Annotated in this window: 241 protein-coding genes and 1 other annotated feature (1 of these 242 cut by a window edge); of the genes, 217 read left to right on the top strand and 24 right to left on the bottom strand. The window is 40.9% G+C overall.

From position 1 onward, the window contains the following. Positions 1-313 precede the first annotated feature (313 nt). The 12 genes from arfA (at position 314) to NST85_RS21680 (ending at position 17,828) form a co-directional block, all read left to right on the top strand. Positions 314-1,810 (top strand): arabinosylfuranosidase ArfA, encoded by a 1,497-nt coding sequence (arfA, locus tag NST85_RS21735; protein ID WP_341190367.1) that lies wholly within the window; start codon positions 314-316, stop codon positions 1,808-1,810. A gap of 177 nt (positions 1,811-1,987) precedes the next feature. Next, on the top strand, positions 1,988-3,322 hold the full coding sequence (locus tag NST85_RS21730; protein ID WP_341190366.1) for an ABC transporter substrate-binding protein: 1,335 nt from the start codon (positions 1,988-1,990) through the stop codon (positions 3,320-3,322). Between the two features lie 75 nt (positions 3,323-3,397). Further along, complete coding sequence (locus NST85_RS21725) at positions 3,398-4,291, top strand: carbohydrate ABC transporter permease (protein ID WP_127192204.1); 894 nt, start codon at positions 3,398-3,400, stop codon at positions 4,289-4,291. 2 nt (positions 4,292-4,293) lie between these two features. Next, positions 4,294-5,127, top strand: coding sequence for a carbohydrate ABC transporter permease (locus tag NST85_RS21720; protein WP_341190365.1), 834 nt, complete (start codon positions 4,294-4,296; stop codon positions 5,125-5,127). A 52-nt stretch (positions 5,128-5,179) separates the two neighbouring features. Then, positions 5,180-6,661, top strand: coding sequence for an alpha-N-arabinofuranosidase (locus NST85_RS21715; RefSeq protein ID WP_341190364.1), 1,482 nt, complete (start codon positions 5,180-5,182; stop codon positions 6,659-6,661). 18 nt (positions 6,662-6,679) lie between these two features. Next, positions 6,680-6,940, top strand: coding sequence for a hypothetical protein (locus NST85_RS21710; protein ID WP_341190363.1), 261 nt, complete (start codon positions 6,680-6,682; stop codon positions 6,938-6,940). Between the two features lie 37 nt (positions 6,941-6,977). After that, positions 6,978-7,946, top strand: coding sequence for a glycoside hydrolase family 43 protein (locus NST85_RS21705; RefSeq protein WP_341190362.1), 969 nt, complete (start codon positions 6,978-6,980; stop codon positions 7,944-7,946). A 218-nt stretch (positions 7,947-8,164) separates the two neighbouring features. After that, positions 8,165-9,265 (top strand): ArsR/SmtB family transcription factor, encoded by a 1,101-nt coding sequence (locus NST85_RS21700; protein WP_341190361.1) that lies wholly within the window; start codon positions 8,165-8,167, stop codon positions 9,263-9,265. Continuing rightward, complete coding sequence (locus NST85_RS21695) at positions 9,258-11,069, top strand: ABC transporter ATP-binding protein (protein ID WP_341190360.1); 1,812 nt, start codon at positions 9,258-9,260, stop codon at positions 11,067-11,069. The genes NST85_RS21700 and NST85_RS21695 overlap by 8 nt, the downstream gene beginning before the upstream one ends. Beyond that, on the top strand, positions 11,066-12,919 hold the full coding sequence (locus NST85_RS21690; RefSeq protein WP_341190359.1) for an ABC transporter ATP-binding protein: 1,854 nt from the start codon (positions 11,066-11,068) through the stop codon (positions 12,917-12,919). Before NST85_RS21695 ends, NST85_RS21690 begins: the two co-directional genes overlap by 4 nt. Before the next feature lie 234 nt (positions 12,920-13,153). Continuing rightward, positions 13,154-14,713: a response regulator transcription factor gene (locus NST85_RS21685; RefSeq protein WP_341190358.1), complete on the top strand. Its 1,560-nt coding sequence runs from the start codon at positions 13,154-13,156 to the stop codon at positions 14,711-14,713. Between the two features lie 274 nt (positions 14,714-14,987). Continuing rightward, positions 14,988-17,828, top strand: coding sequence for a glycoside hydrolase family 3 protein (locus tag NST85_RS21680; protein ID WP_341190357.1), 2,841 nt, complete (start codon positions 14,988-14,990; stop codon positions 17,826-17,828). Here NST85_RS21680 and NST85_RS21675 read toward each other — a convergent pair. Continuing rightward, positions 17,801-18,712, bottom strand: a complete 912-nt coding sequence (locus NST85_RS21675) for an AraC family transcriptional regulator (RefSeq protein WP_341190356.1) — start codon at positions 18,710-18,712, stop codon at positions 17,801-17,803. The two genes, NST85_RS21680 and NST85_RS21675, sit on opposite strands and share 28 nt — an antisense overlap. A gap of 136 nt (positions 18,713-18,848) precedes the next feature. Between NST85_RS21675 and yicI the strand changes: the two genes are divergently transcribed. The 6 genes from yicI to NST85_RS21645 all read left to right on the top strand — a co-directional run bounded on the left by yicI (position 18,849) and on the right by NST85_RS21645 (position 29,542). Continuing rightward, positions 18,849-21,173, top strand: coding sequence for an alpha-xylosidase (gene yicI, locus NST85_RS21670; protein ID WP_341190355.1), 2,325 nt, complete (start codon positions 18,849-18,851; stop codon positions 21,171-21,173). A gap of 178 nt (positions 21,174-21,351) precedes the next feature. Further along, entirely contained in the window at positions 21,352-23,112 is a 1,761-nt protein-coding gene (locus NST85_RS21665) for a sensor histidine kinase (RefSeq protein ID WP_445671188.1), read from the top strand. 93 nt (positions 23,113-23,205) lie between these two features. Further along, entirely contained in the window at positions 23,206-24,186 is a 981-nt protein-coding gene (locus NST85_RS21660; protein ID WP_127192216.1) for an ABC transporter permease, read from the top strand. A gap of 14 nt (positions 24,187-24,200) precedes the next feature. Next, on the top strand, positions 24,201-25,100 hold the full coding sequence (locus tag NST85_RS21655; RefSeq protein ID WP_211350089.1) for a carbohydrate ABC transporter permease: 900 nt from the start codon (positions 24,201-24,203) through the stop codon (positions 25,098-25,100). A gap of 229 nt (positions 25,101-25,329) precedes the next feature. Beyond that, the gene (locus NST85_RS21650) at positions 25,330-27,087 is read left to right on the top strand and encodes an ABC transporter substrate-binding protein (RefSeq protein ID WP_341190353.1); all 1,758 of its coding nucleotides are present in this window, start codon (positions 25,330-25,332) and stop codon (positions 27,085-27,087) included. 94 nt (positions 27,088-27,181) lie between these two features. Further along, positions 27,182-29,542 (top strand): glycoside hydrolase family 95 protein, encoded by a 2,361-nt coding sequence (locus NST85_RS21645; protein ID WP_341190352.1) that lies wholly within the window; start codon positions 27,182-27,184, stop codon positions 29,540-29,542. Positions 29,543-29,648: 106 nt separating this feature from the next. On the opposite strand, the gene NST85_RS21640 is transcribed toward NST85_RS21645, so the two are convergent. Next, the gene (locus tag NST85_RS21640; protein ID WP_341190351.1) at positions 29,649-30,476 is read right to left on the bottom strand and encodes an AraC family transcriptional regulator; all 828 of its coding nucleotides are present in this window, start codon (positions 30,474-30,476) and stop codon (positions 29,649-29,651) included. Positions 30,477-30,601: 125 nt separating this feature from the next. Between NST85_RS21640 and NST85_RS21635 the strand changes: the two genes are divergently transcribed. Beyond that, positions 30,602-32,635: a beta-galactosidase gene (locus tag NST85_RS21635; RefSeq protein WP_341190350.1), complete on the top strand. Its 2,034-nt coding sequence runs from the start codon at positions 30,602-30,604 to the stop codon at positions 32,633-32,635. A gap of 104 nt (positions 32,636-32,739) precedes the next feature. After that, on the top strand, positions 32,740-33,711 hold the full coding sequence (locus NST85_RS21630) for an aminoglycoside phosphotransferase family protein (RefSeq protein ID WP_341190349.1): 972 nt from the start codon (positions 32,740-32,742) through the stop codon (positions 33,709-33,711). Between the two features lie 249 nt (positions 33,712-33,960). Here the strand turns inward: NST85_RS21630 and NST85_RS21625 are convergent, their stop codons facing one another. Further along, the gene (locus tag NST85_RS21625) at positions 33,961-34,752 is read right to left on the bottom strand and encodes an AraC family transcriptional regulator (RefSeq protein ID WP_341190348.1); all 792 of its coding nucleotides are present in this window, start codon (positions 34,750-34,752) and stop codon (positions 33,961-33,963) included. Positions 34,753-34,878: 126 nt separating this feature from the next. On the opposite strand from NST85_RS21625, the gene NST85_RS21620 reads away from it, so the two are divergent. The 8 genes from NST85_RS21620 (at position 34,879) to NST85_RS21585 (ending at position 48,191) form a co-directional block, all read left to right on the top strand. Next, positions 34,879-37,128, top strand: coding sequence for an FAD-dependent oxidoreductase (locus NST85_RS21620; RefSeq protein ID WP_341190347.1), 2,250 nt, complete (start codon positions 34,879-34,881; stop codon positions 37,126-37,128). Positions 37,129-37,412: 284 nt separating this feature from the next. Next, complete coding sequence (locus NST85_RS21615; protein WP_341190346.1) at positions 37,413-39,209, top strand: cache domain-containing sensor histidine kinase; 1,797 nt, start codon at positions 37,413-37,415, stop codon at positions 39,207-39,209. Beyond that, positions 39,181-40,617 (top strand): response regulator, encoded by a 1,437-nt coding sequence (locus NST85_RS21610; protein WP_341190345.1) that lies wholly within the window; start codon positions 39,181-39,183, stop codon positions 40,615-40,617. The genes NST85_RS21615 and NST85_RS21610 overlap by 29 nt, the downstream gene beginning before the upstream one ends. Positions 40,618-40,763: 146 nt before the next feature. Next, positions 40,764-42,053, top strand: a complete 1,290-nt coding sequence (locus tag NST85_RS21605; RefSeq protein ID WP_341190344.1) for an ABC transporter substrate-binding protein — start codon at positions 40,764-40,766, stop codon at positions 42,051-42,053. Positions 42,054-42,167: 114 nt separating this feature from the next. Further along, positions 42,168-43,037 carry a carbohydrate ABC transporter permease gene (locus NST85_RS21600; protein WP_127192335.1) on the top strand — a complete coding sequence of 290 codons (870 nt, stop codon included), beginning with the start codon at positions 42,168-42,170 and terminating at the stop codon, positions 43,035-43,037. A gap of 19 nt (positions 43,038-43,056) precedes the next feature. Then, on the top strand, positions 43,057-43,905 hold the full coding sequence (locus NST85_RS21595; RefSeq protein WP_341190343.1) for a carbohydrate ABC transporter permease: 849 nt from the start codon (positions 43,057-43,059) through the stop codon (positions 43,903-43,905). A 168-nt stretch (positions 43,906-44,073) separates the two neighbouring features. After that, a complete protein-coding gene (locus tag NST85_RS21590; protein ID WP_341190342.1) occupies positions 44,074-47,211 on the top strand; it encodes an alpha-mannosidase in 3,138 nt (1,045 codons plus the stop codon). A 23-nt stretch (positions 47,212-47,234) separates the two neighbouring features. Then, entirely contained in the window at positions 47,235-48,191 is a 957-nt protein-coding gene (locus NST85_RS21585; protein ID WP_341190341.1) for an acetylxylan esterase, read from the top strand. Positions 48,192-48,256: 65 nt separating this feature from the next. Here NST85_RS21585 and NST85_RS21580 read toward each other — a convergent pair whose 3' ends face one another. After that, a complete protein-coding gene (locus NST85_RS21580; RefSeq protein WP_127192230.1) occupies positions 48,257-49,330 on the bottom strand; it encodes a M42 family metallopeptidase in 1,074 nt (357 codons plus the stop codon). 430 nt (positions 49,331-49,760) lie between these two features. Between NST85_RS21580 and spoVAC the strand changes: the two genes are divergently transcribed. The 18 genes from spoVAC (at position 49,761) to leuS (ending at position 69,405) form a co-directional block, all read left to right on the top strand. Then, positions 49,761-50,261 (top strand): stage V sporulation protein AC, encoded by a 501-nt coding sequence (gene spoVAC, locus NST85_RS21575; RefSeq protein ID WP_127192231.1) that lies wholly within the window; start codon positions 49,761-49,763, stop codon positions 50,259-50,261. A gap of 2 nt (positions 50,262-50,263) precedes the next feature. Beyond that, entirely contained in the window at positions 50,264-51,286 is a 1,023-nt protein-coding gene (spoVAD, locus tag NST85_RS21570; RefSeq protein WP_341190340.1) for a stage V sporulation protein AD, read from the top strand. Beyond that, entirely contained in the window at positions 51,283-51,633 is a 351-nt protein-coding gene (gene spoVAE / locus NST85_RS21565; RefSeq protein ID WP_127192233.1) for a stage V sporulation protein AE, read from the top strand. Before spoVAD ends, spoVAE begins: the two co-directional genes overlap by 4 nt. A 158-nt stretch (positions 51,634-51,791) precedes the next feature. Next, positions 51,792-52,748, top strand: a complete 957-nt coding sequence (locus NST85_RS21560; RefSeq protein ID WP_307399238.1) for an AAA family ATPase — start codon at positions 51,792-51,794, stop codon at positions 52,746-52,748. 2 nt (positions 52,749-52,750) lie between these two features. Next, positions 52,751-54,016, top strand: a complete 1,266-nt coding sequence (locus NST85_RS21555; protein WP_307399240.1) for a DUF58 domain-containing protein — start codon at positions 52,751-52,753, stop codon at positions 54,014-54,016. Beyond that, entirely contained in the window at positions 54,009-56,276 is a 2,268-nt protein-coding gene (locus NST85_RS21550; protein WP_341190339.1) for a transglutaminase TgpA family protein, read from the top strand. The genes NST85_RS21555 and NST85_RS21550 overlap by 8 nt, the downstream gene beginning before the upstream one ends. Before the next feature lie 141 nt (positions 56,277-56,417). Then, entirely contained in the window at positions 56,418-56,945 is a 528-nt protein-coding gene (locus NST85_RS21545; protein WP_341190338.1) for a YqeG family HAD IIIA-type phosphatase, read from the top strand. Next, a complete protein-coding gene (gene yqeH / locus NST85_RS21540) occupies positions 56,942-58,069 on the top strand; it encodes a ribosome biogenesis GTPase YqeH (protein ID WP_341190337.1) in 1,128 nt (375 codons plus the stop codon). The genes NST85_RS21545 and yqeH overlap by 4 nt, the downstream gene beginning before the upstream one ends. 48 nt (positions 58,070-58,117) lie before the next feature. After that, positions 58,118-58,981, top strand: a complete 864-nt coding sequence (aroE, locus tag NST85_RS21535; protein WP_341190336.1) for a shikimate dehydrogenase — start codon at positions 58,118-58,120, stop codon at positions 58,979-58,981. A gap of 48 nt (positions 58,982-59,029) precedes the next feature. Next, entirely contained in the window at positions 59,030-59,320 is a 291-nt protein-coding gene (yhbY, locus tag NST85_RS21530) for a ribosome assembly RNA-binding protein YhbY (protein WP_127192240.1), read from the top strand. 21 nt (positions 59,321-59,341) lie between these two features. After that, positions 59,342-59,938 carry a nicotinate-nucleotide adenylyltransferase gene (locus NST85_RS21525; protein ID WP_127192241.1) on the top strand — a complete coding sequence of 199 codons (597 nt, stop codon included), beginning with the start codon at positions 59,342-59,344 and terminating at the stop codon, positions 59,936-59,938. Continuing rightward, complete coding sequence (yqeK, locus tag NST85_RS21520; RefSeq protein WP_341190335.1) at positions 59,919-60,491, top strand: bis(5'-nucleosyl)-tetraphosphatase (symmetrical) YqeK; 573 nt, start codon at positions 59,919-59,921, stop codon at positions 60,489-60,491. The genes NST85_RS21525 and yqeK overlap by 20 nt, the downstream gene beginning before the upstream one ends. Positions 60,492-61,000: 509 nt before the next feature. Continuing rightward, positions 61,001-61,348, top strand: coding sequence for a ribosome silencing factor (gene rsfS, locus NST85_RS21515; RefSeq protein ID WP_127192243.1), 348 nt, complete (start codon positions 61,001-61,003; stop codon positions 61,346-61,348). Continuing rightward, entirely contained in the window at positions 61,345-62,250 is a 906-nt protein-coding gene (locus NST85_RS21510) for a CvfB family protein (RefSeq protein WP_127192244.1), read from the top strand. The genes rsfS and NST85_RS21510 overlap by 4 nt, the downstream gene beginning before the upstream one ends. A gap of 23 nt (positions 62,251-62,273) precedes the next feature. Continuing rightward, positions 62,274-63,047, top strand: coding sequence for a class I SAM-dependent DNA methyltransferase (locus NST85_RS21505; protein WP_341190334.1), 774 nt, complete (start codon positions 62,274-62,276; stop codon positions 63,045-63,047). Between the two features lie 360 nt (positions 63,048-63,407). Then, positions 63,408-65,111: a ribonuclease J1 gene (gene rnjA, locus NST85_RS21500; protein WP_341190333.1), complete on the top strand. Its 1,704-nt coding sequence runs from the start codon at positions 63,408-63,410 to the stop codon at positions 65,109-65,111. Positions 65,112-65,281: 170 nt separating this feature from the next. After that, positions 65,282-66,565 (top strand): glycosyltransferase family 39 protein, encoded by a 1,284-nt coding sequence (locus tag NST85_RS21495; RefSeq protein WP_246054062.1) that lies wholly within the window; start codon positions 65,282-65,284, stop codon positions 66,563-66,565. Positions 66,566-66,641: 76 nt separating this feature from the next. Further along, positions 66,642-66,910: a binding site (T-box leader), on the top strand. Positions 66,911-66,963: 53 nt separating this feature from the next. Next, the gene (gene leuS, locus NST85_RS21490) at positions 66,964-69,405 is read left to right on the top strand and encodes a leucine--tRNA ligase (protein WP_127192248.1); all 2,442 of its coding nucleotides are present in this window, start codon (positions 66,964-66,966) and stop codon (positions 69,403-69,405) included. Between the two features lie 40 nt (positions 69,406-69,445). Here leuS and comER read toward each other — a convergent pair whose 3' ends face one another. Then, on the bottom strand, positions 69,446-70,288 hold the full coding sequence (comER, locus tag NST85_RS21485) for a late competence protein ComER (RefSeq protein ID WP_341190332.1): 843 nt from the start codon (positions 70,286-70,288) through the stop codon (positions 69,446-69,448). 114 nt (positions 70,289-70,402) lie between these two features. Here comER and NST85_RS21480 point away from each other — a divergent pair, with 114 nt between their 5' ends. The 7 genes from NST85_RS21480 (at position 70,403) to NST85_RS21450 (ending at position 78,655) form a co-directional block, all read left to right on the top strand. Further along, a complete protein-coding gene (locus NST85_RS21480) occupies positions 70,403-70,942 on the top strand; it encodes a ComEA family DNA-binding protein (RefSeq protein WP_341190331.1) in 540 nt (179 codons plus the stop codon). Between the two features lie 18 nt (positions 70,943-70,960). Continuing rightward, positions 70,961-71,479, top strand: coding sequence for a deoxycytidylate deaminase (locus NST85_RS21475; protein ID WP_127192251.1), 519 nt, complete (start codon positions 70,961-70,963; stop codon positions 71,477-71,479). A gap of 140 nt (positions 71,480-71,619) precedes the next feature. Continuing rightward, complete coding sequence (locus NST85_RS21470) at positions 71,620-74,235, top strand: ComEC/Rec2 family competence protein (protein ID WP_341190330.1); 2,616 nt, start codon at positions 71,620-71,622, stop codon at positions 74,233-74,235. Between the two features lie 232 nt (positions 74,236-74,467). Continuing rightward, positions 74,468-75,016: an RNA polymerase sigma factor gene (locus NST85_RS21465; protein ID WP_127192253.1), complete on the top strand. Its 549-nt coding sequence runs from the start codon at positions 74,468-74,470 to the stop codon at positions 75,014-75,016. Next, positions 75,013-76,152, top strand: a complete 1,140-nt coding sequence (locus NST85_RS21460; RefSeq protein ID WP_127192254.1) for a zf-HC2 domain-containing protein — start codon at positions 75,013-75,015, stop codon at positions 76,150-76,152. The genes NST85_RS21465 and NST85_RS21460 overlap by 4 nt, the downstream gene beginning before the upstream one ends. A gap of 324 nt (positions 76,153-76,476) precedes the next feature. Next, positions 76,477-77,496: a DNA polymerase III subunit delta gene (holA, locus tag NST85_RS21455; RefSeq protein WP_127192255.1), complete on the top strand. Its 1,020-nt coding sequence runs from the start codon at positions 76,477-76,479 to the stop codon at positions 77,494-77,496. A gap of 70 nt (positions 77,497-77,566) precedes the next feature. Next, on the top strand, positions 77,567-78,655 hold the full coding sequence (locus NST85_RS21450; RefSeq protein WP_246054064.1) for a WG repeat-containing protein: 1,089 nt from the start codon (positions 77,567-77,569) through the stop codon (positions 78,653-78,655). Between the two features lie 84 nt (positions 78,656-78,739). Here the strand turns inward: NST85_RS21450 and rpsT are convergent, their stop codons facing one another. Then, the gene (rpsT, locus tag NST85_RS21445) at positions 78,740-79,015 is read right to left on the bottom strand and encodes a 30S ribosomal protein S20 (protein ID WP_127192257.1); all 276 of its coding nucleotides are present in this window, start codon (positions 79,013-79,015) and stop codon (positions 78,740-78,742) included. A 173-nt stretch (positions 79,016-79,188) separates the two neighbouring features. On the opposite strand from rpsT, the gene gpr reads away from it, so the two are divergent. The 4 genes from gpr to NST85_RS21425 all read left to right on the top strand — a co-directional run bounded on the left by gpr (position 79,189) and on the right by NST85_RS21425 (position 83,459). Then, complete coding sequence (gene gpr, locus NST85_RS21440) at positions 79,189-80,202, top strand: GPR endopeptidase (RefSeq protein ID WP_127192258.1); 1,014 nt, start codon at positions 79,189-79,191, stop codon at positions 80,200-80,202. Positions 80,203-80,549: 347 nt separating this feature from the next. Then, entirely contained in the window at positions 80,550-81,851 is a 1,302-nt protein-coding gene (locus NST85_RS21435; RefSeq protein ID WP_127192259.1) for a stage II sporulation protein P, read from the top strand. A 48-nt stretch (positions 81,852-81,899) separates the two neighbouring features. Then, positions 81,900-82,274, top strand: a complete 375-nt coding sequence (locus NST85_RS21430) for a hypothetical protein (RefSeq protein ID WP_127192260.1) — start codon at positions 81,900-81,902, stop codon at positions 82,272-82,274. A gap of 123 nt (positions 82,275-82,397) precedes the next feature. Further along, positions 82,398-83,459 carry a LacI family DNA-binding transcriptional regulator gene (locus tag NST85_RS21425; protein WP_246054053.1) on the top strand — a complete coding sequence of 354 codons (1,062 nt, stop codon included), beginning with the start codon at positions 82,398-82,400 and terminating at the stop codon, positions 83,457-83,459. 122 nt (positions 83,460-83,581) lie between these two features. Here NST85_RS21425 and NST85_RS21420 read toward each other — a convergent pair whose 3' ends face one another. From NST85_RS21420 to NST85_RS21405, 4 genes are all read right to left on the bottom strand, one after another. Beyond that, positions 83,582-84,760 (bottom strand): glycoside hydrolase family 130 protein, encoded by a 1,179-nt coding sequence (locus NST85_RS21420; RefSeq protein WP_127192261.1) that lies wholly within the window; start codon positions 84,758-84,760, stop codon positions 83,582-83,584. Positions 84,761-84,783: 23 nt separating this feature from the next. Then, entirely contained in the window at positions 84,784-85,995 is a 1,212-nt protein-coding gene (locus NST85_RS21415) for an AGE family epimerase/isomerase (RefSeq protein WP_127192262.1), read from the bottom strand. Next, positions 85,995-86,972 carry a glycoside hydrolase family 113 gene (locus NST85_RS21410; RefSeq protein ID WP_341190329.1) on the bottom strand — a complete coding sequence of 326 codons (978 nt, stop codon included), beginning with the start codon at positions 86,970-86,972 and terminating at the stop codon, positions 85,995-85,997. The genes NST85_RS21415 and NST85_RS21410 overlap by 1 nt, the downstream gene beginning before the upstream one ends. A gap of 241 nt (positions 86,973-87,213) precedes the next feature. Next, positions 87,214-88,245: a LacI family DNA-binding transcriptional regulator gene (locus tag NST85_RS21405; protein ID WP_127192264.1), complete on the bottom strand. Its 1,032-nt coding sequence runs from the start codon at positions 88,243-88,245 to the stop codon at positions 87,214-87,216. A gap of 250 nt (positions 88,246-88,495) precedes the next feature. Between NST85_RS21405 and NST85_RS21400 the strand changes: the two genes are divergently transcribed. The 14 genes from NST85_RS21400 (at position 88,496) to dnaJ (ending at position 109,721) form a co-directional block, all read left to right on the top strand. Then, positions 88,496-89,854: an ABC transporter substrate-binding protein gene (locus NST85_RS21400; protein WP_127192265.1), complete on the top strand. Its 1,359-nt coding sequence runs from the start codon at positions 88,496-88,498 to the stop codon at positions 89,852-89,854. Between the two features lie 111 nt (positions 89,855-89,965). Continuing rightward, positions 89,966-90,841 carry a carbohydrate ABC transporter permease gene (locus NST85_RS21395; RefSeq protein ID WP_127192266.1) on the top strand — a complete coding sequence of 292 codons (876 nt, stop codon included), beginning with the start codon at positions 89,966-89,968 and terminating at the stop codon, positions 90,839-90,841. A gap of 1 nt (position 90,842) precedes the next feature. Continuing rightward, positions 90,843-91,676, top strand: a complete 834-nt coding sequence (locus tag NST85_RS21390; RefSeq protein WP_127192267.1) for a carbohydrate ABC transporter permease — start codon at positions 90,843-90,845, stop codon at positions 91,674-91,676. A gap of 36 nt (positions 91,677-91,712) precedes the next feature. After that, on the top strand, positions 91,713-92,735 hold the full coding sequence (locus NST85_RS21385) for a glycoside hydrolase family 130 protein (protein ID WP_127192268.1): 1,023 nt from the start codon (positions 91,713-91,715) through the stop codon (positions 92,733-92,735). A gap of 90 nt (positions 92,736-92,825) precedes the next feature. Then, the gene (locus NST85_RS21380; RefSeq protein WP_127192269.1) at positions 92,826-93,785 is read left to right on the top strand and encodes an alpha/beta fold hydrolase; all 960 of its coding nucleotides are present in this window, start codon (positions 92,826-92,828) and stop codon (positions 93,783-93,785) included. A gap of 67 nt (positions 93,786-93,852) precedes the next feature. Further along, the gene (locus NST85_RS21375) at positions 93,853-95,928 is read left to right on the top strand and encodes a methyl-accepting chemotaxis protein (protein WP_341190328.1); all 2,076 of its coding nucleotides are present in this window, start codon (positions 93,853-93,855) and stop codon (positions 95,926-95,928) included. Positions 95,929-96,069: 141 nt separating this feature from the next. Further along, the gene (locus NST85_RS21370; RefSeq protein WP_341190327.1) at positions 96,070-100,887 is read left to right on the top strand and encodes a glycosyl hydrolase; all 4,818 of its coding nucleotides are present in this window, start codon (positions 96,070-96,072) and stop codon (positions 100,885-100,887) included. Positions 100,888-101,089: 202 nt separating this feature from the next. Beyond that, positions 101,090-102,904: a translation elongation factor 4 gene (gene lepA, locus NST85_RS21365; RefSeq protein ID WP_341190326.1), complete on the top strand. Its 1,815-nt coding sequence runs from the start codon at positions 101,090-101,092 to the stop codon at positions 102,902-102,904. A 113-nt stretch (positions 102,905-103,017) separates the two neighbouring features. Further along, positions 103,018-104,199: a radical SAM family heme chaperone HemW gene (gene hemW / locus NST85_RS21360; RefSeq protein WP_341191147.1), complete on the top strand. Its 1,182-nt coding sequence runs from the start codon at positions 103,018-103,020 to the stop codon at positions 104,197-104,199. 81 nt (positions 104,200-104,280) lie between these two features. Beyond that, on the top strand, positions 104,281-104,754 hold the full coding sequence (locus NST85_RS21355; protein WP_127192273.1) for an N-acetyltransferase: 474 nt from the start codon (positions 104,281-104,283) through the stop codon (positions 104,752-104,754). A 102-nt stretch (positions 104,755-104,856) separates the two neighbouring features. Next, on the top strand, positions 104,857-105,891 hold the full coding sequence (gene hrcA / locus NST85_RS21350; protein ID WP_127192338.1) for a heat-inducible transcriptional repressor HrcA: 1,035 nt from the start codon (positions 104,857-104,859) through the stop codon (positions 105,889-105,891). Between the two features lie 46 nt (positions 105,892-105,937). Beyond that, the gene (gene grpE / locus NST85_RS21345) at positions 105,938-106,543 is read left to right on the top strand and encodes a nucleotide exchange factor GrpE (protein WP_246054054.1); all 606 of its coding nucleotides are present in this window, start codon (positions 105,938-105,940) and stop codon (positions 106,541-106,543) included. Between the two features lie 61 nt (positions 106,544-106,604). After that, the gene (dnaK, locus tag NST85_RS21340; RefSeq protein ID WP_127192274.1) at positions 106,605-108,452 is read left to right on the top strand and encodes a molecular chaperone DnaK; all 1,848 of its coding nucleotides are present in this window, start codon (positions 106,605-106,607) and stop codon (positions 108,450-108,452) included. 150 nt (positions 108,453-108,602) lie between these two features. Further along, complete coding sequence (gene dnaJ / locus NST85_RS21335; RefSeq protein WP_127192275.1) at positions 108,603-109,721, top strand: molecular chaperone DnaJ; 1,119 nt, start codon at positions 108,603-108,605, stop codon at positions 109,719-109,721. 87 nt (positions 109,722-109,808) lie between these two features. On the opposite strand, the gene NST85_RS21330 is transcribed toward dnaJ, so the two are convergent. Beyond that, a complete protein-coding gene (locus NST85_RS21330) occupies positions 109,809-110,249 on the bottom strand; it encodes a hypothetical protein (RefSeq protein WP_127192276.1) in 441 nt (146 codons plus the stop codon). Between the two features lie 508 nt (positions 110,250-110,757). Between NST85_RS21330 and NST85_RS21325 the strand changes: the two genes are divergently transcribed. From NST85_RS21325 to NST85_RS21300, 6 genes are all read left to right on the top strand, one after another. Beyond that, complete coding sequence (locus NST85_RS21325) at positions 110,758-111,129, top strand: hypothetical protein (RefSeq protein WP_127192277.1); 372 nt, start codon at positions 110,758-110,760, stop codon at positions 111,127-111,129. 159 nt (positions 111,130-111,288) lie between these two features. Further along, a complete protein-coding gene (gene prmA, locus NST85_RS21320) occupies positions 111,289-112,257 on the top strand; it encodes a 50S ribosomal protein L11 methyltransferase (protein WP_307399301.1) in 969 nt (322 codons plus the stop codon). 6 nt (positions 112,258-112,263) lie between these two features. Beyond that, positions 112,264-112,947: a site-2 protease family protein gene (locus NST85_RS21315; protein WP_127192279.1), complete on the top strand. Its 684-nt coding sequence runs from the start codon at positions 112,264-112,266 to the stop codon at positions 112,945-112,947. Positions 112,948-113,038: 91 nt separating this feature from the next. Further along, positions 113,039-113,803 carry an RsmE family RNA methyltransferase gene (locus tag NST85_RS21310; protein WP_341190325.1) on the top strand — a complete coding sequence of 255 codons (765 nt, stop codon included), beginning with the start codon at positions 113,039-113,041 and terminating at the stop codon, positions 113,801-113,803. Position 113,804: 1 nt separating this feature from the next. Beyond that, positions 113,805-115,145 (top strand): tRNA (N(6)-L-threonylcarbamoyladenosine(37)-C(2))-methylthiotransferase MtaB, encoded by a 1,341-nt coding sequence (gene mtaB, locus NST85_RS21305; protein ID WP_307399306.1) that lies wholly within the window; start codon positions 113,805-113,807, stop codon positions 115,143-115,145. Between the two features lie 488 nt (positions 115,146-115,633). Then, on the top strand, positions 115,634-116,065 hold the full coding sequence (locus tag NST85_RS21300) for an NUDIX hydrolase (RefSeq protein WP_307399307.1): 432 nt from the start codon (positions 115,634-115,636) through the stop codon (positions 116,063-116,065). A 22-nt stretch (positions 116,066-116,087) separates the two neighbouring features. Here the strand turns inward: NST85_RS21300 and NST85_RS21295 are convergent, their stop codons facing one another. Next, a complete protein-coding gene (locus tag NST85_RS21295; RefSeq protein WP_341191146.1) occupies positions 116,088-117,032 on the bottom strand; it encodes a Na/Pi cotransporter family protein in 945 nt (314 codons plus the stop codon). Between NST85_RS21295 and NST85_RS21290 the strand changes: the two genes are divergently transcribed. From NST85_RS21290 to NST85_RS21195, 20 genes are all read left to right on the top strand, one after another. Beyond that, entirely contained in the window at positions 116,979-117,116 is a 138-nt protein-coding gene (locus NST85_RS21290) for a hypothetical protein (protein WP_246054072.1), read from the top strand. The genes NST85_RS21295 and NST85_RS21290 overlap by 54 nt on opposite strands. Positions 117,117-117,260: 144 nt before the next feature. After that, positions 117,261-118,631 carry a class I SAM-dependent rRNA methyltransferase gene (locus NST85_RS21285; RefSeq protein ID WP_341190324.1) on the top strand — a complete coding sequence of 457 codons (1,371 nt, stop codon included), beginning with the start codon at positions 117,261-117,263 and terminating at the stop codon, positions 118,629-118,631. A gap of 311 nt (positions 118,632-118,942) precedes the next feature. Then, the gene (locus NST85_RS21280) at positions 118,943-119,608 is read left to right on the top strand and encodes an amino acid ABC transporter permease (RefSeq protein WP_127192284.1); all 666 of its coding nucleotides are present in this window, start codon (positions 118,943-118,945) and stop codon (positions 119,606-119,608) included. Further along, positions 119,589-120,266, top strand: a complete 678-nt coding sequence (locus NST85_RS21275; protein WP_127192285.1) for an amino acid ABC transporter permease — start codon at positions 119,589-119,591, stop codon at positions 120,264-120,266. Before NST85_RS21280 ends, NST85_RS21275 begins: the two co-directional genes overlap by 20 nt. 21 nt (positions 120,267-120,287) lie before the next feature. Beyond that, the gene (locus tag NST85_RS21270) at positions 120,288-121,034 is read left to right on the top strand and encodes an amino acid ABC transporter ATP-binding protein (RefSeq protein WP_127192286.1); all 747 of its coding nucleotides are present in this window, start codon (positions 120,288-120,290) and stop codon (positions 121,032-121,034) included. A gap of 28 nt (positions 121,035-121,062) precedes the next feature. After that, positions 121,063-121,917: a cysteine ABC transporter substrate-binding protein gene (locus tag NST85_RS21265; RefSeq protein ID WP_127192287.1), complete on the top strand. Its 855-nt coding sequence runs from the start codon at positions 121,063-121,065 to the stop codon at positions 121,915-121,917. 118 nt (positions 121,918-122,035) lie between these two features. After that, entirely contained in the window at positions 122,036-122,179 is a 144-nt protein-coding gene (locus NST85_RS21260; RefSeq protein ID WP_341190323.1) for a hypothetical protein, read from the top strand. 28 nt (positions 122,180-122,207) lie between these two features. Continuing rightward, positions 122,208-122,774, top strand: coding sequence for a hypothetical protein (locus NST85_RS21255; protein WP_341190322.1), 567 nt, complete (start codon positions 122,208-122,210; stop codon positions 122,772-122,774). A 156-nt stretch (positions 122,775-122,930) separates the two neighbouring features. Further along, complete coding sequence (locus NST85_RS21250; RefSeq protein WP_341190321.1) at positions 122,931-123,227, top strand: hypothetical protein; 297 nt, start codon at positions 122,931-122,933, stop codon at positions 123,225-123,227. Positions 123,228-123,488: 261 nt separating this feature from the next. Beyond that, positions 123,489-123,881: an SMI1/KNR4 family protein gene (locus NST85_RS21245; protein WP_170220175.1), complete on the top strand. Its 393-nt coding sequence runs from the start codon at positions 123,489-123,491 to the stop codon at positions 123,879-123,881. 277 nt (positions 123,882-124,158) lie between these two features. Continuing rightward, on the top strand, positions 124,159-124,632 hold the full coding sequence (locus tag NST85_RS21240) for a hypothetical protein (protein WP_341190320.1): 474 nt from the start codon (positions 124,159-124,161) through the stop codon (positions 124,630-124,632). 233 nt (positions 124,633-124,865) lie between these two features. Continuing rightward, entirely contained in the window at positions 124,866-125,336 is a 471-nt protein-coding gene (locus tag NST85_RS21235) for a GNAT family N-acetyltransferase (RefSeq protein WP_127192293.1), read from the top strand. Positions 125,337-125,516: 180 nt separating this feature from the next. Beyond that, positions 125,517-126,314 (top strand): inositol monophosphatase family protein, encoded by a 798-nt coding sequence (locus tag NST85_RS21230; RefSeq protein ID WP_341190319.1) that lies wholly within the window; start codon positions 125,517-125,519, stop codon positions 126,312-126,314. 372 nt (positions 126,315-126,686) lie between these two features. Then, complete coding sequence (locus NST85_RS21225) at positions 126,687-127,076, top strand: hypothetical protein (protein ID WP_127192295.1); 390 nt, start codon at positions 126,687-126,689, stop codon at positions 127,074-127,076. Between the two features lie 758 nt (positions 127,077-127,834). After that, positions 127,835-128,356, top strand: a complete 522-nt coding sequence (locus NST85_RS21220; RefSeq protein ID WP_127192296.1) for a hypothetical protein — start codon at positions 127,835-127,837, stop codon at positions 128,354-128,356. 192 nt (positions 128,357-128,548) lie between these two features. After that, positions 128,549-129,208 carry a HEAT repeat domain-containing protein gene (locus NST85_RS21215; RefSeq protein WP_127192297.1) on the top strand — a complete coding sequence of 220 codons (660 nt, stop codon included), beginning with the start codon at positions 128,549-128,551 and terminating at the stop codon, positions 129,206-129,208. Further along, a complete protein-coding gene (locus NST85_RS21210; RefSeq protein WP_341190318.1) occupies positions 129,198-129,434 on the top strand; it encodes a hypothetical protein in 237 nt (78 codons plus the stop codon). Before NST85_RS21215 ends, NST85_RS21210 begins: the two co-directional genes overlap by 11 nt. Before the next feature lie 28 nt (positions 129,435-129,462). Beyond that, positions 129,463-129,912: a hypothetical protein gene (locus NST85_RS21205; RefSeq protein ID WP_341190317.1), complete on the top strand. Its 450-nt coding sequence runs from the start codon at positions 129,463-129,465 to the stop codon at positions 129,910-129,912. A gap of 9 nt (positions 129,913-129,921) precedes the next feature. Then, positions 129,922-130,074, top strand: a complete 153-nt coding sequence (locus NST85_RS21200; protein ID WP_341190316.1) for a hypothetical protein — start codon at positions 129,922-129,924, stop codon at positions 130,072-130,074. 672 nt (positions 130,075-130,746) lie between these two features. Next, positions 130,747-131,394 (top strand): hypothetical protein, encoded by a 648-nt coding sequence (locus NST85_RS21195; protein WP_127192299.1) that lies wholly within the window; start codon positions 130,747-130,749, stop codon positions 131,392-131,394. A 172-nt stretch (positions 131,395-131,566) separates the two neighbouring features. Here NST85_RS21195 and NST85_RS21190 read toward each other — a convergent pair whose 3' ends face one another. Continuing rightward, on the bottom strand, positions 131,567-131,854 hold the full coding sequence (locus NST85_RS21190; protein WP_127192300.1) for a DUF6809 family protein: 288 nt from the start codon (positions 131,852-131,854) through the stop codon (positions 131,567-131,569). Positions 131,855-132,007: 153 nt separating this feature from the next. Here NST85_RS21190 and NST85_RS21185 point away from each other — a divergent pair, with 153 nt between their 5' ends. The 5 genes from NST85_RS21185 to NST85_RS21165 all read left to right on the top strand — a co-directional run bounded on the left by NST85_RS21185 (position 132,008) and on the right by NST85_RS21165 (position 135,840). Then, positions 132,008-132,232, top strand: a complete 225-nt coding sequence (locus tag NST85_RS21185) for a helix-turn-helix domain-containing protein (protein ID WP_018883096.1) — start codon at positions 132,008-132,010, stop codon at positions 132,230-132,232. Between the two features lie 165 nt (positions 132,233-132,397). Beyond that, positions 132,398-132,799 (top strand): DUF4279 domain-containing protein, encoded by a 402-nt coding sequence (locus NST85_RS21180; protein ID WP_127192301.1) that lies wholly within the window; start codon positions 132,398-132,400, stop codon positions 132,797-132,799. Between the two features lie 194 nt (positions 132,800-132,993). Next, complete coding sequence (locus NST85_RS21175; RefSeq protein WP_127192302.1) at positions 132,994-133,788, top strand: Shedu anti-phage system protein SduA domain-containing protein; 795 nt, start codon at positions 132,994-132,996, stop codon at positions 133,786-133,788. Positions 133,789-133,958: 170 nt separating this feature from the next. Further along, a complete protein-coding gene (locus tag NST85_RS21170) occupies positions 133,959-134,567 on the top strand; it encodes a hypothetical protein (RefSeq protein WP_127192303.1) in 609 nt (202 codons plus the stop codon). A gap of 793 nt (positions 134,568-135,360) precedes the next feature. After that, a complete protein-coding gene (locus NST85_RS21165; protein WP_341190315.1) occupies positions 135,361-135,840 on the top strand; it encodes a hypothetical protein in 480 nt (159 codons plus the stop codon). A gap of 231 nt (positions 135,841-136,071) precedes the next feature. Here the strand turns inward: NST85_RS21165 and NST85_RS21160 are convergent, their stop codons facing one another. Next, complete coding sequence (locus NST85_RS21160) at positions 136,072-136,290, bottom strand: helix-turn-helix domain-containing protein (protein WP_127192305.1); 219 nt, start codon at positions 136,288-136,290, stop codon at positions 136,072-136,074. A gap of 110 nt (positions 136,291-136,400) precedes the next feature. Between NST85_RS21160 and NST85_RS21155 the strand changes: the two genes are divergently transcribed. The 27 genes from NST85_RS21155 (at position 136,401) to NST85_RS21025 (ending at position 157,791) form a co-directional block, all read left to right on the top strand. Beyond that, the gene (locus tag NST85_RS21155) at positions 136,401-136,673 is read left to right on the top strand and encodes a DUF6809 family protein (protein WP_127192306.1); all 273 of its coding nucleotides are present in this window, start codon (positions 136,401-136,403) and stop codon (positions 136,671-136,673) included. Positions 136,674-136,976: 303 nt separating this feature from the next. Continuing rightward, positions 136,977-137,225, top strand: a complete 249-nt coding sequence (locus NST85_RS21150) for a hypothetical protein (protein ID WP_127192307.1) — start codon at positions 136,977-136,979, stop codon at positions 137,223-137,225. A gap of 384 nt (positions 137,226-137,609) precedes the next feature. After that, complete coding sequence (locus NST85_RS21145; protein ID WP_127192308.1) at positions 137,610-138,137, top strand: hypothetical protein; 528 nt, start codon at positions 137,610-137,612, stop codon at positions 138,135-138,137. Positions 138,138-138,578: 441 nt separating this feature from the next. Further along, positions 138,579-139,031 carry a VOC family protein gene (locus NST85_RS21140; protein ID WP_127192309.1) on the top strand — a complete coding sequence of 151 codons (453 nt, stop codon included), beginning with the start codon at positions 138,579-138,581 and terminating at the stop codon, positions 139,029-139,031. Between the two features lie 340 nt (positions 139,032-139,371). Beyond that, positions 139,372-139,989, top strand: coding sequence for an HAD family hydrolase (locus tag NST85_RS21135; protein ID WP_127192310.1), 618 nt, complete (start codon positions 139,372-139,374; stop codon positions 139,987-139,989). A 288-nt stretch (positions 139,990-140,277) separates the two neighbouring features. Beyond that, entirely contained in the window at positions 140,278-140,673 is a 396-nt protein-coding gene (locus tag NST85_RS21130) for a hypothetical protein (protein ID WP_127192311.1), read from the top strand. A gap of 344 nt (positions 140,674-141,017) precedes the next feature. Next, positions 141,018-141,110 (top strand): competence inhibitor ComI, encoded by a 93-nt coding sequence (gene comI / locus NST85_RS21125; RefSeq protein ID WP_246054069.1) that lies wholly within the window; start codon positions 141,018-141,020, stop codon positions 141,108-141,110. A 555-nt stretch (positions 141,111-141,665) separates the two neighbouring features. Beyond that, complete coding sequence (locus tag NST85_RS21120) at positions 141,666-142,466, top strand: GNAT family N-acetyltransferase (protein WP_341190314.1); 801 nt, start codon at positions 141,666-141,668, stop codon at positions 142,464-142,466. Positions 142,467-142,571: 105 nt separating this feature from the next. Further along, on the top strand, positions 142,572-143,135 hold the full coding sequence (locus NST85_RS21115; RefSeq protein ID WP_341190313.1) for an HAD-IIIA family hydrolase: 564 nt from the start codon (positions 142,572-142,574) through the stop codon (positions 143,133-143,135). 17 nt (positions 143,136-143,152) lie between these two features. Continuing rightward, positions 143,153-143,344 (top strand): hypothetical protein, encoded by a 192-nt coding sequence (locus tag NST85_RS21110; RefSeq protein WP_341190312.1) that lies wholly within the window; start codon positions 143,153-143,155, stop codon positions 143,342-143,344. Beyond that, entirely contained in the window at positions 143,344-143,793 is a 450-nt protein-coding gene (locus NST85_RS21105) for a DJ-1/PfpI family protein (protein ID WP_341190311.1), read from the top strand. The genes NST85_RS21110 and NST85_RS21105 overlap by 1 nt, the downstream gene beginning before the upstream one ends. A 405-nt stretch (positions 143,794-144,198) precedes the next feature. Then, positions 144,199-144,945 carry a class I SAM-dependent methyltransferase gene (locus NST85_RS21100; protein ID WP_341190310.1) on the top strand — a complete coding sequence of 249 codons (747 nt, stop codon included), beginning with the start codon at positions 144,199-144,201 and terminating at the stop codon, positions 144,943-144,945. 124 nt (positions 144,946-145,069) lie between these two features. After that, the gene (locus NST85_RS21095; protein WP_341190309.1) at positions 145,070-145,228 is read left to right on the top strand and encodes a hypothetical protein; all 159 of its coding nucleotides are present in this window, start codon (positions 145,070-145,072) and stop codon (positions 145,226-145,228) included. Positions 145,229-145,556: 328 nt separating this feature from the next. Further along, positions 145,557-145,652 (top strand): competence inhibitor ComI, encoded by a 96-nt coding sequence (gene comI / locus NST85_RS21090; RefSeq protein ID WP_246054056.1) that lies wholly within the window; start codon positions 145,557-145,559, stop codon positions 145,650-145,652. Positions 145,653-145,923: 271 nt separating this feature from the next. Next, complete coding sequence (locus NST85_RS21085) at positions 145,924-146,430, top strand: GyrI-like domain-containing protein (RefSeq protein ID WP_341190308.1); 507 nt, start codon at positions 145,924-145,926, stop codon at positions 146,428-146,430. A 280-nt stretch (positions 146,431-146,710) separates the two neighbouring features. Then, entirely contained in the window at positions 146,711-148,510 is a 1,800-nt protein-coding gene (locus NST85_RS21080) for a TerB N-terminal domain-containing protein (RefSeq protein ID WP_341190307.1), read from the top strand. A 31-nt stretch (positions 148,511-148,541) separates the two neighbouring features. Continuing rightward, complete coding sequence (locus NST85_RS21075; protein ID WP_341190306.1) at positions 148,542-149,882, top strand: ATP-binding protein; 1,341 nt, start codon at positions 148,542-148,544, stop codon at positions 149,880-149,882. After that, complete coding sequence (locus tag NST85_RS21070) at positions 149,879-152,077, top strand: DEAD/DEAH box helicase (RefSeq protein ID WP_341190305.1); 2,199 nt, start codon at positions 149,879-149,881, stop codon at positions 152,075-152,077. Before NST85_RS21075 ends, NST85_RS21070 begins: the two co-directional genes overlap by 4 nt. A gap of 79 nt (positions 152,078-152,156) precedes the next feature. Further along, the gene (locus NST85_RS21065) at positions 152,157-152,804 is read left to right on the top strand and encodes a pentapeptide repeat-containing protein (protein ID WP_127192320.1); all 648 of its coding nucleotides are present in this window, start codon (positions 152,157-152,159) and stop codon (positions 152,802-152,804) included. 295 nt (positions 152,805-153,099) lie between these two features. After that, entirely contained in the window at positions 153,100-153,522 is a 423-nt protein-coding gene (locus tag NST85_RS21060) for an ankyrin repeat domain-containing protein (protein WP_127192321.1), read from the top strand. A gap of 163 nt (positions 153,523-153,685) precedes the next feature. Continuing rightward, complete coding sequence (locus NST85_RS21055) at positions 153,686-154,117, top strand: GNAT family N-acetyltransferase (RefSeq protein ID WP_341190304.1); 432 nt, start codon at positions 153,686-153,688, stop codon at positions 154,115-154,117. A 222-nt stretch (positions 154,118-154,339) separates the two neighbouring features. Further along, a complete protein-coding gene (locus NST85_RS21050) occupies positions 154,340-154,702 on the top strand; it encodes a hypothetical protein (protein ID WP_127192323.1) in 363 nt (120 codons plus the stop codon). A 247-nt stretch (positions 154,703-154,949) separates the two neighbouring features. Further along, positions 154,950-155,420: a hypothetical protein gene (locus tag NST85_RS21045; protein WP_341190303.1), complete on the top strand. Its 471-nt coding sequence runs from the start codon at positions 154,950-154,952 to the stop codon at positions 155,418-155,420. A gap of 18 nt (positions 155,421-155,438) precedes the next feature. Further along, positions 155,439-155,585 carry a hypothetical protein gene (locus NST85_RS21040; protein WP_341190302.1) on the top strand — a complete coding sequence of 49 codons (147 nt, stop codon included), beginning with the start codon at positions 155,439-155,441 and terminating at the stop codon, positions 155,583-155,585. A gap of 924 nt (positions 155,586-156,509) precedes the next feature. Then, positions 156,510-157,007 carry a hypothetical protein gene (locus NST85_RS21035; protein WP_127192325.1) on the top strand — a complete coding sequence of 166 codons (498 nt, stop codon included), beginning with the start codon at positions 156,510-156,512 and terminating at the stop codon, positions 157,005-157,007. A 111-nt stretch (positions 157,008-157,118) separates the two neighbouring features. Next, positions 157,119-157,568, top strand: a complete 450-nt coding sequence (locus NST85_RS21030) for an NUDIX domain-containing protein (RefSeq protein ID WP_127192341.1) — start codon at positions 157,119-157,121, stop codon at positions 157,566-157,568. 91 nt (positions 157,569-157,659) lie between these two features. Continuing rightward, positions 157,660-157,791: a hypothetical protein gene (locus NST85_RS21025; protein WP_281278191.1), complete on the top strand. Its 132-nt coding sequence runs from the start codon at positions 157,660-157,662 to the stop codon at positions 157,789-157,791. Positions 157,792-157,906: 115 nt separating this feature from the next. Here the strand turns inward: NST85_RS21025 and NST85_RS21020 are convergent, their stop codons facing one another. Further along, the gene (locus NST85_RS21020; protein ID WP_127192326.1) at positions 157,907-158,014 is read right to left on the bottom strand and encodes a sporulation protein YjcZ; all 108 of its coding nucleotides are present in this window, start codon (positions 158,012-158,014) and stop codon (positions 157,907-157,909) included. A gap of 604 nt (positions 158,015-158,618) precedes the next feature. Between NST85_RS21020 and NST85_RS21015 the strand changes: the two genes are divergently transcribed. The 34 genes from NST85_RS21015 (at position 158,619) to NST85_RS20855 (ending at position 188,385) form a co-directional block, all read left to right on the top strand. After that, on the top strand, positions 158,619-159,608 hold the full coding sequence (locus tag NST85_RS21015) for a hypothetical protein (protein ID WP_341190301.1): 990 nt from the start codon (positions 158,619-158,621) through the stop codon (positions 159,606-159,608). Positions 159,609-160,007: 399 nt separating this feature from the next. Then, positions 160,008-160,577, top strand: coding sequence for a GNAT family N-acetyltransferase (locus NST85_RS21010; protein ID WP_341190300.1), 570 nt, complete (start codon positions 160,008-160,010; stop codon positions 160,575-160,577). Positions 160,578-160,842: 265 nt separating this feature from the next. After that, a complete protein-coding gene (gene comI, locus NST85_RS21005; protein ID WP_246054058.1) occupies positions 160,843-160,938 on the top strand; it encodes a competence inhibitor ComI in 96 nt (31 codons plus the stop codon). 331 nt (positions 160,939-161,269) lie between these two features. After that, on the top strand, positions 161,270-161,653 hold the full coding sequence (locus NST85_RS21000; protein ID WP_341190299.1) for a DUF5071 domain-containing protein: 384 nt from the start codon (positions 161,270-161,272) through the stop codon (positions 161,651-161,653). Between the two features lie 87 nt (positions 161,654-161,740). Next, on the top strand, positions 161,741-162,562 hold the full coding sequence (locus NST85_RS20995; protein WP_341190298.1) for an alpha/beta fold hydrolase: 822 nt from the start codon (positions 161,741-161,743) through the stop codon (positions 162,560-162,562). 143 nt (positions 162,563-162,705) lie between these two features. Further along, positions 162,706-163,110 carry a GNAT family N-acetyltransferase gene (locus NST85_RS20990; RefSeq protein WP_341190297.1) on the top strand — a complete coding sequence of 135 codons (405 nt, stop codon included), beginning with the start codon at positions 162,706-162,708 and terminating at the stop codon, positions 163,108-163,110. Between the two features lie 165 nt (positions 163,111-163,275). Then, positions 163,276-163,593, top strand: coding sequence for a helix-turn-helix domain-containing protein (locus tag NST85_RS20985; protein WP_127195317.1), 318 nt, complete (start codon positions 163,276-163,278; stop codon positions 163,591-163,593). After that, positions 163,560-164,462 carry an IS3 family transposase gene (locus tag NST85_RS20980; protein ID WP_127195318.1) on the top strand — a complete coding sequence of 301 codons (903 nt, stop codon included), beginning with the start codon at positions 163,560-163,562 and terminating at the stop codon, positions 164,460-164,462. The genes NST85_RS20985 and NST85_RS20980 overlap by 34 nt, the downstream gene beginning before the upstream one ends. Positions 164,463-165,005: 543 nt before the next feature. Then, complete coding sequence (locus NST85_RS20975) at positions 165,006-166,829, top strand: non-ribosomal peptide synthetase (protein WP_127193485.1); 1,824 nt, start codon at positions 165,006-165,008, stop codon at positions 166,827-166,829. A 16-nt stretch (positions 166,830-166,845) separates the two neighbouring features. After that, positions 166,846-168,162, top strand: coding sequence for a glycosyltransferase family 4 protein (locus NST85_RS20970; protein ID WP_341190296.1), 1,317 nt, complete (start codon positions 166,846-166,848; stop codon positions 168,160-168,162). A gap of 4 nt (positions 168,163-168,166) precedes the next feature. Continuing rightward, positions 168,167-173,680, top strand: a complete 5,514-nt coding sequence (locus tag NST85_RS20965) for an amino acid adenylation domain-containing protein (protein WP_341190295.1) — start codon at positions 168,167-168,169, stop codon at positions 173,678-173,680. A gap of 296 nt (positions 173,681-173,976) precedes the next feature. Beyond that, complete coding sequence (locus NST85_RS20960; protein WP_341190294.1) at positions 173,977-174,876, top strand: hypothetical protein; 900 nt, start codon at positions 173,977-173,979, stop codon at positions 174,874-174,876. 63 nt (positions 174,877-174,939) lie between these two features. Continuing rightward, complete coding sequence (locus NST85_RS20955; protein ID WP_341190293.1) at positions 174,940-175,269, top strand: hypothetical protein; 330 nt, start codon at positions 174,940-174,942, stop codon at positions 175,267-175,269. A 17-nt stretch (positions 175,270-175,286) separates the two neighbouring features. Then, the gene (locus NST85_RS20950) at positions 175,287-175,757 is read left to right on the top strand and encodes a hypothetical protein (RefSeq protein WP_341190292.1); all 471 of its coding nucleotides are present in this window, start codon (positions 175,287-175,289) and stop codon (positions 175,755-175,757) included. Positions 175,758-175,892: 135 nt separating this feature from the next. After that, positions 175,893-176,081, top strand: coding sequence for a hypothetical protein (locus NST85_RS20945; protein ID WP_341190291.1), 189 nt, complete (start codon positions 175,893-175,895; stop codon positions 176,079-176,081). Between the two features lie 285 nt (positions 176,082-176,366). Further along, positions 176,367-177,014, top strand: coding sequence for a DUF2625 family protein (locus NST85_RS20940; protein WP_341190290.1), 648 nt, complete (start codon positions 176,367-176,369; stop codon positions 177,012-177,014). A 17-nt stretch (positions 177,015-177,031) separates the two neighbouring features. Beyond that, on the top strand, positions 177,032-177,595 hold the full coding sequence (locus NST85_RS20935; RefSeq protein WP_341190289.1) for a GNAT family N-acetyltransferase: 564 nt from the start codon (positions 177,032-177,034) through the stop codon (positions 177,593-177,595). A 145-nt stretch (positions 177,596-177,740) separates the two neighbouring features. Beyond that, complete coding sequence (locus tag NST85_RS20930) at positions 177,741-178,274, top strand: hypothetical protein (RefSeq protein WP_341190288.1); 534 nt, start codon at positions 177,741-177,743, stop codon at positions 178,272-178,274. An 82-nt stretch (positions 178,275-178,356) separates the two neighbouring features. Next, positions 178,357-178,746: a DUF3997 domain-containing protein gene (locus NST85_RS20925; RefSeq protein WP_341190287.1), complete on the top strand. Its 390-nt coding sequence runs from the start codon at positions 178,357-178,359 to the stop codon at positions 178,744-178,746. Positions 178,747-178,967: 221 nt separating this feature from the next. Further along, on the top strand, positions 178,968-179,390 hold the full coding sequence (locus tag NST85_RS20920; RefSeq protein ID WP_341190286.1) for a hypothetical protein: 423 nt from the start codon (positions 178,968-178,970) through the stop codon (positions 179,388-179,390). A gap of 217 nt (positions 179,391-179,607) precedes the next feature. Beyond that, entirely contained in the window at positions 179,608-180,534 is a 927-nt protein-coding gene (locus tag NST85_RS20915) for a phosphotransferase (RefSeq protein WP_127193473.1), read from the top strand. A 155-nt stretch (positions 180,535-180,689) separates the two neighbouring features. Then, positions 180,690-182,306: a hypothetical protein gene (locus NST85_RS20910; RefSeq protein ID WP_341190285.1), complete on the top strand. Its 1,617-nt coding sequence runs from the start codon at positions 180,690-180,692 to the stop codon at positions 182,304-182,306. Between the two features lie 13 nt (positions 182,307-182,319). Then, entirely contained in the window at positions 182,320-182,691 is a 372-nt protein-coding gene (locus tag NST85_RS20905; protein WP_341190284.1) for a hypothetical protein, read from the top strand. Continuing rightward, positions 182,652-182,810, top strand: coding sequence for a CPBP family glutamic-type intramembrane protease (locus NST85_RS29390; RefSeq protein WP_370877751.1), 159 nt, complete (start codon positions 182,652-182,654; stop codon positions 182,808-182,810). The genes NST85_RS20905 and NST85_RS29390 overlap by 40 nt, the downstream gene beginning before the upstream one ends. Before the next feature lie 121 nt (positions 182,811-182,931). Further along, positions 182,932-183,456, top strand: a complete 525-nt coding sequence (locus tag NST85_RS20900) for a GNAT family N-acetyltransferase (protein WP_341191145.1) — start codon at positions 182,932-182,934, stop codon at positions 183,454-183,456. 69 nt (positions 183,457-183,525) lie between these two features. Beyond that, positions 183,526-183,852, top strand: coding sequence for a hypothetical protein (locus tag NST85_RS20895; protein ID WP_341190283.1), 327 nt, complete (start codon positions 183,526-183,528; stop codon positions 183,850-183,852). Positions 183,853-183,973: 121 nt separating this feature from the next. Next, a complete protein-coding gene (locus tag NST85_RS20890) occupies positions 183,974-184,639 on the top strand; it encodes a Type 1 glutamine amidotransferase-like domain-containing protein (protein ID WP_127193470.1) in 666 nt (221 codons plus the stop codon). 204 nt (positions 184,640-184,843) lie between these two features. Then, positions 184,844-185,101: a hypothetical protein gene (locus NST85_RS20885; RefSeq protein ID WP_307402770.1), complete on the top strand. Its 258-nt coding sequence runs from the start codon at positions 184,844-184,846 to the stop codon at positions 185,099-185,101. A gap of 29 nt (positions 185,102-185,130) precedes the next feature. After that, positions 185,131-185,451 (top strand): hypothetical protein, encoded by a 321-nt coding sequence (locus NST85_RS20880; protein ID WP_341190282.1) that lies wholly within the window; start codon positions 185,131-185,133, stop codon positions 185,449-185,451. A gap of 116 nt (positions 185,452-185,567) precedes the next feature. Then, positions 185,568-186,158 carry a histidine phosphatase family protein gene (locus NST85_RS20875; RefSeq protein WP_341190281.1) on the top strand — a complete coding sequence of 197 codons (591 nt, stop codon included), beginning with the start codon at positions 185,568-185,570 and terminating at the stop codon, positions 186,156-186,158. A 139-nt stretch (positions 186,159-186,297) separates the two neighbouring features. Continuing rightward, positions 186,298-186,549 carry a GNAT family N-acetyltransferase gene (locus tag NST85_RS20870; protein ID WP_341191144.1) on the top strand — a complete coding sequence of 84 codons (252 nt, stop codon included), beginning with the start codon at positions 186,298-186,300 and terminating at the stop codon, positions 186,547-186,549. Positions 186,550-186,723: 174 nt separating this feature from the next. After that, a complete protein-coding gene (locus tag NST85_RS20865; RefSeq protein ID WP_341190280.1) occupies positions 186,724-187,263 on the top strand; it encodes a hypothetical protein in 540 nt (179 codons plus the stop codon). Between the two features lie 56 nt (positions 187,264-187,319). Then, positions 187,320-187,814, top strand: a complete 495-nt coding sequence (locus NST85_RS20860; RefSeq protein WP_341190279.1) for a GNAT family N-acetyltransferase — start codon at positions 187,320-187,322, stop codon at positions 187,812-187,814. 52 nt (positions 187,815-187,866) lie between these two features. Beyond that, positions 187,867-188,385, top strand: a complete 519-nt coding sequence (locus tag NST85_RS20855) for a GNAT family N-acetyltransferase (RefSeq protein ID WP_246054242.1) — start codon at positions 187,867-187,869, stop codon at positions 188,383-188,385. Here the strand turns inward: NST85_RS20855 and NST85_RS20850 are convergent. Beyond that, positions 188,362-189,279, bottom strand: a complete 918-nt coding sequence (locus tag NST85_RS20850) for a helix-turn-helix transcriptional regulator (protein ID WP_341190278.1) — start codon at positions 189,277-189,279, stop codon at positions 188,362-188,364. The two genes, NST85_RS20855 and NST85_RS20850, sit on opposite strands and share 24 nt — an antisense overlap. Positions 189,280-189,592: 313 nt before the next feature. Here NST85_RS20850 and NST85_RS20845 point away from each other — a divergent pair, with 313 nt between their 5' ends. The 17 genes from NST85_RS20845 (at position 189,593) to NST85_RS20775 (ending at position 198,238) form a co-directional block, all read left to right on the top strand. After that, entirely contained in the window at positions 189,593-190,387 is a 795-nt protein-coding gene (locus tag NST85_RS20845) for a hypothetical protein (RefSeq protein WP_211350177.1), read from the top strand. A gap of 85 nt (positions 190,388-190,472) precedes the next feature. Then, on the top strand, positions 190,473-191,363 hold the full coding sequence (locus NST85_RS20840) for a PhzF family phenazine biosynthesis isomerase (RefSeq protein ID WP_341190277.1): 891 nt from the start codon (positions 190,473-190,475) through the stop codon (positions 191,361-191,363). 68 nt (positions 191,364-191,431) lie between these two features. Continuing rightward, positions 191,432-192,043, top strand: a complete 612-nt coding sequence (locus NST85_RS20835; protein WP_127193460.1) for a class I SAM-dependent methyltransferase — start codon at positions 191,432-191,434, stop codon at positions 192,041-192,043. 11 nt (positions 192,044-192,054) lie between these two features. Further along, the gene (locus tag NST85_RS20830; RefSeq protein ID WP_341190276.1) at positions 192,055-192,282 is read left to right on the top strand and encodes a hypothetical protein; all 228 of its coding nucleotides are present in this window, start codon (positions 192,055-192,057) and stop codon (positions 192,280-192,282) included. 26 nt (positions 192,283-192,308) lie between these two features. After that, positions 192,309-192,782, top strand: coding sequence for a hypothetical protein (locus tag NST85_RS20825; protein WP_341190275.1), 474 nt, complete (start codon positions 192,309-192,311; stop codon positions 192,780-192,782). 42 nt (positions 192,783-192,824) lie between these two features. Then, entirely contained in the window at positions 192,825-193,199 is a 375-nt protein-coding gene (locus NST85_RS20820) for a VOC family protein (RefSeq protein ID WP_127193458.1), read from the top strand. Positions 193,200-193,222: 23 nt separating this feature from the next. After that, entirely contained in the window at positions 193,223-193,594 is a 372-nt protein-coding gene (locus NST85_RS20815) for an iron chaperone (RefSeq protein WP_341190274.1), read from the top strand. Between the two features lie 39 nt (positions 193,595-193,633). Continuing rightward, entirely contained in the window at positions 193,634-193,978 is a 345-nt protein-coding gene (locus NST85_RS20810; protein ID WP_341190273.1) for a hypothetical protein, read from the top strand. A gap of 28 nt (positions 193,979-194,006) precedes the next feature. Continuing rightward, positions 194,007-194,705, top strand: coding sequence for a HEAT repeat domain-containing protein (locus NST85_RS20805; RefSeq protein ID WP_341190272.1), 699 nt, complete (start codon positions 194,007-194,009; stop codon positions 194,703-194,705). Positions 194,706-194,812: 107 nt separating this feature from the next. Continuing rightward, on the top strand, positions 194,813-194,998 hold the full coding sequence (locus tag NST85_RS20800; RefSeq protein ID WP_127193455.1) for a hypothetical protein: 186 nt from the start codon (positions 194,813-194,815) through the stop codon (positions 194,996-194,998). Next, complete coding sequence (locus NST85_RS29385) at positions 194,989-195,267, top strand: DUF4362 domain-containing protein (protein WP_445671187.1); 279 nt, start codon at positions 194,989-194,991, stop codon at positions 195,265-195,267. The genes NST85_RS20800 and NST85_RS29385 overlap by 10 nt, the downstream gene beginning before the upstream one ends. Before the next feature lie 103 nt (positions 195,268-195,370). After that, the gene (locus NST85_RS20795; protein ID WP_341190271.1) at positions 195,371-195,838 is read left to right on the top strand and encodes a hypothetical protein; all 468 of its coding nucleotides are present in this window, start codon (positions 195,371-195,373) and stop codon (positions 195,836-195,838) included. Positions 195,839-195,859: 21 nt separating this feature from the next. Beyond that, positions 195,860-196,378 carry a hypothetical protein gene (locus tag NST85_RS20790; RefSeq protein ID WP_127193453.1) on the top strand — a complete coding sequence of 173 codons (519 nt, stop codon included), beginning with the start codon at positions 195,860-195,862 and terminating at the stop codon, positions 196,376-196,378. A 39-nt stretch (positions 196,379-196,417) separates the two neighbouring features. Continuing rightward, positions 196,418-197,488 (top strand): undecaprenyldiphospho-muramoylpentapeptide beta-N-acetylglucosaminyltransferase, encoded by a 1,071-nt coding sequence (locus tag NST85_RS20785; protein ID WP_127193452.1) that lies wholly within the window; start codon positions 196,418-196,420, stop codon positions 197,486-197,488. Positions 197,489-197,507: 19 nt separating this feature from the next. Then, a complete protein-coding gene (locus NST85_RS20780) occupies positions 197,508-197,918 on the top strand; it encodes a hypothetical protein (RefSeq protein WP_127193451.1) in 411 nt (136 codons plus the stop codon). Positions 197,919-197,933: 15 nt separating this feature from the next. Continuing rightward, positions 197,934-198,053: an HAD family hydrolase gene (locus tag NST85_RS29380; RefSeq protein ID WP_127193450.1), complete on the top strand. Its 120-nt coding sequence runs from the start codon at positions 197,934-197,936 to the stop codon at positions 198,051-198,053. Next, a complete protein-coding gene (locus tag NST85_RS20775; RefSeq protein WP_127193449.1) occupies positions 198,050-198,238 on the top strand; it encodes an HAD family hydrolase in 189 nt (62 codons plus the stop codon). Before NST85_RS29380 ends, NST85_RS20775 begins: the two co-directional genes overlap by 4 nt. 62 nt (positions 198,239-198,300) lie before the next feature. Here NST85_RS20775 and NST85_RS20770 read toward each other — a convergent pair whose 3' ends face one another. Continuing rightward, the gene (locus NST85_RS20770; protein WP_341190270.1) at positions 198,301-199,287 is read right to left on the bottom strand and encodes a serine hydrolase domain-containing protein; all 987 of its coding nucleotides are present in this window, start codon (positions 199,285-199,287) and stop codon (positions 198,301-198,303) included. 719 nt (positions 199,288-200,006) lie between these two features. On the opposite strand from NST85_RS20770, the gene NST85_RS20765 reads away from it, so the two are divergent. From NST85_RS20765 to NST85_RS20660, 22 genes are all read left to right on the top strand, one after another. Then, complete coding sequence (locus NST85_RS20765; protein WP_341190269.1) at positions 200,007-200,357, top strand: hypothetical protein; 351 nt, start codon at positions 200,007-200,009, stop codon at positions 200,355-200,357. A 4-nt stretch (positions 200,358-200,361) separates the two neighbouring features. Then, positions 200,362-200,715 (top strand): acylphosphatase, encoded by a 354-nt coding sequence (locus NST85_RS20760; protein ID WP_127193446.1) that lies wholly within the window; start codon positions 200,362-200,364, stop codon positions 200,713-200,715. Positions 200,716-200,934: 219 nt separating this feature from the next. Next, the gene (locus NST85_RS20755) at positions 200,935-201,717 is read left to right on the top strand and encodes a DeoR/GlpR family DNA-binding transcription regulator (RefSeq protein WP_341190268.1); all 783 of its coding nucleotides are present in this window, start codon (positions 200,935-200,937) and stop codon (positions 201,715-201,717) included. A 2-nt stretch (positions 201,718-201,719) separates the two neighbouring features. Beyond that, on the top strand, positions 201,720-202,868 hold the full coding sequence (nagA, locus tag NST85_RS20750) for an N-acetylglucosamine-6-phosphate deacetylase (protein WP_341190267.1): 1,149 nt from the start codon (positions 201,720-201,722) through the stop codon (positions 202,866-202,868). Positions 202,869-203,299: 431 nt separating this feature from the next. Then, a complete protein-coding gene (locus NST85_RS20745; RefSeq protein ID WP_341190266.1) occupies positions 203,300-204,220 on the top strand; it encodes a TcaA NTF2-like domain-containing protein in 921 nt (306 codons plus the stop codon). Positions 204,221-204,324: 104 nt separating this feature from the next. Beyond that, on the top strand, positions 204,325-204,753 hold the full coding sequence (locus NST85_RS20740; RefSeq protein WP_341190265.1) for a nuclear transport factor 2 family protein: 429 nt from the start codon (positions 204,325-204,327) through the stop codon (positions 204,751-204,753). A 101-nt stretch (positions 204,754-204,854) separates the two neighbouring features. After that, a complete protein-coding gene (locus tag NST85_RS20735; protein WP_341190264.1) occupies positions 204,855-205,286 on the top strand; it encodes a CPBP family intramembrane glutamic endopeptidase in 432 nt (143 codons plus the stop codon). Positions 205,287-205,325: 39 nt separating this feature from the next. Then, positions 205,326-206,114: an alpha/beta fold hydrolase gene (locus tag NST85_RS20730; RefSeq protein ID WP_341190263.1), complete on the top strand. Its 789-nt coding sequence runs from the start codon at positions 205,326-205,328 to the stop codon at positions 206,112-206,114. A gap of 121 nt (positions 206,115-206,235) precedes the next feature. After that, positions 206,236-206,775, top strand: coding sequence for a hypothetical protein (locus NST85_RS20725; RefSeq protein ID WP_341190262.1), 540 nt, complete (start codon positions 206,236-206,238; stop codon positions 206,773-206,775). Between the two features lie 191 nt (positions 206,776-206,966). Continuing rightward, a complete protein-coding gene (locus NST85_RS20720) occupies positions 206,967-207,332 on the top strand; it encodes a DUF3139 domain-containing protein (RefSeq protein ID WP_341190261.1) in 366 nt (121 codons plus the stop codon). A 73-nt stretch (positions 207,333-207,405) separates the two neighbouring features. After that, the gene (locus NST85_RS20715; protein WP_127193438.1) at positions 207,406-207,873 is read left to right on the top strand and encodes a GNAT family N-acetyltransferase; all 468 of its coding nucleotides are present in this window, start codon (positions 207,406-207,408) and stop codon (positions 207,871-207,873) included. A gap of 61 nt (positions 207,874-207,934) precedes the next feature. Then, positions 207,935-208,717 (top strand): DUF695 domain-containing protein, encoded by a 783-nt coding sequence (locus tag NST85_RS20710; RefSeq protein ID WP_341190260.1) that lies wholly within the window; start codon positions 207,935-207,937, stop codon positions 208,715-208,717. 52 nt (positions 208,718-208,769) lie between these two features. Then, positions 208,770-209,168, top strand: coding sequence for a nuclear transport factor 2 family protein (locus NST85_RS20705; protein ID WP_370877662.1), 399 nt, complete (start codon positions 208,770-208,772; stop codon positions 209,166-209,168). Between the two features lie 10 nt (positions 209,169-209,178). Continuing rightward, positions 209,179-209,886: an AAA family ATPase gene (locus NST85_RS20700; protein WP_127193435.1), complete on the top strand. Its 708-nt coding sequence runs from the start codon at positions 209,179-209,181 to the stop codon at positions 209,884-209,886. 64 nt (positions 209,887-209,950) lie between these two features. After that, a complete protein-coding gene (locus NST85_RS20695) occupies positions 209,951-210,094 on the top strand; it encodes a helix-turn-helix domain-containing protein (RefSeq protein WP_281278204.1) in 144 nt (47 codons plus the stop codon). A 124-nt stretch (positions 210,095-210,218) separates the two neighbouring features. Next, entirely contained in the window at positions 210,219-210,614 is a 396-nt protein-coding gene (locus NST85_RS20690; protein WP_341190259.1) for a GNAT family N-acetyltransferase, read from the top strand. A gap of 16 nt (positions 210,615-210,630) precedes the next feature. Next, positions 210,631-211,173 carry an AAA family ATPase gene (locus NST85_RS20685; protein ID WP_341190258.1) on the top strand — a complete coding sequence of 181 codons (543 nt, stop codon included), beginning with the start codon at positions 210,631-210,633 and terminating at the stop codon, positions 211,171-211,173. Between the two features lie 37 nt (positions 211,174-211,210). Further along, entirely contained in the window at positions 211,211-211,411 is a 201-nt protein-coding gene (locus tag NST85_RS20680; RefSeq protein WP_341190257.1) for a hypothetical protein, read from the top strand. A gap of 49 nt (positions 211,412-211,460) precedes the next feature. Beyond that, positions 211,461-212,072, top strand: coding sequence for a hypothetical protein (locus tag NST85_RS20675; RefSeq protein WP_341190256.1), 612 nt, complete (start codon positions 211,461-211,463; stop codon positions 212,070-212,072). A 39-nt stretch (positions 212,073-212,111) separates the two neighbouring features. After that, the gene (locus NST85_RS20670) at positions 212,112-212,498 is read left to right on the top strand and encodes a hypothetical protein (protein ID WP_341190255.1); all 387 of its coding nucleotides are present in this window, start codon (positions 212,112-212,114) and stop codon (positions 212,496-212,498) included. Positions 212,499-212,517: 19 nt separating this feature from the next. After that, positions 212,518-213,090: a DJ-1/PfpI family protein gene (locus NST85_RS20665; RefSeq protein ID WP_127193429.1), complete on the top strand. Its 573-nt coding sequence runs from the start codon at positions 212,518-212,520 to the stop codon at positions 213,088-213,090. 21 nt (positions 213,091-213,111) lie between these two features. After that, positions 213,112-213,585 carry a GNAT family N-acetyltransferase gene (locus NST85_RS20660; protein ID WP_127193428.1) on the top strand — a complete coding sequence of 158 codons (474 nt, stop codon included), beginning with the start codon at positions 213,112-213,114 and terminating at the stop codon, positions 213,583-213,585. Between the two features lie 114 nt (positions 213,586-213,699). On the opposite strand, the gene NST85_RS20655 is transcribed toward NST85_RS20660, so the two are convergent. Further along, positions 213,700-214,155, bottom strand: coding sequence for an AraC family transcriptional regulator (locus NST85_RS20655; RefSeq protein ID WP_341190254.1), 456 nt, complete (start codon positions 214,153-214,155; stop codon positions 213,700-213,702). 259 nt (positions 214,156-214,414) lie between these two features. Here NST85_RS20655 and NST85_RS20650 point away from each other — a divergent pair, with 259 nt between their 5' ends. The 15 genes from NST85_RS20650 to NST85_RS20580 all read left to right on the top strand — a co-directional run bounded on the left by NST85_RS20650 (position 214,415) and on the right by NST85_RS20580 (position 223,198). Next, a complete protein-coding gene (locus NST85_RS20650) occupies positions 214,415-214,711 on the top strand; it encodes a DinB family protein (protein WP_341190253.1) in 297 nt (98 codons plus the stop codon). 446 nt (positions 214,712-215,157) lie between these two features. Continuing rightward, positions 215,158-215,772, top strand: coding sequence for a GNAT family N-acetyltransferase (locus NST85_RS20645; RefSeq protein ID WP_341190252.1), 615 nt, complete (start codon positions 215,158-215,160; stop codon positions 215,770-215,772). A gap of 131 nt (positions 215,773-215,903) precedes the next feature. Beyond that, on the top strand, positions 215,904-216,458 hold the full coding sequence (locus tag NST85_RS20640; RefSeq protein ID WP_341190251.1) for a DUF6886 family protein: 555 nt from the start codon (positions 215,904-215,906) through the stop codon (positions 216,456-216,458). Between the two features lie 7 nt (positions 216,459-216,465). Then, complete coding sequence (locus NST85_RS20635) at positions 216,466-216,864, top strand: GNAT family N-acetyltransferase (protein WP_341190250.1); 399 nt, start codon at positions 216,466-216,468, stop codon at positions 216,862-216,864. An 85-nt stretch (positions 216,865-216,949) separates the two neighbouring features. After that, a complete protein-coding gene (locus tag NST85_RS20630; RefSeq protein WP_341191143.1) occupies positions 216,950-217,930 on the top strand; it encodes an aldo/keto reductase in 981 nt (326 codons plus the stop codon). Positions 217,931-218,000: 70 nt separating this feature from the next. Further along, complete coding sequence (locus NST85_RS20625) at positions 218,001-218,387, top strand: MerR family transcriptional regulator (protein ID WP_341190249.1); 387 nt, start codon at positions 218,001-218,003, stop codon at positions 218,385-218,387. Positions 218,388-218,514: 127 nt separating this feature from the next. Beyond that, the gene (dapB, locus tag NST85_RS20620; RefSeq protein ID WP_341190248.1) at positions 218,515-219,258 is read left to right on the top strand and encodes a 4-hydroxy-tetrahydrodipicolinate reductase; all 744 of its coding nucleotides are present in this window, start codon (positions 218,515-218,517) and stop codon (positions 219,256-219,258) included. A gap of 18 nt (positions 219,259-219,276) precedes the next feature. Continuing rightward, positions 219,277-219,981: a DinB family protein gene (locus tag NST85_RS20615; RefSeq protein ID WP_341190247.1), complete on the top strand. Its 705-nt coding sequence runs from the start codon at positions 219,277-219,279 to the stop codon at positions 219,979-219,981. Between the two features lie 49 nt (positions 219,982-220,030). Beyond that, positions 220,031-220,531, top strand: coding sequence for a GNAT family N-acetyltransferase (locus tag NST85_RS20610; protein WP_341190246.1), 501 nt, complete (start codon positions 220,031-220,033; stop codon positions 220,529-220,531). A gap of 32 nt (positions 220,532-220,563) precedes the next feature. Further along, complete coding sequence (locus NST85_RS20605) at positions 220,564-220,947, top strand: VOC family protein (protein ID WP_127193418.1); 384 nt, start codon at positions 220,564-220,566, stop codon at positions 220,945-220,947. A gap of 42 nt (positions 220,948-220,989) precedes the next feature. Next, the gene (locus NST85_RS20600) at positions 220,990-221,478 is read left to right on the top strand and encodes a dihydrofolate reductase (protein WP_127193417.1); all 489 of its coding nucleotides are present in this window, start codon (positions 220,990-220,992) and stop codon (positions 221,476-221,478) included. Between the two features lie 33 nt (positions 221,479-221,511). Further along, positions 221,512-222,045 (top strand): cysteine hydrolase family protein, encoded by a 534-nt coding sequence (locus NST85_RS20595; RefSeq protein ID WP_127193416.1) that lies wholly within the window; start codon positions 221,512-221,514, stop codon positions 222,043-222,045. 76 nt (positions 222,046-222,121) lie between these two features. Then, positions 222,122-222,499: a class I SAM-dependent methyltransferase gene (locus tag NST85_RS20590; protein WP_341190245.1), complete on the top strand. Its 378-nt coding sequence runs from the start codon at positions 222,122-222,124 to the stop codon at positions 222,497-222,499. Then, positions 222,483-222,725 (top strand): hypothetical protein, encoded by a 243-nt coding sequence (locus tag NST85_RS20585; RefSeq protein WP_341190244.1) that lies wholly within the window; start codon positions 222,483-222,485, stop codon positions 222,723-222,725. Before NST85_RS20590 ends, NST85_RS20585 begins: the two co-directional genes overlap by 17 nt. Before the next feature lie 152 nt (positions 222,726-222,877). Continuing rightward, positions 222,878-223,198 (top strand): hypothetical protein, encoded by a 321-nt coding sequence (locus tag NST85_RS20580; RefSeq protein ID WP_341190243.1) that lies wholly within the window; start codon positions 222,878-222,880, stop codon positions 223,196-223,198. A gap of 94 nt (positions 223,199-223,292) precedes the next feature. On the opposite strand, the gene NST85_RS20575 is transcribed toward NST85_RS20580, so the two are convergent. The 6 genes from NST85_RS20575 to NST85_RS20550 all read right to left on the bottom strand — a co-directional run. After that, positions 223,293-224,470 (bottom strand): IS3 family transposase gene (locus NST85_RS20575; RefSeq protein ID WP_445671152.1). Its coding sequence is split into 2 segments (ribosomal slippage): positions 223,293-224,182 and positions 224,182-224,470, totalling 1,179 coding nucleotides; the frame shifts between segments, so codons are not numbered across the junction. Between the two features lie 149 nt (positions 224,471-224,619). Further along, complete coding sequence (locus NST85_RS20570; protein WP_127193413.1) at positions 224,620-226,074, bottom strand: alpha/beta hydrolase family protein; 1,455 nt, start codon at positions 226,072-226,074, stop codon at positions 224,620-224,622. A gap of 203 nt (positions 226,075-226,277) precedes the next feature. Further along, positions 226,278-227,249 carry an alpha/beta fold hydrolase gene (locus NST85_RS20565; protein WP_445671161.1) on the bottom strand — a complete coding sequence of 324 codons (972 nt, stop codon included), beginning with the start codon at positions 227,247-227,249 and terminating at the stop codon, positions 226,278-226,280. A 131-nt stretch (positions 227,250-227,380) separates the two neighbouring features. Beyond that, a complete protein-coding gene (locus NST85_RS20560; protein ID WP_341190241.1) occupies positions 227,381-228,361 on the bottom strand; it encodes an alpha/beta fold hydrolase in 981 nt (326 codons plus the stop codon). Between the two features lie 191 nt (positions 228,362-228,552). After that, the gene (locus NST85_RS20555; RefSeq protein WP_127193411.1) at positions 228,553-229,524 is read right to left on the bottom strand and encodes an alpha/beta hydrolase; all 972 of its coding nucleotides are present in this window, start codon (positions 229,522-229,524) and stop codon (positions 228,553-228,555) included. A gap of 214 nt (positions 229,525-229,738) precedes the next feature. Further along, positions 229,739-230,686: the 3' portion of a sensor histidine kinase gene (locus tag NST85_RS20550; protein WP_127193410.1), read on the bottom strand. The gene runs 420 nt beyond the window's last position; only the last 948 of its 1,368 coding nucleotides appear in the window; its start codon lies off the right edge, out of view; the stop codon is at positions 229,739-229,741.

The following is a 230,686-nucleotide window of genomic DNA, read 5'->3' as shown; positions in this document are numbered from 1 at the left end:
ATCTAAAAATGTAAAATAATTTCAAATAATAGTTAAAAATTGCATAATTATAAGCTTTGTGTTCACATAAACCTAAATCAAATTACCGAACACACTGAATTTATTCCTAGAAAAGGCTAATAAACGAGCTTTTTCATACTAATTTCGACTTTTGTTTATATAAATGTGAAAAGGTTTAGATTTATGTTTACAATCTAGGTTCTTATATGTTATTTTATACTTGTAAACGTATTCATTCAAGTATTTTTAAATCAATTCATAATTCTTGAAATGGAAGGTGATGGATTTGTCGGCAACAGCAACTAGAGCAAGGATGATCGTAGACAAAGCTTTTAAGATCGCCGAAGTGGATCAACGGATTTATGGTTCGTTTATTGAACATCTGGGACGGGCAGTTTATGGGGGCATTTATGAGCCTACGCATTCCACTGCGGATAACTTTGGTTTCCGCAACGATGTCAAACAGTTAGTTAGAGAATTGAATGTACCAATTATACGTTATCCAGGTGGTAATTTCGTATCTGGGTACAATTGGGAGGATGGTGTGGGACCGGTAGATCAGCGGCCCAAACGGTTGGATCTAGCTTGGAGAACGATAGAGCCAAATTTTGTCGGAACCAATGAATTTATGAACTGGGCTAAAGAGGTTGGTTCTGAAGTCATGATGGCTGTCAATCTCGGAACTCGCGGGGTTGATGCGGCAAGAAATCTTCTAGAATATTGCAATCATAAAGGTGGAAGTTATTGGAGTGACTTGCGCCGGAGTCATGGATACGAACAACCGCATGGTATCAAAACTTGGTGTCTCGGCAATGAAATGGATGGCCCTTGGCAAATCGGACAGAAGACACCTCAGGAGTACGGGAGGTTGGCCTATGAGACAGGTAAGGCGATGCGTCTCGTAGATCCAAGTATTGAACTCGTATCTTGTGGAAGTTCAAGTACGGGAATGCCAACGTTCCCAGAGTGGGAAGCAGTTACACTCGATCATACTTACGAGGTTGCTGATTATGTTTCTCTTCATCAATATTATGGTAACAGGGACAATGATTCGGCTAACTATTTGGCTCGGACGATGGATATGGAGCATTTTATCCGTACGGTCACAGCTACTTGTGATTACATCAAGGCCAAGAAACGCAGTAAAAAAACAATGTACCTCAGCTTCGACGAATGGAATGTCTGGTATCATTCAAACGATGCCGATACTCAAATCGAACCTTGGAGCGTAGGACCACCGCAATTGGAAGATGTGTATAATTTTGAGGATGCACTGCTCGTGGGAAGTATGCTCATTACGTTCCTACGTCATGCCGATCGGGTAAAGATGGCATGTATGGCTCAATTGGTCAATGTCATCGCTCCAATTATGACGGAGAATGGCGGACGGGCCTGGAAGCAGACGATATTCTATCCATATCTACATACTTCGATTTATGGTCGTGGTGTCTCGCTTCAGCCGATCGTAGATTCGCCGGTATATGATGCTCAGGATTATACGGATGTGCCTTACCTTGATAGTGCTGTTGTCTATAACGAAGCGGAAGAAGAAGTTACTATCTTTGCTGTTAATCGCAATCTGCAAGAGTCGCTTGATCTAGAGTGTGATGTACGTGGATTTGAGGGATATCGTCTGGTTGAACACATTGTACTCGAACATGAGGATTTAAAAGCGGTTAATACAGCGGCTGAAGAGAAAGTTAAACCCCATTCTAAAGGGACTGCTATTTGTAAAGATGGCTACGTTAATGCGAGATTATCAAAGGCTTCATGGAATGTTATTCGTTTGAAAAAAGAACAATCTAATTAATTTACTAGAACGGCTGATGATGGTTGTTCGATCTCCCGAAATAAAGAGGCTTCATAAGCTATGCACAACATGATAACGCTTACAGATTGTTGAATGAACGAGTAGCTAGATGATGTGAATGTGACTGTATGCGAAGTGTGTAGATAAAACTAATGAAATTCCAGGGAGGGTTTAAGTATGAAGAATAAAGGTGCTATTTTATTAATTATCATGTCAATGATATTGGTGTTATCTGGATGTGGGAAATCATCAAACTCATCATCAGGTGGAGAAAAATCGGTCCTTGATGCTGGAGCTGGAGAGAATGCAACGGAATTGTCCTATTGGACATTCGTAGAATTGCACGGACAGCATTTTGAGAAAATGCTAGAGAAATGGAATGTAGCTAATCCAGATCGCCAAATCAAGTTGAATGTTACCGTTATGCCATATGATGATATGCACAATAAATTGTCGATTGCCCTACAAACGGGTGTAGGTGCTCCTGATATTTCAGATATTGAGCTTGGAAAATATCCAGACTTTTTAGCCGGGACACCACAATTAGAATCGTTAAATGATGTGGTAGAGCAGTACAAAGAATCGATAGTTCAATCTCAGTTGGATCTTTATAGCAAAGAAGGAACAGTATACGGGTTGTCTACCCACGTTGGAGCAACTGTAGCATTCTATAACACTGAAATTTTAGACGAAGCAGGAGTCAATTATAAAGATATTGTAACATGGGATGATTTCAAAAAAGCCGGAATTCAAGTCTATGAAAAAACCGGAAAATATATGGGAACAGCGGATACAAGTGCAGTATGGCAAGAATCATTACTTCTAGCACAACAAGGAGCAGATCTTACAGATGATTCTGCAAATCCGATAGTTAATTCTCCAGAAATGATCAAAGCTTTGACTATGTTAAAAGATTTGAAAGATAACAATGTTATTTCTACTATTGCAGGAGGACAGCCGGATACTGAGGAAGCCTATGGTGAATATAACGCCGGAAATTATGTAACTGCATTCATGCCTTTGTGGCAGATGTCTAGATACACAAACTATATGGCGGATCTGTCTGGAAAGATCGCGATTGCTCCACTACCCGTGTTTGAAAAAGGAATGCCTAGATCATATGGTGGTGGCGGAACTGCAACGGTTGTAACAAAAACGGCCAAAGATGTTCAATTGGCGAAGGAATTTATCGCTTATGCCAAATTATCATTGGATGCAAATATTGAGATTTGGAACACACTCGGATTTGACCCAATCAATATGTCTGTTTGGGACATGAAAGATGTAACACATAATCCAGAAAATCAATTCGTGAAGTATTTTGTCAACAATCCATTTGATGTCTTGAATGAAGTGAAAGATGAAATCATGTTGATTAAGTCTACTTCTGCTTCCCCTACGATTAACAATGTTCTTTGCACAGTTACATTAAATGAAATCTTTGAAGATGGTAGGGATGTTACGGAGGCGTTAAATGCGGCTCAGGAGCAAATCGTACAGGATCTTAAATAATCAAGCATTAAGATGATAAAATGATGAGCTACTCTGACTGGGTAGCTCTCTATTTTAAGAAAAAGGAGTAAAGAGATGCTAAAAAAATTCTTATACTCACAAAAGGTTGCTCCTTACGTGTTCGTGCTACCGTTCATCTTAGTATTCATTATATTCTGGCTGTATCCACTCGGTAATTCATTTGGGATGAGCTTTCAAAAGACCACGCTAGGTCAGGAAGCCCAGTGGGTTGGCTTCGATAACTATTCGAAATTGATGGGTGACGGTATCTTTCTAAAAGCGGTAACTAATAGCGTAATCTACATGATCATGACATTAGCTATATTAATACCGTTTCCTATGTTGTTTGCAGTTTTGATTAATAACAAATTTATGTGGGGAAGAGAATTCTTCAAATCAGCGTTTTTCTTTCCAGCACTGACTTCCGTTGTCGTAGCCGGTACAATTTTTAGATTGATGTTCGGCGAAATGGAAGGTTCTTTGATCAATAGCTTTCTAGGACTCTTTGGCATGGAGCCGATGAAATTTTTAAAGGGGCAGTTTACGGGTTATATCGCTCTGATCGCATTGGCTACATGGAGATGGACCGGAGTTAATATGTTGTATTTTCTATCTGGATTAAAAAATATTCCGGACGATTATTACGAAGCTGCTTCAATTGACGGGGCATCCGCTTTTCAAAAATTCACAAGAATTACAATGCCTCTATTAAAACCTACAACAATTTATGTCTTAACCATTAGTATTTACGCAGGTTTGGCTATGTTTATTGAGAGCATGATGTTATGGAATGGTAACAATTCGCCTAAAAATATCGGTCTTACCATAGTCGGTTACTTGTACCGGCAGGGGATTGAGAAGAATAACCTTGGGTATGCCGCTGCTGTAGGTATTGTGTTGCTAGCGATCACCATGATCATTAACTTAACACAATTAGCATTCTCTGGCATGTTTAAGAAGGAGGATTAAATATGAATAAAAATATTGCGCTTAAAATAGTCCTCTTCATTTTCTTTGCTATAGTGGGTTTCCTTATACTGGTTCCCTTTTATGCGATAACGATAGCGTCATTTAAACCCGGGGCAGATTTAATCAGAAATGGACTAAATCTAAATTTTGATCTATCCGCTATGAGTTTTGATAACTTCGTATTTTTATTTACCGGAGATCATTCCTATTTCACATGGTTTTTCAATTCAGTTCTATTAACAATAGTTCAAGTAACCTTAACGTTATTTGTTAGTGCTACAGTGGCTTATGGATTTTCGGCCTATGAATTCAAAGGTAAAAATCTCTTATTCATCTGTGTATTACTAATTATGATGGTACCTTTTGAGATTTTGTTGTTACCACTATATACATTGACTAATAGTATCGGCTTGATGAATTCATATTCTGCCATTGTTCTACCTGGGATTGCTAGTGCCGCAACGATCTTCTTCTTTAGACAGTATTTAAGAGGAATTCCGAAGGAAATTATTTCGGCCGGCAGAGTAGATGGAGCTTCAGAATATGGAATTTACCTGAAATTAATTTTGCCCGTGATGAAACCATCATTTGCTGCTATGGCCATTCTAAATGGGATGAACAGCTGGAATAACTTCCTATGGCCGTTTATGGTGCTAAGTAGTGGTAATAAATTTACGCTTCCTATCGGACTCAAGACATTACTCACACCTTATGGAAATAATTACGATCTATTGATCGTAGGATCATTTTTCTCCATCGTACCTATCTTTGCTTTATTCATCGCTTTTCAAAAGTACTTTATTGATGGGATGACGGCTGGTGCAGTGAAGGGTTAAGCAAATTGCATAAATATATAAAATATATGAGTGGAGAGCGAGGACTGCTGAAATGACCAACATGAAACTGAATGCAAATGAGAAAAAAGGGACGATTAGCCGTTACTTGTACGGACAATTCGCCGAACATTTGGGTAGATGTATATATGAAGGAATATGGGTAGGTAAAAAGTCACCTATTCCAAATATTGAAGGCATCCGCATCGATGTACTAGAGGCACTCAAGAAATTGAACATTCCAGTACTACGCTGGCCTGGTGGTTGTTTTGCAGATGAATATCACTGGATGGACGGCATCGGTCCAGATTCACAACGAGCTCGGATGATCAACAACAATTGGGGTGGAGTAGAGGAGAACAATCATTTCGGTACGCATGAATTTTTGAGATTATGCGAACTGCTTGAGACAGAAGCCTATATTAGCGGCAACGTTGGCAGTGGCACCGTTCGAGAGATGCAGCAATGGGTTGAATACATGACATTTGACGGGGAATCCCCGATGGCTAATCTACGTAAGGAGAACGGTAAGGATCAACCATGGAGCTTAGAGTTCTTTGGAGTTGGAAATGAAAACTGGGGCTGCGGCGGGAATATGCGCCCTGAATATTATGCGGATTTATACAAGCATTACTCAACTTATGTCCGTAATTATGGTGATAACAAAGTGTATAAGATCGCCTGCGGGGCGAATTCAGATGATTACCACTGGACGGAAGTGATGATGCGTGAAGCAGGCAGACTGATGGACGGTCTCAGCTTGCACTATTACACTTTACCAACGGGAAATTGGGTTGGTTCAAAAGGATCATCGACTGATTTCGAAACAAACGAGTGGTTTTCAACCATGAAAAATACTCTTTATATGGAAGAATTGATCGTCAAACATTCGAAAATTATGGATAAGTATGATCCAGAGAGCAGAGTGGGGCTCATTGTCGACGAATGGGGAACTTGGTTTGATGTAGAGCCTGGGACAAATCCAGGGTTCCTATATCAGCAGAATACGCTTCGGGATGCACTTATTGCTGGGATCAACCTAAATATTTTCCAGAAATATAGCAAGCGCGTGAAGATGGCAAATATCGCGCAGGTTGTGAATGTTCTACAGGCCATGGTCTTGACCGAAGGGGATAAAATGCTACTAACACCAACCTATCACGTGTTCGACATGTACAAAGTTCATCAAAATGCTGATTTGCTGGATGTAGATTTTGAGAGTCCGTTGTATGCATTCGGTGCACAATCCATTCCACAACTAAGCGTATCAGCTTCAATTAATGCTGAAGGAGTTATCCATTTATCGGCATGCAATCTACATCATGAAGAGAGCGCAGCGGTCCAGTGTCATATTGTTGGTGCGGAAGGAAGACGGGTATCCGGCAAGGTGTTGACTCATTCAACGCTGAATGCACATAACACTTTTGATCAGCCAAATGAGGTTGCTCCAGTGAATTTTGAAGGTGCGTCACTGTTGGATGGACAACTGCAATTTGAGTTACCTCCCGCTTCCGTTGTCGTTCTGACTTTTGAATAAAGATCGAGGTGAACGGAAATGGAACGTCTCGAAGGTTGTAAAGGCTGTACGGAGAGCGTCAAGGTAACACCAGAGAAGCTTGAACTACTGATTGCCATAGCGGTAAAAGGGAGGACTGCGGTATCTGATCAGGAGTACGTCAGCAGAATGGATATGTGTCTAAGTTGTCCCGCTTTACAATATGGTACAACTTGCCGATATTGCGGATGTCTAGTTGCAGTTAGAGCTCGGCTTCAAGATTCTATCTGTCCTTTTCCAGTCGTACCGAGATGGTGCTGACCTACAAAATTGTCATGACATTAAAGGAGAAACCAATATGGATATAAATAGAGAATATAACAATCCGCTAGTGGAGCAGCGGGCAGACCCATGGGTCTACAAACATAGTGACGGTTATTATTACTTTACTGCTTCCGTACCAGAATACGATCGAATTGAGGTTCGCAGGGCCGATACGCTTGAGGGTTTGAGAGAGGCAGAGGCTGTTGTAGCATGGCGAAAATACGAATCAGGACCACTAAGCGCTAATATATGGGCTCCAGAAATTCATTATATTGATGAGAAATGGTATATTTATTTTGCAGCAGCTAGAACCACAGAGACAAAGGAAGGGCTCTTCGATCACCGCATGTTTGTTCTGGAGAATAATTCCGCTAATCCCCTTGAAGGTACTTGGCAGGAAAAGGGTCAGATTCACACGAAGTGGGAATCGTTTGCTCTGGATGCCACCACTTTTGAACATCGTGGGATATTGTATTATGTATGGGCGCAGAAGGATCCAAATATTGAAGGTAACTCTAATCTGTATATTTCAGAGATGAGCAATCCTTGGACATTGACCGGAGAACAAGTGATGATCGCTACACCTGAGTATGATTGGGAAGTCATTGGTTTCAAGGTTAATGAAGGGGCAGCTGTTCTGAAAAGAAATGGTCGTATCTTCATTAGTTTCTCGGCGAGTGCAACCGATCATAACTATTGTATGGGATTACTTACAGCGGATAATTCTGCTGATTTGCTAGACCCGCGTTCATGGGTGAAATCACCGGGTCCCGTATTTCAAACGAATGTGGAAACGGGCCAATATGGACCAGGACATAATAGTTTCACGGTATCCGAGGATGGACAAGATGTGATCATCTACCACGCCCGCAATTACATGGAGATTACGGGAGATCCACTTTATGATCCGAATCGCCATACGAGAGCGCAGATTTTTCATTGGAATGAAGATGGGACTCCTAACTTCGGCATTCCAGTGAAAGACGGGGTACGTGCATTATAATTTTGTATTATTTAGTTCATACATGAATGGAGCCGACTCATAACAGAGCCGGCTCTTTTTGGTTTGGCTACAGATTTAGCACCCATGGAAGAAATAGTAGTGTAAATAAATGGATTGACAAAATTTATGAAAAGGATTATTTTAACATTAAGTAATTATTGAATATTGAGAAACCACACTAATATATAGTGATAACTTAATGAGGACGGTGAGATAAGATGAAAGACATGCTAACTAATAACATCACATTTGCCTACAATGAAGCAATGGAACTGATTATAGCCATGGGGATGGTTGCATGTGAAGAGCAAATGGAAGAGGTAGCCAATGAATATAAGTTCGAAATGGACCCACTCGCGTTAGAATTCCATAATGAAGCCCGGGAGCGGCTATCCCCTCATACACTCAGAGAGCTAGAGTTCTTTTTCAAGTATAACTTTCTACACAAAGCCTTAGAATTTGGATTCTATACATCTATATGTAATTGTCCAAAGATCCAATCTGCCGAAGAGTGGATATCGAAACTGGATCAAACTCCAGCAGAGGACATTATGTTCGGAATGGTATACGGTGTGTATCACGACAAGATGGATGAGCTGCTGCAGGGACGGAATTGGGACTATTGGGAGGAAGTGAAAAGGGATATACCGGCACTAATTAAGTTGGTGAAAGCTACAGCACCACAGCCGGAAGTTGCTGGAGCAATTGGACCACTTCTAGAATGTCTCAATCATCCACCGGAAGCCAAGCAGCGATATATGCAATTGATCCGGCAGTTTTACCAGGACGCATATAAGCCTTGGGCGAAACGGATTAAAGATCTATCGGAAGCATCTGTGCTTCATTATGGCGACTCTTTTATGGCCGATCCAGAGCGATTTATCCGCGAAACGAATAAAAGTGAGCCAGCTATCTATGATATACCGACAACGTTTCATATTAGTTTTTTGTCACAAATAAATAATCATCTTATCTACTCAGAAGAAGGTATATATGCTTGGGTTCTTTTTGGTATCCATAATGACCGTGTATTTGGACCTGCTGCCGATCGTGAGAAGGTAGAGTTATTCTTTAAAGCCCTCTCCGATAAAAGACGAATGGATTTTGTCTCATTACTACGGGAACGACCATGTTATGGAGCAGAACTCGCCGCTGAACTTGGCATTACTCCTGCAGCAGTAAACTATCATGCTAACTTCCTGTTCTTTCTGGATCTCTTAGAAATGAAGCGTTCGGATCATCGGATGTATTACCATTTGAAAACAGATCGATTGAGGGAGCTTCTAGCATTGACGTCCAAAGTTCTGCTGGATGAATAAGATGGAGAACCATAAGAAGAATAACCCTACCGCATCTGAAACTTTGAAACAATTAATTAGTTTAGGGAAACCTTACTGGGGCCGTTACTTCATTCTATGTATTGTTGTTGCGGTTCTGTCTCTGACTAGTGTCGCTTTAGCAGAATCTTTGCGCCGGATCATTAATGCAACGGTGGATGGAAATATGTCGGGTCTCATCTCTGGTGGTATTTTTGCCATCGCAGTGGTGGTGGTTGAAGGAGCAGGTAATTTCGCTAAAACTTATCTATCAGGTATGTTGGAATTTAAATCCGTAGCTAAGCTACAGGCTTCTGTGCTATCGAAGCTAATGAAGGTTCGAATGGAGGATATGGAGCAGTATCATTCTGCGGATCTGATTAGCCGTATCAATGATTCAGCCCCAGCCGCACAAACGGGCATGAATGAGAAAACGATAGATATGATCGGAAATATATTAAAGATGGTCTTTATGCTCACGTATTTAATATCTCTTCAGTACATGTTAACTTTGGGCACCATACTCATTTGTTCCTTGATTCCTTTGATTATGGTTCCATTTACTCGTAAACTTCGCGCAATGCATGAGGCGAGACAACAAGTAGCAACTGAGCAGCAAACATTCATTCAAGATGCCATCCAGGGAGCTGAAGTCGTTCGCTCCTTTTCGCTGGCAACGAAACTTAAGGAGCAATTTATGAACCGAGCCAAGGATCACCTGCGGATTCATTTAAGAGTCACAAGGTTCGAAGCAGTGGGGTATAACTTGCCCTTTGCCGTGATTCTCGGTGGTTTGTTATATGTTCTATCATTTGGTGGTTATCTCGTAATTAAAGGAAATCTTGATGTAGGGGCAGTCGCTGCCTTTCTCATTAGCTTTGAACAAATTTCTCAACCTGTAGCTCGGCTTTCCAGTCTGTGGACTGAATTGCAATCGTCCATGGCACAAAGTAATCGCTTATTTAGCATTCTTGATTTGGAGGAGGAAGCGAACAGCATAACGCCACAAAGTCAGGATTATAGCCATGTATTTTCTGATGGACTACCTTCTATTGTCTTTGCGCAAGTAGGCTTCCGTTATGGAGAAGGAGCGAATATTTTGAAAGGGCTCTCTTTTGAGATTGCGCGGGGAAAAGTTACGGCATTTGCAGGTCCAAGCGGTAGCGGTAAGAGCACGATTCTAAATCTCCTTATGTCTACTTATCAACCCAATGAAGGAATGATATATTGCGGAGATACATCGCTCCGGGATATTCATCCTAAGGATTGGCGTAAAGGGATTGCTTATGTATCACAAGACCCTTATTTGTTCACGGGTACGCTGTTTGAGAATATTGCTTGGGGCAGATCAGGTGCAACACGAGAAGATGTTATGAGTGCTGCACGCGCTGCGGGAATTCATGATTTCATCATGACGACACCGCAACAGTATGAGACGCATATTGGTGAACGCGGACTTACCCTGTCTGGTGGTGAACGACAACGGATGTCCATCGCAAGAGCATTTGTACGTGAGCCGAGCTTATTGATCTTGGACGAACCAACTGCAGCGCTTGATAGTCATAATGAAGAGCTTGTCCAACAAGCACTTAAAGAGCTTATGCATGAAAGGACGACCGTGGTTGTAGCCCATCGTTTGTCAACGATTCGAGATGCTGACCTCATCTATTATCTAGAAGATGGAACAGTCGTGGAGTCTGGATCGCACAATGAACTTATGGCATTGGAAGGAAAATATACGGATATGGTCTCTAAAAGTTTGGATAAAGCTATTCTCCATTCTCAGAGAGAAGAGGTAGGGGCATGAATACTAGTAAATCCAATCGTCTATCTTTTGGACATATACTACGAAGATTATTACTATTTGTACGTCCGTATCGGATAGGTTTCATTGTTGCCATGCTGCTTCTGATTGCCAAATTAGTGATGGATGTAGGATTCGCTACGGTTCAGCAATTATTTGTTGATACCATTACTAGTGCAGATATGAGTGCTCTACTTCGGTTGACTATGATTTGTGGTATTGCATGTTTACTCATTTTGGTTTGCCTTATGCTACAACATTACTTCCGGTTTGTGGTCCATTTCCGAATGATCTGGGAGCTTCGGGCGAATTTATTTGATAAAAGTAATCGACTACCTTTTCGTACCCTTCAGTCCATGCATTCGGGAGACTTATCTTCTCGTAATAATAAGGATGCGGAAAAGGCTATGAGCATGGTTGAGAGTGTTGTATTTGATCTTGCGTACAATATTCTGTTGTGCCTTGTCTCGTTTTTGTATTTGGCTCGCATGGACGTATGGATAGCACTTCTGGCGTTGGGATCAGGTCCGGTTGTGTTTCTCTCAGGTCGTTTCTTCGATCGTAGACTACGGGTATTGTCGGTGGATATTCTTACGAAGGAAGGAGAGCTTAGAGGATTATTGCAGGAAATATTGCAGGGAATGAAAGTTGTTCGAGCGTTTGGCTTGGAAGGGCCGCTACTTGAACGCTATGTAGAGCGTCGTGAGCAATTAAATATCTTGCAACGTAGAAGGACAATCTTCTCTGGACTTTTATGGCAGTCGTCTTCCTTTGTGAATAGTACAGTCATGGTAGCTTGCGCCGCTTTGATCTCTTATTCTGCGTTACAAGGAAATACAACATCTGGAGGTGTATTGGCCTTCGTCATATTAATGGGGCGTGTGCAGTGGCCTTTTGTACACATGTCGCAGACTTGGGGCGGTGTACAGGATGCCTTAGGAGCAGCGGATCGTGTGTTTGCTGTTCTGGATATGCCAAGTGAGAACGATGCAAGAACAGTAGAGAAGACGACTCCACATGAGGTGACAGAGAAAGACCATTCAAAGGTAACACAGAAGTGCCCAAGTAGGCCTTCGCGGGATCAAACCGCACTGAGCATACAGAATGTCTACTTTAAACATCGTTCAGTTGATGGGGGAGAATCTCTGCTCTTTAAAGGAATTAACCTACATGTTGAACCTGGTGAGACGGTCGCTTTAGTTGGGCCGAGTGGTTCAGGGAAATCGACATTAGTCCGGCTATGCTGTGGATTGTATGAACCGGATGAGGGGAGTGTATCGCTTTTCGGTTCATCTCTTCATGAGCAATTAGAGGAGACTCGTGCACTTACGACTTATGTTCCGCAGAACCCTTACTTATTCTCTGGTACGATTCGTGATAATATTGCTTTTAGTGCTGATTGGGCCTCTGAGGAGGATGTTAGGGAAGTAGCCCGGCTTGCCGGAGCTGAGGAATTCATATCCAAGCTACCGGAGGGCTATAATACCATACTTGGTGAACATGGATCGACCCTGTCCGGTGGACAACGGCAACGTTTAGCAATTGCTCGTGCTTTCTTGCGGCAAGCACCGCTGCTGCTCCTTGATGAAGCAACGTCTGCTTTAGATAACGAATCAGAAGAACTTGTGCAACAGTCGCTGGATTTACTCATGCAGGGACGGACGACACTGGTGATTGCGCATAGGTTATCTACTGTAAGGAATGCGTCACGAATTATTGTATTAGATCAGGGAGAAATTGTTGAAGAAGGCACTCATGAAGCATTAATGGCACAAGAGGGAATGTATGCGAAATTGTATAGTTTACAGTTTCAAGACAATACAGGTGAAGAAGAAGTTGAATTCGTCAGTTAGTGCCACTAGCAACATAATCAATATATACGGGGTACCCTCCTTTTAAGGAAGGTACCCACGCCTATTTGTGCCAGGCAATACATCAAAATAGTGCAACAAATGAACAGAATAATGGTTGTTAGATCATAGTGATGAGGTATAATTATAATGAAAACGCTTTATTGTCGGAGAGCAGAGTAGTTTTGTTCGCTAGGAAAGTAGCCTCATATTTTTATCCGGCAGGAGGAATAACCAATGATCAAAGTGCTGATTGTAGATGATGAACCGAAGTTAAGAGAAGGTCTACGGTCTTTTATAGACTGGGAATCTCTTGGTTATACCGTGGTAGATACGGCGGCGAATGGTAACGAGGCTTTGATTAAATTCGAACAGTATAAACCAGATCTGGTTCTAGCAGATATTCGTATGCCAGGAATGAACGGATTGCAACTGATCCAGAAATTACGCGAGATCGACACCGATTTACACATATTAATATTGAGTGGTTACGCTGATTTTGATTATGCGAAACAGGCTATTACGCAACGAGCGGACGGCTATCTGTTAAAACCGGTGGATGAAGATGAACTAATCAGCTACTTGAACAAAATTAAAACGGAAATTCAGAGTGAGCAAGTCAATGAACAGTGGAGTAATGTCACCAAAGTCTGGACCCGTGAGGCGCTGATTCTATCTGTATTGAGTGAACCCAAGGATGAGAACGAGGATGCCACCGTTCTTAGCAAGAAGGCCGAAGAACTGGGGTTGTTGTGGAAACATTATCAGGTGTTATTGATCTCGGTTCAATCCCATGATGAAACGGATACGAAAACTCTAACTATGCTTAAAAGAAGATTAATGGAAGCCTTTGAGGATACCGGGCGCGGGTGGGTATTTTATATGCATTCTCAGATGGGGGTATTGCTAAAAGAACCGCTGCTAAGTGTGGAAAGGGAGACAATATATAAGGAGATAGAGTCCCTACTGATTGATACAGGTGACTATTTTAGTGTTGCATTAGGACAGAAGGTGAGCACCTTTAATGAGATAGGACAATCGTATAGTGATGCTCGTGAGCTGATCAAACTACACTTTTTTCTAGATAATGGAATGATACTCTGTGCTGACTCCCTATCTAGTGCAGAACATAATAATGAAGATTGTGTGGATATAAATGCTCACACATTTAGTGATCAGATCTATTATGCTCTGGACATCGGGAATCAAGAAGTTATGAAATCATTGGTTCATCGGGCGGGGCAGTTCTTGGTCTCCGAGGGATATAATGAAATGGAGATCAAACGGCGATTTGCAGAGATATTAACCTCTATTCATGGGAAAGTATTGAAGCAGTCTCCTGAACTTCAGAGTCGTAGTAAAGAATATGCTGATTATCTAACAGAAATTTATGGAGTTCGAACGATCCGATCGTTGTTTGAGAAAATTGATTTCCTTCTGCTACAGATGATGAATCATTTGCGAGAAGGGGGCAAACAGCGAGAAGTCAAGATTATGTTAGATCTCATCAATCGGAACTTTGGTGACAACCTTAAACTCGAGACACTGTCGAGTGTCCTGAATTATAACAGTGCATATTTAGGGAAATTATTTAAGAATGAGACAGGTGAATATTTCAATACTTATCTTGATAAAGTGCGGATGGAGAAGGCCAAAGCATTATTGGAAGAGGGCTTCAAAGTCTACCAGGTTGCCGAAAAAGTAGGCTATACGAATGTGGATTACTTCCATAGTAAATTCAGAAAATATGTAGGAACTTCCCCTTCCGCCTATCGTAAAGAAGTAGCTAACGCCTAAATATAAAGATTTAAGTGGGTGTCTCGAAGTCAGGAATTTGGCTCGGGACGCCCTTTTTCTCTGTCTGATCGGATAAGGCCTAACAACATTTCGTACACATAGCGTCCTACCACAACAATCACTTAACGTTTCTGCTTTATAATTTTCTATATTTTTATATGAAAACAGGACTAATTATGTGTGTAGGAAGGTCGGACTAGTAACGTTATGATAATCTTGGGTGATTTTTAATAGCGCTTTCAATTTTATAACTACACAGAGATGAGGTATTTATATGCAGGATACCAAGAACACTTTTCTTTATCAGAATCACAATCTTCCATTGGAAGATCGCGTGAATGATTTGATCTCCCAATTTACGCTAGACGAAAAAATTGAGCTTATGTGTCAATATCAGACGGAGATTCCACGGCTTGGTGTGAAAAAATATAAACATGGCACGGAAGGCGCACATGGGATTGCTTGGCTCGGCGAAGCTACTGTTTTTCCTCAGAATACAGGACTCGCTTGTACTTGGAACCCAGAGCTCATGCACGAAATCGGCTCAGTGATCGGTGATGAAGCGCGGATTTATTTCGGGCGTGACCCAGCCATTAATGGATTAACTGTTTGGGCTCCAACTGTAGATATGGAACGTGATCCACGTTGGGGACGTACCGAGGAAGCATATGGAGAGGATCCTTATTTGACAGGGAGATTATCTACAGAACTCGTTAAGGGAATGCAAGGTGATCATCCTTTTTATTACAAAACAGTAGCCACGTTGAAACACTTTTACGGTAACAATAACGAAATTGACCGGGGGACTGCGTCCGTAAGTATTGATCCTCGGAACAAGTGGGAGTATTACTTAAAGGCATTTGAGCCTGCTTTCCGTGAGGGCGGGGCTGGCTCGATGATGACGGCGTATAACGGCATCAATGGAACACCATGCAACCTGAACAATGAAGTGAACGAGATTGTTAAGGGCAGGTGGGGGATGGATGGTTTTGTGGTCGGCGATGCCGGTGATGTCCTCGGTACAGTCATGGATCATGGATATGTCCAGTCTTATGCTGAAGCGGTTGCTAGAACGGTTAAGGCAGGAATAGATAGTATTACAGATGATCAGGATATATCGTTTCGGGCGATTCGAGATGCGCTGGAGCAAGGCCTACTGGCAGAAAGCGATTTAGATCATGCGCTGCGAAATACTTTCCGTGTACGTTTCCGTCTTGGTGAATTTGACCCAGCTGAGGTTAATCCTTACAGTCGTGTGCCAGAATCCAAACTGTGCGCCCCTGAGCATGCAGAATTGTCATTAACTGCAGCGCGTGAAAGTGTAGTGTTACTGAAGAATAACGGTCTTTTACCGCTGCGAAAAGATGGTGGGACTATAGCTGTCATTGGACCGCTAGCAGATGAAGCATTCACGGATTGGTATAGTGGAACGCCTCCATATCGAGTTACTCCGCTACAGGGAGTGAAGGAGACGGTCGCCGGTAGCCTTGTTCATTACAAGAGTGGGTTAGATCGAATTGTCATTCGCTCAGTAACAACTGGTAAATATGTCGGTGTGGCAACCGGAGAGAAGGCAGCACTCGTGGCTGACCGCGATAACGTTCAAGAAGCTGAAGTGTTCGAACGGACGGATTGGGGTTGGGGAAGTACTACGTTACGATCACTCAATCTTGGTAAATTTATTACAGAGACAGACGAAGGTATTTTGACTGTAACGGCCCAAGATGCTCGGGGTTGGTTTGTCAAAGAGGTATTTAGTTTTGAAGATACTTCTACTGGGGATTCTTTCTACATGAAGTCATGGGAAGGTAAACGTCTCTCCTTGAATGATAAGCAAGAGTTTACCCTCCATGCTGGAGATGATTCTAGTGATACTGGTGAAAGCTTCTACATTGAAGTGGTTCAGGAAGGGATCAAAGAAGCGGTGAACGCGGCCAAAGCTGCGGAGACTGCTGTTGTGATTGTAGGTAATAATCCTTTCATTAATGGTAAAGAAACAATAGATCGCCCAGACATTACGCTACCTGCTTACCAGCAAGAATTGATTCAAGCTGTGTACAAAGCCAATCCGAACACCGTCGTTGTTATCGTTGGAAGTTACCCATTTGCCGTAAATTGGGAGAATGAATATATTCCGTCTATTATATATACCTCACATGCAGGCCAAGAGTTAGGTCATGCCGTGGCAGATGTGTTATATGGCGATTATAACCCGGCTGGAAGATTAAACATGACCTGGTATTCCTCCGTATCCCAGCTTCCAGCTTTGATGGATTACGATATTATCGAGGGCAAACGGACGTATCAATATTTTGATGGAAAAGTATTATATCCATTCGGACATGGGTTAAGCTATACCAACTTTGATTATAGCGGACTGTCTCTAAGTCGGTCTGAGGTAAAAGAAGATGAGTGTGTTAGGGTGTCTGTGATTGTACGAAATACGGGTGAAATGGATGGAGATGAAGTTGTACAGCTGTATGTGAGAGCAAATGCTTCACGAGTTAAGCGGCCATTAAAGACACTCAAGGGTTTCAAACGTATACACCTTCATGCTGGTGAAGAGGAAACCGTTGTATTCGAGTTGAAGACATCTGAACTCGCTATATGGGATGTAACCCGTGATCGATATTGCGTTGAGAATGGGATCTATACTGTAATGATAGGTTGTTCCTCTGAGGATATTGCTGTGGTTGCTACAATCCCTGTCACTGGAGAAGTTATTCCACCACGTTTTTTGGACGAAGCGGTTAGGGCTGTTAACTATGATAGTTATAGCCGTGTCTATATTGATGAATGCCGTGAGGGCGGGGAGAGTGTACGCACGGTGGATGGGAACGGGTGGATCTCATTGCATGATGTTGAATTCGGAAATGGGGCGTCCAAGTTCGAGGCCAGAGTATCAGGCCATATTCTTGGTGGGGAGATAGCTATCTCGCTAGATTCCGGTACTTCTGAAGAACAACAAATCATTGCAACTTGCCAAGTACCACCAACAGGTGGCAGGCAAGCCTGGACGACGGTATCCCTCCCTGTGGAGGGATTGCCGGGTCGCCGCAATGTACGCCTAACACTGAAAGGCGAGGTTCAAGTCAGCTGGTTCCGCATGGTATAGAGATAGTTTTTGCGGAATTCCGAAGGTGAAGAATTCATCGTTTTTCGGAATACACGGATGAAATAACTGATGTTATCGTATCCCACTTCTAGTGCAATATCGGATATTTTTTTGTCAGGCTGCCTGAGTAGTTCGACAGCCTGACGTATCCGATAGGAATTGATGTAATCCATCGGAGTTTGCCGAGTCATCGATTTAAAGAATCGGCAGAATTGCCCTTCACTCATCGGAATAAGAGCAGCGAGCTCAGAGAGCCGAATGGGATTTTCATAATTTTGTTGAATATAGAGGATAACCGTCTTCAATCGGTCAATCTTGGAGGACTGAATTCGATTGTTTGAAATGCGATTGCAGGAAATTTGATGACGCGTGATCTCGGATAACATCAAGTACAAATGACCTTTGATAGCGCCTTCATAACCTGGAGAAGCAGTACTGCAATTATTCATGATCGATGTGATGTGATTCAGAAGAGACATTTCACATTCAGCTTCACTCTGAATGAGCCGAGGAAAGGTCGATTTTCGCTCTTGAAGCGGAAGTACTAGATTATCTTGCACTGCATCGTAATGCGCACTCGCTAGAAAATTGACATCAAACACGAGTGAAAAAAACGAACAACCTGTCTTTCCGAGGGCATGAGCGGCATGGATATCCCCTCCATCGATAAATACGGCTTGTCCAGCGCGTACAGGGAAATAGTCTGTGTCGACTTGAAATAGTGTCTCTCCTTCAATACAGTAGAAAAACTCAGCTTCGTCATGCCAATGACAGTCAATTACATGCTCTCCAGGTCCATATTGGAACCAGTAGTTTCCGAATGGGAGATGTTCATCCCCATGACTACGGATTTCTTTTAAAGAGCGACGCAGAGCTTGATCCATATTCTTCACCTCATCAATATAGTGTTATAAAAACATCTAATTATGTAAGTTTGTTAATAATGTAATCAGTATAATGCAAGTATAAAACGTATTAGTTATTATCACAACATGAGAAAAATGAAAGGTGGTTTTTAATATGAAATTCACTGACGGCAACTGGTTGGTTCGTGATGAGTATACGCTTCTAAGTGCGGTTCAACCCCATGACTTTACTATTCAGAATAATACTTTGACAGCTTATGTATCCGGTGCACCTCTTCACGGGCGGGCAGATACAATCAATGGTACACTGCTTACCGTTCAATTTCATTCCCCACAACCTGGTGTCATTGGCGTGAAACTGATTCATTTCGCAGGTGTGCTTGAACATGGACCAGCTTTTGAGTTGGCACATGGTGAAGGTGGCGAACATGTCGAAATTACAGAGAATGACGAGTATGCTGAGCTCAAAAGTGGAAACTTAAGTGTTCGTGTTTCTAAAGGCACTCATTGGTCAGTAGATTTCTTCCGTGGAACAGAACGACTTACGGGCAGCGGATTTAAATCGATGGCGCATGTTACGGAAACAGGCGGCAACATTTATATGCGTGAGGAATTGGATCTAAGTGTGGGTGAGTTGGTATATGGGCTTGGGGAGCGCTTCACTTCCTTTGTCAAAAATGGCCAAATCGTAGATATCTGGAACAAAGACGGTGGCACTAGCTCCGAGCAATCTTATAAGAATATTCCCTTCTATATAACTAATAAAGGTTACGGAGTATTTGTGAATGATCCAGGTGCGGTATCCTATGAGGTAGCATCTGAGAAGGTCAAGAAAGTGCAATTCAGCGTTCCAGGTGAATCATTAGAATATTTCATTATTGATGGACCAGAGCCAAAAGATGTCTTAAATAAATATACCAATCTTACAGGTAAACCATCGCTACCGCCAGCTTGGACTTTTGGTCTGTGGCTGTCGACTTCATTTACAACGAATTATGATGAAGCTACGGTAAATTCATTCGTAGATGGTATGGCTGAGAGAGATTTGCCATTACATGTATTCCATTTCGACTGTTTCTGGATGCGTGAGTTCCAGTGGACAGACTTTAAATGGGATGAGAAGGTATTCCCAGATCCAGTAGGTATGTTGTCGCGGCTTAAGGAGAGAGGTCTCAAGATTTGTGTATGGATCAATCCTTATATCGCTCAACGCTCCCGTATGTTTGAAGAGGGGAAACGTCATGGCTATTTCGTAAAAAAGGCTAACGGTGACGTATGGCAATGGAACATGTGGCAACCGGGCATGGCGCTTGTAGATTTCACTAATCCTGCTGCATGTGAATGGTTTGGAAGCTATCTCAGAGATCTGGTAGATATGGGTGTTGATAGTTTCAAGACTGACTTTGGTGAAAGAATCCCAACGGATGTTGTTTACCATGACGGCTCGGATCCGGTGAAAATGCATAACTATTACACGTATCTGTACAATAAGGTTGTCTTTGAAGTGCTAGAAGAAAAGCTAGGAAAGCATGAAGCAGCATTGTTCGCCCGTTCTGCTACAGTTGGTGGGCAGAAATTCCCCGTTCACTGGGGTGGAGATTGCTATGCCGATTATGAATCGATGGCGGAGAGCCTAAGAGGCGGATTATCCCTAGGTTTAACAGGTTTTGGTTTCTGGAGTCATGATATTGGTGGTTTTGAGAATACTGCACCAGCACATGTATTTAAACGCTGGCTTGCGTTTGGATTGTTATCAAGCCATAGCCGACTACATGGGAGTACTTCTTATCGTGTGCCTTGGGCTTATGATGACGAAGCGGTTGATGTAACAAGAATGTTTACGAAACTCAAATGTAGTCTAATGCCATACCTCTATGATACAGCTGTTCAAGCAACAGAGCAGGGTATCCCAACCATGCGCGCGATGCTGTTAGAATTCCCCAACGATCCTGCAGTAGAAACATTGGATCGGCAGTATATGCTAGGTGACTCCATACTCGTTGCTCCAGTATTTAGCGAAAAAGGAGATGTAACCTACTTCTTACCGGAAGGACAATGGACGCACCTATTGTCTGGCAAGACAGTAGAAGGCGGAACATGGCGTAAAGAGAACTATGATTTCTTGAGTTTGCCATTGTTCGTTCGTGAGAACTCTATTCTTGCTATAGGGGCGAATGATGTCCGTCCGGATTATGATTTTGCAGACCATGTGGAATTGAAATTGTTCCAGCTTCAAGATGGTGCAACCGTTTCTCGTAAGGTTCAAAATGTAAAAGGAGAAACGGAGCTAGAGGTTACTGCCGTACGTACTGGCTCCCAAGTAACTCTACATGCTGCAGGAGTAGGCAAACCGTTCAAAGTATCACTTCATGGTGATGAGGCAATTGCTTCTATTCAAGGTGCGAACCTCTCGGATCAAGGTGTGATCGAAGTTGCTGCTTTCTCAGAAAAAGTTGAGCTTCAGATAACATTGAAATAATTGTCGTTGCCCTGTCAAGACAAGTAATCTAATATACTACTATACCGTGTCAAACGGTGTCGAAATATCCCCTCTGTTTAGGAAAGGGGATATTTTCGTATTTTTAGATAAATGTGGTTCGGTATAGTGGAAAGGTTAGAGATACGGGGGAGGCTTCAAAGTGATAAAACGATTTATTATGAAAACGAACAATCTTAAGCTGAAGCATAAACTGATCATCAGTTATATTATCGTAGTGATGATTCCGGTGATGATTGTGGGTGGCGGGGTAGTGAGTTATTTTCGTGACCAAGCTATGAACCGCGCCATTGATCAGACAAAGAATAACGTAGAGAAAATCAAAACTCAGCTTGGAAATATGCTGCGTATCCCGATGGATGTCTCGAATACCTTAATGCTCGATAAGGATCTGGAGAGGATGGTTACCACACGGTATGAGAGTGTTCTAGAACTGACAAAGGCATATTTGGAATATGATGAGTTTCCGCGTTTTAAACGCACATATAGGGAAATCGCCGGAGTCCGATTTTATTATGACAATTCGACCTTGATTAATAATCTTGAGCTTGTCCCCATAGATGATAAAACGAAAGAAACGGCCTGGTACCAGCAAGCGATGAAAACGAAAAGCGTGAGTTGGGCTTATATCAATGATGATGAAGTGATTCCTATACAAAAGCTCAGTCTGGTGAGACAATTGCCGTTTCCCGCCCGTCGAACAAGTGGAATTTTAATCGTATCGCTAGAACAAGAAGAGCTCAACAGGATGCTGCGGCAGGAACCGTTTGAAACTTTGATTGCCGATGAACGAGGGTATGTAGTGGCTGCAAAAAATCCTGCATTTGTAGGCAAGACGCTCGAAACGCTTGACTATGGAGTTGATTTAAGCCAACAGGAGAAAGGAAGCCATAAGGTAAAAATTAACGGAGAACATTCATATATGATCGTGGATGAACTTGTTCCTGAATCTAGTATAAACGGTTTGAAAATTGTTTCGGTTTTCAGTACGAATGATATTGTCAAAGATGCTAATCGGGTGAGCTTGATCGGACTCTTCATTATTTTACTTGTACTTTTAGTCGCTTTAGTTTTTGTATATATAGTCTCTTTCCTAACAAGCAACCGGCTACTTCGTTTGAGCAGGCATTTGAACCGGCTGGCACTTGGGGATCTGAATGTAGTATCCAGGATCGACGGTAACGATGAGATCGGGCAATTATCTCGGCAGTTCAACTATATGGTCGAGAGTATCCGGACGTTAATGAATCAAGTTGTGGAGAAAACTGAACAGAATACGGCACTGGAGTTGGCCCAGCGTGAAATTAAACTGAAGATGATGGCCAGTCAGATCAATCCGCATTTTTTATTTAATGCTTTGGAGTCAATCCGGATGAATGCCCATATAAAAGGTGAGCAGGAGATTGCGAATATCGTCCGGTTGCTCGGACAATTAATGCGCAAAAATCTGGAAGTCGGCAGGGAGAGGACACCGTTAAAAGAAGAGATGGAAATGGTGCGATCCTATCTGAAGATTCAGAATTTTCGTTACGAGGACCGATTGCAATATGAACTGAACATCGATCCGGGATCAGATACTATTCTGATTCCCCCATTGATTATCCAACCTTTGGCTGAAAATGCAGTGGTTCATGGGGTTGAAGATAAAGAGCATGGGGTGAAAGTGGAAATAGATATTCAGAATAAGGGAGAAGTCGTGCAAGTCAGGGTGCGGGATAACGGAATGGGTATGTCACCTGAACGGCTTGCCGAGGTAATACATTCGGTTTCAACCCCGGATGAACTGGAGAACAATCGGATTGGGTTGCGAAATGTCCATCAAAGACTCGTCCTGTCCTACGGAGAGGAACATGGCTTGAATATCACCAGTGAATATGGGAAAGGGACGGAAATTTTGTTTACGATTCCGATCAATGTCTAATTATTATATGGTTTTTTCTAGAATCTATTGGGTATTTCAAATCCCCTCTCTGCTTTATCATAGAGTTATAGCAGAGAAGGGGGGATTGGACACATGGAAACGCTCTCAGCAAAACCCGATACTAGAAATGTAAGCGTAACCCCAAAACCGCCGAAAAAGCGGAAGCAAGGATTTTGGCAGAGTATAGTTCGGCAGAAATATTTATACCTGATGTCCTTACCATTTGTAATTTGGTTGTTCGTATTTAACTATTTACCAGTCTGGGGATGGACGATGGCGTTCCAGAACTATAAGCCATCCAAATCGTTTTCGGAACAGAAATGGGTTGGAATGAAAAACTTCGTAGACTTGTTCCACGATGAAAGATTTTACCTGGTATTAAGAAATACGTTGGCCATGAGTATTTTGGCCATCATATTCGGATTTATCGTGCCGATCTTTTTCGCGGTGTTCCTGAACGAGTTGAAGGGTTCTATGTTCAAGAAAACCGTTCAGACTGTATCTTATCTGCCTCACTTCGTATCATGGGTCGTTGTGGCAGGTATCATTACGAAGATGCTCTCGATTGACGGTGGGATTATAAACGAAATCTTATTGTCATTGAATATCATTAATGAGCCTATTCAGTTCATGGCTCAGGGGAAATGGTTCTGGGGGATTGTAACCGCTTCCGATATATGGAAGGAAACTGGCTGGAACGCGATTATTTACTTGGCTGCGATCACCGGTATCGATAAGGAACTTTATGAAGCCGCTCGGGTTGACGGGGCGGGGCGCTTCAAACAAATGTGGAATATTACGCTTCCGGGAATCCGGACAACGATTTCCGTCCTATTGATCATGTCGATCGGTCACTTGATTGGTATCGGCTTCGAGAAACAGTTCCAGCTGCAGAATGCGCTGGTGACGGATTATTCCGAAGTGTTGGATCTATATGCGTTGAAATACGGTATTAATATCAGCCGTTTCTCATACGGTACAGCCATTAGTATGTTTACCTCAGTTGTAAGTATCATTCTGTTGCTTACGGCAAATGGCATCATGAAGAAAACGACGAAAGAAAGCATCATGTAAAGGAGGAGACTAACGTGGCAGTAAAAGCATTCAATTCAACAAGATCTGAGAAAATATTTGACATCTTCAACATCATTCTGATGACAGTAATTCTAATCATCACGTTGTATCCTTTCTTGAACGTGCTGGCGATCTCGTTAAATGATTCAACGGATACCGTTCGAGGTGGCATTTATTTATGGCCACGCGAGTTTACGTGGGAAAACTACAAAACGATTTTCGGTTATACAGGCTTGTTGCAAGGGTTTAAGATCACGATGTTGCGGACGATTGCCGGTACCATACTCGGCTTGATAAGCTCATCTATGCTAGCTTATACCTTAAGTCGTCCGGATTTTAAATCACGTAAATTCGTTTCTATCTTTTTGGCTCTGACGATGTATTTCTCCGGAGGGTTGGTTCCTACTTACATGCTCATGCGGCATCTGGATCTGATTGGAACGTTCTGGATTTATATTCTGCCTAGTGCAGTTAGCGCTTTTAACGTATTTATCATCAGATCGTTTATGGACGGATTGCCTTACGCTTTGCAAGAATCGGCAAAACTCGACGGTGCCAATGATTTCAAGATTTACTACAAAATCATTCTTCCGCTCTGTAAACCGGTGCTGGCGACGATTGCGCTGTTCCTGGCAGTAGGGCAATGGAATTCCTGGTTTGATACTTATTTGTATAACGGAAATAAGCCGAACCTCACTACATTACAGTTTGAATTGATGAAAGTGCTAGCCAGTACGAACCAAGGTGCAGCAATGGCAAACGCGAACGACTTGGCCAATCAGATGGCCCAGGTATCGCCGGATTCGATCAAGATGGCGATTACAATTGTCGTAACAGTTCCAATTCTACTCGTATATCCTTTTCTGCAAAGATATTTCGTATCTGGCATGACTTTGGGTGCCGTTAAGGCTTAATGCTAAAGATTTAGAATGAGCAGTTCCGCCGGCGTACTAAACTACACGTACGGCGGGCTGCTACCAAGTAAGACCCTTTTATTAGGCAAACTTTGAAAGCCCTTACTTTGTGGTGGGTTCAAGAATAAACGCGCTTTTATTAATAGGGTTTTACTTATAAGGAAGGTATATGCAGGTTTAGCCTGTTATACGATATAGATTTATCATTTGAAATGAGGGGGAACTAGAAATGAAGTGGACAACTCCTAAAACCTTCGCTGCTCTTTTGTTGACAAGTGCGTTACTTGTAAGCGGTTGCGGCAACTCTGGCAACAATGACAAAAACAGTGCGGCAGGCAACACAGGCAACACAGGAAATAAGGGGAATTCTAGCCAGACAGAACAAAAAGCGGAGGACATAAGCCCAATCAGTTTTAGCTTCTTTGGTGGGGATTCCAGCCCGAACTGGAACGGCATGAAGGATGATGTCGGTAAAGTAATTACCGAGAAAACTGGTGTTACCCTGGAAGCGGAATTTGATGTAGGCGCTGGCGGCGGCGAGAGCAAGGTTGCTTTGATGGCCGCAAGCGGTGATGTTCCGGATCTGATTTTCGCTAAAGGTGAGCTGTCTAAGCTGATCGATGCCGGACTCATCGTTGATATGACTGATTTGATTGAGGAGCATGCTCCAAATATTAAGAAGGTTATCGGCGATAACATGAACCGTTTGAAATACAGCAATGAAGATCAAGCCATCTATTCGCTCGTTACGAACATGGGTGTCGACAACCAATACTTTGATGCGACAGGCGGTTTTGAAATCCAGCATCGCGTATTGAAAGAGCTCGGTTATCCGGAAGTTCGCACGTTGCAGGATTATGAAAAAGTATTGAAAGATTATTATGCCTTGCATCCGACCATCGACGGACAGCCTACGATTCCGCTGACCTTGACTGCGGATGACTGGAGAATCATGATCACGGTTACCAATCCAGCTTTCGCAGCTACTGGTGCTCCGGACGATGGAGAATATTATGTCGATCCGACAACTTATGAAGCTAAGCTTCATTACAAACGTTCAGAAGAGAAAGAATACTTCCGCTGGTTGAACCATATGTACAATGAAGGATTGCTCGACAAGGATACTTTCGTACAGAAGGAAGACCAATACAAAGCAAAAATTGCCAGCGGCCGCGTGCTTGGGTTAATTGACCAAGAGTGGGGCTACATGGATGGGGAAAATGCTTTGAAAGCTGCAGGTAAAGACGATGCTACTTACGCCCATTTCCCTGTTACGTTGAGCGAAGACTATGTTGATCATTCCTTCCAACCTGCTGGGATTGATGGATACGGTATCGCAATTACGACGGCTTGCAAAGATCCGGTTCGCGCTATCAAGTTCCTGGACTGGTTGGCTTCCGATGAAGGCCAAGTTCTCAGAAACTGGGGGATTGAAGGCAAACATTATACCGTTGAAAACGGAAAACGTGTAATTCCGGCTGAGATTACTGAAAGAAGAATGAACGATACAGCGAACTTTACTAAGGAAACAGGTCTTGGTAATCCAGCTGGATTGTATGCTGTGATGAGTGCGCGTTATGGCGACGGTGTTAAAGACTCCACAGATAATTACTATACGATCAACTTCCCAGAACAAATCGTAGAACTCTATTCAGATGCTGAAAAAGAATCGTTGAAGGCTTACAATGCTACAACTTGGAAAGATTTATTCCCGCAAGAAAGCGATTTTGAAGCTAAGGAATGGGGCGCGCTGTACAACATGCCTGTTCCAACAGACGGCGATTATCAAGTAATCGCTAAGAAAACGCAAGATATCGTCCGCAAGCGTATTCCAGAAGCTATTCTTGCCAAAACGTCTGACTTCGACAAAATCTATGACGCCTTCCTAGCTGATCTGGATAAAGCCGGCGCAGTAAAAATGGAAGCCGAATATACTGAGCTTGTTAAAGCGAGAGTATCGTTGTTTACAGGCAAAGACATTAAATAATAGTTTTAAAAAAAATTATAGCAAGAACAAAGAAAAGGCCCGTGTTTTTATTCGGGTCTTTTCTTCTAACTTGTACGGAGTGGAGGTAAGAGAGATGGCGGGTACGAATCATGAGAAAACAAGATGGAAGTTATGGTACAATCAGCCCGCTTCCCGCTGGGAAGAAGCTCTGCCAGTCGGAAACGGGCGGATTGGCGGAATGGTTTACGGTGGTGACCGTTCGGAGGTAATAGCGTTAAACGAGGATACTTTATGGTCGGGATTTCCGCGCGACACCCAAAATTATGATGCCATCCGTCATTTAAGCCGAGCTAGGGAATTGATATTTTCCGGGAAATATAAAGAGGCGGAGTCAATTGTAAACTCTAAAATGCTAGGCTGCCGAAGCGAGTCCTATCAGCCTTTGGGGAATCTGAAGGTGGAGCACCATGGAGAGGTTGCGTCGACAGAATATTATAGAGGTCTGGATTTGGAAACCGGAATTGCCACGTCAAGTTATTCCCACGGAGCTGCAAGCTACACCCGGGAAGTGTTTGCAAGCGCGGTGGACCAGGTCTTGGCTGTCCGGTTTGCATCACCTTCGCAAGATTATGTGAACCTATCTATTTCCCTCGATACCCCGTTACGACATACGATCAGCGAAACTGTAACAGACAATGGGCTGAAAATGAACGGCAGGGCACCAAGCCATATTGCCGATAACTATTTGGGGGATCATCCTCAATCGGTACTGTATGAGGAGGGGTTAGGACTTTCCTTTGAGGTTCAAATCCTTATTTTGCACGAAGGTGGAACTCTTGTGAGGGAATCGGGGATTGCGAAAGTGAATAGGGCAACCTCGGTGACAGTGTTGATAACAGCGGCAACTGACTTCGCGGGCTACAACGTCATGCCAGGAAGTGTTCCGCAAGATACACTTACCGAGAAATGTACTTCTGTTTTGAATGCGGCCGCCCAGTTGAGATACGATGAGCTACGAAATCGCCATATCCATGATCACGAAAGTTTATTTGGGCGGTTGAGTCTTGATTTAGGACAATCTGACAGCACTGCTCTGCCAACTGACGAGCGTCTAGCCAACTACAAGGCAGGGAAAAACGATCCAGACTTGGAAGCTCTTTATTTTCAGTACGGACGCTATTTACTGATGGCGAGCTCCAGACCGGGAACGCAGCCTGCTCATCTTCAGGGAATATGGAATCCGCATATGCAACCACCATGGAATAGCAATTATACGACAAATATTAATACAGAAATGAACTACTGGCCCGCAGAGGTTTGTAATTTAAGCGAATGCCATGAGCCATTGTTCGGGCTCATCCGAGATTTAAGCGAAACTGGAGCAAGAACCGCGCGCATTCACTACGGAGCCCGGGGCTGGACCGCACACCATAACGTTGATTTGTGGAGGGCGGCTACACCGAGCGACGGAGATGCCAGCTGGGCGTTTTGGCCAATGAGTGGCGTATGGCTTTGCCGCCACCTATGGGAACACTACGATTTCACACGGGATAAAAGCTTTTTGCGGGATACGGCATATCCATTGCTGAAGGGTGCCGCGGAATTTTGTCTGGATTGGCTTGTACCGGCACCCAATGGGACGCTGGTCACAGCACCTTCGACTTCGCCGGAGAATAAATTCCTGACGGCGGATGGAGAACCTTGCAGTGTGTCCGCAGGTTCCACAATGGATTTGGTTATGATTCGGGAGCTGTTCACTCATTGCATTCAAGCCGCATCCATTCTTGAAATCGACCTCGAGTGGATTTCTCAGCTGGAGGAAGCGATGGAGCAAATGGCCAAGCCGGAAATCGGGCCGGACGGGCGCTTGCTGGAATGGAGCGAAGATTTTGCGGAAGCTGAACCGGGTCATAGGCATGTTTCGCATTTGTATGGATTATATCCAGGAAATTCGATATCGCCGACTCGGAGTCCTGAACTTGCGGAAGCGGCACGTAAATCACTGCAAAGTCGAATTAACCAAGGGGGTGGACACACGGGATGGAGCTGTGCTTGGCTTATCAATTTGTATGCCCGTCTAAGAGACGGCGAAGCAGCCCACCACTTTGTGAATACGCTTCTGTCTCGTTCGACGTATCCCAACTTATTTGATGATCATCCGCCTTTTCAGATTGATGGTAACTTTGGAGGGACAGCCGGTATAGCTGAAATGTTACTACAAAGTCATTTGGACGAGATAGAATTACTCCCAGCTCTCCCCAAAGCTTGGCCTCAAGGTAATGTTAGTGGACTGAAGGCACGCGGAGGATTTGAAGTAGAAATAAACTGGGAAATGGGACACCTAGTCACAGCTATGATCACAGCCACTCGAAGTGGTTGGTGTTGCATTCGTTACGGGAAAACAGCACTTGAAATTTGCAGCCCGGATGGTTCAATTATTCCAGAAGGTCAACGCTTTTGGACGGAGCCGAATCAAACTTTTTTCATCAGTTGATAGTATTGATGTCATCAGAAAACCTTTCCGTGTTGGTTAGCAAGAGAACGCCGCAAGGTGGTATCTTTTAGGAAGAATTAATGTTGAGAAGGGTTACACTCTCAAACTAATGAAGCCGCCTAAATTGCTGGGGCGTCATTCCGGTATGTTTACGAAATGTGGCTACAAAATGGCTGGTATCACGGAATCCAGTTTGACTTGATATGGAAGCGACTGTAGCCGCGGGTTCGCTCGCCAGCCGTTCTTTGGCTTTGTGAATCCGCATTTGTACAAAATACGTATAGGGTGCTAGACCAAACGTCAGATGAAACAGTTTGCTTAAATGACGGCTTGAGATGCCCAACACGGCTGCAAGATTATCTAATCCGATATCAGGGTTACCGTAGTGCCTATCCATCCATTTTATTAATGGGGTTAACTTCTCCATATTTCGAGATATGGATATGTGATTTCCTTGACTTAACTTGCTCATTTGTCCCAGAAAACGGTATGCATCCACCGAGATATCTAAACCGAACATATCAGATTCATCATCCATTTTAGATAACATCCCACTTAGAAGAGAGACAAATGGCGAACTTGGTTCCCAGTAGAAGATGGCGGGCTCATGAATGCCGAAGGATGAAAGGATAGATGCAGAAGCATCTCCCCCAAAGGTTAAGTAGAGGGTACTCCATATTTTATTTGAGGAGGACTCGTAAATATGTGGTAGTCCTGGTGGGAGTAGCACACCACTGTATGGCGAAAGTTGTACCGTTTCATTGTGATAAGTAAGCACTCCCTCTCCATCCTCAACTTGGAGCCAGTGATACCAAGGATACCCTTGGGAACGTATGATTTTTTCTTGACTGGGGTTGTAGCCAATGCTCTCGACAATCAGTGGTAGCCCAGGATTTCCTGTCGGTGAAAATACGAATCGACGCAGTGATTTCATAGGAATTCATCTTCTCCTTTGAGGTCCATATTATTATATGTAATGTCCCTAATATTATATATAACATGAAATGATTACGAATTAGAATGGTAATATAATTATACTTCATAAAGGATGTGTTCATAGTGATCAATAATAAATTACCAAAGATATGGTATGGCGGAGATTATAATCCTGAGCAGTGGGATGCCGAAACGTGGCAAGAAGATAATCGGATGTTTAAGCTTGCTGGTATTGATGTAGCAACGCTGAACGTCTTCTCATGGGCGATGATCCAACCGGATGAAGAGACGTATGATTTCTCATTTCTAGACGCAACGATGGATCGGCTATATCAAGATGGAGTCTATGTTTGTTTGGCTACTGGCACGGGTGCGCACCCAGCATGGATGGCGAACCGCCACCCAGATGTGCTTCGAGTAGATGTGCAAGGTAGAAAGCGGACATTTGGCGGTCGCCATAATTCTTGTCCCAACAGTCCCACCTATAGAAAATATTCCGCGAGACTAGCTGGAAAATTAGCTGAAAGATATAAGGATCATCCGAGTCTATTAATTTGGCATATATCCAATGAGTATGGAGGATATTGTTATTGCGAACACTGTGCTGCCGAGTTCCGTGTATGGCTGCAAGAGCGGTATGGTAGTTTGGAAAAGTTGAATAAGGCGTGGAATACCCGTTTCTGGGGACATACCTTCTATAGTTGGGAAGAGATTGTTCCTCCGAACGAGTTGAGTGAAGAGTGGGGTGGCGGGCGTACGAATTTCCAAGGGATCTCTTTGGATTATCGTCGATTCATGTCACACAGCCTATTGGAATGTTACAAGCTAGAGTATGAAGAGATTAAGAAGCACACGCCAAACATTCCTGTGACAACGAATTTGATGGGAACCTACCAGGAACTAGATTATTTTGAATGGGCGAAGTACTTAGATGTAGTTTCTTGGGATAATTATCCATCCCTCGATACCCCTATTAGTTTAACAGCTATGACACATGATCTCATGCGCGGAGTTAAGAACGGACAACCATTCATGCTGATGGAGCAAACACCAAGCCAGCAAAACTGGCAACCCTATAACTCGCTGAAGCGGCCGGGAGTGATGCGGTTGTGGAGTTATCAGGCAGTGGCACGGGGCGCGGATACCGTCATGTTCTTCCAACTACGCCGTTCGATTGGAGCTTGCGAGAAATACCATGGTGCGGTTATTGAGCATGTGGGCCATGAACATACACGGGTGTTCCGTGAATGCGCAGAACTTGGAGCAGAGTTAAGCCTATTGTCCGATTCGATCCTTGATGCTCGAATTAAAGCCAAGGTAGGGATCATTTTCGATTGGGAGAATCGCTGGGCAACAGAGCTATCAAGCGGACCAACCATTGCATTGAATTATGTAGACGAAGTGCACAAATATTATGATGCATTGTTCGAATTGAACGTAGAGAGTGACATGATTGGTGTTGAAGAAGATCTTAGCAAATATGACATCGTTATTGCACCAGTGCTCTACATGGTGAAACCTGGCTTCGCTAAAAAAGTGGAGGCATTTGTAGCCGCAGGCGGCACTTTTGTTACAACTTTCTTCAGCGGCATTGTAAATGAGAGTGATCTTGTAACCCTTGGTGGATATCCGGGAGAACTCCGTTCCTTGCTGGGCATCTGGGCAGAGGAAATTGATGCACTGTTCCCTAATCAAAAGAACGAAATCGTATTGAAGCAGTCATGGGGAGCCTTGGATGGAACTTATGAATGTGGTCTAATGTGCGATCTCATTCATAGTGAAGGAGCGGAGGTGCTGGCGGAATACGGTAGCGATTTCTATCAAGGACGTCCAGTCATTACAGTGAATCAATTTGGTGCTGGTCGTGCGTATTATATAGCTAGTAGTCCAGATGCTTCATTCTTACAGGGATTCCTCTCTAACCTATGTGATGAGAAAGGGATCAAACCGTTAGCGAAAGCTCCATCAGGAGTGGAAGTGACACGACGCGTTAAAGACGGATTGGCTTATTTATTCTTGTTGAATCATAATCCGGAAACCGCTGTAGTGGAAATTGGGGATGAGCAGAAGAAGGATTTGCTCACTGGTGAAATGGTAACGGGTTCTGTTTCATTAGCAGGCCGTGGAGTCATGATTCTTGAAGGTAAAGAGGCATAAGTAAGAGTTCACTACAGAAAATATAGGATGCAGGATGACAGAAGGTACTCGCTTTGGCTATTGTAGCAAGGTGGGTACTTTTTTTATTCGAGGAGGGATACGAAATGGACAATGCAATTAAACAACATTTGGACGACGGTGATCTACAAGCCGTGATAAAGGCTGCTTTTGAAAATAGTACCTCTATGTTGTCGGCTTGCGAATTAAAGGATGGCTGGTTCAATTCCGCTTATGCGATCACTTTGGATAATGGCAACAAGGTAGTATTGAAAGTGGCCCCAGTTAACGCTACGTCTGGGGTAATGCGTTATGAGCGCAATATGATGAAGGCAGAAGTTGAAGTTCTTAATTTACTTAAGCAGACCGGAAGAATCCCCGTACCAGAAGTATTCCATTACGATGACAGTAGCTCAATTATTGATGGGGAATTTTTCTTAATGGAGTATCTTGCGGGGGAACCGTACAACAAGGTAAAGGAAACTCTCTCTCCGTTGCAACGGGAAGCAATAGAGTCCGAATTAGGCAGACTGAATCGACTGATTAATGAAATTAAGGGAGAGCAATTTGGCTATTTTGCTCTGGAAGAAGAACAAGGTAAGGAATGGTCTAATGTATTTATGGCGATGGTATCGGGTTTGCTTGCTGATGCCAAGGACGCAAATGTCACACTTCCAGCTGAAGTGAAGGATATAATGGAAGCTATTGAATGGCATAGATCTAGCCTGGAAGAGGTTAAGGAGCCTTGCTTGGTACATTGGGATTTATGGGATGGAAATGTCTTTGTGGATAACGGGAAGATTACAGGATTAATCGATTGTGAGCGGGCACTTTGGGGCGACCCGTTAATGGAATATTATTTCCGTTCGCTGGCGAATTGCCCTACGTTTGTGAGGGGTTATGGGATAAGTGAAATGACACCGTCGCAGAAGAAACGGTTAATGATGTATGATTTATATCTTGATCTAATCTTACATATAGAGTGTACGTATCGTCAGTATAGCAACCAGAATCATATGAACTGGGCAGCGCAAAATTTACAGCAGAGCTGGGAACGATTTAAGTCATTAGCAATATAAAATAAGGCTGCCGAGAACTGTTATTTATCCTAACTTCGGACAAGAGGATTTGTCGGAGTCGTCGGACCGGACAATGCCATTGTTTCAAGAGCAAAGCCAGTAAGCTTGTAAAGTTGGATACCCAGCTTTACAAGCTTTTTTGCTCCTATATATAGTTGATTTCAGAATAAATCCAACTAAGAAGCTATGCTATATCGCCAACTTTTTGAGTGAAACTTGTGTAAGAGAATTCATCCATCAGATCTGAAGCTAGACGCGAGGCATGCTGCGATATTGCGAAGGGGGCATTCCCCGTTTGTTCCGGAAGATGCGGCTTAAATAGAAGCCGTTCTCGTATCCGCACAGTTGCGCAATTTTGTCGATACTAAGCTCAGTTTCCAGCAGTAATTTGCTAGCCTTGTCCAGGCGGAGCCGAGTCGTATAATCGGAAGGAGTCATTCCATAAGCCGCACGAAAACGTCTCGTTAACTGCACTGGGGTAAGCTGCAGCGAGAACGCCAAGCCCTTCATATCGATTGGACCGAATGCATTGGCGGTGATGAATTGGGCAGCCTTACGTATCTCAATATCAGTTGTCATTCCATTTAACCCTATTTCCTTCGGTACATTCCTCTCCAGCTCGTATAAACGCCATATATCGCTTACCAGGTGTTGTTTTCTCTCCAATGCGGTTTCATCCTGTTCCAACGCAAGCAGTCGCAGGTAACGGTAGTCGGAAAACAGCCGTTCGATGTCCGTGATCATCAGTTTGCCGCTCAATGACCGCCTCTCCTCAAGAGAAGGCTCCGAATCCCACGTGAAATGAATAAAGTGAAAAGTCAAAGGTTCAAGTGTTCTTCTATGAAACCAGGTATTTGGTGGGCAGACCACCAAGCTACCAAATCCGGCTTCACCTTCTTGTTCTTCTATGCGGTAAGTGAATCTGCCTTCTTCCACAGCGAACATTGTCCAGTAGGAATAAGTATCCCGGTCGAGAGCAAATGTTTCTTTCTTGATCCAATGAAGATGCGTCACCAGCTGGATCGAAAAGTCGCTTCTCATTATATCGCCACCATTAATTGAAATAAAGTATATGGATTATCGTAACATGATGCATGGAGTTTGGGAATCTGTAAGTATAAGATGAAATCAAGGATATTGAATTGCGTTATAAGGAGATGTTCATTCATGAGGCAGGAAGTTATAATGTCGGATATTACAGTTGTCGGCGGCGGTCTGGCGGGAGTGAGTGCTGCTGTTGCTGCAGCTCGGTTGGGCAGGACTGTATCGCTTATTCAGAATCGTCCGGTGCTAGGTGGAAATTCAAGCAGCGAGGTACGTGTTTGGGTTTGTGGAGCTACCGCCCACGGAACGAACCGTTATGCGCGCGAGACCGGTATTATGGGTGAAATGTTCGTAGAAAATCAGTACCGAAATATCGACGGGAACCCGTATATTTGGGATATGATTCTGCTCGAGACTGTGCGCGCAGAGCCCAATATTCGCTTGTTTTTGAATACCGATGTCTATGAAGTGGAAGCCGAAGGCGATGCGGACAGCAGGGTTATTTGTTCTGTTACCGGCTGGATGATGGGTTCAGAGCGGCGTATTCGTTTTGAAAGCAGTATGTTCCTAGATTGTACGGGCGATGGACTGGTCGGATTTCTGGCCGGGGCAAAGTACCACGTCGGCCGCGAGGCGAGGGACGAGTACAACGAGGACTGGGCACCGCCCGTTGCGGATGATATTACACTGGGGAGTACGATGTTCTTCTATACGAAGGATGCAGGCCATCCTGTCAAGTTTACGCAGCCAAGTTTTGCGAAGGATATAACGAAGACAACCATTCCGCTGAAGCGCGTCATCCGTAGCGGTGATAATGGATGCGCTTATTGGTGGATCGAATGGGGCGGGGAACTGGATACGGTTCACGACAACGAGCAGATCCGCGACGAGTTATGGGCAGTGATCTATGGTATATGGGACTATATTAAAAATTCCGGCAACTTCGATGCCGACAATATGGCGCTGGAGTGGGTGGGATCCATCCCGGGGAAGCGCGAGTATCGCCGTTTCATTGGAGATTATGTACTTAACCAAAATGATATCGTGGCTCAGCGCGAGTTTGAAGATGGCGTGGCCTTCGGCGGATGGTCTATCGATTTGCATCCTCCGCAAGGGATGTATTCGACAGAAAGCGGCTCCAAGCATTTACATGCGGACGGGGTGTACCATGTTCCATTCCGATCCCTATATTCCGTCAATGTAAACAATTTGATTATGGCCGGCCGTGATATCAGCGCATCTCATGTGGCATTCGGAACGACCCGTGTTATGGCGACTTGCGCCGTTATCGGTGAGGCTGCGGGTGCCGGTGCTGCATTATGCGCGGAGAAGGGAGTTTCTCCACGCGAGCTCTACCGGAACCATTTGCGAGAACTTCAACAAACACTGCTTCGCCAGGATGCGTCTATCATCGGTTTCCGCAATGAAGATTCGGCCGATTTGGCGCGGAGTGCCAAATCAACGGCTTCCAGCACGTTGACGCAGCTAGCTGTGGAGAAGCCGGCCGAATCGTATCGACTAGTTTCCGATATCAGCTTGCTCCTACCGGTTGATCCGGAGCTGACTGGGATTGATTTATTCGTCGATGCGGCGGAGAACACGACATTGGAGCTGGAGCTATGGGATACCGGACGAGGTGAGAACTATGTCCCGCATACGATACAGACGACTGCTTCGACTCCGGTAACGAAAGGCGCAGGACAGTGGGTGAGGCTGCTCCTCCATTGGAAGCCTGATACTCCACAGAACGCTTTCCTCATTGTCAAAGCGAATGAACGGATTGTCTTGCATCTGTCCGATGAGCCGCAATTTGGGGTGCTTGCGTTCGAGAAAGGACCACAACCTGTCGTTTCCCCGGACCTGGGGGATCAACAGCCAGATCAGCCGGTTGTACAGTGGAATATGCGCCCGTTTGTCCGCAAGCCGTTCTGCTTCCGTCTTCTCTCGCCGACACAAGCATTCACTCCAGATAAAGTGATCGACGGATATCACAGGCCGTATGCGGGTCCGCATCTGTGGTCGTCAGTCTTCCTGCGGGAAGACACGCCGGAGTGGCTGGAGCTGAGTTGGTCGACACCAGTTAATATTTGCACGATTCATCTTACATTTAATGACGACGTGAACGAGGATTTGATTAATCTTCATCATCACCGCACATCCTTCGAGACAATTCCCGAACTGGTCAAGGATTACCGCGTGCAGATTTATATGAACGGCGAATGGATCTCCGTCGCCGAAGGTCGAAACAATCGGAAACGCAAAGTGGTGCATACACTGGGTCGGCCGGTTACCTCCAACCGTCTCCGCGTAGTGGTGGACGCGACCAACGGTTGCCCGCGGGCGGAGATTGTCGAGATTCGCGTATACGAATAATAGACAACAAGGTGTAGGCGCAGTTCAGTAACTCCTAAGAATCGTTATATGAATCTACAAGTTTTATATCTACTGGCTTCGTTTTTGCTCGTGATATAATCGAATGAATGATGAACAATAAACCAAGCCCGCAATGGGTTAGGCAAAAAAAACCTCTTGAACAGAGGTTTTTTTTGCCTATTCGAGAAATCCGGCAATTATTCGGGTGAACGAATACATGTCTCGGCACTCTTCGTAAAATGAGAAATTCGACTACTACTATTTTGAGGAGTGGATCCTACACGATGCTAAACTGGCGATATTTGCTTCCGAATACCTTGAAGTACAGGCTTATCATAGCTTATATCACCCTTCTGATGGTTCCATTGTGTGTCGCTATTTTTTATTTGTTCCAGCATTTTGAATCGATTCGCCAGAAGGATATGATGGATCGAATGTCCGAGCGTATGCAACAGGTGCATGTGTCCTTGACGGATATGATGGCATTTGCCTATAAGGCGAATATCATGCTGAGCCAGGATGAGAGCCTGATCCAGATTATGCACGATCCGGACAAATATGACCCCCTTGAACGAAAGAAAGTGATCGAGAGCAAAATGTTTGGAATCAACAACAGCTTTTTCTTTCATCAGACGGAGCTGTATTTTAGGTTCATCGACCTTAAAGGTAATGTATATACCTCCTATGCTCCTAATAGCCAGTTGACCAATGAGCTGAAAGATTTACAAGATTGGCAGAGTAAGCTACAAAGCGGGGCTCATTCATACCGCTGGGTGGCGGATGATTGGAATGATGTGAACGGCAGCCAAGGAAACAAGTTTCTGAGCCTATACACCGTTCTCGACGACCAACTGCGGGGAAATTTCGGACTTGCGCAGATTAGCATCAACATACAGGAATGGTTCCGCAGCACTTTAAAGGATAGCCCGGTTAACCAGGATTTAACCATCTTTACCGGACGAGGAGAGACCGTTCTGCAAAGCAAGAAAACAGACTTCAGCATGGATATGATGCAGAGGATTATGTCTCTCCAGGCACAGGAAGGACACTATGAGGATAAACACTCCTCTTCCCTCGTCAATTACAGCTATCTTGAGGAGCTGGACTGGTATGTGGTGAGTCAAATGCCACTAAGCGAGCTGCAGCAGGAAATTCGGCAATTAAGGTTTATCGTTTTTCTCTTTTTGACCATTCTGGTCATTGTCTTCGTGCTGGTGACGATCATCCTGTCTGCCCGGATGACGGAGCCGTTATATGTCCTAGAGCGCAGCATGGAGGAGGCGCTGGACAAGAAGCTGAATGTCAAAATTACCATCGGTAAGGATGCAACAGCCGAGGTGCGCTCCCTTGGTGAGAGCTTCAATCGGATGATTGATGATGTTGTCGCGCTTATTAACAAGCTTAAGCTGGAAGAGCGGCAAAAGCAGGCGGTTCGTTTCCAAATGCTGCTCTCTCAAATGAATCCACATTTTCTGTTGAATACCTTAAATACGGTTAAATGGATTGCCAGAAAAGAAAAGCAGAAAGAGATTGCAGACATTTGCACCTCTTTGGGGCTAATACTGGAGGCAAGCCTAAACTCGGAAATTGAATTGATTTCCCTCAAAGAAGAAATAAAGCTGTTGCGTTCTTATGAATCCATACAGGCTTTTCGCTTTCGGAATCATTTCGTCATTATTTATGAAATGGATGAATCGGTTCAACACGCTCTAGTTCCCAAGCTTAGTCTACAACCTCTGGTAGAGAATTCCATCGTTCATGGCTTTGACGTGGCTGACGGGTGCGGCACGATTTGGGTGAGAGTCAGAGCGGAGGGAAGCGAGCTTATTCTGGAGGTGGAGGATAATGGTATTGGCATGGAAGCAGCCGCTCTCAAACCGGGAAGACGAAGCGGTCATGGCATCGGACTGAGCAATCTGAGAGAAAGGCTACAGTTGCTTTTTAAGGAGGAAGGCTCCATGGAATTTATATCCGATGCGGAAGGGACCCTGATCCGATTTCGGTTACCTTTGCTGATTGCGACGCCTTATTCACAGGAAGGAGACGGTGGGTATGTGGACGATTTTACTGGTGGAAGATGAAGCGTTTGTCCGTGAAGCCATCCGGGAAACGGTGGATTGGGAACGCCACGGATTTTGCGTTGTAGGTGAGGCAGGGAACGGCAAGGAAGCTCTCGCGGCTATTATGAGTCTTAAGCCTGACGTCGTGATCGCTGATATTGTCATGCCGGGGATGGACGGGATTGAACTATTGAAAGAAACACGGAAGGCGGGAATCCGCAGCCGTTTTATTATGCTGACGGCCATGGGCCACTTTGATTATGCCCGGGATGCCCTCCAGTACGGGGCTTTTAACTATCTGTTAAAGTTGTCCTTAAATGATGAAGTTCTGTTGGAGAGCTTGGGGCGTATTAAGGGATCTTTGCTTGAGGAACTCAGCATGGCTGGAGAGGCGCTTTATCCTTATTATCATCGTATCTGGTCAGGCATTCGGGGAACGGTCGCGTCGGCCGATAAAGATCAGGCCGGAACGATTGCGGCAGCGGAGAAATTCCGCAGTTTGAGCCTTGATATTGTTACCGTTTTAAGCGGAGCTACCCCTTCTGCTGCGGAACAGGCAGGTATCCAAACCGAGGAGTATCAGTTGGTTCAAGCCTTCTATGAGGGGGGGCAGACAACCTTCTTTTGCTGGAGCTTTCAGAAGACGGCAGAGTATGTGAGCTGGAACAAGTCGAACTGTTCCATTGGACTGGCGGCTGGTAGCAGTCTGACTCAGCTGTCTCAGGATTGGCGCTCTGCGCTGAATCAGTTGAACGGGGAGTGGTACGGTTGTAAGGCAATTCCGGTGAAGGAGCGACACGAGTTGCCACCTATCGCGGAGCTGGAGGCCGAGCTGATCCGCTGCTTTGAAGAACGCGACGAACTCAAATGCGCCGAGGTGACAGCTCTGATATGGGACAGCATGGAGATATCGGCTTTTTCCCATATGGAAGTGAAAATGTTCGCTGCGCATCTTCTTCATATGCTAGTAATGCTGGCAGGGCGGAAATCGGAGGACCGGCAAGAAATCAACTCGGTTACCAGCCATGAATCGCTGCTTGTCTATGTACAGTATGCCATATATGAGCTGATCCGGCAGATGAAGGAGGAAAATGTAAGTTATACAGATCATCCCGAGGTGAATCGGGTGATTCAATATATGCTGGAGCATTACAAGGAAAATATCAAGGTTGCGGATTTAGCCAGGCTGGTATCCATTAACGTGGATTATTTAAGCACCGTGTTTGGCAAAAAAACCGGACTGACGCCGATCGCTTATTTGCAAAATATCCGGATCGAGCAGGCGAAGCGCTTGCTGTTGCATTCCAAGCTAAATGTGGAAGAAATCGCTTTTCAAACGGGTTTTGCCGATGATGCGTACTTCATTAAGGTATTCAAGCGTATGGTTGGGCAAACGCCTAGCTCCTTCAGACGGGAGAATAACATCTAAGTTTTGTACTATTAATCTGCAAGTTTCAACCCTTATGAGACAAGGGGCGGCTTGGTATAGTTGGGGTGAATCAAACATCCAATTTAAGGGAGGTTGCAGGTAAGATGAGAAACAGAAGATGGATGATTGCAGGGCTGGCGCTGCTTGTGGCGGTGCCTCTGGCACTTGCTGGCTGCGGTGCAAAAGGCGGTAATCAAACGGAGGGAACGTCTCCTGAGGCAAGTACGGCCAGCAGTGACCCGATCAAGCTTACCCTGTGGGGAGCGGTACCATCTGAGAATGGTCCCCAAGAAGTTGTAGACAACTGGAATAAACAGAATCCGGACATTCAGGTAGAGTATGTGCGTTTCGTCAATGACGATGCGGGCAATCTGAAGCTGGATACGGCGCTTATCTCTAGTCAGCCCGTGGATATGTACGTGAACTATGATTTCAGCCTTTACGAGAAGCGGATCAAAGCAGGCAACGCGCTGGATCTCAGTAAGTTCTCCGACTACAACGTGGACGATAAAATGGGAGAAGGAGCTGCGTTATGGAAAGTAGACGATAAGTATTATGGTCTGCCGACCCAGAAGGGCTTATCCTTTGTCTGGCTGAACAAGGATATGCTTGATGCCAAGGGACTACCAATTCCGACGGAGTGGGGGTTAGATGAGTTCAGAGATTATGCCGCCCAGCTCAAGTCTGACAAAGTCTGGGGATTGGCGCAAAGCGATTATTACTTCAATGTGCCTATCAACGGTTCTTTGCAGAAGCAAAGCTTACAACTGACAAAGGCCGATGGAACCTCTGCTTTTGACAACCCGCTGACGGTTAAGACGCTTCAGGTTTATTTCGACATGATGTTCACCGATAAGAGCTTGATGCCTCATACGGAGCAAATCACTTCGAAGCCTGCCTTGGACCAAATGTTTGTGAAGGGAGAAACGGCAATGTTGTTCTCTACAAACCAGATATTCCGCACGACGAACAATGTGCAAGAATTTCCACGGACATTCAAGGTCGCGGCGGCTCCGGCTCCCAAGGTGAACAAGGATCAGAGCGATTATATTAATGCCGGTGGCTTGGGTGATGTGATTTCCATCAATCCTAGCACCAAACATCAGGAAGCTGCCTGGAAGTTTATCCAATGGTATGCGGATGGCGGCATGCTACCTATGGCGGCGGGCGGAAGAGTACCTTCCTCCAAGGACTTCCCTGTCGATGAGGCTGTCGCCCTTATGTTCAAAGGCGTGGAAGACACTTATGATCTGGATTCAATCAAGCGGGTCATGTTTGGCGATTTGCCGCTTGGCTTAAGCCGTCTGGACCGGAAGACAGGGACTGAGCAGCAAGCAGTCTATGACAAAGCATTTACCCAGAAGCTGACACCAGAGGAAGCCGCGAAGGAATTGGCACGGATACACAATGATAATTTGAAAGCGTTATCTAAATAGCACCATCAGCCAAGGAGGGGGGGAGGTTAGTATCACATCCCTCCTTGGCTGCAAGCTGTATGAAGCTACAGCTACATTATATAGAGAGAAAGGCGGTGACCGATCGTGAGTTGGATGAAGCGGCAGAGGCTGATTGGTTATGTGTTTATCGCTCCCAATCTAATCGGAATGATGGTGTTTATGCTCGTTCCTGCCCTGTTTTCCTTTTATTTAATGTTTACGGATTGGGTATTCGCTAGTGGGCAATCCCCGCACTTCGTTGGATTGGATAATTTCAGGATGATGGTGAGAGATGATTTATTTGTTGTATCGGTCAAAAACACCTTATTGGTACTGATTCCTGTACCGATTTCTATTATGCTCGGATTTCTGATTGCAGTCATGCTCAATAATCGTACTTATTTGCAGAAGACTTTACGAGCGTTTTTTTTCGCACCTTATTTTACCAGCGGTATCGCTATCGCTTTCGTCTGGATGGTGCTATTTCAGCCTACTAACGGTCCAATAAATGCCTTTCTGCGATCCATAGGCGTATCGGATCCTCCACTATGGTTTGCTTCGCCGGATACGGCGATGTATGCAGTGCTGATCATGATGACCGCCGGCGGCATCGGCTACAACATGATCATTTATTTGGCTGCACTGCAGGAGATGTCTTCCGAGCAGCTGGAAGCTGCCAAGATGGATGGAGCAACATTTGGGCAGTTACTACGCCTAATTATATTTCCATTGGTTAGTCCGACGACTTTTTTCTTGATGATCACGGGCTTTATCGGCTCTATCAAGGGGTTTGGCATGATTTATGCGATAACTCAAGGAGGGCCAGGCAATAGTACGACCGTTTTCTCTATTTTCGCATATAAAAAAGCCTTCAACTTCTATGAAATGGGTTACGCTTCGGCCGTCTCATGGACCATGTTCCTGATCATCCTTTGCATCACGGTTATTCAGTGGGTTGGCCAGAAAAAGTGGGTCCATTATTAACAGAGGGGAAGACGCACAAATGGATACGAGAAATATCAGAATAATCAGAGAACGGGTGATTAAAAGCTTCAATACGATCATCATGACGCTAGCCAGTCTACTGCTGCTGTCGCCAATGATCTGGATGATCAGCACCTCGTTTAAGAAACCGAAGGATGTCTTCACTTATCCGATTCAATGGATTCCGCACGATCCAGTATGGACCAACCACTTTAAGGTATGGATGACGGGAGACGGATTTGCACTCTTCTATTTCAATTCCCTGAAGATTTCTATAATTTTGATGATTGGAGCTCCTTTGCTCGCTGCCTTTGCGGCATATGGCTTTAGCCGTATTCCGTTTAAGGGGAGGGACGGTATCTTTTTACTATATCTATGTCTGATGATGATTCCACCACAAGTACTTTTTGTACCGAAATTTATCATGTTTGATTGGATGAAAATTTACAACACCCATTGGGCGCTCATTCTTCCGGGCTTGTTTACGGTGTTCGGCGTCTTCATGATTCGGCAATTTTTCATGAGCATTCCCCACGAAATATCTGAAGCGGCTTTTATTGATGGTGCCGGTCATTTTCGGATTTTCTTTCAATTGTTCCTGCCACTCTCCAAACCGGTACTGGCAACTTTCGCTATTATTGATTTTACTTGGACTTGGAACGATTATGAGAACGCTTTGATTTTCCTGTTGGACAAAAAACTGTTCACGGTACCACTTGGCATGCAAAATTTCATGCTGGAAGCAGGAGTGGACTATAACATGATGATGGCCGCAGCTACAGCGGGAGTCGTGCCGTTACTCATCGTCTTCTTCCTGGGCCAAAAATATATTATTCAAGGGTTCTCAAGTTCTGCTGTCAAAGGATAAACGATTAATATGACCATTAGAGGAATTGAGCGCTGATTCTGGCCTGTGCCTCTACTTACTCAAGATAAATTTTCCAGACTTTTAAGGTGTGAAATAAACAAAATGAGCTTTTCATACCTTAGAATTTTTTTTGAATAATAACACGTGCTATAAGAGGGGACTTGAAACATGTTTTGGACTGAAGAGAAGCTTGAGCAACGCTTAAATGAGTTGGATGGGTACCGGTATCGAGACTTGCGCCCGATTGGGGAATGGATGTTCACGCCCGATTTAGACAAGATGAACGGCGCCAGGCCGCCGGCGACCCCGAGCTGCGATGCAACGATACAAATCGGTGACCGCTGGAAGGGTCGTGATCTATATGTTTGGTTAAGGCAACGGGTTACGATCCCGTCCGAATGGTCGGAACATACGGTAGTCGGGCGATTCGATTTTGGAAGCACGGGGCCGGGACATAATTCGGGCTTCGAATCGCTGCTTTATGTGAACGGCGCTCCATATCAAGGTGTCGATTCCAACCATATAGAAGTATTCATGCGACAGGAATGGGCCGGAACCGAAGTCGACCTTTGTTTTCGGTTATGGTCTGGATTGGAGGGAGGCGGAATACCGCAGGAGCAAGAGCATCAGATCAGGAAGGCGGAGCTTACTGTGCTGGACGAGGCTGCTGATGACCTCTATTTCACGGGCCGGGGTGTATTGAATACGGTCAAGGTACTTGAGGAGCATCAACCGGAACGGTTCGAGTTGCTGCAGTCACTGGACTACGCCTTTAAGCTGATCGATTGGTCCAAGCCCGGATCGGAGGCGTTTTACGATTCGATCCGGCAGGCAGCAGGTGCGCTGCGCGAGTCAGTGGCGTCGTGGGAGAAGACGAGTCAGGTCGCGGTGCAATGCATTGGCCATACGCATATCGACGTCGCGTGGTTATGGCGACTGACGCATACCCGCGAAAAAGCGGCGCGCTCTTTTTCCACTGTCCTGCGGCTGATGGAGAAGTACCCGGAATACGTATTTCTGCAAACGCAACCCCAACTGTACGAATACATCAAGGAAGACTATCCGGACATCTACGAAGACATCAAACAGCGCATCAAGGAGGGGCGCTGGGAGGCGGGCGGCGCCATGTGGCTAGAGGCCGACTGCAATTTAACCAGTGGAGAATCACTCGTTCGGCAAATCCTGTACGGGACCCGCTTCCTACAGCAGGAATTCGGCGTGACCTGTAGTTACTTATGGTTGCCCGATGTATTTGGCTACAGCTGGGCATTACCGCAAATATTGAAGAAAGCGAATATCGATACATTCATGACGACAAAGATCAGCTGGAGCCAGTACAACCGGATGCCGCACGACACCTTCATCTGGCGTGGTATCGACGGCTCCGAGGTGCTGACGCATTTCGTGACGACACCGGAGGTTCCCGGATCGACGGTATGGTGGTATACCTACAACGGGTTAATCGAGCCGTACTCCGTCAAAGGAATTTGGGATACGTACCGAGACAAAGGCTTGAATCGTGAGCTCCTGCTGTCGTATGGCTACGGTGACGGTGGCGGAGGGGTCAATCGCGACATGCTGGAGATGCGGCGCCGCCTGAACGAAATTCCCGGCCTGCCCCACGTGAAAACGGGCCGGGCGGGAGACTATTTCGCGAGGTTGCAGGAGACCGTAGAGAAGACGGACCAGTACGTGCATACGTGGGACGGTGAGCTATACCTGGAATACCACAGGGGAACCTATACGAGCCAGGCGTATAACAAACGGATGAACCGGAAGCTGGAGTTCCTGTACCGGGACGCGGAGTGGCTGCAGTCGTTGAATGGGGTTGTTGGCGCTGGATGGAAGGAATATCCACAGCAGAAGCTGTACAAGGGCTGGAAGACGATTATGCGGAACCAGTTTCACGATATTATTCCGGGCTCATCCATTCCGGAGGTTTACGAAGATACACGGCGGGAATATGCAGAAGCGGAAGTGTGGGGACTGGAGGCCCGAAAGGATGCTGCCGAAGCGCTTACTACGGTGGATCCTATGGCGTGGACGGTGTGGAACAACGCCTCCTATGCGCGCACCGAGTTGGTTCGGATACCGGCCGAGTCCGGCATGGAATCGGGCCACTGGATCGCCGCGAATGGCAGGGAACTTGATGCCGTAAAATTAGATGATTTCTGGAAGGTCTGCGTTACCGACGTGCCTCCAGCGGGGGGGCTGACCATTCGTTTCGAGCCGTCTCCGTTGGACATGAAGGAAGCACAGCCGAAGTTCACCTATGAATGCCGCAAGCTCACAACGCCGTTTTACGTGCTGGAATGGAACGAGTTCGGGCAGTTGACGCATCTATACGACCGTAAGGCAAAGCGTGAGGTTATCGCCGAGGGAACGTGCGGCAACGTGCTTCAGGTGTTTGAAGACAAACCAAAAATGTTCGACGCATGGGATATCGATTTGTTCTACCAGGAGAAACAGCGCGAAATCAGGCAACTCGAATCGGTTGCCTTGATCGAGAACGACGCGTACAGTGCAGTTCTGCGTTTCGAGTGGCGGTATATGGATTCGCAGATCGTTCAGAACTTGACCGTTTACGCAGACAGCCGGCGCATCGATTTCGCTTCTAGGGTCGACTGGCGGGAGAAGCAGCAGCTGTTGAAGGTCGCTTTTCCGGTACAGGTCCGCGCTACGGAAGCGACGTACGACATCCAGTTCGGCAACGTCAAACGTCCGACGCATTGGAATACGAGCTGGGATTATGCGCGCTTCGAGACGGTCGCGCATCAATGGGTCGATTTGTCCGAGCGGGGCTTCGGGGTTAGTCTGTTGAACGACTGCAAATACGGTCATGACATTAAGGATAACATCATCCGGCTGACCTTAATCAAATCCGCTACGTATCCGGATCCGAATGCGGACCAAGGTCTCCATCAATTTACGTATTCGCTGTTTCCTCACTCCGGAGATTGGGTGGCGGATGGTACCGTACGAGAAGCCGCTTCGCTCAATCAGCCGCTAACACTGCTTAAAGGTTTCGCCGCCTTGTCAGGCAAATCGATGCTGCAGCTCGATGTGGATCATGTCATAGTTGACACGGTGAAGAAGGCGGAGGACAGCGATCAGGTTGTAATCAGGCTGCATGAATATACGGGTGCGCGTAGCAACGTTATTCTCTCCAGCGATTTCCACATCGTTTCGTGGCAGGAAACCGATTTGTTGGAACAGCCGATTATCCCGCTTCAAGAAGGTCCACATATCTCCTTTGATATAAAGCCGTACGAAATCAAGACATTCCTTATTGATATGAAACCGTAATGAAAGGGTAGAGGAGAAGAGCTATGCCAATTATCGATATGCCATTAGAACAATTGAGAACCTATCAAGGAACTAATCCACGCCCGGCGGATTTTGATGAGTATTGGGAACGGGCTCTCGCGGAGATGCGCGCAGTTGATCCGCAGGTAGAGCTTGTGCCTAGTAGCTTTCAAGCGCCAAATGCGGAATGCTTCGACTTGTATTTCACCGGTGTGAAGGGGGCGCGAATTCATGCGAAATATGTACGTCCCATGCATACGGAAGCCCCTCATCCGGCTGTGGTAATGTTTCACGGATATTCCGGTCATTCCGGCGATTGGGGCGAGAAGCTGGCCTACTCCTCGCTAGGCTTCTCTGTGCTTGCCATGGATTGCCGCGGTCAGGGAGGAAGCTCGGAGGATGTTGGTGGCGTGAAGGGAAATACCCATCACGGACATATTATCCGTGGTTTGGACGATCATCCGGATGAACTGCTATTCCGCCACATATTTTTGGATACGGCACAATTAGCCGGAATAGCGATGGAACTGCCTGAAGTCGATCCTGAGCGCGTTTATGCAGCGGGAGGATCTCAGGGAGGAGGACTTACAATAGCTTGTGCTGCGTTGGAGCCAAGGGTGAAGAAGTTGGCTCCGATCTACCCTTTTCTTAGCGATTACAAGCGCACATGGGACATGGACTTGGATCAGGAAGCTTATGGGGAGCTGCGTACATATTTCCGCTATTATGATATGTTGCATGAGCGTGAACATGAAGTGTTTCAGAAGCTCGGATATATTGATATACAGTTTCTGGCTGAACGGATCAAAGGAGAAGTTATAATGTCCGTTGGATTGATGGATACAATATGTGCGCCGTCAACGCAATTTGCAGCCTACAATAAAATGAATACGAAAAAGAAACTTGTTATTTATCCTGATTTCGGACATGAGTATTTGCCTGGGTCGTCGGATCGGACAATGCAATTTTTTCTAGAGTAAAGCTAAAAAGCTTGTAAAGTTGGATTCCCAGCTTTACAAGCTTTTTATTCTCTATTATCTTTCGTTTAGCTACGCTCCAATATCGTGTTCAGCGTAGTCCGATCCAATCCGCGAACGAGCTTGATCAGCAGTTCCTTAGCTGCGGCGTAATCGTCCGTATGGATAATGGAAGACGAGGTGTGAATATAGCGAGAGCAAATGCCGATGACTGCGGATGGAACACCGATTCCGCTTAAGTGAACTTGTCCAGCATCCGTTCCACCTGGAGAAACGAAATATTGATACTTGATTTTATGCGTGTCAGCTGTATCTTGAATGTACTCCACCAATCCCCGGTGTGTAAGCATGGTAGGATCATAAATCCGTAGCAATGCTCCCTCACCCAATTTACCGAAGACTTGTTTGTTTCCAGTCATATCATTTGCCGCGCTCGCATCCAGACCAAAGAAAATGTCAGGTTGAATAAGGTTTGCTGCAGTCCGTGCACCACGAAGTCCAAGTTCCTCCTGTACAGTTGCCCCGGAATACAGAATGTTAGGTAATTTCTCCTGATGCAGTGCCTCCATCAACTCAATAGCAAGTCCAACACCATAACGGTTATCCCATGCTTTGGCCATAATTTTCTTCGGGTTGACTAATGGTGTGAATTCACAGATGGGAACGATTTGTAACCCCGGTTTAATACCACAGCTTTCTGCTTCTTCTCTACTATCTGCACCGATATCAAGATACATGGTCTTAATATCTACAGGCTTATTACGCTGAGACTCATCAAGTAAATGAGTTGGAATCGAACCTACAACCCCAACAACGGGTCCTTGCTCTGTAATAACTTGCAGTCTTTGTGACAATACAGTCTGACTCCACCAGCCACCAAGTGGTTGGAAAGATATCATTCCGTTATCGCTAATTCCTGTTGTCATAAATCCCACTTCATCCATATGCCCAGCAACCATTACTTTGGGACCCTGTTCATCTCCCCGGAGCACACCAAATATACTGCCTAGCCGATCTTGTACGAATTCTTCAGTGTAAGCTGACAGCTTTTCTTTGACTGAAGCACGAAGCTCACGTTCAAAACCCGGAGCTGAAGGGAATTCTGTTAAATGTTTAAAAAGCGCTAATGTTTGTTCATTCATATGTTGTTCTCTCCTCTCAGTACATTATAGTATGTACCACCTTTTATGGATTGTCCATGAACCTTTATATGCGTAACGGACACGCACTGATGCACTACCTAGATACATATACTACAGCAAGTTTTAAGGTAAAATAGGGAGGCAAAGTATGATGGAACGATACTCGAAGGACTGGATTATGATCCTTCTTCTGTTTATTTTACTGGTTATTATTCTTCTATGTCTATAATGGTAAACGTATGAGAATTAGAGTTATCCAAACAGTGAGTTTCCTTTTCCATGAGAGGGAGTCACTGTTTTTTTATGCGTAGAGAGTTGTACTTGCGAGGTTTCTATATGGATGATTTACCAAACATAACAAACATGAAAATGACAAATAATGAATACACAGCATTCAGAAAAAACGTAATTTGAGCAGGGGGATGGTCATATGCCCAATAAATCGAAACCTGGGTCGCGGTTAAAAATGAATTCAGTGTTGCTGACGGATCAGGACTATAAGCAAATCGCCGATAAACATAGTCCCAAAAAAAATATCTGGGGTAATTGTTTAAAGGCTTTTCTAGTTGGCGGATTTATCTGTTTAATTGGACAATGTATTACGCAGTTATTCATGACGTTTGCGGGTATGTCGTCTAAGGAAGCTGGAAATCCAACGGTTGCTATCCTGATCATTATTTCTGTGATTCTGACCTCACTCGGTGTATACGATAAAATCTCTCAATGGGCAGGTGCTGGTTCAGCAGTACCGGTCACCGGATTTGCCAATTCAATGTGCTCTTCAGCATTAGAGTCGCGACCTGAAGGATTAGTGTTAGGTGTAGGGGCTAATATGTTTAAACTGGCTGGGTCTGTCATCGTATTTGGTGTTGTAGCCGCATTTGTTGTTGGTGTAATCCATGTGATATTTGGTTTAGGGGGGGCCCATTAAATATGCTAAAAGGGTCACAAACATGGGAGTTCCCCACGAAACCGATCATTATTGGGGCGGCAACTGTTGTTGGCCCAGATGAGAATGCGGGACCCTTATCCGGAGATTTTGATTTTAGCTACGATAATTTAGAAATCGATGAGAAGACCTGGGAATTAGCAGAACGTAAGCTATTGGAGCATGCTGCTGCACTAGCACTAGTTCATGGGGGGATTGCAAAAGAGGATTTACAGTGTTTTATTGGTGGCGATTTGATGAACCAGATCATAAGTGCGACCTTTGCTGCAAGGAGAATATCTGCGCCTTATCTGGGTGTGTTTGGCGCTTGTTCCACGTCTATGGAGAGCTTAGCTCTCGCTGCACTGCTCGTTGATTCAGGTAACGCAATAAATGTGCTTGCGGGTACGGCTAGTCATAACTGTACGGTAGAGAAGCAGTTTCGTTATCCGACAGAATATGGGTCGCAGAAGCCTCCAACGGCTCAATATACCGTGACGGGATCAGGATGCGCTGTTGTATCTTCGAAGGGTACTGGTCCACGGATTACCCATGCAACAATTGGAAGAATTCAGGATCTAGGAATTAAGGATCCATTTAATATGGGGGCCGCTATGGCACCGGCTGCTGCGGATACGATTATTTCCCATTTTCGCGACACGGGTCGGGGGCCGAAAGATTATGATCTGATTGTAACGGGAGATTTGGCTTCTGTTGGACATGCTATCGTAAAGGAGCTTTTGGACAAAGACGGTGTGTCCATGGACCAGACTGAATTTGGTGATTGTGGTTTGATGATTTACAGCCGAGAGAAGCAGCCGTTTGTTATAGCAGGTGGAAGTGGGTGCGGATGCTCTGCGGTAGTCACTTATGGCCATATCTTAAAAAAAATAAAACGCGGAGAACTAAATCGTGTGCTTATCATTGCAACAGGTGCTCTGTTATCTCCCTTGTCGTATCAGCAAGGGGAGAGCATTCCATGTATAGCGCACGCAGTGGCTCTAGAAAGTGAGGAGATCAGATTATGATATTTGTATGGGCATTTGTAATTGGTGGTTTGATCTGTGTAGTGGGACAACTGATGTTTGACGTGCTGAAATTAACACCGGCACATACCATGAGTAGCCTAGTTGTGGCTGGAGCGGTACTTGATGCTTTGGGGTGGTATGATCCTTTAGTGAAATTTGCTGGAGCAGGAGCTACAGTGCCAATTACCAGCTTTGGTAACGCCTTAGTTCATGGAGCATTAACCGAGCTGGAAAGAGATGGTTGGGTAGGCGTAATTACGGGGATATTCGATGTCACCAGTGCGGGTATTTCCGCAGCGATCATTTTTTCATTTCTAGCAGCATTAGTCGTCCGACCAAAAGGATAAATACTTAAAAATCGTTACTTTTTATCATATTTAGTGGAGCGCTAAAGTATCTTTCCCACTCTCAGATCATGTACAATAGGTTATAGGAAGAAATATACAGCATGAGTGAGTTATCATACACTGTATGGACATTTCTATGGTCTGGGGAGGAAAAATACATGCCCGTTAATGAACAATCTATTCGAACGTTAGCTGCTGTCAGATCCAATTTGGAATCTTGCATCTTGGGGAAATCATTTGAGATCAATCTTCTATTAACAGCGTTACTTGCAGGCGGTCATGTGTTGATTGAGGATGTACCGGGAACAGGGAAAACCCAACTTATTAAAGCGATGGCAAAATCAATGAGTGGTGAATATCGACGTATTCAATGTAATCCTGATATTCTACCCAGTGATATTACTGGGGTGTCTATCTTCCATCCTCATGAAGAACGTTTCGTATTTAGACCAGGCCCAGTGATGACGAATATTCTGCTTACGGATGAGATCAATCGTGCGACCACAAAAACTCAATCTGCGCTACTGGAAGTTATGGAGGAACGTTGTGTTACTGTGGATGGAATAACACATGAGCTGCCCCATCCCTTCATGCTTTGTGCTACTCAGAATCCGATCGATTTCGAAGGAACTTACATGCTACCGGAAGCACAACTAGACCGATTTATGATGAAAATAGGCATTGGATATCCTGATGAGGGAACCGAGAAGACCATGTTGCATTCCCACAGCCAGGGTCAACCTGTCGACCAGCTTCAACCGGTTACAACGATGGAGGAAATTACGGCGATTCAGTCGCAGATTCGTGAAGTGCATATGAATGAGTCTCTGGTCGATTATTTGTTGTTTATTGTTCGTCGTACGCGCGAACATGAAGCAGTACTATTGGGTGCAAGTCCACGTGCGTCTCTTGCCTTTATGATGGCGGTTAAAGCCTATGCGTTCTTACAAGAACGTGATTATGTATTACCGGATGACATCAAGACTTTAGCTCCATATGTGCTTGGGCATCGCATTTTATTGCGTCCTGACTCACGTATGGATAGCATGAATTCGGGCGTTGTCCTGCAGAAAATTTTACAGCAGGCAAACGTACCGGTGTCAGTAGGACGTTGATCATGCGAGCGGTGATGAGCTCGTTCAAATCAGGATTAACCTCCACTAAATTCTGGAAAGTGGCATCCGTATGGTTAATATGTTTGTTTTATTTATTATTTCAGGGCGGGAAAACATCGTTTATGTTATTTGCCATGGTATCGATCTTGGCTGCCTACTTGGTTATTGGTGGATTTAGCGGTGTTAAGCGTATTAAGGGAACTAGGACGCTATCGCTCGAAGGTGATCGTGGACATCTACAGGCCGGAGATCAAGTTCAGGTGAAACTAGTTCTTAACCTACCACAAATGATACCGCTTCCATATATTGTTGTTCGGGAGTTACTTCGGCGTCATAATGGTCAATCGTGGGCTTTCGAAGATAGCGTGATTCCCCTTAGTCAGGGAAAAGCTTCATTATCGTATCAGACTCCGCCGCTTGAGCGCGGTAAATACGTTTTTTCTTCCACGGAGTGTATATCTAGAGATATTTTTGGCCTAATGGAAAATAAGGGGGAATTTCAGACGGATGGGAAGTTTCATATTCTTCCCCGGACTGTTTTTATTCCTTATTGGCAGTTATACAGTAAGAATTCTCGACTGGCTGGACCAGAGATGGCAACATCGTTATCCCGCAGAGAAGCAACACAAATCAACGGTGTACGGGATTATGTCTATGGTGATCGAATTTCACGGATTCACTGGAACGCTACCGCTAAGACAGGAACGTGGAAATCGAAAGAATTCGAACATGAATCACTTCCAAAGACAATGCTGGTATTGGATGCACACGCTATGAATTATAAGCATTCAGAACAGTTCGAATTGGCGGTCTCTACGGTTACTTCTCTGCTCCAGTATGGGGCCAGGGAGCGGATCAGTATGGGGTTATGTACACTCGGGAAAAATTTTCGGAGTTTTGCCCCAGCCGAAAATTATTTGGAACGACAACAAATGATACACCATATGGTAGATATTCATAACGACGGAGTTGGCAAACATAGAGAGAGATTAGAAGCAAACAAGCAATGCTTCCCCTCGGGATCATTCTTCATTCTAATCAGTCCGATGAAAGATGATCAAGCACTCAGTATTATGAACTGGGTGAAAGGTCGACAAATGATACCTTACCATATTCAGATTGGGGTTCCGGGTCATGCTACGGAGACTCGAAGTAGAACCGCTACTTTTCGAAGATCAGAACTCTTATCGGAACGAGGCGTAAAAGGAACTTATGTCTCCTCCCTTCAAGATCTTCCTGCTGCTATGGGAGGTAGGCGTCATGTATAAACAGGACGTATTAAGGAATGTCTTGTGGTACCGTGTTATTAGTATGCTGTGGCTGATGGTCATCGCGATGCAGTGGATTCAATATTCTGAGCCTATCTGGCTAGAGCAGACGTCAACCTTAGTTATTGTAACGTTGATTGTGATCTCTTTGATCGAGATACCGGTACCATTGAAACCTCCTTGGCGGTGGATAATCAAATCCATTGCATTAATTGCAGTTTGGCGTATTGTCCTGACTTACTATGACGTATATGTACCCCAAGGTCCCCTGTTTCCTGATCAGTTTCTGGGGATGGCGCAACAATTCACACCTTATATTTGGTTCTCTTTGTTTGCTTGGGCATTGTTCGAAATTTTGCTCCGCCTGCTCCATGATAGAGTACGAATTTTAATCTTTTTAGGATTTAATCTAGTTGCATTTGCGATATTGGATTCATTTACTTCTACTTATTTATGGGAAAATGTAGCTTGGACAGTATTTGCAGGTCTCGGGTGGTTATTAAGTCTCCATTTTGTCCAGTTTCAGCTTACATATCCGCAGGGCTGGAAACGGTTATTGGAATATCCTTTAGAGATGGTCATAAGCATTGTAATCATCTTTGCTTGTATTCAATTGATAGGAATTAGCATGCCAGTAGTGTCCCCGATACTAACCGATCCTTATACTGCTTGGATTAAAGCCGATAAGCGTTCTGGGGGGGAAGTAGGACTCGTAGCATCGAGTGATTCAACTACGTTTAGTAATACAATAACGACTGAGGATACCGTATCTGGTTATAGTCGAGACGATGCTAAACTTGGGAATGGCTTTGAATTTAGTTTTAACACGGTTATGACAGTAGATTCGCCGGTGAGGTCCTACTGGCGTGGTGAGACACGCCGGAATTACACAGGTAAAGGTTGGAGTGACCTCACAGTTGAGCCAAGAGATTTGGAACATTATGCTCCTGGAGGAATTCTAACAAATGGCTCATCTGGCAAGTTAGAAACACAAACAGTTGAACAGACTTTTACAATGCAAACGGATTATAAGTATCCTGTCATATTTGGTAGCTATGCTATTCAAAGAGTAGAGCTAATAGATGATAGCGAGGATACCGAGGATGTTGGGCATGGCGGAGTTAACCTCCCCGTAAATCTGTTCTGGGCAAATCGAGAGTCAGAGATACACTTGGACACAGAAATCAATGAAAACTCGTTAATAGGCTACCCTAAGAAATATAAAGTAGTCTCCCAAGTCCCGATTATTCCAATCGCGGAACTTCGAAGTGCAAGTTACGAATCACTTTACAGCAATTCGACAGAAAAGGACTACTTACAGATTCCTTCAGGTTTTCCGCAACGTGTAGTAGATCTAGCCGAGGAAATCACAGATGTTGCATCTACCCCGTATCTGAAAATGGAACTGCTTCAGGAGTATCTGCGTGAAAATTATGAGTATACAAACGAACCTGATGTCTCTTTGAAAAAGAGTAAGGATTTCGTTGATGGATTTCTGTTTGAAGTTAAGGAAGGTTATTGTGATTATTACTCTACTGCTATGGTTATGATGGCACGCTCGTTAGGCGTTCCAGCAAGATGGGTCAAGGGATATTCTTCGGGTAGCTTACCTGATTATGAACAAATGCAGCATCTACCTTGGCAAATTCAGCAATCTATGGGTGGAGAGTACAGAGTAACGGATGCAAACGCACATTCTTGGGCTGAACTGTATTTTGGAGATTACGGATGGATTCCTTTTGAAGCTACTTCTGGTTATAGCGCTTCGATTCTTACTACGAAGGATGACAGTGAGGAGACGCTTGCTGAGGTCCTGCTAGGAGAGGCCGGTAAAAACAAACAGAAGTCAGGTTTTCTCTCTTACCTTGGTCCTGGTATCCAAAAAGCGATCATCGCTGTAGTGGCGGCAGGTATATTATTGTTAGGAATTTATCGATTCCACGCTACATTATACTTTGGTTTTCTGCGGTTACGAATGGGTCGTTCATTAACATGGGGAGACAAAATTATCTTTGAGACACAGCGCATCATGAAGAAATTGCGACGAAGAGGTTGGTTACGGGCCGATCATGAAACCATGAGGGAATCATTCCAGCGTTGGACATTAGAACAGCCACAGTTACGTGAACCTTTGAATCTTCTGCTCCTGAGGTTTGAGAAAGCAAACTATAGTCCAGATGCTGTAACACTTGAAGAATGGCGATCTGTGCAGGATCTGACACGGCAGATTCTAAAGGGATCAAGTAATGCCGTTCGTTGAACATAATCTGCTCCTCAAATTTAATTTAAATTGGAAACGTTCCTGCATGCCTTGCGCTCAGGACGTTTTCTTTTATAAAATAAGAGGAAGTTGGGGATAGATTATGGTATAGTTTGTCGTATGAAACCGAGGTGAACGTATTTGTTTGAGAGATTTATGCCAAAGTTACGCGTGGATAGCGTGTTCGATATTGACTTGGATGATCTTTATGCCAAGGGTTATCGGGGCATCATTACGGATTTGGATAATACCCTGGTTGGAGCTAAAGCCCCATTGGCCACACCTGAACTTTTGGAATGGTTACAAAAGGTGAAGGAATCTGGGTTTAAACTTGTCATTGTGTCAAACAATAATATGGATAGGGTATCGATATTTTCCAACCCTTTAAATATCGAATTCGTGCATTCCGCAAGAAAACCATCAAGTTCACCTTTTCGCAGAGCGATGGGATTGATGGGTTTGAGTTCCGACGAAACGATTGTAGTTGGCGATCAAATGATGACTGACGTATATGGAGGCAATCGTCTCGGATTATTTACTGTACTGGTGCTTCCGATTTCGATCGGCGAAGAAGGATGGGGAACTCGTATAAACCGTCAGTTGGAGCGAATTGTGAAACGGAGACTCGGTAAGCATGGAAAATGGCTGGAGGAGGAAAAGAACAAATGACAGAAGAACAGAGCGCAAAGGGCGCTCTAAGCTGTAGTGGCTGTGGCATCCAATTGCAGAGCGAGCAGCAAGACAAACCAGGATATACCCCTGTACAAGCGTTGGAGAAGGACCCCGTTATATGTCAACGATGCTTTCGTATCAAGAATTATAATGAGTCCTCTTCAGTAACAGTGGAGCAGGATGAATTTTTGCGACTACTAAGCCAGATAGGTGAACGTCAAGCGCTCGTCATTCATATTGTCGATATTTTTGACCTTCAAGGAAGTGTCATTTCTGGACTAAAGCGGTTCGTGGGCAATAATCCCGTGTTGTTAGCTGTCAATAAGACCGATCTGTTGCCTAAGGTGACGAATTGGAACAAGGTTACGAACTGGGTACAAAAAGAAGTGAAGGAACTAGGCCTAAAAGTAGAGGATATCATCCTTTGCAGTGCGAAACAGAGCAGTGGCTTCGATCGGCTTCTGGATGCTGTGGCAACCCATCGCGATAATCGTGATGTGTATGTGGTTGGTGCAACGAATGTCGGCAAATCGACGCTAATTAACCGACTCATTCACGATTATAGTGACCTAGATCAAGAGCTTACGGTTTCTCGTTATCCTGGTACAACGTTGGATATGGTGCATATTCCGCTTGATGACGGTGGGTCCATCATTGACACACCAGGGATTATGTATGCTTCGCGTTACAGTGAGCTGGTTAGTCCAGAGGATTTGAGTATCATTATGCCGGACAAACCACTTAAACCCGTAGTATATCAATTGAATGAAGGACAAAGCATCTTCTTTGGTGGATTTGGTCGTTTCGATTTCATTAAAGGTGATCGTCAATCCTTCACTTGTTTCGTCAGCGGACGAATTCCGTTTCATCGCACGAAGCTGGAGAGAGCAGATGAACTATTTGCAACTCATGCTGGGGAAATGCTGGCTCCGCCAAGTAGAGAGAATTTGACTAAACTTCCTGAGTGGACACGTCATGAATTCCGGATTGCCAAAGGAAGTCGATCTGATGTTTTTATCTCTGGACTCGGTTGGATTAAGATCAATGGAGATACCGGAGCTGTTGTAGCTGTACACGTTCCGAAAGGACTAAAAGTGATGGTGCGTCCTTCATTGATATAGAATACTTGGGTAATTCGCTGTTTACCAAGAGAGCTAGGGGGAGAAACTATGGGTGAAAACGGAATGGGACAAGGCGGACTACCGCTGTTACTGGGTGTAATGGGTGACCCCATTATTCATTCAAAGTCTCCCGCGATGCATGGGGCTGCGCTTGCAGCCTGCGGAATAGATGGTAAATATGTGCCTCTACATGTGAAAGCCAATCAGCTGGAGGAGGCCATCAAAGGGATCAGGGCACTTGGATTTCGTGGTGTCAATGTGACTGTTCCACATAAAGTAGAAGTGATGAAATATTTGGATCACTTGGATGACGGGGCTCGATATATTGGCGCGGTCAATACAATCGTGAACGATGAGGGTCGGTTGATTGGATACAATACAGATGGAATCGGATATATCCGGTCCCTACAAGAGGAAGTTGTTCCTGATTTATCAGGGAAATCGGTATTGGTATTAGGATCTGGTGGAGCAGCACGCGGAATTATTTATGCGTTGCTCCTGCAGAAGCCAAGAAGCGTAGTTGTTGCAAACCGCACGGAACAGAAAGCTAAAGAGCTGGCTACCGATTTATCTCATCTTGGTAACATTGCTGGTTGCAGTATGGATCGCGTTAAGGAATATATTCAAGGTATTGATGTTGTAATCAATACGACTTCTGTCGGCATGTTCCCGAATATCGAGGAGATGCCGATAGATCCTGATCTAATACCTAATGGAATTATTGTCAGTGATCTTATCTACAATCCATTAAAGACTGAATTACTACGTCATGCTGAATTAAAAGGCTGTCAAATCCATAACGGTCTAGGTATGTTCTTATATCAAGGTGCCTATGCATTCGAGTATTGGACCGGATGTTCCGCTCCGATCGACTTCATGCGTAAGGCAGTTATGGATAGTTTGCATAAATAATAAAGAATGTGAAATTCTATTTTGCTAGTTAAGGAGTTTTGAAAGAACATGTTAAGTGGAAAACAAAAACGTTATTTGCGGAGTTTGGCACACGGACTTCAGCCTGTATTTCAAGTTGGCAAGGGAGGAACGAATGAACAAATCATCCGGCATATTTCGGAAGCCATCGAAAAGCGGGAATTGATAAAGATTTCGATTCTGAACAACAATATGGATAACCCTCAAGAAATTGCTGAGGAATTAGCGGCTGGAGCAAATGCTGAGCTTGTACAACTCATTGGCAAAACGATCATTCTTTATAAGGAATCGCGCGATCACAAACAAATCGAGCTACCTTAAGCTGAAGTGGGAGGACGGAATATGAAGAGAGTCGGAATTCTTGGAGGCGCCTTCGATCCGATTCACCTAGGTCATCTGCTGGCTGCAGAAGCGGCCCTAGAACAATATCGACTAGAAGAGGTATGGTTCATGCCTTCTCATATACCTCCACATAAGCATCAAGCAGGTGTGAGCGGAGAGCAAAGGCTGGAGATGGTGAGAGCAGCTACCCAGAACCATCCGGCTTTCAAACCAATCGATATTGAATTGCGATTAGGTGGGGTCTCCTACACCATTGATACGATAAGGGAAATCAGGAAACTACATCCTGAGCTGGAGCTCTATTTCATCATCGGTGCGGATATGGTAAACTATCTCCCTAAATGGGAAGGTATCGAGGAACTGACACAAATGCTTAAGTTTATCGGCTTACAGCGACCCGGAAGCTTCCTAGAGCTGGATACGTTACCGTCCTTCATCCAAGAATCAGTATCTTTAGCGGAAATGCCGCTGGTCGATATTTCGTCAAGCTTAATCAGAAGTCGCCTGGCTGCCGGTAGGTCAGTACGTTACATGGTGCCTGAACAGGTGTATGAATATATGACGAGGAGCGGATTGTATGGAATACACTCGGGATGAGCTAATCGCAGCCGTATCAAGTGGAATGCCTGCTAAACGCTGGAAGCATACTGAGGGCGTTATGGAAACCTCGGTCCTTTTGTGTGAAAGGTTCGGTGCTGATCCACAAAAGGGCGATTTGGCAGCATTGTTACATGATTTGGCCAAGTATTGGCCCATCGAGGAACAGGTAGCCGTTGTGCGGGATAACAACCTTAATACTGATTTACTCCAGCACGATAAACAGTTACTACATGCTGAAGTTGCTGCTTTTGTATCGCGGCGGGATTATGGGGTGGAAGACCCTGAAGTATTGGATGCCATTCGTTACCATACCTCGGGCCGAATTGGTATGACCTTACTTGACAAAATCGTCTGTTTGGCTGATTATATCGAACCGGGGCGGGACTTCCCAGGTGTAGATAAGATCCGCGAATTGGCTGAGCACAGTCTTGATGAGGCGTTGATCGCTGGATTTGATTCTACTATCTCCTTCTTGATCGAGAAGCGCAAAGTCATCTTCCCACTCACAATACTCGCTCGGAATGACTTAATTCAAGGTCTTAAGCGATAGCGATACCATATAGTAGCAGGGAATCATCCATGTAATCTACTGAATAGCTGTTATAGTTATGAGTAGCAGGAAATTCTCCATGTAATATACCGCATAACTGTAATAGGTATGAGTAACAGGAAATTCTCCCTCTAAATTTGGCACAACGAGCTATTATGGCGAAATTTTGCTGGATTAACTGGAATTTTTCCAGTTAATTAGGATGTGAGAGTCATATCGTTTATAATAGCGGGAGCTTTTCCCGCTAATGTTTTTGTTTCTACCCAAGTGTTATTTTGGGCAGAATAAGTTTATTGTTTACAAGCTCTAATCTTGTGAAGTAAGGGGCACGAGGTGTGATTCGGAACTGAAGAAGCGAAGCGTTCGCCTTTGCCATGTGATTATAACCCTCTAGGGTGTTATATAATCAAGATAATCACAGGGCAACAGCGATCGTAAGTCTGAATCATTCCGACTGCCCTTGCTCTTTCCAACAATTTTATGAGCGATATCCCTAGGAGGTTGATTAAATGACAGTATCACCAGAACAATTGTTAAATATAGCGATACAATCAGCAGAAGATAAGAAAGCGATGAACATCGTAGCACTCGATTTACAAGGAATTTCATTGATCGCAGATTATTTCGTTGTTTGTCACGGGAATTCAGATACACAAGTTCAAGCCATTGCCACTGAAATCCGGAAGAGAGTCCATGAATCTGGATCCGTAATTCGTGGGATCGAAGGAATGGATTCTGCACGTTGGGTCCTGATGGATTTAGGAGATGTTGTTGTGCATATATTCCATCGTGATGAGCGTGAGTTCTACAATATCGAACGGTTGTGGTCTGACGCCAAAGTTGTGAACAACGTATGAGTCTAATCGCGGGAACCATGGTGTCCCTGCCGATTGACAGGGAAGTATCACCTTATGGCTATTTTTTAAGTGGGGGAACACAGGATGTTCTACTCCATTATTCTGAGGTTACTCATCCAGTGAAACCAGGTCAAACTGTTGAAGTGTTCTTGTATCACGATACAGAAGGTCGACTTGGGGCTACGATGAAGAAGCCTTATTTGACACTGGGTGAGCTTGCTCTCCTAGAAGTCGCTGATATCCATCCGCGACTAGGGTGTTTTCTAGAAATGGGACTAGGTCGACAACTCTTATTGCCGATCCGGGAACTTCCAGAACTTCCTGAACTCCACCCGCAGATTGGTGATCATGTCTATGTAATTATGGACCATGACAAACAAGGACGTCTAAAGGCTAAATTAGCTGGAGAATATGAGTTGTCGCCGCTTACGTTCCATGTTCCTACGACCTGGAATAATCAGTGGTTAGAAGCTACGGTGTACAAGCCATTACAGATGGGGACCTTCGTTATCGTAGATGGTGGTGTCCTTGGGTTTGGTGTCATCGGAATGATTCATTCCTCTGAACGGAGCCGCTTGTTACGACTGGGTGAACGGGTTAAAGTTCGTGTGTCCCACATCCGTGAGGACGGACGAGTAAATCTATCTATGATGCCTCGTAAGGAAGTTGGACGAGATGAAGATTCTGAACGGATCTTGGCCTATTTAGAAGAACGTCCTGGTGGAGGAATGCCTTTCTCCGATGTAACACCTCCTGACCTGATCAAACAGCGTTTTGGCATTAGTAAATCGGCGTTCAAGCGTGCGATCGGTAAGCTGATGAAGGAAGGTAAGGTTACGCAGAAGGAGAGCTGGACCTATCTTGTGAAACCCGAGAATGAGGAGAGCGAAAGCGGAGAATAAGCTCCAGAAAGTGATGTGACAGCATGGCTTCATATCGTAAATTTGCCTATGTATACGACGAACTGATGGAGGATATGCCTTATCCGGATTGGGTTCGTTTTGCACAGATGGCATGGGAACGGCATGGTGTACCGAAAACCGTTGTGGAGCTTGGTTGTGGCACGGGAAGTATTACGATCCCACTTGTGAACTCTGGCTTTGAAGTGACGGGAATTGATATATCAGCAGACATGCTGTCGGTTGCTCGCCGCAAAATGGATAGTACAACGCAGGGAACTCGTTTATACCGTGAGGGTAGCGTCCGCTGGGTACAGCAGGATATGACGGAATGGGAGTCTACAGAGCCTGTTGATTCTGTTATTTCATTCTGTGATTGTATAAACTACCTACTTGAAGAAGAGGATGTTGTTCGTACATTTGCGCGTACCTACGATGGTCTGAAGCAAGATGGCACTTTTCTATTCGATGTACATCATCCGAATACGTTGATCCGGTATGAGGAGGAACAGCCCTTTATTTGGGATGAGCGTTCTGTATCTTATATTTGGACTTGTGAACGGGACGATACAAGGAATGAAATAGAGCATCATTTGACGATATTTGCACGCGAAGAGGAAAACGGGGTAGATATGTACCGGCGGTTTGAAGAGACACATATTCAGCGAGCGTATGATCCGCAGTGGATCAAAAGTGAGCTATTAAAATGTGGATTCCGCGAGGTGAGCTGTTATGCTGACTTCGAATGGACCCCGGCAACAGATGATGCTACTAGATTGTTTTTTGTGGCCGTGAAATAATTATGGTATTATGACAAATAAATGGGGACCAACTACAGTTGGTTTGCCATTTTTTTTTGTTTATTGCACTTATTTCAGTGGATTATGACTTGTATTTGGCGCTTATTGGGACCTAAATTAAAAATAAATAGTTATTGTGTATATAATTCAGTATAATTGAATGTAAGAGATGTTCTGCGGATGAGATTGTTTATATTGATCCATTAATAAAGGGTCATAACTATAGCGTAAGTTTGCGAACGAATTGTAATTGAGTGAATTAACAACATATAAGTTACGGAACGAAGACTAAGAACATATCGAATTAATTACGACCCATTGGGGTCTATCTATATTTTGCCAGAGAGGATTAATCACATAATGAATGAAATAGCTACTACACCTGTAAGAACACGTCGCTCCAAATCATCCCCACCACCCGTCCGAATTTTTTCACTAGGCGGCATTGGTGAAATCGGTAAGAACATGTACGGTATCGAGTTTAAGAATGAGATCATACTCATTGATGCAGGGCTAAAGTTCCCAGATTCTCGTCTATCAGGGATAGACTATATTATTCCGGATATAACTTATTTGGTTAATAATAGTCACAAAATTAAAGGCTTATTTCTAACACATGGACATGAGGATCACATTGGTGCGATTCCATTCCTGCTTCGTCAACTGCAAATTCCGATCTATGGTGGTGCGCTTACCATTGGTTTGGTGAAGGCGAAATTGGAAGAATATCGTCTACGTGGGCAAACTGAGCTTCACGTTTTCCAAGAGAACGATCGGTATACTTTCCAACATTTAAGCGTGCACTTTTTCCGGACAACCCACAGTATTCCCGACGCATTCGGTATAGTTGTGGAAACTCCATACGGATCTGTCGTTCATACGGGTGACTTCAAATTTGACTTCACACCTGAAGATAGACTGGCCGACCTACCCAAGATGGCAAGTGTTGGCGGAGGAGGAGTCTTGGCTTTACTAGCAGATAGTACGAATAGTGAGAAGGAGGGTTTCACGCCTTCGGAACGAAAAGTAGGAGATGCTATTTTAGACTCTTTCCAGAAGTGTGAAGGACGGATTCTATTTGCGACTTTCGCCTCTAACGTTCACAGACTTCAACAGGTTGTAGAGGCAGCGATCTTATGTAACCGAAAAATTGCCGTTCTCGGACGGAGTATGGAAAAGGTATTCACAATCGCTCAGGAGCTTGGCTATATCCGTATTCCTGACGGGATGATGATCGACATCAAACAAATTGATCGTTTTGAAGATCAGCAGATTCTAATCGTATGTACTGGTAGTCAAGGTGAGCCTAATGCGGCGCTCAGCCGAATTGCTTCAGGTTCCCATAGAACCGTGCAAATATATCCAGGTGATTCCGTTATCTTCTCCTCTTCACCGATTCCTGGAAATACGCAGAATATTAACCGAAGTATCGATTTATTAATGCGGGCAGGAGCTAATGTGATTTATGGAAATAGCGTAGGTATTCATACCTCGGGTCACGGATGTCGCGAAGATTTGAAGCTAATGTTAAGTTTTATACGCCCTAAATATTTCATTCCTATTCATGGGGAATATCGTATGCTACTTAGTCATCGAAACTTGGCTATCCAGACGGGGATCCCAGAAGAACGCGTATTCATAATGGATATTGGTGATACACTTTCGGTGTATCGTAACCGCGCTAAACGTGGGAGAGCTATTCCAGCGGGAGAAGTATTTATCAGCAATGGTGAGATGAGAACCTTTGAGGATGCTTTGCTAGAAGAACGGGGAGAATTGGCCCAAGAGGGAATCGTTATTGTGGTCATGACTGTGGACAAAACAACGCAACAAATTCTATCAGGCCCTGATATTGTGACTAGAGGTTTTGTATATATGCAAGATGCCCGCCCATTATTGAGACGTGCTGAAATGATGTTGAAGCGGAATCTCAATAAACTGGGAGAGCGGCAAGAGTATGATCACGCCGCCTGGACTCGGACCACTTATAAAGTGCTTCGGAGACATTTCACGAAGGAAGTTGGCAGAACGCCTCATATCATGCCTTCAATATTGGAAGTTTAAGTTTCTTGAATTGAATGATATAAAGTTTAGAACAAAGAAGGTCGCCTAATCTTAGGCGGCCTTCTTTGTTCTAGTGATAAAAATTGGAGATATATGTTGAAACTTACGATATACTATAGGTAAATATAACCAATTACACCTAATCGTTCTTGGAGGTTGTTCAATTGACAATGGATATTACGGGAAAGCCCAATGTAATGAAACGAATCATGGTTACTGTATTTCGGGATACTAGGCCGGTTATCTTAATGTCTTTATTGCTAGTGTTTATACTAGCCGTTTATCTGAGAATGGACTTCCTTAATTCTGTCGAGCATAATCTATCTCATGATTCTAAGGGATATGATGTGATGGTCAGACAATGGATTGAGGATGGTGTGTATGCGTACAAAGATACTGAGCCGAATGCAAAAGTAACACCAGGATATCCAGCATTCATGGCTATCGTTTATAAAATGGTGGATTACACCAAACATGATCCGTTTTATATGATTCGGTTGATTCAAGTGTTTCTTAGTATGTTCACTTTATATCTAATCTACCGCCTAGCCAGAAGGCTGGGAGGGGCTGGAGTTGGGCTGGGCGCTGCCGCTATTGGTGCTGTATATCCATCATTCATATGGAGTAATGGAGCCGTTCTTACTGAGGTTTTATGTACTTTTTTCTTAACGTTGTATATCTATGTTCAATTGATTTCTTTGGAGCAGAAAAAGATGTCTTTTGCGCTATTAAGCGGTGCTTTACTGGGACTAACTGTGCTTGTTCGATCTGAATTTCTACCGATCCTACTGGTGAGCCATGGCGTGGGATATTTGTGGCAGAGGAACTTTATGAAGATCCTGAAGTTATTACTCATTTCAGTAGTGGGCACAGCTATTATTCTATCCCCATGGGTTATCCGAAATATGATTACTTTGAACAAGGTGATTATTGCCTCAACTCAAGTGAATCCTTTTGCTGCTGGAACGTACCCTTATAAGAATTATGCTGACAGAATGGTTGAGACGAAGGGTAAAACTCAGATGGAAGTTGCCAAGGAACGGATACGCGTTGGTTTTACAGAGCATACTTTGAAATATGTTACATGGTATACGGTGGGGAAATTAGCTTACATATATGGGAAAATGTTTTCGGGAAGCGGTCATACTCCTTTTTATACGGTCATTCCAATTCTTCCGCAGAACATTCTTCATTGGGGATTGATCGGGTTGTTCCCATTAAGTTTCGTTCGAGGGATTCGCCTATGGAAAAGTCCAGGATTTCTACTAGTTACGATCGTGGTAGCTATGTCCACGCTGCGTTTGTTGTTTGTACCAGAAACGAGATATAATTTCACAGTCATGCCCATGATTATTATACTAGACTGTGTTACGGTTGCTGCAATGATTCAATGGTACTCCGAGAGAAGATTAAATAAGAATATAAATCTAGGTAGATCCGGTGCAACAGGTTAGAGTAAGAACGGGTTTCGACTAGGGTGTATTGACTTTTCGACTATTTTAGATATAATGGTGGGTGAATAAATCGAAATAATTTGCGATGACAAGGAGTAGTAGTTTCGTGATGTCCACCCAGAGAGACGGCGATTGGTGAAAGCCGTTGGGCAGCATAAATGAACTCACCTTGGAGCTTATGATGCAAGCATGTTTGGGAATAAGGAATTTATTTTCCTTAATATTTTCGATTCATGTGTAACATCATCGTTCTCACCCGCGTTAAGGGTGCAAAGTGAGTGGAGGACAAAGCATGTCCGACACTAACTAGGGTGGTACCACGGGAATATACCTCTCGTCCCTAGCGATGATTCGCTATGGATTGAGAGGTTTTTTTTACATTTGAAGGAGGATTTAACATGAGTGACACAACAGTATCTCGCGACTTTTACAATGCACAGTCCATTGAACCGAAATGGCAGGCATATTGGGACAAACATGAAACATTTAAGACTCGGGAAGAATCAGGGAAACCAAAGTTTTATGCGTTAGATATGTTCCCTTATCCCTCAGGAGCAGGGTTACATGTAGGCCATCCTGAAGGTTACACGGCAACAGACATCATTTCCCGTTACAAACGGATGCGTGGCTACAATGTACTTCATCCAATGGGTTGGGATGCATTTGGTTTGCCAGCAGAGCAACATGCTCTTGATACGGGTGAGCATCCTCGCCACTTTACAGTTAAGAACATTGACAATTTCCGACGTCAGATTAAATCGCTCGGATTTTCTTACGATTGGGATCGAGAGATCAGTACGACGGATCCAGAGTATTATAAATGGACCCAATGGATTTTCATTCAGCTCTTTAATAAGGGTCTTGCTTATGTGGCTGAAGTACCTGTTAACTGGTGTCCCGCACTTGGAACGGTACTGGCGAACGAGGAAGTTATCGATGGCAAGAGTGAGCGTGGTGGACATCCAGTTGTCCGTAAGCCAATGCGTCAATGGATACTGAAGATAACGGATTATGCAGAGAGATTGTTGGAAGATCTAGAAGAGCTGGATTGGACAGAGAGCATCAAGGACATGCAACGTAACTGGATTGGCAAATCCGAAGGTGCAGAAGTTGTGTTCGAGATTGAAGGACATGATGAGAATTTAACTGTCTTTACAACTCGTCCAGATACACTATTTGGCGCCAGCTACGCGGTGCTTGCACCGGAACATGACCTAGTTGCTAAGATTATGACGGATGCTCAGCGGGATGCTATTAAGGCATATCAAGAGCAGGCGAGTCGTAAGAGTGATCTGGAACGGACGGATCTAGCTAAGGATAAGACAGGTGTATTCACTGGTGCGTACGCGATTAATCCTGTGAATGGTGCAAAACTACCGATCTGGATCGCAGATTACGTATTGGCTGGTTATGGTACTGGTGCGATCATGGCGGTTCCAGGACATGACGAGCGTGACTACGAATTCGCGAAACAGTTCCAATTGGATATTATTGAGGTTGTATCTGGTGGAGATCTTGCTAATGAACCTTATGCTGGCGATGGCCCACATGTTAACTCCGATTTCCTTAATGGACTTCGCAATGATGAAGCGAAGAAAGTGATGATTACTTGGTTGGAAGAGAACGGTAAAGGCCGTGGCAAAATCACGTATCGTCTTCGTGATTGGTTGTTCAGCCGCCAACGTTATTGGGGTGAGCCTATTCCAATTCTGCATTTAGAAGACGGTACGATGAAGCCAGTTCCTGAAGATCAGTTACCGCTGCTCTTACCAGATGTGGATCAGATCAAACCATCCGGTACAGGCGAATCTCCACTTGCTAACGTATCTGAGTGGGTGAATACAACCGATCCAGAGACCGGCATGCCGGCCCGCCGCGAGACGAATACGATGCCGCAATGGGCGGGAAGCTGCTGGTACTATTTACGGTATATCGATCCTCATAACGATAAGGAACTTTGCTCTCCAGAGAAGCAAGAGCAATGGTTGCCTGTGGATCTCTATATCGGCGGTGCTGAACATGCGGTTCTTCACTTGTTGTATGCCCGCTTCTGGCATAAAGTACTGTACGATCTAGGTGTTGTATCGACGAAAGAGCCATTCCATAAGCTTGTCAATCAAGGAATGATCCTCGGAGATAACAATGAAAAAATGAGTAAATCCCGCGGGAATGTTATTAATCCTGATGAGATCGTTAATGCTCAAGGCGCAGATACTCTACGCGTATATGAAATGTTCATGGGTCCATTGGAAGCAACCAAACCATGGAATGTTAACGGCGTAGAAGGTGTACATCGTTTCTTGGCTCGAGTATGGCGCTTATTTATCACAGAAGATGGAACTCTGAATGCAAAAATTTCAGATGACCAAGGCAGTGATGACTTTAAACGTACTTGGCACAAGAGTATCAAGAAAGTGACGGAAGATTTGGAAGCACTTCGTTTCAATACAGCGATAAGCCAATTGATGATCTTCGTTAATGAAGCTTACAAAACAGACACAATTCCTAAAAAAGCGGCTGAGAACTTTGTGCAAATGTTAGCTCCACTTGCGCCTCATATCGCCGAAGAATTATGGGAACGGCTTGGTCACAACGAAAGTATCACTTACGAACCATGGCCGACCTTTGATGAAGCATGGACGGTTGAGTCTGAAGTTGAAATTGTTGTTCAGGTCAATGGTAAAATCGTAGACCGGACCAAAATTTCCAAAGACCTTGATCAAGCAGCAATGCAAGACCATAGCTTGAATCTTGCTAGCGTGAAGCAAGCTATAGAAGGAAAAACAATTCGCAAAGTTATAGCTGTGCCTGGTAAACTCGTCAATATCGTGGTTGGCTAAGTCATAAGGTAAACTTGCTGCGAATGCTAGTGACAATTTATCAGCCTCGAGTGTTCTGAGCGATGTTGTTAAACGAAATTTCTAGCTTACTGAGGTCCTCATCGTATTTCCGATGAGTGACTTCAATCAAGCTGGGGAACACGCCCTGTAGGCGTGATTCTAGAATCGCTAATCCTTGGGCAGTAACTCCACCAGGGACAGCAACACGTTGTTGTAACTCTTCGAGTGTGAAGCCACCTTCTGTTAGCAATTTGCCGGTACCTACAAGCATTTCTGCTCCCAGGATGGTGGCTTCTCTTCTTGAGATGCCCGTGAGCTCTGTGGCAGAATCTATCCATTGCTGTAGGATGTATGAGATGAAGGCAGGACCACAGCTTGCAATGTCCGAGGCGATCCGTGTTTCCGTCTCTCTAAGGGCAAGAGGAGTTCCCACAGAAGACATGAGTTGTTCCAGTAGGATTCGGTTCTCTGGTTGGATTCGCTTGCCGTAGATGCAGAGTGAAGCTCCACTATGTACTGAATTCGTGATGCTAGGTATGATTTTAGCAACTTTCGATGGGATAAGATTCTCAAGCATTTGGATGAGGACAGGGCTTGTGATAGAGATGACGATTTGATCTTCAGTTAATACGTCACGGATTTCTGAAATGACGCTTGGGAAATCGAGTGGTTTCACACATAGGAATATAATATGGCTCCCTCGCGCTGCTTCAACGTTGCTATGCGTGATATGAAGTCCTGGATGCCGTTTGGCTAACAGTTCTGCTTTATGTGATGAACGATTGGTGGCATAGATGTTGTGCGGTTGTAAAGCACCGGAACGCAGGAAGGCTCCAATTAGTAAACTACCCATAGATCCTGTCCCGATGAAAGTTACCTTCATCCTGATCCCCTTTCCGTGCAAATTGCACATATCTTCGTCATTTATATATGTATGCATCTTGAATGGATCTTCATGACTTTGAAAGACAGATTCTTTTGAGATGGGGTGCATGGGATGAAAAAAGAGTATATGTTAATTGCGGTTGTTTCGGCGATAATTGGGGCTGGGCTCATGTTTGTGGCTGTTGGAGGAAATGGGAACTCGGGCATTGAAGGATGGGTTCCTGTTAATAGCGAAGTTGTATCGGCTATGGAGAAAAATGTTGATGCTGTGGATAATCCAACTGGTAATGCAGTAACTGACGCTGTTAAGCCCGCTGATATAAGCAAGCAGGATATTGCGAATGGGAATCCTGAGACGAGTTCAGAATCGCCTGAACTGAATGCTAGTAGCACTGCGAAAACAGAGATAGATATATCAGAAACTACGATTTCACCAGTGCAGCACCAGCAACAACAGAGCGACCTGATTAACATTAATACAGCGGGACTGGCTGAGCTACAGGACATTCCAGGTATTGGCGAGAAAAAGGCGCAAGCCATTGTTGATTATCGCAATACACATGGTGCTTTCACCTCTGTAAGTGATCTTACAAAGGTGAAGGGAATCGGTGACAAAATGCTGCAAAAAATGAAGTCTCATATTGGGCTTTAAGAACAGGAGACAATTAGGATGAATCATGACACACGTAAAGATTGGGATACGTATTTCATGGATATTGCTTATATGGTGTCGACACGTTCAAGGTGTAATCGGCGGCATGTCGGTGCTGTGTTGGTTCAAGGCAAGAAGTTGCTCGGAACAGCGTATAATGGGGCACCATCGGGTGTCCCCGATTGTTCGGAAGCCGGCTGTATGATCGCGGAAGAGTACGAATTAGTTACGGTGGATGCCGAGGAGAAGATGATCAAAAAACAGCGCTGCGTGAGAACCATTCATGCGGAGCAAAATTTGCTGCTGTTCACGGATCGGATTGATCGTGAGGGCTCCAGTGTCTACGTTACGGATCAACCTTGTTGGACATGCGCGAACATGCTTGCAAACAGTGGAATTACGGAAATCGTATTCCATCGTCCTTACCTCAAGGATGCGGAGAAAGTAACCGCAATGATGGATCAGAAAGGGATATCGTTCCGTCGTTTGGATGCTTATCAACCTCCACAAGAAGCAGTGGGTAAGGTAGAAGATTAACTATTAATGATCAAGATGATTGTAATTTAAATCGGATATAAGATCGATTGGGGAAGAACCTCCATCTGCTGGTAATGGCAGAGGGGGTTCTTTTTTTGCATGTAGATAGCGAGATTTGTAGAAAAGGGGGAATACATAATATGAATCGAAGACCGCTCACGGCGGCAGCCTGTTGCTGGATTGTTGGCAGCGGAATGGCCAGTTTATATGAAGGGTCAACACTTTGGTTGTTATGGGCTGGAGTGTCGATGTTCTGCCCGCTTCTGGTGGCGATAAGGTATGTTCCGTGGACACGAATCCTAATCCTCTGGCTGATTTTCTCGTTGGGTGCTGCTTATTGGATATATAACGATGGGAGAAATGTGAGCCACATTCCGGAGGCATTGTATGCTGATAGTACAGTACCCATGGATGGGGCAGCGGTTCAAGCAGAAGGGACGATTATTTCTTCGGTAGAAATCGATGGAGATCGTGTTAGTTTTGATATGTCACTTTTGATGATCGGGCTTGTTAACTCTTCAGGGAGTGGCTCAAATTCTCATGCCGAAGAAAGGGCAGCTGCTGGAGAACGAGTGACGGTACAGCTTCGACTTTCCACAATTGAGGAACTTGATATTGCAGAGAAATGGCGGCGAGGAGAGGTCGTCAAATTGAGTGGTAGTTTGGAACGTCCCGGAACAGCTACAAATTTCGGAGGATTCAATTATTTTGATTATTTGCATAATAAGCGGATTCATTGGTTAATAAAGGCTAAAGGAGCCTCGGCGGTTGAGAACGCAGCGGGGTCTTTCAATACAGCTACCTTTTTCGGGTGGATTGACAACTTGCGCGCTGGTATCGGAGACATCATTGGACGATTATTTCCGGGTTGGCAAGCTGGCTACATGAAGGGGCTCATTATTGGATTATCCGATGAATTGGAGCGCGATAAATATGAGCAGTTTACTGGGCTTGGACTGACACATATATTGGCTATTTCAGGTAGTCATGTGGCGATTAATGTGGGTCTCATCTTTGCTGCGCTTAGACTATGTCGGGTAACGAAGGAGAGAGCATTACTTGTTGTCTTCTGGTTTCTTCCTGCTTATGTGTTGATCACGGGCTTCTCTCCATCAGTCATCCGCTCTGGGATTATGTCAATGCTTGGCGTATATTTACTGCAGCGAGGTCTACTAAAGGATGGGTTAAATGTGCTGGCTGCAGCGGCGCTTCTTATGTTAATCTGGGAACCTTATTTCTTGTTAAATGTTAGCTTCCAGCTCTCATTTGCCGTCACTACGGGACTAGTTCTATTTGTTCCTTTGATGGCACCCTATTTCTCATGGCTCCCTCAGAAAATTCGAGGGGCTGTGGCAATTACAGTTGCAGCGCAGATTGTTTCTTTTCCTCTGACACTATATTATTTCAACCAATTTTCGCTACTATCGCTAGTAGCTAATTTATGTTTGGTTCCTGTGATCAGTATCATTACGTTACCAGTAGGAACTGCTGCTTTGTTACTCGGTATGATCTGGCTGCCGTTAGGACAATGGATTGCATACCCTATAAAATTCCTGAATTCGGCTACTTTTCTAGTAACAGAATGGTTGAATGGACTAAATGGATTTATGACGTACTGGAAGTCTCCCTCCCTGCTGTGGATCATGGCTTTCTACGGGGGCGTATATCTTCTGTTGTACTGTAGTTCTCGGAGGGCCAGACTGCATCAGCATTCCGTAGTTACAGCAATGGACGATACGGTTCCGCTTCTTCCTCTTCAGGGAATGGACAAGCAACGCGGCTTCGATGATAGAAGCTTCCGTCTAGCGTGGAAAGGGATAGGAATAAGAGTGACCCTAAGTGTCATGGTGGTCATGCTTCTATATACGGGATATCAACCTGTTAATAGTAAGGGGATAGGTCATGTACAGTTTATAGATGTAGGTCAAGGCGATTGTATTCTCATCACTACACCAAGCGGTAAAAATATATTGGTGGACGGAGGGGGGACTGTGTCTTTTAGAAAACCCAGCGAAAGTTGGCGGGATCGTAAGGACCCCTTTGAAGTTGGGGCTAAGACAGTTGTTCCACTACTTAAGAAGCGAGGCATTCATTCTCTCGATGCTGTTATTATGACGCACGGGGATCAGGACCATGTGGGTGGATTGCAAGCCGTTCTAGAGCAGTTTCCTGTTCATTCTTTATTGATGAATGGAAGTTTAACTGATTCGAAGACGGTGACGAAGCTGATGTCCACGGCGATTACCAAGGATATTCAGATTTACTCCGTTTCACGGGGCATGACACTTAAGCCAGATGAATATACGACATTCGAATTTTTATTTCCGTTGCCTGCACATGGGGGGACAGAAGAAATTCCCTATATTGAAGAACAGAATCATGAGTCGGTGGTATTTCGGTTACAAATGGAGGGAGTTTCATTTCTATTTACTGGGGATATGGATGAAGCAGCCGAGCAGGAGATTGTGGCCATGGAAAAAGGTAATCAGGGCGGCGGTAGCGCTATGCTCATAGATGTGATGAAGGTAGCTCACCATGGGAGTAAAACATCGACCTCCGCGACATGGCTTAACTACTGGAATCCCAAGATGGCGGTTATATCCGTGGGTGCCACCAACAGCTATGGACATCCTTATCCCGCAGTAGTAGAGCGGTTATCAGGGCAAGGAGCTAATATCTTGCGTACCGATGTGGATGGTGAGGTTCAAATGGAAGTACAAGCAGGTGAATTAAGAGTACGCCGAAGATTGCCCTAACTGAACGGTAGGAGCGTATTCAATTATCTCTGTATTGGCGGGGGGATTCTGCCCAAAGTGTGTCTGGGTGACTTGACATGTTTTTTTTGGTATCCTAGATGAGATTGATATCATAACATTCCTTTTATACATGAAAAATTCTAATCAAAAAAGAAGATCAAAAAAAGAAACAAGTTTGCAACATATTGTCGGACAATATCGTCTGTAAGGTTGCAAGGAAGGGGGAGCCTTTGTGGTGGAGCATGGACTCATCAGAGCCGCTCAAACGGGCGATCGCGACGCTCTAATCACCCTATTGCGAGAGATTGAAAATGATGTGTACAAGACAGCTTATTATATTCTAAACAATGAGCAAGATGCTCATGATGCAGCTCAGGAGGCACTTATCCGAGTTTATACAAAAATTAATTCCTATGAAGAAAAAGCGCAATTCAAAACGTGGGTGCAAAGAATCGTCAGGAATATTTGCATTGATAAATTTCGGAGAAACAAGCCGACTGTTTCGATTGATGAACATGAACTTGTGTTTGAAGGAAAAGAGAGTGTCGAACGTGAAGTAATGTCCGGCTATATTGCACAGGATATTCGTGAAGCGATCGAGCAGCTCCCAGAGCAGCATCGAACTGTTATCGTTCTAAGATATTTACAGGATTTATCGTATAACGAAATTGCTGACTGTTTGGACTTACCGTTGAATACGGTTAAATCTTATCTCTTTAGGGCCAGACAGCAGCTACAACATTTACTCCAAGATTATCAGAAAGGTGGTGTATCAGGATGATTTGCCCGGAGGTGGTGGAATGGATGCATCGTTATGTAGACCATGATTTGAACGAAGAAGAGAGCCTTCTTCTGTTCGGGCATCTTCGTCACTGTGAGGATTGCGCCGAGAAGTTTGAACTTCTACAGAAGCTATCCGCTCAGTTGGATGAGCTTCCCTTAGTTGTTCCAAAGTATAGTATTGTTGATGCAATTCTCCCTCGATTGGACGCCATTGACCGGGAACGTCAGGAAGAAGAAAGCGCAGCTGAAGAAATGTCACCTGTGGTTTCCCTTCCTCTAGAGTTTGATCCGAACCGTAGGACTCAGCGCAAACCAAGTTCGCGGCGGGGCCGTCTATATAAGACAGGTGCACTAGGAACTATAGCAGCTGCTGTGATTTTAGGGATCTTTATAACCCAATACGAACCGCAAACGATACCTAATGCAGAAATGAAGTCAACGAATCAAAGTAACTCCCTTAGTTTCACTAGTTCGGAGACGGAGAGTTCAAGTGGAGACCAAGCACCTTATGATGGGGCTACTATGGATAAAGTAGTAACTGAGGATTCCGTAGCGGATACCGGTAAAGGAGATAATGCGCTGGGAGGGAATGATGCCCCTGCCGAAGCAAGCTCCCCGACAGAGGTCTCCGAGCCTGTACAACAACCGTACAAAGCGGATAAAGAGGTGCCAGCCGTTAGTGGTGATAAACCCAAGGATTCTAACCGCGAGGCAGCTACGCCTTCCAATAGTGGAGATCAAAAGGATAGCAATCAATCCCTTGGGGCATCCCCCTCTACAGGAAATAGTGAAGATGTAGGATTGGATCCAGAGCAATCGATTAGAAGTTTTCTTTTGGAGAACGATGAGGGGGATGTAGGGACTGCTCCGATGGCTGCAACGAATCATTGGACTTCCCCTAATGGTATCTTTCAAACTGAATTGCTGGACGGACATCTATATTTATATAAAGTAGTTACCCCCGAAGTAGAACGAACTCTAATCGTTGACCAATCGATTGAGGGCAACTGGGTCAATGGAGCATGGTCGCCTGATAGCAAGTCATTCTCTTATGAGGTTGAGCTGAACGGAGAGAAGACTTCATATACAATTGATCCGGAGAAAGCTGCTAACACGGAAACTGTTACTCCATAGATATGAAGTTTGCACCATTTACGGAGATATGGAATAGGTTAAGTATTATAGAGATAAAAATGAATGACCCTGAATCGTCGTATGACCGCTGGCGGGAATGTTTCTAGAGCTTTTCAGCCCGCGTTTATATAGATGTTCCGGGACAGAGGGATCTTTCGCTGTGAGGCGAAAGGTCCCTCTGTCGTGTTACGAGCACTACAATAGATGCATTCGACTAATCCAAAAAATCGAAGTATTATAGTAAGAAGTAATGGGGTCTTAAGGGTGAAACTATATACCTTATGGCAAACGGATTATAGATATAAATGTGGAAGGGGATGCCAAATGGACGCTAAAGCGGCGATCAAGGAAATCAAGCAGGGGCATGTATCCCCGCTTTATTTATGTTATGGTACCGAGAAATATCAGATACAGGAATTTATAGGTGTACTCAAAGAGACGATAGTTGATCGAGATCAACAAGATTTCGGGATAGCCACGTTTGATCTAGTTGAAACACCAATCGAAGTTGTAATAGAAGAGGCAGAGACGTTACCTTTCCTCGTAGAACGTAAACTAATCCTTGTTCGTGATTCGTCACTATTTACAGCGGGAAAAGAAGGCGGCAAGATTCAGCATAAAGTAGAAGCCTTACTATCATATATTGAGAATCCTGCTCCGCATAGCGTGATTGTCTTTGTAGTCCAAGGGGAGAAACTGGACGAGCGTAAGAAGATAGTCAAAACGATGAAGACGGCGGCTACGGTGTTATCCTTCATGCCTCTAGGCGGGGGGGAACTTACGCAGTGGGTTGCCCGTCAGGCAGAGAAGCAAGGATGTACGATTGGACGAGATGCTGCTGAGGCTTTGATTACGGCCGCTGGTGTACAGATGGCTGCTTTGGCTACTGAGATGGACAAGCTATGTTTGTACGCGGGTAAGGGCGGTGTAATCGGTGTAGACGCTATTAATCTACTTGTTGCGCGCAGTACAGAGCAGAATGTGTTTGTGATGGTCGAGTGCATCGCTGGATTGAAGCTGGAGCAAGCCATGGATATTTTCTACGATTTACTGAAACAGCGTGAGGAACCGATCAAAATTGCTGCGTTAATCGCACGTCAGTTCCGAATCATGTTGCAGGTGAAAGATTTGGCTCGTCAGAGCTATTCGCAGCAGCAGATTGCTTCTCAGCTAGGGCTACACCCCTATGCGGTTAAGATCGCGGGCGAGCAGGCCCGTAAATTTGAACCAGCCAAACTTCGAGGGGTACTATCGGAATTGGCTCAGCTCGATTACCAGATGAAGAGCGGGCGAATCGACAAAGTTCTTGGATTGGAATTATTTTTACTAAAGCTAGCAGTATAAATACGTTAATCACCATGTCAGTCATAAATATGTGTTGATTTGATATGGGGAGGAAATTACGTTGAAAAAAATGATGCTCTCTTGTGCCTTGATATTGATATTAAGTTTTATGAGTGTTGGAGTTGTAAGAGCTGATGCGTTACCTAATCTCAAACCGGCCTTAAGTGAGGTTGAAACTGTTAGTAAACAGTTATATGTGATTTGGAGAGACGGGAAATATGGATTTATTGATAGTACAGGGAAAGAAATCATTAAAGCTGTGTACGACGGGGCTGGCTCTGAATATGTACATGCGCAGTCAGTTTATGTAATAGATCAATCCAAAGGGATACAAGTATATTATGATGCCAATGGAAATGAGCTCTTTGAATGTCAGATCAATCAATGTAGCTATTTATCTGAAGGAATGGCTGTATATGAACAGAAGGTTATTCAATCGGACGGAACCTATGTTAAGAGATACGGTTATGTGAATGATAAGGGCCAGCAAGTCGTTGAACCTGTGTTTCATCGTGCATCACATTTTAAAGAAGGGCTGGCCCGGGTGAATATGGGCAAAGCTGGCGGCTACATCGATAAGAACGGAGCACAGGCTATTCCTTTGCGTTTCAGTAGTACGACTGATTTCTCTGAAGGATTGGCTGTCGTTCAATTGACGGTCAGAGGTAAGTACGCTTATATTGATAAATCGGGCAAGATGGTTATTCCCGCTCGCTATACTTATGCCGGCCCTTTCTCGGATGGAGCAGCTGTTGTGAATGTGAATGGAAAGTATGGATATATCGATCGTAAGGGTAAGTATATTCTTACCCCACAGTTTACTGCTGCCCAGCCTTTTTCTGAAGGGTTGGCTTTTGTAGAAAGGAACGGAAAATCTTTCTATATTGATAAACAAGGTAAGAAAAAGATCCTCAATCTTACAGCAGGCGGACGATTCGTAGATGGTCTGGCACCAGCAAGTACCGGCCAGAAATACGGGTTTATTAATAAGACTGGGAAGTTCGTTGTAAAGGCTGATTTGGAATGGGCAGACTCATTTGTTGGCGACTTAGCCTGGGTGTATGTGAAGCTAAATGAGACGCCCCAAGGTACAGATGGCTACATTGAGGGATATATGAATAAGCAAGGTGAACTTATATGGACTGGGGTACGCAATTAGCAAATAAAATCAATATCCTGCACCAAAAAGACCTGAACGAATTCGTCCAGGTCTTTTTAGGCTTAAGTTTATAAATAGCGACTCTTACGCTTGTTGGGACGTAAGGGCGTTTAATTTTTTAGCCAAGCGGGATTTCTTACGGGAAGCTGCATTCTTATGGATCAAACCTTTAGATACGGCTTTGTCCAATTTCTTAGTAGCAGCTGCGAAAGCGGTTTTAGCTACTTCCACTTCGTTGTTCGCTAGAGCAGTATCGGCAGTTTTCACCACTGTACGTAGAGCGGACTTTTGCGAAATGTTAAGAGCGCGGCGCTTGTCGTTCGTTTTTACACGTTTGATTGCTGATTTAATGTTAGGCATTGCATTCACCTCCTGTAAAGCATATATATCAACCCAGATGATTCACAACTTAAAATATTTTATCACGCAGCAGGTTAAAAAGCAATAAATTCATCATAAATCGTAAAGTCTGCATAATCGGTTTGTCTCTCCCACACAATATAGGCAAGTAAGGAAAAGGAGGACAACAAGACATGAATTTGGATTTACGGGAGTATTCGGTTCGCACCGATTTGGCAGTGGAGTCTAAAGCGATTGCAGAGGCCGAGCATGGTGGTCCCGTGCCGGGACTGCATGAGGATATAGATGAACTGGATGGTATTAAGGTTACACGGCTTGATGTTCAGGACGAGGCAGCATCACAGAAGATTGGTAGGGTTAAAGGACATTATATTACATTTGAAGTTCCGGGCCTACGTAGTCAGGATACTGAGCTTCAGGAAAAAGTTTCGAGTGTTTTCGCTAAGGAATTTTCTGGATTCATGAAGAAGCTTGGAATACAGTCTAATGCCAAGGTGCTTATCGTCGGGTTAGGCAACTGGAACGTGACACCAGATTCACTTGGTCCCCTCGTCGTAGAGAATGTCATGGTTACACGCCATTTCTTCGAATTAACGCCAGATCAGGTGTCTCCAGGATACCGTGATGTTAGCGCGATCGCTCCAGGAGTACTTGGTCTTACAGGTATCGAATCAAGCGATGTTGTACAAGGAATTGTTGATCGTACGAAACCTGATTTGATTATTGCGATTGATGCCCTGGCTTCTAGATCGCTGGAAAGGGTCAACACTACCATCCAGGTTGCTGACATTGGTATTCATCCAGGTTCAGGCATTGGAAATAAACGGCGGGGTCTTACGAAGGAAATTTTAGGTGTTCCTTGTATCGCTATTGGTGTCCCAACTGTGTGTTACGCCTCCACGATTGTGAACAATGTGTTTGATATGATGACAGCACACTTCAATGACGAAAGTGGCGGAGATCAAGCTCAGAGCAAGCAGATTATGGGGCTCCTCACCGATTTGAATGAAGGAGAGCGACTAGGTCTGGTAAAAGAAGTGCTGGAACCCCTCGGACATGATCTGATTGTGACACCGAAGGAGATCGATGAATTCATTGAAGATATCGCTAATATTATTGCGACTGGGCTAAATCGTGCACTGCATGAAGCGGTAGATCGAGATAACGTGGCTGCTTACACGCATTAATTAGAGTAGCACCCACCCCTAACAGAACAATCTATGAAGTTCGCAATCTAGCGAACTTCTTTTTTTTGTGAGAATTGGGGTTCTATCTTCCGCAGTAGGTTCATAGATTTGAAATATAGAGATGTTCAAAAAATCATCTATTGATCACGTAGTAATTCAAGAAGTACATTCGGCATCGAATCTGATTCCAACCCTCAAAGTCCGTTGCTCATGTAGGTTTGCCTACATTCCGCTACTCCTTTTTCGGTTCGAAATCACCTTCTCGGTGCTGAATAGTCGATTTTTTGAACTCGTATTAATAGAGATGTTCAAAAAGTCATCTATTGTCTGAAGGAGGACATACGAATATGAAATTCAGAACCTGGAACGTTGGAAAGATGAGACGTAATCTAATGCATGTGCTCGCCATGGGCCAAACGTTTCTGCTACTGTCGGTTCTATCCGTGGTATTTTTTGTTTTGTTAGGGTTTGGCGGTATTGCAGAGAAACACTTCAACACTTCACCTGTTACCTCTATGAAGGGATTAGCGTCTTCCCTGTCGAGCAATTTTTTTATCGGAATGCTAGGTATGGAATTGCCACAAAGTACAACGGAGAAGCAAGCCCCCACCTTTTCGGGAAAACAAATGACTACGTTTGTGTTTCAATTGCTGACGGATATTAATCCCTCTGATCCGAAAAGCCTTGTTGCTCGTGAAGTGCCAGGCTTAGGTGCAGATAGCCCCATACTGCTGCGTACTGGATCGGGGAACGAGACGGTGCAGGCACCGGAGGACTATCGCCCTGGGACTGGAGCGGAAGGAAGTGCACCCGATCATCAGGATCCAGGAGACATTACACATCCAGAGCCTGATGTTGAATCAGGGCAACCTGAACCTTCTGAAGCCCCAGATGGGGGAACGAAGGATCCGGAAGATCCAGCCATCAAACCTGGGAACAAGAATATCTTCATGATCTATCATTCTCATCCACAAGAATCATATAATCCACTATTGGGCAAGGACATCGATAACCCTGGGTCGACAGATCGCAAGAAGAATGTAGGGCTCGTCGGAGACATCCTTTCTAAGGAACTCGAACGTAAAGGTGTTGCTTCTCTCCATGCTTATGAGAACTATGCGGCTACAGTAAGTGGCTATAATTATAATTATTCCTACAAATATACGCGCGAAACGATTAAGCAAGCTATGGCGGAAAACGGTAAGCTGCAATATTTTATCGACATTCACAGAGATTCGCAGCGTCATGAGAAAACAACGACAACGATCAATGGAGAGACTTATGCGCAAGTGTATTTTATCATTGGTCACGGTAACGAGAACTGGCAGAAGAATGAAGCATTTGCGAGTTCCATTCATGATCGTCTAGAGAAGTCCTACTCAGGCATATCACGAGGGATCTGGGGCAAAACATCATCGCAAGGAAACGGGGAGTATAACCAGTCTATATCACCTGAGAGCATATTAATCGAGATCGGCGGGATAGACAATACGAAGGAAGAACTAGAACGGACGACTAAAGTATTGGCCGGGATACTGGCAGATCTGTATTGGGAAAGCCAAAGTGCAGATAAAGCAAGCTCTTTGACCAAGGATAATAAGAAGGTATCCACACCAGAAAAGAAAACTGCAACGAGCAAAAAGTCATAATGGACGAGGTTGGAGAGAAGGTAATTTAGATGGAAGAGAGTGATCTCCATGGCCAAAACGATGAGAAATGGTCTGCTGTATGGCATCCTACTTGTAGTAGGCGTTACCTTTGGGATGCAGATGGCGGAGTCGGGTACACGAACCACTTATGGACCAAGCCTAGATAACGGTGCATCTACCGTTACAGGCCAGGTTGTGGCCCCTGCTGGTCAAAGCGTTGTGCCAGAAAGTACGATACAGCAGAAACCCACTCCATCAGTGGCTCCTGTAGAGACGGTTCAGACGCCGGCTGATTTGTTGCTTCCTCCTCCTCAGCAGCCCCCTGTGGATCGATTAGCAGATAAGACAGCTAAGTTGTTACAGCAGGTATCCAAGAGGGGGATCCATTGGGTAGCTTCGTGGTTTGACTCCTCTACAGAGTGAATGGAAGAGGGAATACAATTAATTCTGGATGCGTAGTTTGTTGAGAGAGATAAATTTGTTATACTAACATTATATTATGATACAAACTGTTAGCGTTCATATGTTTCCCGGAGGGGTTTTCTTTTGAAAAAAATTACGATGCAGCAAATTGCCGATCATTTGGGCGTCTCGAAGTTTGTCGTCTCCAAAGCTCTATCGGGCAAAGGTGGCGTTAATGAAACGACGAAAGAGCGGGTCATTCAAGCTGCTTCTCAACTCGGTTATTTTACGCAAAAGAGCGGATACGTTAAAAATATTGTGCCTACGAGCATTCCCTTATCGACTGATCCTAATCAAGGGACGGTTCTTGTTCTTATGCCCAATATCCGCTTTCAGAACAAGGATTCATTGTACTGGGGCAAAGTATTGGAAGGCATTTCGCGAGAACTTGAGCTCCGAAGTTTGGGTATGATTATCGTTTCAGAGCCGCGGGGAGATCATTTCTTACAAGCGATAAATCCGGAAGGGATATTAGGTATGGTGGGCGTGGGACAGATTGAGACCTCGCTGTTATTAGAAGCGCATCGCACTGGCTTTCCGATGGTACTCGTTGATCATGAAGATTACCTTATTCCTTCCGATACGATATTTGCTAATAACCCCGATGGGATAGCGCGTATTGTGAATCATTTAATTGGTCTGGGGCATAGAGATCTGCATTTTCTTGGTAATGCATCCTTCTCACGGAGTTTTCGTGACCGGTGGATTGGGTTTCGCAGTACATTGGAGGATAACGGCTTGAAGCCGCAGGAAGATCACGATGATATGCTGATGCTTGAAGGTATTGAAACAGGGCAATTTCAAGAACGATTTATAGAATGGGCCCAGCGAAGAATAGACTCGAAGACACTGCCGACAGCTTTGGTCTGTGCTAACGATTTGATCGCAATTACGGTTACAACAGTGCTAAACTCCCTGGGACTGACGGTTCCAGATGACATTTCAGTTACTGGGTTTGATAACATTGATGACTCACTTCGGAGTCAGCCTGCACTCACGACGGTAAATGTTCCGAAGGAGCAAATGGGGCAAAGGGCAGTTAGGATGCTCATGGATCGACTGAGTAACCCAGGAATGGCACAGGAGAAAATATTGATTGCGGTGGATGTCGTCCACCGCGATTCCACGGCTGAGCCGAGTCACTGAGGTCGGAAGGGCCATGTGATGGACAGGATAATCCGTTATCGTAGCGGGTTCCTAGACGAATGTGAGTTGAATTGATAAGAGGCCGCGAGAATAATCGCAGCCTCTTTTTGTATGCAATCGTGTTATTTTACAAGTGATAAATTACGGTTAACTAGCTCAATACGCTGCTGAACGCAGGCGTAAGTACGAAGCGGGTCTTGCGGCGTGTTGATCACATAGTCGAGCAAGCGGTCTAGGGTTGTTGTTGCCACATGAATTCGCGTATCGGAAGAAGCGTAATATATGTACACTTCACCGTTATCGCGGGCGATCACGCCGTTACAGAATACAACGTTAGATACGTCGCCAACACGTTCTTCGCCTTCCGGAGCAATCAAATGACCTCCTGGCGAATAGATGACGCGATGAGGGTCATTTAGGTCAGTAAGGAATGCGTACAACACGTAACGGAGTCCTGCAGCGGTATTTCGTACACCATGCGCAATATGTAACCATCCCTTAGGTGTGCGGATTGGAGCAGGGCCTTGACCGTTTTTAACTTCCTTAATCGTATGATATTGACGCTCATCGACGATGATTTCCTCATCAATGATGGCATTTTCAATGGAGTCTGCGATACCCCAACCGATCCCTCCGCCTGATCCGGTGTCGATGAATCCATCTTGAGGGCGAGTATAGAAGGCGTACTTTCCATCTACAAACTCGGGATGTAGCACCACGTTGCGTTGCTGTGGAGATTTGGTTTTCAAGTCAGCGAGACGTTCCCACGACTTCAGGTCTTTGGTACGAGCGATCCCGCATTGGGCTGTAGCGCTGGACAAGTCGCCTCTTGGAGCATCAGGATCCTTACGTTCCGTACAGAACAGGCCGTAAATCCAGCCGTCTTCATGTTGTACGAGTCGCATATCGTAGACATTAATGTCAGGGTCTTCTGTCTCAGGCATAACTACAGGATGATCCCAGAAACGGAATCCTTCTACACCGTTGTCACTTTCAGCTATTGCAAAAAATGATTTGCGGTCCACTCCTTCAACACGGGCTACCAGATAAAATGTACCGTTTATTTCGATAGCTCCAGGGTTAAATACTCCATTGATTCCAAGTCGTTCGGAAAAGAAGGGATTGCTCTCTGGATTGAAATCATATTTCCAAATGAGGGGAGCATGCTCGGCAGTTAGAAGAGGGTTCTGATAGCGGTCATAGATCCCATTACCAAAAGGGATTTTTTGATTGGGGCGTGCGATAAGTTTCTCGTAACGAGCGGTTAGTTCCGTTTTGCGTTCATTATAAATTGATGTCATGTGTAAACCTCCATATATTTTTTTTATGAATGATGGTTGTGATTACTGTTCAATCGATGTAACATTTCCAAGCATGCTCTCCCGTTATGGTAAGGACATTTCCAGACACTTACTTTGGGATCGTGAGTCAGGGGAACTCCTTGTTGGTTGACAGACCAGTACCACTCACCGTGAATCTGATCGACAATATAATTACGAATAAAGTTCCATGAACGTAGGGAGGCTTCTTCAAACTTGGAATCCCCTGTCAATTGAAAGGCGTTGTAGAAGCCGATCATAGCTTCCGCTTGCGGCCACCAATCTTTATTGCTGTCTGTAATACCACTCTCATCGGCTTCATTCCAGATACCGCCATCTTCGTCTACGCCTTTTACTAAAACAGCTTCAGCCATCTGAACGGCAATATGTTGCACCTGGCTCAAGAGCTCTGAATCACCGAGAACTTCGGCTGCTTCAACGAGTAACCAACTTCCCTCGATATCATGACCGTAGGAGATGTGATGGGACTTGATAGTCCATTCTTCATCGAAGAAGAGACGGAAGTGGAAGCTATCCGGATCGATAATATGATTCATGGTTACTTCAATTAATTCTTTCAGCTTCTCTTTTAAATCAGCAGAAGGCCAAATTCGGTATAGGTTTGTATAAGCCTCAAGAACATGGAGATGTGTGTTCATAGATTTCTTCTCATTCAGGTCCTTATCGCTCAGCGTTAAGTCATCCGTCTGCCGCCAATCTCTGGCTAATGCTTCAACATATCCTTGGTTTATAGAATCGTAACTATGTTTCTCCAGCAGATAGAATAACTCACTGGCTTGATCCTTCAGTTCCTCACGGCCTGTGGCTAAAAAATATTCAGCTAGCGCATATATAACAAAAGCCTGACCGTATACTTGCTTTTTATCCTGCATGGGATTCCCTTGATAATTGACCGTCCAAAATAATCCACCGTACACCGGATCTACAAATTTACTCTGCAGATAAGTATAAGCCCGATCCGCCATCTCCAAGTATTTCCTGTTGTTAGGATACTTGCGGGAAGCTGCGGCGAAAGTCCATAATATTCGGGCAGTTAGTACGAGACCTTTATCAGATTGGTCATCTTTATTCATCGCTTGATCGATATGACTGATAAACCCACCATTTACTTCATCCAGCGTGTGTTCAAGCCAGAAAGACAATATATTATCTTGTAACTCCTCTTCAAGTTGGCGCTTCCAATCTGTATGATTCATTAATTTATTTCACTCTCCTTTACGTCTACGAATTCCCTGGTCTTTGAAACGTAGTGCTCTGCAATAACAGACTCAGCTTCTTTGCCGAAAACACAGTAATCGTCGTTAGTGGGGGCTATTTCCTGAGGATAAAGGACTGCTGGCCAATCCCAGAGCATAAATCCTTGAACCCACGACCTGGCCTCACAAGCACTGAACATCGTACGGTAAAATTCTGCCTGTTCCGATTCGTTGGGATTACCGACTAGCATCCAATCATTCGGAATAGCACTTGAACCTGTCCGACTTGGACATCCTGCTTCCATGAAGAAGAAGGGCTTGTTATATTCCATAACGACAGTCTCTATCCGATCTAACTGTAGTTCCCAATCATGGATGGGATAGTAACCGCTGGATGAAATGATGTCCAAGGCATCCCACCAAGATACGTTATCTTCTTGATATTTATCACAGTTATAGGTGATAAGTCCGGAGTAGACTGCCCTTACCTCCGATATGAGGTTGCGCCATTCTGTCTCACGGCGATCCGTTTGTACCATTTCACAGCCAATGCAGAACATTTCGCATCCCGTCTCTTCGGCGATTCTAGCGTAATGGATGATGTAACGGTTGTAGGAATGGAACCACTGAGACCATTTCGGCTCACAAGGTACATCCTTGTCAAAGAAATTAATATGAGCCCGCCAAGTCCCGTCAGAACAATTGACGATGGGCTTCAAACAGATCTTCAAACCTAGTGATCGGGCTTTATGAATAGCCCATTTCACCTCATCATCACTTACTGTAGGATTCTCCCAGAAGGGGATTTCAGTGGAATGAGCGGTTTTTTGCATCGCTGAGAAGGCTATGGCGGTCCAGTTGACTTGCGTCGTAGCTGACATTTGCTCCATAGAAAATGCAGCAGTAGTGTTGGCCCAAGTGCCACGTTCGCCCATGAATCCCCAGGTCATCCCTGCGATATATCCCTGCAGTTTCATATCATCAACCTTTCTTCAATGGGTATAATTTGTGGTTCAGATAGAGAAGGGTAATAATAACAAATGAACCTTTGTTATTATTTTGTTATATTTGTTATTATAAATATTATTATATAACATAACAATATATAGTTGAGATGAATTTTCGATAATTTTAAGGCATTGCAGAATGTGACTAAGATAGGATGCTAGAAAAAACAAAAAAACCACCGATTGGTGGTTTTTTTGATGAAATGTAAGTTTAGTCGTTAGTTGTTGCGGATTCATCATTCAGTTTGCGAACAGAGTCCCGGAAAATAATCTTACCTTGAACTAGGATTCGACCGGTTTGGCGATTCGGGTTGGATACTTTCTCCATGATTGATTTCACGGCCGTACGTGCCATTTGGTCAATATCAACTTCCACAGTAGTAAGCTGTGGAGTCGAAAGAGTTGCGTAAATATCATTGTCAAACCCGACCACTGAACAGTCTTCAGGGACTTTGAACCCCTTTGAATTGAGACGATCACATAATTCAAAGGCGATCTGATCACAGTTGCATACAAATGCTGTAGGCATATCCTCGGGTAATTCAATGTCAATGTATTTGCCATTCTCATCCCGATCGTTGAGTAGCAACTGATGATCTAAAGTTAGTCCATGCTCAAGTAAAGATTTATAGTAACCTAGAAAACGGTCCTGAATACTGCTTGTTGAATAAATATTTCCAACATAGGCGATTTCACGATGTCCGCTACGAATTAGATAATTGGTTATTTCATATGCGCCATAAAAGTTATCTGTAACAATTGAGTCGATCGCAGCATGCTCATCATAAAAATCCAAAAACAGCTTAGGCAAGTCCATATTCTGAACTGTTTCTATATATTGCTTACTAACTTGTCCCAAGATGATAATCCCGTCTACTTTGTTCTCGCTATAAATTCTTGGGAAGTTTAATAGCTGTTCATCTTCATTACTTAATATGTTCAAAATACCATAATAACCATAACTGTCTAAATGAAGGGCGATTTGTTGATAAACCTTTAAGTAGAAAGACTCGTTAGGTCCGGTAAAGCGCTGAGGAATCATGACTCCAATATTATAGGAAAGTCCATCCTTGATCGATTTAGCGGCAGAGTTGTACCGGTACCCCATTTCTGTGGCTAACTTTTTGATCTTTATTTTTAGGTTATCGCTAACGCCTTCTTTATCGCTTAGGGCCTTAGATACAGTTACACTGCTGACTCCTAGTTTGTTCGCGATATCCTGCATCGTTACATTAGTTCTCATAATTCCAATCACCATCCTGTATAGCTTGATCTCTATGAGATCAGCTAGTGAATTCTCGACAATAGTATACAATTTTATTTTCTAAATAGAAAGGAAACTAATTTTCACACATTATCAAGTGATACTAACTTAACATATGTATACTTATAACTTAATTAATTAATTTAATATTGACAAGTAAGCGTATGCATAATAGACTTTAGAAGTACTTTATCGATAACTTAATTTTGTAAACGAAAGGGGCAGAAAGATGAAAAGGAATAGAACATTATTAGGTTTAATGGCATTGGTGCTCGTGCTTACGATGGTAGCAGGATGTGGTTCGAAGAATAATAATTCGAACGAAGGTGCAAAGCCAACTAACTCGGCCAATACGAGCGAAACCGCCAAACCTGAGGAAACTGCGGCTCCGGAGATCTCCGGTGAAATTACCGTAATTACGCAAAGAACAGATATTGTAGATACAGTGTTCAAAGAGTATGCTACTGAGTTTAACAAAGAATATCCGGATGTAAAAGTGAACTTCCAAGGGTTGTCCGACTACGAAGGACAAATTACCGTTCGAATGAACTCTAACGATTATGGTGATGTTCTGTTGATACCAACTAGTATTCCACTTGCTGATACGGCACAATTCTTTGAGCCGTTAGGTGATTTGGCGGAAATGAGCAAACAATACATCGGTCTGGAAGAGAGAGCGGTTGATGGTAAAGCTTATGGTCTTCCAACGGCTGTTAACTTCTCAGGTATTCTCTACAATAAGAAAGTGTTCTCAGATGCTGGTATCACAACGGCTCCAAGAACACCAGATGAGTTTCTGGCTGCACTGAAAGCGATTAAGGACAAAGGTGACGCTATTCCACTCTATACGAACTATGCTGATGGCTGGCCGTTGACGCAATGGGAAGCTGTACTGACTACTGCGGCGGGTAGCGTTGATTATGTGAACATTGACCAAGTAAATTCGGATGATAATTTTGTTCCAGGTAAACCTCACTATGATCTTTACAAAATCATGTACGACGCTGCAAAACAAGGTTTGATCGAACCTGACCCGACTACGACGAACTGGGATGCTTCCAAAGTCGATATGGCCAATGGGAAAATAGGCGCTATGGTACTTGGATCTTGGGCTATTGGCCAAGTGCAAGCTTTGGCTGCGAATCCTGATGACATCGCTTACATGCCTTATCCTACAAATGCTAAAGAAATTATCATGCCGCTAGCTGACGATTATACACTAGGAATTAGTGTGCACAGTAAGAACAAAGAAGCGGCAAGAGCATGGTTGGATTGGTTCATTAACAAATCAGGTTATCCAACAGAACAAGCAGGTGGAATGAGCCCTGTTGTTGGAGCTGAATTACCTGCTACATTGAAACAATTTGAAGGCACGGATGTGAAATTCGAATTGCAGACACCAGCTCAAGCTGGGCAAGAAGGTTTTGTTGATAAGATCGATAAAGATGCAGAAATCGGTCTGTGGCAGCCGGAATTCAAGAAACGTATTATCGAAGCGGGAATTGGTAACTTGAAAGACTCTTACGATGATATTATGAAAGATTTGAATGATGCTTGGGTTAAATCTCGCGCGAAAGTCGTGAAATAAGTAAGTGTTGAATAGAAGGTGGGGAACGCGCTTGAAGTGCGTTTCCCTTATCTTTCAAATGAAAGATATAGATTTAGATAGAGTAGAGTTAGTTCCTTGGAGGTGTGAGTGGTGTTCAAAAATTTAACTTATAAGACGCAGCGTCGAATCATCATTGTAGCTTTTTCAATTATTCCTGTGGCCTTGCTAATTACATTTGCTTATTTACCGGTTTTCAACATGTTTAAGTACAGCTTCACAAACTGGAACGGATACAGTAAGACTTATGATCATGTCGGCCTTGAAAACTACAAAACGATATTTACGGATTCTAAATATTTTACTGTGTTTAAGGTCGCTTTGTACTATTTTGGAGCAACCTTTGTACAGATGGGGCTAGCTTTATATTTTGCTACAATTCTAAGTTTTAAGACTCGATTCAAGAACTTTTTTAAAGGGGTACTATTTTTCCCTTTTCTTATGAATGGTGTAGCTATCGGTTTTATTTTCCTCTTTTTCTTCAGAGCGGATGGCACTTTAGATACGGTATTACAATTTATTGGTCTTGGGGACTTCACGCAAGGTTGGCTCCTGAATCCAAAAATTATTAACATTTCACTATCTGGCGCTTCAGTTTGGAGATATATGGGGTTTAACTTCATTATATTCTTGGGCGCGATCTCATCGATCGGCAAAGATATATACGAAGCTGCGGATATTGATGGTGCGAATCGTTGGCATCAATTTGTGCATATCATTATTCCTAGTATTCAAAAAATTCTACAGTTAAACCTGATCTTAGCTATTAGTGGTGCGATCAGTGCGTTTGACATTCCTTATATTATGACTAATGGCTCAAACGGCAGTAACACGTTCGTTATTCAAACTGTGACTACGGCCTTTAAATATAACAAATTAGGTATGGCTTCCGCCATGGCTGTGGTGCTGCTTATCATCGTCGTTCTTGTGACGGTACTTCAGAAGGCGCTGATCAAGGAGGATAAATAACATGTATAGACTGAAATATGCCACATCGGGTGTGTTTAAGTATATAACGTTGCTCCTAGGAGCATTCGTTGCGCTTGTACCGATTGTCGTCGTTCTGTTCGCCTCACTGAAGACAAACAAAGAATATGGGTCCACGGGTCCGCTGACTCCTCCTGAAAGTTGGACGAATTTCGCTAACTATACCAAGGCATTTGTAGAAGGAAAGATGTTGCTTGGATTCGGAAATACCGTATTTATTGTAGTTGTGTCAATCATTGGTGCATCATTGATTGGTTCTATGATCGCTTATGTATTGAACCGTTTCAAATTCCGCGGGAGTAAATTGTTAATGGGGGCATTCTTACTGGCTACTTTAATCCCAAGTGTAACGACCCAAGTTGCTACATTTCGGATCATCAATGCATTTCATTTGGTTGATACGCGTTTTGCTCCAATTCTTCTCTATCTCGGGACCGATATCATAGCCGTATATATTTTCTTGCAGTTTTTGGACACGATCTCTGAATCTCTTGATGAATCTGCGATGTTAGATGGCGCCTCTTATTTCACGATTTATGGAAGAATTATTCTGCCATTGCTAGCCCCAGCGATAGTAACCGTCATCATTATTAAAGGTGTTAATGTTTACAATGACTTCTACACTCCTTTCCTTTACATGCCAAGTGAGGAGTTACAAGTAATCTCGACAGCCTTGTATAAATTTAAAGGTCCATATGGCTCACAATGGGAAGTCATTTGCGCGGCTATTATGATTACGATTGTTCCGATTCTAATTGCGTTCATATCATTACAAAAATATATATACAACGGATTTGCACAGGGTTCAGAAAAATAAAAATAATTACGTAATTTGCGGAAGGAGTTTTACATCATGACAGAAGTGAAAATTATTGGAGAAAATCTACCGAATATGCCTTGGCAAAACAAACCGGAGAGCGCTGTGGGTCCCGTGTGGAGACATAGTGATAACCCGGTAATCAATAGAAACCCTGCTAAAGGGATCGCGCGCATATTCAATAGCGCTGTTGCCGCCTATGAAGATCGTTTTGTTGGTGTGTTCCGTGCAGAAACGATCAATGGCCGTCCTCATTTACATATGGGCTGGAGTGACGATGCGCTGAACTGGAAAATTGAAGAGGAACGAATTGAATTTGTTAATGAAAAAGGGCAGCCATTCCAACCGAACTACGCGTATGATCCGCGATTAGTAAAGGTAGAAGGTACTTACTATATTATCTGGTGCACTGATTTCTACGGCGCAGCAATAGGTGTCGCAAAGACAGATGATTTCAGGACGTTTGTCCGTCTGGATAATCCATTCTTACCATTTAACCGTAATGGGGTACTCTTTCCGAGAAAGATTAATGATAATTTCGTGATGTTATCTCGTCCGAGTGACAGTGGGCATACGCCATTTGGCGATGTGTTTCTGAGTGAAAGTCCGGACTTTGTATATTGGGGTAAACATCGTCACGTCATGACCAAAGGTGGTCAAGGCTGGTGGCAATCTGTCAAAATTGGCGGCGGTCCGGCCCCGATCGAAACGACAGAGGGCTGGTTGATGTTCTACCATGGTGTAACTGGAACATGCAACGGATTTGTGTACAGTATGGGGGCGGTGATTCTTGATCTGGAAGAACCATCGAAGGTCAAATACCGCTCTAGTACCTACGTATTAACACCGGAAGAATGGTATGAAGAGAGAGGGTTTGTAAATAACGTGGTGTTCCCATGCTCAACACTTTTTGATGCGGAGAGTGGCAGAATCGCAATTTACTACGGAGCGGCAGATACCTATGTTGGAGTAGCTTATACGACAGTGCAAGAAATCGTGGACTATGTGATTGAGACGAATGAAGTAGTGGCTGATGACGCGGAAATTGGTATTATCTAATTCGCAATAAAGTGTAGACATAAATATTCAAAATAAAAACGGATTATATCTTGCGATTAATCCGTTTTTGTTTATTTAGGAGGAATGAAGTTGGCTAACGATATGACTTTAGCAGAACTGAAGAAATACAGTGGTAGCAGTCCTAGACCGGATTATTACAATGCATATTGGGAGAAGGCTTTACAAGAGTTAGATGGAGTGTCATTAGAATACGAGTTAGTGCCTGCTGATTTCAAGAGTGAACATGCAGAGTGTTACCATTTGTACTTTACCGGCGTCGGTGGAGCGAGAATACACGCTAAATATGTTAAACCTAGCATAATCAAAGAGAAAGGACCTGGAATGGCTTACTTCCACGGCTATGCCTGTGATAGTGGAGATTGGATAGATAAAGTGACCTTTGCTGCACATGGTATTTCGGTACTTGCAATGGATTGCCGTGGCCAAGGCGGCCTTTCGGAAGATAACCTGACCGTTCAGGGAACGACGATTCGTGGGCATATTATTCGCGGTGTGGATGACCCTGATCCTGATAAATTGTATTTCAGGAATGTATTTCTTGATACCGTACAGACCGTTAGAATTCTGATGTCCATGGAACACATTGATCCAGAACGAATCGGAGTACATGGTCTCTCTCAAGGTGGGGCATTAACGATCGCTTGTGCTGGACTAGAACCACGTGTGAAGCTAGCGATTCCTGTTTATCCATTTTTGTCTGATTATCGCAGGGCTTGGGAACTCGATATCACAACATCTGCTTACGAAGAATTGTCCTATTATTTCCGTTTCTTCGATCCACATCATCATCGCGAGGATGAATTGTTCAATAAGCTCGGACTAATTGATATTCAGAATTTGGCAGATCGTATTCAAGCTAAAGTCCTGTTTGTAACAGGTTTATCTGACACAGTCTGTCCGCCGTCCACTCAGTTTGCAGCTTATAACAAAATCACATCCGATAAGGAGTTACTCGTTTATTACGAGTATGGTCATGAGTATTTGCCTCGTCTAAGCGATCGCACATTACAAGAGTTTCTGAAACTGTAAGAATAGTTCACCGTTCTTCTAAATCGGCTTCACGTACAAGTCTATTTAAAAGGAGATAATTAATTGTATGAACAATCTGGTGCAAGCGACGAATGAAAAGACATCATGGCTCCGAAACATGGGTTTTAATCCTTCAAAATCGGTAGGTGCTCGTTTGTTTGTCATTTTTTTTATGGCGACTATGATCTTTGTGCTAAGTCTAGGGATTGTATCGTACGAGATGTCAAAGAACACGATCCAGAAAAATGCCCAGCTAACCACGCAACAAACCGTAAGCTTAACAGCAGAGAAGTTGGAACTTTTATTGCAGCGTTATGAGGATTCTCTTCAGCAGTCACTGTTTACCAGTGAACTTCAGGATATGGTCAGGCAAGCCTCGTTAGAGAGTACAGATAGTCGTCAGCAAATTGTTCTCAAGCAAAAAATATCTGCTGAATTAGGTAATTGGGTATTTGCTAATCCAGGAGTTCTCGCTGCATATATCATTCCCAAAAACGATGTCATGGCCAATGTGGTTTCAGGAACAGAAGCCGAAGGGTTTCTGAACGGAGTTAAAGATAGTGAATGGTATGAAACGTTGATGCAAACGAAAAAATCTACATGGATGGCAGGAGAGAAAAGTGATGAGTCCAATTCATCATCTGTATTTCGTTTAGCTAAAACGCTGGCGAATACAGGCATCCCATATACCATTGTGGTGGATATAAGAGCATCTATAATGACGGATGAGTTAAAAAAGGTGGATTTGGGCGATCAATCACTTCTTCAATTGGTCACTCCTGATAAACAGATAATCGCTTCCTCAGATGATACAGAGCAATTTAATTCGGAAGACATCTTTAAAGGGGACGAATTACTGAATAGCCAAGGGAGTATCAAGAGCAACCATACAAACGGAAATGAAGTTCTAACTGTATACAGTACACTCAATCTCACGAATTGGAGACTGGTCAGTGTTGTACCTGTTGCCTATCTAGTACGCGATGTCAGCAAAATACTCTCAACTACATATTTTACGGCCGGGATCGTCGCTCTTATCGCTTTGCTTATCGGGATTTGGATGGCTAGAACGATCGCCGATCCACTTAAAACCATGCAGAGTCTGATGCAAAAAGCGGCGAAAGGGAACCTGAATGTCAGAATGCAGAAGCGGGGCCTGGACGAGATTGGTCAGTTATCATCTTCGTTCAACGACATGATGGAGCAAATTACTTCATTAGTTGAACAGACGAATCAAACGGCCCATGAAGTATTGGAGTCAGCTGGGGAACTTAGTGATGCATCAAGAAAAACGGCCCTATCTGCCAAAGAAATTGCGACGGCGACGGAGGAAATTGCGATCGGAGCTACGAATCTGGCTCAAGAAGCCGATCACGGGAGCGAACTCACGGATCAAATCTCTAACGAAATGGAACGGGTAAACGCGGCTAATATTGAGATGAGGGAGGCTGCTAATTTGGTCGGGAGATCCAGTGAACGGGGAATAGTCCAACTAGATAAATTACTTGAGAAAACAAATATCACAGAACACTCAACCGGAATATTGTTAGGAAAAGTGAATGCACTGAATGAGACGGTTTCATCTGTCATGAAGATACTTGAAGTCATGCAGAATATTACGAAGCAAACAAATATCTTATCGTTGAATGCTACGATCGAGGCAGCTAAAGCTGGGACTGCCGGCAAAGGATTCAGGGTAGTTGCAGACGAGATTCGCGGGTTAGCAGAACAATCTAGACAATCAATCGATATGGTTGGCCAAATTACCGATGGCATTATGAGTGAAATGAAAGACACGGTCACTGTACTATCCGAAGTATTGCCACTCTACGGACAGCAAGTGAATGCAGTGAAAGATACGAACGAAATTTTTATTTCAGTACAGGGGCAAATGGATAGCTTCCTTAATCGGCTAGAAACCATTACTACATCAATCGAAGGATTGAACGAATCTCAGACCGTATTATCAGAAGCAATGAACAATGTTAGTACAATCGCCGAACAGTCGTCAGCGACATCACAGGAGGTAGCTTCACTTAGTGGGGAACAGGAGAACGTTAGTGAGTTGCTAGTGGAACTATCCGGTAAATTAGAGAATGCCTCCACCAGGCTGAAAGAAAAGTTGAAAATGTTCACGTTGTAACTCGAAATATGTGCATTACATGGTTACTAGAATACATCAATTCCCCTATACAAATTATGGTTGGAATTAACATCCATTATTTGTTAAATGTAAGGGGGTTTATATAGATGTGTACTTAACTAATATTCGAGGGGGATGAAAATGAGATTTGCAAAAAAGAGTATTAGCATTTTTCTAACGTTAATTCTATTATGTTTGGCTGTAATTCCAAGTTTAGGCGCATCCGCAGCGTCTTCAAATCAAGGGCTCTCTAAGACGAATTGGGCTCAGGACAGTATCGACAAATGGGTGGGCGAGGGTATTGTTCAGGGTTATCCTGATGGTTCATTCCACCCTAACGATCAAGTGAGTAGAGCTGAAATGGTTACGATCATTAACAAAATGTTTGGTTATGATATGAAATCGGAAGAAGGCTTCTCTGATGTAGCTAATGGTGTTTGGTACTATGATGCCTTTTCTATTGCCAAACAGGCTGGATATTATCAAGGGTATCCTGGAAATTTGGCTAAAGCTTCTAGTTCCTTAACAAGACAAGATGCCGTTACCATAATTTCGAAAGCGCTATCATTGGAGTCGGGGGATAAAGGTAAAGCTACCTCTTTCTCTGACGCTTCATCTATTAGTTCTTATGCTCTTGAAGCTGTTGCTGCTCTAGGTGATGTGGTGAAAGGTTATCCTGATGGTACTTTCCGCCCAAATCAAACGATTACAAGGGCTGAACTGATGAAAGTGATGGATCTATTGTTGCCGGGATTCTTCTCCTCGGTGGGAACCGTTACTGGGGGTCAGATCAATAATCATGCCATCATCAATCAAGAAGATATTATACTCAAGGACACTGTAATCTCCGGTAATTTATACCTGGCAGCAGGTATAGGTGAGGGTAACGTAACGCTGGATAATGTGACGGTACTAGGAACAACGTTCATTTCCGGCGGTGGAGAGCATTCTATCAAGATCAATAACTCCAAATTGACGAAAGTTGTCGTCAATCGTCTTGCGGGTAAAGTTCGTGTAGTGGTTTCGGGAACTACTACGATGGACCAGGTTGTAGTTGATAGTGCGTCTATTCTTGTACTTGAAAGAGGTGCATCAATTAGTAGTATTCAGTTGAATGCCCCAGCTTCATTACTTATAGCAGACGGTACCACGATTACAAGCGTAGTTATCGGAAGTGAAGCAAGTGGGACAACGATCGATGGTGAGGGGAGTATCACCAGCTTAACCGTTTTAGTTGACGGGGTGAAGGTCAATGGGCAATTAATACCGCCTAATACAACAGTTACTATTAATAAGGGTAAGGTTCAATCGATTGTCTCGTCAGATAATGGAACCGCGGTGATTGGTATCGCGGGTAGTGGATCTGGAGGGGGATCAGACAACTCAGGTGGTGGCACAGTGAGCCCTAGCATCAATCTAGTAGATTCGCAGGCTACTGCAGAGACTAAATCTTTGTTCAGTTATCTGAATGAAGTCCGTGGTAAAAGTGTTCTGTTTGGTCACCAACATGACACGACAGTATCCTTTGCCGGAAAAGATGCTCAAGGTAAAGTGATTTCGGATGTGAAAAATTCCGTTGGTGATTATCCAGCCGTATTTGGTTGGGATACGCTCAGTTTGGATGGACACGAGAACCCGCCAGGCGTATCTGGTAATTATGAAGCTAGTCGTAAAGGTCTTTCGGCCGCGATGAAGGAAGCGTATGACCTTGGTGGAATTGTCACTTTAAGTACGCATCCTTACAACCCTGTAACTGGCGGCGATTTTAAAGATACTTCTAATACTGAAGGTGCCACTCAGTCCGTTGTTACACGTATTTTACCAGGTGGGGATAAGAACAGTGAGTTCAACCAATATTTGGACCGCATTGCGAGCTTTGCAAATCAGTTAAAGGATGATAACGGTAAGCTTATACCTGTATTATTCCGTCCTTTTCATGAACAAAATGGTGGATGGTTTTGGTGGGGAGCTTCAACAACTACCAAAAGCGAATATATTGAGCTGTACAGATATACAGTGGAGTATTTAAGAGATACTAAGGGAGTGCGCAACTTTTTATACGTATACTCTCCAAATGGAACTTTTAACGGAAATGAGAATGAGTACTTAACCACCTATCCTGGCGATTATTACGTAGATATCCTTGGGATGGATCAATACGATAACAAGGAAAATGCCGGGAGTGAGGGATTCCTGAACGGTCTTGTTAAAGACTTGAAAATGATCTCCAAGCTTGCTGATCGTAAAGGGAAAATTGCTACCTTATCTGAATATGGATACAGTGCAGCAGGTATGAAAACAACGGGAAACAACGAAAAAGAATGGTTTACGAAAATATTGAAGGCGATTCAAAATGATCCTGATGCAAGAAGAATAGCCTATATGTTGACTTGGGCGAACTTTGGCGAAGGCAATAATTTATATGTGCCATATCACAATGCAGCGACATTAGGTGATCATGAACTTCTTCCAGACTTCATTAACTTCTATAAAGATCCTTACACAGCGTTTGCAAGTGAAGTCAAAGGTCAGAATGTATACAATCGTCAGGTTACGGTATCTACAAAACAACCATTTATTCATATCGTATCACCGACTAACATTGGTACGGTAACGGAGTCAACTACTATCATTCGGACCAAAGTGCAGAATGTAGTACCGACTAAGGTTACTTACACCGTTAGTGGTTCAACGATAACTGAGATTGAAATGACATTAGATAGTGATGGATATTACTCGGCGCCATGGACACCGGAGGCGAGTCAAAACGGGAAGACAGCAGATATTACAGTGCGAGCTTATGCGGGAAAAACTACTTTAGAACAAAGCATATCGGTATTTGTCAAAGTTGGGGAATTGTTGATCAAACAGCTTGCATTTGATACACCTGAGAGTATCACTCAGATACAGAACAATGGAACTTATCCATCAACAATCCAAATGGAGCTGGGGCATTCGGTTGTTGATGGTAATGGCAAGCTGGAGATTGGGGTCTCGGACGGCTTGGTAGCAAGTGATACATGGCAAGAACTGAAGCTAGAATTGAAGGCAGAAGCGTTAGCGGGAGTTGATCTAGCTGAGGTTACGCGGGTTAAATTTAATGCGCTGATCCCTGTTGCTGCGCAGAATGATGATAATAACGCCGCAATCCGCGCTGTTGTGATGCTGCCTGATGATTGGAATGGGAAATACGGAATGGACACTACGTATAAATCATTGTCTGATCTTGAACAGGTAGTGATTGAAGGAGTCCAATATTACAAATATGAAATTTCAATTGAACTGGATAACCCAGAGAAATCAGCAGAAGCTACGGGGTTAGCGATTTCATTAGTTGGTAGTGGATTGGTTTCCCAAGATGGCTTGTCCATCTATATCGATGATGTTAGCCTGTATAGCACTTTTACAGCTCCAGTGGTTGATGTTTCTCTTGTTGATGATTTTGAGTCTTATGATGGAAGTAACGATGCATTAGTCGCAAAGTATCCAAAAGCAGGTGGAGATGATGTCAGCGTAGCATTGAGCGAGGAACATAAAGGCGCTGGGGATTATGGTATGAAGCTGCAATACGACTTAAGCACAGCGGGATATGCGGGGATCGGAAAAAGTCTAGGTTCCGTGAACTGGTCAGATTATAATGGTCTACAATTATGGGTTGATTCTGACGGATTATCCTATGCAAAGGATGGTCAAAGTTTAAAATTGGTTATACAAATTGTCATGAACGGCAGCTATTATGAGGCATATCCAGATTTGAATCCTAACAGCTCTGGAGAGTTAACTATTCCATTTAGTGAGTTTGTAGTTAACCATGGTTCCGGTGGACCAATCAATAAAGACAGTCTCAAAAAGGTGCAGAGTTTTAATATCTATGTGAATTCGATGGATGGTAGTGGGCATAAGGGTTCGTTGTATCTCGATGAGATTCGAGCGATGTACGACAGTTCTCTTCCTGTAGTCCCAGACAATGGTGAAGGATCAGAAGGACCTGGGCATGCGCCGGGTGTTCTGTATGAATTCAAATCTATCGTAGATATTGCGGGCTGGAAGATCGAGAGTAATACAGCCAAAGCACAAGCTCCAACGTATGCAGATTCAGAACAGGTGCTAAGTACTTCATTTGCTTTGGAAAATACGGGTGAGAATGTGGATGGAGTTTCAAATGAAGCATTTGAACTAGTTGTGTATCCGTCGAGTTTGGATTTGTCAGGACTCGACAGTATCAGTGCGCAAATTAAATTGACCAAGGGCACAGCAAAGGCACGTCTATTCTTTAAGTCCGGATCAGCTTGGAAATGGCATGATAGTGGTACTTTGTTAGAAATTGGTTCCAACGGATATACAACAGTGACTATTCCCTTGAGCGCTCTTGAATCAAAAGATCTCAAAGAAATAGGAGCCATTGGAATTAAAATCGAAGCTATCTCCAACGATGGGGGTACAGCGGAGTTGTATTTAAAAGATGTTACTTTAGCTGGGGTTACCCCGGTTACTCCAGTCGTTAAGTACGATTTTGAAACTGATGCTGAAGGGTGGACAGCAACTTCGGGCTCCACAGCCACACAAGCTGTGTATACAGAAGGCGGAGTATCATCAAATGTCTTGAAGGTGGATTTCTCTTGGAAGGCAAGTGATGTTGATCCTTGGATTGCAGCTTCTAAAGTCGCTAATCTGGATCTTAGTGGTTTCTCCAAACTCAGTGCTAAGGTGAAGATTGTATCCGATATTTCGAACGTTCAGGCTAAGGTGTTTATTAAAACGACGGAAGCTTGGACTTGGAATGCTACCGACTCAGCTATTACGGATGAAGAGGGATTCACACTTTTTGAGATTGACCTTACGAAATTTAAGGCAGAAGATCTAAAAATCGTTAAAGAGATAGGAATTCAGTTCGTTACTCCAAACGGAACGGAAGGAACCGCTACAGGGAATATTGACGAAGTTTGGGCGACGAAGTAAGGCGGTATAAGTAACGCAGTAATTATTTTGTCAAAACCTCTGGAGCTACACGACTCCGGAGGTTTTCATGTTGATACCACTATCAGACGATTTCAGCCAAATATTTCTAGCCGTTCATAATTATTAGCCAGCATTGCCGCCCTTCCCTTCAACTGATATAATGAATTGATTGTACTTCAATGGATTTGTGGTGGGGGTAAGGATGACGGATATCAGAGCGAGACAACAGAAGATTCGAAATTTCAGTATCATTGCACATATAGACCATGGTAAATCGACATTAGCTGACCGTATTCTAGAATTTACGGGGGCGCTAACTTCGCGTGAGATGCAGGAGCAAGTTCTGGATAATATGGACTTAGAACGCGAACGTGGGATTACGATCAAACTGCAGGCTGTACGTTTGACGTATCGTGCAGATGACGGTGTGGAGTATTTGTTGAACCTGATCGATACACCGGGACACGTCGATTTCACGTATGAAGTATCCCGTAGCCTTGCGGCTTGTGAAGGGGCACTCTTGGTAGTAGATGCGGCACAAGGTATTGAGGCGCAGACACTGGCTAACGTGTACTTGGCGCTAGATAATAATCTAGAGATTTTGCCTGTAATCAACAAGATCGATTTGCCAAGCGCTGATCCTGACCGGGTGAAGCAGGAAATCGAAGACGTGATCGGGTTAGACGCAAGTGAGGCCGTACACGCTTCAGCAAAAGCAGGAATCGGGATTAAGGAAATATTGGAACAGGTCGTTGCAAAGGTGCCTGCACCTACGGGTGACCCTGAACAACCGCTCAAAGCGCTTATTTTTGATTCGCATTATGACCCTTATAAGGGAGTAGTCGTATACGTTCGGGTAATGGACGGGCAGATCAAAGCAGGCTCGAAGATCAAAATGATGGCTACAGGCAAAACGTTTGAGGTTATTGAGGTTGGGGCATTTATGCCGCGCATGACAACGGTAGATGAATTGAACGTCGGCGATGTAGGATTTTTCGTTGCTGGTATGAAGACTGTGGGTGATACCAGAGTCGGGGATACAGTAACGGATGCTAAGAATCCAACAGCAGAGCCGCTGCCTGGTTATCGTAAAATCAATCCAATGGTTTATTGCGGATTATATCCGATCGAAACATCGGATTATAACGATCTTCGTGAAGCATTAGAGAAGCTACAACTTAATGATGCGTCGCTTAGTTGGGAGCCGGAAACGTCGAGCGCACTTGGTTTCGGTTTCCGTTGCGGATTCCTTGGATTACTCCACATGGATGTTATTCAGGAACGTATTGAACGCGAATTCAATATTCCGCTCATTACGACCGCACCAAGCGTTATTTATCACGTAACACTAACAAATGGAGAGACAATTTCAATTGATAATCCATCTAACTATCCAGAAGCGGGTAAGCTCGATTATGTTGAAGAACCGTACGTGAAGGCTTCAATTATTGTGCCGAATGATTATGTAGGTACCGTTATGGAGCTTTGCCAATCGAAGCGCGGCGAGTTTGTCAACATGGAATACCTTGATACGACACGGGTTACCATTATTTATCAAGTTCCGTTGTCGGAAATCGTGTATGACTTCTTTGATCAATTGAAGTCCGGCACGAAAGGTTATGCTTCATTTGATTACGAAGTATCGGGTTACCGGAGATCTAATCTCGTCAAAATGGAAATCTTGCTCAATGGTGAACAAGTGGATGCTCTATCCTTCATCGTTCACCGTGACCGTGCTTACCATCGGGGACGGATCATTTGCGAGAAGCTACGTCAGTTGATTCCTCGTCAAATGTTCGAGATTCCTATTCAAGCTTCAGTTGGTACGAAGGTAGTAGCCCGTGAGACGGTTAAAGCATTACGTAAGAACGTTCTCGCTAAGTGCTACGGTGGTGATATTTCTCGTAAGCGTAAGCTGCTTGAGAAGCAGAAAGAGGGTAAGAAACGCATGAAACAGGTTGGTAGCGTTGAAGTCCCTCAAGAAGCGTTCATGGCAGTATTAAAGATCGATGAGTAATTAGAGATCTCAAGCACATAGAGGGAAAGCCCACGGGCTTTCCCTTTTCCATACAAATAGAAGAAGAAGGAGGCATTACCGTGGACCAAATGTTAAACAAGGATGGGCAGGCAATGCCGGATAACCGCCAAACAGGGAGTGCAGCTCCTAGTGCGGTATATATACACATTCCGTTTTGCACGAATAAATGCTTTTACTGTGATTTCAACTCTTATGTGCTGAAGGATCAACCGGTGATGGATTATTTGCGAGCGTTGGATCTTGAGATGGAGATGACCGTGCGGGACACACCACCAGCTCAGATTAAAAGTATTTTTGTAGGCGGTGGAACGCCGACGGTACTAAATCCGCAGGAAATGGATTATTTCCTCAGTTCGGTGCGGAAGCATTTTGGTAATTGGTCATCGGATATTGAATTTTCAATGGAAGCTAATCCTGGCACGACAGATCTCGAGAAATTAGCAGTTATGAAAGATGGCGGCGTTAACCGAGTTAGCTTTGGTGTTCAGGCGTTTCAGAATGAATTGTTATCAGGAATCGGACGAATCCATAATACAGATGATGTATACCGTAGTTTGGAGAATGCGCAGAAGGTGGGTCTGAATAATTTATCCATCGACCTTATGTTTGGATTACCAAATCAAAGCGTAGAAATGTTGGATGAGAGTATCACCAAGGCACTCGAATTAGATTTGCCCCACTATTCTATCTATAGCCTCAAAGTTGAAGAGAATACGTTGTTCCATACGATGTTTAACAAGAACCAATTACCTCTCCCAACAGAAGAAGACGAGCTTCAAATGTATCTGCTACTCATGAAGCGGATGAGTGCCGCAGGTCGTAACCAATATGAGATTAGTAATTTTGCTAAGCCAGGAATGCAAAGTCGTCATAACATCACCTATTGGCGTAATGAGGATTATTATGGACTTGGTGCGGGGGCACATGGATATGTAGGCCGGCAGCGTCATGTGAATATCAAAGGTGTTAACCCTTATGTTGAAGCAACTAAGGCAGGACTACCTCGTATGCAGCAATTTATGGTTTCAGAAGAGGAAGCTATGGAAGATTTCGTCATGGTTGGTCTCAGGGTACTAGAGGGAATTCGAAGCGCTGACTTTACTTCACAATTTAAAAAGTCGATTGAGGAAGTCTTTGAGAAGCCACTCGATAAAATGCTAGATGCGGGCTTATTGGAAAGACACACGGACGGGGGCGGGTATCGCCTCAGTGAGAAGGGAATCTTGTTCGGTAATGAAGTGTTCGCAGAGTTTATTGGCATACTGACGGTATAAAATTAATTGTTTTACTCCCTTGATTATCTATACAACATAATGTATATTTATTCGTATTAGTTTGAAATTGGGAGGAATAAAATGGGGACTCCGGCCGTGATTGTATGCAGAAAAGCGAGACTTGAGGACGTAGAGCCTCTTTATATAATGATAGAAGATTATGCTCGTCGTGGAATCATGCTTCCACGTTCGCGTCAATTACTGGAACGGCAGATCTCTGATTTTGTTGTCACAGAAGTTGAGGGCGTAGTCGTAGGCTGTGGATCATTGTGCAGGCTAGGAGATGAACTGGTAGAAATACGTTCATTAGGCATTTCTGAAGGGCACAAGGGGCGTGGGCTTGGTTCTATGCTTGTTGACCTATTAATAGAGGAAGCAAGAAATCAGAAAATCCCTAAAGTAATGGCGTTGACCTATGAAGTTTCGTTTTTTCTGAAAAATGGATTCACGGTCGTTGAGAAAGATATTTTCCCTGAGAAAGTTTGGACCGACTGCGTAAACTGTGCAAAACAGCATTGCTGTGATGAAATAGCTGTCCTTAAGATACTGGACTGACTTGACAATCGTCAGGTCGGTTTGGTATTTTTGTATTAGTGATTAGCACTCGTTAGGCATGAGTGCTAAATAATCGGCTTAAGGCCTTTAGGAGGGATAATGATGTTGACCGAACGCCAAAGAATGATTCTTACTGCAATAGTAGACGATTATATTCGTTCTGCGGAACCTGTAGGATCCCGAAGTATTTCCAAACGTGGAGATGTCGGCTATAGTCCAGCTACCATTCGTAATGAAATGGCGGACTTAGAGGAACTGGGTTTTCTGGAACAACCTCACACTTCTGCAGGCCGCATACCTTCCCACAAGGGTTACCGATACTATGTGGATCACATGTCTCCGTTCAATCTGCTTACTCCCGAGGAACTCGTCACATTAAAGACGTCTTTCGCGGAGAAGCTTAACGCAATTGAAGAGGTTGTCCAGCATGCAGGCACGATATTGTCCCAAATGACCAATTACACATCCATCTTGCTGGGTCCAGAGGTTTTTCATACATCGTTGCGCCATTTCGAGTTGATTCCTTTGAACGAGAATACGGCTGTGGCGATCGTCGTGACGAATACGGGCCAGGTGGAGAATAAGACGGTCACCATTCCAGCCGGTGTTTCGGTTTCGGAAATGGAGAAGGTCGTCAATCTGCTTAATCGCAAATTGACTGGGGTACCTATATATAAGCTGAAATCTGCTCTGCACAATGAAATTGGGCAAGAAATGCAAAGACACATCAATCATTTTGAAGGTCTGATGAATATGCTGAGCGAAGTGTTGGACAGTGATGGAACAGATAGTCAAAGACTGTTCCTCAGCGGGACGACAAATATGCTGACTCAACCTGAATTTAGGGATGTTGACAAAGTGAAAAGCATATTGGATCTGTTGGAGGAAACTCCTACGTTACTCAAGATGATGACTTCTGCATCAACGGGCTCCGGGATTCAGGTCCGTATCGGTATGGAGAACGATCATGAAGCCTTTTCCAGTTGTAGCCTTATAACAGCTACTTATGCTATTGAAGGTCAAGCAGTCGGGACGATCGGTATTTTGGGACCAACGAGGATGGAGTATGCACGAGTGATGTTGATATTGGATGTTTTATCCAAAGACTTAACAAAACTCTTGTCACGAGGGCATTAATCTGAATGAATTAATGGGATTATCGTATGTTAAGGAGGTGAGTATCTTGAAGAAAAAAGAACCAGTTCAAGATCAAATGAATTCTAATTTAGGGGAAGATTCTAACGTGAATGATAACATGCATCAAGAACAAACTGAACAAGAACTACAAAATGAAGTAGAAGAAAATCCTGCTACTGAGGAGCAAACGATTGAGGATGCATCCGCTGAGGTGGAGAAGCTTCGGTTAGAGAATGAAGAATCTCAACAACGTGTACTTCGCGTTCAAGCTGATTATGATAACTTCCGTCGTCGTACTGTGAAGGAGAAGGAAGAGTTGGCCAAATATGCATCAAGCGTATTGATCACTCAGCTTATTCCGGTCATAGACAATTTTGAAAGAGCACTTGCCACTGGCAGTGATAGTACCGATAACTCAGCTTTTGTTAAAGGTGTAGAGATGATATTCCGCCAATTGGAGGATGTACTAGGCTCCGAAGGCTTGAAGCCGATGAAATCAGTGGGTGAACCGTTTAATCCAGAGTATCATCAAGCGATCATGCAAGTGGAATCCGATGAGTATGAAGAAGGCATTGTAGTTGAGGAAGTTCAGAAGGGTTACCTTCTAAAAGATAAAGTTCTTCGTCCGGCGATGGTTAAAGTTAGCCAATAGCACGGAATTTTGTCAAAGAGCTACACATAGAACAAACACATTAAAGGAGGATATATTCCAAATGAGTAAAGTAATCGGTATTGACCTTGGAACAACCAACTCTTGCGTAGCAGTTATGGAAGGCGGCGAGGCTGTCGTTATTCCGAATCCAGAGGGCGCACGTACAACCCCTTCAATCGTAGGTTTCAAAAAAGACGGTGAACGCGTTGTAGGTGAAACTGCAAAACGTCAAGCTATCACTAATCCGGATCGCACGATTAGTTCCATTAAGAGACATATTGGTACAAACCATAAAGAAACTGTGGATGGTAAAGATTATACTCCTCAAGAAATTTCCGCTATCATTCTGCAAAAGTTGAAAGCTGATGCAGAGGCATATCTAGGACAAACCGTGTCCCAAGCGGTTATTACAGTTCCAGCGTATTTCAACGATAGCCAACGTCAAGCAACTAAAGATGCTGGTAAAATCGCTGGTCTTGAAGTACTACGTATTGTCAACGAGCCAACAGCTGCGGCACTGGCTTATGGTCTTGAGAAATCAGAAGATCAAACGATTCTTGTATATGACCTTGGTGGTGGTACGTTTGACGTATCTATCCTTGAACTTGGCGACGGCTTCTTTGAAGTTAAAGCGACAAGTGGAGATAACAAACTAGGCGGAGATGACTTCGACCAAGTTGTTATGGATTATTTGGTAGCTGAGTTCAAAAAAGATCAAGGTATCGATCTAAGCAAAGACAAAGCTGCTGTACAACGTTTGAAAGATGCTGCTGAGAAAGCGAAGAAAGAATTGTCTGGCGTACTTACTACGACAATTTCCCTTCCGTTTATCACAGTTGCTGATGGCGTACCTCAGCACTTGGAAATTAACTTGACTCGTGCCAAATTCGATGAATTGACTGCTGGTTTAGTAGAACGTACACTGGGACCTACTCGCCAGGCACTGAGCGATTCCGGCTTAACACCTGCTGAAATCGATCGAATCGTTCTTGTTGGTGGATCCACACGGATTCCTGCAGTACAAGATGCGATTAAGAAATTGACTGGGAAAGATCCACACAAAGGCGTAAATCCAGATGAAGTTGTTGCTCTAGGCGCTGCTGTTCAAGCGGGCGTATTAACTGGTGATGTGAAAGACGTTGTCCTTCTAGACGTTACACCACTATCACTTGGTATCGAAACAGCTGGTGGCGTATTTACAAAAATGATCGAGCGTAACACTACGATCCCTACAAGTAAATCACAAGTATATTCCACATATGCAGATAATCAGCCAAGCGTAGAAATTCACGTGCTTCAAGGTGAACGCGAAATGGCTGCAGGCAACAAAACATTAGGACGTTTCATGTTGGGCGATATTCCTCTCGCACCACGTGGTGTTCCACAAATTGAAGTTACCTTTGATATTGATGCTAACGGTATTGTTAACGTGGCGGCTACAGATAAAGGTACAGGTAAGAGTCAGAAGATTACGATCACTTCTTCCAGCGGTCTTAGTGATGAAGAAGTTGAGCGCATGATGAAGGATGCTGAACTTCATGCTGACGAAGACAAGAAACGTAAAGAGATGGTTGAAGCGAAGAATAATGCCGACCAACTTATCTATAGCGTAGATAAAACTATTAAGGATCTTGGCGATAAAGTGGATGCTTCCGAAACTGAAAAAGCTAATGAAGCGAAGGAAGAGCTGAAGAAAGCTTTGGAAGGCGATAATTTGGAAGAAATCAACGCGGCTTCAGAGAAGTTGACTGAAATCGTACAACAGCTCTCCGTTAAATTGTATGAGCAGGCTGCACAAGCTGGTCAAGCTGAAGCTGGCGGAGCTGAAGGTAATACTGCAGGTCCAAACAAAGATAATGTCGTAGATGCTGAATACGAAGTTGTTGACGAGGATAAGAAACAGGATTAATTCCCTGTCACGGGTACGTTAATTTCTGAATAAGCTTTGGTGAACCGGGAAGGTCAAAGTGCGGGACACTCCGCGCTTTGACTTTCCTTTTGCCGGGTTATGGGAGTAACTCATTCGGCAGGTCACAAAGGATATAACGGGGGTGGAAGAGTGGCTGAGAAACGCGATTATTACGAGGTGTTGGGCCTTGGTAAGAATGCTTCTGATGAAGAGATTAAGAAGGCTTATCGTAAGATGGCCCGTCAGTATCACCCAGACGTAAATAAAGCGGCTGATGCTGAATCGAAATTTAAAGAAGTTAAAGAAGCCTATGATGTGTTAAGCGATTCTGGGCAACGTGCAAGATATGACCAGTATGGACATGTTGATCCGAACCAAGGTGGATTCTCCGGTGGCGGAGATTTCGGCGGATTTGGCGATATCTTTGATATGTTCTTCGGTGGTGGAGGCGGTGGTAGACGCGATCCAAACGGTCCACAACGGGGGAACGATCTACAATATACGATGACTGTTGAGTTTAAAGAAGCCGTGTTCGGTAAAGAGACTGATATTACGATTCCACGGACTGAGAGTTGCGATACTTGTTTTGGATCTGGAGCGAAACCAGGAACGAAACCGGAGAAGTGCTCGGTCTGTCATGGTTCCGGTCAACAAGAAGTCGTACAAAATACTCCATTCGGTCGTATGGTGAACCGCCGTGCATGTAACAATTGCGGTGGTAAGGGACAAATCATCAAAGAAAAATGCGGAACTTGTCATGGTAATGGTAGCGTGAAGAAGCAACGTAAAATCCATGTACGCATTCCTGCGGGTGTGGATGATGGTGCACAGCTTCGCATGACAGGTGAAGGTGAAGGTGGTCTTCGTGGTGGTCCGGCGGGTGATCTCTACATCATCATCCGTGTGAAAACTCATGATTTCTTCCAGCGTGAAGGCGACGACATCTATTGTGAAGTTCCTTTGACCTTTGCTCAAGCAGCGCTTGGTGATGAGATAGAAATACCGACTCTGACTGAGAAGGTCAAGCTTAAGGTACCAGCTGGTACACAAACGGGCACCTATTTCCGTCTCAAAGGCAAAGGTGTTCCGCGGCTTCGTGGTATTGGCCAAGGCGATCAACACATCAAGGTAGTGGTGGTTACGCCAAGCAAGTTGAGTGATGAGCAAAAGGATCTCATGCGTCAGATCGCAGCAATGGATGGAGAACATACTCATGAGCATGAACAATCGTTCTTTGATCGGGTAAAGCGAGCGTTTCGTGGAGATTGACTGAAATAAGACAGATATTATACTAAAATAAAACAAGCCGACATCATGTTGATGTCGGCTTGTTCTTTATCGCTTATTGTATATGTGTTAGTTAATTCGTTTTGGTCGTCTTGGTTGGTTTTTGAAGCGGCGATATAAAGCAACTACTACCATGATAATCAAGAAGATAGCGAAGAGGTTAACAAGCATTCCTAGTACGTTACCCAAGAAGCCCATTCCACCAAACATACCTCCGAAGAGCATCCCTGCAAGCCCACCGATCATAAGACCTTTCATCAGTCCGCCACCGCTAAAGAATCCTCTTCCTTTATTAGCTGCCCCTGTTGATGTTCCTGTTGTTGATTTGTTGTTTGAAGTAGTATCCGATTTCTGTATGTCAGTAGTCTTTGATTTGTTGGGGTTCGTAAATGAACTACTTGGCCCCGATTTGAATCCTCCGCCTCTTCTTTTCGCATCTGTCACATCAGTGGAAGTGAAGGACAAGATCAAGGTGAAGGCCATCATAATCATAAATATTCTTTTCATCATGCTGAATAAAACCCTCCTAGAGTATGTGTCTGTGTCTATTTGAGTATTACGGGAAATAGGACAAATAGTTTCAAATTTTTTATATCGCAATTTTAGCTCATACCTAAGACTAGTGCTTGAAAACAGGAGCGTAGATAGCCGCTACGATGACGAATTATTCTTACGATCGCTGTTGCCCTCAGATTTCCTGATTATTTAACCGCATATTGGGTAGAAATCCGATGGCAAAGCATAGGCTTCCGAAGTAGCTTTCCTGCTGAAAGCTTTTAGGCGAACGCAGCTTATGCTTCCGAGGTAGCTTCCCAAGGGAAGCTTTTAGCTTCTCCAGAACAATTTAGTCCTCTTCGCTTCGATCTACATGATTCCAAGCACTAATTATGGTTTTGAGCCGCAATTATTGATTATTATTTTGAATAATGTGGAGAGTTAAATTACATGCTAAAAGTTCAAGGAACTGCTATATGGCAGCCTCTATTTTATCCTTATATGAAGGAAGGGAAGGATTTAGATGGGTGAGAAAAATATTCTGGCGTATTTCAGAAGTCCGGAGGAAGCGGAAGTTGTTGCAGGTAAACTGAATTCGCTTCGTGCAATCGATGTATCCATTGACCGTTTCAGTCGATATCCTGAAGAAGGTTATGATGTAATGAATTCTATCGCAGGTAGCGGGAGTGGTTTAGCGGCAACCTTTTTACAGCAGACTAGTATTGGAATCCCAGGCGCAGAGATTCTAGCTGCTGCAGATCCGGCAAATAGCGGCATGAGTCATGGCGGACAAGGTGGACCTACGGGTCATGATATTTTGCTGACTGCCGTAGTAGACGAGGAGGTTCATCATCAGGCTCTGCAATTCATTGAGGAGGCTGGGGGACTTATGTAGCTGAGGAGCTTTTTTACTGAGCTATTTGCTGACGTAATGGCTGACCTATGTTGTGTACATTATCTCATTAAAAGCCGCCTACGCGGCTTTTTTGTCACTACATGTATTCTATAGTACAATGGATCTTATGCAAGAATTGCTGAGGAGGAAGACAAAGAGATGATTTGGAGAGAGATGAAGATACATACGACGGAGCAAGCAATGGAGATGATCTCTAACTTTCTGCATGAAGCTGGTGCAGGAGGCGTTACCATTGAAGAACCTGTTGATAACAATAAACCACGGGACACATCCCTTGGAGAATTTTACGACATACCACCGAATGATATTCCAGAAGGAGAGGTCTGGCTTAGCGGCTATTTTCCTGAAGGAATTGATATGGAGGCCGTGATTAAGGAAGTAAGTCAGCGGTCCGAGGAATTGCGAGAGTTTGATATCGATCCGGGTAGCATAATCATTTCAGTGAAAGATGTAAATGATGATGATTGGGCTAACAATTGGAAGCAATATTTCAAACCGCTCCGTGTATCTAGTCAGTTGACCATCAAACCAACCTGGGAAGAGTATACGCCTCAGAATGCGGATGAGAAGATCATAGAACTGGATCCCGGTATGGCCTTCGGAACGGGAACACACCCTACCACAACGCTCTGCCTTCGGGCACTAGAGGGTATTATTCATGACGGGGATGATGTGATCGATGTCGGAACAGGTTCGGGTATTCTGGCGATCGGTGCATGTCTATTGGGGGCTTCTCGTGTGCTTGCGCTTGACTTAGATCCAGTTGCAGTAACCATCGCGGGAGAAAATGTTACATTAAACAACCTAGAGGAAAAAATTACGGTAGTCGAAAGTGATTTACTGTCAGTTATCACCAAAGGAGTAGGACTTGAGCTTGGCATTACAGTACCTGTCCGGGTGGTTGTAGCCAACATACTGGCAGAAGTTATTCTGTTGTTTCCTGATGATGTCTATCAGGCGTTACAACCGGGAGGATACTTTATTGCGTCCGGTATATATAAGAATAAAGAACAAGTCGTGAGGGAAGGACTTCTAGCGGCGGGCTTCGAAATTGAGGAGACTGCTCGTGAAGAAGACTGGATTGCTTTCGTGGCTAGAAAGAGGTAATTTTCCATGGAGTTTCTAAATCAGTTGCTGCGATATCCAATTGAGCAACTTCCATTCTATTTGACCACTTTAGTTATTGCTTTTACAGTGCATGAGTTCTCCCATGCTTATTTCGCTAATAAGTTCGGTGACCCAACGGCCAAGATGCTTGGCCGGGTAACACTAAATCCGACGGTTCATTTTGATCTATTGGGAATAATCCTACTATTGATTGCTGGATTTGGTTGGGCAAGACCGGTACCTGTTAATCGGGCCAATTTCAGTAAGCCTAGGTTGATGGGGGTTATCGTCTCTGTCGCTGGACCGCTTAGTAATCTAGTACTAGGGGTACTCGGTACATTGATCTATGTTATGTTAGTTCAATTTGGCGTGATAGATGCGATTACTAACGATAAACTACTGGAAGCAATCAAAATGTTCTTTGGTTTATTTACTTTGATGAACTTTTTCTTATTCCTATTTAATCTTATTCCATTGCCTCCGCTGGATGGGTATCGGATTTTGGAAGATCTGCTGCCACGGTCTATGCTTGGCTCGTTTAAGAAGTTTGAACAATGGTCCATGTTTATCTTCTTGTTACTCATAGTCGTTCCACCGTTGCAAAGGTATACGATCACACCACTTTACCAAGCGGCACGATCGATGTATTTGTCCTTCGCTAGATTTTTCCTTGTGTTGTTTGGAGCTTAGAAGAACTATTGGGCTTAGAAGAAGTACTGGTAAGCGAAATATAAAAGTTGTATGATGTATTTTGGTAATTTGAGACAAGGATTGATGACATATGCAACGTTATTTTATTGAACCTGAACATTTCGGGGAACAGTCAGTGAAAATTATCGGTGAGGATGTCCGCCATATTAGCAAGGTCATGCGCTCAAAACCGGGTGATGAAATCATCGTTAGCGATGGGGTATCCAAAGTTGCGTTGGTGGAGATTACAGGTATTGAATCAGAGGAAGTGACTGCTGATATAATCGAGCTCATGAGTTCCTCGGGCGAGCCGTGGCTACAGGTTACTGTGGCTCAGAGTTTACCTAAGGGTGACAAGATGGAAACGGTCATTCAGAAATGTACGGAGATAGGTGCGGCTTCATTCCTTCCTTTTCTGTCGGAGCGGACCGTGGTTCAATACGATCATAAGAAGGAAGAGAAGCGTACAACGCGTTGGCGCAAAATTGCCAAAGAAGCGGCTGAGCAGGCTCATCGTAGTTTAATTCCAGTCGTGGAGAACCCTACATCTTGGAAAGAGCTACTAGCGGCTATTCCTGCATACGACTTGGTATGTTTGTGTTATGAAAAAGAACAGGGTCAGCAATTGAGGGATGTGCTGAGTCCTTTTGTTATGAAATTAGAATCCCAGCAAAAGTACAAAATACTTGTTGTTGTGGGTCCTGAGGGTGGATTTGCTGAGGCTGAAGTGACTAGTGCTGAAGCTGTAGGTGCGATATCAGTTGGTCTTGGACGGCGTGTGTTGCGGACTGAAACAGCCGCGATGGCCGCCTTAACTTGCATCATGTATGAATCAGGAGAAATGGGGGGAGTATGAGATGCCATCCGTTGCATTTTATACCTTGGGCTGCAAGGTCAATTTCTATGATACGGAAGCCATCTGGCAACTGTTTAAAAATGAAGGCTATGAACAAGTAGATTTCGAGCAGACGGCTGATGTGTATTTGATTAATACTTGTACAGTAACTAATACTGGGGACAAGAAGAGCCGTCAGATTATTAGGCGCGCAGTGCGTCGCAATCCGAATGCTATTATCGCTGTTACGGGTTGTTATGCACAAACTTCGCCTGCTGAAATCCTAGACATCCCGGGTGTAGATCTCGTGATCGGAACGCAGGATCGCGAGAAAATTATGCCGTATGTAGAACAAATTCAGAAGCAACGTCAGCCAATTAATGCGGTACGGAATATAATGAAAACCCGAGAGTTTGAAGAGTTGGATGTACCAAACTTCTCCGATCACACACGGGGGTTTCTCAAAATTCAAGAAGGCTGTAACAACTTCTGTACCTTCTGTATTATTCCATGGTCGCGTGGTCTATCCCGTAGCCGTGATCCACAAAGCGTTGTAAATCAGGCACGTCAATTAGTTGCTGCAGGTTACAAAGAAATCGTCCTAACCGGAATTCATACAGGCGGTTATGGTGATGATCTGGACAACTATGCCTTATCTGATCTGCTATGGGATCTCGATAAGGTAGAAGGCTTGGGTCGTATACGAATCAGTTCGATCGAAGCTAGTCAGATCGATGATCGTATGCTTGAGGTACTTAATGGTTCCGCTAAAATGTGCCGCCACTTCCATATCCCACTTCAAGCGGGTAGCAATGAAGTGCTGAAACGGATGAGACGGAAGTACACGATAGAAGAATTTGAACAAAAAATTGCCAAGATCCGGTCCTTTATGCCTGATGTTGCAATTACAACTGACATCATCGTTGGTTTCCCTGGTGAAACTGATGAAATGTTCGCCGAGGGATATGAGGCGATCAAACGAATCGGCTTCTCTGAAATGCATGTATTCCCTTATTCCCAACGCACAGGTACTCCGGCAGCGCGTATGGAAGATCAAGTGGATGAAGAAGTAAAGCATGCACGTGTTCATCAATTGATCGATCTATCCGAGCGTATGCAACTTGCCTATGCAGAGACTTTTGTGGGTCAAGTGCTGGATGTCATTCCAGAACGTGATGAAAAGGGTCTTTCCGGTGAAGGTCGGGTAACTGGCTTCAGTGATAACTACCTACAAGTTCGCTTCGATGCCCCCGACAACCTGACCGGCAAATTGTGCCGTGTCCAGTTGACTGAGGCGGGAGTGAACCTATGCCAAGGCAAATTAGTCCGCGTCCTTGACGACGTGGCTAACGTCACGGCTTAATATTGAACAACAAGGATTTCGCCCCCAAGAGGGCTGAAATCCTTGTTGTTGTAAGATGTGGAGCAAGCGTATCCTCGAAGAGGAGAGCGCAACAAAATTTCCGGTGTTTCTGTTGTAAAGATGCAGGAGCACCACATAGTAGAGCGTGCCCCCAGGGGGCGACAAGCGGCTCATTCCCCGTAGTCATCCAGGGTGCGTACGAAAAGCAGATCTATCCAACCGGTTTACCTGGTAACCCGGGAGCGTCTAAAGTAAGACGTACCCGAAGGGGGAAAAGCGTTCCACCCACCCAAACCCAAGCGCATCCCCGAAGGGGACAGCGAGCAGGAGCGCCTCATTCACTCCAAAGTCACTTAAGCGGGTATCCAAAGGTAAAAGTTTTCCGAAGGAAAACTACTTCGGAAGCCTAAGCTTAGCCCTTGGGGCCTTCCCTTACAGTAAGGGAGGGTTTGGGTGGGATGAGAACAAATATAGAGGAGAGTGCACAGATGTCATTTAAAGAAATTTCCGCAGGAGGCGTCGTCTATCGCTACGAAGCCGATCAACTGCAAATTCAACTCATTACGGATCGTTATGGCAAGATCTCGTTTGCCAAAGGAAAGATGGAAAACGGAGAAACGATTGAAGAAACAGCGCTTCGTGAAATTTTGGAAGAAACCGGGGTTGTTGGGGTAATCGACAAACCAATTGATATTATAGCTTATACTTACAATCATACTGTTCATGGTGAAGTAGATAAGGAAGTTCATTATTACCTTGTTGAGAGTAAAGGCGGCGAATTACGTCCTCAAATCGAAGAGATTCGTGGAGTTGCTTGGTACGAGCCTAAGGAAGCTTGGGAGAAGCAACTGAAATCAGGGTATGATAATAATGATTTTATTTTGGAAAAAGCTTTGAAGTTACTTGGTGTTGAATTATAATCTACTTCTTCCTAGCAGAAATTTAATGCGTTGTGGGTGGGATTGTGCTCATGTGATCCATTTGTGAGTTTCCCATTCTAGACCAAAGTGGTAAGTAGCAGACGGGTAGTGCTAGCAATGAACAGGTTACATTGAAGATCGTCTGTGTATGAGCAATTTGAGTAGAGGGATCTGAGGAGAGCCATGCAGCGGCTGTTTGCAGTAAAGGAATAAACGGCAGGAACAGCAGGGCTCCAAGTACATTGAGTATGATATGTGACCAGGCGACAAACTTACCGGACTTCGTTCCACCGATGGATGCGATCCATGCTGTTAGGCAGGTGCCCACGTTGGAGCCGATGACCATGGCAATTCCTAGTTCAATCGGAAGAACTCCGGTTCCGACGAGTCCCATTGTCATGGCAATAACGGCGGCGCTACTGTGTACAAGCGCCGTCAAAATCGCTCCGGCGGCGGCTCCCCAGAGCAGGCTGTCTGCTGCATGGCCGAGCAGCCAGCCAATAATGCCACGAGCCTCTAGTGCGGGCCCGATCGATTGCATCCATCTGATTGCAATCATTATGAGGCTAAAGCCGCCCGTTGCCAAAGAGCCCAATTGAACGGGACGAAGAAGATTATACAGGCGGCCACTCTTTATAGGGAGTAGTTCTTCCCCCATGACCGCGGTTGCCCATAGCAGCAAGGACAGAAGGAACAACGGAATGCCAAGACCTGAAATGTCCAGAGCAATGAGCTCGGTAGTTAGACAAGTGCCAATATTACCACCGAGAATGATGCCAAGACTCTGGGCATAGGACAGCAGACCTGCGTTGACAAGGCCGATCGTCATCACTGTCATGGCCGTGCTGCTTTGGAGAACCGCAGTCACACCTGTACTGGTGAGAAGCCCAGTCCAAGGAGTTCGTGTGGAGGCATGCAACAGCTTGATCAGTTTCGGTCCGGCCCAAGCTTGCAGGGCGGTCTCCATGATTTTCATACCGAAGAGAAACAGGGCAAGTCCAAATGTTACGGGAACTATGATTTCACGAAACACTATGGCAACCCTCCTTAATTAAAAATGTACAAGTTAAATATATGTATGCCTAATGACAGGCTTCCATGCAAATTCAAGCTGAAACGTATGCTTACGGGGTAGTTTTGTACGAACCTTATTTATTGAAGCAACGCTTAACAAAACTTTTAGGAGTGAACAATTGTGGGATCAATTATATTACAACGTAGCCGTAGAAAACGGTTGGAACAGGGACATCCTTGGATATTCCGCAATGAGATTGAAAATGTTGAGGGAGAACCTACTCCCGGCAGTTTAGTAGAAGTTCTGGATCATCGGCGGAGATACCTGGCGACAGGATATTACAATCCTGCCTCGCAAATAACGGTTCGCGTAGTATCGTACGCTCCGCTTGAACAAATGGATGTTGACTTCTTTGTGGCTAGATTCCGTGATTGCCTTAAGCACCGGGAACGGTTTGTGAAAGAGGATGCCTACCGGTTTGTCTATGGCGAAGCAGATTTTCTACCGGGACTGACAGTGGATCGCTTTGGAGACGTATTGGTCGTGCAACTACTGACACTAGCGATGGACCAATGCCGCGATATCATAGTACAAGCACTCGTTGAGGTGCTTCAGCCTGTTGGAATTTATGAGCGTAGCGACGTGTCTGTTCGTGAAATGGAAGGATTGGAATTAGTCAAAGGACCTCTTTACGGCAATCCTCCGCGTTACGTTACAATCTCGGAGAACGGTTTGAAAGTTAAAGTCGATATTGAGCAGGGTCAGAAAACAGGATATTTCTTCGATCAACGCGAGAATCGGGCTTCAATCAAGCCGTTAATGACAGGCTGGGGTGAACGCAGCGGTATTACGATGCAAGAGTTGTCAGTGGAAGGTGAAGGAACACGATTAGTACCCGTTAACCAAAAAGGTAAAGAAGTGACGTTTCCATACTGGGACGGAGCTACGGTGCTGGAATGTTTCTCGCATACGGGAAGTTTCACACTTCACGCATGCCAATATGGCGCTAAGAAAGTGACCTGTCTGGATATTTCAGAGTATGCTATCGAGAGTGCGAAACAAAATGTGGAGCTGAATGGTTTTGAAGATCGGGTAGAATTTGTTGTAGCAGATGCATTTGAATATCTTCGCAGTCAGGTTAAGGGATTGAATGAGCGTCAAGCACGTGCAGCTCAGGATGGAAAAGTCGATACTTCCGTGGCTCTAACTGCTGGTGGTGGACGTACTTGGGATGTTGTTATTCTCGATCCTCCGGCTTTTGCCAAAACGAAAAGTGCGGTTAAAGGCGCTAGCAGAGGATACAAAGATATTAACCTGCACGGGATGAAGCTTGTTAACGAGGGTGGATATTTAGTTACAGCTAGCTGTTCATACCATATGAGACCTGATTTATTTCTACAAAGCATCCAGGAAGCTGCTGCTGATGCAGGTAAAATCCTTCGTCTCATTGAGTGGCGGGCGGCTGGTAAGGATCATCCCCAAATCCTTGGTGTCGATGAAGGGCATTATTTGAAATTTGCGATCTTCGAGGTTCGTAGTAAAACAGTCTAAGATGAGCAGGCAGTTTAAATAGTACGTTAAGTTAGAGTGTTTTAAAAATATCGAACAACAGATGCGATGGACTGCATCTGTTGTTTTTTTGTGTCTACATTTTTATTAAAAGTGGATGGATTTCAGCTTCAGTAGAGAACTCAATTTAAAATCATAGTTATTCGGTTGGGATAATGTGAATAAAATCATATCGGGATGTGTAAGAGTTGTATAATATCTAACTCAATAACATAAATATCGAGTTAAGTACTCGGAATACAATGTTTTGAAGTGAACTCGCAAGATCAACAAGAAGGTAAAGGGTTGTGCTTATGAATTTAGACTGGGAGTTTATTGTGGAAAGCTTGCCACTCTACGGTGATGCCATGTGGCTGACAGTGAAGCTTGCTTTCTGGGGAATTCTTTTTTCATTAATTATCGGATTGCTGTTTAGCGTCATTTTGTACTACAAGGTTTCAGTTGTCAGTGGTGTTATTGTCGCATATATTGAGCTTTCGAGGAATACGCCTTTGTTAGTTCAGCTTTTCTTTCTGTATTATGGTCTTCCGAAAATCGGTCTCCATATGAGTGAGATGACTTGTGCGATTGTTGGCTTGACGTTTCTGGGTGGCAGTTACATGACAGAAGCTTTCCGAAGTGGGATTGAGGCTGTAAGCAAGTCGCAGATTGAATCGGGTCTTAGCATTGGATTGTCTAAAGTTCAGCTTGCAAGACATGTTATTCTCCCACAGGCGCTTGCAATTAGTATTCCTTCATTGGGAGCTAACGCTATTTTCTTATTAAAAGAGACTTCAATTGTGGGTGCCATTGCTCTAATGGATTTAATGAATGTGGCTAAAGATTTGATTGGTATGCATTACAAAACAGCGGAATCTTTGACTTTACTCGTTCTGGCCTATCTAGTTCTAATCTTGCCTTTGTCGTTAGTACTGACATGGGTAGAAAGGAAGGTAAGATATGCAGAATTTGGGGATTGAGGTACTGTTTGAAGGTTCCAATATGGAGCGTTTACTGGGAGGTTTGCTCGTAACGATAGAGATTTCATTCATTTCAATTGTTATAGGAACGATCCTAGGTGTCTTTATGGGACTGCTGCGGACGTTGGATTCCAAGCTGTTAAAGTTTATCTTGCGGCTGTATCTGGAGGTATTTCGGATTATTCCGATTCTGGTCTGGCTTTACGTCGTTTACTTCGGGTTTACACCTCTGCTTGATATCAACATTAGCGGGGAGGTGACCTCGATACTCGTGTTCAGCTTATGGGGGGCTGCCGAGATTGGAGATATCGTACGTGGGGCGCTCGAATCTATGCCGAAGCATCAGATCGAATCCAGTAAAGCACTAGGACTCAGCAATGGGCAGATTTATCGTTATATTCTGATTCCACAGGCACTACGTAGAATGCTTCCGGGCTCTATCAATCTGGCAACACGCATGATAAAGACAACATCACTTGTCGTGTTAATTGGGGTTATTGAAGTGGTAAAGATTGGCCAACAGATTATTGAACTTGGTGTAATCAAAGCGCCTACGGCATCCTTTTGGGTATACGGCTTCATTTTTATTCTATATTTTCTCGTATGCTATCCATTATCTAGGCTTTCTAAGCGATATGAGCGCAAATGGCAAAATTGACATAAGAAAGGGACGTTTGTCATGACAGATTCGAAGGAGATATTGCTGGAAGTTCAGCAATTACAGAAGAGTTTCGGAGATAGAATAGTCCTGAATGGGATCGATTTACAGGTGGGTAAGGGAGAAGTGATCGTCATTCTTGGTCCTTCAGGCTGTGGCAAAAGCACGTTCTTGCGATGTCTTAACGGATTAGAATCGGTGCAGGGAGGAGTCATACAATATCGCGGTCAGAATCTAGCTGAAGGAAATGTAGATTGGCCTGAAGTAAGGCAACATATCGGAATGGTATTTCAGAATTATGATTTATTTCCACATATGACGGTGATCGATAACATTCTACTTGGACCGCTACAGGTGCAAAAAAGAGATAAGAACGAAGCGCTTCAGCAGGCTGAGCAGTTATTGGACCGGGTCGGGTTGCTTGACCGTAAAGATGCTTATCCACGGCAATTGTCCGGAGGACAGAAGCAGAGAATTGCCATTGTAAGAGCTCTATGTATGAATCCAGACATCATTCTATTTGATGAAGTAACGGCATCGCTTGACCCTGAGATGGTGCGTGAAGTGCTTGATGTGATACTGGGATTGGCTAATCAGGGAATGACGATGATCATCGTAACTCATGAAATGGGTTTCGCGAAGTCAGTAGGGGATCGTATCGTATTTATTGATCAAGGTAAAATCTGTGAGATTGCGACCGCCCAGCAATTTTTCACAGCACCAGCGACAGAGCGTGCGCAGCACTTTCTGGATATATTTCAATATTAAAAAAAGATAGAAATAGGAGATGAGAGAGATGAAGAAAAGTTTAAGAGTCGTAACCTTGATTATGGCAGTTAGTTTATTATTAGTGGGTCTAACGGCTTGCGGTGCGGGTTCCAGTTCCAAATTCACTTCGATTGAGCAATTTAAAAAGAATGGTAAGATCAAGATTGGGGTATTTGCAGACAAACCACCATTTGGTTACGTGGATTCTGAGGGTAAGAACCAAGGATTTGACGTATATATTGCGAAGAGATTTGCGAAGGATCTGCTTGGCGATGAATCAAAGGTCGAATTCGTATTAGTAGATGCAGCTAGCCGCGTGGCCTACCTGGAATCAAATAAGGTGGATATTATCATGGCTAACTTCACAGTAACCGATGAAAGAAAAGAAAAAGTCGATTTTGCGAATCCCTACATGAAGTTGTCTTTTGGGATCGTCTCACCTGATAGTGCTCCAATTACTTCGATCGACCAGTTAAAAGAAAAAGGTCAAAAGCTAATTGTAGCTAAAGGAACAACAGCAGAGACCTATTTTACCAAAGAATACCCGGACATCGAACTACTCAAATTTGACCAGTATACTGAAATATTCGCTGCCCTCAAAGACGGACGTGGTGCGGCGATTGCAAATGATAACACAGAACTCATTGCTTGGGCTAAATCCAACCCAGGATTCACGGTCAGCATCCCAGCTTTTGGAGGTCAAGATACTATCGCACCGGCAGTAGCCAAAGGGAACAAAGAGTTACTAGATTGGCTAAACTCAGAACTTGATACGCTAGGTAAAGAACAATTTATTCACCAGGCTTATAAAGAAACACTAAATGAAGTCTATGGCGAAGGTTATACGGATGAACTTGTGGTTGAGGGCGGGAAGGTCGAGTAAAAGGAAAAATAGGTTGGAAGCGGATGTATATTGAGTAGAGTGATGACACCTGAGAAGGTGTCTTTTTTTGTCTAAATTAATAGGTTTATATCCTATAAATTGGAAGGTGAATGGAAGGGTGGCAGCGAATGTATATTCATCAGGTCAATATGTCGCGCTGGATTGTACTGAGAATGGCGATGTAATTGTAGAGATGCCTAAGGGTTTATGGTGGTGGGGCCTCAAGAATAGAAGAACAATTTATGAAATTGGCTCAGAATAATTTAATCCAACACTAAGGAGTGAGTTTTGTGAAACATATTTTAGCCTTATCAGTTATTTGTCTAATTTTAATTACATCATGTTCTAAGCCGGATATTACGGCTTCCTCGGAGATCCCCAAAGGAAAGTTTGAACTACAACAAGTTGAACTTTTTCCAAATGAAATGAAGATAAATATTCCAAGAGACTTTGAAATTATGACAGATGAGATGGCTGAACTGAAATATCCAAATGGAAATAGGCCTTCACCTATATATACTAATAATGAGGGTTCGGTAAATGTTGCATTTAATTATACTTCAACTGAATTAACAGATAAGGAATTAAAGGATTACTTAAAAAATATGAAAAGCATGTTTGAGAATCTTTATCCATCAGCAACATGGTATGAGAGTAAAATGGTGGAAATCAATAATAAAAAGGTCGGCTATCTTGAATTATTGACACCTGCAATTGATACACAAGTATATAATCTAATTTTCTTAGCGGAGATGAATAATCGATTGTTACTAGTCAACTTTAATTGCACTGAAAGCGAAATGACTGAATGGATACCAACAGCAAAAGAAATTATGTATTCGTTAATTATTGATTAATAATGTGAAGCCTAAGCTCTAAAGGAAATAACTGCGAGGTAAGTCTTCGACCTGGTACCTATGCTGCCTTAAGCCTCTTGGGTTCGTGAATACAACAAGTTATGTGAAATTATTGCAATCTTTTGAAACATTAAAACATGAGGAGCTGAAAAACCATTGAAAAAAATCATAACTGGTGGAATTCTCTTATGTTGTGGAATCATCTTGTATTTAGGAGGTTATATTCCAGCTGCTCATTATGCATCTGAATTAGGAGGATGGTCAACCCCTCCTGGCAGATTAGGAACTGCTTTGGAAGCTACAGGTGGAAAATCAGCTATAAATAACTCGATGATAATGATGATAATTGGTTTTTTTTTATTAGCGTGGGGTTGCTTTAGTGATGAAATCATTAGAATTCAAAAGTTATTTAAACAGGACAACCTTAAAAGAATGAATAGAGAAAATGAATAAAAACTTTATGAGAATAATCAATGAGGGCAACAACACCCCATTAACGCATCGAGCTGACGCTCTCGGTCTGTCGAGGCGTTTCGGGTAAGTAGAAGCAGCAGACAACCCTGCAATGACTATGATAAGAGCTATTTAAGTCGGTGAGGGTTCGTGAACATGACAATGTTATCTGAAACCCCTTGAGAGCGTATCATAACCTTTTCATAACTTTAAGGAGGAATTAATACGTGGATAGAATTTCTAAGAAGGATAAATCACGAATTGACTTTCAATCAACCAGCATCAATTAAATCAATAAATTCAGTAGAAATTGAACTTAAAGTACAGTTCCCACAATCACTTAAAAATCTTCTATTAGAGAGTGATGGTGTTCATGATGAATTCGAATGCGATGTTATATGGCCAGTTGAACGGATACTTGAAGAAAACAAAAATATTCGAATTGAATACTTAGAAGAACGTGAAACATTCAATGATTTTCTACTTTTCTCAGACGCCGGTAATGGGGATCAATTTGCATTCTCAATTACAGATGGAGATTCTGATATGGAAGAGATCTGCGTTTGGAATCATGAAGATGAAAGCAGAGAAATATTAAGTTCATCACTTAATGAATTTATTAAAGGTTGGTTAGAAGGAACAATTGAAATTTAATTATTAACATTCAAGCATTATAAGTATAACTCGAAGAAGAAGGGGCATCGGATAACACCATGTTCACGCTTCGGGCCATTTGGCCCTAGGTATGGCAGGAGTAAGGAAGTGGATTCGGCAGGTGCAGCTCTGCAACTGTAAGTAATTCAGCCGGACACATCCACCCACCTAACCGCATCACGCCGCCCTTCGGGCTTAAGATTTTTGGACATCGTGAACACATCAACGTTAGGCGAAATACCATGAGATAAAAAATATTAAATCAAAGAGGTGCAGAATGGTAGAATTTAATAACATTTGGTTGAGTTCAATTGATCACTTAAACACATTTATTGAATTAACTAAATCAAAAGATAAAAAGCTCATAAAGAAATCATATATATCAAAAGTAAGGATTATGTTTGATCAAGTCCCAGTCGTCTTTTATTCAAAAGGTAATTTATCAATAAATGAACATGAAATTATATTTACATCATTACAACCAAAAAGAGGATTACTTAAGGAATATATTAATTTAAATAACGATTTACATATAAAAATTGAATTTGATCAGATTGAAGAGATAACTAGATATAGGCACTCAAGTCCATTTATAGAATATTACAATACAGGATGGATTCAAATAAAGTACATTAAAAATACAATAAGTGAAGATATCTTAATTTCTCAAGGGGGATATGGCCCCTCCATGAAAAAAATAAAAGAAGGAACTGATGAGATATATAATGAACTAAAATCAAATACATTATGAGAGACTCAGGAAGTCATGGTACATCACATAACACCGTATTCACGCTTCAGGGCTATTGCCCTTTGGTTGTCAGATGTATAATCGTGGAAGAATGCTCAGTCAACAAACACCCCAGCCTAAGATATGAGCTATCTAAGGCTGGGGTGTTTCGTGAATACCTGAACGTTATACGCAATTGCTGGAATCGAAAAACTACAACCATTAGGATGTGTGTATTCGGAAGGAGTAAAACAATGGTACTCTCCTTATTTAAAGCAGGGCTTAATGAAGCTTCTATGATTCACGAGATGCAGATTAAAGCATTCATGCCGTTGTTAAATAAGTATCAAGATTATGAAACCAGTCCTGCTAACGAAACTGTGGAACGAATTATAGATAGATTAAAACAGTCGGTTACAGATTACTATATTATAAATTCCAATGTTCCCGTTGGGGCAATTAGAATTGTGAGAAAAGAAAATAGTACTTTCCGCGTTAGCCCAGTATTTATTCTGCCTGAACACCAGAGAAAAGGCTTTGCGAAAAAAGTTTTTTCGATGATTGAGGATATTTATAACGACGCAGTTGTTTGGGAGTTGGATACAATACTTCAAGAGCAGGGTAATTGTTATCTCTATGAAAAGTTAGGTTATCAGAAGACAGGGGAAATAAAAGAAATTAACGAAAAGATGACAATTGTGTACTATGAAAAACGCTTGATATAACACAGCATTCCTACTGCGGGCATTCGCCCTTGATCGCTAAGAAGCATTTTCAGGGAAGATTATTCAGGCGATACATTCAACCAGCTAAGTCTGACGACCTGTTCCCTTTGGTCGCTTAAGCCGCTTAAACGTCAGGAATGCGCAACGTTAACTGAAATCGATGCAATGGAGGATAATGTGATGGATAAAATATTAATCGAGGCAATTCGTGTCGCGAAGCTAGCTGGACTAAAAATTAAGGAAATTAGAGAAAATGATGGATATGATAAATATTTAAAAAAAGGATATGAACTAGTAACAACGGCAGATTTAATATCAGATAAAATTATAAAAACAGAGATTTCAAAGGTTTTTCCTAAGCACAAATTTATATCTGAAGAAAGTGATATAGAAAATAGTCTTATAATAAAAGAGCCTACATGGATTATTGATCCTATAGATGGAACTGTTGGTTATGCCAATAATCATTATCAGGTAGCTATATCTATTGCTTATGCAATAGATAACATAGTTGAGGTAGGAGTAGTGCATAATCCATTTTTGGACGAAACATTTTATGCTGTTAGAGGTAAGGGGGCTTTTTTGAACAATCATAAAATACAGATTAAAAGCGCCAATACATTAAAACAATGTGTGATTGGAACTGGTTTTCCCCATAATAAAGAAAATGTGGACTATATAGTTGAAACACTAAGATTAGTACTACCTAAAATAAGAGATATTAAGAGACTAGGATCCCCAGCTCTGGATATTTGTTGGGTTGCTTGTAGTCGCTTACAGGGATTTTATGAAGAAAAATTATCCCCATGGGATGTTGCAGCAGCGAAGTTAATTGCCAGTGAAGCTAAAGCAACTGTGGGGCACTATAGTCTTGAAAATAGCTCAATTCTTCCAAATTGCTTGAATGGTTATAAGGTAATTGTGTCAAGTCCGGGTGTTTTTGAAGAATTGAAAGCAATTTTAATATCTGTTATATAACATTTGATTGTTACATATTTTTCATATTATCTGCAACATCAAGAGCTGAAATGCTCTTATTAATTTTTCGAATGAGTTCTATAAACGGTGCTCGAATGAGATTTAAAGAAGTGAAGAGATAAGAATCATGTTAGTGACTCGAAGAAGGCATCGACATCAGTTAACACCGTATTCCCGCTGCGGATCCTAACGGATCCTTGGTCTGCAAGAGGTTTTTCGATGAGGCTAAGTCAGCAGACAACCCTGCGAGGCTAAGTGGCGGAGCCACCCGGTCCTGACGGACCTTAAGCCTCTCGGATTCGGGAATACAACAACGTTATCTGAAAGCGTGGAGAATTCTATAAAATCAATAATGATAGAAAGGAATAACATATGAATGACTATATGGGAATTGTAATTAAACAATCCTTGAATGATGAGAATGGACTAAAGCCATTTCAAATTAGAGCTAATAGAAGAATTGGTTCATGGGATGTTCTATACGTCAGCGTTGAGAGTAAAGAATTAGATGAGAGCATTAATTGTCTTCAGGCAAGTATGGTCGATAAGTATGAGGACTGTTGGTACAATCACCTTTTTAAGGATGAAGAATTAATTGTTATCTACCAAGATAAATACTTTAAGGTTTCCATTGACCATAAGTCGTGGGATGAGGTAATACAATATGGACTTAATAATGGAATACCTATGGAACAATTAGACTTTAATCCAAGAACAATGAAAGAAACAGATGAATTTTTTAATTTAAAGAGAAATGATTGATAATCCGAAGAAGGCCACGCCATCAGATAACACAGCATTCCTACTGCGGGCATTCGCCCTTGATCGCCAAGAGGAATATCAGAGAAGCTTATTCAGGCGATACATTCAACCAGCTAAGTCTGACGACCCGTTCCCTATGGTCACTTAAGCTGCTTGAACGTCAGGAATGCCAAACGTTATCCGAAACCCCTGAGATTGAGACTTTATGATAATACCAAAAAGAAACTACATTAATATTGGAGAAGATTAATGGACATTTTATTATTTTTTATGTTATTTATTGTGGCGAATTTGGGGTTCTATATAGAAATGAAATATATTAAAAAAAAAGAAATAATTATTACTTTAGTGACTGCAAATCTCATATTGCTGATTGCTTTATTAACAAGAAATTTGATATTAGGCTTAGTGTTACTATGTGTAGGTTTATTAATTAGTATCGGATATACAATATATCAAAATTTATTTACATCCATGGATAATGAATAATTATTATAAACAATTCAGAATTTACAGGAATGCTTTGAGGGTTTGTCGGGGTAGTCAGGGGCATCGGATAACACCGCATTCACGCATCGATCGCTGACGCTCTCTCGGTCCCCTAGGAGTATGATGCATGGAAGTGAATTCAGGGGACAACCCTGCACAGCCTAATCGCGTCGCGACCGTTCACTTCGTTCACTTAAGGCAGTGAGGGTTCGTGAATGCGCGAACGTTATATGTAATTGGGGCAGTCATTAATTGAGGAGGGATTCTTGATGAACCATTATACACTTTTTCCAATCATAAAGAGATTAGAAGAAAATAGTATAGTATATTCACTTGGTGGTAGTGGATTATTGTATTATTTGAATTTAATTGACTCAATAAATGATTGGGACATAACTGTAGAATGTCCAAAAGATAAATTAATTGAAACACTCGAGGGCTATGATTGGGTAGAGCAAAGAAGTGGAGATTACCCATTTGCTAGTCAGTATAGGCTAAGTATAGCCTCGCTTAACATAGACTTCATTGGATGCTTTGCATTACATACTGAAAACGGAGTGCTTAACTTACCGATTAATCATAATAGGAAGTGGGATGGTATAAATATATCAAGTCCTGAAGTCTGGTATGTGGCTTATTATTTAATGAATAGGAAACCAAAGGCGAGCATGCTCTTAAATTATCTTAAAACTAGTACAGAAAAAGTGAATACTACTTTAATAAATGATCTGATTAAAACCAATATTCTAAATAATGAATTAAGCCAAGAACTTAGCTTGTTAATTCGATGATGGCCCCAACTGCATATAACACCGTATTCACGCTACGGGGCTACCGCCCCTTGATTGTCAGATGTATAATCATGGAAGAAGCTCAGACAACAAATGCCCCAGCCTAAGATAAGAGCTATCTAAGGCTGGGGTGTTTCGTGAATACCTGAACGTTAGGTGAAATTACCGTAGAGCATGAAAGGAGGCAATTCCTTGGATGATTATTATAAATACATACATGATACATCGAAAAGCCTAGAAACTAAGATTGATGAACAAGCTGATGAATTCTGGCAATGGTCAAAGAATCAAAAACAGATTTACGAATGGGAAGCTAACTATTCCGAATGGGGTTTAATCAATACTTTACTTAGTCGATTAGTACATTCGACAGATTTTACTCAATGGAATCAAAGGACTTTAAATAATATTCTATTTCTCGTGGCTCGCGACAATGAATGTGAGATGTTGGTTGATACATTAAGTGAGAATCCATCGTGTTTAATTTATTTATCAAGAGAAGGACTGAAGTACCAAGATGACAGTGCAAGATGGCAGTTTGCTCATTATCTTTCCAAGACTGAAGAACATCCTGAAGCAGAAGAATTAATTTTGAGATACTGTAGTGACCATGCTGAATATGTAAGACGTAGAGCATTACTTGCATTGGGTTTTATTAAATCTACATACGCTGAAGAAAAAGCGATCGAGGCGTGGAATTCAAACATGGAGTACCCCAAAATTGCTGCATTAGAAACGCTGTATCAAGTTAAATCAACACAACTAGAAAAGTATCTTCAACTGGGACTAAATGATTCATTTGAACATGTAAAGAGAAATTCAGAACGATTAATAAGTCAACTTGAAAAGTAACTCAAAGAAGTCGGTAACTTCACCTAACACCATAATCACGCAGCAGGCCATTCGGCCCTTGGTCCGGATCGGAGTTGAAGATGATTCGAATGGAGTTGACTCAGATACAAGGAAGCGGAATCAGCCGGACACATTCAACTCCCTAACCGCATCGCGGCCGCCTTTTGGGCTTAAGGGAGTTGGACGTCGTGAATACAAAACGTTATCTGAAACCGATGCAAGTTAGATAAAGATCAATAAAGGAAGTGACTAGTTTGGAGTATTCTGACTTGTTAAATTTTAGGGATATATACCTCGAGCAGATATATGAGCCGGAAGAAAACAGCCTTAGGTTACTCTTCAGTCGAAGTAGAACTAGTGAAACTCCTGAAACGATAACAATTGGAGAAATAGAAATTAAAGATATCTATTCGTTAGATGTAGATGAAACAGTACCTTTAATACAAATGGATTTTGAAGGGTATATTGGATATTCAATTAGAAATGAAAGTTACACTTCATGGGATGATTACGAAGAATTTGAAGGGAAAATCTTTAGAATTTATAGTAAATCCAGATACTTAGACTTCATTAAAGTTGGAACGTTTGCATCTGAGGATTACCCTGGCTCATTTAAGCATTATGGCATCTCTTGTCTTAACCATGTCGTGGATGTTGCATCAGTTTCAGAGCCAATTATTAAGGAAGTCCAACGAATTAAATAAGATTATTGAATGTTTCTCAAGAAGGCATCGGCATCAGATAACAAAGTATTCACGCTGCGGTTGCTACGCTCCCTTGGTCTGCCAGAAGGATTTTCGAAGAAGCTGAATCAGGCAGACAACCCTGCACTGGCTAAGTCTTCGACCCGCCGCTACGCGGCTTAAGCCAGTGAGGGTTCGTGAATACCTGAACGTTAGGCGAAACCAGCGAAAGGATTGAGTAAACATAATTTTTTTAATTAGATACCCAATAAACCTTAATTTGATCTTTTCAATGGTTGTTCTAAGTTTATTAAATATCTGGCAAGTAATACAAAGAAATGAAGTGAATTATTTTAATAATGTTGTTCTTGGTATTATATTTGTATCAATAATTATTGTAGCTGTCATACGAAGATTATTTAAACCAAAGACTTTAAGTCTAGATCCGGAATCCATGAGTATCAATAACAAGAGATTAGAAGTGAAAGATATAACGGCGATTTATATTAGTAACAATAAAACGATTGGTATTAAACCAAAAAAACATAGAATAGTTCCAGTATCATTATGTTTTGAATTAATCAAAAATCGAAATGACATTGATCAATTGATTAAATGGGCAAAAACTAAAGAAATTGAAGTTAAATATGGGAGCTTCATGAAGTGGATAAAAATTGAATGTGATTCGAAGATGTCGTTGGCATCAGCTAACATTATATTCACGCGGCGAGCCGGCTAACGCCAGCCCTTGGTCCACCTGGGGAAATTTCGAAGAAGTGGATCCAGGCGGACAACCCTGCGAACCTAACCGCGGTCGCGGCCGACAGCTGAAGCTGCCTTAAGGTTCTCGGGTTCGTGAATACGGGAACGTTATGTGCAATTGCCAAACAAAAAAGAGGAATGATAATAATGGACTTTAAACCTTCGAATTATTTATTAGATCATTTTATTTCTGCTGATTTATCTAGCTTAACTGAAAACAATACTATTCTATTTAATAAAGAAAGACAGTGGGTAGGTGCATTTATACTAAATTCTACGCTTAGATATAAATATGAAGAAAAGCAAAGAATATATTTAATGAATATCTTAAGAAGAATAGAATCTACATTTTATCAATATAATACTGGGAGTGTTTTGTTAGATGATTTTTTAAATCACGATAAAGTAAGTATATCTAAGTATTTATCAGCAGTTGTTTGCATTGAAACTTCAATTTCTCACTTGTACCAAGCATACATGCTAGGTAGCAAAATGGCTGGTGAGGACAATAAGCTGTTTGAAAGGAATGATGGTTCTTCTATTGAAAGGTTAAACAAGCTTTATAACGTAGCAAAACATTATGATAGTTCCATAAGTAATGGTAGCTTAGAAGAATTAAATACTATACCTATATGGATAACCAACCAAGGAATTAAATCCAATCAAACCTTTTTAAGTTTTGATGAATTACATGCAATGATGAGGGAAGTAGAATATATAGCTGATGAAATAATAAAATAAAATTCAAATCGCATATTCAAGAAGAAGGCAACAGCACATAACATAATATTCACGCTGCGGACATTCGTCCTTGGCCCGGCATTCGCCGAACACCCGACATACGTCGGGTCGTGAATACAGGAACGTTATACGACAGAATCAAAAACAATAGAAAAGAGGATCATATGATCCTCTAAATGCTAGAGTTTTGCAATTCACTAAAGAGTTGTAGAGCGTCTTTGAAACCTTGTATGTAGATACTTCTTTCTAAGATGGATTGAAGAGAAAATTGAGCGTCTTCGTAAAGAAAAACCGTATGTTGAAGTTGATCGGGCAAAGCATCACGAAGTGTTTTAAAGTATTGATCTGTCTCCGCAGAAAGCTGATTGTATTCCGGATGACATTCCAGAAGCTCAGTATAGAGTAATTCTAGACGTATTCTTATAAGTGGTTCTGTAAGCGATTCTAATGTATTAACCATATAATTTTCCTCCCTCAATTAACTCTATAGAGTTAATATATAACCTTATAAAGTTAATTACAAGGTGAATATTTGACTTTATAGAGTTAAAACTTCGCTTTTCGTTGATGATTATTAATATGGAAGATAAGATAGAGCTATGGAGGGGAAAAGATGAACGTAATCAAGTGTAATATACGAGAACTCATGGCAGAACATCGAATAGATGATATAACCGAATTGATGGTGAGATCAGGTTTAAGTCGTAACTCAATCAACAAGTTATATAGGGAGACGAATATAGAAACAACAAAATTAGAAACACTTTTCAAGTTGTGTGATACGTTTAATTGTAAGTTGTCTGATTTAATCGAATATGTACCAGAAGAAAATAAATAGTGAGAGCCGCTTCGAGAAGAAACTCCATCGTATAACATAATATTCAAGCTGCGTCTCCTTTGGAGCCTTGGTCTGTTGGATGAATCTCGGGGAGGAATTTCAGCAGACAACCCCTTTGGGGTTCATGATTATAGAAACGTTAGGTGAAATCCTGCTAATTCCTAGATGCAAAGAACGAATGTAAAAGTCGAATTCAGTATATTTGGAGATCAATTTGACCCCAATATAGTTACAAATACATTGTTAATTCCTCCTACAAGAACTTGGCTCAAAGGCGATCGTATACAGAGAGAACTATTTAGTAAGGAAACGTGTTGGGAGCTAGCCACAGAGTACGAAGAATCTTTGGATATCAATGATCAGATCGATAAGGTTAAAAATCTACTTCAGGATCGAAAAGATCAAGTAGTAAAATTAATTAGGCAGAACAATCTTGAATGTAAGTTTGAAGTCGTAATTAATATTGAGAATAATGAAACGCCAGCAATGTATTTAAACAAAGATACCATAAAGTTCATCTATGATTTAGGGGCGGAAATTGATTTTGACTTATACATTTATAGCTAAGAATTGATGATAGAAGACATAAAGAAGAGCAGGACATCACCTAACATAATATTCACGCATCGGACATTCGTCCTCGGTCCAGCATTCGCCGGACACCCAGCATACGCTGGGTCGTGAATACAGGAACGTTATGGGACAAGTTCACCAAAGCAAATTAAGATATAATTGATAAAATCAATATATGGAGGAATTATATGAACTTATATGAAGTTGATTATACTAAACCAACAGGAAAATACGCAGCAGCTATTAAAGAATATAATGAATTTTGGAGTCAGGGACTAATTGATTTTTCCAAAGCTTCCAATCCAATTGAAAAGTTTGATGATGAGACGAGGCAGTTTATTTATAACTTCAATTCTAAATTTCCCAATAATGTTGTATGGCATTATCATAGAGATAGAACATCTGTAGATTTAGAAGTAGATGCACTAAGGAAGGTCATTAATTCTGCGAAAAATGAGCATGATATTCAAGATTACATTAAGAAAAATAGAAAGTGGTTTATCCCGGCTTCAATATTTAAAGAGTATAATTTTGGTCACAAAGAGACGTATCTCTTTCCAGAAATGAAGTTAGGAAGTAGCATGCAAGCAGATTATGTTTTATGTGGTAGAAACTCTGATGGATACAGCTTAATCCTTGTTGAATTCGAATCACCGGCTTCAACATTTGTTTTAACTGATGGTTATAAATTATCAGCATCGGCTAATTCTGGCTTAGGTCAGATCAATCAATGGAAAGAGTGGATGGAATCAAATAATACAACATTTTTTAATGAGCATAAATTTACTGAGAAAGGCATAAATGTTCCTATTACAAGGATTCACTATTGTTTAGTGATTAGCAGAAGAAATCAAATGGAGACAAATGATAGAGATAGAAAAAATAGAATAATTATTGAATCAACGAATTTAAATATAATTAATTACGATAGAGTGTGTGATTATGTTTCTAATCTAGATGAAGGATATAGTACTTATAGATAAAAACATAATATCTTCTGGTGAAATCATCCCATAACACGTCGATTCCTACCATTCCCCTCGATGTCGCGGTTTTTGCGAAGCAAGCTCCGCGACACTTTTTCCGCTAAGGCGTTAAAAGAGGGGAATCGCGGGAACGTTATCGGAAATTCTGTAATATGGGAGGAAACTCAATGGAGTCATGTGATGTGAAAGAAAAAGAGTACAGAATGGTTCTGTCTTACATATCTGGGTCACTTAATGAAAATGATATATTTCATATTGAAGAAAAATTAAAAGAGAATGGAATAGAATTTAAATCCATTGATAAGAGTGGGAAGTTCACAGCTTCGCTTGATGAATTCTCCAATGTATATTCATTTTTAATCACTTCAACATTATCAAGTGCTTTATTAACTGGTGCTCTTACCAATGCTGTATGGGATAGTATCAAGTATATCTCACTTTTCACTTTCAAAAAATTCAAAGGTAAGAAATACAATAAAATATCAGATGGGAGGATTGAAGAGAAAAAAGTTACTTATGGGATAGAAATAAAAGCAAACAACGATCACTATAACTTTAAGTTTACTGGGCTGACTTCTGATGAAGTATTACTTGAAGCCTTAGATAAAATCTTACCCCATATAAAATCAAAACCAAATGAATCATCCAAGATTTATACACCTGGATTACCGAACTATATAGTAAGTTATGACGAGAAGTTAAAAATTTGGATTGCAAAAGAAACTAATGAAATTATTAAAGAAAAAATTGAGAATGCTAACTCGAAGAAGTCATGAACTTCCGATAACACCGTATTCACGCTTCAGGGCTATCGCCCCTCGGTTGTCAGATGTATAATCGTGGAAGAAGCTCAGACAACAAACGCCTCAGCCTAAGATAAGAGCTATCTAAGGCTGGGGCGTTTCGTGAATACAACAACGTTATGTGAAAGTTCTGAGATAAAGTCAAATAAGGGAGGGAGAAAGCTATCCTGAAATCAATAGTGTTTCTGATTTCAACATTAGGTCTTTATCTTTTAACAATATATATTCTAGGAATTAGAATCGAAAATATCGGTGAATTTATTAATGAAGTAAAACTTAATTTCTTGCCACCAATATTACTTTTATTAGTTAACTCTATATTATATGGATTTTCTAGGTGGAAGAAGATCTTGTTGATGTTATTGTGGACAATAACTCCAGTTATTCTTTTTTTATTTTCAGTACGATTTCAACCTACAGATCCAGGCGGATTTATGATATTTAGTCCCAATACACTCGAGATTGGATTGCTTATACCGATAATCATTACAATTATACAACTCATTGCATTTTTGATTGTAGCCCTTAAGAAAAAGGAGTGCTAATAGGTTGTATCAAGAAGTCAGAACCTTCACATAACACCATATTCACGCTGCGAGCCATTCGGCCCTTGCTCTGCCCGATGGATTTCGAAGAGGAAATTCAGGCAGACACACCCGCACCACCTAACCGCATCGCGGCCGTCCCTTTGGGACTTAAGGTGGTGGGGCGTCGTGAATACACGAACGTTAGATGAAAGATATGCAAATAAAGAAGGTGAAATAGAATGGAGCAAGAGTTGAATACATTAGCAGACAAAGTTCTTAAATATCTTTGTATCGGATCTAGGTTAGAAGGCATCAATTTCTACGGTCTAAAGATTTTGTTATCAGAATCTGAAGGAAACAGAGATAGAATAGATGGACAGATATATATAAATATTGAAAGTAAGTTCAAGATATTTGATACTGAGCAGTTTGAAATTCCTAAAGCTGAGGAAGAGTTTCCAGATTACAATTGGATGGAAGCTTATACTGAAATATGTAAGTTAAGATTAAAGGAAATAGTGGATGTTAGATTAGACGAAGAAGTACCGAATTTATTCATTTATTTTGATACTGGCGAAGTATTATTTATTTACGGACATCATGATAAGTATGAAAGTTGGCAAGTTGGGGCCTGGTATAACACCTATAATAATGAATCTTGGGAAGTGATTGCTTGTCCCGGTGATGATATTTGTATTGGAGCGCCGAAAGATATTTAAAATAATTCGAAGAAGGCCTATCCATCATCTAACACCGCATTCACGCTGCGGGCCGTTCTGCCCTTGAATCGCCAGAAGTGAAGAAGCAGGAAGCGGAATCAGGCGATCAACCCTGCAAGGCTAAGTCTTCGACCCGGCGCTGATGCGCCTTAAGCCTCTCGGGTTCGTGAATACGGGAACGTTAACTGAAATCAACGAAAGTTGTATTTAAGATTCAAATAGATACCTATTTCAATCAACAGGATAAGCCTTCTTGATGTTGGTTCTGTTTAGAAGATAGTCAGTACTGGTTTGATGGAAATCGGCAAGTTTAATCAGTATTACTGTGGGAATATCGACTTCGCCGCGTTCGTAATTACTGTAGATTCGTTGACTACAATTTAGATATGCAGCAATTTGTGACTGCGTCAAATCTTTATCCTCACGTAAACTTCTGATTCTTTCGTACATACCTAACACCTCCATTACTAGAATACCTTAGCGAATTATTCGCTATTGATCTTTAGCGATAAAATCGCTAAAATATTCTGTAATGAACTTATTGGAGGGAGAGGTAGGGAATGAATAGCATATTGGAGCAATTATATTTTGGAGAAATTAGACCTGAAGAAGTGATTGTGCCAAAGAACCCTGAATACAGATCTCTAAATAACAAAATTTCCAACTCGAAGGAACAACTCAAGATGAAGCTTTCAGAAAATGATATGGAACTTCTTGAAGAAACATTTGATTTACTTGGGATATCTTCCTCAATATATTCAACCGAGGTTTTCATCTATGGTTTTAAAATGGGTGCTCTAATGTTTACTGAAGTGTTTGCTAATAAAGGATAGCCTAAGAGACTCTTGTTAAAAGTTCGATGAAGTTGGTATAAAGATTATTTCAAGGTCGAAGATATAGTTGTTCAAAGAGGTCGTTGATTTCAGTTAACACCGTATTCGCGCTGCAGGGCTATCGCCCTTTGGTTGTCAGATGTATAATCTAGGAAGAAAGCTCAGACAACAAACACCCCAGCCTAAGATAAGGGCTATCTAAGGCTGGGGTATTTCGCGAATACCTGAACGTTATCCGAAACCCCTGAGATTGAGACTATATAATAATACCAAAAAGAAACTAAATTAATATGGAGAAGAATAATGGACTATTTATTATTTTTTATCTTATTTATTGTGGCAAATTTGGGTTTCTATATAGAAATGAAATATATTATGAAACTTAAAAAAAAAGAAATAATTATTACTTTGGTGATTTCAAACCTCATATTGCTGATTGCTTTATTAACAAGCAATTTGATATTAAGCTTTGTATTACTAGGTATAGGTTTATTAGTAAGTATTGGATATACAATATATGAATTTTTATTTACATCCATAGATAATGATTAATTTTTATAAATAATTCAGAATTTGAAGGAATACTTTGAGGGTATGTCGGGGAAGTCAGGGGCATCGGATAACACCGCATTCACGCATCGATCGCTAACGCGCTCTTGGTCCCCAAGAAGTATTACGCCGAAGAGAATTCAGGGGACAACCCTGGACTACCCAACCGCATCGCGGCCAGTCATTTCGTTCCTTTAGGGTGGTGGGACGTCGTGAACACGGATACGTTATATGACATACCTTCTAAACAAAATTAAAATCTACAAGCTTGAGACAGTTATGAAAAACAATACTGATGTGCTAACAACGTTCGTATGATTTTATGCATTTGATGACGTATTTCAAAGATGAAAAATGAATTTTATTTAAGGTAATAGGAGGTGCCATATGGCGAATAGAAGAAAGCGATATATCATTTTAATATTTTTAATTATTTTATTTGTCCTATCAGCTTGTACGAGTACTAAATTTGATTTATACGAAGGAAAGTCTTTAAATATAGCAGTTATTGGAGAACCACCACAAGTAAGAGAAGAGGAAGTTAACTTCAATAAAATCTCATTTGATGATTTGAATAAAGTCGACTTAGAGGACTATGATGCTGTATTTGTTATGAGAGAAAATCTTAATCAAGCAGCAGAAAGCCAATATGCAGATATCTATTCAAATTCACCAATACCATTCTTTTTTATTTCAACTACAAGTCATATACCTTTTACTACAAAGGATATTGAATATGGGGAGACTTGGGGTTGGTCTCCAGGTAATAGCTATGCTGTCGGTGTTCTTAAATCAAATGAAGATGATACATTAAAAAGCTGGGGATTCGGTTTGTATAATGATAAAAAAACCGACGAACATATAGAAGAAGTGTATTCAAAAATTTTTATGACAATAGAAGAATTAGATAGTTAGTTACTGAAAAAAGGAGCAGAGATATGTTCCCTTTTAGTGTAAATTAATAGCTACCTTTTAGCTAAACTATTATTAATCAACAATAATTATTAACAGACCCAATTTTACTAGAAAACTCGAAGGAGGCAGGTACTGCAAATAACACCATATTCACGCAACGGGGCTTACGCCCCTTGGTTGTCTAGATGTATAATCATGGAAGGAGCACAGACAACAAACACCCTAACCTAAGATAAGAGCCATTTAAGCCTGGGGGTTTCGTGAATACAAGACCTTATATGACATACCCGCAAATCCAATTTCACATCTTCCTATGTTATGACTTCTTATTGTTGTAAACAATTGTTACAAAGCATTATTTTTAAAATAATATAATAATTCTTGATTTGAATAATATTGAAGATGATCAGGTAGTAAATTTGTACACGAGGAGGTAAAACTATGACAAAAAACAAATTACTAAGAATGGACAATGTCGGCATCGTTGTAGAATCCCTTGATAACGCAATCTCTTTCTTCGAGGAGATTGGCTTGAGCCTCGAAGGGCGAGCCAATGTTGAAGGTGAATGGGCTGGTCGCGTAACCGGACTAGGTTCTCAGTGCGTAGAGATTGCTACGATGGTTACCCCAGATGGCCACAGCCGACTTGAACTTTCGAGATTTCTCACCCCACCTACTATATCAGATCACCGGACTGCTCCTGTAAACTCCCTCGGTTATCTACGCGTCATGTTTACAGTTCAAGACATTGACGAAATGGTATCCAGACTCAGTAAGTATGGTGCTCAGCTCGTTGGGGAAGTGATTCAGTACGAGGACTCGTATCGGCTCTGCTACATTCGTGGAATTGAAGGACTTCTAATCGGTTTGGCGGAACAACTCGGTAACAAATAAGTAAGTGACGGTTTATAGAAAGACTTTACTGAAATATACATTAATAGAGTAAAAATAGAAACAGTTAGGCAGTGTGAAAGTAACTCGAAGAAGTCGGGTACGTCATATAACACCGTACTCACGCGGCGAACTGACGCCCCTTGGTCCGACCGAAGTTAAGAAGCCAGGAAGCATATTCAGCCGGACAAATCCTGCGAGGCTAAGTCTTCGACCCGGCGCTACGCGCCTTAAGCCTCTCGGGTTCGTGAATACAACAACGGTATACGCAATTACTGCACATCAAAGTGAATATTTTACAAGAAATTTAAATTATTAATTGGAAGTTGAGGGGATTCTAAATATGGATAGCATTATATTTGATTTGGATGGAACGTTGTGGGATTCTTCGGATGTAGTTGTGATTGCATGGAATGGTGTACTAAAAAGATATAAAGAAATCAAAAAAGAAATAACAAAGGAAGATTTACAAGGCATAATGGGTCTTCAAGTAAAGGAGATTGGGAGTAAACTTTTTCCTTATTTAGATGAGGTTACACAACAAAAGATCTTAAAAGAGTGTTGTGATGTTGAGTGTCATTTCCTATCCAACCAAGGCGGAATGTTATACGGAAAGTTAGAGGAGGTACTTAAAGTTTTATCAAAAAAATATAAGTTATTCATAGTAAGTAATTGCCAATCGGGATATATAGAGGCTTTTTATAAATATCATAAATTACATAGGTATTTTATAGACTTTGAGAATCCAGGAAGAACAGGGCTCTCAAAGGGTGAAAACATAAAACTAATCATAGAAAGAAATAACATAAAAAATCCTGTTTATGTGGGAGATACTGAAGGAGATCAAAAGGCTGCAAGATTTGCTGGAATTCCTTTCGTATTTGCAAAATATGGTTTTGGAGAAGTTAGTAATTTTGATTATGCAATTAATAGTTTCGATGGACTTTTAGAATTGTTTTAACTAGCTGTTATTATAAAGGTGAATGAAAGAATGTCCCATATTTTATAATAAGGTCGATTTGATTGTGAATAAGAAGTAAGCAGTAACAACGCACTTTATTCTGGGGGTTAAGATGGACACAAAAGTTAATTGTCAGCATATTTGAACTTGAACCCTGCACTGGCTAAGTCCGTCGGACCCGGGCTTACGCCCCTTAGGCCAGTGAGGGTTCGTGAACACAATAACGTTATATGATAGTTCTGAAATAATAATTAAAGAACCTGACAATTGAAGGAGTGCGAAAGAAGCTTGAAACCATTTTTTAGTGTTTTATTAGTAATTATTTCACATTTTAGTTTCATCTTCTTATTAGGTACCAGAGTAGGTGATTTCACATCTGATACAGCAAAAACTTTTATTATGTTTTATGCAGTGCCTTTCGTTTTTTTAGTAATTAATTCAGTATTATTTTATAGAACAGATAATAAGAAACAAAGATGGATATGGTTTTTATTTAGTGTTATTCCAGGTTGTCTCTTTATAGTTTCCGCTAAGTATCAACCGCGTTCACCGGGTGGATTTAAAATTTTTCCGGAGTATCAACTAGAATTTGGATATATTCTGCCAGCTATTCATTTCATTATTCAAAGCATATTTTTAAAATTTTGGGTTGCAGAGAAAAGAAAATGGAAAAATAATAAATAATCAACTTTATGCCTTTTTAAAGAAGTCAGAACCTTGATATAACACTGCATGCACGCATCGGACATTTGCCTTGGTCCGCAAGATGTGTTTGCGGTGTAGCAGAATTAGCGGACAACCCTGCCGACTAAGTCTGACGACCCGATCTATGCGCTTAAGTCAGTGAGGGTTCGTGAATACAGAAACATTATCAGAAAGGGATGCAGACTAATAAGATGTATATTAACATCATAAAATACATAAATTGAAAGTATATGGGAACACTTGTGCGCATAAGGAGATAAAGGTAAAATATAAATACAAAGAATCTTGGGTGGGCATGGTTTCCCTTCGAAGGGAGGTGAGCAATAGAGGTAAAAGATACAATAACGATTATGTTCCTATTTGGGATGTTTATCCTTGCTCTTTTAACATACATTAATAACAACAAGAGAAAGTAAAAACCCACCCAAAGATTAGTAGCCAAGGGTGGGTTTTCGTTCCTGAACGACTTAGAAGGGAATATACCATCCAAGCCAATTGTACTGACCAAGTGTTAGCGCACTTGGTCTTTATTAAATATATATTACCATAATTGAAAAGATGTATCACAGAACTAAATGTAATTTGAAAACCCCATTAAAAAGACATATTAACATATTAAGAGAGTATTTCGATGAGTTCATCCCCATCAGATAACACCGTATCTACGCTGCGTGGCTGCGCCCTTGGTTCGCGAGAAGTGGGAAGAGAGAGGATTTCAGTTCACAACCCAGAGATCTCTAAGTCCGTCGGACCCGATGCTTACGTACACAAAGCCTCTCGGGTTCGTCGATACATAAACGTTATACGCAATTTGTGCAGGAGGGGAAATCTTGAAAGCAATAATAACTATTATTCTATTATTTGAAATTTAATGATCTCTACTTAGAAATGCCCTACTCCGATTTGGTCAAAATAATAGGGAAAGAATCAAAACGCAACTTAACGAAGAGGAATGGCAAGGAGGGGATGTTATGCAAGCATTAGCACAAGAAGATTTCTATAGAGTTAAACTATTACTTGATGGTGGACATCAGCATCCTGAAGTTATTTCAATAATTGAGCTTAATAATCCAGGTTGGATATTTGTGGATCAAATTCTTCAACCAAGAAGTGCATTAGTATGGAGTAAAGGGATTCAAGGATTTTATCTCATAGGGGACCACACAAATGAAACATTTATCCATTCGTTGGATGGCTTTATCTCGAAAAGCGTTGAGCCAAAAATGAAGGCACTTTCCCTAACCCAATTTGAAGTATCGGGTCATCATAGTGAGTGGGATTTTGAAGCAATACTCCCCTCAAGGCAACTTTACCAATTTGAACAATTGGTTTTAGAATTGTTGATTAAACCTGATACATCAAAAAACAATATGATTAAAACAATCAATCTTAAGATAGAAGATTGGGAAAACCAAGATCTGATAAATTCAGAATTAATAACAGAAAATATTAATTTGTTCTGGTCTTCGCAAGATGATTTTAAGAAAAAAGGATATGGTTTTGCTGCTATTGATGGATCAGAAATCATTGGTGTTTGTTACTCTAGTTTTGTGACACTGGATACCCACGCTATTGGAGTGGAAACTGTAGCTCGTTATCAAAATAATGGAGTGGGAACGTATTTAGCGACCCTATTAGTTGAAGAAATAATTGATAACGGATTTCGCTCTTATTGGGACTGTTCACTGGATAATGAAGCATCAAGAAAGTTGGCACTTCGCTTAGGTTTTAAACAGGTTCATCGATACATATGCAAGGGTTTTGGAATTTAAATAGATTTAGTTAATTTCTACGGATATTATTTTGTTAGTATAGCAAGGAAAGCCCTGAAAATATATTAACAAATTCAATCAAAGAAACAGTAGAGGAGTGAATGCATGAAAAAGAATAAAATAGAAGCGGTATTTATCGATAGGGATGGAACAATTGGAGGGACTGATGAGGTACTTTATCCGGGTACATTTGAATTGTTTACGTATACTCATGAGGCTTTAAATAGGCTGAAAAAAGAGGGGATAAAGCTCTTTGGATTTACTAATCAACCTGGTATTTCAAAAGGTGAAGCCACAGAGGAATCATTTAGAAATGAAATGATAGGTTTTGGCTTTGATGGAGTATACATTTGCCCACATCAACATAATGAAGGATGTAATTGCCGTAAACCCAATCCATGGATGCTATACAAAGCAGCAGAAGAGAATAAACTAGATTTAACTAGATGTATTGTGATCGGAGATAGATGGTCAGATATTGTAGCTGGATATAATGCTGGATGTATGAAGGTGTTAGTATTAACAGGTGCTGGACAGGATGCATTAAATAAATATAGACATAAATGGTCAAATACAGAAGTGGATTATATTGCGAGAGATTTCGAAGATGCGGTAAACTACATAAAAAATTTTGTGAGTAATATCGAAGAAGAGAGGGCCATCCGATAACATCGCATTCCTACTGCGTGCATACGCCCTTGATCGCTAAGAAGAATTTCAATGAAGGATATTCAGGCCCTACATTCAACCAGCTAAGTCTGACGACCCGTTCCCTACGGTCACTTAAGCTGATTGAACGTCAGGGATGCCAACCGATATGCGTAATTACTGGTAAAGACCTGAATCATAATTATATTGGCTTATCGGAGGAGAAGTAATGAAATCAACTGGTATACTTTTATACCCATTGTTCAGTGAATATGAATTGACAGTTGCACTATCCATTTTAAAACAAGGAAACCATCCGATTACTACAATTGGAATAACCTCCGGACCCATTCAAGGAGAATCTGACTTAATTTGCATACCTGATAGAACCATTTATAATACGGATATTTCAACACTTGATAGTATTTTATTTCCAGGTTGTATGGATATAACAACACTCTATGGCAATAACGACCTTATAGAATTTATAAGGAAATGCACAAGTTCTAAAGAGTTAATTGTAGCAGCTATTTCGAGTTCTCCCTACTTGTTGGCTAAAGCAGGGGTGCTAAAGAATCGGAAATTTACGATTGGAATGGAATATGAACAACGAAAAATTACCGGGATTTTTGATGAGGAGAATTATTGTAGTGAACTTGTCGTACAAGATCGTTATTAACAGCTAGAGGAAGCGGATTTATTCAATTTGGAATTAAGTTAGGTGAATTATTAGAACTGGAATTTGACCCAAAATGGTATCAAGGGCAATCGTAAGCCAATTCAAGAAGGTCAGTAACTTCGCATAACACCTTATTCACGCTGCGTCACTAACGCTCCTTGATTCGCTCGAAGTTGAAGTGACTGGGAAGTAGAATCAGGCGAATAACCTCTGCGAGGCTAAGTCTTCGACCCGGCAGCTGCGCTGCCTTTAGCCTATGGGATTCGTGAATACAACAAGGTTATCTCAAATCAGCTAAATCTTAGACACTTAAGTAATGAGGTGAACATCTTTGGATGGACACCAGATTATGTTAGGTAAACAAATGAGCAGCGAACAAAATATATACTAGAGGAGGTCATCAGGATGAACAAGCATAGTGTTTATGAAACAAACAGCTTCTATTGGGATACAAAAGGAAATGACTTTTTAGGAGCAATCGTGCTTCCTTTTTATGGAGCATTTGTCTCAGAAGAAAAATGCCAACTTTTTGGTGATGTCTCAGGAAAAAAGATGCTGGAGATAGGCTGTGGAAATGGTCAATCCTTGCAGTATCAGGGGAACCGCAAAGCATCTGAACTATGGGGTATAGATATATCAGAAAAACAAATCGAAAAGGCAACGCAACATTTGACGGCGTGCGGTCTTTCAGCAAAATTGATCTGTTCTCCCATGGAAGAAGAATGTGGCATACCCGTGGATTATTTTGACTTTGTTTATTCGATTTATGCCATAGGTTGGACCACCGACCTTGAGGATACTTTTTGCCGGATCGCTTCTTACCTAAAAAAAGACGGAATATTTATTTTCAGTTGGTCTCATCCTATACATAAATGTGTTGTTGAAGAAAATAATAGATTTGTTTTTAACAAGTGTTATTTCGATGAATCTTGGTATTCGGTATCTCCTGATTTTTGTCAAGGCGCGCTAACCCTATCTGATCGTAAACTATCAACCTATATAAATGCGTTGGCGAAAGCAGGCTTTGTTATTGAACAAATGATTGAAGAAACCGACAATGAAATAATCCAATTGCACGATGAAAATAATGATTTCGTAATAAGAGCGAAGATGTTTCCTGTAACCTTCGTTATCAAAGCAAGAAAACTTTAAAATGACTGAAGAAGAAGTCCCCAAAATAAGTGAGTTAGTAGCTCGAGGGAGGGCTGACATCAGATAACAATATATTCACGCATCTATTGATTTTGAAGGAGAAGTTGTTAATTCCGAAATCTCTGTGAAGTTTGATGATGACGGATTCTATAATAGCGGGAAAGCTAGAATTGTATTTAAAGATAATCGTATAGATTTTATTGTGGATGATATTGTAATTAGTGATGATAACCTCCCAGGATGGTCATTAAGTAATGCAGTATTAACAAAGGAAAGTAAATAATAATTATTTGGTAACGCTTTGAAGTAGTAACTTCGCATAACACCATATTCACGCTGCGGGCCTTACGGCACTCGGTCCACCCGAGGCAGTTCGGTGAAGTGGACTCAGGCGAACAAACCTGCGAACCTGACCATGGTCGCGGTTGGCAGCTGAAGCTACTTTAAGGTTCTCGGATTCGTGAACACGGAAACGTTAGACGAAATTAACGGGAATAAGACTTACTAAAGCAGAACGTTTGTTCTTCAATATATTGGAATATAATGGTATGATAGTGAAAGACAATTGCATCTTGGGTGGGCATAGTATCCCTTCGGAAGGAGGTGATACTATGGAAGTAAAAGATGCTATAACGATTATGTTCCTATTCGGAATGTTTATCCTTGCACTTTTAACATACATCAGCAATAACAACAAGAAAAAGTAAAAACCCACCCTAAGGTTAGCGCCACAGGTGGGTTCTTTTCCGTCTAGACTCTAGAAGGGATATCCCATCCGAGCCAATTGTTCAGCCGAGTGATAGCAACACTCGGCTTCTTTAAAAATATGATAACATAATTGGAAAAAGAAGTGAACTTAATGAGAACTGAAGCTCTCGGTTTGCATAAGTATTTCGATGAAGTGGAATCAGCAGGCAACCTGCACCGGCTAAGATAAGAGTAATTTAAGGATTTAATTTCATAGAAGGAAGGTATATTATGAGAAGCATTAGTGAAATCAAAGCATTTGAAGAAGAGTTTGAAATTCTATTTGTACCTAAGTCACGTATTATTGGTAAAGAATCCAGATGTGGTGGGGCTCTTGGAAATACGGCTCCTGCATTAGCGGAAAGAACAATTAACTCTATTGATTGGATTACTCTAAAAAAATTACCCCATGTAATGGATTATGGATGTGGATGGACATGTGATTATGATGCTAGTACAGACACATTCTCTTATATAGTAGGTTTCATTACCCCAGCCGATACACCTGTACCGGAAGGTTTTGTTTATAGAGACGTTGCACAAACACTATGTGCTAAAGGTTTGTTTGGCGAAGATGTTAATAAAACTGTGGAGAGAGCAACAGAAGCTGGTTATATAACAAATTGGCAGTCAAGCCCATGGAACACAGAGTTTTATATTGATGAAGAAGAACAAAGTCCTCCAAGAGAAGACTGTATTCCGTGCCATTGGCTTGTTCCTGTAAAACAGGATAGATAAAAAGTACTATAGGCTGAGGCTGTGAACATTTAATATAAGTTGACTATCTTGGAAAACGACCCAGCTTAAGATAAGAGCTATCTAAGGCTGGGTCTTTTCGTGAATACAAGTATTTAGGCAAAATACAAGCTATTGCTATAAGCGATTTGCTAATTCGAGAAGAAGTTTCCATCGAATTACAGATGTTTTTTGTCAAAATGGTAATCAAAATTGTATTCAAATAGGCGAACAAGTTTTCGCTTTGGTGATATAATGGAGTCGTGATGGAGGTCTATTGACGATGAACGATAGAGAGAACAAACGCGACATACACATAGAGAACAACAAGCGGTGGACGGTACGGGATAGACAGTTTACGTTTGCAGAAATTGAGCTGGGGGGGCAGGAGGGGCAGCAGGAAGAACCTGTAAGTAGAGTCGTCATGCCGGCCAACTTGGAGAGGAATCTGGATTGGCAGCAGGATTTCCGTTATGTCTCCCGGGAGCAACAGTTTGTGCAGAAAGGTCGGGAACTTGAACGGGAAACCGTGGAATCCGCGGCCTTTATCCCTTTCCAAACCTATTGGCCCACCTATGAACAAATGCAGCCAGGTCAACTGCGATGGTATCTGTACTGGCGTGAAGAGGTTCGTTCAGGAAGATACCCAGACACGGATCTATCTTATCTGTTTGTGTACCTGTACGAGCTGATTCATGGGATCGGCTGGAATGTGCCGGCGCATGGGTATGCGTTGATGGACCGGGTTTGGCAGGCGTACCGGCAGCGGTATCCGAAGTTAGATGTATATGTACGGGAATGGCTGTATGATTTAGCGCTTGTGTTCGGACTGGACATGCCTCTTACCGAACCGCTTCAGAAACTCCCCCGCAACATGTCACTGGAGCTGAAGGAACTGGAATGGCGACGGAGATTCACGGCCGAGCCGCTGGAACTATCCTGGGATATGCTGTTGCTCCTCCTTGATTATGATGTGGAGAAAAGCCGGTTTTACATGGAACAAGGGCGAAAGGAGCTCCGGGCCTATATACCGAAAGTGCTGGTATTGGTGGATGGTTATTTGGCAAAAACCAGAGGGGCCAGACTCATTGAGCGCTTTAAGCCGAGGGAAAAAAGGGCCAGCAGATTTCTGTTCCGCAGCGCCATATATGATCATGAGATGTACGGACGTACGGTTACGGTACCCACGCTGTCGATTAGTGATGATCTCCCTCTTCGCTCCTATTTGACACAATTGGCTAGACTCACGGAGAACAAGCTGCGGGAGCTTACGGGTTTTAAAGGAAAACTGAGGGGGATCAGCGTCGAGCCGGAGGTTGAGCAGCTTATTACTCGTTTCCTCCATAAGGAATTTAAACAGCGAGAAGCAATGGTTCGTATTCCCGAGATCAAGATCAATTCTGCCAAGCTACGTAAATTGCGTCAGGAATCTGACGAAGTGCGGGACATGCTGCTAATCGGGGATCTCCCGCTTGTCACAGGAGAGGGCAATGATGTAAGACTACCTGCAAACTTTCCAGATCATACACCTCAAGCGAAATCATATGCACAAGCACAAACCAAGTTGGGCCGAAGCTCTCACAAACCTAAACCCTCTAATGGGCTGCAGCAAGCAGAACTGGATTTTGAGCGAGGATGGCAGGTTTTTGAGGAACAGGATTTGACAGGCCATGAGCAGGAAGTGTCTATGGGACTGTTGAAAGATGATCTCTTGAAGCAGGAACAGCAGGAATACAACGACATCACTAGTGAACTTAGTGATTCCATGCAGGTCATGCTGGATACAGCTGGACAACATGCAGAAGTGTTTGCAGATGATAAAGGGATGGATTCGCAGAGTGAGTGGCGAGAGATGTTCGTCCGGTTATCGGCGGGCCACATGGACATGCTGTCCGCAATGCTAGAGGGGAAGAGTGCGACTGTTCGTCAAGGCATCGCAGAGCAAACGGGTTCTATGCCTGAGCTGATGCTTGATGAAATTAATGAGTTATCCATGGAGTGGATCGGTGATTTACTGATCGATGGAGATGAGATTTTAGAAGAGTATAAGGCAGAACTACAAAATATGCTTAAGGGTAGGTAAGTTGATAAGAATGATCTAAGAGGTGATGACGATGAAACAGATGCAAATCCCGAAGCGGCTTACTACGGCGTTGGTCAACTCACTGACGGCAGGGGTGGTGCCGCGGATCGGGCTTGAACATATCGCGGTTGGGCGCAAGCTGGAAGTAGCTTCGATCCTGCAGGATATGGATAATATCGCGGAGGGTGGGGCGGCTTTTCGCCTGATTACCGGGCGGTACGGAAGCGGCAAAAGCTTCTTGCTGCAGATGGTACGTAATTACGCGATGGATCGCGATTTTGTGGTGGCGGATGGAGATCTGTCACCAGAGCGGCGACTGGTTGGGACGAAGGGACAAGGATTGGCTACATATCGTGAGCTTATGATGAATTTGTCGACCCGGACGAGACCGGACGGCGGAGCTCTGGAGCCGATGCTGCAAAAATGGATTAGCGCCCTCCAACAGGAGCAGATGCAAGTTCGTGGCTTGCATTCCGGTGACCCTCAGCTGTATGAAGCGGTGGAACTACGTATTTATGCGGTCACGAATGAGATGCAGAACATGGTGCACGGCTTTGATTTTGCCAAGGTTCTAGCTGCATACTGGTCTGGCTACAAGCTCGGAGATGACGACCGGAAAACGGCGGCACTTCGCTGGCTGCGCGGGGAATTTCCCACCAAGACGGAAGCCCGCAAGGAGCTTGGTGTCGGCGTTATCATCGATGATGACAACTGGTACGACTACATGAAACTGTGGGCGGAATTTGCGGTGAGAATGGGGTATAAGGGACTACTGCTTTTTATTGATGAAGGCGTAAATCTATATAAAATAACGAACAGTATCTCGCGTCATAGTAACTATGAGAAGCTGTTGACGATGTTCAATGACACCATGCAGGGAAAAGCCCAGTACCTAGGAATCTACCTTGGCGGTACGCCGCAGTTTGTAGAGGATGAGCGCAGAGGGTTGTTCAGCTATGATGCCCTGCGGTCACGGCTGATGGATGGACGTTATAGCAGCGGTACACGCCGAACATATACTTCGCCGATTCTGAAGCTGGACATGCTATCGCATGAGGAGATTCTGATTTTGCTGCAAAAGCTACGGGATATACATGCTATGCATTTCGGTTATGAAGCGCGGATTACGGACACGCAGATGATTGCTTTTATGCAGGCTGCGGTGGGCCGGCTTGGAGCTGAAGAACTATTGACGACCCGGGAGGTCGTTCGGGACTTTATGGATGTTCTACACATGCTGCACCAGCATACAGAGCTTACTTTTGAGGAATTGATGGGCGAGCGGGAACAGGAATATGTAGCATCTGGCGCTCGAGCTAAAAATGAAGCAAATGACGAACTGGACGACTTTTTGGCGGAGTTTGAGCTATGAGTGGGCATGATGCTTTTTCCCGGTTAGCTCCGTTCATTCAAGAATATATTTACCGCAAACAATGGGACACCCTCCGGGAGGCTCAGGTCGAAGCATGCCGAGTGCTGTTAGACACGCATCATCATCTGCTTATCGCGTCGGGTACGGCGTCAGGGAAGACAGAGGCGGCATTTTTTCCAGCGCTCACGGAATTGTATAACCGTCCTTCGGAATCTGTCGGCATTCTCTACATCGGACCGTTGAAGGCGCTGATCAATGACCAGTTCGAGCGGATTGGCGAGCTGCTGAAGGAGGGAGAGGTGCCCGTCTGGCACTGGCACGGCGATGTCTCCCAAACAGAAAAAACCAAGCTCATGCAGCGCCCCCGCGGCGTTCTGCAGATTACTCCTGAGTCGCTAGAGGGACTGCTGATGAATCGGCCAAATGCGATTCCAACCCTGTTCCATGATCTGCGATTCATCATGATCGATGAAGTGCATGCTTTTATGGGCGCGGACCGGGGGATTCAGGTGCTGAGCCAGCTAACAAGGCTGGAACGGATGGCCTCTTGTAAGCCCCGGCGGATAGGATTATCAGCGACGCTGAGCGATTATGATACGGCGGCCCGGTGGATTGGAGCAGGAACCTCGCAGCCGGTGGAAGTGGTTTCGCCGCAAGGTGGACGGAAGCTGAAGCTGTCGGTGGAGCATTTTTCGTTCCCAGATGCCCGTAATGAGCGAGAGGCAGAGCACTTGGAGCTGGCGAAACAGAACTACCACTACTTCATATATGACCACACCCACCAAAAAAAAGCGCTCGTCTTTACCAATAGCCGCTCTGACGCCGAACTGACCACGCTGGAGCTACGCCGAATCGCCGCGAAACGCGAGGAACGCGACGTGTTCCACGTTCATCACGGCAGCATTTCTGCGATGTTGCGGGAGGAGACCGAAGCGGCTCTTCGCTCCGGCCCCGGACCCGCAGTTGCCGCGGCGACGGTGACGCTGGAACTAGGTATCGATCTCGGCGAGCTGGAGCGCGTCATTCAGCTTGGGGCACCGTATAGCTGCTCTAGCTTCGTGCAGCGGCTTGGCCGCTCCGGCCGCCGGGGCGATGCAGCGTCAGAGATGATGTTCCTCTGCGCGGAGGAAGAAGATGAGGAGGCGCAACTGCCGGCCCGTATGCCGTGGACGCTGCTGCGGGCGATCGCCGTTATCGAGCTGTACATTCGCGAACGTTGGGTAGAGCCGCTGGATCTGCGGCAAAAGCCGATCGGGGTGCTCTACCATCAGACGATGAGCACCCTCAAAAGCATCGGCGAGGCGGAGCCAGCCGAGTTGGCGCGGGCGGTGCTGACGCTGCCAGCTTTTCGCGGGATTGAACCGGACGAGTATAAGGGACTACTGCAGTATTTGCTTCAGATCGACCATATCCAGCAAACAGAAGAGGGTATGCTCATCATTGGTCTTGGTGGAGAAAAGGTGGTGAACAACTACCGTTTCTATGCCGTGTTCAAAGATGATGAGGAACATGCGGTTTATAATGGTTCCGAAGAGATCGGCAGCATCACTACCGTACCGCCGCCGGGTTACTGTTTTACCCTGGCGGGCAAACTGTGGAAGGTCGAGGAAGTGGACAGCAAGCATAAATCGGTGTATGTGAAGGCTTCGAAAGGTAAAGTGGACACCCTTTGGCTCGGAGCAGGCGGCGATGTTCATTCTAGGGTGATGCAGAAAATGCGCCAGGTACTAGAGGAGCACACACTGTATCCTTACCTGGCACCTGGTGCGGTGAACCGTCTTGAACGGGCGCGCAGGCTTGCCCGGGAAAGCGGGCTACTCGGTAGCACGGTGATTCCAGCGGGCGGTGATTCACTATTTATTCTGCCTTGGGCGGGAAGTAAGCAGTTTCGTACCTTGGAGCGTCTTTTGAAGCATAATCTGTCCGAATCGATGGGCCTTCGCTCCATTGTCCCAATGGAACCGTATTATATGGTCGTGGCCGGGAAAACCGGTGCAGCGGAGTTGCTGGCAGAAATTCAAGCGGAGCTATCCGCTACTACGGATGCTGAAGCGCTGTTGGATGCCGCGGAGGCTCCATATCTAGGGAAGTATGACGAGTTCATCCCTCCAGAACTGGTGCGCCGGGCTTTTGCCGTGGATGGTCTGGATGTGCAAGGGCTGGCAGAGACGCTGCGGAAGCAAGCGGAAAGATAAGAATAAGGAATGCAACGATGAATTGGAGAAGGCTGATTTATAGATAATTTCTCTATAATATAAGGTGAAGGTGATAAGAGTGGCGACAAAAACGAAAATAATAGCACCGCAACTCCCGGCGGTTTTAGAAGAGGCAGATTGGGAAGATTTGCTGAAGGATGAGGATCATGAGTTGGTAAGTGGGATGATCAGTGGAGCCCATTTTGAGCATGAGGTCATGGAACGGTGTACGCTTACTAAGATGCTGTTTCGCGGCTGTTCCTTTGCGCATACTACGTTTGAGCGGATGGATATGACGGACACGGTGCTGGAAAACTGCGATCTGTCCAATACCGTGATGACAAAGGGCATCATTCACCGCGTACATTTTAAAGATTGCAAATTGATTGGGATCAATTTGTCCAAAGCGAACCTCGGGTCCGTGACGTTTGAAAACTGCGTAATGAACCTGAGTGATCTGGTGGAAGCTTCCATCAAGCAGGTGAAATTTACCGGCTGCTCCATGCAGACTGCGAACTTCTACGGTTGCAAGTTTAAGGATGTAGAGCTTCATGAATGTGATTTGAACGAAGCGGATTTTACGGATACCTCACTCAAGGGAATGGACATCAGTACCTGTACCTATGAACGGATCGACATGCCGATGCAAGCATTGGTAGGGTGCACGGTATCGACCGAGCAGGCCATTGGATTTGCCAAGCTGTTAGGACTCAAAGTGAAATATTAATTTAGAAAGAATAACTTGAGATTAAAGAATAACTTAAGCATCTAAGATGGATTTATAGAGCATTTCTTTTGTAATGAGGAATGTTCTTTATTTTTGCATGATTCTGGAATCTTAACCGCGACGCGGCCGGAAAACCAGGAGGCTAAGGTAAGAGCTATTGCAGCCTCGTGATCCTCCTTAAAGCGGTGAAGGTTTGTGTATGTGAGAGACGTTTAGTCGAAAGATTTGTAATTATATGTAGTTATAAAACATTTGCAGTTTCAATCTTACAATAACTTACGGAGGAAAAGATGAGATGAATTCGATTGATATATTCACAGCTGCAGCAACTGGAGATATTGAAACTACAAAGGCCCTACTATCATCTGGAGTAGATCCAAATTGTGTAAGTGATACTGGTTGGAATTTACTAATTTACGCAGTAGAGAATGATAGAAATGATATGGTTGAATTCCTATTAGACTGTGGGGCGAATGTTAACTTTCAATCTGCAGGCGGATGGACCGCATTGCATCAAGCAGTAGATTTATCTATTGATGGCACAATTCAGACAGGTGGCAAACAAGGGGATGAACCAACAGACATGATCAAATATCTCTTGGATAGGGGGGCAAATCTCAGTTTAAAAGATAATATGGGTAGCTCCCCATTAGATATTGCAAGAACATATAATTCAAAAAAAATAATTAAATTCTTCAATGAGTTTACTCCTAAGTAATAAGATTGTTTAGTTATTCATAGATGACAGATTCTTCGCCTAAAACTGTATTCACGTTGTGGGACATTCGCCCCGTGGTCTCTAAGTAGCATTTCGAAGAGGTGTTTCAGCACAACCGCGAAGAGATTGGCTTATACATATAGACTCAAGGAGAGTGATCGAAATGAATGCAAACACTGACATTGTTGTTCGTGAGTTTATTCCTTCAGGTGAAGATTATATTCAGCTTGTAGAAAGCACTGGATGGAAGGGGATAGTTGAAAAGGGAAGTCAGCAACTCGAAGAAGCGCTGAATAAAAGTTGGTTTGTTGTTTCGGCACTCCACAATGATAAAGTTGTTGGATTTGGCAGGATCATTTCAGATGGAGTATATCAGGGATTTATCTGTGATTTGATCGTTTTGCCTGAGTATCAGAATAATGGAGTTGGCACTAACATTCTTAAAAAATTGTTACTGAAATGCAAGGAAAATAATATTTTGATGGTTCAGCTCTTTGCTGCTGTGAATAAATCTCAATATTATAAGAAGTTTGGGTTTGAAGAGCGTGCACAAGACGAGCCTGGAATGAGATGGATACATAGAGATGTGTTGTGAAAGTATATCAGGCTGCATCCGATAACATCGTATCTACGCTATGGGATTCACCCTTGGTTCGCAAGATGAGGTAGGAAGAGAAGTATATTCAGTTGACAACCCTGTGAGGCTAAGTCCGTCGGACCCGGCGTGATGTGCCTAAAGCCTCTCGGGTTCGTAGATACGACAACAGCACTGGAATATTAAAAGATTTAAGACTACGAATTGAGATGAGGTTTTGTGATGAAGAAGATACTTCTTAATTTCCTGCTAATAACAGTATGTTTAGTTGCTTGTCAATCAAGTGATAATGTTGGTCGAGAAATAGAGGATAATTTAAGTAAGATCATAAATAACAAGGAAGTTGCATTTTCTAGTAATCCAATTGATTATATTGATCAAAATCAGAATGAATACGAAAACATCATAAGTAAAGGTGAAAAGGGGCTAAAATATTTAATTGTAGAGCTAAAAAGTAGTGAAGAAAATGGATTAAAAGAATGGATAATGGCAAAAGCGAGTACTGATATTTTGAAAACCAATAACCCAATAAAAGAATGGTCAACAGGGAAGGAATGGATTAACAAATATTCAGAAAATGATTGAGAATGTAGTTTCGAGGTGGCTGTAATGGGATTCTAGATATATTAGAAGTACAGGGATTTATATGCAGGTAAAGGAAAAGTACTCTGAAGAAAATAAGGTTTATGAAATTAAGGCAATAGGAGTGTTTAATCACTTTTTTGATTATTCATCAATCACTATCCATGACTAAAAGCAGACTGTTGAGGTAGTAATCGAAGATGACCTCGACATCGCCGAAACCAATCAAAACATTATTGGAGTTGAATTAATGGAATCAATTCAATTTAAAGTAGAACACTCACAAGAAGATGATTATGAAATCCTGAATATTTATATTAATGATGAGAACTTAATTGAATTTATTAAAAGATTTGAAATGCAATTTCAACCTAATATTGCTGGTGGATATGAGGGCTTAAACATCAATTTTATTACGGACATTTGTGAACATTTTTCGGGAGAACTTAATGAGAATGATCTATTCAACTATGGCGGTAAGACACAGATATTAGGATGCAATTGTGGTGAGCCCGGATGCTGGCCATTATTAGTAAAAATAACAGTGAAAGATCAACATATTATATGGAGTGATTTCGAACAACCTCATCGAAGTGAAGAGTCAGAAGGAGGGTTTTGGAACTACTCACAGGTTGCACCATTAGAATTTAATAGAAAAGTATATGAAGAACAATTAAAGAGCATTGAACGTTATCGAAAACCGTCTGAAACTCAAGAATGAGAAATCAAGGAGGATACCATGAAAAAACCTCTAGTTAGAGCTGAAGGGATTGTTTCGAATGATGATTTCACCAAATTTTTGGTTCAATGTGATTCTGAAGAATCTTTTTATAGATTTCCAGGTGGTGGGGTTGAATTTGGTGAGACAACTGCAGAAGCCATCTAGAGATAATTCATTGAAGAATTTGAATTGTATGTTAATGTTGGTGAACTAGCAATAGTTAATGAAAGTTTACTTGAATATGATGGTGCTAAGAGACATAACGTTAATCTTCTATACTGGTGCAAACTAGAAAATACCCATAATCCATTTGAATATCTATGGCACAGAGAGCATGAATCAAGACCTCTTTATCCAGAAGGTGTCTTTGATATATTACTTACTAAGAATGTAAAGAAGAAACATTATCTAATAATAAGTAAGTCTTACTAAGATAAGAGTTATCTAAGCCGGTGAGGGTTCGTGAATGAAAGAACGTTAGGAGAAATCTCCGAGAGCAAGATAAATAATACTTAAAGATGGGTAGGTGGCCTTAGATGGTAGTCTTAATTTGCATTTTTATGTTTTTAGTAGTTCTAGGAGTTATAAGTATTGATGTTTCTTTAAAGAAAAAATTGAAGAATGACGAAAGTATAATTAATAGACTCGACCTAATATTAGGAAAAATAGATAGTGGAATAAATAAGGACAATTCGAAACAAGAGAATAATTAGTGGTCAAAAATCTTTTGAAGAAATTTTAATGACAATAAATTATATGTTAGAGGTAGAGAACTGTGGGCGGATTAAAAAGAGTTGAAAGATAATGAATAAGGGTTATTTAAGGAGTCGGAGACATCACTTAAGACCGTATTCACGCTTCGGGGCAACAGATGTATAATAATGGAATAAGATCGGACAACAAATGACCCAGCCTAAGAAAAGAGTTATTTAAGGTTGGGACGTTTCCTGAATACGCAAATGTTATCTGAAATCAGCGACATCATAATAAAAATCTATAAGCCATTATTAAATAGAGGTTACTCAGCTAACGGACAGTTAAACGTAAGAGGGTTGTTGATATAAATTTTTTGTAATAGGAGGTGTAATTATGAAAAATTTTTTTGGAGTATACTTGGCTATGATATTGCTATTATCTTTGTCCTTAGTATCATGTGACAACAAAGATGGGGTTAAATTTGATAGTGTACAACAAATAGAAAGTGAAGGAATAAATACACCTTTAACAGAATCACAAGAAAATGGGCAAGAAATAGAAAGCGAATTAGGTAAATCTGCTTACAATGTTTCATTCATAAGTGTTCAACAATCGGGCAAGGGTGCATTCGAGAATTCATTCACAACTTCTCCGGAAAATGGTAAAACATTAAATGTATATGTTGAAAATAATGACAGGTCTGGAACCGTGATATTTCAAGTTCTTAAAGGCACACAAGATTTTGGATTTATTGATGTTAGTGCAGGAAAAGACGCTTCAAGAACATTTTCAATGACTGATGGTAGCGGATTGTCTGGAGATTGGAAAGTCTATGTAACTACTAGGGATGGACACTCTTTTGATATCAATGTAACTGCAGGGCAATATTAAATAAATGATTTATATTAAATAGTTATCTCAAAAAGATGCATCCCCTATGATTAAATAACGGATACGAAATTTATAGATAAATAAAGTGAGGGTAGAAAGGCGTGAAGAACTATTAAACCCTCATTAAGATCAGAAGGAATCATTTGTGATGAAACCATTTCGAAAGTACTTGTACAATGTGATATCGATGAGACATTTTATAGATTTCCCGGTGGTACTGTCGAATTTGGTGAGACAACGTTAGAAGCAATTACTAGAGAACTTATAGAAGAATTTGATTTAGCTATAACAATTGGCAGTCTTGTTGTAATTAACGAAAACTTAATCATCATAGATGGAAAGGAAATACATAACTGTACACTGCTTTATAAGTGCAAGTTGCAAACTGGCTCCAATTTTGTTGACCCAAGATGGCATAATGAAATAGAAGGCATAAAACTTACTTGGAAGACAATTGAAGAACTTCAATTAAAACCGTTATATGCTGATGGAATATTAAATGTTTTAAAGAATATGAGCACAGATGAAAAGCATCACATAATAATAAAAAAGAGCTATTAAAGACATAAATGAATGTAGTTCGGAGAGGTGATGGCATCTGATGAGATAACATTCACGCTGCAGGGCTATCGCCGCTAGGTTGTCGTATGTCATGCAACAAGACATTATGACGATAGTAAACATTGTGCTGGGGTTATTGGCAACATTGGGAATCGTATCGAACCTAACGAAGTCGGATAGTTCGGGGTATAATTTATTAACTGACATAACCCCACCGGTATAGGCTAGTGGGGTTATTTTTTTGAATTCCCAAGAGTTTGGAAATTCTATTACCTACACTTAAGAGCCTAATCACTCCACATTATCGACTTAGGCCTAAAAGTAATTAATCGGCATTATTAGATACCGAAACCACGCATACAAGCGCAAGAGACGATTACTAATAAGATGAACAATACAAGGATTGTACCTGTGTTTGTAAAAGCTCCACCAACTATACCGGACATATAAGCACCTCCTTAATTTTAAGTATACGTTATGTTATGAACGCTGCTCTCCCTTTGATTGGGTGATTGTAACTGTATATTGATATCAATAATGTCCTAATGGATTGACTGTTGCACTAACGGGACACGATAGCGCAATGGAGAGATCATAGGTAGAACCCCCAGCTGGTGTTCGCTGGAGGGTCTAATAGCACTCAGCATTGAAGGGCGAATGGTCTATGCTTGAGGTGTCGTCACAGTATATGATTTGAATGAAATATTGGTGACAGGGTAGATAACTTTTTCAAAAGACGCTCTTAAAGCGGTTGACACTCCACAAGTGTAATGAAGAGACATAATCCTTATAAAAACGTGGAAACCGCATAGATAAAGGATTTCACGTTTTTGAAACGAACTAAATATACGTAATACCGTAAGAGCTATCTAAGGCTGGGTCATTTCATGAATGCACAAACGAAGTAAGAATTGAAGTTCCAAGAAGTATTGGAATTAATGCTCTATTCCTGAAGTGATTAACCGGAATTCTTCCAGGAAGATCTATTACGCTCGCTTTGGGTTTTAGTTAGATTAAAATCATCGTTCAAGTGAGGTGGAGTTGAAAATTATGAATGCCAATCAAGATCAGCCAATTCCCTATGCGGTTTTCGAGAATGGTATTCAATTTCTGATAGTGGATATTACTCATCCCCTTTTCAACGCAAGTATTGATGAACAGGCGTATCATTTGAGCTGCCTCAAGTCAGTCCGGAGCATTGAATCATTAAAGAAGATGCCGGGTTTTATCCGGAACATCTTTGTGAAAATGTCTAATGTTGATAATTCCTATCTTAGCGGCATGCGTACCTTGTTGTTCAAACTTGGCCCCGACTTAAGCAGGGGGATAAAATTAGGTTTCCGGGACAAGTGGGCGGTGAAGCAAACCTCTTTCATGGGACTTCGGATCAGGCTGAGGGATCTTTGCCGGCGCCAGTCGGAGCTTTTGCAGACCCAGCTCAAACAATTCCCTGAACGGAACCTTTGTTTCTTCAATATCGCTGGGGGGGCTGCCACCGACAGTATCAACACCCTGATTCTAATTCAGGAATCGGACCCAGAATTACTCAAGGGACGAAAGATCGAGATAAACATTTTAGATATCGATACCTTCGGACCCAATTTCGCAAAACGGTGCATCGATGTTTTGATGCAGCCGGGGGAACGCTTCTATGGCTTAGACATTGCCGTCAATATCATTCATTATGACTGGAGCCAATCGGAGGCAATACTAAAGATGAGCTTGGAACGATCCGGCTGGATTCAGCTCTGTTCATCGGAAGGTGGGCTTTTTGAGTACGGTTCGGATTCAGATATCATTGAAAATTTAAACTATTTCTTTACCAACTCCTCGGAGGACGCCCGGGTCACGGGTTCCTTAATTTTCGATCGGTCGCATGTAAATCCGGGATACCTGGGATTTACAGAGTTTATTGGCGTGCAAATCCGATATCTTGGGCTGGAGGGTTTGCAGCGAATATTAACCCAAACCTCGTGGGTTCTGGAAGAGTCCCATGAAATTGATACAATCTATATTCTGTTTTCATTGAAGAAAGCGTGACTTAAGTTACCGAGGTTGAAAAAAGCATATTTCAATTTGAAAGAACAAGTGGTTTGTTGTATTAAAGACGGCATTAACATCCGATAGCGCCTTATCTGCGCTGCGGACTACGCCTTTAGCTCGCAAGGAGTGGTAAGCTGAGAAGTGACGATGAATCTATCCTTTAAGATCATGTAAGCAATGGAATGCAATGAATTTGCTTATTGGAATCCGTTGCGGCACCGGGGGGGGGAATCATTGATACGGAAAAAATCAGGTCATTTATACGTTGGGATGAAGTCAGATTATCTCATTTCTTCGATGATACTCACGGCACAATTTATATTGATTATGTTAACAAGAATAATAGGTGGTTATTCAATGGTCTAGCAACAAATAAGTATAACTGGAGGGATTTCCATGAAGGATATTATACTCGATAATTATTTCTGGCAGGACGAGGTAGTTCGTTTGAGGGCTATGCAACCCGAGGACTGGGAAGAACATTATAACAATCGTTTTGATACACCTGCACGTAGGTTACTTGATTATGTAGTGGAATTGCCTCCCACGATCGCTGAAGCCAAAAGTTTTGCAGAAGAATATGCGGATTTTTCCAAGAATAACGAGAGAATCATGTTTACCATTGAAACTTTGAATGGCGAAAGTCTGGGTGGAATTAATCTTTGCGGCATTGACGAGAGAAACGGAACCTTTGGCATTGGAATACAGGTCAATTGGGATCACCGGGGTAAAGGTTATGGCACCAGAGCTATGAGAATTCTATTAAGATACGCCTATTTCGAACGTAGACTGAATAAGTTTAATGTCTCCGTTCTTGAAGGAAACGTTGCCTCGGCTGCGATGATGAAGAAATTGGGCTGTGTTCATGAAGGCGTTCGCCGACAAATCATTTATTCCAACGGCCGATATCACGATGAAATTCTCTTAGGCATGACGAAAGAAGAATTTGAACAAATGGAAGGCTAGTGATTTTCAAGACCCTTACTAGGATTGATCACTTGATAATTAAGCATTTAACAAAATAGTGACTACCACCACTTAGTTGCTGGGGCGTTTCGTGCATACAACAATGTTATCTGAAAGGACTTCGATTTGTATAAATACCATATTTTACAAAACACAAGTTCAAAGTCAATATAAGAACACTTGTACGCAGATGTAAATAAAGGTAAAATATAACTACAATTGAATCTTGGGTGGGTATGGTTTCCCTTCGAAAGGAGGTGAGGCCATGGAAGTAGAAGATGCGATAACGATCATGTTCCTTTTTGGAACGTTCATTCTTGCTCTTTTAACATACATTAATAATAACAACAAGAGAAAGTAAAAACCCACCCTTTGATTGGAAGCAGAAGGTGGGTTTATATTCCTTAGTGACTCAGAAGGGAATAGACCATCCAAGCCAATTGTATGGACCAAGTGTTAGCGCACTTGGTCTTTATTAAATATATATTACCATATTTAAAAAGATGTATCAAAGCACTAAAACGCTGCAGGAATTTGCCCTTGGTTCGCAAGATGATGAGGTAAGGAGAGAGGCGGATTGAGCTCACAACTCTGCGTGTCTAAGTCCGTCTGGACTTGGAGCTAAAGTGCCGTAGGGCACAAACGTTATCAGTAATACTCGTATACGAAAATAAAAAGAGGTGAAAAAGATAGTGGGCATAAGGGAATTAATACCTCGTGATAAACATGATTTTGAAAGAGTAGAACAATTAAAGAACCAACCATTAGAGAATCTAAGATTAATATTGCCTGAACTTTTGAAATGGCTACAAGATGGGAATTGGCCAATCTCAAAACCTATTGAAGATATTTTGATAGATTTTAAACATGAATTATTACCATACATAATAGAGATACTAGAGTCAGAGGATGTAGGATGGAAATATTTTGTGCTGAATGGATTAGCACGGAAGTTATCGAATGACTTACTGAAAGAATTAGAACCACATTTAAGAAGAATCATAACAACGCCGACAAATGATGAAGAGACAGAGGAGATTGATGAAATAGCAATAGAATTACTAGAACGGCTGTGACAATAATTCAGAGATTAGCTGAAATCATAGATTATTGAAAAAATTAAAGATATAGCAGATGAATACTCATAGAGGAGAGAAAGAGATATGGAATGTAGAGTTAGGGATGTAAATATTTATTATGAAGTGTATGGGGAAGGTACGCCGATTGTAATGATTCATGGATGGGGCCCGGACCACAGACTGATGAAAGGGTGCATGGAACCTGTCTTCCAAACCATTAATACACCTTGGAAGCGTATTTATTTTGATTTGCCTGGAATGGGGAAGACCAAAGGAGAACAATGGATTACTGGTTCTGATCAAATGCTTGATTTGGTTCTGGACTTTATTGATGCTGTCTTACCGAATCAGAATTTTGTTGTAGCAGGAGAATCCTATGGGGGGTACTTAGCTAGAGGAATAATTAATAAACGTCCTTCGATTGTGGATGGACTTCTGTTAATTTGCCCTGTCGCAGAACAAGAAACACTTAAAGATAATGGGGCACATTTTGAGGTGTTTGATAGAGATGATATTCTTTTGAACAGTCTAACTCTAGAGGATAGAAATTTTTTCGTGAGTGAGGGAATAAATGCAATACAAAACAAACGGGTATGGGAGAGGTTTAATGAAGAAATCCTTCCAGGTCTAAAAATTGCCGACCATTCATTTTTGGAAAACTATCTAGGGCAGCATGTTTCTTTTAGTTTTAATGTGGATGCCCTTGAAAAACCGTTCATGAAACCTACACTTATGTTGACAGGAAGGCAAGATTCAATTGTAGGTTACAATGCCTTATGGAAGATAATAGAGATGTATCCTAGGGCATCCTTTGTATTATTTGATAGAGCTGGTCATAATCTGCAAATCGAACAAGATACTCTGTTTACAGAGACAGTAAAAGAATGGTTATATAGAGTCCTCTAGAAATGACTCTTCCTCGGCCCACAATTGTAAAAACTACAAACAGAACTAATACATAAATGTGCGGACCCTATTTTTACAAAGTAAAGTGAACTGAGCATAAACGACGATAAACCTACGAAGTAGAGTATATGGGGGGATTTGTAATGAAGATAGAATTGGCAACAGAACAAGATTATAAGTACATTGTTGAGAGAGATAGACATATTCCTGAAACACTTGTAAGAACGAAGATAAGAGAAAAAGAGATCTTTATAATTAAAGACTCAGAGAAAGAAATTGGTTGGATGAGATATGGATATTTCTGGGACAACATTCCTTTTATGAACATGCTATGGATTGATGAAGAATATAGAGGACAAGGAATCGGTAAGGAAATGGTACTGTATTGGGAAGAAATTATGCGTGAAAGAGGATTTGAACTAATAATGACGTCAACGCAATCTAATGAAGAAGCACAACATTTTTATAGGAAGATGGGATATCGTGATGCTGGATGCTTATTATTGGAGACTCAACCACTTGAAGTAATACTGACAAAGAATCTCTAAGAGTATTGACAACAAACGCCCCAGCCTAAGATGGTCAAGCTCCCCAAATGTAGACATTTGAAAAAGCCCTAAGCTGCAAGCTGGCCCCGGTACTCTGATATTATCCCCTTTAAGTAGACAGTAAAAAGAATGACGTTTATTGTTGATATTTGGAGGGGATTTTTTATGGCCAGAATACTACAAAGCTATACCACCGAGATGAAACTTAAAGCGGTACAAATGTATATAGAAGCTGGAATGGGTTATAAACGAGTAGCAAGAGAGCTGAATATACCTGAACCATCTGTTAGACGTTGGGTGAAGCGTTATGAAAAAGAAGGGGCATCCGCACTGGAGGAGAAACGGGGTAAAACAAAAGGTTTGACTAAGGGAAGACCCCGCAAAAATCCATTAAGTCCGGAAGAGGAGTTAGTTAGGCTCCGAGCTGAGAATGAGTACTTAAAAAAGTTGTGGGCGCTACAAAGGGGGCAAAGAATAGAGTAAGTAAAGTCTCCCAATATGAACTGGTTAATCAATTAGTATCTGCTGGATACAACATCACGTTACTGTGCGAAATCGCAAAAGTATCTAGAAGTGGATATTACAAATGGATAAGAAGAATGCTCACTCCGTCGTCAAAGCAACTTATGGATGAGGAGCTGAAGGAAAAGATCATGGAAGTGCATCAACGTTTACACGGCATTTTCGGTTATCCACGAATACAAACATGGTTGTTTAAGACGCATGGCATACATGTTAATCATAAGAGGGTCTATCGTTTGATGAAAGAAATGGGGATCAAATCTAAGATTCGTAGAAAGAAACGATTTCATGGAAAAAAGGAGACTTATGTAACTTCAGACAATATTTTGAACCGCGATTTTCATGCATCCCAACCCAATGAAAAGTGGGTCACAGATATTACTTACATTCCGTATAACCAAAAAAACTTATATCTTTCCACCATTTATGACCTTTTTAACAACGAAGTCATCTCATACCAAATAAGTACTAGAAACGATTTACAGCTTGTCATAGACACGGTAGAGCTTGCTCGCGGTGTACGCAAAACGGAGGGAGTTCTTCTCCATAGTGACCAAGGTTATCAATACACTTCTAGGTTGTACAATAAACTTCTGACCCAATACAAGATGAAAGTAAGTATGTCTAGAAAAGGAAAATGTTTGGACAATGCCTGCATGGAGAGTTTCTTTGGACATTTCAAAGCAGAATGTATGTATATCCAGTCTTTTCAATCAGAGGAAGCATTGATCTCCGCAATTCATGAATACATACGGTTTTACAATTATGATAGGTTTCAGAAAAAATTAAACAACCTTAGTCCAGTGGAATACCGAACTAAGGCTGCTTAATGTACTTCAGTTTTATTAATGTCTACTTGACAGGGGTAAGATCACTCAACCGGCGTCAGCTTGTTTAGCTTTCTTTGGGGCCGATCCTGGTTATAAAAACGAATGAATTCTACCGAGTCAAATAAAAGGTAGAAAAGGAAAAAAATATAACTTCAATTAACTTATTATAAATTTTATATGATACTATAATAAAAGAAAAATATTACATAATTATACAACTAGGAGAGTAGATATTTTGTGAGCATTCCAAACAAACGATCGCACTAAAAAGGGAGGAGGTATTTTAATGAAGTCATGGCATTCAGCAACGTGTTCATAGCTAGCATAATGACAAACACTAATATAATTCCGGTTAAAATATAGCTGTGTATATAGAAAATCGCTTCGAACAAAATAGAAAATTGTATTGAAACTGCAACTAGAATTTATTTAAGTTAGGAGAAATATAGTCACTTGTGCTAACGTTTGCACAAAAGTCGATATTGTTGCATTTCTTATCAAGTCTGTTTAGTTGGCAAAAAACTTTGGGGAGGAAGGAAAATAATGAACAACAATTTCAAAACGATCTACGAATGTTTTCAAGATAGGGTCAATCAAAGCCCTGATTCAAGCTGTATCGAATACGGCGAAACTGTTTTGACTTATAGAACAATCAATGAAAGGGCAAACCAACTTGCCCATTATTTAAAGAGAAATAGCGCAGGTGCGGAATCACTCATAGGTATTTTCCAAGAACGTTCACCGCAACTTATTATTTCGATTCTTGCTGTATTGAAGTCAGGTGCAGCCTATGTGCCGATCTCAACAGCCTATCCTGATGAACGAATCGCGTACATTGTGAGTGAAGCGAACTTCATGATGATTCTAACAGGCTCTTCCTATCTGCAGAAAATAACAACGATAACGGATACGAATTCAACGTCATCGGTAAAATTGCTTGATATGGATAAAGAGTGGTCGCACATTTCTATAGAGTCTAGCGACAATATGCCTAGTCACAATTCGCCTAACGATCTTGCTTACATCATCTATACTTCAGGTTCTACAGGTACGCCTAAAGGCGTCATGATCGAACATAGAGGAATTCCTAATCTTGTTCAGGAGCAAATTCACAAGTTTCAATTGAACGACCATGACAGAGTGCTTCAATATGCTTCCATTTCCTTCGATGCTTCGGTCTCAGAAATTTTTACAACGTTTGTTGCCGGGGCAACACTTGTTCTAGTACCTGAAGATAGCTCATCTATTGGCGAAGGACTTCACCAAATTCTGAAGGAGAAACGGATTTCCGTAGTCACACTAGTGCCTTCTGTTTTGAATGGATTGCCGCATGAAGAGCTTCCTGATCTGAAGACATTGGTTACTGCAGGTGAAGCCTGCACGAAGAAACTGATTCATTATTGGGCGCCAAGGCTGAATTTCTTGAATGCATATGGTCCAACTGAAACGACGGTCTGTGCCACGATACATGCATGTGATGCAACTGATGAAATGATTTCATTAGGTGCTCCTATTGCCGGAACTGCTGTTTACCTTTTAAATAACCAGTTGCAGCCTATAGCAAATGGTGAGACAGGTATGCTCTACATCTCAAGTAAGGGGCTGGCACGGGGATACTTCAATGAGCCAGAACTGACAGAGAGGCATTTTATAGATAACCCCTTCAACGAGGGTATTAGCGATAAACTGTATCGCACGGGGGATATCTGTCTGCAGGCAGCAGATGGCGTAATCGAATGGATCGGTAGAGACGATCTTCAAGTGAAGGTATCCGGAATTCGCATTGAGTTAGGTGAGCTTGAATACGCGTTACGTGAATACGTAGATATTCAGGAGGCCGTGGTTACTTATAATTTTGAGCAAAATACGATAGGCGCTTATATGAGATCGGCCACTACGATTAAGCCAAACATTAGCCAAATCCGAAACTATCTATTAACCAAGTTCCCCAGTTATATGGTTCCGACTCGATTCCTATTTGTTGACGAGTTTGTGCTGTTGACTAGCGGTAAAATTGACCGTAATAATCTCCCCCCTATGGAGGAGGTTAGACCAAATATTGAGGTTGCGTATGTGGAACCAAGCACGCATTTGGAGAAAGAACTTTCGCAAATATGGAGTGAGGTCTTGAAGCTCGATAAGGTGGGCATTCATGATAACTTTTTCGAATTAGGCGGACAATCGTTAATGGCTACACAGATCGTATCACGTATCCGTTCTGTTCTCGGTATGGAAGTGCCGTTGCATATTATTTTTAGTGCCAAGCCGACCATAGAGCAGACGGCAGTAACGCTAGAAAAATATCAACTGGAACAGATGGATTCAAGTGAGCTTGAATTGTTGTTAGCCGAGTTAGAGAACGAATAGTTGAGGAGGAGCTCACATGAAGGTACTTCTGGTTCAGTCCATGGAATATCTGTATCCTTGGGGCGGCGCGCACAAAGCAAATCGAATATTGATGGAGGGACTGGCAGATAGAGGGCATGAATGTCGGGTGATTACGCCCTCGTTAGGCATTGTTGGTTATGAAGATTTTCTTGCAGAAAAAATTAGGAACAATGATTTCGAGATACTCGAGGATCAACCGGATGAGTTATTCGTTATCCGTAGGAAAGGGGTTAAAGCCTACACGGTTAAGAGGATGTTCCAAGTGTTCCCGTTTATCAAGAAAATTATTGATGAGTTCAATCCGGATATTACAATCGTATCTGAGGACAATACTCACTTACTACTTGAGACGGTATTGGAGACCCAAACGAGAACGGTGTTCTTCGCACATAGCCAGGCTACACTCCCCTTCGGTCCGGAATGCTTTCAAGAAGATCACTCCAAGATTGAGTTGTATAAGAAGCTTGATGGCATCATCTCCGTCAGTGAGTACTTGAAGGGTTACTTTCTCTCCCATGCAGGTCTAGATTCGGAGGTCATTTACTTTCCATCTTATGGTCCAGGACCATTTCAATATTTGGCAGATTTCAACAATAAATATATAACGGTTATTAATCCTTCGGCTATTAAGGGGCTCTCGATCTTCATCGGATTGGCGCGGCAAATGCCCCACCTGCAATTCGCGGCCGTTCCCACCTGGGCTACAACGGATGAAGAGATTGAGGAGATGAGATGTGTACCCAACATTACAATCATGAAGCCTGCTGAGAATATTAACGATATCTATAAACAGACTAAAGTGTTTCTTATGCCTTCGCTTTGGGGTGAATCATTCGGACAAGTCGTTGTTGAGGCTATGCTGCGCGGTATACCGGTCATTGCAAGCCATGTAGGCGGTATACCGGAGGCTAAGCTACACCTGGACCATATCCTACCTGTCAATCCCATTAAACAATATAGCAATGAAAAGGTACTTACCAGTTCCATTCCTGTCCCCGTCATTCCAGAGCAGAATGTGGAACCGTGGATCGAAGCCTTGAACAAACTGACCTCGGATGAAGAGCATTATCACAGTCTATCGCAAGCCTCCTACCAGAAATCTACTACCTTTCACGCTAAATTAAGCATTGCAGCCTTCGAGACCTACTTTCAACAAGTAATCAACACAGCGGAACAGCCTCAAGACGATCTACCCTCTGACCCTGTCAACCTAACCGCAGTTCGCGATAAGAATAACCTATTAGAGCGGATTAATACGCTTTCTCCCGAGAAGCGTAAGCAGTTATTAGCAAATCTCCAGGAAAGAAGGTAAGGATTTGAGTGAACTATTAGATCGGATTAGCAAGCTCCCGCCAGAGAAGCGTCAGCAATTGTTAGATAAAATCAAAGATAAGACCACTCGGAAGCCATTGCCGAATCGAACTATTTCCCCATTACAGCGAGATAGTCATACACATGAGTTTCCGTTATCTTTCTCCCAGCAACGACTCTGGTTTATGTATCAATGGGAGCCGGATAGCCCATCGTATAATATACCTTGTGTATTCAGAATTCCAGTGGAATTAAATATTGCCTTATTAGAGCAATCCCTCAATGCACTCGTGGAGAGACATGAAATTTTACGTACGACATATAAAATGGTGCAGGAGGAAGAGACGGTTCAGGTTATACATCCATTCTCACCCCTAAGCTTGCAGGTATTCGATCTCAGTAGTCTATCTGAGAAGGACAAGAAGCGTCAGATGGAGACCCTTATTAAACAGAAATCGATGATACCGTTTAAGCTTGAGAATGAACTACCGATTAAGGCGCATTTGCTGACCCTGAATTCACAGGAACACTATTTATTCCTGAATATTCATCATATTGCTTGTGATGGTTGGTCACTCGGTATCATCATGAGTGAAATACAGCAGTCTTATAAGGCGCTCAGGCATAATCTACCCTTAGAACTGCCACCGATATCCATTCAATATGCCGACTATGCTGCTTGGCAAAGAAGCTTCATGGTTGATGAGGTGCTGAACTATCATCAGAGCTATTGGTTCGATAAATTTCAAGGGGAGTTACCGGTGCTCGAGCTACCTGTCGATAAACCGCGGCCACCCGTGAAGAGCTCTAACGGATCACATATCATACAACCCTTGTCCGAAGGTTTCTATCATCGACTGCAACAATGGTGCAAAGAAGAAGATGTGACCGTTTATATGATGACACTCACTGCCTATGCTATATTACTGTATCGCTATACAGGTCAGACCGATATCATTATCGGATCTCCCGTTGCTAATCGAAGTCGGGAAGAAATCGAGCGAAATGTTGGTTTTTTTGTAAACACGCTTCCCATTCGAGTTCATCTAAGCGAGACATCAACGTTCAGGGAAATGGTTAAGCAAATCAAACACATTGCCCTGGAAGCGCAAGAACATCAAGATTTCCCGTTAGATAAGTTAATCGAGCTGCTTCCGATGGAAAGAGATTTGAGTCATAGCCCTCTTTTTCAGGTCATGTTTATCTTACAGAACATGCATGTGGGATGGAATGATGACTCGGAAGAGTTTCCCTTACAGTTCGACAGTTCTACACATACGAACAGCTCTAAATTTGATATGACCTTCTCCGTTAATGCACATAATGTAGAAGTGGAGTATAGTACTGATTTATTTCATGAAGCTACGATGAAGAGGATGCTGGGACACTACTTCAATCTGCTAGATCACGCATGTTCCGATCCTGATCAGGTTATCGCTGGTATTAACCTAATGTCAGTAGAAGAGAAACAGCATTTACTTGTTGAGGGGAATAAGACGGATGCAGATTATGACAGTGAATTTCACCTTGTACAGCGTATAGAGGCGGAAGCCGACAAGTCACCTCATCATCCTGCTCTTATTTTTGAAGGTGTTACCTACACCTACGGTGATATGAATAAGTGCGCTAACCGTCTGGCTCATTATTTACTTTCCCAAGGGATCGGACCCGAACAGGTGGTTGGCATTTTTATTGAACGGTCTGCTGAGTATGTTATCGCTATGCTAGCTGTATTGAAAGCTGGAGGCGCGTATGTGCCACTCGATCCTTCCTATCCTAAGGAACGTTTGACTTACATGATTAAACAGTCGGGTATGCAGATCCTTCTTACGCAGAGCAAGCTATCGGGGGATATTCAGTTTGAGCAGATTGACGTTGCTGTCGTCGAGGTTGATCAAGCTAATCAGAGACTACTGTTAGAACAGCTTAGTGACGATAATCCAGTGTTGCACACGGAATCCGCCAATCTCATGTATATTGTGTTCACCTCAGGTACGACTGGCACTCCCAAGGGGGTTGCCGTTGAACTTCAGCAATTCCACAACTATATTCAGGGAATGATCAAGCATCTAAGTATTCAGGAGCCATTAAGTTATGCTATGGCATCAACCTTTGCCGCAGATCTCGGTACAACCAATGTGTTCGGAGCTTTATGTACCGGAGGAACACTACATGTCTTATCCTATGATCTGTCCTGTGATCCTGATGGCGTTGCTGAGTATTTCAGGACCAATCGAATTGATGTGATGAAGGTTGTGCCGAGTCATTTTGAAGTGATGATGGAAGCCGCTCAACCTGAACTCGTGATTCCGCATAAGATACTAATTCTAGCAGGTGAAGGCTTAAGTTGGGAGACCGTTCGGAAGATCAATAGACTGCGACCAGATGTGATGATTGAGAATCATTATGGACCCACGGAAACGACCGTATCGGCTTTCGCTTATCCGATCAAGGGCGATTTGCATGCACATCCCTTCAACACAGTGCCGATTGGGTATCCCTTTGGAAATGTACAACTTTATATTCTAGATACTTACCTTCAACCTATTCCTATAGGTGTACCTGGTGAATTATTTATTGGCGGGGCTGGTGTAGCAAGGGGTTATTTCGGAAATCAAGAGCTTACCGATACAAGATTCGTTCTGAATCCTTTTGTAGAGGATGAAGGTGCGCGGTTGTACAGAACTGGTGATCGTGTTCGCTATATGCCCAATGGTGCCGTTGAAATATTAGGACGGATGGATCGTCAGATCAAGATACGTGGTTTTCGAATTGAGCTTGGGGAGATTGAATCTGTCATTACTTCATTCCCTTTCGTAACAGATGCTGTGGTCTTATTGAAGGATGTGGGTAACCAGGAGAAGAAAATTGTTGCTTATGCTGTGTTCGACCTAGCTGAACAGGTGGGAAATCCGCAGGTTGGGCTGAGGAAGAAGCTAAAAGATAAATTGCCAGAGTATATGATCCCAACCCATATCATCCCAATGGATTCTCTTCCGTTAAACCCGAATGGTAAGGTAGACATAAGCCTGCTGGCAGCTATGGAAATAGCTGTGAAGGTGGCAGATCCTAACGGCGCACAGCCACAAACGGCTACTGAAATTAGAATTTGGGAAGTATGGAAAGTCATACTGGGCGTTGAAATGATCGGAGTGGATGACAACTTTTTCGAATTGGGCGGAGACTCCTTCAAAGCGCTGAAGGTTGTAAGGCGATTAGGCGATTGGATTAGTATTATGGACTTTTTTAAACAACCAACTATTCGTTCCTTGGCGGAGTACATCGATCAGGGGAAGGCATCGGATCATCATTTGCTCCACAAATTAACAACACACCCCGCACAGACTGCAGCAGATATGTCATTGGTGTGTATCCCCTACGCAGGGGGAAGTGCGATTACGTATCAACCACTGGCTGCTCAAATGCCCAGTCATATCGATTTGTATGCGATTGATCTTCCAGGTCATGATTACAGTCGTAAGGATGAAGCGTTACTTCCGATCGAGGAAGTTGCATATTTGTGTGTAGAACAGATCAAACAGTTGATCAAGGGACCGGTTGCTCTATACGGTCACTGTGTGGGTGGAGCCTTAACGATTGAGATCGCTAGACAGTTGGATAATGAGAATTTTCCGTTGAAGAGTGTCTTTCTGGGGGGCACTTTCCCGATCGCCCGAATTCCAGGTCGTTTCTTCGATTTCTATTCCAAGCTTTTCCCATCTGATCGTAGCATGTCCAATAAATCGTATCATGCGTTCCTGAAGGCATTGGGCGGATTTACGGAAGTGGAAGATCAGGATGAGCGAGATTTCATGATACGTTGCTTGCGACATGATGCACGAGAGAGCGAGAATTACTATACTTCTGCTTATGCGGATCATCAATTGACGAAGTTAAGTTGTCCGATTACATGCATCATTGGGGAGAAGGACAAGGCAACCGAGCTTTATGAGGAACGGTACAAGGAATGGGAATATTTCAGTGAGCAGATTGATCTCGTCGTGATCCCTCAATCAGGTCATTACTTTATTAAGCATCAGGCGGATCAATTGAGTGGGTGGATCAGTGATATTGTTAAAGTCAAAGATAATTTGGCTAACGGCATTGAGGAGTTGACCCCGCCGCAAAAACGAGTTGCTGTTCCGAATTTAAGAATGTTCTTTACCGTTATATTGGGGCAATTAATGTCGATCTTAGGCTCAGGACTAACTGGTATTGCTATTGGCGTGTGGGTATTCTCACAAACGGGGTCCGTGGCGGATTTTGCGGCTATCTCTTCCGCATCATTAATTCCAGGTATACTTATTTTGCCTATTGCAGGTGCTATCGTTGACCGATATAACCGACGGCTAGTCATGTTATTCAGTGATGTGATGATGGCCATACCTATTATTGTGCTTGCGATACTCATGGCTACGAATTCGCTTGAAGTATGGCACATTTACGTAACATCAGCCGTTGGTTCCATCGCCCGTTCTTTTCATAGACCAGCATTCATGGCAGCTATTGCGCAAATTATTCCGAAGCAATATTTGGGCCATGCAAATGGTCTTGTTCAGTTAGCTACTTCGACCAGTGAGATGATTGCACCCCTTATAGGTGTAGCGCTGTATACTATGATCGGTATGACTAACATATTTATACTCGATTTCTTTAGCTTTCTGATCGCTATCACTACACTGGCTATCGTAAGATTCCCGAATACATTATTCCATCGAAGAGTGGAGTCATTCGCTAAGGAAGTGCTAATGGGATGGAAATTTATTATTAGAAGACCGGGTATGCTCTATATGATTGCGTTTTTCTTTGTAGGGAATGTTCTGTTCGGTTTGGCGGCTGTACTCATTCAACCCCTTATTCTTTCATTCGGGTCAGCGAGAGATCTTGCAACGGTTACGATGACAGGTTCCATTGGAGCCATGGTAGGCGGACTCTTGATGAGTATCTGGGGTGGTACGAAACGTATGGCAACAGGTATGGTTGGTTTTGTTATTCTAGAAGGGCTGTCAATGATTGTTGCTGGACTACGCCCTGATGTCCTCGTTACTGCCGTAGGGATCTTCGGCATCTGGTTCTCCGTTACACTCGTGAACACGCACTGGCAATCTCTCATCCAGTCCAAAGTTGGATTGGAACTTCAAGGACGGGTATTGGCCACCAATCAGATGATTGCTATGTCTAGTATGCCGATTGGCTATTTAATAGCTGGGCTACTCGCTGATTCGGTATTCGGTAAAGCGATGAATCAAGGGGGCGTGCTTGCAAATACGCTTGGACCTATTCTAGGTGTGGGTCCCGGACGGGGGATTGGCGTATTGATCATCTGCGTAGGGGTTCTAGTGATGATCTGGTCGATCATTGGATTTAATTTCAAGCCATTACGTCATATGGAGGACCACTTAGATGATGCCGTTCCTGATGCAATCATGGGTGATATAGATTCCTTGCAGGAAAGACTTGATAATCACGTTAAGGAGAAAGTTAACTCAAGTAGCAATAATAACACGCTTAACGTGTAGATTTAGAGTTGGAGAAAATGACTACACAGGGATGGGATGAGATGGTCAGTGGACGCACTTGAAGAGCAATATCATCAAGAAGTTACAGAATTTATTTAGAAGGAACTGACATCTGATAACAATTCACGCTGCAGGGCTATCGCCCCTTTGTTGTCAGATGTATAATCATGGAATAAACTCTGACAACAAACGCCCCAGCCTAAGATAAGAGTTATCTAAGGCTAGGGCGTTTCGTGAATACATAAACATTATATGAAATTAATGCAAAGACAATAGATGCATAAGGAGCAGATGATATGATTCTTGAACCAACCATACAGGAAATTAATGAGCTATTTCAATTACATCAAATTAACGATGAAATTGTTGGAGTTCAAAGGTTGTCCGGCACAACATCAGGGCTTGTATTAAGATTAGAATCAACTCAAGATAATAAGTATATTTTGAAATTTGATGATCCAAGTCAAATTCAATTAGTTCAAAAGTTGCTGGAAACTTATCAGAACTCAGAGTTATTACCAAAGATCCTATTAACAGCACAAGACAGTTCATATTTTGTCTATACATTTATTGACGGTACGACTCATTTTAATCGTGGATTGAAAAAGAGCTGGTTAACACTTCTAGTTAAAAATTTATTCAATAAATATGTGCATTATCAAGAAAATGATATTTGGGGGAGAATTGAATACCCCCGAAAGACCTGGAAAGAATTTAATCAAATAAGTATTGAGGAAGCTAGAATAAATATAGGAAATATTTTGCCGCTAGATGACTATAACTTCGTAAATTCAAAAGCGAAAAAAATATTCGATAATGATATAGACCAAGGTGAAAAGTTTTTATTGCATGGTGATACAGGGGTCCATAATTTTGTATATAATCAATCCACTCTAATCGGTGTAATCGATCCTTCGCCAATGGTGGGACCAATAATTTATGATTTTCTTTATGCGTTCTGTTCTTCACCGGATGATATTAATATTGAAACTTTATTTTCTTCCTTTGAATTTCTTGAACAAGGACATATAGAAAAGTCAAGATTGATAGAAGAAGCACTTATACATTTATATTGCCGAATTGGCCTTAGTGTAAAGCATCATCCTGATGATTTGCCCGAATATCTAAAAGCATGGAATGAATGGAAACAATTATGTGAGCGTGAAGGACAATGGAGGATCTATACGATTGACTAATCGACTACAGAGGTAAAAGCATAAGATCATAAGCACATAAGAACATTAATAAGCGGAGGATACATGAGCAATAATTCCTTTAACTTTAATTCCATAAGATTAGATATTAAAGATAATCAAAGTCCTGGATTTTATTTAAGAACACACGGTCGCGGAGGCTTTATATATTTTGTTGAGGCTGATTACGTCGTGCCTATAGCAATTGAAATGCCTGCTGTTAAGGAGTTTGACTTATTAATATTTGGAGAAACAGAACAGATTAAAGAAAAGTATTATTTAATGACTAATGAAACCATGGTTATAGATACTAAAGATAGATTTAGAATACAGGAATTATTAGTACAGTGGTTGAAATTTAAAGGATTGAAACATGACATTAAGATCGGGATATGAAGTGGAGGGATATTATTGTGCTCCATCCTGTTTTTATTGAAGGAGATTTAATCGATAAGTTTCGGGATCATCTTTTACAGTATCCTTATTATCACGTTATTCATGAAGGATTAACGGATTTAGGATGCTCGATTGAGAGATTTTCCAATATTGAGGCTGATGGGATCATAAATAGTTTTAAGAAATCTGATTTCCCACTAGCTTGTCATTTAGGAAGTAAGAGTACCGAGAAATTTTTTGATTATCATATAGCATTGAGATATGGGAATGACAAGAAAGAAGTCTTTGTTTATGAATTAGTAGTCCGTGAGGAAAAAGAAAAAAATATTATTAATGGATTACTCATGGCATATTATCTACTGACAATAAGCAGATATGGGATTGAGAAGATGCTAATTCCATATAATCTAACAAGTTTAGGGACTATTGATCATATTAATGTTGAATTTATAAGTAATAACTTAACATTACTAACACTTAAAAAATAATTACGCTAGATATCGATGATATCGTTCGTAGATACAAGAACGTAAGGAAGGGGGAGTCTTAATGCAGTATGAGTGGATAGGAAGCAAGCAACCATTTCTAGATCAAATTTCCCTAAAGTCATTAGGAGCAATTGTATGGCTTATTTGTTTCATCCAGATTTAGCAAAGTTTAATCAATATGGACTTAATCAAAGACAGTTTTTTGAATGGGTCGGGCAAGTTAATACATTTGATTTATCAGTACCTTGCTACACTTCTGGTAGGAGACAACTGAGATATGGTTCGAATTATATAGTATTAGCAACAGATGGAGTATTAGAGTAAGGAGATGGATATTATCAATCATCACATAATCTGTATAATTCATTTGTAAAAGGAGATAGAATTGATCAAAATCTACATACAATTTTAGATAATATTATGAAAGATCGAGTTAGGGATAGCGCTTCAGTTGTTTGCTGGGAAGTAATAAATAAGCAGCAAGGTTTGTTTCCTTCAGATTAATCGAAAAGAGTATGAAACATTGACAGACCGGTTATATCTACATACCTCAACAACCTATATAGATGAACATAAAGAAGTGTAATTTTTAAATAAGGAGTAGAATTTGTGAGAGATATTTCAGAACTTATCTTTGAAGATAACGCATGGGCGATGATTCAAGATTGGATTCGTGATTCACAAGCAAAGATACATATACTTGAGAATACAAGAGCTGAAGGTGAAGAAGCGCTTGTTAATTTACAAATCACTAATAAATCTACTATGGGAGCCATTGCTCTAGAATGTGGAGGCTTAGTTGTTGACCATGGTTGGTTGTACATACTTGGTTCGGGGCACCCAGAGATTTTTGGCTCTCTAATTAATAACAAACATCTATCACTTCTAGAAGAAGGATTTGTTGTGGCGTATGACGTAGTAGGAGGAATCTTTGCTATTAATACAGGGGGATTTGACAATAGTTCTCGTAATGTTTTTTATTTTGCGCCAGATACTTTGGAATGGGAAGACACAGGGAAAGGATATACTGATTTTATTTATTGGGTATTACATGGTGATCTGAATAATTATTACGAATCATTTAGATGGAGTAACTGGATTGATGATGTAAATGTATTAACTAGTGGTCAAGGGGCATCTATATTTCCATATATGTGGACGACACAAGGCCAGGATATTGAAAATAGCTTTAAAAAAGCAACCTTTATTAAAGAAATATGGGGGATACAAAGTGATTTTAGAAGTACTATGATTTAGAGCCAGGGGGGGATTACATGCTTAGTTATAAAATCAATGACGATACTCAATTGAAACTTTTAGAATTACGTTATGCTGAAGAACTATATAAGTTAAGTGATAAGGATCGGGTATATCTACGAGAATGGTTACCTTGGGTTGATGCTACAAGTATTGAAAATATTAAGAATTTCATTCAATTTAACCTTAAGGCATTTGCAGATAATAATGGAATGAGTTTAGGGATCTTCTATAAAGATAAAATTGCAGGATGTATTGGTCTACATAACATTGATTGGGGAAATAGAAAGACAACGATTGGATATTGGCTTGGTAATGAATATCAAGGGCTTGGAATTATGACAAAAGCTTGTAAGATACTAATTGATTATGCATTTAATGAATTAATGCTTAATAGAGTAGAGATTCGAGCAGCGGAATTTAATATGAAGAGTAGAGCAATACCCGAAAGATTGAAATTTATGAATGAAGGTAAAGTAAGACAGGCAGAATGGCTTTATGATCATTTTGTAGATCATGTTATATTCGGAATGTTGAAAGAGGATTGGAATAAACAACAATTGAATCCCAACGACAATTGATCAGTCCTAAGATAAGAGGTATTTAAGGCAGGGCATTTCGTGAATATCGAAACATTATTTTAAACTAGCTTAATAAGGAGAAGACAGGAATCCATGAACCATTTTTGATATTAATTATTGAAACTTGAAAAGGGTGGAAGGATCTATGGGAAACTCAATATCAATGCCTGAAAATCTTAGACACTTAGTTGATTCGATAAAAATGTCAAATGGATTAACTTCTGTATTTATTGAGGTGTTGACAATTAGTGGGTCGATTCTAGCTAAAGCAGATCGAGAAAAAGAAATAATAATATGGTTAGCTCAACAAGATCAATCTGTGGTAGGCATTGGAACAGTCGGTTTTGATATTGACGATATACCATGGACAACAGAAAATTTTGAAAGAGAGAAAGACTTCATGCTCAGAGCCATATCTAATGCTATAGGAGGATTAGGCTGGGAACGATTAAGTTATGAACCACGTAAAGATTGGGTTATTGGATGCTTAGAACAATTTAAGTTAATGATTGATATCTTTGATAAATCTAATATTAATATAAATAGTTACATAGAATGGTCTGAGATTGAAGAGGGTGACAATAACCCAACAATCCCCTTAGGCTATCCTAAATGTCAGAAACATAGTATTTACTTATCATGTCACGGATGTATTCTCTGTAATGATGAAAGTTATTAATAATATCTTTAAGATGCACTCCGGAGAAGTGTGAGTATGCAGAGAGCTCTGTAGACTGAATGGAGAGGAGCAGAAAAAGTGTATGTATAAAGTAATACTTTCAATAGCACTTTTCATTTTATTAATTGGATGCGCTGGAGTGGCTGATTATGATATTGATTTACCAGGAGATTATTCAGTCGTCAGATTATCAGGGCATCAAATTATTATTGCTCCTAAGCTTACAGATGATTCATGGGGATCCGCTGTTATTCCAACAGAAGTAGGTAGTGTTGGCTGGAATGATGATTTTATACTTGTAATGCAATATAGTATGATGAAAGATCCCAAAAGTTCAAACGGGTATGAAATTCCGGTTAAATCAAAAATGAATTACTGGATTATTGATATACAACAAAATCAGATTATTGGTCCATTGAATCTTTTGGACTTTGAAGAAACTAAGACAAAATTAAAATACCAGAAACTATAAAATTAATTGACCTAGCTAAGGTGAAAAAATAATAGTTCACTAAGGTCGATGATGTCAGTTATTTAAGCTAACTTATTGGTTATCATATCTATAATAATAGAATAAGCACAGACAACAAACGACCCAGTCTAAGATAAGAGTTATCTAAGGCTGGGTCGTTTCGTGAAAAGTTGAGTGTTATCAGAAATTCTAGGAAATTGGGAGTTGATACAATGAAGAAAGTGAGTACTTTGATATATCTCTACATATTATTCGTATTTGTTATAGCAGGATGCAATAATGCTGACACGGAGATTAAAGAAGTGAATCTACAAGGGCTCAACAACAATATCAAGACCTTTGTAGATAAAATTAAGAATAGTAACGGCTTATATTTATATTCACCAGTAGGTGACAAGCAATATCTAATAGTTAATTATTCGAATGTACTTCAAGGAGAAGAAGCAAAATTTCTTGATTCCATTAAAGCACAAATACTTGATCAAACCTTAATAATTAATATTGAAGAACTAGGCACACATGATTACACTGACAAAAGATTAGAGAACATTAGAATCTTTAATTTGGGTAAAGTACGAGAATATGAGAAGATCCAGATCTTTAAGAATGGAAAAGAGACTGCATTTGATATAGTGGGCGGATAATGAGGGGCATGAACTTTGGTAACCTAGCACTCTTGCAGAAACTATGAAGTAGTGGACCTAATGATAGAAGTCGAAATAACAGACGACGAATCAATAAAAGCACAGAAAAGTAATACAGATGCTTATGAAGTGATAATTAAATTACAAAATGAAAAAAGACCATATAATAAACTCAACTAATAAATGAAATAAGTAAACTTTCAGGAGAATTCAATATATGGATTATTGTAACCTTATTGAACTAATCAATCTTTCATATCGTATCGGTATTCAACACATTGAGCTTCATAGGGAAATGATAGGTAGAGTCTTTTTATTACATAATGAGGATAAACGCTATGTGTTAAAAGTATACCGCAGCAATAAAACGGATGACGCGTTGCAGACAGTTCGTATTCTTGATTATTTAAAAGCCAATAGTTATCCGGTTGTTTCCATTGTACAGACAGTTCAAGATGATAGCCACATCGTCCTCAATTGGCAGGATGATAATTGCATAGGCATAGTATATGAGTATATAGAAGGTGATACACCAGACGGTAAGATTGAAGCAGAATTGATTGGAGAACAAATAGGTTCACTACATCAATTAATGGAAAAATACCCTGACAAACTTATAAACAGAACAAAATTAGTGTACATCGATGACTATATTTCGATTATGCGAGAATTGGATTTTGATTCTGGTAAAGTAATAGAACTTGAACACTATGGAAATAAATTGTGGGAACGCATGCAAAGTCTTCCTAAAGGATTCTCTCACGGTGATCTTCATACAGGTAATATGATTACAAACCATAGCGGACAGTATGTTCTTTTTGATTTTGACGAAGCTTCTGGCGATTACCCGAGTATGGATGTGGCATACATGAGTGACGATACCAATTTCAATCTTTTTCATGACGCTGCTTACGATAGAACTATGCGTCTATATGAACGCTTTTATTCGGGTTATAGTAAAATACGCACATTAAGTGACAATGAGTTTTATGCTGTTTTCGATTTTATTGCAATAAGACATTATCAGATCATTTCAAGGATCGTTCGGTGCCAAGGTTTATCGAGCATTTCCAAAGACTTTTGCGATGAACAATATAATTGGCTCATAAGATGGAAGAATCTTTGTATGAAAAACAAAAACTAGGTTATTGATTGCATGTAGCTAGTCAGTTGGATCCGGTCGCTGTCACTACCTTAAGCCTCTCAGATTCGTCGATACCCAAACGTTATGTGATATTCGCTAAATCAGATCATAAGAAATAACGATCATTTTTTATATAAATTTGTGAGGTAAAAAAAATGGGTACTACATTTACTAATCTACAAGTTAGAGAGCATTCGATAGATGAAATTGAAAAAGTGATACCCCACTGTACTGCGAGAAATTTATCAAATGGCTGGACTACGATTGTAAGTGAAAGATTCCAGGTAGGAGATATCAGTAAAGTTGGCAGAAAGTTATCAACAGCAATTAATAAAAGTGTTTTGTCCATAGAATATTTCGATGAGGACGTACTAAGAATGACGATCTACAGAGATGGTAAAGCTGTAACAAGTCATGTAAACCCAAATGGTTATAATGTTCCCCCGAAAATGGGTAGTCCAAAAGTGTTTCTTGAAGAACTCGGGTTTGATTTGAACGAAAGTAAATATTTTAAAGAAGTCCTCAAATGTGAAGATTTAGGTAAGAAGATTGAATTACTTCAACATTTTCTAGGAGTTGCTTTATGGATTGACGATAGAATGCTGATTGATGGCGCAGAGTCAGAATTTCATTACGAACGAAATATTGATTTAGTAAAAGAATATATCAGTGAGCTTAGAAAGAAAAACGATATTAAAAATCAAACCAAAGCTAACATAATTATGGAATTTGAAGGGGCTTTAATTACCGGGCTAGGTAACAATAAATTCTTAATTGGAATTCCGCCGTATCTTAATCATAGTTATGAGAAAGAGTTGATGTATACGTTTCTACCAAACGGAATTTTAGATCCTATCATGGATTTAACTTCCTTCCAATATGAAAGAGGGACAAATTTCTTAACTGCAACAAATGAATACATAACATTTTACTGTCCACTTAGAAGAAAATATTACGTTTTTGATTATCATGGAAACATGATTTCTGAAACGTCAATGAGTACAACTGTCACCAATCCGATCTATACGTTTAATGATGGGGCTTTCCTTACTGGTAATGCCGAAGCGAAAAAAATAGTATGGTATGGACCTGAATTGGAAATGAAGAGAGAGTTTCCATATTACACGTATTTTTTTGTTTTTGGCCAATCCATATATCTATATAGAATCGATGAGAGTAAATATATAGAACTGAAAAAATTAAACTTCTCAGGACAGATCGAAGCTGAAATCAATTTGGAATTTGATCCTACTTGGTATATTGGCAATTTTAGATGCTTAATTGGTTCTGAAGGAAGGATCTATTTTTTTTGTAACTTGTTTGCTCATGGAAAATCCTTCACGAGGATAATGTGCTTCACTGAAAAATTGGAGAAAATTAAAGAAATAGATTTGGATGGGGATGCTCGTCCATTAATAGATAACACTAATCATAAAATATTTTTGCATGTTTTCGATAAAGAACTGATCGTCATTGACGCATTATCCTTACAAATCATTTCCCGAAGAGATTGGGATGATTATGAACTAGATATAATGACTGTTGATTCATTAGGAAGGTTACTTGTATTAGTTGGCAATAGTAGAATTTATTTATTAGACACACAGTTAAATATGATCTCGCATCACAGGTTAAAGGGGGGAGTGCGTAAGTATACTTTTATCAATGAATCAGGAAATCTCTGTCTCATAACTGGTTCAGAAGAGCCAAATGAGATGGGGTGGACTTCTAGTAATATGAAGATAAGAGTGTATGAAATAATGGAATCCTAGTTGGGAGGTAACAATGAAATCTATAGAATATAATAATAAGCTATTAATAGCTTATTATTTAAGCTTACTATTCTTATGGACTCTTAAAGAAAGTATATTTGTTAATCTTGAGAAAAGCATAATGATTGCAATATTGTCAGGGTTAATTAAAATAATCATTTGGGTTTTACCAGTAATTATTATATTTCGTAAGGAAAAACTTTGTATTAGTGATAATTTAAAACTAAGAATATCCAAGAGCACTGAATTTCTATATATTGCTATAATTATTGTCCTCGTTCTAATTGCAGTTATTGCGAAAGTGCAGCTTCAAAATAAGTCGATTTTGAATTTACCTTTTACCCTATATGGGGATTCAGTGGTTATAGCGTTGGATATATTCTAAGCATAAGTGTTAATGTTCTTATACTTGGGGTGATCTTTGGAGTAATATACAAGAAATCAGGAACCCTCTGGGCACCAATAATATTACACTCAGGTTATAATTTGTTTATAAATATTTAGTAGGCAAAATTCGAGGAAAACAGTAACTTTCTTTATACTATCAGGTACAATGACTATCGAAGTAAAACCATGTATAGTTCATCAAGTATTTAATAAGGTCGGATAAAGAGGAGGTTTGATGATGCATCTTGAAACCCAAAGACTAATCATTCGTGACTTTAATATGGAAGACTGGGTAGATGTACATAAATACGCATCAAATCATGTGGTAACTGAACATATGATTTGGGGACCAAATAGCAAAGCTGAGACACAAGCATATGTAGAGGAGCAAATCACAAAACAACAATCAAGCGACCGAACCGATTTTGAGTTCGCAGTAATACTTAAAGAGGCAAATATTTTAATTGGTGGATGTGGAATTTATATCAAAGAAAATAATGCTGAGATAGGCTATTGTTTTAACCCCGAATGGTGGGGGAGTGGCTATGCTACAGAAGCTTCAAAAGCAATGTTAATGTTCGGATTTGAAAACTTCAAAGTACATAGAGTGTTTGCGACATGCCGCCCTGGAAATATAGGGTCAGCCAATGTCTTGAGAAGAATCGGTATGAAACAAGAAGGTCATCTAAGGGAACATATGTGGCACAAAGGGAAATTCCATGATTCTTATTTATTTTCAATATTAGAAGATGAGTATTACTGAAAAATATCAATAAATTTTAAGAGCTAGAAGAGGGCGATAAATTCAATTTAAATTTCATTTTTTAGGGAAGTGAATAAGTTGTTTAACTCAAAGGAACTAATACAAGAGAATCTAAATAAAATTATCAACAATTATAACTCAGAGATAGCTGGAAACGTCGAAGCTAAAATAACTTCTTTTAGTTGGAATGGGATGTTAAATGATTTCTTACTTGAATTCACTATTGGAAATACTAAATTAACTTTTCGAGTCAATAGTGAATTATGTAAAGAAAAAGGCTATAATTTCAATGATATGAATGTAATTGATCAATTTGAGAAAGAGATTCATTACTTGAAACGTGCTTATTATAGGGGGATTTACAGTAAAGATTATTTGCCCTTCGTTACATGGTAAATATAAAGAATGAGTAAAGACATCGCAGTGGAAGGAATTGGGTACATACTTAAGGAACATGAAGGAGAAAAAATCGTTAAGAATGTATGAATGTAAATAATACATATGGAGGTAATTACGTATGAAAACTCACTACTATCTCAGTTGGTTTAATGATTTTTTTCCAGAGAAGCTGGTCCAATGGTTGCATGAGGATATACAAGACAGAAAATCGCTTGTTATGATTAGCGCTGACCCGTCTGGTTATACAGGTGAGCAAATTAACTTTGATGATGTTTCTGAATGGACATGGTTGAATCAGGCTAATATTATTTTTGATGAATGTCATTTCATTGATTACCGCATGCAGAAGGAAGATGCCCGGCGATTAATTCAAAACGCTTCTGTCATTTTTTTATGTGGTGGATATCCTGTTTTGCAGAACGATTTTTTGGCTGAATATGAATTATCGGATGTTATTAAGAACAGCAATGCCGTTATAATGGGTGCCAGCGCCGGTGCGTTAAATATGGCTGCAAAATGGTTAAGCTTGAATAACACTGATGAAGTTGAAACAAGTACTATTTATGATGGTATTGGCTTTGATCATTTTGCCTATGAATCTCATTCTCAACGCGACTACGCCACGTTTGTTCAAGGTTACCTGTTCCCCTTGTCTGAAGAGATTGATGTTTACGCGGCAGAACAGGAGAGCGCTATACGTGTAAAGGACGGCAAAATAGAAATAATGGGTCCTTTATATTTAATTTCCCGCTCAAAGATTCAGAAATTGGTTGAGACGCTCTAATTAGAGTGAGTGGCTGTGGCCTAACAGAATTAACTGTTTTTAAACAGATGCAGTCTTAATATCCCCAGGACTTATTGTTGGGCAGAAATGATAAATTTTTTAGACCGCCTTCAATGGCGGTTTTTCTATTGAATATACTTAAGAGTATTGCTAAGGAAAGTGGTATGGTTGAAAGCAAATGATTGAAATTTAGAGGAGGTCAAGATGGATAGTTTTGGATTAGTGTGTTTAATCGCTCTAACACTATTAGTTATTGCAATCTTTTATGCATTTGTATTTTTGGACTTTATTAATCCAAGTGCTCTGCAAGTTCAACTATTAGGTGTACATATTTTATTATTCGGAGTGATTATTTTATTGGCATTTGAAGGTTCTTCTGGATATGGATTTACCTTTGGTTTAATTGGGCTTATTACAGGGATTTTCGGTTCATTTAGAGAACCCAAAGAGTCCAAAAATTGAAAGTTGATTAAATTGTTAGGAGGAGTCCCATGCAAGATAGAGTTTCATTACTAATAGTTTTATCAACTCTACGGTTACATAAGGAAATAACCAGGCCTAACAAGCAAGAAATAGTCAATTATACTCTATCAGAATTTATAAATAATATATCTGAAGAAACAATCGAGGGAAGTTTTAATCAATTAATAGGTAAGGGAATTATCAATTGCGTGGATGATATATTTGAAGTGCATCTCGGAGTCAGACATATATATGTTGAAATATTACAGTATGATGATACTAATGAGAACTTAGATGAAACTATTGCAATTCTTGATAAGAGAATAAAGGATATCGAAAAATTAGATTAAATAACACATTCGTAGAAGTCCCCGATATCATATAACATAGTATCTACGTAGATACGCAAACGTTAGATACAAGATCGGCAGTATCAAACCACAAAAAATTTGAAAGAGGAAATAGTATGACATGGATAGGACTTATAAGACATGGAGTGACAGATTGGAATTATGAACACAGAGCACAAGGACAAACTGATATACCTTTAAATGATGAGGGACGAAGACAAGCTGAATTACTATCTAGGAGAATGGAAAACGAAGACTGGGATTATATTTATTCAAGTGACTTATCAAGAGCACTTGAAACAGCTGAAATTATAGGAAGTCTTAAGAATATTGAAGTGAGAACTGATCAACGATTAAGAGAAATGAACTGCGGACTTATCGAGGGAACAACTGAACAAGACAGAGTTAATAAATGGGGATACGGATGGTCCAAACTAGATCTTGGCATAGAATCAAACGATGAGATAATGACAAGGGGAATGAAGTGTATTATGGACATTTCCGAAAGACATCCCAGCAAAAAAATATTGATAGTAAGTCATGGAGCATTAATTGGACTTACCTTAAAGAAACTAATTCCGCATATCGATACACAAGAACAGCTTCATAATACATCGGTGACAATTTTAAATAAAGACCAATTTAGATGGGATTGTGAACGATATAATTGTATTACTCACATTGAAAACGATAAGCATAATGAATAGAAATCCAAAGAAGGCATTCCCGTTGTGAAAAAGTACAAATGAGATTGTATTCACGCTACGCAGCAACATCCTTTAGTTAACAGAGGTATAATCATAGAAGACAACAAACGACCCAGCCTAAGATAAAAGCTATCTAGGGCTGGGTCTCGGTTTCGCGAGAGTTATTAGTGATGAGGCGACGTTTTTTTATATATGTGATGTATTTGTTTTGGAGGAGTGCAGAGGTAAGGGGATAGGAAAGAAGCTAGTTGAAATGATTGTAGACTCAGAAGAATTTGAAGGAATGATGGGTCTATTAGGGACATTGGATGCTCACGGGTTATATGAGAAACACGGATTTATTAAGGATCCTGATCGTTTTATGAAACGACCTCCCAAATGGAATGTATAAAATTAAAGCAATGGAAAATCAGAGAAGAGCTAACTTCGCTTAACACCGTATTTATGCATCAGGACTATCGCCCTTCGGTTATCAGTTGTATAATCGTGGAAGAAAACTCGGACAATAAATTATTGGCAGAGTTTTAATTAATTACATGAATTATTCGGATAGGTGTGAAATAAGTTGAATAAAAAACAGTTTAATAGGTTACTGATATCTTTAATTTTGATATTTTCCATGGCCGCATGCAGTACTCCCGAAAAAAAACTAGTAATCAATGATCAAGACATAACTAAAGGTGAAATTTATCTAGGAATGACATTCGATGATGTATTAGAAAAGATTCGGCTTTTAAATTTAGAACTATACTCCGAGGATACTGAGGAAGGAATAGAAAATTCTCGCACTGTTAAAATGCTGGGCACGAATGAGTATATTTTTAATTTCGATAATTCTTTAAAATTAGTTTCAATAAGTACATTGGATACTTTAACAACTCCTAGTGGATTAGAATCGGGAAGTAGTATTGTAACAATGAAGCAAATTTACGGAAACAATACGGATACTGCTCAAGAAGGAGAATTCACCTTATACCGTTACAATAAAGGAGATTATAGTTTAGTATTTTATACGTTGAATAGCAAAGTCTATTATTGGTCTATCTACCAAGATTGCAACTTTGAGATGATAGATAAAAATTTCTCATACTCTTGCAATAACTAGTAATAAAATATCAGCAATGGATAAGGATAATCTAGGGATAATCTGGGGGTAGGAAAGTGGAAATTTCGATATTTAAATCTAGTCTCAATGAAGCAACGATTATTCACGAAATGCAAATTAAAACCTTTATGCCGTTACTAAATAAATATCAAGATTATGAAACCAGCCCTGCTAATGAATCTGTGGAACGAACAATAGATCGATTAAATCAATCATTTACGGATTATTACATTATTAAAAGTTCAAATCTTACCGTAGGCGCAATTAGAATTGTAAGGAAAGAGAACAAAAGATATCGTGTTGGCCCAATATTTATTTTGCCCGAACATCAAGGAAAAGGAATAGCACAAAGAGTATTTTCGATTATCGAAGATATATATAACGATGCGGAAATTTGGGAGTTAGATTCGATAGTGCAAGAGTATGGAAATTGTGCTCTCTATGAAAAGTTAGGTTATCATAAGACCGGGGAGATAAAACAAATTAACGATACAATGACAATTGCGTCTTATGAAAAAACCTTGAACAGCGTATATCAATTCGGAAATTAATGAACTGATACATAATCAAAATTAATAAAAAACTATACGGAGGTGTATTTTGTTGATTGAATCTGATGAATTAAAGTTTCGGAAGACAGAAGTAGCTGATTTAACATTTGTCTTAAATGCCGAAACGGATCCTGAAAACACACCATTTATTGGGCAATGGACGGTTGAACAACATTTAGAATCATTAACAAATGAAGATATACATCATTTAATAATTGAGAACAAAAACGGAGACAAAGTTGGATATGTAATATTAACTGGTTTACTAGATTCGAATAAAGCTATATGCATAAAGCGTATTACTATTCAGATGAAAAACAAAGGTTATGGGAAGGAATCGTTGAAGCTTATAATCAATTGGTTTTTTGAAGAAACTGAGGTTCATCGGTTATGGTTAGATGTTAAAGAATTCAACACCCGAGCAAGGCATGTGTATGAATCCGTTGGCTTTATTTTTGAAGGAACACTAAGAGACAGTATTTTCAAAGGAAATAAATTTGAATCTATTTCTGTAATGTCGATTCTTAGGCATGAATACATGAGTAATCTACTGTTTAATTCTTATAGGTAACCAAAGCTTAAATTCACTGCTTCCGTTACCAGCAAACCATCCGGGCTGAAATATCTGTTCTTCTATGAATGGGCGATTTTCCATATCAAGCTCATAAGTTTTCATTTCAATTAGGCAGTCATATATTTCCTTTGATGACTTTTTCATGGACTGTCCAATATCAATCGACCCATCGTCGTGAAATTCATTCAGTACGACATCTCCGACAATATATAGTCCCTGTGGGGCGTTATCAACCTCAACACCATGAAACCGACCATTTTCATCTATTTCATGTTCATAGAGAAACATTTGTGCTACATATTCATGAGAGTCACAGTCCTCACCCTCTGAATGGTGCCCCATAGGTGCATAACCAATGCAACGTCTGGCAGCATAATCGCTTAATGCTCCTATTGCCCATTCACGAAGCATAGAAAATCCCTTATCTTCCGGATCTATGCCATCAACGCGGAATGTTGCGGCTTTTATTCCGCTGAATTCTTCAATTCGGACGATCGGCTTTCTTCCCATTATGATATTTCCTCCTTGTACTTTTAAATTAATTGAAATCCGCTCCAGCTCATTATAAATTCCTAGCTTTCGAACAGTAGCTGGTGGCATGCCATGGAAGGTATGAAATGCTCTTGTAAAACTTTCAGATGATTCATATCCATACATAGTAGCAAGATTAATAATTTTGATGTCTGAATTTATCAGTTCTCGAGCAGCCAGTGTCATCCGCCTACATCTAACGTATTCTGAAACCGTCATATCAGTCGCAAACAAAAAAAGACGTTGAAACTTTGTTAAAGAACAACAGGCTTTTTTAGCTACCTGATTATAATCGATTTTTTCATGAAGATGTTCTTCTATATAATTTATTGATTCATTTAGATTCTCTACCCATTCCATTTGATATTTTCCTTTCTTAATAGAGTATTAGCTGCGTATAACAGTAAAATAACTTATCTGTATATTACGACAAACTTAATAATAAATCCTTGCAGAACAAATTATCTTCTGCTAGTGTTGTTGCCTTTCAAGATTCGTGAATAAAACTGCAATGGCAGTTCATCGATTAGATGCGCTAGGGATGTATAGGATACCTGGAGAGAGAAGTCATTTATATGTAGCATTAATGAACCAGATAACGTCTTAATTGTGTAAGCTAATAATAATCTATGTCATCCACCCGGGGGGATGATTAGAGAAAAGAGGATTAATTATGGGGCTAGATGCATATGTGAATTGTAATTGCGTGAAAGAGGGAAAAGTTAAGCCTCCTCCTTTTGATATCAGCTTGCTGGAATGGACCGACGAGGGGATCGATTTATCGGACTCTGCCGATGACGGAACGTACCATCTTTTTTTGAAATGGCGTGAACATGCTTGTGAGCATGAGAATTTTAGATACTACTATAATCGGGTCGCCAATATCGCTGGAGGGAACTTCTTTTTTGGAGCGATGGAGCGACTGGGACAAGAAAATTTTCCGCTATTAAATTCGATATGGGGGAATACCTTATCCGCGAGCCAGGCGAATAAGGCTCTGAAAGAATTGGATATTCTGGAATCCAGGGTAAGCGAACTCCAGGGAGTATTTCTTCTGGAATCTAAGTCACAGGAAGAATATGCTAGGGCTCTGCCCGGCGATGACAGGTGGTTCTACTCTTCTGGAATGGAATTTACTTATCGGTTAAATGACAATGGATTCCGTATCGTAAACCAGGACAACCTAGAGCTATTTCGATCAATGGCATTCACGCAGGAAGTGGTCTGTTTGGAGAAAGATAGTCGAGTAGGCCGGCTAGTGTGGTTTTGCGATTCTGAGACGGGAAGCCTTCACAAGTCAACCCACCCATTGAGTAAAAAGATCTGGGGAGTCGAGGAACTCTACTATCCAAACTCTATGCAAGTCGTTACAAGGGAGCTTAAATGCTCAGATCTGCATTCAACAGTAGTATTAAGAGAGCTGTTTGAGGCGTCCCTTCAGACGGGTAATTCGATCATCTGGGTGTGAGCTGTAGTTGGATCGAATCATTGGAGAAAATATTATCTGTGGTAGTCAATCCGAGTCAATTTACATATGAAAAGTGAGGATCAAGATGAATAGTGTAAATGTCCTGCATTATGATGCTTTTTCTAGTGTTCCGAATAAAGGAAATCCCATTGGTATTGTGTTGAATGCTGACTTCTTAACTGAGGATGAAATGCAAAATATAGCTTTTAAAGTCGGCTTTAATGAGACTGTGTTCGTGTTGAATTCAGAGAAGGCTGATCTAAGATTGAAATATTTTACTCCAGGACATGAGATAAATCTCTGTGGACACGCAACCATAGGGTCATTATATTGTCTAAAGTCCAATGGGATGTTCGAGGATAGAAATCTTATTCAGATTGAAACGAATGTAGGTATACTACCAATCAAATTTGATCAGATGAATGACCAACTATCAATAGAGATGAAACAAGACAGGCCTCAATTTACATCTTTTAATGGGGATATAGATAAGCTAGCCAAGTCAATAGGACTTGTGAAAGAAGAGTTGGATTTAGACAAGCCTATCGTTTATGGAAGTACTGGCACTTGGACTTTACTGGTCCCAATCAAAAAATTGAGCAGCTTTAATCATATGATACCTAATAATCAACAGTTCCCAGATGTACTTGCCGAGAATGTCAGATCATCCATACATCCGATTTGTTTTGAGACTTATGATAATAGAGCGTTGATGCATGCAAGACATTTTTCCTCACCTTACTCAGGTACAATTGAAGATCCAGTAACAGGGACGGCATCAGGTGTAATGGGTGCTTATTATTTATTGTATTTAAATCAAAACTTAAATTCTGTAGAGTTTATTGTAGAGCAAGGCCAGGAAATTGGAAGAGATGGAAGAGTACATGTAAAAGCAATACGAAGCGAAGAAGATATAGATATTTTTATTTCAGGAACAGCAATATTTGTACAAGAACTTAAGATTGGGTATGTATAATTGAAGAAGAGCCAACATTAGAAATCCGCGTCATTATAAAAAACTATATTCAAGGAGATGGAATAACTGTGGAGCTGTTTAAGCAAATACCATTGTACAGATTTTTGGCCTTATGTAATGAGAGTGGCATGGAAAAGACAATATTAGATTGTGGGGCTGGCGGAGATTCGCCTCCATTAAGTTTGTTTGCAGATTATGGATATTCTACATGCGGAATAGAAATGAATAACGAACAACTTAAGAAGGCCGATCAGTTTGGACAAACAAGAGGACAAAATTTAAACATCCTACAAGGCGACATGAGACACTTGCCAATGAGAGATGAGTCAACGAGTTTTGTGTACTCGTATAACTCCATTTTTCATATGAGAAAATCAGATGTGAAAGAGTCAATAAATGAAATGAAACGAGTTCTAAAACCTAATGGATTACTATTTGTTAATTTCTTAACCCTTAAGGATTTTCGAGTTGGAGACGGAGTTGATTTAGGAGAACATCAATATGAACAAATGGAAGATGATGAATTAGTAATACACTCTTATTATGATTATCTTGAAGCAGATTCTATGTTTGATGATATGCAATTAATATACAAAGAAGATAGAGTACTAGAAAGAAAGTTCGAAGGCGAATGGATACGGCAAGGGTTTATCGATTACATATATATAAAAAGTAAATAAGGGGGAGTAATATGGAAAAAACAAAAATCTACAGAAACGTTGTTAAGTTGAAAAGCATTGACATGTTTCTGTTAATCAGAGCAAAAGGCAACGAAGCAATATCAGATGAAGATTTCACCAAGATGCAATCGCTAATCCCAAATTGCCTTGGCCATGAAATGTCACATCCCGACCACAATGTTCATTTAGGAAACAAAGAAGAGTTTTATAAATATTTTGATGAATTTTTGAAGAGTTAAGAACTGGCTCGTAAGGAGAATATATTATGGGTACTATGATCCTTAAACGTTTTAATGGAATTGAGAAGTTTAAACTATTAGAATCAAGGGCTTATGTTGTTCGTAGAGCTGATGAAGCAATAATGATGTGGTTTGAAACTGAGACAGACTCTCAAGCCATTATGTCAGTTGATGATACTGCTAACTTCGCAAGGAATCCAAATGCTGAAATTACAGTTTATCTAGATAAGTTAATACTCAAAGAATTTGGGATTAGAACATTTGAACTCTCGCAAGGATATAACGAAGAAAATAGAGACCTGGATGCTAGATTGTATTATTTTGAGTATCAAGATGTAAATGAAAACTTAATAAAATTGGAGTATAGAGGTAATGGGGTCTTTTTTCTTCAATGGAGTGGAACAACGATAGATATTAGTTATTATGACGACAGTAAACCAAAGACGATCCTTGAAATAGAAGGGGACTTTTTATTAGAGGATTACACATCTTGGGAATGAATGATCACTGACTCATAAATCCTTATATAAGGGGAGAGACTTATGATAGTACCACAGTTATATTTGAATGGTACTTGTTGTGAAGCTATAGAACTTTACAAAACGGCATTTAACACGGAAACAGATTCAATTATGTTTGACACTCAAAGGGAACCGGAGAAAATTGTTATTCATGCAGAAATGCACGTTCTTGGAACTAGATTAATGCTTAGCGACTTCGGAGGCACTAGAGAATCATCGGCAGATACTACTATGGAGATAGTCGCCATATTTGAGAATGATGATGTTTTAAGAAAGGCATATCAAGTTATGAATGATGGAAGTAAGACGATTACTCCAATAGGTCCAACATTTTATAGTCCATGTCTAGTTCAGTTTATTGATAAATTCGGCGTTAGATGGTGTTTTATGGTTTAAAGTTATTTTAGGAGGGGATCCATATGGAAGTTTTTGCAGAATATTTAGCACGTATCGATAACCCGCAACATCGGGCTAGAACGGAAGAAGTTTTGGCTTGGATAACTAAGAAATTCCCGCATTTAATGCCAAAAATAGCGTGGAATCAACCTATGTTTACCGATCACGATACATTTATCATTGGCTTTAGCGTAGCCAAACAGCACTTGGCTGTTGCCCCTGAAAAGGCAGGGATTAATCATTTTTCTGATGAAATTGTGCAGGCTGGATATGATCACACTAAGGAGTTGGTTCGTATCAAGTGGGATCGTCCAGTTGATTTCTCGTTACTCGAGAAAATGATCGAATTTAATATTTTGGATAAGGCGGAATGTTCAACGTTTTGGCGGAAATAAAAATAAGATAGCCTATAGAAGCTGGAGTTGGTACATGTAATGAAATTTGAATTTAAGAACTTTTCATGTGATGTGGATGTATTTTATAAAGATCAAGATATTGTAGTCAGGTTTTATGATGGTTCAAGAGAACAAACAGAAAATGAGATTGTGAATTTAGTCATTGTTGATCCTGGTTTTGGTTATTTGATTCTTAAATTCAAAGGTGATGCGGCATTGCTCAGTGGTTACTTAGATGAAGTAGTTTTTAGGTCGGATGAGATGGTCGAGGCAGCGATTCAGTATATTGAAGGTTTAGCTACCCGATCAACAAATATATATATGCCGTATCATATTGCACGAATTAAAGAAACTAGTTTTGTTGAGTACAATGGAGAATATTAATGAAGCCTTGGTTTAAGGGAGGAGAAATATGTTTATAGATCTTTTTAATAGACTCAATATAACTGTACCTGATGCATTACATAAAGAGTTAGAATCTCACAAAAACCAGCAGAAGGATCAAATTTACTTCTTAAGATTAATGGAGTTTGAGGAGATAATTGAAACAGTTGATTGTATGTCTAAAATAGAGGTTTATCAAGATGTTATTCCTTTATGGACTGATAATAATTCGAACTATATAGGCTTTCATTTTCAAGGTGCATGCAAATATAAGATAAGTTATTTGAATCATGAAGAAACTGATCTATCTCCAGGATTTAGAGGTATAAGTTCATTTATAAAGAAACTTGAATCACAACCCCATTTTGATTGGGATGAACTAAAAAGAGACTACCCTTCCGAAGTTGAAATTAGTAATACGGAGCTTGTTGAAGACTTGAATTGTATTGATGAGTTGAATAATCTGATAAACTTTAGTCAACTTTTAAATGATGAAATTCGTTGTCAATATATTTTTTCAATAATGGCATTAACACCGAAAACACATCTTGATTCATTAAAAAAGTATTTAGATGATGAAGATATGTATGTTCAAGAGAGAACATGTGAGATCATAGGATTTCATAGATACCTTCCAGCTAGAGAAAAGTTAATAGAGGTTTCCATAAACGGAATGCATAATGGTAAGCTAGCAGCCAAAAGAGCATTAGCTAGAATGAGAGAATAACATCATATTCACTTTGCGGACCTGGCACTAGCGCGCCTTAAGCCAGTGAGAGTTCGTGATTACATAAGTTAGGTGAAATTACTGAAAATCGAAATGGGGGGGTCACTGTGAAGTTTATATATGCCTTATTACTTTTTACTTTAATCCTGACGGGATGTAATAACTCTTATTCATCTGAGGAAGCAAAGAAAAACGGTGATATAATTACGGGTCCTCCAGGAGAAATTAACTTTGAAAAGATGGATAAGTTCATAGAAGACATAAAAAATGATCGGAAAGTAAGATTAGAATAACTAGTTATACAATTGAGGGAGATCCAATTCTAAATGATGTAGTTTACAAAAATGGCGTAATTAAATATACCTACGATAGTTCAAGAGATAAACATGGTGGAAAAGCTAAAGGCAAGTATAAAACTCAATGTAAGAAGATTGAAACAAGAGAAATCACTGGAGATGGCGATGGAGATAGGACTGAATATATATTGACTGGATGTGAAGAAATAATAGGAACACATGACTCAGACAATGAAGAAATATATATATTAAATAAATGGAAGTGAATTCGGTCTGAAATAAAAATTAAAGCAAGAAAATAAGTATAAGCTAGAACGAAGATGGCATCCGCAAGGAACTAAAATAATTCACTTAAAATGGAGAAACATTATGAAGCTTATGCCAGAATATGCGCAAACGTTAATTGTAGGCGTATTATTTCAAAAAACATGGAGTTGGTATATTACTGAAAGAGAATATTGGTTTCTAAATACTGAAATGGAAGATAGGTTTGGTATTACCGTATTGGATGTAACAACTGCAGAGACCTTTCTAGATAAGATAATTGATTTAAAGGTATCAACAAGTGATTTAAGGAAGTTACTTGTAGAGCTTGAAGATGCGTTTATGAGTACTGATGAAGTACTTGAGTTTATACCCACTATTTATGTGAATTTTGATGATAGAGTCTTTTATTCCTTCTTTCCAGAACCTATGTCATTTGAGAATTACGTTCCAGTAGGTTGGATTGGTGAATATAAAGATTTTTTTGATGAAGTACCAGAACAGGAACGATATTGGTTAGTAGATGGAGATCATTTTTTTGATGAAATATTTAAAAAGTTTAAGAAGATATAATGCAATGGAGGTGGTCCATTGATGAAGCGGAGAATCGCATTAATAATTATTTTGTTCATAGTTCTCGTTGCTGCTGGAATTATTCGATTTTATAAGAATCTTTCACCGGAAATAAAGCCAACTGATCTAGTAATAGAAAGTACAATTCAGAAATTGGACGACGATCTATTTATAATCGAGATGCAAGTGAATCGCAAAGCAGATGATAATTATTCGAATTTTGTGTATCCATTAGTATCTGGTCTAGGTAATATCTCTTTTATTGAAGAAGACAACTTATATTCACCTTCTTCAGTTGGAGATGACAGTGAAAGTCATGAACTGCTATTGAATAATTTTACTTTTAAGCAACTGAATTATGACCTTAACGGTTTTTCCATCCCAAGTAATAAAGGAATATATAAGATGAAATTTACTTTAAGAAAGTTTGATGATTTTCAAGAGATAAAAGATCCACATATTTATTATATTCATAAAGAAAAGAGGTTTGGAAAAACACTAAACTGGATTGAGAAGTTTGATGTAGAAATACTTGAATAAGTGGAATCGAGACGCTGGATAATTAGTGAGGTGATTGTGATGGCGAAGCGAATATTATTTACCGGTGGGGGTTCTGCAGGTCATGTGACTGTTAATATAGCTTTGATTCCTAAGCTTGTTAATATGGGCTGGGATGTTAAATACATGGGTTCAACACAAGGCATTGAAGCAGAATTGGTTAAGAAACTTGCTAATGTGGAGTACACTAGTATTTCAACTGGGAAGTTAAGACGGTATCTTGACTGGGAAAACGTAAAGGATCCTTTTCGTGTTATAAAGGGAGTTTTTCAAGCCTACCAATGTATAAGAAAAATGAAGCCAGATGTAGTTTTTTCAAAAGGTGGTTTTGTTTCGGTCCCTGTAGTTTTAGGAGCATGGTTGAACCGTGTACCGATTATTATTCATGAATCAGATATCACCCCCGGGTTAGCTAACAAGATTTCTATTCCTTTTGCCTCGAAGATATGCGTAACTTTTCCAGAAACAAAGGAACATATAAACAGTGACAAGGTATTATATGTTGGAGCAATTATCCGAGAAGAGCTTATGCATGGTAGTACGAGCAAAGGACTAAACCTGTGTAATTTTTCAAAAAATAAACCGGTTATTGTCTGTATGGGTGGAAGTCTGGGATCACAACGAATGAACGAGATACTTCGAAGAAATTTGCATCATTTAATCAATAAATTTCAGATTGTTCATATATGTGGTAAGGGACAAATAGACAATTCATATAATATCTATCGCGAATATAAACAATTTGAATACGTACATAGTGATTTGGTCGATATTTTAGCCATGACAGACATTGTTATTTCACGAGCGGGATCAAACTCTATATTTGAGTTTCTATCGCTAAAGAAGCCTATGTTATTAATACCTCTTTCTAAAGAAGTCAGTAGGGGAGATCAAGTATTGAATGCTCAATCGTTTAAGACCTCGGGTTACTGTGAAATTTTGCTTGAAGAAGACATGGATGATGATGCATTTAAGGAAGCCATTCATAATGTATTTGAGAAGAGATTTGAAATTATTGAGAAAATGGAACAGAGTGGAAATAACAATGCTATTAACAAAGTAGTTGAGCTAATTACGACTATTTCTATGTAGGGTTGAGGAGGTTCACAATTTGAATGGAATGATTAATAAAGGGAGAAACAATGTGAGGGGATTTAACTTCATTTTGGGAATTATTTTTCTGATAACTATAGTTTCTTGTTCTACGACAACGACAGAACCGGAGACGACAGGGATTAACGCTAATAATGATTTATTATCACAATTTGCATTCGAGGGTAGAATTTACTCTATTGAAGGTAACGTAACACCTGTCGAGAAAATAGAAAAAGAAGTTGGAGAAATAAAAGAAATTTTAGACGATGTTAAGGAAAACGGTCAAGCTAAATTATTCAACACCAAAATAGACTTAATAGAAGGAACAAAAATATATTCCATTCAAGATGTAGACAAAGATACAGTAGTAGCCGTCAAAATTAAAGATATATATTATACTGCGTTTTTTTTGGGGAAATTAGATTAGCTTTCGGGGGGAAGTATGAAACCTAAAGCAATTATCTTGGATTTAGACGGAACACTCTTAAATTCAAGTAAAAAAATATCGCTTAGAAATTTGAATGCAATTCAGGCCATAAGACAAAAGAATGTGTTGACATGAAAGATGTTCTTTGTTTTGGAGATGACTTTAATGATTTAGGATTGTTTCAATCATGTGGGTATTCAATCGCAATGGGAAATGCAATAAAGGAATTGAAAGAAATAGCATCTGAAACCACGGAAACGAATGATAAAGATGGAGTAGCCATAATATTGGAGCGAATTGTTAGCAGTTTCGAAAGGTAAGCGTCAAATAGCCCACACCTGTTCACCAAGATGTGGGCTATTTGATGCTCGCTATTTTCTCGCTATTCACAATTCTCAAATATTGGCTCAATATTTTCTTTGATAAATTCTATTCTATCTTTAGCACGTGGATTAAAAAGAGAAGCAATAGAAACTACCATTTTTTTCTTTGTATTGACATAAATAATATTTCCTCCATCTCCCATAGCTGCATAGCCATGCTCTTTATCATTACCAATCCACCATAAATATCCATATGACAGATTGAGTTTTTCCCATCGGCTATGTTCCTTTGTACTCTCGTCTATCCATCTTGTCGATACAATTTGTTTTCCGTTCCACATTCCGCCATCTAAGTATAATTGACCTACTTTTGCCATATCTGTAGGAGAGAGAGTAAGGCCCCATCCTCCTGTATTTACTCCAGCCCTGTCAGCAACCCAGCCACTGATATTTTTAGCTTTATTAAATGCGAGTTGTTCCTCTTTACTATGAAAAAACACATTACTCTCAACAGTAATTCCCAGTGGCGAGAATAAATTTTCTGTTGCGAAATCAAACACAGATTGCCCAGTTGCTTTTACAAGAATGCCCGATAAAATATCTGGTCCTATGAGGGGAGTGTATCTAAATTTCCCTATCTGCCCCCTACCTCCTAATAAATCAAGCGTAAATTTTACCCAGTCATCACTCGTGAAATACTTTATGTAGGGTGTAAACTTATATTTATACGGAGCTGTCATTGTCAGCAAATTCTTAAGTGTAACATTCTGTATTGTTTTTTCTCTTCTTTTAACGGTGTAATCCGGGAAAAAATCCAATACTCTCTGGTTCATACTTTTGATGTGCCCATTGTCCATGGCAATCCCAATCAATATGGAAATAATACTTTTTGTTACTGAATAAACATGGATTCGGTTAGTAGCAGTGCATTCATTAAAGTAATTTTCATATAGTGTTTTACCGTCTTTTAGTACAACCATGCCTGCAATATTGCTATAACCATTGTTTATTTTCTTTTCCAACTCTGTCACTTTTTCTTGATTCATATGTTTTCTCCTTTATCATTTATTGTCTTTCTAGCTCAATCGTCCTTTCTTAGTTCATATGATTACCTCCTCTATCTAAAGGTTAAATTGATTAGAAATTATTTTCAACACATTTTTTTTGATAAATTTTATTTATATATGGTACAGGTTATCTTGTTACAAGGTGGGGGGGATTTGACGCTTACTTTGAAAGAGAGTGTAACTTCAGCTAACACCGTATTCATGTTGCAGCTGGGCTTTCGCCGCTTGAATTCCGTATGTATAATAATGGAAGGGTATCGGATGACAATATATCATAGGTCAGAGTGCAGGAGCAGCAGTTCTCAGGACTTCAATTGAACATGCAATGATCTTGTAGTAAAGATTATTGTGAAGATTGCTTACTATTGTTAGGTAAGAGAAGAACTATAATTTGTGTAGATTGTTATAATCATTTTTTGAGTAAAATAAAGAAATCAACTATTAGAAGATATGTCTATGTGGTCTTCGGATTGATAATCTTAATCCTGTTAACAATAAAATTTGTTGAATTATTTTATATCTGATAGTTCGGATGTAACAATATTTTTATTAGTTGGATTTGGGCTACTTCTCGCAACAGTTGTGAATATCGTTAGATTGATTCAATATAGAAGTTGGAAGATAACAGAGAAATATTCAAGAACAATGAAAAATAAATAGAAGCTTTGTGAGAAGGATGATAGGTAGGTGGTGATATAGTGTGTAAGAGTTGTTTTGATCTAAGAGAACTTTTTACAGCAGCAATAAGTGATGCACATCAAAAATATATTCCTACTATTTCCTTTATTAAAGAAATGATAAAGCAACAAAGACTTGAGTTATATGCTGGAGATTGTCCTTTAGAAGAAGTGGCAAGACATTTATCTGAAGAAATTCATTATACTGTTCGTCACTATTTAAGGTGCAAGAGTTGTAACCATTATTTCTTTATTGGTGCTTGTATTAGAGGTACGCCTATCTATAAAACAATAGAAAGCATTAATGATGTGAATGTCAAAAATATGTGGGGTAACTATGGATCCTTATACGAGACAAAAAGGAGTACATAAAAGAATGAGTGTTTTCAAGAAATTAAGAAATGAATATGTAATTTGGCATGCAAACCGCATTAAGTTCCCAAAATTCTCACCAAGCCCTATAGTTAGAAAAAAGGTCTCTTTTTCTGGTAGGGTGCAAAAAGTTGGATTCCGCTTAGAAATATACAGTATTGCTGAAAGAATGAAATTAACGGGATGGGTAAAAAATTTAGAAGATGGAAGCGTGGAAGTAGAGTTTCAAGGAGAAGAGTTGCAAATATCTTTTCTGGTCCATTGCATGCAGTCATTGAAACGGGCATCTGTAAAGAAATTGACCATAATTGATCTGCCTATTAGTGACGGTGAGGAAAACTTCATAATAGTGAGATAAGTGCTTATTTCAGCAATCGGGTACAATTCTCAGATAGTGATTACGACCAAATTGAAGGACAAATTTGTCTTTTGGCTTGGTCTATTTTGTTTTCGCTACATTCGAAGTGTATGAGTGTTTGAAAAAATAATAAACTTATAAATACTTATATCTTTTTCTTTATTACTTATATATACTTATATCAATAAACGAAATACTTAAAAAAGGAGTGCATCCGATGTGTTTCAAGAAGACAGATTATTGAAAATACTTGGTTACTTAAAACAACAAAAATCCATGAGTGTTGGAGAAATATGCTCGTTCTTTCAAGTGTCGCGAGATACGGCGCGCAGAGATATTGTAAGATTAGTTCAAGAAGGTGTTGTTGTTCGGACGCATGGAGGGGTAGCCTTGCCTGAACTGCAAAAAGAGCTATCTTCCTATCAAGAACGTCTCATTGATGAATCCACCAGCAAGAACTATATTGGCGAGCATGGCGCTAAGTTGATTCGGGATCATGAGACTGTATTCTTGGACGTATCTACGACCGTACAATTTGTTGCGGAACATATTCAAGCGAAACAGATAACAGCGGTTACGCATTCTATTGATAATGTAGGAATTCTCTCCAAGCGAGAAGATCTGAGCATCTACGTGCTCGGCGGCTATCTGCATACCCAAAATCGCTTATTATACGGACCTTCTGTCATCGATAAAATTAGTGAAATTCGTGCCGACAAAGCGTTCATCGGAGCGACGGCAATCCAACCTGATGGACTTTATTATCCATATGAAGAAGATGTCCGGGTGAAGAGAGAAATGGCGCGGCGGTCAGATCAGGTCATTCTTGTTGTGGATCATACAAAATTCTCGGTGAAATCGAGGTTCAAGTTAGACTTTGATTGCGTGGATATTATTGTAACCGATCAATCCATACCAGCCGAAATGAAAGAAATATTAGACCACAAAAATATTACACTTATAGAATGTCAGACAAATCACCAACAGGACGGAGTTGAGTAGTAATGAATAACAAAAAAATTCAACATGTAAATGTACTGCTTCCACATCAAATACTTCCTTCTGCAACGGTCTGGATCGTTAACGGAAAGGTGGAGAGAATTGAAACACAAGATCATGAGAAATTCGAAGGTGATTATGAACCTATTGATGGCAGAGGGATGTGGCTCATACCAGGGATGATTGATGTTCATATTCATGGGGCCAATGGTTATGACATGATGGATGGAACCGAGGCAAGTATTCAAGAAGTATCACGCGCTTGTGCTGCAACCGGATGCACCTCATTTCTAGCGACATCCGTGAGTTCGACGATGGAAGATCTTTTGAATATGATTCGGAACGTAAAATCTGTAATCGGACGAGAACAAGGGGCAAGGATCGCCGGCATTCACTTGGAGGGGCCTTATTTGAATCCGAAGCGCAAAGGGATGCAAAACGAGAAATATCTTCGTCATCCCGATCTTGAAGAAATGAAGTTAATTTTTCAGGAAGCGGGCTCGCTCATTAAAATGGTAACGATAGCTCCAGAATTGCCTGGGGGTATGGAGCTCATTTCCTTTCTAAAAGAACAGGATGTTGTGATTGCCATCGCTCACTCCGACGCCACATACGAGGAAGCAAAGATGGCTTTTGCAGCTGGTGCGAGTCATGTAACACATTGTTTTAACGGCATGAGACCGATTCACCATCGAGACCCTGGACTGATCGTAGCCGCATTCGAAGAACCACATGTAAGTCTGCAAGCTATTGTTGATCAAGTCCATCTTCATCCAGCAATTATCAGATTGATGCATCGTCTCAAAGGGCCGGAAGGCATGGTACTAATTACGGATGCGCTTCAGGCAATGGGGTTGGGTGATGGTAATTATATTTTTGGTGGTCACCATGTCACCGTATCCGAGGGAGTTGCAAGGCTAGCGGATGGCACCTTAGCATCGAGTACCGTAACGATGAATGAAGCGTTACGCCTGACAGTCGTTAACGGAATTTCGATGACGGATGCTGTGCACATGGCTTCAACATCGCCGGCGCGTATTCTAGGGTTATCTCACAAAGGAAAAATCGAGGTAGGATACGATGCGGATTTAATCCTGTTGGATGAGAGATATCAAGTGCAATGGACTATGATTGAGGGTGAACTTCTTTGTTAGAAAAGAAGTAATCACAAGAACCTTATTCTTACTGAGGGCTATCGCCGCTTGATTGTCATATGTATAATAATGGAATAGGTGTAGACAACAAATGACCCAGCCTAAGATAAGAACTATCTACGGCTGGGTCATTTCGTATATACCTGAACGTTACCAGAGATCCACGGAATAATTATTTCAAAATGCAATCTTAAGGAGGTGTTTTGTAATGTTTACAATATTTCCGTTTATACTATTTATCGTTTATGGTTTATTTATTTTACTTGGTCTATATGCTTTATATTTATTAATTAAGTTATTAATTCGTGGAATAGAAGCTCTAGATATATATTTAGATGAAAAAAGAACTAGACGATTATAAATACCTAAGCACTCGGATTCGTGAATACAGAAACGTTACCAGAAACCGCAGATAAATCGGAGGAACTTGGGTGAAGAAGATTTTTGTTTTAATTGTAGCTTTTTTCATACTAACCGCTTGTACTAATGAGAACTTTAGTTATAAAGAAAACAATACTAATGTTGTTAACAAAACCGATAAGCCAATAGAGACTGAAATAACTTTTGTTGAAAGAAAACTTGCTGATACTATGGGGGGAATAAGTAAATTAATCAAAGAATATGAAATCAATCTAATTAAAGCTATAAATGAAGGTGAATTTTCATATGTAGAACCTAATCTTTTACCGAATAGTAACCTGTTTGTATCGCAAAAGAAGCTCGTAAGTAACTTATTTACTAGAGAGATTACTGAGGAGTTCCAAAATTCAGATATTTATTGGACTTATTATATTAATACTAATAAATTTGATGTTGAAGTTACTGAGTTAATTAAAATTAATTATCCAGGCAAGGATGGAGTGGTTAAGGAATTTCATTGGATATATTCGGTAGAGAAAGTTGGAGAGTCCTCTTATGTATTAAGTGATATTAGGGAATGGGCTAATTTTGAGCAAGATATTGAACAGCGTATGGGTGCAGTCAAAGTGGATGGTTACTATGTAGATGAACTCCTTGAATCTTACCCAAAAACTCTAGAAGAATGCTTAAATACTTTAGATATAACTGAAATCAAGAGAATATCAGCGAATGAAACTGTATTAGATAAACAAAAAGCCTTAATGACAAGTCTATTAGTTAATAGATCTAATTTCTCTGTCAAAATGAGCATAGTAGATTATGGAGAAGTGGACTATATTGATATTGTGGAATTAATAATAACTTACACCAGTAAGGATTATAAGAAAGAAACATTTAGAGGCAAATACCAATTAGAGATTGATGAGATTAGAGATGCAGTAACATATGATGGTTATGCTGAGATTAAAGATATAAAGGAAATAAATATTTGAGGATTATATAAATCATATGTTGCATCATCTAGCACAAATTAGAAGCTAGCGTTTCGGTAGGTCGCAGAAAGGATTATTTCTATTAATTCTGGGGAGTGGTTACTTTGAATCGAAATCAAGCATCCATAATAATTAGTGAATATTTCGAATCATGGATTAAGAAAGACATTGAAATGTTTAGTAGGGCTGTACATGATGCAGCTATTATAAGGGAATGTTCTGGTGCGGTCATGGAAGGAAAGAATGAGTTATTAATCTGGTTTGCTCAATGGAATGACAGTGACAATAAGGTTGATTACTGGGAAATCAAAGAAATTGGGTTTGATGAAGTACGTAATGTAGCTTTTGTGGAATGGAGATTCAAGTGCTTATATGATGGGAAAGAATACGAATGGGATGGGTCTAGCATAGTTTATTTCAAAGAATCATTAATTATTGAATTAAATGAGTATGAAATGAAACAAGATAAATTCTTTCCATACAGAAGCGTAGAAACCTTAGATGAACCCATCCACAAATCAATTAATAAATAATCTAAAGCAGTTTATATTTCTGGGCTGTTGGCATTTTGATATTAGTACCTTTTTTTAAGTGGAATTATATAATTAATTCGCCAAGTAACATAATAAAAGTAATGCCAGTCTTCTTAATTCTTCTTATTGCCAATTGTATAGCGTCGCGATATTCGGGATATAATCCAGTCGGTAAATTCAACACAATTAATTTTATCATTGTATGGCCAGTTATTGAAGAAATTGTTTTTAGGGGGTCAATCCTTCCCTACCTAAACCAATATTTAGCTACCGGGCAGATATTTGAATTTATTTTTTTACCAGTGTCATATCCGGTGATTATCTCTGCATTATTATTCGCAATTTGTCATCTACAATATTATAAGTTATCGCGACAAAGTATAAGATTTATGGTTTTTGCTTTTGTTGGAGGAATCACTTTTGGAGGCCTTGCTGATATAACTCATTCGATTTTGTTAACATGTTTGCTGCATATTGAATTTAATTTTTTGGCTGTCTACTTCGCGAAAAAGTCCTTGAGAAACCGTTCTTAGCGTATCGAATCATGGATGAATTAAACTAGAGGAGAAATCATGATGTATACAAGAAAATTTGATGAGATTAACGGAAGAACTCTATCTTATTTGGACTTTGCAGTTTCTGGATTTCCATTGGTAGCTCTTCACGGTCATTTTGGAAGAAATACTATGTTTAGTGGCTTGTCGGAAGCGCTAGGTTCTGAATGGAGAGTAATAGCGATTGATCAACAAGGACATGGTTGGAGCGATCCATCCGGAGATTATAGTAGATCTTCCTATATTCAAGATACGGTTCAACTTATAACTAAGTTAGACATTGGTCCTGTTGTTTTATATGGGCATTCTCTTGGCGGAGTGAATGCTTATCAGATTGCTGCTCAATATCCTGAGTTAGTGAAAGCAATCATTATTGAGGACATAGGTGCTGTTGCAAATGATGATTTATCCTTTATATTAGAATGGCCTGAACGCTTTCCAACTGTACGTTCCTTTAGGGATTTTCTTAAAGCAAAAGGTTTTAAGGATGATACATATTTTCTTGAGAGTTTAACAGAATATTCGGATGGTTGGGCATTAAGATTCAAGTATCAAGATATGGTACTCTCACAACAATTACTTAATGGAGATCACTGGGATGATTGGTTATCCTCTAAATGTCCAGCTCTGCTATTACATGGTCATAAAACATGGGTAATGACTACAGAGCATGCTAGAGAAATGGCAACACGAAGACCGAACACCGAATTGATTGAGTTTCCTGAAAGTGGACATACGATACGTGACGATGATCCTATAGGTCTTTATCAAGCTGTGAAATTATTTCTAAACACCCTTACCTTCTAGAAATTTAATGACAAGAGACGAGGGAAATATGATTTAAAAAAAAGTAGCTATTTATACAGGTATAGTAATCATTTTGCTTTTAATTTGTATCAATGGATACAGGACAATACGGAATCAAGAATTGTTTGAAAGTAGAAATGGAGATAACGTAGAATTTTTATCCAATACATATTTTTATGAACTTGATGACTTATATGAGCGAGTAAAATCAGAAAATGAAAAATGGTATATTTTTGATGGTTCAAATAGAGTTGCAGCCAAAGCAGTAATAACTAAGATGATGAAGGATTTAGAAAGTAACCCTAGTATTTTAAAAAATCATGAAAACGATAATCTTTATTTTGAAACATTTGATAAAAATATTAGAAAATTAAATAGTATTACAGAGGAAATACATTATTTTAGAAACACATTGAACTCATATAGTGATGCACCTACAAGTTTAGATGAAATGATAACCTTGACCTCTGAACATAAATGGAAGTTATTCAGTGCAAAATTCCATAGATATAATTATGAGGGAGTTAACGCGGCATTAAATGTTAAATTTATCTCAGCAGATGGTAGGTTTGAGGCTGTATATAATACAGAGACAGAAGAAATTGTCACGGATCCCGTTAACATGGGAACATATAATTACGTTACGCCCTCGGTTCAATGAATCCCAAAAAATATTATAAGCATTATTTTTTTGATTTAGTACCATGGAAAAAGTGAGGTAATGTTGAGGGAGTTTCATATAAGGATATTATGAGCTTAGCATCCAAACATGGTTCAGTAGAACAGAAGAATAATACAAAGAAAATCGAAAAATGGATAGAGGAAAAAATCGAATTGAAGTAACTAAAAGGAATGATGATTATAATGAACAAGAAAGTAAGGATTATAGTAATCATAATGGCTCTCCTAGTAGCTTTATTAATAGTAACGCCCGTTATTTACGTACAAATGAACAAAAATATATATGCAAATAGAGTTACTGACTATCTATTAGAAGAACAGAATTATAGTAGAGCAGAAATAGAATCCGTTAAAGGAGTATGGGGTATTAAGCTGCCAGCATTTTATACGATCGTTACTTTTAAAGATGAGCCCTATGTGGAGTATGTATATTTTGCACATAATGAAGTATTGCAGTTTAGTTATATATTGAATGAAGAAGGCCTGGAAGAAGGTATTATAGAATCTGATTTGAAACATTACGATCCATTTGAGTAGATATATAAGAATAAAATTTCTTTGAGAATATATTTGAAAATTTAAGTGATTTGAAGGGGAGTAGAGCTAATTCATGAATATTAAGATAAACCCTCTCTCATCCAATGAGATTGATTCAGTTATACAACTTATTAAGGAATCGTTCGATACACAAGTATCTCCTTGGTATACTCCTGAAGGTGTTCAAGAATTTTATAAATACATAGATTTAAAGGCTTTTAAGGGAAGGCAATTTAAAGATCATGCGGTTTATGCTGCATATATGAATGATAGTTTAGTTGGAGTAATTGAAATAAGAAATAATAATCATATATCTATGTTGTTTATTAATAATGACTATAGAGGACACGGTGTCGGTACAACCCTGATTAAGTATATAGTCAATATCTTGCGGGTTCAGGATATCAGAATAATTACGGTAAACTCTTCACCCAATTCAGTGGATTTCTATAAAAATATGGGATTCAGCTATATTGAGGAAGAGAAGACTATAAATGGCGTTATATTTATACAAATGAAATTAGAGATTAATACACATTAAGTGAGTGAGAGATAAACAGACGTCATGAAGACGTCAATATATATATTAAGGCGGTGCAGAAATGTCAGACAATTGGAATACTTACTTTACATCCATCGACGATAAGCCAGCTTCAATCTTGTTGGATTTGGAGCCTTGGGTAAATAGATCAGATGAGATGTTGATCCATCTGTATCGGCTCAGTGTCACATTAAATGAACCAAATGAAAATGGACTTACTTCGAATATGGAAGCATCAATTTTGTATGATATAGAGGATTCAATCCATGATTCGTTAGATAGTAATTATATGTTTGTTGGAAGGATCACCACAGATGGTAAGAGAGAGTTCTTTTACTATACGGATCATGTAGATGGAAGCAAATTAGAGAATATTGCCGAAAAGTTTCTTGAAAATTATAAGTACAGCATTAACTGCATTGAAGAACAGAAGCCAAGAGCCTTTTATCATGAGTTTCTATATCCAAATAAATCCGAATGGCATCGAATGGGTAACAGAGAGTTGGTAGATAAACTTATCGAGCTTGGAGACAATTTAGAAAAATCGCGATCAGTGAATCATTGGATCTATTTCAGTTCAGAAGAGTCATGTAATTATTTCAAAGAGAAAGTTCAAAAAGACAGATTTCAAATCGAAGATCAGGTTATTCAAGATGATAAGTACTCATTAAGAATTTCTAGAAATGACTTTGTTCAACTTCATGCCATCAATGAAGTAACCGATTATTTAGTAAGTGTGGCACAACAATTTCATGGAGATTATGATGGCTGGGAAACTCAAGTAATAAAAGAACAGGAAGGTTTTTCGAATAGGTTGAAAAGACTTTTTAAGTCGAAAAAATAGCCTAGTAGTCTATATCTTTTCGTATTAGATTCTTATGATGCCTGAGAGGAGAATGGTTGTGTTCGAAGAAGAAATCAATAATATTATTCAAGAATATATTAGTGCCTATAATTCATTTGATGTTGAGGGTATCGTAAATTTATTAAATAAAGATATTGAGTTTAGAAATATATCAAACGGCGATATTAATACAGAGACAAAGGGCATTCAAGAGTTTAGAGATTTGGCAGTGAAATCAGCAGAGATATTCTCAAGTCGTTGTCAAACGATTATTGATTGCGAGTTCTACGATGATAGAGTTGAAGTTGAAATTGATTATGAAGGAATATTGGCAATGGACCTTCCTAATGATCTAAAAGCTGGAGATAAGATTCGGTTAAAAGGAAAATCAATATTTAAAATCAAAGAGGGAAAAATATCAGTAATTGAAGACTATAGTTACGACGAATAGGAGCACAGATATGTACCTTAGAAGTGTAGAATTACTAATTGAAAAAAATGAAAATCTTGATCAGTATCCTTTTAATATTCCAACGATAAATTCATTGAACAAATTGGAATTCAGGAACAACGTTACTTTTTTTGTTGGCGAAAATGGATCGGGTAAATCTACAATACTTGAAGGTATTGCTCATCAATGTGGGTTTAATACTGCCGGGGGCGGAAGGAATAATTTTTATGAGATTAATGCTGCTGGCTCTTCATTAGGAGAATATTTGCGACTATCTTGGTTACCCAAAATCTCTAATGGTTTCTTTATGAGATCCGAATCATTTTACCAATTCGCGTCTCATATTGATAGCATTGGTGCCCATGAGCATTATGGTGGACGTTCATTGCATGAACAATCTCACGGGGAGTCATTTCTAAATCTGTTTGTGAACAGATTTAATCGAAAAGGGCTGTATTTACTCGATGAGCCTGAAGCTGCATTATCTCCAGCTAGGCAACTATCTTTATTGCGCATTATTCGTGATCTTGCTGATACATCTCAATTTATTATCGCTACTCATTCTCCCATTATCTTAGGTTATCCGGGAGGACAGATATTGAGTTTTGATAATGGAGGAATAGCAGAAATTGCTTATGAAGATACAGATCATTATCAAATAACTAAAAGCTTTCTGGAAAACCGAAATGGAATGTTGAAAGAACTATTTAAGGACTAATTGGAGCATTTCTTAGAAATGAGGAACGCTCTTTATTTTTGTCTAAAACAATGAGAGAGTTGGAATAACGATGGCGAATCTTTCTATTTTGAAGAATGGCAAGGCAAAGGCGATTCGATTATCCACTTTAGAGGCGATTTGTAAGGCTTTAGAATGTCAGCCTGGAGATGTTTTAGAATACCAAAGTGACGAAGACACGCAAGAATAATGAATTATGGAGTAGCTGGTTTTTGTATTATAATGGAATAAGCTCAACAACAAATGACCCAGCCTACGATAAGAGCTATCTAAGGCTGGGTCATTTTCATGAATAAACTGAAGGAGCAATATAAATGATAATTTATTCAGAAGAAAAAGAACAACTTGCAAGAGATGTTGCTGAAGTCTTTAAGAACTCGGAAATCAAAAGACCATTTGATGACTATGAGAGAATACAAAAAATGATAGATAACTCAGATGTTATGATTACCGCTTGGTTTGATGGAAAGATGATTGGCGTAGCAAGAGCAATAACTGATTTTTCATATTGCTGTTATTTATCTGATCTTGCAGTAGATAAAAGATACCAAAAGCATGGAATCGGAAAGGAATTAGTAAAACGTATACAATCTATAGTTGGTGATGAATGTTCAATGGTACTGCTTTCTGCTCCAGGAGCAGTTGAGTATTATCCACGATTAGGGTTTGAAAATTCGGATAAAGCATTTGTGATTAAAAGAAAGAAGTAATGAAGGAGGAATATGGATGAGGGAAAGTTTTAATATAAATGATTTAATCTGTCGAACAGACGTTACAGCCCCATTGATAGTAATGATGTGTGGTGTGGCAGGGTCAGGCAAAACAACATTTGCTCAGCGTTTAGAAAAGGTGGGCTTTGTACGTCTCTCCATTGATGAAGAGATATGGGCTACTAATGGTCGATATGGGATTGATTATCCAATTGAAATGTATGAGCAGCTTAAAGTAAACGCAGAATTAAAGTTACGTAATCAATTAGTGATTTTAGTGGAAGAAAAGCGCAACGTAGTCATTGATTTTAGTTTTTGGCAACAGAAGAGAAGGAATGAATATAAGAAGCTTATTGAAGATGCTGGTGGAGAGTGGAAACTTATTTATTTGAAAGTCCATCCGAGTGATTTACGTGAACGACTTCGAGTACGGAGCCAGCGATTTGATGCAAATGCTGCATTTACAATTACAGATGAAATATTAAATTCATTCCTACATGGTTTTGAAGTACCTTCAGGAGAAGGGGAAATTGTGATAGAAGATAAGGAACAAACATAAGGGAACAATAGTGTAAGGCGAATGGAGTGAATTACCGTTGGATATGGATGAAATATTAAAATCAAAAATCGGGGAAATATTTAGGCTATCTACTGGTGAAAGAGTGAGGGTAGTTAATGGATTTTCTTGTTATGAAGCAGATTATCTCGAAATTATGAATATTGGAGATGCTTCTGAAAAAGTCTATAGAATAAACATAACAGACATGAGGATACTTAAAAGTCCTGACTTTAAATGAGTGTAAGTTTTAGCGTTAAATGAAGAAAACAAAATAGGGAGGTATTACAATGTCCATTAGTGAATGTATGATATGTGAAAAAAATTGCAATGATGTGCAGCAAGAAGCTTATCTGCCAACGGTAAGTATTTCAAATGAGCAGGTTAAAGTAATCATGGTATCTGAAGCATTGCCTAAGAATTTGGACGACTATTTTTATACTAATGAAGAAGCCTCTTTTTTCAGGACGACTCAGCAAGCTCTAGCGGATTCTGGGTATAACATAAATTCTCTCGACGACCTTAAAGATATGGGAATATATCTAACAACAGCAATTAAATGCAGTAAGAAAGATTATTTAGTTTCTGCTACTACAATCAAGAATTGTAGTCTGGTGTTAGAAAGAGAGATTGAGCCATTTATTAATGCTAAATCTATAATGTGTATGGGGGATTTCGCGATTAAATCAATGAATTACATATATAAGAGAAAGCATGGTGTCAAAGTTATACCAAGTGGATCCACATATAAAATCAGAAACCAAGAGTATATATATAACAAAATTAGATTTTATCCGTCATACACACAGACTGGAGATAGTTTTAATATTGAGAAGAGTAAGAGATTCATGATAGCTGAAGATATTAAGAACGCTTTTGAATATGCAGGAATAATTAAATAATCGAAATTAGGTGAATAAATGAATATCATTTCAAAAAAGATGATAACTACAATCGCTTTAGGAATAGTAACAATCGTATTCCTGTGTTTTGGTTTAATTACTTTTTATATGAAGTCTTATTTACCCGAATTGCCTTTTGAAGGTATGACGAAAAAACAGGTATATGAAAAAATCACCAATAACAATTCAATAATATATCTGACTAACAGTAAAGGATACAATTGGTATATTTATCAAGGCAATCAAAAGGATGGACGAAATGAAATAATAAAACGATTTAACACATTAGGAATAGTATTTAAAGAACAACTGGGGGCAGGTATTATATTCACTAGCAATAATAACAAAGACGAGATAATTGTCGAATCAGAGATGTGGACAGGTAAATATATTATTTTTCAAGTACCAGATGCAGTGAAATTCTAGAGATTTTGGGGGTGGTTGAATGGGGAAGATAATTTGTTTTATATCAGAGGATTTTGCTGATTTTGAGATTACCTTAGCATTTCATAAAATTAAGAATATTGGGAAAAAGGAAATATTCTCAATGGGATATAATTATGAATCTGTAATTAGCGAATCTGGTCTGTATTATAAACCCAATTTGACTGTTAATGAAGCAATGGAACTTGAAGATATTGAGGGACTTATTATCCCTGGCGGACCGATTCGAAACCAGCAGAAAGAATTAACTGAACTTATTATTAAACTTGATCAAGAAGAGAAGATGCTAGCTGCAATATGTCATGGACCACAATATCTGGCAAGATCAGGTATATTAAATAGGAGGAATTTCACCACATCTTGCTCTATAGAAAGAATAAAAGAATTAGATGTTGAAGATCCGTTTCCACGTGAGAATTTCATAGATCAGCGAGTAGTTAGAGACGAACATGTGATTACTGCCAAGGGACGTGCTTTTGTTGATTTTTCCTTTGAAATTTTCGATTATCTAGACATTTATCAAGGCGAGCATCGAGATAAAGAGCAATTATTTAAAGATATAATGGACAGATAATTAAGAACAAAGAGGTGAACTATGAGCGAAGTTAAAATCACACCATTCGATTCAAAAGGATTATTACAATTGAAGGATTTAGATTGTTTTCCGTTGCCCATTGAAAGAGATTCAATATATATTATGTTTTATAGATTTTTCAGAAACACCTGTAGACTTGCTTACATTAATGAAGAATTAGTTGGATTTGTATTAGGAGTGGTTGACCAGACTGAGCAAAGTCACGTATACATTCACTATTTATTTGTTAAAGAGGAACATAGAGGGCAACATATTGGTATAGGACTTATGAATGAATTAATTCATTATTTAAGAAATAATAATTATTCTAAAGTTACCTTAATGACAGGAAAAGATAATGAAATTAACAAACGTTTCTATTCGAGACTTGGATTTAAATTGGAAAATGAAATAAATGAAGAGCTGGAAAAAGACCTTGTTATTAATTACATATTGAAAGACAAAAAAATGCTATTCTTTAGACTGGATTTATAGAAGATCAGAAAAACATTTTTTGAGAAGGATATCGAGTATCACAAAAACAAATTTAAAAGCAACAAAGCAGGTTTTATCCTGTTTTGTTGCTTTTTATATTGAGCGTTAATTAAACTATACCGGTAGTATGGGTATACATATTTCACAATAATCGTTAAAAATCATGTCACCAATGTATCTTTCAAAAATGGCCTTGTTATCAATTTGGTATCCGCTAGTTTGCAAATAAGGAAAAATCTCAGTCCATGCTTTTTGAATTTCTTCTGCTGTATGCTTGAGTTCATAAATAACATATTTTCCACCAGAAAGTTCGCTTTCGCAAATTGAATCATCGATTTGAAAATCGTTTGAAATGACAATGCAAGCATCATATCGACAGTTTTCTGGAAGTGTTGTTTCCGGGTTATCTTGTGGAATTCCGAGTAGGATTGTCGATTCAGTAAGTAGATTTTTCTCCTTAGCCCATTTTTTTAACTTTTCCATTGCTTGAATGTTCGCAGGACCATATGGACCAACTTGTCGTACATATGCGATGCGATAATTAGGTAGAGTTTCGATGTTAATATTCATATTTTCATTTCCCTTCTGTATTAGAATATTCTTACATTTCGAATGCTAACATGGTATAAAAAAATAATCATATGTTTTTTTTGAATTCTCAAATGTCTACTAAACAATTTACGCCCTTGGCTCTATCTCTTGGCATACTCGCTAAGGCTAGGCTTATAGTGAGTTATAGTTCTTATTTGGAAGGTATTTCATTTCTAAGATGGAATAGAATATAGAGTCATGACGTACTGAAAACTAAACTATAGAAGGGGAGTTTTCGATGGAACTTCAAGAAATCAATCAAAAATTAAAAGAAACAAGAGACGAATTACTAGGAATTCTTAATGGATTACGCGAAGATCAATTTAATAAACGGAAAGACCCATACAGCTGGAGTGTTAGTCAGGTATGTCAACACATAAGTAAGACAGAAGAATTATATGTCGTAGCAATAAAGAGAGGATTAAAGAGCAAAGAAGATTCGTTTATAAAGAACAAAGCATTAGAATTTCTACTTGATAGAAGTAAAAAGTTAGAAGCTCCAGACATTGTTAAACCAACTGATGAAATTTTATAATCTCAAGAAATCATTGATAAATTAAATGATTCAAGAGAGAAGTTAAATGACCTATTAAACACAATAGAAGATCCATCCTTGCTGAGTAGAAGGCAATTTATACATCCAGTTTTTAAAGAGATGTTATTAATTGAATGGGTTAGATCACTGTACTTGCATGAACAAAGACATATTAAACAAATTAATGAAATTAAAAATGGATTCTAGGATGGCTCATTGCATACACGAAAAAGGTGAATATTCAACCGGCCAAGTCAAATTAATAAAGGAATGAAATATAAATGTTACCTCAAATAATTGATACTGAAATTTTATATTCCAAGTTATTTTGCCAAAGTAGCGAGGAACGATATCTGATTAGATTTTGGGATGATGAAATTCTAGATATGTATACTCATAATTTCACTTTATTAATAAATTATAGTGAGAACTTGGTGGATATAATTTTGAAGGAACTAGTTTTACGAAATGAACAAAATAAAACTTTCTTAAGAATTGAATTGAATTTTAAAATGGATAAATTAACTGAAGACAAACTTAGGGAATTGCATATCAAACCTGAAATCACCGTTTATGATTACATGCATATAAAAACCGATCGTCATAGAAACATTGTTGGAAATACTGACTGCATAATAAAAAAAGCGATTAGCGATGATATTATGCTTGATGGCAGAAATGTCGATGTACTAGCAAATGAAGCGACAATGGGTAGGGATTTTGCGCAAAGACGAATACATCGTAAGTCTAAAGTATACCAAACGGATAATCTTCCGCTCGATTTATATGTTTGTTATCATAATGACTTACCTATCGGAAATTGCGAATTAATGGTCTTGCATAACATAGCCAAGATCGAAGATTTTGATATATTAGAAGAATATCAAAGGAAAGGTTTTGGTAGCACTATTATCAAATATTTACTAAAAATCGCAGAAGAAAACGATGTGAAAGATGTATATCTAATTACAGATAGTTCTGACACCGCTAAAGAGATGTATAAGAAATGTGGATTTGAAAAAATAGGAGTTAAAACAGAATTGTTTTTTGAATTGAAATAAATTCAAATAGAAGAAGGTACCGAAAGACAACAAATGGCCCATCCTAAGATAATTAAGGTTGGATCGTTTCGTGAATTCACAAACGCTATACGTAATTCTTGACATCATATAAATTTTCGCGAGGTGTTTTAATGAAGCTGTTATATCACTTTAGTGAGGAATCTAATATTAAGTTGTTTAAACCAAGGGTTAAACATAACAGACAAGACATGCCCCCAGTAGTTTGGGCTATTGATCAAGAACATGAACATACTTTTTATTTTCCAAGGAATTGCCCAAGGATTGTATATAGAAGAAATGAAGGGATAAGTGCTGAAGATAATCTCAAATTCTTTGGGATAACTAATGCAGATACAGTTATTACTGTTGAAAACCACTGGTATGAAACAATAATGAATACAACGACGTATCGTTATTCAATGCCAGCTGAAAGCTTTAAATTATTCGATAAGACAGCTGGATATTACATAAGTGAACATGAAATCACGCCAACAGAAATAAAACCGATAAATAATTTACTTAAAAGACAAGTTGATTTGGGGATTGATGTAAGATTTACAACGAATCTAAGTCCATTGAGAGAAGCGTTAAGACATTCAACAGTTTCAGATTTTGGAATACATAGATTTGAGAATGCAAGAACGGTATGTGAAATTCCTGAAATAAATAATCCCACATCCTTATGAGGATGGAATGGCAGAGAAATGGATAGAAACACATAGTGATAATTTTAATGAAGATAGATTGCTTGAATTAGCTATTGTACATAAAGAAGAAAAATATGTAATCGGTGCAATAAGCATGAGATGTAATAAGAAGTTTGATCATGGGGAACTTGCCTATTGGATTGGGAGAAAGTATAAGAATAATGGATATTGTACTGAAGCAGCTAAAGGAAGAGTAAGATATGCGTTTGGAGAAATGAATTTAAACCGTGTATTTGCACGTCATCTAGGGAAGAATCCTGCATCGGGTGCAGTTATGAAAAAACTAGGCATGAAGCATGAAGGAGTGTTAAGACAGCATGTTAAAAAATGGGGGGAATATGAGGACCTTGTGCATTATGGTCTTTTAAAGGATGAATTTAATTAAACATAATCGCTTGACTTGGAGTTAACTCCAAGTGGTAAGCTATTTATGAAGGAAACAATAACTAATGGAAAGTGAGAACAATCAAATGGAATATGTGAAACTTGGAAATACTGGCCTCGATGTATCTCGGCTTTGTCTTGGCTGTATGAGCTTTGGTGTAGCAGAGCGGTGGGTTCATCCGTGGGTCCTTGATGAAGATCACAGTCGTCCTATTATAAAAAAAGCACTTGAGCATGGAATTAATTTTTTTGATACGGCAAATGTGTATTCAGACGGAACAAGCGAGGAAATTGTTGGACGAGCACTAAAGGATTATGCTAATCGTGATGAAATTGTCCTTGCGACAAAGGTTCATTTCCGTATGCATCAAGGTCCCAATGGTGCTGGTCTTTCCAGAAAGGCAATCATGAGTGAAATTGATAAGAGTCTAAAGAGATTAGGAACAGATTATGTAGACCTTTATCAAATCCATCGCTGGGATTACAATACCCCTATTGAAGAAACAATGGAAGCATTGCATGATGTTGTGAAGGCTGGGAAAGCAAGATATATAGGTGCTTCTGCTATGTACGCATGGCAGTTCCAAAAAGCACTACATGTAGCTGAAAGAAACGGATGGACTCGGTTTGTATCGATGCAGAATCATTTGAACCTTATCTACCGAGAAGAGGAAAGGGAGATGCTACCTCTTTGTAAGGAAGAAAAAATCGGTGTAATTCCATATAGCCCGCTTGCTTCAGGAAGATTGACGCGTGATTGGTCAGAAACCACAAAGCGCTCCGAAACGGATCAAGTTCAGAAATCTAAATACGATGCAACTGCAAGTACGGATCGAGTGATTGTGGAGCGTGTTGCGGCCATTGCAGAACAACGTGGCGTTCCCCGCGCTCAAATCGCACTTGCTTGGTTATTGCAGAAAGAACCAGTAACTGCTCCTATTATCGGTGCTACGAAAATGTCTCACCTTGAAGATCCAGTAGCTGCTCTTACGATTGCCTTAACAGATGAAGAAATTACATCGCTGGAAGATCCATATGTTCCCCACCCGGTAATGGGTGCAATCTGATAGAAGAAATGACAAGAACGCCCTAGCATTTTCAAGGGCGTTCTTGATTTGAATGGGGAGGGAAAACTACATGTTGATTGCAGAAGTAAGTAGAAAATTTGATTTTTCACAGGATACACTGCGTTATTATGAACGAATCGGACTTATACCACGAGTGAACCGAAATAAAAGCGGAATCAGGGATTATACGGAAGAAGACTGCCGGTGGGTTGATTTTATCAAATGCATGCGAGGAGTAGGTCTTCCAGTTGAAACTTTGATTGAATATGTTGGATTATTTCAACAGGGGAATGAAACCTTAGAGGCCAGAAAAGAACTCCTAATCGAGCAAAGAAAGCAGCTCTTAACCAGAATGGAAGATATGAAGAACGTATTGGAACGCTTAGAATATAAAATTTCTAGCTATGAACAGACAATAGGTGCAAAAGAAAAAACACTACTTAGACAGCAAGATTAGTTTTGTGATTAACAGCGCGTAAAAACCATTCACAACCCAGGTCTGTAGTAGTGTAATGGGGGGGCTATCGCCCCTTAGTTGTCAGATGTATAATCATGGAAGGATCATCCTATGTGGAGGTGTTTGTATGATTAGAGTAGGCATTGTTGGAGGAACAGGGAAACTGGGTAAGGATATAATTAGGTTATTAATTGAACATACAGAAATTACATTGGGTGCTGTTATTGCCAGAAAGAACAACCCATTTGCAGGCAAGGAATTGGGCTCATTAATCGAAAGTCAGATTACAGATATCATAATCCAAGATGATATTCTTGGAGCGAGTGAGAAATGTGATTTATATATTGATTGTACAAATGTTGACTCTTTTATGGAAAATTATGATGCATATGTTCTTGGTAATAAACCAGTCGTAATAGCAACTACAGGTTTTGAGTCTAAGGATATGGAGAAAATTAATTTGCTTGCTGAATCAATTCCTGTTGTTATTTGTCCTAATTTCAGCATTGGAGTATACAAATTCCTCAAATTAATCAAACTGGCAGCCAGTGAATTTTGTATAGATGCAAATATTGATATATTAGAATATCATCACAAATTCAAGAAAGATAAGCCAAGTGGTACTGCAATAGAAATAGCCAAGACAATAAGAGAATCAGGTTTTGAAGAGCAAATTAATGTACATAGTGTAAGGGCAGGAAATATTGTTGGAGAACATAGTGTTTTGTTTACTACAGATGATAACGAAAGAATTGAGATTTCACACAAGATATATTCTCGAGATGGCTTTTCCAGGGGAGTAATGGAGACGATAAAATGGATTATAGATAAAGATGTTGGATTGTACGGAATTGAAGATATATTTAACTAGCACTTTAATCTTATCATAATGAAAGCTGGGATTGAAATGGATTTGCAACAAAGGCAGTTATGGAATGAGGATCACAAAAGATTAACAAGTATTATACAAAAACCAACAGAACATGAGAAATCAATTGAACTTTTTTTAAATCAACATGCCTTGTTGTACTCTTCCAAGATGGATAATTCACAGGTTAATACTTTAGAGGATGATTTGTTAAATAATATTACTGATGAGACATTTCGAAAATACCCAGTTGTATCTCCAGGTACAAAAAACTCAATTGTATGGCACATTTGGCATATTGCTCGGATTGAGGATATGACTATGAATATTCTTGTAAGTAATAATGATCAGGTTTTGGATTCTGGGGAATGGAATAAGAAACTAAAGATAGATTATATTCATTCCGGAAATGAAATGACAGAGATGGAAGTAGCAGAGTTAAGTTCTAATATAGATATAAATGCTTTGTTATCGTATCGTATTGAAGTGGGTCGGAAAACACGGGCAATAATAAAGTCGTTACAACCGGGTCAATTTAAACAGAGTGTAGAGTCTGTAAAAATAAAAAAACTATTGGATCAAGGAGCAGTTAAGAAGGAAGCAACATGGTTACTGGAATATTGGGGGAAGAAGAACATCGCTGGTCTAATCCTTATGCCAGCAACCAGGCATAATTTTCTTCACCTAAATAAATCAATACGTATTAAGGATAAAATTCAGAAGTAGTATTATGAATATTGTAACTGCTTAAGATTCTATTTTTGAGGTGAACCTAATGAAGATTATTCTTAAAGAATTAATGCCAATTGAAAGCCAAGATGTATTTCATATGATTCAAGAAATCGGAGAAGGGCAAAATGGATTTGTAAATAACTTATATTCTGATGACCTACAAGTATTTCAAGAAAAACTAAATAGAAATCATGGGATGTCACAAGGTATTAATTTGCCCGGAGGGGCCGTGCCTCAAACCATATTCTGGTTCTATATTGAGGACAAGCTTGTTGGGTACGGGAAGATGAGACATTATTTAAATGAAAAATTACAAGAACATGGTGGACATATTGGTTACATAATTCGTCCCTCGGAGAGACGAAAAGGATATGGGGAAATTGCCTTAAAAGAATTAGTAATCAAAGCGAATGAAAAAGGAATTCAAGAGATATTACTTACATGTGATGAGTCTAATATTGCGTCAAGAAGAGTAATAGAATCAAATAAAGGGATACTAAGTGAAATGAAAGATGGAATATGTAAGTACTGGATAAAGGCGTAAATTCAAAATATAAACAAAAGAAGGTAATGAATATGAGGATTGAACATATTGCCCTTTGGTCAAATGACCTTGAACAAATGAAATCATTCTATATGAAATACTTTAAGGGAATTGCGAATGACAAATATACAAATAAAATGAAACAATTTGAGTCTTATTTTTTGGTCTTTGAAGATGGAGCAAGAATTGAATTGATGAAGAAACCAGAAATACTAAAACACGACAATAGGTTAACTTTATTTGGGTACGCACATATTGCATTTTCAGTAGGCAGTGAAGAAAAGGTAATCGAACTTACAGAAACATTACGAAATGATGGATACACCATTTATAGTGAGCCGAGAACTACAGGGGATGGTTATTTTGAAAGTAGTATTCTTGATCCTGAGGGTAATTTAATTGAAATAACAATTTGAGATGCAAAGATATGAAAGTGAAACCTGAACTGGAGGTGTTATATGATAATCTCATTGATTGCGGCTATATCGAAGAATAAAGTAATTGGAATGGATGAAGTAATTCCGTGGAGTATACCAGGTGAACAAATACGATTTAAGGATTTAACGCTAGGTAAATCAATCATCATGGGAAGAAAAACGTATGAGTCGATAGGTAAACCATTACCAAATAGAAGGACCATTATTGTTTCAAGAAATCCAGAACTATTAGTTGATAATTGTCTTACTGTAAGGTCACTTGATGAGGCATTCAGATTGTTAAAAGAGGAGGAAGAGATTTTTATTGCGGGTGGTGGAGAGATTTACAAGGAGGCATTACCACAAGCAAACAAAATCTACCTAACCGTAATAGATAAAGAAATTGAAGGGAATATCTACTTTCCTGAATTTAATAAAGAAGATTACATAACTACTTATGAAAAGAGGAATGACGGTGAAATGCCCTATACATACTACACATATGAGAGAAAAGAGAGTATTGTAGTTTAATATGAACTAAATTTATACTAGGGAGATATGGAAATGAAAAATACAGCACTCTTAGTTGTAGATGTTCAAAATGCATTAGTGCAAGCACAACCTTTTGAAATAGAAAAAGTGATAAGTAATATAAAAAGATTAATTACGACATGTCGAGAACATAGCGTAGAGGTAGTTTATATTCAACATAATGATGAAATCGGTGATGAATTAGAACCAAATACAGAGGGCTGGAAGATACATAGTGAGATAAGTCCAAATGCAAATGAAACAGTAATAAATAAACACTTTAATTCTTCTTTTAAGGATACGAATTTAAAAAACTATTTGGATAGCAAAGGAATAGATCAATTAATAATTACAGGTCTGCAAACAGAATACTGTATAGATACTACTTGTAAAGTTGCGTTTGAGTATGGGTATAAGTTAATTATTCCAGAGAAAACAAACACCACATTTGATAATGGAAATATGTTAGCGCCGGATTTGTATACATATTATAATACCAATATTTTTAAAGGCCGATTTGGTATTGTAGAAGATATTGAAGTGACTATAGAAAGATTAAAAGCCTAGACATCAAGAGCCCCAACCTGAGGATAAGAACTATCTAAGGTGGGGCTTTTTTAGGCAAAAAGGAGGATGTACTTATATGAAGATTGTAAGTGTTCTCGAACATTATGAATTACTCATTGATGAGGGTAATGATCCTATACAAGATCCTCCACAACTACAAGCGTATATGAACAGGTGGGATGGACCGTCTTTTTTCAATGAATTAAATCCTGAGAATAAAATAGTTTTAGAAATTGGAGTTGGAACGGGAAGAGATGCAAAGACCGTATTAAGCATGGGCTGTGAATTTCTTGTAGGAATTGATATATCACCAAAGACGATTAACAGGGCTAGATCTAATCTAAGTTCGTTTTCTAACATTGAACTAGTGATGACGGATATAATTAATTACAATCGTCCGAACACATTTGATCTAGCATACTGCGTACTGACATTTTTTGCACATAGAGGATAAGAAGAAGGCGTTAAGTAACATTTACAATGCACTTAAGGATGAGGGGACGTTTGTTTTATCTGTTAGTAATGACGATGAGTGGATTGAGTGTGGTGATAGAAAGATAAAGCTTTACCCAGCTGGAATAGAAGAATATGTTCGTCTTTTCCAATTAACTGGTTTTCAAATTCAATCAATACAGGAAACGGAAAGTAAATATGAAACGATTATTACAGGTAAGAAGTAGACGTACTACTAACACTGTTGGTGTGGCTGTTAAATCCGATCGGAGGAATAATGAAGAAGACAAAACTGTTTATATTTATAGGTATTATGATCGTTATAATAGGTAGTATTTTTGTTTATAGTAATTTATCTGAAAATGTAACAATAAGAACTGTGAGTACATTAATAGAGAAGGTTGATCGGGGGGATATTAAGGGGGAGCTGAGTAATGAACAGGTGGATTCAATAAAAGAAATGTTTGCATTCTCTGATCATAATGAATTAGATAAACCTAGAATAGACATAAGAAGAACCTACAAAAACAAAGATGAAGAACAATTAATCGCGACATTTGAAGTGTTTCAATATAGTAGCAACAATCAGCTTGAGAATATATACGTAGGGCATTTATCTTTTACATTAGTGAAGAAATCAATCTTCAAATGGGAAGTAGTAGATGTTAAGACTATAAGTACGATGAAGAAACAATTGTGATGAGATCTTAGCTCTTAGGGATTCTTACAATCAAACAGTGAAAAAACCGTCCTTTTGGTGGTCATACCCCTGTCAAGTAGACAGATGAAAAAAACTAAGCAGCCAGTGCGTGCCGATACTCAATCGGCGCGCGCTGTTTGAGTTTACGCTGAAACCTCTGGTAATTATAAAAGTAGATATACTCTTCGACGGCTTGATGGATCTCTGCTTCTGATTTACACTGGTGAAGGTACAACTTCTCAGTCTTGAGATGCGAAAAAAAGGATTCGATGCATGCGTTATCTAGGCAGGTTGCTTTGCGAGAGTGGCTGCCTTTAACGCCGAATGCCTCTAATCGTGTGTTGTATGCCTGAGACGTATATTGGAAGCCTTGATCCGAATGGAGTACGGCTTCTGAAACGTCTCTTTTTCGTGTCCACTGCGTAACCGTGTCCAGGACCAGATTTACATCGTTACGGTCCGAAATATGCCAAGCGACAATCTCATTATTGAAGAGATCCTGAATTGCAGACAAATAATAAAAACGCGTGCCATCTGAGATATACGTAATATCGGTGACGAGTTTCTGTTGAGGCGAGGTAGCATGAAACTGACGCTTGAGTCGGTTAGGATATATCACAGAAGGTGTGTAGTTAGATCGGTTTCGTTTCTTTCGGATTACCGATTGGATCGACAATTCTTTCATGAGTCGCCATACTTTTTTATGATTGACGAGATAGCCTGCTTCCCACAGAGCTGTCCGCATTCGGGGGTACCCGAAATAGGGATGCGCCAAGTGAATGGCTAACATATGCTCTTTCATTTCATGATCCCGTGCGCGTATTTCAACCCGTCGTGAACGTGTAGATCGCCACTTATAATAACTGGCCCTAGGTAGCCCAGCAATGGCTAATAGAAGAGTAACCCCGTGTAGGACACGCAGTTCCTCAATAGCTTGGTATTTGTCCTGTGTTCTCAAATTCTCTCCTTTATTAGATTTGGATACCGCTTTTTTAAATAGTCTACCTGCGCTTTTAAGTAATCCCGTTCTTCTTCAATGCTGGCAAACGATGTACGTGAACGCCCTTTTATGGGATTAGGTGAGCCCTTGCGAGAATCGAATACTTCTCCATCTCGGTATTTTTTAACCCATACTTTAAGTTGGGTGCAGTTCCTGATCCCTAACATTTCCGCTACTATCTTATAACTATTCGTCCCCTCCAGATACTCTCGTACAGCTACTATCTTGAAATCTTCCGTGTACGTTTGAAACACTTGACCTTTCTTAGCCATAAAAAATATCCCCTCCAAGTTTCACTCGTTCCTCATGATAACATAAGGTTTTTTTTGAGTGTCTACTTGAAGGGGATAATACCATTGGACGGTTTTTGTATCACTTATACATATTCAAAATAGTGGAGGGATCTTATTTTGTTTCATCATCAAAGGTCACCCGGACTTATAAATTTCACCTCTGGATACATGTCGTTCGGCCCCTGAATAAGATTTCCACCCGTTCCTTTCAGTTGCTTATTAAAGAAACCGAGTACATATTGATTTACGATGCTTGATCCTCTTTTACCATTTATATCTCCTGTTATCCCAGTCAGTTTAATCAACTCAGAATAGAATTGAAGGTCCGTGAAATTAAAGTGTTGGGTTCCTTCTACATAAATCGCACTTCCCCCCTGATTGATAACATTTTTAAAAATGTGCAGCTCATCTGAAAGTTGTTTAATTATTTCGTTATCCGAATTTTTATCATTTTTAAAATCTACTAACCAGTCTTTAAAACTTCCCGATCTTATGAACATAAACGGCTTGTTTATAACATCTCTATTTTCCACTTCAAATAGTGACCCATCCATATTAATCCCGGCCTTGATTCTATGATCTAAATAAGTTGCATTAAACGCCGTTGCACCCCCAAAAGAATGCCCCATCACGCCTACGTTATTTAAATCTATTTTCCCTTTAAATTGACTTTCGATTGCACCTGAATTTAGCTTTTCAAATTGATTGATTACAAACTCTACGTCTTGTGTCCATATATTTCCAACTCTTTTACGATCATCTAGTGTTGTATTCTTTGTTTTATAGCCCGTTACACTGCCATTGGGAAAAATGGTAGCAAAGGTGCTATACGTATGATCGATTGTGACCACGATAAACCCATGACTGGCAAGATTCTCGGCTTGTGATGCATGTAGAACTTTACTGGTTCCCATGCCATGAGATAGCAGTACCAAGGGATAAGGACTTGTAGAAGGTAATATTTCTACATTTTCATAAGAGTTGGTTCTACTGTACTTCCAGTAATCGAACACAAAATCGGGAAGGTTTAAAGAATTAGAGTATGTCTGAATATACTTTTTGAACATTTCTTTATCTTTTGGAAAAAGAGCTTCACGCTTGTTGTTATTCCTATTTTCAGTAGGATACCAAATTTGAACCATTAGCTCCCGCTTATCGCCTTTATCTTCAGTTAAGACTTCATCTCTGTTCTGATCCGTAAAATGAAATGTTTGAGTACCCACTTTCTCTGGACCCTCAGGCTTTGGCAAATCAAAGACAGGCAAGACTATAGATAAGCTGGTAGATACAACAATGAGAATGATGATGAGGGAAGATAAACTATATTTCAACAGCTTCCCTATTTTTAGATTCACCATCTTTTTGGAATGTCTGAATAAAACGATGAGTATGAATAGAACCGTCATGATATATACCAAAAGCAACTGCCATCTGTATCCTTCAACAAACAATTGAACTACTAATATAACGCTACTTCCTATACCCAAACCCAATCCTGTTTTCTTTGCACTTCTTTTAATAAACAATAAATCTACGAGTAAAGCGAAACAGGATAGAACTAAAAGTATTTCAAATAATCTCATATGTAACCCTCTCTTTCATCAATGGAATATCCTAATTCAAGCGTGAGCGGTTAAGACCTGGGAAATAAAGTATGCGGCAGGACGCCGGCCGAATTGGACAAGCCGGCCGAATTGGACAAACTGTGTAAAACCGTCCCAAAGGACGGCTTTACATATCGCTTATTAGCGTCTGGAAAATCGTGGATGAAACTTACTCCGTACACTTATTTTGCTTCTTTCATAAATGATCTAACGTCCTCAGCGATTTCTTTGAATTTGGTATGGTGCAAATAATGGGATCCATCCATGGTTATTACTTTTCCATGTATCGAGTCTTTGATCTGCCCTTCATGCAGAGGTATCCATCCTTTTACACCTTGATTATCTGCTTGTACAAAGAGTAGAAGCGGAAGGTCTTTAGGGAATGTTAAGCCCTGAGCCCCTTTGAAATTGGAAGAAATATGGTCCATCTCATTCAACATCGTGGAACTATTCGAGTTTTTATTCGACTGCATTTTCATCTGCTCTACGGTGTGATCATCAAATGCGAGTTCAGCGTAGGGGTCACCACCAAATTTGACCGCCAATCTTTGGAGACCTGATTTTTTAAGAAATGCAAAGGTTTTTAATGGGAATTTAACATCCATACCCGGTTGTGTTGGAACACTGCTATCGATTCCGACAAATGCAGTCACCTCGTTTGGATATTTGTTCACATAATCAATGCCGTAGATGCCTGCAATGGAGTGGCCCATGAGCATGTATCGGTTAATGTTAAGCTGCTGTAGCGCTTCATGAACTTCACTTACGATATTCTCTGTGGTTCGTTCTTTTTCAGTTCCATCACTTAATCCATAACCGAAAGGTTCAACTGCAACAACTTTGTAGAATGGAGATAATTGATCGATGAGCAGCTTAAAATCAAGCGCTGGTGCAGCTGTTCCATAACCAGGCAGAAGCACGATCGTTTCCTTACCTTCGCCTTGAATTAACACATTCATATTTTTCCCGTCTACAGATACGTGCTGGCCGTAGGGCTCTATTTTCCCTTGCTCCGATTTTGTGGCGAACACATTCACGATAAATACAATGGCTAGAAAAAGCACGATGGCAACGGCTATAGCTCCTAAGGTTTTGAGTAAAATGCGCAGCGGCTTACGCATCCTCTTTTTCGTTACCTCTTCTTTTGGTTTCATGTTCATCTTCTCCTGTCATTCTTCTCTATATTGGGCTGCCTTGAATAAGAAGCCGTTAAGAGAAGCATATACGCCGAAGATGTACTCCCCATGACGTCAATATGAACGGAATATGAACTGGCCTAGTACACTTATTTTATTTCTTTCATAAACGCTCTGAAGTTCTCTACGATTTCTTTGGCTTTGGTACGATGTATATAATGATCTGCTTCAAACCGCATCACTTTTCCATGTACAGAATTTTTTACTTGCGCTTCATGCTCCGGTACCCATCGATCCGTTACTGGATGATTCGCTTGGATAAAGAAAATAATAGGAAGATTTTTGGGGAATGATATGCTCTCAGCTGCATTAAAATTAGAATACATATGTTCAACTTCATTTATTATGTTCGCATTAAACATGTTTTTGTGCATAAGAATTCTCATTTGTTCTTTCGTTCCATCATCATAGGGAAGTGCAGCTAATGGGTCCGTACCCAATTTCATGGCTAATCTGGAGAGACCTAATTTTTTGAGCCATTTAACCATTTCGAGCTGGGACGATTCAACCTTCTCCGTTAGCGTCGGAACACTGCTATCGAGCCCGACAAATGCAATAACCTCGTTTTCGTATTTATTCACATAGTCGAGTCCGTAAACCCCTGAAATGGAGTGTCCCATGAGAATATAACGTTCAATGTTAAGACCTTGTAAGGCATCGTGAATTTCACCGACAATATTCTCTGTGGTCCGTTCCTTTTCGGTTACATCACTTAATCCATATCCAAAAGGCTCGACAACGACGACTTTATAAAAGGGGGATAGTTTTTCGATTAGCGGCTTAAAATCCAGTGCGGGTGCCGCTGTTGCAAGACCAGGTAGGAGTACGACGGTTTCTTCGCCTGTTCCTTGGATCAGAACATTCATATTTTTACCATCTACAGATACGTGGTGACCATAGGACTCTAATCTTTTTGATTCTGATTTATTACATAAAATATTAACGGTATAAACAATAGCAAGAAAAAGCACGATAGCGATCAATATTGCTCCGATAACTTTAAGAAACATGTTTCGTACTTTATTGGATCTCGTTCGATTCCTCGTTTTCAATTCCGCTTGGTGTACCATTCGCATCTTCTCCTGTTCATAAATCTGTTTATTGGGCTAGCCTACAAGAGGCCTACGAATGAAAGTGTAACCAATGAAGATGTACTCCCCGTGACAACAATATGAACCGAGTATGAACAAGCAAAAAAAAGGCCGCGTCATCCTATGCACAGCGAAAAACCGCCCAAAGGACGGTTTTCTATATCACATTTTTACTTTGCTACTTTCATAAATGTTCTCACGTTTTCAGCGATTTCTTTGAATTTGGTATGGTGTAAATAATGGGATCCATCCATGGTTATTACTTTTCCATGTACCGAGTCTTTGATCTGCCCTTCATGCAGAGGTATCCATCCTGCTACACCTTGATTATCCGCTTGTACAAAGAGTAGAAGTGGAAGGTCTTTCGGGAATGTTAAGCCTTGAGCCCCTTTGAAATTAGAGGAGATATGATCCATTTCATTCAAGGTTGTGTCATTATTCATGTTTTTAAATGAAATCATTTTCATTTGTTCTACGGTTTTTTCATCAAATGCCAGTCCTGTATACGGGTCTGCACCTAGTTTCATCATCAATCTTAAGAGACCTGATTTTTTGAGGAATTCTAATTTTTTTAATGGGAAATTGACATCCATACCCGGTTGTGTTGGAACACTGCTGTCGATTCCGACAAATGCAGTCACCTCGTTTGGATATTTGTTCACATAATCAATTCCGTAAATACCTGCAATGGAATGGCCCATGAACATGTATCGTTTAATATTAAGCTGCTGTAGCGCTTCATGAACTTCACTTACGATATTCTCCGTGGTTCGTTCTTTTTCCGTTTCATCACTTAACCCATAGCCGAAAGGCTCAACCGCGACAACTTTATAGAATGGCGATAATTGATCGATGAGCAGCTTAAAATCAAGCGCTGGTGTAGCCGTTCCAAAACCAGGCAGGAGTACGATCGTCTCCTCGCCTTCGCCTTGAATTAACACATTCATATTTTTCCCGTCTACAGATACGTGCTGACCGTAGGACTCTATTTTTTCTTGCTCCGAATTCGTGGCGAACACATTCACGATAAATACAATGGCTAGAAAAAGCACGATGGCAACGGCTATAGCTCCTAAGGTTTTGAGTAAAATGCGCAGCGGCTTACGAATCCTCTTTTTCGTTACCTCTTCTTGTGATTTCATGTTCATCTTCTCCTGTCCCTCATCTCTTTATTGGGCTGCCTTAACGAGCCGCTAAGAAAGCTTATACGAAGAAAATGTACTCCCCATGACGTCAATATGAACTGAATATGAACAAGTAAAAAAACTGCGGCCCACATACAAGGAAGTTTGCATGTGGCCGCAGTAGCATGGAGAACGCGGTTTAGTCAATCTGATGGATACCCGGTGAAACTAACTAATCAGTTGGCGTAGTGATTGGCAAGGCGATAATGAAGGTTGTTCCTTGACCAAGCTCACTTTCCACTCGGATGTCACCTTGATGGAGCGATACGATCTGTTTAACGATGGCGAGTCCCATACCACTACCGTCATACTTACGACTGTGGGAACGATCGGCCTTAAAAAAACGCTCAAATATACGCTTCTGATACTCAAGGGGAATACCAATGCCAGTGTCAGATATTCGGACTGTCACATTTTTGATATCTTGTTTGATGCTTACGTTAATTACGCCGCCATCTTCGGAAAATTTGATGCTATTGCCGAGGATATTCGTCCATACCTGATTTAACAGGTCATGATCAGCGGTTACTTTAACGGTCTGTAAATCAAGCTCGAAATGTATGTTGCGAGCAGACCATTGCGGCTGGAGCGCCACGAGTACCCGCCTTATTTGTTCATCAAGGCTGAGTGTGAAGAGCCGAAGTTGCTGTGACTGCGATTCAAGCAAACTCAGCTTTAGCAGGCTATCGCTCATTTTGGACATCCTCTTCGCTTCAGCGATGATAATATCAAGATAACGGCTTCGTTCGTAATCTGAGAGGTCAACTTTCTTAAGCGCTAGAGCATAACCGGATATCGAAGTAAGCGGAGACTGAACCTCGTGCGACACGTTCGTTACGAATTCCCTGCGCATCTGCTCAAGTTGCTGCAAATCGTGCATCATTTCTTCGAAGCTGCGGGCCAAAGTACCCAACTCACCCGTTTGCTTAATATTCAGCTTGACGTTGAAGTCTCCAGCTGCTATCTGCCTAGTCGCTTTTGTCAGTTTTTTGATCGGCGTTACCAAGAATATAGAGGCAACCAGAATCAATAAGCTTCCTGTAATCAACGAACAGGTTGCAAAGATTATTGCCCACCTTATGACAAAAGAGGCGGAAGGTGGGGAGAGCATCTCCAGAAA

It is taken from the genome of Paenibacillus sp. FSL K6-2524, from assembly GCF_038005525.1.
Classification (GTDB): Bacteria; Bacillota; Bacilli; order Paenibacillales; family Paenibacillaceae; genus Fontibacillus; species Fontibacillus anaericanus.
Note: the sequence above shows the minus strand (reverse complement) of the source record. Positions and strands in the feature narration are given on the sequence as shown.

Bases quoted from the DNA above. Each gene is read 5' to 3' on its own strand.
- arfA (WP_341190367.1), top strand. From the start codon at position 314: ATGATCGTAGACAAAGCTTTTAAGATCGCCGAAGTGGATCAACGGATT.
- NST85_RS21730 (WP_341190366.1), top strand. From the start codon at position 1,988: ATGAAGAATAAAGGTGCTATTTTATTAATTATCATGTCAATGATATTG.
- NST85_RS21725 (WP_127192204.1), top strand. From the start codon at position 3,398: ATGCTAAAAAAATTCTTATACTCACAAAAGGTTGCTCCTTACGTGTTC.
- NST85_RS21720 (WP_341190365.1), top strand. From the start codon at position 4,294: ATGAATAAAAATATTGCGCTTAAAATAGTCCTCTTCATTTTCTTTGCT.
- NST85_RS21715 (WP_341190364.1), top strand. From the start codon at position 5,180: ATGACCAACATGAAACTGAATGCAAATGAGAAAAAAGGGACGATTAGC.
- NST85_RS21710 (WP_341190363.1), top strand. From the start codon at position 6,680: ATGGAACGTCTCGAAGGTTGTAAAGGCTGTACGGAGAGCGTCAAGGTA.
- NST85_RS21705 (WP_341190362.1), top strand. From the start codon at position 6,978: ATGGATATAAATAGAGAATATAACAATCCGCTAGTGGAGCAGCGGGCA.
- NST85_RS21700 (WP_341190361.1), top strand. From the start codon at position 8,165: ATGAAAGACATGCTAACTAATAACATCACATTTGCCTACAATGAAGCA.
- NST85_RS21695 (WP_341190360.1), top strand. From the start codon at position 9,258: ATGAATAAGATGGAGAACCATAAGAAGAATAACCCTACCGCATCTGAA.
- NST85_RS21690 (WP_341190359.1), top strand. From the start codon at position 11,066: ATGAATACTAGTAAATCCAATCGTCTATCTTTTGGACATATACTACGA.
- NST85_RS21685 (WP_341190358.1), top strand. From the start codon at position 13,154: ATGATCAAAGTGCTGATTGTAGATGATGAACCGAAGTTAAGAGAAGGT.
- NST85_RS21680 (WP_341190357.1), top strand. From the start codon at position 14,988: ATGCAGGATACCAAGAACACTTTTCTTTATCAGAATCACAATCTTCCA.
- NST85_RS21675 (WP_341190356.1), bottom strand. From the start codon at position 18,712: ATGGATCAAGCTCTGCGTCGCTCTTTAAAAGAAATCCGTAGTCATGGG.
- yicI (WP_341190355.1), top strand. From the start codon at position 18,849: ATGAAATTCACTGACGGCAACTGGTTGGTTCGTGATGAGTATACGCTT.
- NST85_RS21665 (WP_445671188.1), top strand. From the start codon at position 21,352: ATGAAAACGAACAATCTTAAGCTGAAGCATAAACTGATCATCAGTTAT.
- NST85_RS21660 (WP_127192216.1), top strand. From the start codon at position 23,206: ATGGAAACGCTCTCAGCAAAACCCGATACTAGAAATGTAAGCGTAACC.
- NST85_RS21650 (WP_341190353.1), top strand. From the start codon at position 25,330: ATGAAGTGGACAACTCCTAAAACCTTCGCTGCTCTTTTGTTGACAAGT.
- NST85_RS21645 (WP_341190352.1), top strand. From the start codon at position 27,182: ATGGCGGGTACGAATCATGAGAAAACAAGATGGAAGTTATGGTACAAT.
- NST85_RS21640 (WP_341190351.1), bottom strand. From the start codon at position 30,476: ATGAAATCACTGCGTCGATTCGTATTTTCACCGACAGGAAATCCTGGG.
- NST85_RS21630 (WP_341190349.1), top strand. From the start codon at position 32,740: ATGGACAATGCAATTAAACAACATTTGGACGACGGTGATCTACAAGCC.
- NST85_RS21625 (WP_341190348.1), bottom strand. From the start codon at position 34,752: ATGAGAAGCGACTTTTCGATCCAGCTGGTGACGCATCTTCATTGGATC.
- NST85_RS21620 (WP_341190347.1), top strand. From the start codon at position 34,879: ATGAGGCAGGAAGTTATAATGTCGGATATTACAGTTGTCGGCGGCGGT.
- NST85_RS21615 (WP_341190346.1), top strand. From the start codon at position 37,413: ATGCTAAACTGGCGATATTTGCTTCCGAATACCTTGAAGTACAGGCTT.
- NST85_RS21610 (WP_341190345.1), top strand. From the start codon at position 39,181: ATGTGGACGATTTTACTGGTGGAAGATGAAGCGTTTGTCCGTGAAGCC.
- NST85_RS21600 (WP_127192335.1), top strand. From the start codon at position 42,168: ATGAAGCGGCAGAGGCTGATTGGTTATGTGTTTATCGCTCCCAATCTA.
- NST85_RS21595 (WP_341190343.1), top strand. From the start codon at position 43,057: ATGGATACGAGAAATATCAGAATAATCAGAGAACGGGTGATTAAAAGC.
- NST85_RS21590 (WP_341190342.1), top strand. From the start codon at position 44,074: ATGTTTTGGACTGAAGAGAAGCTTGAGCAACGCTTAAATGAGTTGGAT.
- NST85_RS21585 (WP_341190341.1), top strand. From the start codon at position 47,235: ATGCCAATTATCGATATGCCATTAGAACAATTGAGAACCTATCAAGGA.
- NST85_RS21580 (WP_127192230.1), bottom strand. From the start codon at position 49,330: ATGAATGAACAAACATTAGCGCTTTTTAAACATTTAACAGAATTCCCT.
- spoVAC (WP_127192231.1), top strand. From the start codon at position 49,761: ATGCCCAATAAATCGAAACCTGGGTCGCGGTTAAAAATGAATTCAGTG.
- spoVAD (WP_341190340.1), top strand. From the start codon at position 50,264: ATGCTAAAAGGGTCACAAACATGGGAGTTCCCCACGAAACCGATCATT.
- spoVAE (WP_127192233.1), top strand. From the start codon at position 51,283: ATGATATTTGTATGGGCATTTGTAATTGGTGGTTTGATCTGTGTAGTG.
- NST85_RS21560 (WP_307399238.1), top strand. From the start codon at position 51,792: ATGCCCGTTAATGAACAATCTATTCGAACGTTAGCTGCTGTCAGATCC.
- NST85_RS21555 (WP_307399240.1), top strand. From the start codon at position 52,751: ATGCGAGCGGTGATGAGCTCGTTCAAATCAGGATTAACCTCCACTAAA.
- NST85_RS21550 (WP_341190339.1), top strand. From the start codon at position 54,009: ATGTATAAACAGGACGTATTAAGGAATGTCTTGTGGTACCGTGTTATT.
- yqeH (WP_341190337.1), top strand. From the start codon at position 56,942: ATGACAGAAGAACAGAGCGCAAAGGGCGCTCTAAGCTGTAGTGGCTGT.
- aroE (WP_341190336.1), top strand. From the start codon at position 58,118: ATGGGTGAAAACGGAATGGGACAAGGCGGACTACCGCTGTTACTGGGT.
- yhbY (WP_127192240.1), top strand. From the start codon at position 59,030: ATGTTAAGTGGAAAACAAAAACGTTATTTGCGGAGTTTGGCACACGGA.
- NST85_RS21525 (WP_127192241.1), top strand. From the start codon at position 59,342: ATGAAGAGAGTCGGAATTCTTGGAGGCGCCTTCGATCCGATTCACCTA.
- yqeK (WP_341190335.1), top strand. From the start codon at position 59,919: ATGGAATACACTCGGGATGAGCTAATCGCAGCCGTATCAAGTGGAATG.
- rsfS (WP_127192243.1), top strand. From the start codon at position 61,001: ATGACAGTATCACCAGAACAATTGTTAAATATAGCGATACAATCAGCA.
- NST85_RS21510 (WP_127192244.1), top strand. From the start codon at position 61,345: ATGAGTCTAATCGCGGGAACCATGGTGTCCCTGCCGATTGACAGGGAA.
- NST85_RS21505 (WP_341190334.1), top strand. From the start codon at position 62,274: ATGGCTTCATATCGTAAATTTGCCTATGTATACGACGAACTGATGGAG.
- rnjA (WP_341190333.1), top strand. From the start codon at position 63,408: ATGAATGAAATAGCTACTACACCTGTAAGAACACGTCGCTCCAAATCA.
- NST85_RS21495 (WP_246054062.1), top strand. From the start codon at position 65,282: ATGGATATTACGGGAAAGCCCAATGTAATGAAACGAATCATGGTTACT.
- leuS (WP_127192248.1), top strand. From the start codon at position 66,964: ATGAGTGACACAACAGTATCTCGCGACTTTTACAATGCACAGTCCATT.
- comER (WP_341190332.1), bottom strand. From the start codon at position 70,288: ATGAAGGTAACTTTCATCGGGACAGGATCTATGGGTAGTTTACTAATT.
- NST85_RS21480 (WP_341190331.1), top strand. From the start codon at position 70,403: ATGAAAAAAGAGTATATGTTAATTGCGGTTGTTTCGGCGATAATTGGG.
- NST85_RS21475 (WP_127192251.1), top strand. From the start codon at position 70,961: ATGAATCATGACACACGTAAAGATTGGGATACGTATTTCATGGATATT.
- NST85_RS21470 (WP_341190330.1), top strand. From the start codon at position 71,620: ATGAATCGAAGACCGCTCACGGCGGCAGCCTGTTGCTGGATTGTTGGC.
- NST85_RS21460 (WP_127192254.1), top strand. From the start codon at position 75,013: ATGATTTGCCCGGAGGTGGTGGAATGGATGCATCGTTATGTAGACCAT.
- holA (WP_127192255.1), top strand. From the start codon at position 76,477: ATGGACGCTAAAGCGGCGATCAAGGAAATCAAGCAGGGGCATGTATCC.
- NST85_RS21450 (WP_246054064.1), top strand. From the start codon at position 77,567: ATGATGCTCTCTTGTGCCTTGATATTGATATTAAGTTTTATGAGTGTT.
- rpsT (WP_127192257.1), bottom strand. From the start codon at position 79,015: ATGCCTAACATTAAATCAGCAATCAAACGTGTAAAAACGAACGACAAG.
- gpr (WP_127192258.1), top strand. From the start codon at position 79,189: ATGAATTTGGATTTACGGGAGTATTCGGTTCGCACCGATTTGGCAGTG.
- NST85_RS21435 (WP_127192259.1), top strand. From the start codon at position 80,550: ATGAAATTCAGAACCTGGAACGTTGGAAAGATGAGACGTAATCTAATG.
- NST85_RS21430 (WP_127192260.1), top strand. From the start codon at position 81,900: ATGGCCAAAACGATGAGAAATGGTCTGCTGTATGGCATCCTACTTGTA.
- NST85_RS21420 (WP_127192261.1), bottom strand. From the start codon at position 84,760: ATGACATCAATTTATAATGAACGCAAAACGGAACTAACCGCTCGTTAC.
- NST85_RS21415 (WP_127192262.1), bottom strand. From the start codon at position 85,995: ATGAATCATACAGATTGGAAGCGCCAACTTGAAGAGGAGTTACAAGAT.
- NST85_RS21410 (WP_341190329.1), bottom strand. From the start codon at position 86,972: ATGAAACTGCAGGGATATATCGCAGGGATGACCTGGGGATTCATGGGC.
- NST85_RS21405 (WP_127192264.1), bottom strand. From the start codon at position 88,245: ATGAGAACTAATGTAACGATGCAGGATATCGCGAACAAACTAGGAGTC.
- NST85_RS21400 (WP_127192265.1), top strand. From the start codon at position 88,496: ATGAAAAGGAATAGAACATTATTAGGTTTAATGGCATTGGTGCTCGTG.
- NST85_RS21390 (WP_127192267.1), top strand. From the start codon at position 90,843: ATGTATAGACTGAAATATGCCACATCGGGTGTGTTTAAGTATATAACG.
- NST85_RS21385 (WP_127192268.1), top strand. From the start codon at position 91,713: ATGACAGAAGTGAAAATTATTGGAGAAAATCTACCGAATATGCCTTGG.
- NST85_RS21375 (WP_341190328.1), top strand. From the start codon at position 93,853: ATGAACAATCTGGTGCAAGCGACGAATGAAAAGACATCATGGCTCCGA.
- NST85_RS21370 (WP_341190327.1), top strand. From the start codon at position 96,070: ATGAGATTTGCAAAAAAGAGTATTAGCATTTTTCTAACGTTAATTCTA.
- lepA (WP_341190326.1), top strand. From the start codon at position 101,090: ATGACGGATATCAGAGCGAGACAACAGAAGATTCGAAATTTCAGTATC.
- hemW (WP_341191147.1), top strand. From the start codon at position 103,018: ATGCCGGATAACCGCCAAACAGGGAGTGCAGCTCCTAGTGCGGTATAT.
- NST85_RS21355 (WP_127192273.1), top strand. From the start codon at position 104,281: ATGGGGACTCCGGCCGTGATTGTATGCAGAAAAGCGAGACTTGAGGAC.
- hrcA (WP_127192338.1), top strand. From the start codon at position 104,857: ATGTTGACCGAACGCCAAAGAATGATTCTTACTGCAATAGTAGACGAT.
- dnaK (WP_127192274.1), top strand. From the start codon at position 106,605: ATGAGTAAAGTAATCGGTATTGACCTTGGAACAACCAACTCTTGCGTA.
- NST85_RS21330 (WP_127192276.1), bottom strand. From the start codon at position 110,249: ATGATGAAAAGAATATTTATGATTATGATGGCCTTCACCTTGATCTTG.
- NST85_RS21325 (WP_127192277.1), top strand. From the start codon at position 110,758: ATGGGTGAGAAAAATATTCTGGCGTATTTCAGAAGTCCGGAGGAAGCG.
- prmA (WP_307399301.1), top strand. From the start codon at position 111,289: ATGATTTGGAGAGAGATGAAGATACATACGACGGAGCAAGCAATGGAG.
- NST85_RS21315 (WP_127192279.1), top strand. From the start codon at position 112,264: ATGGAGTTTCTAAATCAGTTGCTGCGATATCCAATTGAGCAACTTCCA.
- NST85_RS21310 (WP_341190325.1), top strand. From the start codon at position 113,039: ATGCAACGTTATTTTATTGAACCTGAACATTTCGGGGAACAGTCAGTG.
- mtaB (WP_307399306.1), top strand. From the start codon at position 113,805: ATGCCATCCGTTGCATTTTATACCTTGGGCTGCAAGGTCAATTTCTAT.
- NST85_RS21300 (WP_307399307.1), top strand. From the start codon at position 115,634: ATGTCATTTAAAGAAATTTCCGCAGGAGGCGTCGTCTATCGCTACGAA.
- NST85_RS21290 (WP_246054072.1), top strand. From the start codon at position 116,979: ATGCAACAGCTTGATCAGTTTCGGTCCGGCCCAAGCTTGCAGGGCGGT.
- NST85_RS21295 (WP_341191146.1), bottom strand. From the start codon at position 117,032: ATGGAGACCGCCCTGCAAGCTTGGGCCGGACCGAAACTGATCAAGCTG.
- NST85_RS21280 (WP_127192284.1), top strand. From the start codon at position 118,943: ATGAATTTAGACTGGGAGTTTATTGTGGAAAGCTTGCCACTCTACGGT.
- NST85_RS21275 (WP_127192285.1), top strand. From the start codon at position 119,589: ATGCAGAATTTGGGGATTGAGGTACTGTTTGAAGGTTCCAATATGGAG.
- NST85_RS21270 (WP_127192286.1), top strand. From the start codon at position 120,288: ATGACAGATTCGAAGGAGATATTGCTGGAAGTTCAGCAATTACAGAAG.
- NST85_RS21265 (WP_127192287.1), top strand. From the start codon at position 121,063: ATGAAGAAAAGTTTAAGAGTCGTAACCTTGATTATGGCAGTTAGTTTA.
- NST85_RS21240 (WP_341190320.1), top strand. From the start codon at position 124,159: ATGGTAGAATTTAATAACATTTGGTTGAGTTCAATTGATCACTTAAAC.
- NST85_RS21235 (WP_127192293.1), top strand. From the start codon at position 124,866: ATGGTACTCTCCTTATTTAAAGCAGGGCTTAATGAAGCTTCTATGATT.
- NST85_RS21230 (WP_341190319.1), top strand. From the start codon at position 125,517: ATGGATAAAATATTAATCGAGGCAATTCGTGTCGCGAAGCTAGCTGGA.
- NST85_RS21225 (WP_127192295.1), top strand. From the start codon at position 126,687: ATGAATGACTATATGGGAATTGTAATTAAACAATCCTTGAATGATGAG.
- NST85_RS21220 (WP_127192296.1), top strand. From the start codon at position 127,835: ATGAACCATTATACACTTTTTCCAATCATAAAGAGATTAGAAGAAAAT.
- NST85_RS21200 (WP_341190316.1), top strand. From the start codon at position 129,922: ATGTTTCTCAAGAAGGCATCGGCATCAGATAACAAAGTATTCACGCTG.
- NST85_RS21190 (WP_127192300.1), bottom strand. From the start codon at position 131,854: ATGGTTAATACATTAGAATCGCTTACAGAACCACTTATAAGAATACGT.
- NST85_RS21185 (WP_018883096.1), top strand. From the start codon at position 132,008: ATGAACGTAATCAAGTGTAATATACGAGAACTCATGGCAGAACATCGA.
- NST85_RS21180 (WP_127192301.1), top strand. From the start codon at position 132,398: ATGCAAAGAACGAATGTAAAAGTCGAATTCAGTATATTTGGAGATCAA.
- NST85_RS21175 (WP_127192302.1), top strand. From the start codon at position 132,994: ATGAACTTATATGAAGTTGATTATACTAAACCAACAGGAAAATACGCA.
- NST85_RS21170 (WP_127192303.1), top strand. From the start codon at position 133,959: ATGGAGTCATGTGATGTGAAAGAAAAAGAGTACAGAATGGTTCTGTCT.
- NST85_RS21165 (WP_341190315.1), top strand. From the start codon at position 135,361: ATGGAGCAAGAGTTGAATACATTAGCAGACAAAGTTCTTAAATATCTT.
- NST85_RS21160 (WP_127192305.1), bottom strand. From the start codon at position 136,290: ATGTACGAAAGAATCAGAAGTTTACGTGAGGATAAAGATTTGACGCAG.
- NST85_RS21155 (WP_127192306.1), top strand. From the start codon at position 136,401: ATGAATAGCATATTGGAGCAATTATATTTTGGAGAAATTAGACCTGAA.
- NST85_RS21150 (WP_127192307.1), top strand. From the start codon at position 136,977: ATGGACTATTTATTATTTTTTATCTTATTTATTGTGGCAAATTTGGGT.
- NST85_RS21145 (WP_127192308.1), top strand. From the start codon at position 137,610: ATGGCGAATAGAAGAAAGCGATATATCATTTTAATATTTTTAATTATT.
- NST85_RS21140 (WP_127192309.1), top strand. From the start codon at position 138,579: ATGACAAAAAACAAATTACTAAGAATGGACAATGTCGGCATCGTTGTA.
- NST85_RS21135 (WP_127192310.1), top strand. From the start codon at position 139,372: ATGGATAGCATTATATTTGATTTGGATGGAACGTTGTGGGATTCTTCG.
- NST85_RS21120 (WP_341190314.1), top strand. From the start codon at position 141,666: ATGCAAGCATTAGCACAAGAAGATTTCTATAGAGTTAAACTATTACTT.
- NST85_RS21115 (WP_341190313.1), top strand. From the start codon at position 142,572: ATGAAAAAGAATAAAATAGAAGCGGTATTTATCGATAGGGATGGAACA.
- NST85_RS21105 (WP_341190311.1), top strand. From the start codon at position 143,344: ATGAAATCAACTGGTATACTTTTATACCCATTGTTCAGTGAATATGAA.
- NST85_RS21100 (WP_341190310.1), top strand. From the start codon at position 144,199: ATGAACAAGCATAGTGTTTATGAAACAAACAGCTTCTATTGGGATACA.
- comI (WP_246054056.1), top strand. From the start codon at position 145,557: ATGGAAGTAAAAGATGCTATAACGATTATGTTCCTATTCGGAATGTTT.
- NST85_RS21085 (WP_341190308.1), top strand. From the start codon at position 145,924: ATGAGAAGCATTAGTGAAATCAAAGCATTTGAAGAAGAGTTTGAAATT.
- NST85_RS21080 (WP_341190307.1), top strand. From the start codon at position 146,711: ATGAACGATAGAGAGAACAAACGCGACATACACATAGAGAACAACAAG.
- NST85_RS21075 (WP_341190306.1), top strand. From the start codon at position 148,542: ATGAAACAGATGCAAATCCCGAAGCGGCTTACTACGGCGTTGGTCAAC.
- NST85_RS21070 (WP_341190305.1), top strand. From the start codon at position 149,879: ATGAGTGGGCATGATGCTTTTTCCCGGTTAGCTCCGTTCATTCAAGAA.
- NST85_RS21060 (WP_127192321.1), top strand. From the start codon at position 153,100: ATGAATTCGATTGATATATTCACAGCTGCAGCAACTGGAGATATTGAA.
- NST85_RS21055 (WP_341190304.1), top strand. From the start codon at position 153,686: ATGAATGCAAACACTGACATTGTTGTTCGTGAGTTTATTCCTTCAGGT.
- NST85_RS21050 (WP_127192323.1), top strand. From the start codon at position 154,340: ATGAAGAAGATACTTCTTAATTTCCTGCTAATAACAGTATGTTTAGTT.
- NST85_RS21045 (WP_341190303.1), top strand. From the start codon at position 154,950: ATGGAATCAATTCAATTTAAAGTAGAACACTCACAAGAAGATGATTAT.
- NST85_RS21040 (WP_341190302.1), top strand. From the start codon at position 155,439: ATGAAAAAACCTCTAGTTAGAGCTGAAGGGATTGTTTCGAATGATGAT.
- NST85_RS21035 (WP_127192325.1), top strand. From the start codon at position 156,510: ATGAAAAATTTTTTTGGAGTATACTTGGCTATGATATTGCTATTATCT.
- NST85_RS21025 (WP_281278191.1), top strand. From the start codon at position 157,660: ATGCAACAAGACATTATGACGATAGTAAACATTGTGCTGGGGTTATTG.
- NST85_RS21020 (WP_127192326.1), bottom strand. From the start codon at position 158,014: ATGTCCGGTATAGTTGGTGGAGCTTTTACAAACACAGGTACAATCCTT.
- NST85_RS21015 (WP_341190301.1), top strand. From the start codon at position 158,619: ATGAATGCCAATCAAGATCAGCCAATTCCCTATGCGGTTTTCGAGAAT.
- NST85_RS21010 (WP_341190300.1), top strand. From the start codon at position 160,008: ATGAAGGATATTATACTCGATAATTATTTCTGGCAGGACGAGGTAGTT.
- comI (WP_246054058.1), top strand. From the start codon at position 160,843: ATGGAAGTAGAAGATGCGATAACGATCATGTTCCTTTTTGGAACGTTC.
- NST85_RS20995 (WP_341190298.1), top strand. From the start codon at position 161,741: ATGGAATGTAGAGTTAGGGATGTAAATATTTATTATGAAGTGTATGGG.
- NST85_RS20990 (WP_341190297.1), top strand. From the start codon at position 162,706: ATGAAGATAGAATTGGCAACAGAACAAGATTATAAGTACATTGTTGAG.
- NST85_RS20985 (WP_127195317.1), top strand. From the start codon at position 163,276: ATGGCCAGAATACTACAAAGCTATACCACCGAGATGAAACTTAAAGCG.
- NST85_RS20975 (WP_127193485.1), top strand. From the start codon at position 165,006: ATGAACAACAATTTCAAAACGATCTACGAATGTTTTCAAGATAGGGTC.
- NST85_RS20970 (WP_341190296.1), top strand. From the start codon at position 166,846: ATGAAGGTACTTCTGGTTCAGTCCATGGAATATCTGTATCCTTGGGGC.
- NST85_RS20960 (WP_341190294.1), top strand. From the start codon at position 173,977: ATGATTCTTGAACCAACCATACAGGAAATTAATGAGCTATTTCAATTA.
- NST85_RS20955 (WP_341190293.1), top strand. From the start codon at position 174,940: ATGAGCAATAATTCCTTTAACTTTAATTCCATAAGATTAGATATTAAA.
- NST85_RS20945 (WP_341190291.1), top strand. From the start codon at position 175,893: ATGGCTTATTTGTTTCATCCAGATTTAGCAAAGTTTAATCAATATGGA.
- NST85_RS20935 (WP_341190289.1), top strand. From the start codon at position 177,032: ATGCTTAGTTATAAAATCAATGACGATACTCAATTGAAACTTTTAGAA.
- NST85_RS20930 (WP_341190288.1), top strand. From the start codon at position 177,741: ATGGGAAACTCAATATCAATGCCTGAAAATCTTAGACACTTAGTTGAT.
- NST85_RS20925 (WP_341190287.1), top strand. From the start codon at position 178,357: ATGTATAAAGTAATACTTTCAATAGCACTTTTCATTTTATTAATTGGA.
- NST85_RS20915 (WP_127193473.1), top strand. From the start codon at position 179,608: ATGGATTATTGTAACCTTATTGAACTAATCAATCTTTCATATCGTATC.
- NST85_RS20910 (WP_341190285.1), top strand. From the start codon at position 180,690: ATGGGTACTACATTTACTAATCTACAAGTTAGAGAGCATTCGATAGAT.
- NST85_RS20905 (WP_341190284.1), top strand. From the start codon at position 182,320: ATGAAATCTATAGAATATAATAATAAGCTATTAATAGCTTATTATTTA.
- NST85_RS20900 (WP_341191145.1), top strand. From the start codon at position 182,932: ATGCATCTTGAAACCCAAAGACTAATCATTCGTGACTTTAATATGGAA.
- NST85_RS20890 (WP_127193470.1), top strand. From the start codon at position 183,974: ATGAAAACTCACTACTATCTCAGTTGGTTTAATGATTTTTTTCCAGAG.
- NST85_RS20885 (WP_307402770.1), top strand. From the start codon at position 184,844: ATGGATAGTTTTGGATTAGTGTGTTTAATCGCTCTAACACTATTAGTT.
- NST85_RS20880 (WP_341190282.1), top strand. From the start codon at position 185,131: ATGCAAGATAGAGTTTCATTACTAATAGTTTTATCAACTCTACGGTTA.
- NST85_RS20875 (WP_341190281.1), top strand. From the start codon at position 185,568: ATGACATGGATAGGACTTATAAGACATGGAGTGACAGATTGGAATTAT.
- NST85_RS20850 (WP_341190278.1), bottom strand. From the start codon at position 189,279: ATGGAATGGGTAGAGAATCTAAATGAATCAATAAATTATATAGAAGAA.
- NST85_RS20845 (WP_211350177.1), top strand. From the start codon at position 189,593: ATGGGGCTAGATGCATATGTGAATTGTAATTGCGTGAAAGAGGGAAAA.
- NST85_RS20840 (WP_341190277.1), top strand. From the start codon at position 190,473: ATGAATAGTGTAAATGTCCTGCATTATGATGCTTTTTCTAGTGTTCCG.
- NST85_RS20830 (WP_341190276.1), top strand. From the start codon at position 192,055: ATGGAAAAAACAAAAATCTACAGAAACGTTGTTAAGTTGAAAAGCATT.
- NST85_RS20825 (WP_341190275.1), top strand. From the start codon at position 192,309: ATGGGTACTATGATCCTTAAACGTTTTAATGGAATTGAGAAGTTTAAA.
- NST85_RS20820 (WP_127193458.1), top strand. From the start codon at position 192,825: ATGATAGTACCACAGTTATATTTGAATGGTACTTGTTGTGAAGCTATA.
- NST85_RS20815 (WP_341190274.1), top strand. From the start codon at position 193,223: ATGGAAGTTTTTGCAGAATATTTAGCACGTATCGATAACCCGCAACAT.
- NST85_RS20810 (WP_341190273.1), top strand. From the start codon at position 193,634: ATGAAATTTGAATTTAAGAACTTTTCATGTGATGTGGATGTATTTTAT.
- NST85_RS20805 (WP_341190272.1), top strand. From the start codon at position 194,007: ATGTTTATAGATCTTTTTAATAGACTCAATATAACTGTACCTGATGCA.
- NST85_RS20795 (WP_341190271.1), top strand. From the start codon at position 195,371: ATGAAGCTTATGCCAGAATATGCGCAAACGTTAATTGTAGGCGTATTA.
- NST85_RS20790 (WP_127193453.1), top strand. From the start codon at position 195,860: ATGAAGCGGAGAATCGCATTAATAATTATTTTGTTCATAGTTCTCGTT.
- NST85_RS20785 (WP_127193452.1), top strand. From the start codon at position 196,418: ATGGCGAAGCGAATATTATTTACCGGTGGGGGTTCTGCAGGTCATGTG.
- NST85_RS29380 (WP_127193450.1), top strand. From the start codon at position 197,934: ATGAAACCTAAAGCAATTATCTTGGATTTAGACGGAACACTCTTAAAT.
- NST85_RS20775 (WP_127193449.1), top strand. From the start codon at position 198,050: ATGAAAGATGTTCTTTGTTTTGGAGATGACTTTAATGATTTAGGATTG.
- NST85_RS20770 (WP_341190270.1), bottom strand. From the start codon at position 199,287: ATGAATCAAGAAAAAGTGACAGAGTTGGAAAAGAAAATAAACAATGGT.
- NST85_RS20760 (WP_127193446.1), top strand. From the start codon at position 200,362: ATGAGTGTTTTCAAGAAATTAAGAAATGAATATGTAATTTGGCATGCA.
- nagA (WP_341190267.1), top strand. From the start codon at position 201,720: ATGAATAACAAAAAAATTCAACATGTAAATGTACTGCTTCCACATCAA.
- NST85_RS20735 (WP_341190264.1), top strand. From the start codon at position 204,855: ATGCCAGTCTTCTTAATTCTTCTTATTGCCAATTGTATAGCGTCGCGA.
- NST85_RS20730 (WP_341190263.1), top strand. From the start codon at position 205,326: ATGATGTATACAAGAAAATTTGATGAGATTAACGGAAGAACTCTATCT.
- NST85_RS20720 (WP_341190261.1), top strand. From the start codon at position 206,967: ATGATGATTATAATGAACAAGAAAGTAAGGATTATAGTAATCATAATG.
- NST85_RS20715 (WP_127193438.1), top strand. From the start codon at position 207,406: ATGAATATTAAGATAAACCCTCTCTCATCCAATGAGATTGATTCAGTT.
- NST85_RS20710 (WP_341190260.1), top strand. From the start codon at position 207,935: ATGTCAGACAATTGGAATACTTACTTTACATCCATCGACGATAAGCCA.
- NST85_RS20705 (WP_370877662.1), top strand. From the start codon at position 208,770: ATGGTTGTGTTCGAAGAAGAAATCAATAATATTATTCAAGAATATATT.
- NST85_RS20700 (WP_127193435.1), top strand. From the start codon at position 209,179: ATGTACCTTAGAAGTGTAGAATTACTAATTGAAAAAAATGAAAATCTT.
- NST85_RS20690 (WP_341190259.1), top strand. From the start codon at position 210,219: ATGATAATTTATTCAGAAGAAAAAGAACAACTTGCAAGAGATGTTGCT.
- NST85_RS20685 (WP_341190258.1), top strand. From the start codon at position 210,631: ATGAGGGAAAGTTTTAATATAAATGATTTAATCTGTCGAACAGACGTT.
- NST85_RS20675 (WP_341190256.1), top strand. From the start codon at position 211,461: ATGTCCATTAGTGAATGTATGATATGTGAAAAAAATTGCAATGATGTG.
- NST85_RS20670 (WP_341190255.1), top strand. From the start codon at position 212,112: ATGATAACTACAATCGCTTTAGGAATAGTAACAATCGTATTCCTGTGT.
- NST85_RS20665 (WP_127193429.1), top strand. From the start codon at position 212,518: ATGGGGAAGATAATTTGTTTTATATCAGAGGATTTTGCTGATTTTGAG.
- NST85_RS20660 (WP_127193428.1), top strand. From the start codon at position 213,112: ATGAGCGAAGTTAAAATCACACCATTCGATTCAAAAGGATTATTACAA.
- NST85_RS20655 (WP_341190254.1), bottom strand. From the start codon at position 214,155: ATGAATATTAACATCGAAACTCTACCTAATTATCGCATCGCATATGTA.
- NST85_RS20650 (WP_341190253.1), top strand. From the start codon at position 214,415: ATGGAACTTCAAGAAATCAATCAAAAATTAAAAGAAACAAGAGACGAA.
- NST85_RS20640 (WP_341190251.1), top strand. From the start codon at position 215,904: ATGAAGCTGTTATATCACTTTAGTGAGGAATCTAATATTAAGTTGTTT.
- NST85_RS20635 (WP_341190250.1), top strand. From the start codon at position 216,466: ATGGCAGAGAAATGGATAGAAACACATAGTGATAATTTTAATGAAGAT.
- NST85_RS20630 (WP_341191143.1), top strand. From the start codon at position 216,950: ATGGAATATGTGAAACTTGGAAATACTGGCCTCGATGTATCTCGGCTT.
- NST85_RS20625 (WP_341190249.1), top strand. From the start codon at position 218,001: ATGTTGATTGCAGAAGTAAGTAGAAAATTTGATTTTTCACAGGATACA.
- dapB (WP_341190248.1), top strand. From the start codon at position 218,515: ATGATTAGAGTAGGCATTGTTGGAGGAACAGGGAAACTGGGTAAGGAT.
- NST85_RS20615 (WP_341190247.1), top strand. From the start codon at position 219,277: ATGAAAGCTGGGATTGAAATGGATTTGCAACAAAGGCAGTTATGGAAT.
- NST85_RS20610 (WP_341190246.1), top strand. From the start codon at position 220,031: ATGAAGATTATTCTTAAAGAATTAATGCCAATTGAAAGCCAAGATGTA.
- NST85_RS20605 (WP_127193418.1), top strand. From the start codon at position 220,564: ATGAGGATTGAACATATTGCCCTTTGGTCAAATGACCTTGAACAAATG.
- NST85_RS20600 (WP_127193417.1), top strand. From the start codon at position 220,990: ATGATAATCTCATTGATTGCGGCTATATCGAAGAATAAAGTAATTGGA.
- NST85_RS20595 (WP_127193416.1), top strand. From the start codon at position 221,512: ATGAAAAATACAGCACTCTTAGTTGTAGATGTTCAAAATGCATTAGTG.
- NST85_RS20590 (WP_341190245.1), top strand. From the start codon at position 222,122: ATGAAGATTGTAAGTGTTCTCGAACATTATGAATTACTCATTGATGAG.
- NST85_RS20570 (WP_127193413.1), bottom strand. From the start codon at position 226,074: ATGAGATTATTTGAAATACTTTTAGTTCTATCCTGTTTCGCTTTACTC.
- NST85_RS20565 (WP_445671161.1), bottom strand. From the start codon at position 227,249: ATGAAACCAAAAGAAGAGGTAACGAAAAAGAGGATGCGTAAGCCGCTG.
- NST85_RS20560 (WP_341190241.1), bottom strand. From the start codon at position 228,361: ATGGTACACCAAGCGGAATTGAAAACGAGGAATCGAACGAGATCCAAT.
- NST85_RS20555 (WP_127193411.1), bottom strand. From the start codon at position 229,524: ATGAAATCACAAGAAGAGGTAACGAAAAAGAGGATTCGTAAGCCGCTG.